The 223,555-nt window shown below is 64.6% G+C and carries 222 protein-coding genes and 4 tRNA genes (2 of these 226 cut by a window edge); 125 read left to right on the top strand and 101 right to left on the bottom strand.

Annotation, left to right across the window (positions count from 1 at the left end):
• Window positions 1–542: the final stretch of a DUF4153 domain-containing protein gene (locus tag AC6H0N_RS01660; RefSeq protein WP_497572314.1), read on the top strand. The gene continues 1,240 nt to the left of window position 1, outside the view; only the last 542 of its 1,782 coding nucleotides appear in the window; the start codon falls outside the window, past its left edge; its stop codon occupies window positions 540–542.
• 50 nt (window positions 543–592) lie between these two features.
• Here the strand turns inward: AC6H0N_RS01660 and ispH are convergent, their stop codons facing one another.
• The 7 genes from ispH to tsaE all read right to left on the bottom strand — a co-directional run bounded on the left by ispH (window position 593) and on the right by tsaE (window position 8,095).
• Complete coding sequence (gene ispH / locus AC6H0N_RS01655) at window positions 593–1,534, bottom strand: 4-hydroxy-3-methylbut-2-enyl diphosphate reductase (RefSeq protein WP_497572313.1); 942 nt, start codon at window positions 1,532–1,534, stop codon at window positions 593–595.
• An 18-nt stretch (window positions 1,535–1,552) separates the two neighbouring features.
• Window positions 1,553–1,984 carry an FKBP-type peptidyl-prolyl cis-trans isomerase gene (locus AC6H0N_RS01650; protein WP_497572312.1) on the bottom strand — a complete coding sequence of 144 codons (432 nt, stop codon included), beginning with the start codon at window positions 1,982–1,984 and terminating at the stop codon, window positions 1,553–1,555.
• Window positions 1,981–2,469: a signal peptidase II gene (gene lspA, locus AC6H0N_RS01645; RefSeq protein ID WP_497572311.1), complete on the bottom strand. Its 489-nt coding sequence runs from the start codon at window positions 2,467–2,469 to the stop codon at window positions 1,981–1,983. Before lspA ends, AC6H0N_RS01650 begins: the two co-directional genes overlap by 4 nt.
• A gap of 10 nt (window positions 2,470–2,479) precedes the next feature.
• A complete protein-coding gene (gene ileS / locus AC6H0N_RS01640; RefSeq protein ID WP_497572310.1) occupies window positions 2,480–5,293 on the bottom strand; it encodes an isoleucine--tRNA ligase in 2,814 nt (937 codons plus the stop codon).
• 16 nt (window positions 5,294–5,309) lie between these two features.
• Window positions 5,310–6,245 carry a bifunctional riboflavin kinase/FAD synthetase gene (locus AC6H0N_RS01635; RefSeq protein ID WP_497572309.1) on the bottom strand — a complete coding sequence of 312 codons (936 nt, stop codon included), beginning with the start codon at window positions 6,243–6,245 and terminating at the stop codon, window positions 5,310–5,312.
• A 63-nt stretch (window positions 6,246–6,308) separates the two neighbouring features.
• A complete protein-coding gene (locus AC6H0N_RS01630) occupies window positions 6,309–7,625 on the bottom strand; it encodes an N-acetylmuramoyl-L-alanine amidase (protein ID WP_497572308.1) in 1,317 nt (438 codons plus the stop codon).
• Window positions 7,580–8,095 carry a tRNA (adenosine(37)-N6)-threonylcarbamoyltransferase complex ATPase subunit type 1 TsaE gene (gene tsaE / locus AC6H0N_RS01625; RefSeq protein WP_497572307.1) on the bottom strand — a complete coding sequence of 172 codons (516 nt, stop codon included), beginning with the start codon at window positions 8,093–8,095 and terminating at the stop codon, window positions 7,580–7,582. The genes AC6H0N_RS01630 and tsaE overlap by 46 nt, the downstream gene beginning before the upstream one ends.
• Before the next feature lie 12 nt (window positions 8,096–8,107).
• Here tsaE and queG point away from each other — a divergent pair, with 12 nt between their 5' ends.
• Window positions 8,108–9,169: a tRNA epoxyqueuosine(34) reductase QueG gene (queG, locus tag AC6H0N_RS01620; protein WP_497572306.1), complete on the top strand. Its 1,062-nt coding sequence runs from the start codon at window positions 8,108–8,110 to the stop codon at window positions 9,167–9,169.
• Between the two features lies 1 nt (window position 9,170).
• Here queG and tenA read toward each other — a convergent pair whose 3' ends face one another.
• From tenA to ugpQ, 4 genes are all read right to left on the bottom strand, one after another.
• Entirely contained in the window at window positions 9,171–9,836 is a 666-nt protein-coding gene (gene tenA / locus AC6H0N_RS01615) for a thiaminase II (protein WP_497572305.1), read from the bottom strand.
• Between the two features lie 83 nt (window positions 9,837–9,919).
• Window positions 9,920–9,996, bottom strand: a tRNA-Pro gene (locus tag AC6H0N_RS01610).
• Between the two features lie 16 nt (window positions 9,997–10,012).
• Window positions 10,013–10,981: a polyprenyl synthetase family protein gene (locus AC6H0N_RS01605; RefSeq protein WP_497572304.1), complete on the bottom strand. Its 969-nt coding sequence runs from the start codon at window positions 10,979–10,981 to the stop codon at window positions 10,013–10,015.
• Between the two features lie 56 nt (window positions 10,982–11,037).
• The gene (gene ugpQ, locus AC6H0N_RS01600; protein ID WP_497572303.1) at window positions 11,038–11,784 is read right to left on the bottom strand and encodes a glycerophosphodiester phosphodiesterase; all 747 of its coding nucleotides are present in this window, start codon (window positions 11,782–11,784) and stop codon (window positions 11,038–11,040) included.
• Between the two features lie 90 nt (window positions 11,785–11,874).
• On the opposite strand from ugpQ, the gene AC6H0N_RS01595 reads away from it, so the two are divergent.
• Window positions 11,875–12,213, top strand: coding sequence for a hypothetical protein (locus AC6H0N_RS01595; protein ID WP_497572302.1), 339 nt, complete (start codon window positions 11,875–11,877; stop codon window positions 12,211–12,213).
• Window positions 12,214–12,216: 3 nt separating this feature from the next.
• Here the strand turns inward: AC6H0N_RS01595 and AC6H0N_RS01590 are convergent, their stop codons facing one another.
• Complete coding sequence (locus AC6H0N_RS01590) at window positions 12,217–13,254, bottom strand: aldo/keto reductase (protein ID WP_497572301.1); 1,038 nt, start codon at window positions 13,252–13,254, stop codon at window positions 12,217–12,219.
• 132 nt (window positions 13,255–13,386) lie between these two features.
• On the opposite strand from AC6H0N_RS01590, the gene rlmM reads away from it, so the two are divergent.
• The 3 genes from rlmM to AC6H0N_RS01575 all read left to right on the top strand — a co-directional run bounded on the left by rlmM (window position 13,387) and on the right by AC6H0N_RS01575 (window position 17,530).
• The gene (gene rlmM / locus AC6H0N_RS01585; protein ID WP_497572300.1) at window positions 13,387–14,490 is read left to right on the top strand and encodes a 23S rRNA (cytidine(2498)-2'-O)-methyltransferase RlmM; all 1,104 of its coding nucleotides are present in this window, start codon (window positions 13,387–13,389) and stop codon (window positions 14,488–14,490) included.
• Window positions 14,491–14,614: 124 nt separating this feature from the next.
• A complete protein-coding gene (locus AC6H0N_RS01580; RefSeq protein WP_497572299.1) occupies window positions 14,615–16,075 on the top strand; it encodes a DEAD/DEAH box helicase in 1,461 nt (486 codons plus the stop codon).
• 102 nt (window positions 16,076–16,177) lie between these two features.
• Window positions 16,178–17,530 carry an EAL domain-containing protein gene (locus AC6H0N_RS01575; protein ID WP_497572298.1) on the top strand — a complete coding sequence of 451 codons (1,353 nt, stop codon included), beginning with the start codon at window positions 16,178–16,180 and terminating at the stop codon, window positions 17,528–17,530.
• 55 nt (window positions 17,531–17,585) lie between these two features.
• On the opposite strand, the gene AC6H0N_RS01570 is transcribed toward AC6H0N_RS01575, so the two are convergent.
• The 8 genes from AC6H0N_RS01570 to AC6H0N_RS01535 all read right to left on the bottom strand — a co-directional run bounded on the left by AC6H0N_RS01570 (window position 17,586) and on the right by AC6H0N_RS01535 (window position 25,716).
• Window positions 17,586–17,915, bottom strand: coding sequence for a hypothetical protein (locus AC6H0N_RS01570; RefSeq protein WP_497572297.1), 330 nt, complete (start codon window positions 17,913–17,915; stop codon window positions 17,586–17,588).
• A 111-nt stretch (window positions 17,916–18,026) separates the two neighbouring features.
• Window positions 18,027–19,403: an NAD(P)(+) transhydrogenase (Re/Si-specific) subunit beta gene (locus tag AC6H0N_RS01565; RefSeq protein WP_497572296.1), complete on the bottom strand. Its 1,377-nt coding sequence runs from the start codon at window positions 19,401–19,403 to the stop codon at window positions 18,027–18,029.
• Window positions 19,400–19,708, bottom strand: a complete 309-nt coding sequence (locus AC6H0N_RS01560; protein WP_497572295.1) for an NAD(P) transhydrogenase subunit alpha part 2 — start codon at window positions 19,706–19,708, stop codon at window positions 19,400–19,402. The genes AC6H0N_RS01565 and AC6H0N_RS01560 overlap by 4 nt, the downstream gene beginning before the upstream one ends.
• A 12-nt stretch (window positions 19,709–19,720) precedes the next feature.
• Window positions 19,721–20,857 carry an NAD(P) transhydrogenase subunit alpha gene (locus AC6H0N_RS01555; RefSeq protein ID WP_497572294.1) on the bottom strand — a complete coding sequence of 379 codons (1,137 nt, stop codon included), beginning with the start codon at window positions 20,855–20,857 and terminating at the stop codon, window positions 19,721–19,723.
• Between the two features lie 192 nt (window positions 20,858–21,049).
• Window positions 21,050–22,282 carry a glycolate oxidase subunit GlcF gene (gene glcF / locus AC6H0N_RS01550; protein WP_497572293.1) on the bottom strand — a complete coding sequence of 411 codons (1,233 nt, stop codon included), beginning with the start codon at window positions 22,280–22,282 and terminating at the stop codon, window positions 21,050–21,052.
• Window positions 22,283–22,284: 2 nt separating this feature from the next.
• A complete protein-coding gene (gene glcE, locus AC6H0N_RS01545) occupies window positions 22,285–23,352 on the bottom strand; it encodes a glycolate oxidase subunit GlcE (protein WP_497572292.1) in 1,068 nt (355 codons plus the stop codon).
• 112 nt (window positions 23,353–23,464) lie between these two features.
• Window positions 23,465–24,949, bottom strand: a complete 1,485-nt coding sequence (locus AC6H0N_RS01540; RefSeq protein WP_497573225.1) for an FAD-linked oxidase C-terminal domain-containing protein — start codon at window positions 24,947–24,949, stop codon at window positions 23,465–23,467.
• A gap of 26 nt (window positions 24,950–24,975) precedes the next feature.
• Window positions 24,976–25,716: a FadR/GntR family transcriptional regulator gene (locus AC6H0N_RS01535; protein WP_497572291.1), complete on the bottom strand. Its 741-nt coding sequence runs from the start codon at window positions 25,714–25,716 to the stop codon at window positions 24,976–24,978.
• A gap of 244 nt (window positions 25,717–25,960) precedes the next feature.
• On the opposite strand from AC6H0N_RS01535, the gene AC6H0N_RS01530 reads away from it, so the two are divergent.
• From AC6H0N_RS01530 to AC6H0N_RS01465, 14 genes are all read left to right on the top strand, one after another.
• The gene (locus AC6H0N_RS01530) at window positions 25,961–26,956 is read left to right on the top strand and encodes a TRAP transporter substrate-binding protein (protein ID WP_497572290.1); all 996 of its coding nucleotides are present in this window, start codon (window positions 25,961–25,963) and stop codon (window positions 26,954–26,956) included.
• A gap of 64 nt (window positions 26,957–27,020) precedes the next feature.
• Window positions 27,021–27,530 (top strand): TRAP transporter small permease, encoded by a 510-nt coding sequence (locus AC6H0N_RS01525; protein ID WP_497572289.1) that lies wholly within the window; start codon window positions 27,021–27,023, stop codon window positions 27,528–27,530.
• Between the two features lie 10 nt (window positions 27,531–27,540).
• The gene (locus tag AC6H0N_RS01520; protein ID WP_497572288.1) at window positions 27,541–28,830 is read left to right on the top strand and encodes a TRAP transporter large permease; all 1,290 of its coding nucleotides are present in this window, start codon (window positions 27,541–27,543) and stop codon (window positions 28,828–28,830) included.
• 39 nt (window positions 28,831–28,869) lie between these two features.
• Window positions 28,870–30,105 carry an aconitase X gene (locus tag AC6H0N_RS01515; RefSeq protein WP_497572287.1) on the top strand — a complete coding sequence of 412 codons (1,236 nt, stop codon included), beginning with the start codon at window positions 28,870–28,872 and terminating at the stop codon, window positions 30,103–30,105.
• Window positions 30,102–30,527: an aconitase X swivel domain-containing protein gene (locus tag AC6H0N_RS01510; RefSeq protein ID WP_497572286.1), complete on the top strand. Its 426-nt coding sequence runs from the start codon at window positions 30,102–30,104 to the stop codon at window positions 30,525–30,527. The genes AC6H0N_RS01515 and AC6H0N_RS01510 overlap by 4 nt, the downstream gene beginning before the upstream one ends.
• Window positions 30,528–30,605: 78 nt before the next feature.
• Entirely contained in the window at window positions 30,606–31,382 is a 777-nt protein-coding gene (locus AC6H0N_RS01505) for a TSUP family transporter (RefSeq protein ID WP_497572285.1), read from the top strand.
• A gap of 67 nt (window positions 31,383–31,449) precedes the next feature.
• Complete coding sequence (locus tag AC6H0N_RS01500; protein ID WP_497572284.1) at window positions 31,450–32,226, top strand: GntR family transcriptional regulator; 777 nt, start codon at window positions 31,450–31,452, stop codon at window positions 32,224–32,226.
• 49 nt (window positions 32,227–32,275) lie between these two features.
• Complete coding sequence (locus AC6H0N_RS01495) at window positions 32,276–34,000, top strand: SulP family inorganic anion transporter (protein WP_497572283.1); 1,725 nt, start codon at window positions 32,276–32,278, stop codon at window positions 33,998–34,000.
• A 196-nt stretch (window positions 34,001–34,196) separates the two neighbouring features.
• Window positions 34,197–34,508, top strand: coding sequence for a 50S ribosomal protein L21 (rplU, locus tag AC6H0N_RS01490; RefSeq protein WP_497572282.1), 312 nt, complete (start codon window positions 34,197–34,199; stop codon window positions 34,506–34,508).
• 18 nt (window positions 34,509–34,526) lie between these two features.
• Window positions 34,527–34,790 (top strand): 50S ribosomal protein L27, encoded by a 264-nt coding sequence (rpmA, locus tag AC6H0N_RS01485; protein WP_497572281.1) that lies wholly within the window; start codon window positions 34,527–34,529, stop codon window positions 34,788–34,790.
• Between the two features lie 68 nt (window positions 34,791–34,858).
• Window positions 34,859–35,980, top strand: coding sequence for an Obg family GTPase CgtA (cgtA, locus tag AC6H0N_RS01480; RefSeq protein ID WP_497572280.1), 1,122 nt, complete (start codon window positions 34,859–34,861; stop codon window positions 35,978–35,980).
• A 21-nt stretch (window positions 35,981–36,001) separates the two neighbouring features.
• Window positions 36,002–37,117, top strand: coding sequence for a glutamate 5-kinase (proB, locus tag AC6H0N_RS01475; RefSeq protein WP_497572279.1), 1,116 nt, complete (start codon window positions 36,002–36,004; stop codon window positions 37,115–37,117).
• A 78-nt stretch (window positions 37,118–37,195) separates the two neighbouring features.
• On the top strand, window positions 37,196–37,933 hold the full coding sequence (locus tag AC6H0N_RS01470; RefSeq protein WP_497572278.1) for a response regulator: 738 nt from the start codon (window positions 37,196–37,198) through the stop codon (window positions 37,931–37,933).
• Window positions 37,930–39,249, top strand: coding sequence for an ATP-binding protein (locus AC6H0N_RS01465; RefSeq protein ID WP_497572277.1), 1,320 nt, complete (start codon window positions 37,930–37,932; stop codon window positions 39,247–39,249). The genes AC6H0N_RS01470 and AC6H0N_RS01465 overlap by 4 nt, the downstream gene beginning before the upstream one ends.
• A gap of 34 nt (window positions 39,250–39,283) precedes the next feature.
• Here AC6H0N_RS01465 and glpK read toward each other — a convergent pair whose 3' ends face one another.
• Window positions 39,284–40,774, bottom strand: a complete 1,491-nt coding sequence (gene glpK / locus AC6H0N_RS01460) for a glycerol kinase GlpK (RefSeq protein WP_497572276.1) — start codon at window positions 40,772–40,774, stop codon at window positions 39,284–39,286.
• A gap of 108 nt (window positions 40,775–40,882) precedes the next feature.
• Here glpK and AC6H0N_RS01455 point away from each other — a divergent pair, with 108 nt between their 5' ends.
• Together AC6H0N_RS01455 and AC6H0N_RS01450 are read left to right on the top strand one after the other, a co-directional pair.
• The gene (locus AC6H0N_RS01455) at window positions 40,883–41,245 is read left to right on the top strand and encodes a SpoIIAA family protein (protein WP_497572275.1); all 363 of its coding nucleotides are present in this window, start codon (window positions 40,883–40,885) and stop codon (window positions 41,243–41,245) included.
• On the top strand, window positions 41,242–42,093 hold the full coding sequence (locus tag AC6H0N_RS01450) for a sulfurtransferase (protein WP_497572274.1): 852 nt from the start codon (window positions 41,242–41,244) through the stop codon (window positions 42,091–42,093). The genes AC6H0N_RS01455 and AC6H0N_RS01450 overlap by 4 nt, the downstream gene beginning before the upstream one ends.
• A 39-nt stretch (window positions 42,094–42,132) precedes the next feature.
• Here AC6H0N_RS01450 and murI read toward each other — a convergent pair whose 3' ends face one another.
• The gene (murI, locus tag AC6H0N_RS01445; protein ID WP_497572273.1) at window positions 42,133–42,942 is read right to left on the bottom strand and encodes a glutamate racemase; all 810 of its coding nucleotides are present in this window, start codon (window positions 42,940–42,942) and stop codon (window positions 42,133–42,135) included.
• Window positions 42,943–43,122: 180 nt separating this feature from the next.
• Window positions 43,123–43,332 (bottom strand): cold-shock protein, encoded by a 210-nt coding sequence (locus AC6H0N_RS01440; RefSeq protein ID WP_497572272.1) that lies wholly within the window; start codon window positions 43,330–43,332, stop codon window positions 43,123–43,125.
• A gap of 362 nt (window positions 43,333–43,694) precedes the next feature.
• Between AC6H0N_RS01440 and AC6H0N_RS01435 the strand changes: the two genes are divergently transcribed.
• The 7 genes from AC6H0N_RS01435 to rpoS all read left to right on the top strand — a co-directional run bounded on the left by AC6H0N_RS01435 (window position 43,695) and on the right by rpoS (window position 50,877).
• Window positions 43,695–44,804, top strand: a complete 1,110-nt coding sequence (locus AC6H0N_RS01435) for a porin (protein WP_497572271.1) — start codon at window positions 43,695–43,697, stop codon at window positions 44,802–44,804.
• Window positions 44,805–45,053: 249 nt separating this feature from the next.
• A complete protein-coding gene (locus AC6H0N_RS01430; RefSeq protein WP_497572270.1) occupies window positions 45,054–46,118 on the top strand; it encodes a porin in 1,065 nt (354 codons plus the stop codon).
• Window positions 46,119–46,350: 232 nt separating this feature from the next.
• On the top strand, window positions 46,351–47,436 hold the full coding sequence (locus AC6H0N_RS01425) for a porin (protein WP_497572269.1): 1,086 nt from the start codon (window positions 46,351–46,353) through the stop codon (window positions 47,434–47,436).
• A 173-nt stretch (window positions 47,437–47,609) separates the two neighbouring features.
• Window positions 47,610–48,353, top strand: coding sequence for a 5'/3'-nucleotidase SurE (gene surE / locus AC6H0N_RS01420; protein WP_497572268.1), 744 nt, complete (start codon window positions 47,610–47,612; stop codon window positions 48,351–48,353).
• Between the two features lie 2 nt (window positions 48,354–48,355).
• Complete coding sequence (locus AC6H0N_RS01415) at window positions 48,356–49,009, top strand: protein-L-isoaspartate(D-aspartate) O-methyltransferase (RefSeq protein ID WP_497573224.1); 654 nt, start codon at window positions 48,356–48,358, stop codon at window positions 49,007–49,009.
• Complete coding sequence (locus AC6H0N_RS01410; protein WP_497572267.1) at window positions 49,006–49,914, top strand: peptidoglycan DD-metalloendopeptidase family protein; 909 nt, start codon at window positions 49,006–49,008, stop codon at window positions 49,912–49,914. Before AC6H0N_RS01415 ends, AC6H0N_RS01410 begins: the two co-directional genes overlap by 4 nt.
• A gap of 15 nt (window positions 49,915–49,929) precedes the next feature.
• On the top strand, window positions 49,930–50,877 hold the full coding sequence (gene rpoS, locus AC6H0N_RS01405) for an RNA polymerase sigma factor RpoS (protein ID WP_497572266.1): 948 nt from the start codon (window positions 49,930–49,932) through the stop codon (window positions 50,875–50,877).
• A gap of 159 nt (window positions 50,878–51,036) precedes the next feature.
• Here the strand turns inward: rpoS and parC are convergent, their stop codons facing one another.
• From parC to flgA, 5 genes are all read right to left on the bottom strand, one after another.
• Window positions 51,037–53,376: a DNA topoisomerase IV subunit A gene (parC, locus tag AC6H0N_RS01400; RefSeq protein ID WP_497572265.1), complete on the bottom strand. Its 2,340-nt coding sequence runs from the start codon at window positions 53,374–53,376 to the stop codon at window positions 51,037–51,039.
• Window positions 53,377–53,405: 29 nt separating this feature from the next.
• Window positions 53,406–55,379, bottom strand: coding sequence for a DNA topoisomerase IV subunit B (locus AC6H0N_RS01395; RefSeq protein WP_497572264.1), 1,974 nt, complete (start codon window positions 55,377–55,379; stop codon window positions 53,406–53,408).
• 96 nt (window positions 55,380–55,475) lie between these two features.
• Window positions 55,476–55,949 (bottom strand): flagella synthesis protein FlgN, encoded by a 474-nt coding sequence (locus AC6H0N_RS01390; RefSeq protein WP_497572263.1) that lies wholly within the window; start codon window positions 55,947–55,949, stop codon window positions 55,476–55,478.
• Window positions 55,946–56,254 (bottom strand): flagellar biosynthesis anti-sigma factor FlgM, encoded by a 309-nt coding sequence (gene flgM / locus AC6H0N_RS01385; protein WP_497572262.1) that lies wholly within the window; start codon window positions 56,252–56,254, stop codon window positions 55,946–55,948. The genes AC6H0N_RS01390 and flgM overlap by 4 nt, the downstream gene beginning before the upstream one ends.
• 152 nt (window positions 56,255–56,406) lie before the next feature.
• On the bottom strand, window positions 56,407–57,093 hold the full coding sequence (flgA, locus tag AC6H0N_RS01380; protein WP_497572261.1) for a flagellar basal body P-ring formation chaperone FlgA: 687 nt from the start codon (window positions 57,091–57,093) through the stop codon (window positions 56,407–56,409).
• Between the two features lie 292 nt (window positions 57,094–57,385).
• Between flgA and flgB the strand changes: the two genes are divergently transcribed.
• The 12 genes from flgB (at window position 57,386) to AC6H0N_RS01320 (ending at window position 70,357) form a co-directional block, all read left to right on the top strand.
• Window positions 57,386–57,790, top strand: coding sequence for a flagellar basal body rod protein FlgB (flgB, locus tag AC6H0N_RS01375; RefSeq protein ID WP_497572260.1), 405 nt, complete (start codon window positions 57,386–57,388; stop codon window positions 57,788–57,790).
• A 17-nt stretch (window positions 57,791–57,807) separates the two neighbouring features.
• A complete protein-coding gene (gene flgC, locus AC6H0N_RS01370; protein WP_497572259.1) occupies window positions 57,808–58,212 on the top strand; it encodes a flagellar basal body rod protein FlgC in 405 nt (134 codons plus the stop codon).
• A gap of 26 nt (window positions 58,213–58,238) precedes the next feature.
• Entirely contained in the window at window positions 58,239–58,901 is a 663-nt protein-coding gene (locus AC6H0N_RS01365) for a flagellar hook assembly protein FlgD (RefSeq protein ID WP_497572258.1), read from the top strand.
• 12 nt (window positions 58,902–58,913) lie between these two features.
• Complete coding sequence (locus AC6H0N_RS01360) at window positions 58,914–60,581, top strand: flagellar hook protein FlgE (protein WP_497572257.1); 1,668 nt, start codon at window positions 58,914–58,916, stop codon at window positions 60,579–60,581.
• A 52-nt stretch (window positions 60,582–60,633) separates the two neighbouring features.
• Window positions 60,634–61,371 carry a flagellar basal-body rod protein FlgF gene (gene flgF / locus AC6H0N_RS01355; protein ID WP_497572256.1) on the top strand — a complete coding sequence of 246 codons (738 nt, stop codon included), beginning with the start codon at window positions 60,634–60,636 and terminating at the stop codon, window positions 61,369–61,371.
• A gap of 127 nt (window positions 61,372–61,498) precedes the next feature.
• A complete protein-coding gene (gene flgG, locus AC6H0N_RS01350; protein ID WP_497572255.1) occupies window positions 61,499–62,278 on the top strand; it encodes a flagellar basal-body rod protein FlgG in 780 nt (259 codons plus the stop codon).
• An 11-nt stretch (window positions 62,279–62,289) separates the two neighbouring features.
• Window positions 62,290–62,964, top strand: coding sequence for a flagellar basal body L-ring protein FlgH (locus AC6H0N_RS01345; RefSeq protein WP_497572254.1), 675 nt, complete (start codon window positions 62,290–62,292; stop codon window positions 62,962–62,964).
• Window positions 62,965–62,977: 13 nt separating this feature from the next.
• Entirely contained in the window at window positions 62,978–64,087 is a 1,110-nt protein-coding gene (locus AC6H0N_RS01340; RefSeq protein WP_497572253.1) for a flagellar basal body P-ring protein FlgI, read from the top strand.
• A gap of 2 nt (window positions 64,088–64,089) precedes the next feature.
• Window positions 64,090–65,097 carry a flagellar assembly peptidoglycan hydrolase FlgJ gene (gene flgJ, locus AC6H0N_RS01335; protein WP_497572252.1) on the top strand — a complete coding sequence of 336 codons (1,008 nt, stop codon included), beginning with the start codon at window positions 64,090–64,092 and terminating at the stop codon, window positions 65,095–65,097.
• A 51-nt stretch (window positions 65,098–65,148) separates the two neighbouring features.
• Window positions 65,149–67,794: a flagellar hook-associated protein FlgK gene (gene flgK / locus AC6H0N_RS01330; protein WP_497572251.1), complete on the top strand. Its 2,646-nt coding sequence runs from the start codon at window positions 65,149–65,151 to the stop codon at window positions 67,792–67,794.
• 11 nt (window positions 67,795–67,805) lie between these two features.
• Window positions 67,806–69,899 (top strand): flagellar hook-associated protein FlgL, encoded by a 2,094-nt coding sequence (gene flgL, locus AC6H0N_RS01325; protein WP_497572250.1) that lies wholly within the window; start codon window positions 67,806–67,808, stop codon window positions 69,897–69,899.
• Window positions 69,900–69,904: 5 nt separating this feature from the next.
• Window positions 69,905–70,357 carry a hypothetical protein gene (locus tag AC6H0N_RS01320; protein WP_497572249.1) on the top strand — a complete coding sequence of 151 codons (453 nt, stop codon included), beginning with the start codon at window positions 69,905–69,907 and terminating at the stop codon, window positions 70,355–70,357.
• Window positions 70,358–70,374: 17 nt separating this feature from the next.
• Here AC6H0N_RS01320 and fliR read toward each other — a convergent pair whose 3' ends face one another.
• From fliR to fliF, 13 genes are all read right to left on the bottom strand, one after another.
• A complete protein-coding gene (gene fliR / locus AC6H0N_RS01315) occupies window positions 70,375–71,160 on the bottom strand; it encodes a flagellar biosynthetic protein FliR (protein ID WP_497572248.1) in 786 nt (261 codons plus the stop codon).
• Between the two features lie 59 nt (window positions 71,161–71,219).
• Window positions 71,220–71,489 (bottom strand): flagellar biosynthesis protein FliQ, encoded by a 270-nt coding sequence (gene fliQ, locus AC6H0N_RS01310; protein ID WP_497572247.1) that lies wholly within the window; start codon window positions 71,487–71,489, stop codon window positions 71,220–71,222.
• 12 nt (window positions 71,490–71,501) lie between these two features.
• Entirely contained in the window at window positions 71,502–72,233 is a 732-nt protein-coding gene (fliP, locus tag AC6H0N_RS01305) for a flagellar type III secretion system pore protein FliP (protein WP_497572246.1), read from the bottom strand.
• Window positions 72,233–72,655, bottom strand: a complete 423-nt coding sequence (gene fliO / locus AC6H0N_RS01300; RefSeq protein ID WP_497572245.1) for a flagellar biosynthetic protein FliO — start codon at window positions 72,653–72,655, stop codon at window positions 72,233–72,235. The genes fliP and fliO overlap by 1 nt, the downstream gene beginning before the upstream one ends.
• Before the next feature lie 138 nt (window positions 72,656–72,793).
• Window positions 72,794–73,279 (bottom strand): flagellar motor switch protein FliN, encoded by a 486-nt coding sequence (gene fliN / locus AC6H0N_RS01295; protein ID WP_497572244.1) that lies wholly within the window; start codon window positions 73,277–73,279, stop codon window positions 72,794–72,796.
• Window positions 73,272–74,285: a flagellar motor switch protein FliM gene (fliM, locus tag AC6H0N_RS01290; protein ID WP_497572243.1), complete on the bottom strand. Its 1,014-nt coding sequence runs from the start codon at window positions 74,283–74,285 to the stop codon at window positions 73,272–73,274. Before fliM ends, fliN begins: the two co-directional genes overlap by 8 nt.
• A gap of 12 nt (window positions 74,286–74,297) precedes the next feature.
• A complete protein-coding gene (locus AC6H0N_RS01285; RefSeq protein WP_497572242.1) occupies window positions 74,298–74,852 on the bottom strand; it encodes a flagellar basal body-associated FliL family protein in 555 nt (184 codons plus the stop codon).
• 90 nt (window positions 74,853–74,942) lie between these two features.
• A complete protein-coding gene (locus AC6H0N_RS01280; RefSeq protein ID WP_497572241.1) occupies window positions 74,943–76,160 on the bottom strand; it encodes a flagellar hook-length control protein FliK in 1,218 nt (405 codons plus the stop codon).
• A 91-nt stretch (window positions 76,161–76,251) separates the two neighbouring features.
• On the bottom strand, window positions 76,252–76,713 hold the full coding sequence (gene fliJ, locus AC6H0N_RS01275; RefSeq protein WP_497572240.1) for a flagellar export protein FliJ: 462 nt from the start codon (window positions 76,711–76,713) through the stop codon (window positions 76,252–76,254).
• Between the two features lie 85 nt (window positions 76,714–76,798).
• A complete protein-coding gene (gene fliI, locus AC6H0N_RS01270) occupies window positions 76,799–78,208 on the bottom strand; it encodes a flagellar protein export ATPase FliI (protein WP_497572239.1) in 1,410 nt (469 codons plus the stop codon).
• Entirely contained in the window at window positions 78,201–78,878 is a 678-nt protein-coding gene (locus AC6H0N_RS01265; RefSeq protein WP_497572238.1) for a flagellar assembly protein FliH, read from the bottom strand. The genes fliI and AC6H0N_RS01265 overlap by 8 nt, the downstream gene beginning before the upstream one ends.
• A gap of 12 nt (window positions 78,879–78,890) precedes the next feature.
• Complete coding sequence (gene fliG, locus AC6H0N_RS01260; RefSeq protein WP_497572237.1) at window positions 78,891–79,895, bottom strand: flagellar motor switch protein FliG; 1,005 nt, start codon at window positions 79,893–79,895, stop codon at window positions 78,891–78,893.
• Complete coding sequence (gene fliF, locus AC6H0N_RS01255) at window positions 79,892–81,559, bottom strand: flagellar basal-body MS-ring/collar protein FliF (RefSeq protein WP_497572236.1); 1,668 nt, start codon at window positions 81,557–81,559, stop codon at window positions 79,892–79,894. Before fliF ends, fliG begins: the two co-directional genes overlap by 4 nt.
• Window positions 81,560–81,699: 140 nt before the next feature.
• Between fliF and AC6H0N_RS01250 the strand changes: the two genes are divergently transcribed.
• The 3 genes from AC6H0N_RS01250 to fliE all read left to right on the top strand — a co-directional run bounded on the left by AC6H0N_RS01250 (window position 81,700) and on the right by fliE (window position 84,677).
• Window positions 81,700–82,860, top strand: coding sequence for a sensor histidine kinase (locus AC6H0N_RS01250; RefSeq protein ID WP_497572235.1), 1,161 nt, complete (start codon window positions 81,700–81,702; stop codon window positions 82,858–82,860).
• The gene (locus tag AC6H0N_RS01245; RefSeq protein WP_497572234.1) at window positions 82,853–84,211 is read left to right on the top strand and encodes a sigma-54-dependent transcriptional regulator; all 1,359 of its coding nucleotides are present in this window, start codon (window positions 82,853–82,855) and stop codon (window positions 84,209–84,211) included. Before AC6H0N_RS01250 ends, AC6H0N_RS01245 begins: the two co-directional genes overlap by 8 nt.
• A gap of 145 nt (window positions 84,212–84,356) precedes the next feature.
• Entirely contained in the window at window positions 84,357–84,677 is a 321-nt protein-coding gene (gene fliE, locus AC6H0N_RS01240; RefSeq protein WP_497572233.1) for a flagellar hook-basal body complex protein FliE, read from the top strand.
• Window positions 84,678–84,750: 73 nt separating this feature from the next.
• On the opposite strand, the gene AC6H0N_RS01235 is transcribed toward fliE, so the two are convergent.
• The 9 genes from AC6H0N_RS01235 to AC6H0N_RS01195 all read right to left on the bottom strand — a co-directional run bounded on the left by AC6H0N_RS01235 (window position 84,751) and on the right by AC6H0N_RS01195 (window position 94,232).
• Window positions 84,751–85,551, bottom strand: a complete 801-nt coding sequence (locus AC6H0N_RS01235; protein ID WP_497572232.1) for a flagellar brake protein — start codon at window positions 85,549–85,551, stop codon at window positions 84,751–84,753.
• A 42-nt stretch (window positions 85,552–85,593) separates the two neighbouring features.
• Window positions 85,594–85,920, bottom strand: a complete 327-nt coding sequence (locus AC6H0N_RS01230; protein ID WP_497572231.1) for an EscU/YscU/HrcU family type III secretion system export apparatus switch protein — start codon at window positions 85,918–85,920, stop codon at window positions 85,594–85,596.
• A gap of 3 nt (window positions 85,921–85,923) precedes the next feature.
• The gene (gene fliK / locus AC6H0N_RS01225; RefSeq protein WP_497572230.1) at window positions 85,924–87,090 is read right to left on the bottom strand and encodes a flagellar hook-length control protein FliK; all 1,167 of its coding nucleotides are present in this window, start codon (window positions 87,088–87,090) and stop codon (window positions 85,924–85,926) included.
• A gap of 32 nt (window positions 87,091–87,122) precedes the next feature.
• On the bottom strand, window positions 87,123–87,449 hold the full coding sequence (locus tag AC6H0N_RS01220) for a flagellar protein FliT (RefSeq protein WP_497572229.1): 327 nt from the start codon (window positions 87,447–87,449) through the stop codon (window positions 87,123–87,125).
• Window positions 87,450–87,459: 10 nt separating this feature from the next.
• On the bottom strand, window positions 87,460–87,876 hold the full coding sequence (gene fliS / locus AC6H0N_RS01215; RefSeq protein WP_497572228.1) for a flagellar export chaperone FliS: 417 nt from the start codon (window positions 87,874–87,876) through the stop codon (window positions 87,460–87,462).
• A gap of 10 nt (window positions 87,877–87,886) precedes the next feature.
• On the bottom strand, window positions 87,887–89,281 hold the full coding sequence (fliD, locus tag AC6H0N_RS01210; protein ID WP_497572227.1) for a flagellar filament capping protein FliD: 1,395 nt from the start codon (window positions 89,279–89,281) through the stop codon (window positions 87,887–87,889).
• 16 nt (window positions 89,282–89,297) lie between these two features.
• The gene (locus AC6H0N_RS01205; protein ID WP_497572226.1) at window positions 89,298–89,672 is read right to left on the bottom strand and encodes a flagellar protein FlaG; all 375 of its coding nucleotides are present in this window, start codon (window positions 89,670–89,672) and stop codon (window positions 89,298–89,300) included.
• A gap of 84 nt (window positions 89,673–89,756) precedes the next feature.
• Window positions 89,757–92,123: a flagellin N-terminal helical domain-containing protein gene (locus AC6H0N_RS01200; protein ID WP_497572225.1), complete on the bottom strand. Its 2,367-nt coding sequence runs from the start codon at window positions 92,121–92,123 to the stop codon at window positions 89,757–89,759.
• A 315-nt stretch (window positions 92,124–92,438) separates the two neighbouring features.
• On the bottom strand, window positions 92,439–94,232 hold the full coding sequence (locus AC6H0N_RS01195) for a diguanylate cyclase (protein ID WP_497572224.1): 1,794 nt from the start codon (window positions 94,230–94,232) through the stop codon (window positions 92,439–92,441).
• Window positions 94,233–94,342: 110 nt separating this feature from the next.
• On the opposite strand from AC6H0N_RS01195, the gene AC6H0N_RS01190 reads away from it, so the two are divergent.
• Complete coding sequence (locus AC6H0N_RS01190) at window positions 94,343–95,719, top strand: DUF2868 domain-containing protein (RefSeq protein WP_497572223.1); 1,377 nt, start codon at window positions 94,343–94,345, stop codon at window positions 95,717–95,719.
• On the top strand, window positions 95,716–97,113 hold the full coding sequence (locus tag AC6H0N_RS01185) for a GTPase/DUF3482 domain-containing protein (RefSeq protein WP_497572222.1): 1,398 nt from the start codon (window positions 95,716–95,718) through the stop codon (window positions 97,111–97,113). The genes AC6H0N_RS01190 and AC6H0N_RS01185 overlap by 4 nt, the downstream gene beginning before the upstream one ends.
• On the opposite strand, the gene murJ is transcribed toward AC6H0N_RS01185, so the two are convergent.
• Window positions 97,110–98,648: a murein biosynthesis integral membrane protein MurJ gene (murJ, locus tag AC6H0N_RS01180; protein WP_497572221.1), complete on the bottom strand. Its 1,539-nt coding sequence runs from the start codon at window positions 98,646–98,648 to the stop codon at window positions 97,110–97,112. The genes AC6H0N_RS01185 and murJ overlap by 4 nt on opposite strands.
• A gap of 230 nt (window positions 98,649–98,878) precedes the next feature.
• Here murJ and rpsT point away from each other — a divergent pair, with 230 nt between their 5' ends.
• The 8 genes from rpsT (at window position 98,879) to AC6H0N_RS01140 (ending at window position 104,640) form a co-directional block, all read left to right on the top strand.
• Window positions 98,879–99,145 (top strand): 30S ribosomal protein S20, encoded by a 267-nt coding sequence (gene rpsT / locus AC6H0N_RS01175; protein ID WP_497572220.1) that lies wholly within the window; start codon window positions 98,879–98,881, stop codon window positions 99,143–99,145.
• Between the two features lie 191 nt (window positions 99,146–99,336).
• Window positions 99,337–100,509: an aspartate aminotransferase family protein gene (locus AC6H0N_RS01170; RefSeq protein WP_497572219.1), complete on the top strand. Its 1,173-nt coding sequence runs from the start codon at window positions 99,337–99,339 to the stop codon at window positions 100,507–100,509.
• A gap of 9 nt (window positions 100,510–100,518) precedes the next feature.
• Window positions 100,519–101,442, top strand: a complete 924-nt coding sequence (gene argF, locus AC6H0N_RS01165; protein ID WP_497572218.1) for an ornithine carbamoyltransferase — start codon at window positions 100,519–100,521, stop codon at window positions 101,440–101,442.
• Between the two features lie 128 nt (window positions 101,443–101,570).
• Window positions 101,571–102,803 (top strand): argininosuccinate synthase, encoded by a 1,233-nt coding sequence (locus tag AC6H0N_RS01160; protein WP_497572217.1) that lies wholly within the window; start codon window positions 101,571–101,573, stop codon window positions 102,801–102,803.
• Window positions 102,804–102,827: 24 nt separating this feature from the next.
• Window positions 102,828–103,058 carry a DUF2788 domain-containing protein gene (locus tag AC6H0N_RS01155; RefSeq protein WP_497572216.1) on the top strand — a complete coding sequence of 77 codons (231 nt, stop codon included), beginning with the start codon at window positions 102,828–102,830 and terminating at the stop codon, window positions 103,056–103,058.
• Window positions 103,059–103,068: 10 nt separating this feature from the next.
• Complete coding sequence (gene ppnP / locus AC6H0N_RS01150) at window positions 103,069–103,389, top strand: pyrimidine/purine nucleoside phosphorylase (protein WP_497572215.1); 321 nt, start codon at window positions 103,069–103,071, stop codon at window positions 103,387–103,389.
• 118 nt (window positions 103,390–103,507) lie between these two features.
• Window positions 103,508–103,993 carry a YajQ family cyclic di-GMP-binding protein gene (locus AC6H0N_RS01145; protein ID WP_497572214.1) on the top strand — a complete coding sequence of 162 codons (486 nt, stop codon included), beginning with the start codon at window positions 103,508–103,510 and terminating at the stop codon, window positions 103,991–103,993.
• A 107-nt stretch (window positions 103,994–104,100) separates the two neighbouring features.
• Complete coding sequence (locus AC6H0N_RS01140; protein ID WP_497572213.1) at window positions 104,101–104,640, top strand: GspH/FimT family pseudopilin; 540 nt, start codon at window positions 104,101–104,103, stop codon at window positions 104,638–104,640.
• A gap of 4 nt (window positions 104,641–104,644) precedes the next feature.
• Here AC6H0N_RS01140 and AC6H0N_RS01135 read toward each other — a convergent pair whose 3' ends face one another.
• Genes AC6H0N_RS01135 through AC6H0N_RS01110 form a run of 6 tightly spaced genes read right to left on the bottom strand, consistent with a single transcriptional unit; the run spans window position 104,645 to window position 111,181 of the window.
• Window positions 104,645–105,076 (bottom strand): type IV pilin protein, encoded by a 432-nt coding sequence (locus AC6H0N_RS01135; RefSeq protein ID WP_497572212.1) that lies wholly within the window; start codon window positions 105,074–105,076, stop codon window positions 104,645–104,647.
• A gap of 8 nt (window positions 105,077–105,084) precedes the next feature.
• On the bottom strand, window positions 105,085–108,612 hold the full coding sequence (locus AC6H0N_RS01130; protein ID WP_497572211.1) for a pilus assembly protein: 3,528 nt from the start codon (window positions 108,610–108,612) through the stop codon (window positions 105,085–105,087).
• A 19-nt stretch (window positions 108,613–108,631) separates the two neighbouring features.
• Window positions 108,632–109,213 carry a pilus assembly PilX family protein gene (locus AC6H0N_RS01125; RefSeq protein ID WP_497572210.1) on the bottom strand — a complete coding sequence of 194 codons (582 nt, stop codon included), beginning with the start codon at window positions 109,211–109,213 and terminating at the stop codon, window positions 108,632–108,634.
• Window positions 109,210–110,235: a prepilin-type N-terminal cleavage/methylation domain-containing protein gene (locus AC6H0N_RS01120; RefSeq protein WP_497572209.1), complete on the bottom strand. Its 1,026-nt coding sequence runs from the start codon at window positions 110,233–110,235 to the stop codon at window positions 109,210–109,212. Before AC6H0N_RS01120 ends, AC6H0N_RS01125 begins: the two co-directional genes overlap by 4 nt.
• On the bottom strand, window positions 110,232–110,684 hold the full coding sequence (gene pilV, locus AC6H0N_RS01115) for a type IV pilus modification protein PilV (protein WP_497572208.1): 453 nt from the start codon (window positions 110,682–110,684) through the stop codon (window positions 110,232–110,234). Before pilV ends, AC6H0N_RS01120 begins: the two co-directional genes overlap by 4 nt.
• Window positions 110,681–111,181 carry a GspH/FimT family pseudopilin gene (locus AC6H0N_RS01110; protein WP_497572207.1) on the bottom strand — a complete coding sequence of 167 codons (501 nt, stop codon included), beginning with the start codon at window positions 111,179–111,181 and terminating at the stop codon, window positions 110,681–110,683. The genes pilV and AC6H0N_RS01110 overlap by 4 nt, the downstream gene beginning before the upstream one ends.
• 146 nt (window positions 111,182–111,327) lie before the next feature.
• On the opposite strand from AC6H0N_RS01110, the gene AC6H0N_RS01105 reads away from it, so the two are divergent.
• From AC6H0N_RS01105 to AC6H0N_RS01095, 3 genes are all read left to right on the top strand, one after another.
• The gene (locus AC6H0N_RS01105; RefSeq protein WP_497572206.1) at window positions 111,328–111,936 is read left to right on the top strand and encodes a CoA pyrophosphatase; all 609 of its coding nucleotides are present in this window, start codon (window positions 111,328–111,330) and stop codon (window positions 111,934–111,936) included.
• Window positions 111,937–112,010: 74 nt separating this feature from the next.
• On the top strand, window positions 112,011–112,937 hold the full coding sequence (locus AC6H0N_RS01100) for a CobD/CbiB family protein (protein ID WP_497572205.1): 927 nt from the start codon (window positions 112,011–112,013) through the stop codon (window positions 112,935–112,937).
• 18 nt (window positions 112,938–112,955) lie between these two features.
• Complete coding sequence (locus tag AC6H0N_RS01095; protein WP_497572204.1) at window positions 112,956–114,140, top strand: acetyl-CoA C-acyltransferase family protein; 1,185 nt, start codon at window positions 112,956–112,958, stop codon at window positions 114,138–114,140.
• Window positions 114,141–114,187: 47 nt separating this feature from the next.
• Here the strand turns inward: AC6H0N_RS01095 and rsgA are convergent, their stop codons facing one another.
• Window positions 114,188–115,063 (bottom strand): ribosome small subunit-dependent GTPase A, encoded by an 876-nt coding sequence (gene rsgA, locus AC6H0N_RS01090; RefSeq protein ID WP_497572203.1) that lies wholly within the window; start codon window positions 115,061–115,063, stop codon window positions 114,188–114,190.
• A 29-nt stretch (window positions 115,064–115,092) separates the two neighbouring features.
• Complete coding sequence (locus AC6H0N_RS01085; RefSeq protein WP_497572202.1) at window positions 115,093–115,404, bottom strand: c-type cytochrome; 312 nt, start codon at window positions 115,402–115,404, stop codon at window positions 115,093–115,095.
• Between the two features lie 79 nt (window positions 115,405–115,483).
• On the opposite strand from AC6H0N_RS01085, the gene orn reads away from it, so the two are divergent.
• The gene (orn, locus tag AC6H0N_RS01080) at window positions 115,484–116,035 is read left to right on the top strand and encodes an oligoribonuclease (RefSeq protein WP_497572201.1); all 552 of its coding nucleotides are present in this window, start codon (window positions 115,484–115,486) and stop codon (window positions 116,033–116,035) included.
• Window positions 116,036–116,041: 6 nt separating this feature from the next.
• Here orn and pgi read toward each other — a convergent pair whose 3' ends face one another.
• From pgi to rpmE, 3 genes are all read right to left on the bottom strand, one after another.
• Complete coding sequence (pgi, locus tag AC6H0N_RS01075; RefSeq protein WP_497572200.1) at window positions 116,042–117,664, bottom strand: glucose-6-phosphate isomerase; 1,623 nt, start codon at window positions 117,662–117,664, stop codon at window positions 116,042–116,044.
• The gene (locus AC6H0N_RS01070) at window positions 117,657–119,291 is read right to left on the bottom strand and encodes an ArnT family glycosyltransferase (RefSeq protein WP_497572199.1); all 1,635 of its coding nucleotides are present in this window, start codon (window positions 119,289–119,291) and stop codon (window positions 117,657–117,659) included. Before AC6H0N_RS01070 ends, pgi begins: the two co-directional genes overlap by 8 nt.
• A 122-nt stretch (window positions 119,292–119,413) precedes the next feature.
• The gene (gene rpmE, locus AC6H0N_RS01065) at window positions 119,414–119,632 is read right to left on the bottom strand and encodes a 50S ribosomal protein L31 (protein ID WP_497572198.1); all 219 of its coding nucleotides are present in this window, start codon (window positions 119,630–119,632) and stop codon (window positions 119,414–119,416) included.
• Window positions 119,633–119,760: 128 nt separating this feature from the next.
• Between rpmE and trmB the strand changes: the two genes are divergently transcribed.
• The 4 genes from trmB to AC6H0N_RS01045 all read left to right on the top strand — a co-directional run bounded on the left by trmB (window position 119,761) and on the right by AC6H0N_RS01045 (window position 122,058).
• Window positions 119,761–120,504 carry a tRNA (guanine(46)-N(7))-methyltransferase TrmB gene (trmB, locus tag AC6H0N_RS01060; protein ID WP_497572197.1) on the top strand — a complete coding sequence of 248 codons (744 nt, stop codon included), beginning with the start codon at window positions 119,761–119,763 and terminating at the stop codon, window positions 120,502–120,504.
• Window positions 120,501–121,199: a UPF0149 family protein gene (locus AC6H0N_RS01055; RefSeq protein ID WP_497572196.1), complete on the top strand. Its 699-nt coding sequence runs from the start codon at window positions 120,501–120,503 to the stop codon at window positions 121,197–121,199. The genes trmB and AC6H0N_RS01055 overlap by 4 nt, the downstream gene beginning before the upstream one ends.
• 1 nt (window position 121,200) lies before the next feature.
• On the top strand, window positions 121,201–121,533 hold the full coding sequence (locus tag AC6H0N_RS01050) for a YkgJ family cysteine cluster protein (RefSeq protein WP_497572195.1): 333 nt from the start codon (window positions 121,201–121,203) through the stop codon (window positions 121,531–121,533).
• Between the two features lie 165 nt (window positions 121,534–121,698).
• Window positions 121,699–122,058, top strand: coding sequence for a YkgJ family cysteine cluster protein (locus AC6H0N_RS01045; protein ID WP_497572194.1), 360 nt, complete (start codon window positions 121,699–121,701; stop codon window positions 122,056–122,058).
• 11 nt (window positions 122,059–122,069) lie between these two features.
• Here AC6H0N_RS01045 and AC6H0N_RS01040 read toward each other — a convergent pair whose 3' ends face one another.
• Window positions 122,070–122,927, bottom strand: coding sequence for an ATP adenylyltransferase family protein (locus AC6H0N_RS01040; RefSeq protein ID WP_497572193.1), 858 nt, complete (start codon window positions 122,925–122,927; stop codon window positions 122,070–122,072).
• 27 nt (window positions 122,928–122,954) lie between these two features.
• Here AC6H0N_RS01040 and AC6H0N_RS01035 point away from each other — a divergent pair, with 27 nt between their 5' ends.
• Window positions 122,955–123,170, top strand: a complete 216-nt coding sequence (locus AC6H0N_RS01035; RefSeq protein WP_497572192.1) for an RNA-binding S4 domain-containing protein — start codon at window positions 122,955–122,957, stop codon at window positions 123,168–123,170.
• Between the two features lie 16 nt (window positions 123,171–123,186).
• Here the strand turns inward: AC6H0N_RS01035 and radC are convergent, their stop codons facing one another.
• Window positions 123,187–123,864 (bottom strand): RadC family protein, encoded by a 678-nt coding sequence (radC, locus tag AC6H0N_RS01030; protein WP_497572191.1) that lies wholly within the window; start codon window positions 123,862–123,864, stop codon window positions 123,187–123,189.
• A gap of 45 nt (window positions 123,865–123,909) precedes the next feature.
• Here radC and coaBC point away from each other — a divergent pair, with 45 nt between their 5' ends.
• The 4 genes from coaBC (at window position 123,910) to AC6H0N_RS01010 (ending at window position 126,720) form a co-directional block, all read left to right on the top strand.
• The gene (coaBC, locus tag AC6H0N_RS01025) at window positions 123,910–125,103 is read left to right on the top strand and encodes a bifunctional phosphopantothenoylcysteine decarboxylase/phosphopantothenate--cysteine ligase CoaBC (protein ID WP_497572190.1); all 1,194 of its coding nucleotides are present in this window, start codon (window positions 123,910–123,912) and stop codon (window positions 125,101–125,103) included.
• A 12-nt stretch (window positions 125,104–125,115) separates the two neighbouring features.
• On the top strand, window positions 125,116–125,565 hold the full coding sequence (dut, locus tag AC6H0N_RS01020) for a dUTP diphosphatase (RefSeq protein ID WP_497572189.1): 450 nt from the start codon (window positions 125,116–125,118) through the stop codon (window positions 125,563–125,565).
• A 10-nt stretch (window positions 125,566–125,575) separates the two neighbouring features.
• Window positions 125,576–126,010, top strand: coding sequence for an NUDIX hydrolase (locus AC6H0N_RS01015; protein ID WP_497572188.1), 435 nt, complete (start codon window positions 125,576–125,578; stop codon window positions 126,008–126,010).
• 107 nt (window positions 126,011–126,117) lie between these two features.
• Window positions 126,118–126,720: a c-type cytochrome gene (locus tag AC6H0N_RS01010; protein ID WP_497572187.1), complete on the top strand. Its 603-nt coding sequence runs from the start codon at window positions 126,118–126,120 to the stop codon at window positions 126,718–126,720.
• 68 nt (window positions 126,721–126,788) lie between these two features.
• On the opposite strand, the gene AC6H0N_RS01005 is transcribed toward AC6H0N_RS01010, so the two are convergent.
• Entirely contained in the window at window positions 126,789–128,150 is a 1,362-nt protein-coding gene (locus AC6H0N_RS01005) for an FCSD flavin-binding domain-containing protein (protein WP_497572186.1), read from the bottom strand.
• Between the two features lie 15 nt (window positions 128,151–128,165).
• Window positions 128,166–128,465 (bottom strand): c-type cytochrome, encoded by a 300-nt coding sequence (locus AC6H0N_RS01000; protein WP_497572185.1) that lies wholly within the window; start codon window positions 128,463–128,465, stop codon window positions 128,166–128,168.
• A 202-nt stretch (window positions 128,466–128,667) separates the two neighbouring features.
• On the opposite strand from AC6H0N_RS01000, the gene AC6H0N_RS00995 reads away from it, so the two are divergent.
• The 9 genes from AC6H0N_RS00995 to AC6H0N_RS00955 all read left to right on the top strand — a co-directional run bounded on the left by AC6H0N_RS00995 (window position 128,668) and on the right by AC6H0N_RS00955 (window position 138,504).
• Window positions 128,668–129,027, top strand: coding sequence for an ArsR/SmtB family transcription factor (locus AC6H0N_RS00995; RefSeq protein WP_497572184.1), 360 nt, complete (start codon window positions 128,668–128,670; stop codon window positions 129,025–129,027).
• Between the two features lie 25 nt (window positions 129,028–129,052).
• Window positions 129,053–130,396, top strand: coding sequence for a sulfite dehydrogenase (gene soxC, locus AC6H0N_RS00990; protein ID WP_497572183.1), 1,344 nt, complete (start codon window positions 129,053–129,055; stop codon window positions 130,394–130,396).
• 1 nt (window position 130,397) lies between these two features.
• A complete protein-coding gene (locus AC6H0N_RS00985; protein WP_497572182.1) occupies window positions 130,398–131,444 on the top strand; it encodes a c-type cytochrome in 1,047 nt (348 codons plus the stop codon).
• A gap of 28 nt (window positions 131,445–131,472) precedes the next feature.
• Window positions 131,473–131,937: a thiosulfate oxidation carrier protein SoxY gene (gene soxY / locus AC6H0N_RS00980; protein WP_497572181.1), complete on the top strand. Its 465-nt coding sequence runs from the start codon at window positions 131,473–131,475 to the stop codon at window positions 131,935–131,937.
• 27 nt (window positions 131,938–131,964) lie between these two features.
• Window positions 131,965–132,276, top strand: a complete 312-nt coding sequence (gene soxZ / locus AC6H0N_RS00975; protein WP_497572180.1) for a thiosulfate oxidation carrier complex protein SoxZ — start codon at window positions 131,965–131,967, stop codon at window positions 132,274–132,276.
• 112 nt (window positions 132,277–132,388) lie between these two features.
• Window positions 132,389–133,192, top strand: coding sequence for a sulfur oxidation c-type cytochrome SoxA (gene soxA, locus AC6H0N_RS00970; protein ID WP_497572179.1), 804 nt, complete (start codon window positions 132,389–132,391; stop codon window positions 133,190–133,192).
• 12 nt (window positions 133,193–133,204) lie between these two features.
• Window positions 133,205–133,810 carry a sulfur oxidation c-type cytochrome SoxX gene (gene soxX, locus AC6H0N_RS00965; RefSeq protein ID WP_497572178.1) on the top strand — a complete coding sequence of 202 codons (606 nt, stop codon included), beginning with the start codon at window positions 133,205–133,207 and terminating at the stop codon, window positions 133,808–133,810.
• 107 nt (window positions 133,811–133,917) lie between these two features.
• Window positions 133,918–135,633, top strand: coding sequence for a thiosulfohydrolase SoxB (soxB, locus tag AC6H0N_RS00960; protein WP_497572177.1), 1,716 nt, complete (start codon window positions 133,918–133,920; stop codon window positions 135,631–135,633).
• Between the two features lie 636 nt (window positions 135,634–136,269).
• On the top strand, window positions 136,270–138,504 hold the full coding sequence (locus AC6H0N_RS00955) for an NADP-dependent isocitrate dehydrogenase (RefSeq protein WP_497572176.1): 2,235 nt from the start codon (window positions 136,270–136,272) through the stop codon (window positions 138,502–138,504).
• Window positions 138,505–138,840: 336 nt separating this feature from the next.
• Here the strand turns inward: AC6H0N_RS00955 and AC6H0N_RS00950 are convergent, their stop codons facing one another.
• The 3 genes from AC6H0N_RS00950 to AC6H0N_RS00940 all read right to left on the bottom strand — a co-directional run bounded on the left by AC6H0N_RS00950 (window position 138,841) and on the right by AC6H0N_RS00940 (window position 142,997).
• A complete protein-coding gene (locus tag AC6H0N_RS00950) occupies window positions 138,841–140,073 on the bottom strand; it encodes a pyridoxal-phosphate-dependent aminotransferase family protein (protein WP_497572175.1) in 1,233 nt (410 codons plus the stop codon).
• A gap of 363 nt (window positions 140,074–140,436) precedes the next feature.
• The gene (locus tag AC6H0N_RS00945) at window positions 140,437–140,721 is read right to left on the bottom strand and encodes a DUF4212 domain-containing protein (RefSeq protein WP_497572174.1); all 285 of its coding nucleotides are present in this window, start codon (window positions 140,719–140,721) and stop codon (window positions 140,437–140,439) included.
• Between the two features lie 95 nt (window positions 140,722–140,816).
• Window positions 140,817–142,997 (bottom strand): malate synthase G, encoded by a 2,181-nt coding sequence (locus AC6H0N_RS00940; RefSeq protein ID WP_497573223.1) that lies wholly within the window; start codon window positions 142,995–142,997, stop codon window positions 140,817–140,819.
• A gap of 583 nt (window positions 142,998–143,580) precedes the next feature.
• Here AC6H0N_RS00940 and AC6H0N_RS00935 point away from each other — a divergent pair.
• The 11 genes from AC6H0N_RS00935 to AC6H0N_RS00885 all read left to right on the top strand — a co-directional run bounded on the left by AC6H0N_RS00935 (window position 143,581) and on the right by AC6H0N_RS00885 (window position 154,685).
• Window positions 143,581–144,294, top strand: a complete 714-nt coding sequence (locus AC6H0N_RS00935) for a fumarylacetoacetate hydrolase family protein (protein ID WP_497572173.1) — start codon at window positions 143,581–143,583, stop codon at window positions 144,292–144,294.
• A gap of 47 nt (window positions 144,295–144,341) precedes the next feature.
• A tRNA-Thr gene (locus AC6H0N_RS00930) sits at window positions 144,342–144,417 on the top strand.
• 395 nt (window positions 144,418–144,812) lie between these two features.
• Entirely contained in the window at window positions 144,813–145,961 is a 1,149-nt protein-coding gene (locus AC6H0N_RS00925) for a TRAP transporter substrate-binding protein (RefSeq protein WP_497572172.1), read from the top strand.
• A 66-nt stretch (window positions 145,962–146,027) separates the two neighbouring features.
• Complete coding sequence (locus tag AC6H0N_RS00920; RefSeq protein ID WP_497572171.1) at window positions 146,028–146,639, top strand: TRAP transporter small permease subunit; 612 nt, start codon at window positions 146,028–146,030, stop codon at window positions 146,637–146,639.
• Window positions 146,636–147,988 (top strand): TRAP transporter large permease, encoded by a 1,353-nt coding sequence (locus AC6H0N_RS00915; RefSeq protein WP_497572170.1) that lies wholly within the window; start codon window positions 146,636–146,638, stop codon window positions 147,986–147,988. Before AC6H0N_RS00920 ends, AC6H0N_RS00915 begins: the two co-directional genes overlap by 4 nt.
• Before the next feature lie 14 nt (window positions 147,989–148,002).
• Window positions 148,003–149,337, top strand: coding sequence for an amidase (locus tag AC6H0N_RS00910; RefSeq protein WP_497572169.1), 1,335 nt, complete (start codon window positions 148,003–148,005; stop codon window positions 149,335–149,337).
• 13 nt (window positions 149,338–149,350) lie between these two features.
• The gene (locus AC6H0N_RS00905) at window positions 149,351–149,518 is read left to right on the top strand and encodes a hypothetical protein (RefSeq protein WP_497572168.1); all 168 of its coding nucleotides are present in this window, start codon (window positions 149,351–149,353) and stop codon (window positions 149,516–149,518) included.
• Window positions 149,494–150,501 (top strand): 2-hydroxyacid dehydrogenase, encoded by a 1,008-nt coding sequence (locus tag AC6H0N_RS00900; RefSeq protein WP_497573222.1) that lies wholly within the window; start codon window positions 149,494–149,496, stop codon window positions 150,499–150,501. The genes AC6H0N_RS00905 and AC6H0N_RS00900 overlap by 25 nt, the downstream gene beginning before the upstream one ends.
• A gap of 237 nt (window positions 150,502–150,738) precedes the next feature.
• Complete coding sequence (locus tag AC6H0N_RS00895; RefSeq protein ID WP_497572167.1) at window positions 150,739–151,611, top strand: sterol desaturase family protein; 873 nt, start codon at window positions 150,739–150,741, stop codon at window positions 151,609–151,611.
• Window positions 151,612–151,914: 303 nt separating this feature from the next.
• On the top strand, window positions 151,915–154,026 hold the full coding sequence (locus AC6H0N_RS00890; protein WP_497572166.1) for a protein-disulfide reductase DsbD family protein: 2,112 nt from the start codon (window positions 151,915–151,917) through the stop codon (window positions 154,024–154,026).
• Between the two features lie 41 nt (window positions 154,027–154,067).
• On the top strand, window positions 154,068–154,685 hold the full coding sequence (locus AC6H0N_RS00885; protein WP_497572165.1) for a redoxin domain-containing protein: 618 nt from the start codon (window positions 154,068–154,070) through the stop codon (window positions 154,683–154,685).
• Window positions 154,686–154,694: 9 nt separating this feature from the next.
• Here the strand turns inward: AC6H0N_RS00885 and AC6H0N_RS00880 are convergent, their stop codons facing one another.
• Window positions 154,695–155,741, bottom strand: coding sequence for a GlxA family transcriptional regulator (locus AC6H0N_RS00880; protein ID WP_497572164.1), 1,047 nt, complete (start codon window positions 155,739–155,741; stop codon window positions 154,695–154,697).
• Window positions 155,742–155,842: 101 nt separating this feature from the next.
• On the opposite strand from AC6H0N_RS00880, the gene AC6H0N_RS00875 reads away from it, so the two are divergent.
• The 4 genes from AC6H0N_RS00875 to AC6H0N_RS00860 all read left to right on the top strand — a co-directional run bounded on the left by AC6H0N_RS00875 (window position 155,843) and on the right by AC6H0N_RS00860 (window position 158,854).
• On the top strand, window positions 155,843–156,784 hold the full coding sequence (locus tag AC6H0N_RS00875) for a homocysteine S-methyltransferase family protein (RefSeq protein ID WP_497572163.1): 942 nt from the start codon (window positions 155,843–155,845) through the stop codon (window positions 156,782–156,784).
• A 75-nt stretch (window positions 156,785–156,859) separates the two neighbouring features.
• Window positions 156,860–157,708, top strand: coding sequence for a GNAT family N-acetyltransferase (locus AC6H0N_RS00870; protein ID WP_497572162.1), 849 nt, complete (start codon window positions 156,860–156,862; stop codon window positions 157,706–157,708).
• Between the two features lie 35 nt (window positions 157,709–157,743).
• Window positions 157,744–158,031, top strand: a complete 288-nt coding sequence (locus AC6H0N_RS00865) for a DUF1330 domain-containing protein (protein ID WP_497572161.1) — start codon at window positions 157,744–157,746, stop codon at window positions 158,029–158,031.
• 10 nt (window positions 158,032–158,041) lie between these two features.
• Window positions 158,042–158,854, top strand: a complete 813-nt coding sequence (locus AC6H0N_RS00860; RefSeq protein ID WP_497572160.1) for an NYN domain-containing protein — start codon at window positions 158,042–158,044, stop codon at window positions 158,852–158,854.
• Here AC6H0N_RS00860 and AC6H0N_RS00855 read toward each other — a convergent pair whose 3' ends face one another.
• The 19 genes from AC6H0N_RS00855 to dctP all read right to left on the bottom strand — a co-directional run bounded on the left by AC6H0N_RS00855 (window position 158,855) and on the right by dctP (window position 179,021).
• Window positions 158,855–159,664 (bottom strand): hypothetical protein, encoded by an 810-nt coding sequence (locus AC6H0N_RS00855; RefSeq protein WP_497572159.1) that lies wholly within the window; start codon window positions 159,662–159,664, stop codon window positions 158,855–158,857.
• Window positions 159,665–159,666: 2 nt separating this feature from the next.
• The gene (locus AC6H0N_RS00850) at window positions 159,667–160,317 is read right to left on the bottom strand and encodes an AAA family ATPase (protein ID WP_497572158.1); all 651 of its coding nucleotides are present in this window, start codon (window positions 160,315–160,317) and stop codon (window positions 159,667–159,669) included.
• A 22-nt stretch (window positions 160,318–160,339) separates the two neighbouring features.
• Complete coding sequence (locus tag AC6H0N_RS00845) at window positions 160,340–161,176, bottom strand: SAM-dependent methyltransferase (RefSeq protein WP_497572157.1); 837 nt, start codon at window positions 161,174–161,176, stop codon at window positions 160,340–160,342.
• Between the two features lie 88 nt (window positions 161,177–161,264).
• Window positions 161,265–162,224: a transglutaminase family protein gene (locus tag AC6H0N_RS00840; protein WP_497572156.1), complete on the bottom strand. Its 960-nt coding sequence runs from the start codon at window positions 162,222–162,224 to the stop codon at window positions 161,265–161,267.
• Entirely contained in the window at window positions 162,221–164,707 is a 2,487-nt protein-coding gene (locus tag AC6H0N_RS00835) for a circularly permuted type 2 ATP-grasp protein (RefSeq protein WP_497572155.1), read from the bottom strand. Before AC6H0N_RS00835 ends, AC6H0N_RS00840 begins: the two co-directional genes overlap by 4 nt.
• Window positions 164,708–164,720: 13 nt before the next feature.
• Window positions 164,721–165,659: an alpha-E domain-containing protein gene (locus tag AC6H0N_RS00830; RefSeq protein ID WP_497572154.1), complete on the bottom strand. Its 939-nt coding sequence runs from the start codon at window positions 165,657–165,659 to the stop codon at window positions 164,721–164,723.
• Between the two features lies 1 nt (window position 165,660).
• The gene (locus AC6H0N_RS00825) at window positions 165,661–167,109 is read right to left on the bottom strand and encodes a circularly permuted type 2 ATP-grasp protein (protein WP_497572153.1); all 1,449 of its coding nucleotides are present in this window, start codon (window positions 167,107–167,109) and stop codon (window positions 165,661–165,663) included.
• Window positions 167,110–167,290: 181 nt separating this feature from the next.
• A complete protein-coding gene (locus AC6H0N_RS00820) occupies window positions 167,291–168,862 on the bottom strand; it encodes a methyl-accepting chemotaxis protein (protein WP_497572152.1) in 1,572 nt (523 codons plus the stop codon).
• Window positions 168,863–168,991: 129 nt separating this feature from the next.
• A complete protein-coding gene (locus AC6H0N_RS00815; protein WP_497572151.1) occupies window positions 168,992–169,972 on the bottom strand; it encodes a quinone oxidoreductase family protein in 981 nt (326 codons plus the stop codon).
• A 40-nt stretch (window positions 169,973–170,012) separates the two neighbouring features.
• On the bottom strand, window positions 170,013–170,927 hold the full coding sequence (locus AC6H0N_RS00810; RefSeq protein ID WP_497572150.1) for an ACP S-malonyltransferase: 915 nt from the start codon (window positions 170,925–170,927) through the stop codon (window positions 170,013–170,015).
• The gene (locus AC6H0N_RS00805) at window positions 170,924–171,781 is read right to left on the bottom strand and encodes a triphosphoribosyl-dephospho-CoA synthase (RefSeq protein ID WP_497572149.1); all 858 of its coding nucleotides are present in this window, start codon (window positions 171,779–171,781) and stop codon (window positions 170,924–170,926) included. Before AC6H0N_RS00805 ends, AC6H0N_RS00810 begins: the two co-directional genes overlap by 4 nt.
• Complete coding sequence (mdcG, locus tag AC6H0N_RS00800; protein ID WP_497572148.1) at window positions 171,778–172,464, bottom strand: malonate decarboxylase holo-[acyl-carrier-protein] synthase; 687 nt, start codon at window positions 172,462–172,464, stop codon at window positions 171,778–171,780. The genes AC6H0N_RS00805 and mdcG overlap by 4 nt, the downstream gene beginning before the upstream one ends.
• Window positions 172,457–173,173: a biotin-independent malonate decarboxylase subunit gamma gene (locus tag AC6H0N_RS00795; RefSeq protein WP_497572147.1), complete on the bottom strand. Its 717-nt coding sequence runs from the start codon at window positions 173,171–173,173 to the stop codon at window positions 172,457–172,459. The genes mdcG and AC6H0N_RS00795 overlap by 8 nt, the downstream gene beginning before the upstream one ends.
• Window positions 173,170–174,060 carry a biotin-independent malonate decarboxylase subunit beta gene (locus tag AC6H0N_RS00790; RefSeq protein WP_497572146.1) on the bottom strand — a complete coding sequence of 297 codons (891 nt, stop codon included), beginning with the start codon at window positions 174,058–174,060 and terminating at the stop codon, window positions 173,170–173,172. Before AC6H0N_RS00790 ends, AC6H0N_RS00795 begins: the two co-directional genes overlap by 4 nt.
• On the bottom strand, window positions 174,053–174,367 hold the full coding sequence (gene mdcC / locus AC6H0N_RS00785; RefSeq protein WP_497572145.1) for a malonate decarboxylase acyl carrier protein: 315 nt from the start codon (window positions 174,365–174,367) through the stop codon (window positions 174,053–174,055). The genes AC6H0N_RS00790 and mdcC overlap by 8 nt, the downstream gene beginning before the upstream one ends.
• A gap of 5 nt (window positions 174,368–174,372) precedes the next feature.
• Complete coding sequence (gene mdcA / locus AC6H0N_RS00780; RefSeq protein WP_497572144.1) at window positions 174,373–176,022, bottom strand: malonate decarboxylase subunit alpha; 1,650 nt, start codon at window positions 176,020–176,022, stop codon at window positions 174,373–174,375.
• A 48-nt stretch (window positions 176,023–176,070) separates the two neighbouring features.
• Window positions 176,071–177,387, bottom strand: coding sequence for a TRAP transporter large permease (locus tag AC6H0N_RS00775; RefSeq protein WP_497572143.1), 1,317 nt, complete (start codon window positions 177,385–177,387; stop codon window positions 176,071–176,073).
• The gene (locus tag AC6H0N_RS00770; protein WP_497572142.1) at window positions 177,387–177,926 is read right to left on the bottom strand and encodes a TRAP transporter small permease subunit; all 540 of its coding nucleotides are present in this window, start codon (window positions 177,924–177,926) and stop codon (window positions 177,387–177,389) included. The genes AC6H0N_RS00775 and AC6H0N_RS00770 overlap by 1 nt, the downstream gene beginning before the upstream one ends.
• A 69-nt stretch (window positions 177,927–177,995) precedes the next feature.
• Window positions 177,996–179,021, bottom strand: coding sequence for a TRAP transporter substrate-binding protein DctP (gene dctP, locus AC6H0N_RS00765; RefSeq protein ID WP_497572141.1), 1,026 nt, complete (start codon window positions 179,019–179,021; stop codon window positions 177,996–177,998).
• Window positions 179,022–179,246: 225 nt separating this feature from the next.
• On the opposite strand from dctP, the gene AC6H0N_RS00760 reads away from it, so the two are divergent.
• The 10 genes from AC6H0N_RS00760 to AC6H0N_RS00715 all read left to right on the top strand — a co-directional run bounded on the left by AC6H0N_RS00760 (window position 179,247) and on the right by AC6H0N_RS00715 (window position 188,676).
• Complete coding sequence (locus AC6H0N_RS00760) at window positions 179,247–179,945, top strand: GntR family transcriptional regulator (protein ID WP_497572140.1); 699 nt, start codon at window positions 179,247–179,249, stop codon at window positions 179,943–179,945.
• Between the two features lie 116 nt (window positions 179,946–180,061).
• Window positions 180,062–182,524 carry a heavy metal translocating P-type ATPase gene (locus AC6H0N_RS00755; RefSeq protein ID WP_497572139.1) on the top strand — a complete coding sequence of 821 codons (2,463 nt, stop codon included), beginning with the start codon at window positions 180,062–180,064 and terminating at the stop codon, window positions 182,522–182,524.
• Between the two features lies 1 nt (window position 182,525).
• Window positions 182,526–182,753 carry a cbb3-type cytochrome oxidase assembly protein CcoS gene (gene ccoS, locus AC6H0N_RS00750; protein WP_497572138.1) on the top strand — a complete coding sequence of 76 codons (228 nt, stop codon included), beginning with the start codon at window positions 182,526–182,528 and terminating at the stop codon, window positions 182,751–182,753.
• 317 nt (window positions 182,754–183,070) lie between these two features.
• Entirely contained in the window at window positions 183,071–184,501 is a 1,431-nt protein-coding gene (gene ccoN / locus AC6H0N_RS00745; protein WP_497572137.1) for a cytochrome-c oxidase, cbb3-type subunit I, read from the top strand.
• 13 nt (window positions 184,502–184,514) lie between these two features.
• Window positions 184,515–185,147 carry a cytochrome-c oxidase, cbb3-type subunit II gene (gene ccoO, locus AC6H0N_RS00740; RefSeq protein ID WP_497572136.1) on the top strand — a complete coding sequence of 211 codons (633 nt, stop codon included), beginning with the start codon at window positions 184,515–184,517 and terminating at the stop codon, window positions 185,145–185,147.
• A 13-nt stretch (window positions 185,148–185,160) separates the two neighbouring features.
• Window positions 185,161–185,355 carry a cbb3-type cytochrome oxidase subunit 3 gene (locus tag AC6H0N_RS00735; protein WP_497572135.1) on the top strand — a complete coding sequence of 65 codons (195 nt, stop codon included), beginning with the start codon at window positions 185,161–185,163 and terminating at the stop codon, window positions 185,353–185,355.
• Complete coding sequence (ccoP, locus tag AC6H0N_RS00730) at window positions 185,348–186,253, top strand: cytochrome-c oxidase, cbb3-type subunit III (RefSeq protein WP_497572134.1); 906 nt, start codon at window positions 185,348–185,350, stop codon at window positions 186,251–186,253. Before AC6H0N_RS00735 ends, ccoP begins: the two co-directional genes overlap by 8 nt.
• A 61-nt stretch (window positions 186,254–186,314) precedes the next feature.
• Entirely contained in the window at window positions 186,315–187,712 is a 1,398-nt protein-coding gene (gene ccoG / locus AC6H0N_RS00725) for a cytochrome c oxidase accessory protein CcoG (RefSeq protein ID WP_497572133.1), read from the top strand.
• A 13-nt stretch (window positions 187,713–187,725) separates the two neighbouring features.
• Window positions 187,726–188,241 (top strand): FixH family protein, encoded by a 516-nt coding sequence (locus AC6H0N_RS00720; protein ID WP_497572132.1) that lies wholly within the window; start codon window positions 187,726–187,728, stop codon window positions 188,239–188,241.
• A gap of 114 nt (window positions 188,242–188,355) precedes the next feature.
• The gene (locus AC6H0N_RS00715) at window positions 188,356–188,676 is read left to right on the top strand and encodes a hypothetical protein (RefSeq protein WP_497572131.1); all 321 of its coding nucleotides are present in this window, start codon (window positions 188,356–188,358) and stop codon (window positions 188,674–188,676) included.
• 33 nt (window positions 188,677–188,709) lie between these two features.
• On the opposite strand, the gene AC6H0N_RS00710 is transcribed toward AC6H0N_RS00715, so the two are convergent.
• Together AC6H0N_RS00710 and fnr are read right to left on the bottom strand one after the other, a co-directional pair.
• Window positions 188,710–189,153 (bottom strand): universal stress protein, encoded by a 444-nt coding sequence (locus tag AC6H0N_RS00710; protein WP_497572130.1) that lies wholly within the window; start codon window positions 189,151–189,153, stop codon window positions 188,710–188,712.
• Window positions 189,154–189,489: 336 nt separating this feature from the next.
• The gene (gene fnr, locus AC6H0N_RS00705) at window positions 189,490–190,209 is read right to left on the bottom strand and encodes a fumarate/nitrate reduction transcriptional regulator Fnr (RefSeq protein WP_497573221.1); all 720 of its coding nucleotides are present in this window, start codon (window positions 190,207–190,209) and stop codon (window positions 189,490–189,492) included.
• A gap of 135 nt (window positions 190,210–190,344) precedes the next feature.
• On the opposite strand from fnr, the gene hemN reads away from it, so the two are divergent.
• The 3 genes from hemN to AC6H0N_RS00690 all read left to right on the top strand — a co-directional run bounded on the left by hemN (window position 190,345) and on the right by AC6H0N_RS00690 (window position 192,760).
• Window positions 190,345–191,736: an oxygen-independent coproporphyrinogen III oxidase gene (gene hemN, locus AC6H0N_RS00700; RefSeq protein ID WP_497572129.1), complete on the top strand. Its 1,392-nt coding sequence runs from the start codon at window positions 190,345–190,347 to the stop codon at window positions 191,734–191,736.
• Between the two features lie 64 nt (window positions 191,737–191,800).
• On the top strand, window positions 191,801–192,502 hold the full coding sequence (locus AC6H0N_RS00695; RefSeq protein ID WP_497572128.1) for a sulfite exporter TauE/SafE family protein: 702 nt from the start codon (window positions 191,801–191,803) through the stop codon (window positions 192,500–192,502).
• A gap of 48 nt (window positions 192,503–192,550) precedes the next feature.
• Window positions 192,551–192,760: a heavy-metal-associated domain-containing protein gene (locus AC6H0N_RS00690; protein WP_497572127.1), complete on the top strand. Its 210-nt coding sequence runs from the start codon at window positions 192,551–192,553 to the stop codon at window positions 192,758–192,760.
• Between the two features lie 5 nt (window positions 192,761–192,765).
• Here the strand turns inward: AC6H0N_RS00690 and AC6H0N_RS00685 are convergent, their stop codons facing one another.
• Complete coding sequence (locus tag AC6H0N_RS00685) at window positions 192,766–193,902, bottom strand: GNAT family N-acetyltransferase (protein ID WP_497573220.1); 1,137 nt, start codon at window positions 193,900–193,902, stop codon at window positions 192,766–192,768.
• Between the two features lie 128 nt (window positions 193,903–194,030).
• Window positions 194,031–194,396 (bottom strand): MliC family protein, encoded by a 366-nt coding sequence (locus AC6H0N_RS00680; RefSeq protein WP_497572126.1) that lies wholly within the window; start codon window positions 194,394–194,396, stop codon window positions 194,031–194,033.
• Between the two features lie 180 nt (window positions 194,397–194,576).
• Between AC6H0N_RS00680 and AC6H0N_RS00675 the strand changes: the two genes are divergently transcribed.
• Window positions 194,577–196,196, top strand: coding sequence for an NAD+ synthase (locus AC6H0N_RS00675; protein ID WP_497572125.1), 1,620 nt, complete (start codon window positions 194,577–194,579; stop codon window positions 196,194–196,196).
• A 39-nt stretch (window positions 196,197–196,235) separates the two neighbouring features.
• Window positions 196,236–196,574, top strand: a complete 339-nt coding sequence (locus tag AC6H0N_RS00670; RefSeq protein WP_497572124.1) for a P-II family nitrogen regulator — start codon at window positions 196,236–196,238, stop codon at window positions 196,572–196,574.
• A gap of 49 nt (window positions 196,575–196,623) precedes the next feature.
• Here the strand turns inward: AC6H0N_RS00670 and AC6H0N_RS00665 are convergent, their stop codons facing one another.
• Together AC6H0N_RS00665 and trxB are read right to left on the bottom strand one after the other, a co-directional pair.
• Entirely contained in the window at window positions 196,624–197,643 is a 1,020-nt protein-coding gene (locus AC6H0N_RS00665) for a Smr/MutS family protein (protein ID WP_497572123.1), read from the bottom strand.
• Between the two features lie 15 nt (window positions 197,644–197,658).
• A complete protein-coding gene (gene trxB, locus AC6H0N_RS00660) occupies window positions 197,659–198,609 on the bottom strand; it encodes a thioredoxin-disulfide reductase (protein ID WP_497572122.1) in 951 nt (316 codons plus the stop codon).
• A 213-nt stretch (window positions 198,610–198,822) separates the two neighbouring features.
• Between trxB and AC6H0N_RS00655 the strand changes: the two genes are divergently transcribed.
• The gene (locus AC6H0N_RS00655; protein WP_497572121.1) at window positions 198,823–199,488 is read left to right on the top strand and encodes a Crp/Fnr family transcriptional regulator; all 666 of its coding nucleotides are present in this window, start codon (window positions 198,823–198,825) and stop codon (window positions 199,486–199,488) included.
• A 50-nt stretch (window positions 199,489–199,538) separates the two neighbouring features.
• On the opposite strand, the gene ppa is transcribed toward AC6H0N_RS00655, so the two are convergent.
• The gene (ppa, locus tag AC6H0N_RS00650) at window positions 199,539–200,087 is read right to left on the bottom strand and encodes an inorganic diphosphatase (protein ID WP_497572120.1); all 549 of its coding nucleotides are present in this window, start codon (window positions 200,085–200,087) and stop codon (window positions 199,539–199,541) included.
• A gap of 238 nt (window positions 200,088–200,325) precedes the next feature.
• Window positions 200,326–202,356, bottom strand: a complete 2,031-nt coding sequence (locus AC6H0N_RS00645) for a sodium-translocating pyrophosphatase (protein ID WP_497572119.1) — start codon at window positions 202,354–202,356, stop codon at window positions 200,326–200,328.
• Between the two features lie 331 nt (window positions 202,357–202,687).
• Here AC6H0N_RS00645 and AC6H0N_RS00640 point away from each other — a divergent pair, with 331 nt between their 5' ends.
• From AC6H0N_RS00640 to AC6H0N_RS00610, 7 genes are all read left to right on the top strand, one after another.
• Window positions 202,688–204,886 carry a DNA translocase FtsK gene (locus tag AC6H0N_RS00640; RefSeq protein WP_497573219.1) on the top strand — a complete coding sequence of 733 codons (2,199 nt, stop codon included), beginning with the start codon at window positions 202,688–202,690 and terminating at the stop codon, window positions 204,884–204,886.
• Between the two features lie 2 nt (window positions 204,887–204,888).
• Entirely contained in the window at window positions 204,889–205,518 is a 630-nt protein-coding gene (lolA, locus tag AC6H0N_RS00635) for an outer membrane lipoprotein periplasmic chaperone LolA (protein ID WP_497572118.1), read from the top strand.
• Window positions 205,519–205,523: 5 nt separating this feature from the next.
• Complete coding sequence (locus tag AC6H0N_RS00630) at window positions 205,524–206,870, top strand: replication-associated recombination protein A (RefSeq protein WP_497572117.1); 1,347 nt, start codon at window positions 205,524–205,526, stop codon at window positions 206,868–206,870.
• Window positions 206,867–208,150 (top strand): serine--tRNA ligase, encoded by a 1,284-nt coding sequence (gene serS / locus AC6H0N_RS00625; RefSeq protein ID WP_497572116.1) that lies wholly within the window; start codon window positions 206,867–206,869, stop codon window positions 208,148–208,150. The genes AC6H0N_RS00630 and serS overlap by 4 nt, the downstream gene beginning before the upstream one ends.
• A gap of 81 nt (window positions 208,151–208,231) precedes the next feature.
• Window positions 208,232–208,324, top strand: a tRNA-Ser gene (locus AC6H0N_RS00620).
• 50 nt (window positions 208,325–208,374) lie between these two features.
• A tRNA-Arg gene (locus AC6H0N_RS00615) sits at window positions 208,375–208,451 on the top strand.
• 71 nt (window positions 208,452–208,522) lie between these two features.
• Window positions 208,523–209,140, top strand: coding sequence for a trimeric intracellular cation channel family protein (locus tag AC6H0N_RS00610; RefSeq protein WP_497572115.1), 618 nt, complete (start codon window positions 208,523–208,525; stop codon window positions 209,138–209,140).
• Here the strand turns inward: AC6H0N_RS00610 and AC6H0N_RS00605 are convergent.
• Window positions 209,137–209,916: a TSUP family transporter gene (locus AC6H0N_RS00605; RefSeq protein WP_497572114.1), complete on the bottom strand. Its 780-nt coding sequence runs from the start codon at window positions 209,914–209,916 to the stop codon at window positions 209,137–209,139. The two genes, AC6H0N_RS00610 and AC6H0N_RS00605, sit on opposite strands and share 4 nt — an antisense overlap.
• A 100-nt stretch (window positions 209,917–210,016) precedes the next feature.
• On the opposite strand from AC6H0N_RS00605, the gene AC6H0N_RS00600 reads away from it, so the two are divergent.
• Genes AC6H0N_RS00600 through AC6H0N_RS00590 form a run of 3 tightly spaced genes read left to right on the top strand, consistent with a single transcriptional unit; the run spans window position 210,017 to window position 214,788 of the window.
• A complete protein-coding gene (locus AC6H0N_RS00600; protein WP_497572113.1) occupies window positions 210,017–210,553 on the top strand; it encodes a glutathione peroxidase in 537 nt (178 codons plus the stop codon).
• A 60-nt stretch (window positions 210,554–210,613) separates the two neighbouring features.
• Window positions 210,614–211,762 carry an exonuclease SbcCD subunit D gene (locus AC6H0N_RS00595; RefSeq protein WP_497572112.1) on the top strand — a complete coding sequence of 383 codons (1,149 nt, stop codon included), beginning with the start codon at window positions 210,614–210,616 and terminating at the stop codon, window positions 211,760–211,762.
• Window positions 211,759–214,788: an AAA family ATPase gene (locus AC6H0N_RS00590; RefSeq protein ID WP_497572111.1), complete on the top strand. Its 3,030-nt coding sequence runs from the start codon at window positions 211,759–211,761 to the stop codon at window positions 214,786–214,788. The genes AC6H0N_RS00595 and AC6H0N_RS00590 overlap by 4 nt, the downstream gene beginning before the upstream one ends.
• 62 nt (window positions 214,789–214,850) lie before the next feature.
• Here AC6H0N_RS00590 and AC6H0N_RS00585 read toward each other — a convergent pair whose 3' ends face one another.
• Entirely contained in the window at window positions 214,851–215,543 is a 693-nt protein-coding gene (locus AC6H0N_RS00585; RefSeq protein WP_497572110.1) for a CBS domain-containing protein, read from the bottom strand.
• A gap of 338 nt (window positions 215,544–215,881) precedes the next feature.
• On the opposite strand from AC6H0N_RS00585, the gene AC6H0N_RS00580 reads away from it, so the two are divergent.
• The 7 genes from AC6H0N_RS00580 to AC6H0N_RS00550 all read left to right on the top strand — a co-directional run bounded on the left by AC6H0N_RS00580 (window position 215,882) and on the right by AC6H0N_RS00550 (window position 221,567).
• Window positions 215,882–216,142 carry a hypothetical protein gene (locus AC6H0N_RS00580; RefSeq protein WP_497572109.1) on the top strand — a complete coding sequence of 87 codons (261 nt, stop codon included), beginning with the start codon at window positions 215,882–215,884 and terminating at the stop codon, window positions 216,140–216,142.
• Between the two features lie 166 nt (window positions 216,143–216,308).
• On the top strand, window positions 216,309–218,303 hold the full coding sequence (gene siaA / locus AC6H0N_RS00575) for a biofilm regulation protein phosphatase SiaA (protein ID WP_497572108.1): 1,995 nt from the start codon (window positions 216,309–216,311) through the stop codon (window positions 218,301–218,303).
• A gap of 11 nt (window positions 218,304–218,314) precedes the next feature.
• Entirely contained in the window at window positions 218,315–218,857 is a 543-nt protein-coding gene (gene siaB / locus AC6H0N_RS00570) for a biofilm regulation protein kinase SiaB (protein ID WP_497572107.1), read from the top strand.
• 25 nt (window positions 218,858–218,882) lie between these two features.
• Window positions 218,883–219,263, top strand: a complete 381-nt coding sequence (gene siaC / locus AC6H0N_RS00565) for a biofilm regulation phosphoprotein SiaC (protein WP_497572106.1) — start codon at window positions 218,883–218,885, stop codon at window positions 219,261–219,263.
• On the top strand, window positions 219,256–220,062 hold the full coding sequence (gene siaD, locus AC6H0N_RS00560) for a biofilm regulation diguanylate cyclase SiaD (protein ID WP_497572105.1): 807 nt from the start codon (window positions 219,256–219,258) through the stop codon (window positions 220,060–220,062). The genes siaC and siaD overlap by 8 nt, the downstream gene beginning before the upstream one ends.
• A 67-nt stretch (window positions 220,063–220,129) precedes the next feature.
• A complete protein-coding gene (locus AC6H0N_RS00555) occupies window positions 220,130–220,804 on the top strand; it encodes a hypothetical protein (protein ID WP_497572104.1) in 675 nt (224 codons plus the stop codon).
• A 10-nt stretch (window positions 220,805–220,814) separates the two neighbouring features.
• Window positions 220,815–221,567 carry a PIG-L deacetylase family protein gene (locus AC6H0N_RS00550; protein ID WP_497573218.1) on the top strand — a complete coding sequence of 251 codons (753 nt, stop codon included), beginning with the start codon at window positions 220,815–220,817 and terminating at the stop codon, window positions 221,565–221,567.
• A gap of 30 nt (window positions 221,568–221,597) precedes the next feature.
• Here the strand turns inward: AC6H0N_RS00550 and AC6H0N_RS00545 are convergent, their stop codons facing one another.
• The gene (locus tag AC6H0N_RS00545) at window positions 221,598–221,924 is read right to left on the bottom strand and encodes a hypothetical protein (RefSeq protein WP_497572103.1); all 327 of its coding nucleotides are present in this window, start codon (window positions 221,922–221,924) and stop codon (window positions 221,598–221,600) included.
• A 126-nt stretch (window positions 221,925–222,050) separates the two neighbouring features.
• On the bottom strand, window positions 222,051–223,241 hold the full coding sequence (locus AC6H0N_RS00540) for a lytic murein transglycosylase (protein ID WP_497572102.1): 1,191 nt from the start codon (window positions 223,239–223,241) through the stop codon (window positions 222,051–222,053).
• Between the two features lie 124 nt (window positions 223,242–223,365).
• Here AC6H0N_RS00540 and AC6H0N_RS00535 point away from each other — a divergent pair, with 124 nt between their 5' ends.
• Window positions 223,366–223,555, top strand: the 5' end (the start) of a protein-coding gene (locus AC6H0N_RS00535) for a peptide-binding protein (RefSeq protein WP_497572101.1). It continues 1,688 nt past the right edge of the window; 190 of the gene's 1,878 nt are visible here — the first part of the coding sequence; the start codon lies at window positions 223,366–223,368; its stop codon lies off the right edge, out of view.

Raw genomic sequence — 223,555 nt, 5'->3', positions numbered from 1 at the left:
CGCTGCAGTCACTCGCCGCGCTCGAAGGCGGTGAACGGGAGCGCGGCATTGCACTGTCCGCGCGCACCACGCTCGACGGCAAGAACCAGCCTCAGGGCCTGCCGGCGGTATCTGAGCAGGATCTGACGCTGGAAGCACTTCAGGCGCACATCGAGGTACTTCACGCGCCAGGCCGAAGTGCCGAGGTTCCACAAAGCCTCTACCAATGGTTGCTGACGGCCCGGCGCATGGTGGGTGTGAGCGAGCGCCCCTACTGCCTGCTCAATGTGCCATGCCTGCTATGGATGACCGACCTGAACGGAGACGGTGTTGATGAGGTCATTCTGCTTGTCGGCTTTCCGGGCAGTGACCGGACGATGCTGTCCTTGCTGCTCGCTCGACAGGGGGATGAATGGTCGGTGCCGGCCTCGTTTCACAAGCAGATGTCGCTTGATGCCTGGCGGGAAGCTGTGCGCGAAGGCGCTGTTCGGCTGCTGCCTTCAGTGTGGCCCGATGTGATGCTGGGCGACGAGCTGGTGCCGACGTACCGCATGCTCGAATAAACAGAAAGGCCGCCCGCAGGCGGCCGTTTCATTTTGCAGCGCCGGTCGATTCAGCGCTCGGTGGCCTGCAGTTCCTTGGGCAGCGCGAACACCACCTTTTCCTGCACGCCGTCGAGCGTGCGCACCGTCGCGGCGCCCAGTGCGCGTACGCGTTCGATGACGGACTTGACCAGCACTTCCGGCGCCGATGCGCCGGCCGTGATGCCGATTCGCCGCTTGCCTTCGAGCCAGTTCGGGTCAATGGCTTCGGCGTTTTCCACCAGCCAGGCCGGCACGCCGCGCAGTGCGGCGACTTCGCGCAGGCGGTTGGAGTTGGAACTGTTCGGCGAACCCACGACGAGCACCGCATCCACCTGCGGCGTCATGAACTTCACGGCGTCCTGGCGGTTCTGTGTGGCGTAGCAGATGTCGTCCTTGCGCGGTCCCTGGATGGACGGAAAACGCTCGCGCAGGGCGTCCACGATGCTGGCCGCGTCGTCCATCGATAGCGTGGTCTGCGTCACGAAAGACAGCCCCTCCGGGTTGGTGACTTTCAGCTTCGGGACGTCGTTGGCAGACTCCACGAGGTGGATGCCTCCGGCGATCTGGCCCATCGTGCCTTCCACTTCGGGGTGTCCGCGGTGACCGATCATGATGATCTCGCGCCCCAGCCCGTGCATGCGCATGACTTCGTTGTGCACCTTGGTGACCAGCGGGCAGGTGGCATCGAACACCTTCAGACCGCGGCGCTCGGCCTCGTCGCGCACGGCCTGGGAGACGCCGTGTGCGCTGAAGATGACGGTGTTGCCCGCCGGGACTTCGTCGAGCTCCTCGACGAAAATCGCACCCTTGTTGCGCAGGTCGTCGACGACGAACTTGTTATGCACGACTTCGTGGCGCACGTAGATCGGTGCGCCGAGTCGTTCGAGGGCGCGCTCGACAATCTCGATGGCACGCTCTACGCCGGCACAGAAGCCACGCGGGCTGGCGAGAAGGATTTCGCGGTCGTTCATGGGCGGGCTCGCAATGCGTTACAGCACACCGACAATGCGCACATCCACGCGGATCTGCTTGCCGGCGAGCGGGTGGTTGAAGTCGATCATGATCGCATCGTCCTCGACCTTGGTGATCAGGCCGGAGTAGCGCGAACCGTCGGGTGCGCTGAACTCCATGATGCTCATGGCTTCGACCACTTCGGTTTCCGGAAGGTGCTCGCGCTTCACGCGCTCGATCAGATCGTCGCGGCGCGCGCCGAAGGCCTGCTCGGGCTCGAGGTCGAAGCTGTGCTCGGAACCGGATTCCAGGCCGTCGAGCAGACGCTCGATCTGCGGCAGCAGTTCGCCGGCGCCCAGCTGCAGGGTGGCCGGATTGCCGTCAAAGGTGCTGATCAGCGGCTGGCCGCCGGGCAGGGCGATGCGGTAGTGCAGGGTGACGAGGCTGTCAGGTGAGACTTGCTGGTTCATTGTGCAGTTTCCTTGGTGGAGCGGTGAGGCCGGAACTGCGACCACAGCATGAGCACGACACCGATGGTGATGGCCGAGTCGGCCAGATTGAACGCCGGCCAGCCGTACTCGCCAACGTGAAAGTAGAGAAAGTCTACGACCGCGCCGTGCGCAATTCGATCGTAGATGTTGCCGACCGCGCCGCCAATGATCAGGCTGAAGGCCAGCGGCAGCGCACGCTCGGCACGGTGTTGCCACATCAGCGCAAGCAGCCAGCCGCAGATCACCACACCGAGGGTGACGAAGAACCAGCGTTGCCAGCCCGACTGATCAGCCAGAAAGCTGAAGGCCGCGCCGGGGTTGTGCACCAGGATGAGCTTGAAAAAGTCCGTCACGGTGACGACCGAGCCGGTGCCCAGCCACTGCGTCATGCACCACTTGGTGGCCTGATCCGCGATGGCGACAACAATGGCGAGCGTCAACCAGGCGGCGAATCGCAGCTTCATGCGCTGACCGTCAGGCATGCGTGCGCACCTCGGGAGCGTCGCCCAGATTGCCGTGACAACGACCGCATAGCTCAGGGTGTTCGGCAATGCTGCCGACGTCTTCGCGGTAGTGCCAGCAACGCTCGCACTTGGTGTAGACCGACGGCGCGGCGGTGATGGATTGTTCGGCCTCGGAGGCCACGCGCTCCAGCGTGACGCCGGAGGTGATCATCACGAAGCGCAGATCGTCACCCAGGCCGTTCAGCGCGTCAAAGCGCTCGCCGGCGGCGCGGATGTGGATGTTGGCCTGCAACGAGGCGCCGATGCTGCCGGCCGTGCGCAGGTCTTCGAGCACCTTCTGCGCTTCGGCGCGGGCCTCGCGGATCAGGCTCCAACCTGTGGTCAGCACCTCGCCATCAGCGATGGCCGGGATTTCATGCCAGGTGTGCAGCATCACGCTGTCGTCCGGGCCGCTGCCGATCAGCGCCTGGATCTCCTCGGCGGTGAAGGACAGGATCGGCGCCATCAGGCGCGTCACGGACTGCGTGATGTGCCACAGCGCGGTCTGTGCCGAGCGGCGCGCGAGCGAGTCCGGCTGCGTGGTGTACAGGCGGTCTTTCAGCACATCAAGGTAGAAGGCGCCGAGGTCTTCGGAGGCGTAGTGCTGCAGCGCCTGCACGATGCGGTGGAACTCGTAGTGCTCGTAATCGGCGGTGATCTGCTGCTGCAGGCCGGCCAGATGGGCCAGCGCGTAGCGGTCGATGTCGAGCAACTGATCCGGCGTCACGCCGTTCTTCGCAAAGTCGAAGTCCGAGGTGTTGGCAAGCAGGAAGCGCAGCGTGTTACGAAGGCGGCGGTAGGTCTCGACCACGCGATCGAGGATCTCCTTGGAGATCGACAGCTCGGCCGAGTAGTCCGTGGCGGCAAGCCACAGGCGCAGGATCTCGATGCCGAGCTTGTTGCCGATTTCCTGCGGTTCGATGCCGTTGCCGAGCGACTTCGACATCTTGCGGCCCTGCGCATCGACCGTGAAGCCGTGGGTGAGCAGCGCGCGATACGGCGCGCGGCCGTCGATGGCGCAACCGGTCAGCAGCGAGGAATGGAACCAGCCACGGTGCTGGTCTGAGCCTTCCAAGTACAGGTCGGCCACCGGGCCGCCGTCGTCACGCGCCAGATCGGCGTGCGAGCCGCGCAGCACGTGCCAGTGCGTACTGCCCGAATCGAACCAGACGTCGAGCGTGTCGCTGATTTTCTCGTATTGCGTTGCCTCGTCGCCAAGCAGTTCCGCGGCCTCGAGGTCGAACCAGGCGTCGATGCCGGATTGTTCGACGCGCTTGGCGACGGCTTCGATCAGCTCGACCGTGCGCGGGTGCAACTCACCCGTTGCACGATGGATGAAGAACGGAATCGGCACACCCCAATTGCGCTGGCGCGAGATGCACCAGTCGGGCCGGTTGGCGATCATCGACGCCAGACGGGCCTTGCCCCAGTCGGGGTAGAACTCGGTGTTCTCGATCGCGGCCAACGCGGATTCACGCAGGCTGGCGCCGCCGTTGGGCTTCAGATCCATGCCGACGAACCACTGCGCCGTGGCGCGGTAGATCACCGGCGTCTTGTGGCGCCAGCAATGCATGTAGCTGTGCTGCACCTTGGCGTGCGAGAGCAGGGCGCCGACTTCGGCCAGCTTCTCGGCGATGACCGGATTGGCCTTCCAGATGTGCAGGCCGCCGAACAGCGGCAGCGAGTCGGCGTACACGCCGTTGCTCTGGACAGGGCTGAGCACGTCGTCGACCGTCATGCCGTTCTTCATGCACGACTGGAAGTCATCCACACCGTAGGCTGGCGCGCTGTGCACGATGCCCGTACCGGCATCAATGCCGACGTAGTCGGCGAGGAACACCGGCGAGTCGCGGTCGTACAGCGGGTGGCGGAAGGCGATGTGTTCGAGCTTCTCGCCCACGGTGGTGGCCAGTACCTTGCCTTCACGGCCAAAGCGCTTTAACGATTCCTCTACCAGCGCCTTGGCCAGCACCACGCAGCCGGCATCGGTCTGCACCAGCGCGTAGCTGTGCTCGGGGTGGGCGTTGAGCGCCTGGTTGGCGGGAATGGTCCACGGTGTGGTGGTCCAGATCACTGCCTTTACGCTGCCGGCGGGCAGCTCACTCAGGCCGAAGGCGGCAGCAAGGCGGCCGCGCTCGCGCTCGGCGATCTCGAAGCCGACATCAACGGTCGGACTGGTGCGATCCTGATATTCCACCTCGGCTTCAGCCAGCGCCGAACCGCAGTCGAAACACCAGTTCACCGGCTTCAGGCCGCGATAGACCCAGCCCTTCTTGACCATCTCGGCGAGCGCGCGGATTTCACCCGCCTCGTTGCCGAAGTTCATGGTGAGGTAGGGGCGGTCCCAGTCGGCCAGCACGCCCAGGCGGATGAAGCCCTTCTTCTGCGTCTCGACCTGCTCGGCGGCAAAGGCGCGGGAAAGCTTGCGCACTTCGGGTGCAGGCAGGTTCTTGCCGTGCTTCTTCTCGATCTGATGCTCGATCGGCAGGCCGTGGCAATCCCAGCCCGGCACATAGGGTGCGTCGAAGCCGGCCAGCGTCTTCGCGCGCACGATGATGTCCTTGAGGATCTTGTTCACCGCATGGCCGAGGTGAATGTCACCGTTGGCGTAGGGCGGACCGTCGTGCAGGACGAACTTGGGTCGGCCCTGAGCCGTCTCGCGGATGCGCTGGTACAGGCGGCGCGCCTGCCAGTCGGCAATCCACGCGGGCTCGCGCTGCGCGAGGTTGCCGCGCATCGGGAAGGGCGTATCCGTGAGGTTGAGCGTCTTGCGGTAGTCGGCCATGTTCTTTTTTGCTGTGTCAGTCTTGAATGGGGTTGTGCGCAAACCACGCACGCGCGGCGGCTTCGTCGCGCCGGATCTGTTGTGTCAGTGCATCGAGCGAATCGTAGCGTGCCTCGTCGCGCAGTTTGTGCACAAAGTGCACCCTCAGATGGGCACCGTAACAGTCGCCTTGCCAGTCGAGCAGGTGTACTTCCAGGTTGGGTTTGTCGCCACCCACCGTCGGCCGCGAACCGAGGTTGGCAACGCCAGCGATACGCTTTTCGCCCAGGCCTTCGACCTGCACGGCAAACACGCCAGAGAGCGCCGGCTTGCTCAGGCGCAACACGATGTTGGCGGTCGGGTAACCGATGCTGCGGCCCAGCCGACGCCCCGACACCACGCGGCCGGAGATGCTGTAGGGCCTGCCCAGCAATTCGGCAGCGCGGGTCAGCGCGCCGCTGGCCAGCGCTTCGCGCACCGCCGAGCTTGATACGCGCACGGCGCCATCGGCCAGTGTGGGCATGGCTTCGACGCCAAAGCCCAGCCGTGCGCCTTCACGCTGCAGCAGGGCGAAATCGCCCTGGCGCTTGGCCCCGAAGCGGAAATCGTCGCCGATGATCAGGTGACGCACGCCAAGTCCGCGCACCAGCACGTCCTCAATGAAGCGGTCGGCATGCAGCGCGGCAAAGTCGGCATTGAAGCGGCACACATGCACGCGGTCGACGCCGTTCTCGGAGAGCTGCAGCAGCTTGTCGCGCAGCGAGGCAAGGCGCGCCGGTGCGCTCTGCGGCGAGAAATACTCGCGCGGATGCGGCTCGAAGGTCAGCACGGTGGCCGCAGCGCTGCACGCGCGGGCCTTCTTCACGAGCATTTCGAGCAGGGCCTGGTGTCCGCGGTGAACGCCGTCAAAGTTGCCGATGGTGAGCACCGAGGGTTGCGCGGCGCGCTCCGGAATCCCTCGAAGAACCTGCATAAGCGCCTGAAAAAAGCCGCAATTATACGGCATCGGGGCGGCTTGCGCGCCCCGGGGGCGGGCTTACTCTGCGCGGGCTACGGTGGTACGCCGTACCGGCGGGCTGCTGGCAAAGTACTGACGAATGCCGGATACGATGGCATCGGCCATCTTGTCCTGATAGGCGTGGTCGTTGAGGCGGCGCTCTTCGTCCGGATTGCTGATGAAGGCGGTCTCGACGAGGATGGACGGTACGTCCGGTGAGCGCAGTACGGCGAAGCCCGCCTGTTCAACCTTCGGCTTGTGCAGACGGTTGATGCCGCCGATTTGCGACAGCACGGCCGAGGCCAGCTTGAGACTGTCGTTGATCGTGGCGGTCTGCGACAGATCAAGCAGGGTGCGGGCGAGGTGCCCTTCCTGACGCGCGATGTTTACGCCGCCGATCAGATCGGCCTCGTTCTCTTTCTGCGCGAGCCAACGCGCGGCGGTACTGCTGGCGCCGCGCTCCGAAAGTACATAGACCGAGCTGCCGTTGGCTTCCGGGCGCGTGAAGGCATCGGCGTGCACCGACACGAACAGGTCGGCCTGCGCGCGCCGGGCAATGGATACCCGCTTGTACAAGGGCACGAAGTAGTCGCCGTTGCGCGTGAGCACGGCCTGCATGTTGGGTTCTGCGTCGATCTTGCTCTTGAGGCGACGTGCGATCGACAGCGTCACGTTCTTTTCATGTGAGCCACGCCGGCCGATCGCGCCGGGGTCTTCGCCGCCATGGCCAGGGTCGATGACGATGGTCAGAATGCGGTTCTCCAACGCCTCGGCAGTTTGTCCGCCGTCGCCCGTCGGAACGGTCTCGCCGCCTGCTTCGCCGGAGGCGGCAGCGAGCGGCGAGCGCTTGTGAATCAGCGCAAGAATCGGGTCGACCGGCGATTCCGGGTACAGGTCGACCACCAACCGGTGACCGTAGCTTGCGATCGGGTTGAGCGCGAAGATCTGAGGCTTGATGTCGGTTTTCAGGTCGACCACAACGCGCACCACGCCCGGCCGGTTGACGGCGGCGCGGATGCGCGAGATCAGCGGGTCGGATTCGAGGACTTTTTCGGGCAGCGACTGCAACACGCTGTTGAATTCGACGCCCTGGAGGTCGATCACCAGACGCGCCGGATTGCTCAGCATCATCTGGTTGAATTCGATGCCGGCGGGGCCTTCGAGCGTGATACGAGTGTATTCGGTGCCTGGCCACACGCGCACGGCCACCAGGCTGGTGGCGGCGGCGAAACCGACCGGGCTGACCAGCAACGCCAGCGAAGCGCCGGCGAAGCGCAGCAGCTCGCGTCGGCTGATGCCGGCCGGTGCCGTTACGGCGGGCTGGGCTGCAGGCTCGACAGCATGGTCTGGGCGCATCGTTGTCCGTTTTCCGTCAGTGCTACGACTTCAATGTCGCGGCCGGTATTGCGGACCGCGAGGCGCACTTCGATGTCTGCGCCGGCGACATACGGGGCGGCCTTGTCGGGCCACTCCACGAGACAGGCACCCTGTCCCGCAAAATACTCGTCCAGCCCCGCTTCGAGAAATTCTTCTGGCGTGCTGAAGCGATAAAAATCAAAGTGATATAAGTCTAATCTAGAAACAGTATAAGGTTCAATCAAGGTGTATGTAGGACTTTTTACCTTTCCGACATGTCCCAGCGCCCGCAGGCAGCCGCGCACCAGTGTGGTCTTGCCGGCACCGAGGTCGCCGATCAGATACACCACCAGCCCGGCCGCGAGTCCTGTCGCCAATACCGCGCCGGCTCGCTCGGTGTCCGCTTCGTCGCCCAGATGTGCAGTGAAGCGCGCGCAGCTATCATCCAGGACGTGAATATTTCCGATCATTCTGAATCCTCGGTGGAGTCCGGTGCCGCCGCGAATGCGGCGCTGGTGGCGCGCATCCGCACGTGGGGCGGCGAACTGGGTTTTGATTCGGTCGCGGTGACCGGCGTCGATCTGTCGGATGCGGAGCCCGGGCTGGCCGCCTGGCTGGCCGCGGGTTTTCACGGCGAGATGGATTATATGGCGCGGCACGGCATGAAGCGGGCGCGGCCGGCCGAGCTGCATCCCGGCACCGTGCGCGTGATCAGCGTGCGCATGAACTACTGGCCCGACGCGGCGGATGCCGAAGCCGCGCTGGCGAACCCGCAGCAAGCCTATGTCTCGCGCTATGCGTTGGGGCGGGATTATCACAAGCTGATGCGGGCGCGTCTGCAAAAGCTGGCGGATCGCATCTCGGAAGCCGTGCCTCACGGCTACCGTGTTTTCGTCGATTCCGCTCCGGTGCTGGAAGTCGAGCTGGCGGTGCGCGCCGGCCTGGGCTGGCGCGGCAAGCACACCTTGCTGCTCAACCGCGAGGCGGGCTCGGCCTTCTTCCTCGGCGAAATCTTCACTGACCTGGCGTTGCCAGTCGATGCGCCACAAACCGGCCACTGCGGAGACTGTACGGCCTGCATCACGGCCTGTCCGACCGGAGCCATTGTGGCGCCGTACTCGGTCGATGCGCGGCGCTGCATTTCCTACCTGACGATCGAGCTCAAGGGGCCCATACCCGAGCCGCTGCGGCCGATGATCGGCAATCGCATCTATGGGTGCGATGACTGCCAGCTGGTGTGTCCGTGGAATCGTTTCGCGCGTATCACCGATGAGGCCGACTTTTCACCGCGCAACCGGCTCGACGAGGTCACGCTGGTCGAGCTGTTTGCGTGGTCGGAGGCGGATTTTCGCGAGCGCACGGCCGGCAGCGCCATTCACCGCATCGGTTTCGAACGCTGGTCGCGCAATATCGCGGTCGGCCTGGGCAATGCGCCCGCCACGCCGGACGTGCTGGCGGCTCTGCAGGCCCGCGCGGACGATTCATCCGAACTGGTGCGCGAACATGTGGCGTGGGCGCTCGCGCGCCACGCGCAGGCAGGCTGAATCAGTCGGCCAGGTCCAGCCCCATCTGCCAGAAGTCGGCTTCCAGGCGGGTGGCTTCGCGGAAGATCGTCACCAGCTCCTCGAAGCGGCGCGCATCAATCCCGGCAAGGCGTTCGTCCAGCCATTCGAGCTCGGCCCGCGCCGCCTGCTGGAACTCCTCTCCTGCATACATCGCGATCCATGCTGCGTAGGGGTTGCCTTGCGTCACCGTGAAGGGCTGTGCTTGCAGCCATGCGGCGATTTCGGCGTAGCCGAGCATGCACGGCGCGAGTGCGACATGCAGGTCGAGCACGTCACCACGACTGCCAGCGTCCAGCACGTAACGCGTGTAGGCCATCGTCGCGCGCGCTTCCGGCAGGCTTGTCAGCTCGCTTTCGCTGATGCCCCATTCACGGCAATACGCAATGTGCAGGTCGAGTTCGACGTCGAGAATGGCCTTGAGCCCATCGGCGCCGCGGCGCAGATCGGCAAGGCTGCGGCTCTTGTAGGCAGCCAGCGCGAAGGCGCGGGCGAAGTGCAGCAGGAACAGGTAATCCTGTTGCAGATAGTGGCGGAAGGCGGGCGCCGGCAGCGTGCCGTCGCCGAGGCCGAGCACGAAATCGTGCTGACAATAGGCGCGCCACTCTTCAGCGCAGCGTTTTCTGAGATCGCTGAATCGGAAAGCCATGATCATTTTCTCCGCCACAAAGAAAAAAACCGCCGGTTAGGCGGTTTTCTGAAAGGGAATTTCGGGCATTCCCTCGGATGTAGTGGTCGGGGAAAGAGGATTCGAACCTCCGGCCCCTGCGTCCCGAACGCAGTGCTCTACCAGGCTGAGCTATTCCCCGACGTATCCGGCTGCAGTCAATAATTTCGCTGAACTGCAAAGGAGGGCAATTCTAGCAGCGCTTTTGTGAAAACGGAAGCCGGCAGAGTGCGGATATTTTCGACGGCCAGTTGCGCCTCCGAACGCGCTGCGTCGCGCGCTGCATCGAGCGCTCCGCAGGCGGTGATTGCGGCGAGTACGTCACCGAAAGCCTCGCGGTTGCCGTTCTCGATGGCATTGCGCACCTGCGCGGCTTGCGCCGGGGTGCCGTGCGCCATCGCCAGGATCAGCGGCAGGGTGGGTTTGCCTTCGGCAAGGTCGTCGCCGAGATGCTTGCCGGTGGTGGCTTCTTCGGAGGAATAGTCGAGTACGTCGTCGATGATCTGGAACGCCGTGCCAAGGTGCATGCCGTAGTGGCCAAGCGCGCGCTCGGTGGGTTCGTCGGCGCCGCCCAGAATGGCGCCGAGCCGCGCCGAGGCTTCGAACAGCTTGGCGGTCTTGTAGCGGATGACCTTGAGATAGGCGGCGACGTCGACGTCGGCGTTGCCGCAGTTCATCAGTTGCAGCACCTCGCCTTCGGCGATGACGTTGGTGGCTTCCGACAAGACCTCCATCACGCGCATGTTGCCGACGCCAACCATCATCTGGAAGGCGCGCGAGTAGAGAAAGTCGCCGACCAGTACCGAGGCGGCGTTGCCGAATTCTGCATTGGCGGTGTTGCGTCCGCGGCGCAGGTCGGATTCGTCTACTACGTCGTCATGCAGCAAGGTGGCGGTGTGGATGAACTCGACCACCGCGGCGAGTTCGTGGTGGGCGGTGCCGCGATAGCCGAAGGCGCCGGCGACCATCAAAACCAGAGCCGGGCGCAGGCGCTTGCCGCCGCTGCCGATGATGTACTCCGCGATTTGGCGCACGAGCACCACTTCCGAATGCAGGCGCTGGCGAATGACCTCGTCGACGGCGCGCATGTCGGCGGCGATCGGGGCGAGGAGTTGCTGGATGCTCACAGTGGGCGGCCTGCGCGGAGAAAGGGTGCGATGGTATTGGGCGCCGTCGTGCGGCGTCAAGAACGCCCGCTCTGGGGCGAGAGCAGGTCGGGGCGGTCGGTCACGATGGCGTTGACGCCCCACGAGAACAGTTGCTCTGCGCGCTGCGGATCGTTTTCGGTGTAGAGCAGCAGCCACAAGCCGGCGCGGCGAACGGAAACGACCTCTTGCTGCTGGATGTAGCATGCGTTGGCGTGCAGTGATACGGCTCCGAGGCGAGCGCAGCGCTCGGCCCAATCCGCCGGAATGGCATCGACCAGCAGGCCGCGTGGCAGTTCGGGCGCGGCGTCGCGTGCCGCGGCAAGGGCGGGCTCGGAGAACGACGAAATCAGGGGCGGCAACGTGGCTCCGTTCCAGCAGTCTCGGGCCAATACTGCAGTGCGGGCGCCGCTGTGGATGTCACAGCCGTGCGAGGGCTTGATTTCGACGTTGGCGGCCAGCCCCAGCGCGCGACATCGCCGCGCTGCGTCGATCAGGCGGGGAACGCGCGCGGTTTGGAAGTGTTCGAACCCCTTTGAGGCGTCGAGTCCCGCCAGCGTCGCATCGTCGGTTTCGGCCATGCGGCCGTGACCGTTGGTGGTGCGATCAAGCGTCTCGTCGTGAATGAGATGCGGCGTATCGTCGCGGCTGAGCATGACGTCGAACTCGGCTCCGCAGCCGAAGCGGGCAGCCACGTCGAGCGCTTCGAGCGTGTTCTCCGGCGCCAGCGTGCCACCGCATCGGTGCGCGAATACGCGCGGCCAGGGCCAATTCGCGGCGCTCATGCAAAAAGCCCGGGCAAGAATGCGCGAAGTGGCATCAAGAATGTGCCGGAGCAGCCGTAAATGTCTTCAAGAGCCAAGACGATCATCCCCATGTCACTGCGAACCCGACTGATCCTGTTGCTGTGCATGCCGCTGCTTGCGAGTTGCGACATGCTCTACGACGTCCTCGACATCCCCGATCCGCAGGCCCGCGCCGCCGCGGCCGAGGCGGAAGGGCGCGCGATCGGCGGCGGTTGCCGCCATTCCGGGCGCTCGCTTGAAGACTGCTACACCATGAATCCACAGGTGTCGAAGGCGGCGGTATTCACGGGCTGGCGCGAGATGAATGACTACATGATCGCCAACAACCTGCCTGAAGTGCCGTCGCAGATCGTGCCGCCGGGCGGGCGGGCGCCGCAGGCTCCGCTGTCGCAGGTTTCGCCGCCCTGATCTTCAGGGCGCCGGGTTCGGGCGGTCGCGGTGGATAGCGTCGATCGCCGCCTGCAAGTCGGGGCCGGGACAGAAACTCCACGCCGCCAGGTTCTCTTCCAGTTGGCGCAGCGACGTCGCGCCGATCACCGTACTGGTGGTGCTCCAGCGGTGGTACACGAAAGACAGCGCCAGCGTTGCCGGCGAAATGCCGTGCTCGCGGGCCAGTTCCACATAGGCTTCGACCGCAGGTCTTACTCCGGCCCCGGCATAGCGCCGGCCGAAGCTCGGGAAGCGCGCGATGCGAGACCCGGCAGGCGGCAGATTCAGATACTTCCCCGATAGATGCCCGAACCCCAGCGGCGAGTAGGCCAGCAGACTGACCATCTCGCGGTGACAGAGCTCGGCCAGGCCATAGTCGTACACGCGGCTGATCAGGTTGTAGACGTTCTGCACCGAGACGATGCGCGGTAGCCCGTGCTGCTCGGCCAGCCGCAGGAACTGCATGACGCCCCAAGGGTGTTCGTTGGATAGGCCGATGTGGCGGATGCGGCCTTCGGCCACCAACTCGGCGAGCGTGTCGAGTTGTTCGCGGATCGGTGTGGCGTCGTGTTCGGCCATCGGGTCGTACTGCCAGCCGCCGAACATCGGCTGGTTCCGCGCCGGCCAGTGCAGCTGGTAGAGATCGATGTAGTCGGTGCCGAGGCGCTCCAGGCTACCTTCGACGGCAGAGCGGATGTTTTCGCCATCCAGTGACAGCGGCCCGCCCCGAATCCAGCCCAGCCCGCGGTTGGGGCCGGCGGCCTTGGTCGAGATCACCAGCCGCTCGCGTTTCTGGCGCGCCAGCCACTGGCCTACGATGCGTTCGGATTGCCCGCTGGTTTCCGGGCGCGAAGGCACCGGGTACATCTCGGCGGTATCGAAGAAGTTGATGCCGGCGGCCAGCGCCCGATCGAGTTGCGCGTGGGCTTCAGCCGCGCTGTTCTGTTCGCCGAAGGTCATCGTGCCGAGGCACAGGGCAGACACTTCCAGCGGGCTGGCGCCGAGGCGGCGATACTCCATGCGGGGCTCCTCTGAAACGGCTTCCGGTCGACGCCGATTTGGCCGGGCTCCGGCCGCAACGTATCATCCGCGGACTTTCGGTGTGTTCTCCGAACACGCCCATGATCATACACACCACCCCGAGCACCTTCGATGAGCCAAGACGATCAGCCTGATAGCCCGCAGCAAGCCCTTGCCTGGGGGTTGATTGCGCTGTGCCGCGCCGGCTTCGAGAAGGAGCTGGCCGCAGAACTCGACACCTTCGCCCGCGAACTGGGCATGGAGGGTTTTGTGCGTGCCAAGGAAGGCACAGCCCACGTCGTGTTCGAGAGCCACGAGGGCGTGGCGCTGGAAGACTTGCTGCCGCACTGTGAATGGCAGTCGCTGGTGTTCGCGCGCAATCTCATGCCTTGGCTGGCGCGCGTGGATGATCTGCCCGAAGCCGACCGCGCGACGCCCATCGTTGACGCCGTGAAGCAGGCCGGCCAGCGCTTCTCGACGGTGTTGCTGGAGCACCCGGACAGTGACGCGTCGCGACCGCTGTCGGGTTTCTGCCGCCGCTTTGCCGAGCCGCTGGTCAAGCGCCTGTCCACCAAGGGCGCCATCCGCAGCAGTCGCAAGCACCTGCCCGAACTGCACGTGCTGTTCACCGACGCCACCACCGCGTGGATCGGCGCGGCCGCGCCCGGCATGGCCGCGCCGTGGCCGATGGGCATTGCGCGCCTGCGCATGCCGCACGACGCCGGTAGTCGATCGACCCTGAAGCTGGCCGAAGCCATTCTGGGCATGCTCACCGAACATGAGCGCACGGTGGCCATGCGCGCCGGCATGCGCGCCGTCGACCTCGGCGCTGCGCCCGGCGGCTGGACCTGGCAGCTCGCCTACCGCGGCCTGCGCGTGACGGCCATCGACAACGGCGCGATGGCGCCTACGGTGATGGCCACCGAAATGGTCGAGCACCTGCGTGCGGACGGCTTTACCTGGCGCCCGCAGCGTTCGGTGGACTGGCTGGTGTGCGACATGGTCGAGCAGCCCTCGCGCATTGCTTCGCTGATGGCGGAGTGGATCGCCATGGGGCGGGCGCGTCACGCCATCTTCAACCTCAAGCTGCCGATGAAGCGGCGCCTTGAGGCCGTCGAGCAGTGCCGCTCGCTGATCCACAAGCGGCTGGCCACGGTCGGGTCCTACGATCTGCGCATCAAGCACCTGTATCACGACCGCGAAGAAGTCACGGCCTACCTGACGTTGGTGCGCTGACGCGCTGCATACCCCTCGGAAGGGCTTGAGGCGAAACGGAAAGCGCTTGTCCGGGCGTGTATAATCGCGCTTTTGTTGCGCATTCGCGCCCACGCGGCTTTCGCCGACAGGACAAACACCGACCATGAGCTTCGCCGATCTCGGGCTGCTGCCCGAGCTGCAACGTGCCGTCGCCGAAACTGGCTACACCGAACCCACGCCGATCCAGCAACAGGCCATCCCCGTTGTCCTGCAAGGGCTCGACGTGATGGGTGCGGCCCAAACCGGTACCGGCAAGACTGCCGGCTTCACGCTGCCGCTGATCCAGCGGCTTGCCCGCCACGCCAGCACCTCGACCAGCCCCGCACGTCATCCGGTGCGCGCCTTGGTGCTCGCGCCCACGCGCGAACTGGCCGTGCAGGTGCACGAGTCGGTGCAGACCTACGGCAAATACATCGCGCTGCGCTCCATCTGCATTTATGGCGGCGTGGACATGCGCGCGCAGGTTGAAGAGCTGCGCAAGGGCGTCGAGATCGTCGTCGCCACGCCGGGGCGTCTGCTTGATCATGTGCAGCAGAAAACCATCCAGCTTGGCCAGGTTGAAATGCTGGTGCTCGACGAAGCCGACCGCATGCTCGACATGGGCTTCATCCCCGACATCCGGCGCATTCTCGATCTGCTGCCCGAAGCACGGCAGAGCCTGCTGTTCTCCGCCACCTTCTCGGACGAGATCAAGAAGCTCGCCGACCGCATGCTGAAGAACCCGCAGCTGGTCGAAGTCGCGCGCCGCAACATGGTGTCGGACACCATCACCCACCGTGTGCATCCGGTGTCGTCCGGGCTCAAGCGCAATCTGCTGGCCCATCTGCTGCGTCATGCGCCGGATGAGCAGGCGTTGATCTTCGTCGACACCAAGATGCTGTGCGGACGGCTCGCGCACTTTCTGGCGCGTCAGGGCATCTCGGCCGACGCCATTCACGGCGACAAGAGCCAGGGGCAGCGCACCGAAACGCTGGAAGCCTTCAAGGCCGGTACGCTGCGCGTGCTGGTAGCCACCGACGTGGCCGCCCGCGGTCTGGACGTCGACGACCTGCCGCTGGTCATCAACTTCGAGTTGCCGCATACCGCCGAAGACTACGTGCACCGCATCGGCCGCACCGGCCGTGCTGGCCGCCAGGGCAACGCCATTTCGCTGGTGTGTGCCGAAGAGAAAGGGCGACTCGCCGAGATCCAGAAGCTGATCAAGCTCGACATCCCGCAGGAAGTCGTGGCCGGCTTCGATCCCGAGCCCGATTACGACGAAGCCGGCACTCACCGGCGCAAGCATCGCGAAGCCGCGGGCGACAAACGTCCCGCAACCTCCGCGCCCGTGGCTCCGGCGGCCGCTCCGACCGCGCCGGCGCCGAAGCGTGAAAGCAGCGATAAGCGCACGAGCGGTAACCGTCGTGGTGGTAGCAAGATCGCCGCGGACGGCTTTGATTTCAGCAAACCCTACGCCGCTCCCGTGGCCGCGGGCGATGGCAGCGCTGCTGCCAATGCAGGCGACCTGCCGCGTCGCGACAAGCGCCCGGTGGCGGTGCTGCTGGGTGGTCTCGGCCGCAAATAAGGCCTCTTTCGGCGCTTTTTCGGCCGAAGGGCAGGGCGGGCGGCGCGTATTCTGGGCACTCTGAGCGGCAACCGCCGCAGCCCGGAGAACACGGCCACCGCCATGCCACCGATTGCTCCCCAACCCCCGCGCGCCGACCCGCCGCGCGAGCCCTTCGTTGCAGACTTCTCCGAAGGGCTGGAAACCGGTCTGTATCTGGCCTTGCTCGAACTCATCGACGAGGGCCTGATCATTACCGGCGACGAGACCATGATCGACGCCAATAGCGCCGCCTGCCGGCTGCTCGAGCGCGACTACCGTCAGCTCGTCGGCAAGCCGCTGTCCGAACTCTTTCCGAACGAACGTTCCTTTCTTGAAGCACGTGATCGTCTGCTGATCCAGGGCGAGATGCGCGGCAGCATCCAGGTTGCGCTTCCCGGCGGGCGCAGCCGCGACATGCGTTTCATCGCTGCGGCGCGCCTGCGCCCCGGCATGCATGCGCTGATCCTGAGCCCGGACATCGTTGCCGAAGCCTATGGTCGCGATCACGCTGGCGGGGAAGACCGCGTCTGGCCGCGTCTGGCCGCAGCGGTCTCGCAGGCGCTGGTGGTGGTGGATGAGGGCGAGCGCATTCAGGCGCTGAATGCCCCGGCACGCAGCGAGCTGGGCACCGGCGGCGGCGATGTCATCGGTCGGCGCATCGACGAGGTGATCGAGGTGCGCTGGCCCGACGCGCACGAGGCCCCGATTGCGCTGCTGGCCGGACGCCGTGCGCGGGTCCTGCCAGGGCCGCGCAGCGGCTGGAAGCTTCTACTGGTGGAAACGGGTGAGGGCGAGACTGATGGCGTCCCCGGCTCCGTGCCGTTCGAGCCCAGCTTCGAGCCTGTGGTTGATGTGCACCATGGTGAGCGTCTGGCCACCGCGGTCGTGCTCGCCCCGCTCGAGCAGCGCCCTGACGCAGAGGCTGCGGCTAGTCTTGATGGCCGCGTTCTGCATTGCGCACTTGAGCTGATCGAGCAGGGTCGCGCCGAGCGGGTCTGCGCGACCCTGCTCGGTTTGCCGGACGCCGCCATGGTGGCGCGCGTGCGGGCAGAGCTGATGCGCAGCGCCGTGCCGGCCACCGCGCTGGAACTGGGTTTTGACGCGGTTTCCCTCGCGCTGTCAGGAGCGGCGGGTGACGCTGCGCTAGACGCCTTGCGCGCGCTGGGCGTGCGTACTGCGCTCGACAATGTCGGCGCTGCACCGCTTGCGCTGGCACAGCTGGCGGCCGGTCGAATCGACGTCTTGCGGGTTTCGGAAGGGTTGGTCAGGGCGTTGGCGCACGAAGAGCACGCCGAAGCGTTGATCGAAGCCATTTCCGGGCTGGCGGCGGGCTTCGGTGCTGAAGTCCGCGTGTGCGGTATCCGCAGCGCAGCCGAAGGTGACTTTCTTGCAGCGCTGGGTTGCCCCCAGCAACAAGGAGTGCTGTTTGCCTAGGTCGCACAAGTGACGTGTGCGCAAGGCCTGCACTCTGCGGCTGCTTGCCGCTCGATCAGTAGTCCAGCAGCGTCCTGCAGTCTTCCGGTCGGCCTGTCTGGGCGCTGAACATGGCCAGCCGCTCGTTCACGAACTGGTCCGGAATCATCGCGTCGGCACAGTACTCGCGCAGCAGCATGGCCTGCGTGGCGTGTTGAACCTCGCGCACGGTCTGGGCAATGGCCGGCATCGGATAGCGATAGGGCTTGCCGCCGGCCTTGCGGGCGTCGGGCAGAGGCTCATCGACCGCGGGCGAAGCGGGCGCGGGCGGATCCGAGGTCTGGGCCCCGACGGCTGATGCGACGAGGGCAAGCGTGAGCAGGAGGGCAGTGCGGCTGGTACTCATGCGGAGCTTAACGGCAATGTTGGGCATCTCCTGAATCATCGACCACGCATCGCACAAAAACAAACGGCGCACCCGAGGGCGCGCCGTTTGGCATTCAAACGAAGGCTGCGGTCAGCCCAGTGCCTTGATCTGCGTCGTGATCTCGGCCACGGCTTCCTGCGCGCTGCCGTAGAGCATGTTGCAGTTCTCCTTGAAGAACAGCGCGTTCTCGATGCCCGAATAGCCTGCGCCGCGACCACGCTTGATGACGATCACGTCGCGCGCCATGTCGGCGTTGAGGATCGGCATGCCGTAGATCGGGCTGGTCTTGTCGGTGCGTGCGACGGGGTTGACCACGTCGTTCGCGCCAATGACCAGGGCCACGTCGGCCTGCGCGAACTCGTCGTTGATCTCGTCGAGGTCAAAGATCTTGTCGTAGGGCACGCCAGCTTCGGCCAACAGCACGTTCATGTGGCCCGGCATGCGGCCTGCGACCGGGTGGATCGCAAACTTCACCTCGATGCCGGCCTCTTCGAGCAGCTTGGACATTTCCCACACCTTGTGCTGCGCGCCGGCCACCGCCATGCCGTAGCCCGGCACGATGATGACCTTGTTGCCGTAACGCATCAGCGAGGCAGCGTCCATGGCCGAGACCTCGCGCATCGTGCCCTGCGGGCCTTCACCACCCTCGACGGCAGCGCCGGTGATCGGCGAGAAGATGATGTTGCGGATCGGGCGGTTCATGGCCTTGGCCATGAGCTGCGTCAGCAGCATGCCCGAGGCGCCCACCACGATACCGGCCACGATCAGCGCCGGGATGCCCAGCACGAAGCCCTTGAAGCCCACGGCCAGGCCGGTGAAGGCGTTCAGCAGCGAGATCACCACCGGCATGTCGGCGCCACCGATCGGCAGCACCAGCACCACGCCCAGCGCCAGCGCCAGCACGAAGAACAGGAAGACGCCGAACAGCGAGGGATCATCCGAGTAGCCCACCGTCAGGCCGAGGCCGAAGGTGAACAGTGTCAGGAAGAAGTTGATGGTGTTCTGCTGCGGCAGGCGGATGGCCTTGTTGATCAGGCCCTGTAGCTTCGCGAAGGCGATGCACGAGCCCGAGAACGCGACCGAGCCGATGATGGCGCCGAGCACCATCAGCGTGGACACCATGGCCGTGTGATCGGCGCCGCGGATCAGTTCGATCGCCGCGATGCCGGCTGCAGCACCGCCGCCCATGCCGTTGTAGATGGCGACCATCTGCGGCATGTCGGTCATCTTGACGATCTTGCCCGACCACCATGCCAGACCGCCGCCGATGACGATGGCCAGCACCATCAGGCCGATGTTCTGCAGGCCCGGGATGAAGAAGGTGACAACGGTGGCCGCGATCATCGCGAAACCGGCCCAGACGATGCCGCGGCGCGCCGTGACCGGCGAACTCATGGCTTTCAGGCCGATGATGAAGACAACGGCGACCACGAAGTACGCCATGCTGACAAACCAGTTGGAAGTCATTTGGCGCCCCCTTCTTTCTTCTTGTCACCGATCTTGAACATCGCGAGCATGCGCTCGGTGACGATGTAGCCACCGGCGGCGTTGGCGGCGCCAAGCAGCACGGCGAAGAAGCCGATTGCCAGTTGCAGCGGGTCGCTGGGGTCAGCGTGGCCGAGCGCGATCATGGAGCCGACCAGCACCACGCCGTGCACGAAGTTCGAGCCCGACATCAGCGGGGTGTGCAGGATCACCGGCACACGCGAGATCACCTCGTAGCCGGTGAAGGCCGCGAGCATGAAGACATACAGAGCGGTAAAGCCGTCCATTCCCTTGCTTCCTTATTCTTCGTTCTTGATGCCGAGCGCGTCGCGCACGCCAGCATGGCGGACCGCGCTCTCATGGACGAGGCAGGCGCCGCTCATGACGTCGTCTTCCCAGTCGAGCGCGAGCGTGCCGTCCTTGATGAACGGGCTGATGAAGTTGAAGAGGTTCTTGGCGAACATCTCCGAGGCATGCACCGGCATGCGGCTGGTGATGTTGGTCGGGCCGACGATCAGCACGCCGCCGACTTTCACTTCCTTGCCGGCTTCGGTGCCTTCGACGTTGCCGCCGGTCTCGGCCGCGAGGTCGACCACGACTGCGCCTTCCTTCATGGCGGCGACCATGGCCTTGGTCACGATCACCGGGGCCTTGCGGCCCGGCACTGCGGCGGTAGTGATCAGCACGTCGCACTGGGCGATGGCGCGGCCGAGTTTCTCGGCCTGCTGTGCTTTCTCTTCGGCGGTCAGTTCGCGCGCATAACCACCTTCGCCGACGGCGTTGACGCCGGTGTCGACGAACTTGGCGCCGAGCGATTCGATCTGCTCACGCGTTTCCGGACGCACGTCGTAGCCCTCGACCATCGCGCCCAGACGGCGGGCGGTGGCGATGGCCTGCAGGCCGGCCACGCCGGCGCCGATGACGAGCACGCGCGACGGACGGATCGAGCCGGCGGCGTAGGTCAGCATCGGGAAGAACTTCGGGCTGTGGTTTGCGGCAATCAGTGCGCACTCGTAACCCGCCACGGCGGCCTGCGAGGACAGGATGTCCATGCTCTGCGCGCGCGAGGTGCGCGGCAGCAGTTCCAGCGCGAAAGCCGTTACGCCATGCTTGGCGTAGGCCTGCACGCGCTTGGCGTCGCCCCACGGAGAGAGCATGCCGAGCAGCACTGCGCCGGATTTCATCTTGTTGACCAGCTTGGTCGCCGGCGGCTGTATGCACAGCACGACGTCGGCCTGGGCATAGACTTCTTCTGCGCTGTCGACGAAATCGACATCGCCCAGAGCTTCGTCCGGGAAGTGCGCCTGAACGCCCGCGCCTCGCTGAACGAGGACGCGTGCGCCAAGGCCCGCATATTTCTTGACCACATCAGGCACCACCGGGAGACGTCGCTCTCCGGAAACTGCCTCAGCGGCCACGCCGATTACCAGTGGCATCCGAGATTCTCCATCAGGTCATTCGTTCGAGTTGTTGATCCCGCCGCCGCAAACCTTTGTGCGGCGGGCCCCCGGCTGCAACCCGTCGGCCGTTGAAGCGGCATGAGGGCGAAATCCGGGCAAGACAGGACCCGGCATGATACCGATTCCACCCCCTTCGTCACAAGTCGGGCGGTGCGCGGCCCGGCGGCCTTACGCGCTCAGCCGCTCGTCCACGTACTCGACCCAATGCCGCACCGGCACGCTGCTGGCCGGATCCAGATGGGTGATGCAGCCGATGTTGGCGGACGCGATGGCGGTGGCGCCATGCTCGGACAGTGCCGCGAGCTTGTTGTCGCGCAGTCTGTGAGACAGCTCCGGCTGCAGCAGCGAGTAGGTGCCGGCGGAGCCGCAGCACAGATGGCCGTCACGCACCGGCACCAGCTCGAAGCCGGCGGTGGTCAGAATGGACTCGATCACGCCGCGGATCTGCTGGCCGTGCTGCAGCGTGCACGGCGCATGGAAGGCGAGCTTGCCGGCACCGCCACGCTGGCCGAGCACCTGCCGCAGCAACTCGTGTTCGGCCGCCACGATCTCGCCGATGTCGCGTGTCAGTTCCGAGACGCGCGCGGCCTTGTCGGCGTAGGCGTGGTCGTCTGCCAGCAGGTGGCCGTAGTCGCGCACCTGCACGCCGCAGCCGGATGCCGTCATCACGATGGCCTCGATCTCCCCGCGTGCCACCGCCGGCCACCAGGCGTCGATATTGCGACGCGCATCCGCTTTCGCACCTTCCAGATCGTCCAGATGCTGGCGCAGTGCGCCGCAGCACCCGGCCCCGGCCTGCTCGACCATCGAGATGCCGATGGCGTCGAGTACGCGTGCGGCGGCCGCGTTGATCGACGGCGCCATCGCCGGTTGCACGCAGCCGGCCAGCGCAATCACGCGGCGCGAGTGGCGCGGTGCTGGCCAGGCGCCAGCCGGGCGCACATCCGGTACTTTCTCCTTGAGCGCGGCCGGCAGCAGGCCGCGCACCATCCGGCCGGCCTTCATTGCCGCGCCGAACAGGCTCGTGCGGGGCACGAATTCCTTCAGCGCCCAGCGCATCAGCCGGTCGCGGCCCTTGCGCGGCACGCGCTGGGAGACCACCTGGCGACCGATGTCGACCAGGCGTCCGTATTCGACGCCGGACGGACAGGTGGTTTCGCAGGCACGGCAGGTCAGGCAGCGGTCCAGATGCAGTTGCGTGCTTTCGGTCGGCTCGGCGCCCTCGAGTACCTGTTTGATCAGGTAGATGCGCCCGCGCGGCCCGTCCAGCTCGTCGCCGAGCAACTGATAGGTCGGACAGGTGGCCGTACAGAAGCCGCAGTGCACGCACTTGCGCAGGATGGCGTCGGCTTCCTGGCCTTCGCGCGTGTCTCGGATGAAGTCGGCAAGCTGGGTCTGCATGGTCAGATTCCGTCGTAAAAGCGGCCGGGGTTGAAGATGCCGGCGGGGTCGAAACCGGCCTTCAGGCGGCGGTGGATTTCCATCAGTGCGGCGGCGGGTGGCTGGAATACTTCGCCACCGCGATCTCCGCCACGGAACAGCGTGGCGTGTCCGCCCAATGCCGAGGCTACCGAACGCAGGGCGGCGGCCTGGGCGTCCGAGCGCAGCCAGCGCTGGCCTCCGCCCCATTCGATCAACTGCTCGCCCTGCAGTGCCAGCGGCGGCGTTGTGGTCGGCAGCGCGAAGCGCCACAGCGGCAATTCGCTTTCCGCAAAAAAGGCATGGCGCTGCTCGCGCAGGCTTTGCCAGAACGACGCGGCTTCGTCGTCGGCGACGCGCGTTCCACCCAGACGCTTGATGGCAGACTCGACCGCCGCGCGTGCGCCCGAGAGACGCACATGCAAGGTGCTGTGATGCCAGGCCGTGGCGGAAACCGGCAAGGGTTCGGCGCCCCATTCGTTCATCTTCGCCAGCGCCGTGCTCTGGTCGCAGTCCATGCGCAGCGTGGCTTCCATCGTCGGGCGCGGCAACACCTTGAGGGACACTTCGAGGATCAGCCCCAGAGTGCCGAGGCTGCCGGTGATCAGGCGTGATGCGTCGTAGCCGGCAACGTTCTTCATGACCTGGCCGCCGAAACTCAGCACGTCGCCGCGCCCGTCCATGATCTTCATGCCGAGCACAAAATCACGCAGTGCGCCGACTGCCAGCCGTCGCGGGCCGGACAGCCCGCAGGCCACAGTGCCGCCGACGGTCGCGCCCTCGCCGAAATGGGGCGGCTCGAAGGCCAGCCACTGGTTGTGCTCGGCAAGCAGCGCTTCCAGCTCTGCCAGCGGCGTGCCGGCGCGTGCGGTTACAACCAGTTCGGTCGGCTCGTAGCTGACGATGCCGCGGTGGTAGCGCGTGTCGAAGACTTCGCCCTCCGGCTGCCGGCCGTAAAAATCCTTGCTGCCGCCGCCACGCAGTTGCAGCGGTCGCCGGGCGGTGGTGGCGGCGCGGATGGTGTCGCGCCACTGTTCGATGATGTCGCTCATGGTTTCTTCCTGTCGTTCGGCCGTTTCTTGACGCAGCGCAGCGTGGCCCAGGCGCCGATCAGCGCGAGCACCGGTCCGCCGACCAGCAGCACTTGGAGCAGGCCCTTGTCCATCAGAAGCGGGGGATGTCGGGGTGAGGCAACTGGCCGTTCTGCACGTGCAACTTGCCGTACTCGGCACAGCGGTTCAGCGTCGGAATGGCCTTGCCGGGGTTGAGCAGGCCGTCCGGGTCGAAGGCCGCCTTGATGCGGAAGAAGCCGTTCAGCGTGGGCCGGTCGAACTGGCTGCACATCTGGTTGATCTTCTCGACGCCTACGCCGTGTTCGCCGGTGACCGTGCCGCCGAGCGCGATCGACAGCTCAAGGATCTCGACGCCGAATTCCTCCGCACGATGCAGTTCGCCTTCCTTGTTGGCGTCGAACATGATCAGCGGGTGCAGGTTGCCGTCGCCAGCGTGGAATACGTTGAGGCAGCCCAGGCCGTACTTCTTCTCCATCTCGGTAATGGCTTCGAGCATTTCGCCGAGTCGCTTGCGCGGAATGGTGCCGTCCATGCAGTAGTAGTCCGGAGACAGTCGGCCGGCGGCGGGGAAGGCCGCCTTGCGCCCGGCCCAGAAGCGCAGGCGCTCAGCCTCGTCGCGCGACACGCGGATTTCGGTGGCGCCGGCGGCTTCGAGCACCTCGCGCATGCGCTCGATCTCTTCGGCCACTTCCTCGGGCGTGCCGTCGGATTCGCACAGCAGGATGCCCTTGGCGTCGAGCGGGTAATCGGCGTGCACGAAGGCCTCGACGGCGATGGTGGTCGCCTGGTCCATCATCTCCAGTCCGGCCGGAATGATGCCGGCGGCGATCACTGCCGCCACCGCGTCGCCGGCCTTCTTGACGTCGTCGAAGGCCGCCAGCACGCACTGCGCGAGCTGAGGTTTCGGAGTGAGCTTGACGGTGACTTCGGTGACCACCGCGAGCATGCCTTCCGAGCCTATCATCGCGGCCAGCAGGTCGTAGCCGGGGGCATCCGGCGCACAGGAGCCGAATTCGACCACCTCGCCATCCATCGTGACCCCGCGCACGCGCAGCACGTTGTGCACGGTCAGGCCGTATTTCAGACAATGCACGCCGCCGGAGTTCTCGGCCACGTTGCCGCCGATCGAACAGGCGATCTGCGACGACGGGTCCGGTGCGTAATACAGACCGTGTGGCGCGGCGGCCTCCGAAATGGCCAGATTGCGCACACCCGGCTGCACGACGGCGGTGCGCGCGAGACGGTCGATCGCCACGATGCGGTTGAACTTCGCCAGCGACAGCAACAGGCCGTGCGCGTGTGGCAGCGCGCCGCCCGACAGGCCGGTGCCTGCCCCGCGCGCCACGACCGGCACGCCCAGCGCCTTGCAGCAGCGCAGGATGGCGACGACCTGCTCCTCGGTGGAGGGCAGGGCCACGGCCAGCGGCAGTTGGCGGTAGGCCGACAGGCCGTCGCATTCGTAGGGGCGGGTGTCTTCCGACTCGTACAGCAGCGCACCGCGCGGCAGCACGGCGCTCAGCGCGTCAATCACGCGCCTGCGGTCGATGCCCGAAAAGTCGTGTTCGACAGCAGCCATCGGCGGCGCTTCCGTCAAGGCGGTGTTCATGTGTGCTCTCCTTCATCCACCGCGCGCCAGCGCGCAGGGTCAAGTCCCAGGCGGCGTGCGGCGCCGATCAGATGTGCCGCCGCCGCCCGCCGCGCCGCTGCCGGGTCACCCGCGGCAATGGCCTGGTAGATACGTTCGTGATCATCCTGTGCTTCGTGCGCCCGTCCTGCGGCATGCCCGGCTTCGCTCCAGGTCGGTTTGCGCGAGTGCGAGAACTGCTGCCCCATGAACTGCGCGAAGCGCGCCAATGCCTGGTTGTGCGTGGCTTCGGCGATCGCGACGTGAAAGGCGTCATCGTCAATCACGGCGTCCGTCGCGTCGTCAATGGCATTGCGCATGCGTTCGAGTGCGGCGCGGATTCGGCTCAGGTCGTCGTCGTCCCTGCGCTCGGCTGCCAGTGCGGCGGCACCCGTCTCGATCACATAGCGCAACTCGAATACCTCGGCGACATCGCGCGGCAAGGTTTCGGGCATCGGCAGGCGAAACACGCCTGCACCCGGTTTCGCCGCCACGAAGGCGCCTGAGCCTTGGCGGGTACGCACGCATCCGTCGGCCTTGAGTCGTGCAATCGCCTCACGGATCACCGGGCGGCTCACGCCGAAGCGAGCGCACAAGACCTTCTCCGTCGGCAGCTGCGTGCCCGGCGGAAAGCCTTCTTCACGCAGCCAGGCTTCGAGCCGGCCAGCAATCTCGTCGCTCAGTCTTGCGGTTCGCTGGGGAGCATCAAGTGCGCTCATCACACCATTGAAAGTTGTCAGACAAGTTGGATGTTAGCGCGGGGGCGGGTGCCTGTCACGTGTCGCTGATTGCGCATTGCAAAATAATCGACCAAGAAACTACATAGTATTGACAAGAAAAAAACTCGGTGCTGTACTTACTACACAGTTACGACCGTCTCGGATGACGACATACGACAAGAAGACGGCGCCTGTATCCGCAAACCATGCGTTGAAGCGTCACACCACCAAAGGAGGTCCGACGATGTTCAAGCGTCACACACTGAAACTGGCTGCAGCCCTGCTCGCCGCCTCGGCTGTGGCCGGTACGGCACACGCCGAACGGCTCTCGGTATCGAGTTGGGGGAGCCCGAAACACCCGCAGGTCTCGCAGTTCGTGCCCGCCTTCACTGAGGCGCTGGAGAAGAAGAGCGGCGGAAAATTTCGCGTACGCGCCTTCCAGGGCGGCGAGATGGTCAAGCAGGAGTTCGTGCCGACGGCGATTCCGCAGGGCACCGTCGATATTTCGCTGACCACCATGGATACGTGGTCCGGCCGCATTCCCGAGGTGTCGATCCTGACGACGCCGCTGTGGAACAAGTCGATGGCCTGGACGCGCGACAACCTGACGCCGGGCAAGCCGGTGTTCGACTACTTCGACGCAAAGTTCCGTGAGCAAGGTGCCGTGATCTTGGCGTTGTTCGATATCGGTCCGGCCGTGGTCTCGACCAACTTTCCGCTGGCCAAGCCCGAGGACCTGAAAGGCAAGTCCGTGCGTGTGTACTCGCGTGGTGCCGGGCTGGTGATCCAGGAACTCGGCGGTTCGCCGGTCACGATGGGCGTCGGCGACGTGTATTCGGCGCTACAGCGCGGCACCGTCGACGGGGCAATGGGCGGCCTGGGCGGCGCGGTCGGTCTGAAGCACTACGAAGTCACCAAGAACATGCTGGTGCAGAACGGCGTGATCGGCACGCTGATCCACGGCTATGTGATGAACCGCAAGAAATTCGAGTCGCTTGATCCGGACATGCGCAAGGCATTGCTCGAATCCGTCGCCGAGGCGCGCGAGGGCATGCAGCAGTACCTCATCGACATTTATGGCAAGCAGACCGACGAGGTGCGTCAGTCGGGCTCGACCGTCACGGTTCTGCAGCAGGGCGGCCCTGAATGGAAGGTGTGGGAAGACGCGCTCGCCGGCTTTGCCGAGACGGCGCGCAAGGAGTATCCCGCCGACATCGTCAAGCTGATTGCAGCTGACTGAGGCCGTGCTGCGGTGGCCGTTCCGGCCGCCGCAGCCGGTTCCCTGCAACGCCAGGAGATTCACCATGTCCTCCGTGCAACATGCCCCGGCCATCGTCCGGGCAATGGACCGGCTCGGCCGTGTCCTGACGGGCGCCTCGCTCGCGCTGATGCTGCTGCTCGCGCTGCCCATCGTCTACGACGCGCTGATGCGCGCGCTGGGCTACCCGACCATCTGGGTGTTCGAGACCACGCTGTATGCCTTCATCTTCATCGGCTTTCTCGGCAATGCACTTGCCATCAAACGTGGCGCGCATTTCCGCGTGACCATCCTGGCCCAGCTGTTTCCGCGCCTGAAGAGCACTTTCGATCTGATCTCGAACCTGTCGGTAGTGGCCTTCGCGCTGCTGGTGATCGCCTCGGGTGCGTATTTCGCGTGGTACTCGTGGTCGAACGACATCGCCTCCTCGACGCTGCTCGAAGTGCCGCAGTGGATTCCCAACCTCGCCATTCCCGTCGGCGGCCTTGGGCTCCTGTTGCAGACCCTGGTGACCATGGTCTGTGGCATGCCCGACCACGCCGAAGCCGGCGACTGAGGAGAGGACGATGGACTTTCTCTACGATTACGGCGGCTTCATCGCGATCGGACTGCTGTTCGTGTTCATGGTGCTGTCGATGCCGGTGTTTGTCGCGATGGGCCTGTCGGCCTTCATCGCCTCGCTCCTGCTCGAAGACCCGATGCACGCCTTCCGCTCGTTCATCCAGATCAGCTGGCAGGGCGCGTCGATCTTCGAGCTCGTGGCGCTGCCGCTGTTCATCCTGACCGGCACCATCATGCAGCGCACCGATGCCGGTCGCGATCTGTTCGACGTGACCAAGGCCTGGGCAGGATCGATCCCGAACTCGCTCGGCGTCGCGACGATCCTTGCCTGCGGCATCTTCGCGGCGATCTCCGGTTCCAGTATCGCAACCGCGGCCACGGTCGGGCTGGTGGCGATCCCGCTGTTGCAGAACGAGGGTTATGGCGACCGTCGCGCAGGTGGCTTCGTCGCTGGCGGCGGCACGCTGGGCATCATCATTCCGCCGTCGATTCCGCTGATTCTGTATGGCGTGATCACCGAGACATCGATCGGCCAACTCTTCATCGCGGGCGTGCTGCCGGGCATCCTGATGATGTCGCTGTTTGCGCTCTACGTGCTGACTTCGAGGCCGGTCGTGCGCATCAATCGCAGCCTGCCGATGGCCGAGAAACTGCGCATCACGCGTCGCTCCATCGGTGTGATCCTGCTGCCGCCTGTGATCATCGCGGCGATCTACAGCGGCGCGTTCACGCCGACCGAAGTGGGCGCGCTGGCCGTGGTCTATGTCGCACTGCTCGGTTTCGTCCAGCGCCGACTCAACTGGCCGAAGCTGCGCGATGCAGCGTTGGTGGCGACGGCGACCACCTCGATGCTGTTCATGCTGATCGTCTTCGGGCAGTTCTTCGCCCACTTCCTGACCTTCGAACAGGTTCCGCAGACGATTGCTGCGGCCATCATCGAGAACTCCAGCGGGCTCGCCGCCCTGACCCTGATGATCCTCGCCTACCTGGTGATGGGCATGTTCCTCGAGAGTGCGGCAATGCTGCTGATCTCGATCCCGATCTTCTACCCGGTCGCAATGCAACTTGGCATGGACCCGCTGGTGTTCGGCATCTTCGCGTGCATCGCGATGGAGATCGCCCAGATCTCGCCGCCGATCGGCGTCAACCTTTTCACCATCCACGGTATCTCGCGCATCAAGCTCGGCCGCCTTGCGCTGGGCGCCGCGCCCTTCCTGCTGATCCAGATCGGCATGTTGTACCTGATCTATTTCTTCCCGGAACTGGTGCTCTGGCTCCCCAATTCCATGAAATGAGCGCCCCCGAGCCATGACTGACACAAAGAGGTTCATCCGATGAGACTTACAGAAGAAGAGCGCGCGATGCTCGCCGGCGAGTTCGGCCAGCCGTGCAAATGGGCCATCGAGCACATGATGCAAGTCGGACGCCTGTTCGACGCCGAGGATTTCGTGCCGGTATCGCAGGCTCACATGATGGCCGACCCTGAATCGCTGGGTGCTGCTGGAGTGGAGTTCCTTGAAGGGTTGGTCGGGCAGTCGGGCCGCGTGCGTATCCCGATGATCACTGACCCGCGTGGCGTCGACCTGTCCTATTACAAGGAACTCGGCCAGACCGAGGAGATGGCCACGCTCGAGCGCCGCACCATCGCGGCCTGCCGCACGCTCGGCATCCTGATGACCGACACCTGCATCAACTACCAGACCATCATGCCGCCGGTACGTGGTGATCACCTCGCCTTCGGTGACACCGGTGTGGTGATCTACTGCAACAGCGTGTTGGGTGCGTACTCCAACTTCGAGGGCGGGCCGTCGGCACTCGCCGCCGGCCTCACCGGTCGCACACCGCGCTACGGCCTGCATCTGGATGCGAAGCGCCGCGGCACCAAGCGCTTCGTGGTGCGCCACCAGCCGCGTGGGCTGACCGACTGGGGCATCCTCGGGGGCATCATCGGAAAAGCCAGTGGCTCGTATTGGGAAGTGCCCGTCATCGAAGGCATCGAGGGGGCCCCCTCGTCCGACGACATGAAGCATCTCGGCGCGGCCATGGCGAGCTATGGCTCAACCCCGTTGTTTCACATCGTTGGTATCACGCCTGAGGCGCCTACGCTGGCCGCAATGTTCGACGGCACACCGCCGCCTGCCATCGAAGTCACCGAGACTGACTATCGCGACTTCCAAGGCAACTTCGGCGGCCGTGGCGAGAAGGTGGACGTGGTCGTGTTTGCCGCGCCGCAGCTGTCGCTGATCGAAATGTCGCGCGTGGCCGAACTGGTCGAGGGGCGCCGCGTGCATCCGGACACCGCACTGATCGTGTGCACGTCGCCCCCGGTTGCGGCCGACTGCGACCGCCTCGGCCTGACTGAGCGCATCGAGACCGCCGGCGGCAAGGTGCTGCGCGGCACCTGCTTCTACCAGCAGTACGCGCGCGAGATGGGTGAGGCCAACGGCTGGAAGCGCCTGCTCAGCAACTCGACCAAGATCGTCAACATCATCGGCGGTTACGGCTACCAACCCTCGCTGGCGAGCATGGAAGCATGCATCGACTCGGCGGTCGCAGGAGAAATCGTATGAGCAAGACTCTCAAGTGCCACGTCGGCGTCGGCACCAAGGTGCGTGGTGAGGCGCTGGTCGCGTCGGACAATTTCTCGGCGCGCTACGACCTCGATCGCCTCAAGGGCGTGTTCTCACGTCCGGCCCACAAGCTCGTCGGTCAGTCGTACGTCGGCAAGATCCTGGTGCTCAACACGGCCAAGGGCGGCGTCGCATCGGCCTGGATGCTTCATGAAATGAGTTCGCGCGACATGGCGCCGGTGGCGATCCTGTTCAACCAGGCCAACACGATCCTAGCGCAGGGCGCGGCACTCGCCGGCATGACGCTGTGCGACCGCTTCGAGGATGGTGACGTGACGCAGCTCATCAAGAACGGAGATGAGATCCTTGTCGACCCCGATGCAGGTACGGTCGAGATCGTGTCCTCCGCGTCGGGCGCGTGACGAAATTCAGCTCCGCAGTAGCGGAGCCGATCCTGTATTGCCGGAAAGCGTCGTACTCGGTCTTGAAGGGGGTTGTGGGTGGAGCATTTGTCCCTGGCCGAGTATGGGCTGATCGGCGCCCTGTTCATCTGGAGCGGCTTTGTCCGCTCCGGCTTGGGCTTTGGTGGCGCAGTGTTGGTGCTGCCATTCCTGCTGTTCATCGTCGACGATCCGCTGGTGTTCCTGCCGCTGATCGCGATGCAGCAGATCCTTTTTGGCGGCTGGGCCGGTGTGCGGAGCTGGTTCGCTGGTCCGTCGTCCGTGCCCGGCGCGGACATGGGCGGCGTGGACTGGACCTACCTCGGCCGCGCATTGCGCTGGATGGCACCGCCGGCGCTGCTCGGAGTGCTCGGTCTGCTGACCCTGCCGGCACGCGTCATGAGCGTCATCATCTTCACGATCGTGTTCGCCTACGCGCTCGGCTATGTATTCGGCCGTCCGATCCGCAGCCGCGGCCCGAAGCGCGACGCGGCGCTCCTTGCACTCGGCGGCTACATCAACGGCACGTCGCTCATTGGCGGACCGTTGATCGTGTCGGTGTTCGCAAACCACGTCGCGCGTCACCGCCTGCGCGATACACTTCTGGTCGCCTGGGTGGTAATCGTCGCCATGAAGCTCACGTCTTTCGTGATCGCCGGAGTCGACCTGCAAATGCGGCATCAACTCTGGCTGCTGCCCTGCGTGCTGCTCGGGCATTTCGCTGGAAGTCGGCTGCACGACCGTCTGTTGCGAGCGAACACCCGATCATTTTTTCGTGGTCTGGGCGCAGTGCTACTGGCGGTGAGCGTGTTGGGTCTGATGTGGTCGCTGCGCTGACACTGAAGACGCCGGCATCAGCGGCGTATCGGCAACCTCATCAACTGGAGAACCGCGCATGTCCGACGTGATCGACAGCGCCAGCGAAATCGTTCGACGCATTCCCGCAGCGGGATCGCAACACATCAAGCACGTGCAGCTGCGCATGGCGATCAAGGAATTGATCAAGGAAGGTATATGGAATCCAGGGGAAAAGCTTCCCACCGAGACAGAGCTTGCCGCCAGCCTGCCGTTCAGTCTTGGGACCATCCAGCGCTGCTTCCGAGATCTGGTCGATGAAGGCATCGTGGTGCGCAAGCGCGGCTATGGCACCTACATTCCGCCGCGCCTGAAGGAGCTCTTCGATCCATGGCATATGCGTTTTCTCGGTGACGACGGAGTTTCCTTTTTGCCGGTGTATGCACACGTTCTGCGCCGCTATCGCATCAACGGACACGGGCGCTGGACCAAACATCTCGCACAGCGCAACGAACAGATTCTGCGCATCGACCGGCGCATGCAGATTGGTGACGATTTCTCGGTGTACGCGCGCTTCTACGCACGGGTGGATCGTGTGGCTAAACTCGCGGAACTCCCCCTTGCGGAGCTCAATGGCGCGAATATCAAGAAGCTAATCGCCGCCGAGTTCAACACCCAGCTTGCAACCACCCATCATTTCATCGAGCAGGCCCATATTCCGCATGCAGGCTGCATCGCAATCGACGTGCCCGATCCGACCCTCGCCACTCTGGTAAGCTGCACTGCGTTCTTCGGCTCCGGGCCGGCGGTGTACTTTCAAGAGTTCTTCGTGCCGCCGAATCCGCACAAGCTGTTCATCGAAAGTCGTCTGGGGCTGGGCCTGTGACACGACCGACCCACTCTGCCGACGTTGCCTCGACCCTGTTCCGTCGCTCATGAATCAAGACCCGTCGACGCGCTTCCGCTTCCTGCCCTTTCTTGCGTGGCCGCAGGCCTGGCGCAAGCTGGGCGTACGCGGAGACATCATTGCCGGCATTACCGTAGGCCTCGTTCTGGTGCCGCAGGCGCTGGCCTATGCCCAGTTGGCGCAGCTGCCTCCCTACATCGGACTATATGCCGCGCTGCTGCCGGCCATCATCGGCGCGATGTTCGGCTCATGTGGGGCGATCGCCACCGGCCCTGTGGCGCTGACCTCGCTGCTGACCGGTGCCAGTGTGATCGCGGTGGCGCGTCCCGGTACCGAGGCGTTCATTGAAGCCGCCATTGTGTTGGCGTTGCTCTCCGGCCTGATCCAGCTAGCGCTTGGTGGGTTGCGGTTGGGATGGCTGCTCAAGCTTTTGTCCCGCCCGGTGATGATCGGTTTCATCAACGCCTCGGCGCTGCTCATTGCGCTGTCGCAAGTGCCGGGAATGCTCGGTTTGCGCATGCCGCGCTCTGAGCATTTCCTGATCGATTTCCTGGGCATGCTCGGTAATTTCGGCAGTCTGCATGTGCCCGCACTGCTGTTCGGTGTCGGCACCTTGGCGGCGTTGATCGTGCTGCGCCGTTATGCACCGCGGGTGCCGGGCGTGTTGCTGGTGACCGCGGCGGCGATCGTGCTGGCTGCGGCATTCGGGTATGAGGATGGCGGCGGACGCGTGGTCGGCCACATCCCGCAAGGGCTGCCCGCATTCGTGCTGCCTGCGTTCGACTGGAATCTGATCGTCGCGCTGTTTCCGGCCGCCTTCGTGATCGCGCTGGTGAGTTTCATGGAAGTGACGGCGAGCGCTAGCGTCATCTCGGCGCGCACGGGCGAGCGCTGGCGGCAGAATCGCGAGCTGGTGGGGCAGGGGCTGGCCAAGATCGCCTCGGCAATCCAGGGGGGGATGCCGGTCAGTGGATCGTTTTCACGCTCGGCCTTGAACTTCTCAAGCGGGGCTCGCACTGGGCTTTCGTCGTTGGTTGCGGCGGCCTTCGTGGTGGTTACGCTGTTGTACCTGACGCCGTTGTTGTGGCATTTGCCGACGGCGGTGCTGGCGGCCGTGATTGTGTTGGTGGTGTTCAATCTGTTCGATCTCGGCGCCTTTCGTCGCGCCTGGCAGGCCGGCCGTGACGACGGCATCGCCGCCACGGCCACGTTCGTGTCTACGCTGGCCTTCGCGCCGAATATCCAGAACGGCATTCTGGTAGGGCTGCTGATCTCGCTGTCGCTGATGCTGTATCGCGACATGCAGCCGCGGGTGGCGTACCTCGGCCTGCATGAAGACGGTACCTACCGTGATCGCGAGCGTTTCGGCTTGCCGCACCCGCATCCCAACCTGGTCGTGATGCGCTTCGACAGTGCGCTGACTTTCGTTACTTCCGAACTCTTTGAGGACGCTGCATCGGATGCCTTGAAGGCCCAGTCGGACGTCAAGGTGCTGCTGGTGTCGGCTGCGGGCATCAACGGCATCGATTCCACTGGTCTGGACGCCATCGCCACGGTGCATGGCCGGCTCGTCACGGAAGGGCGGACGCTGGCTTTTTGCGGGCTGAAGAAGCAGGTCATCGATGCGATGGAGCGCACCGGCTTGTGGGAGCGACTGCAGCCCCACGCGCACTATCGGACAGAGCAGCATGCTTTGGAGGGCTTGCTGGCAGAGTTGCCGACGGTTGAAGCGGAGCAGCCGTCGCCGACGTAGGTCACGCCAGCCCAGTGCGCCTTGAGCCTTCGGTGCGACTGACGCGCAGCTTCGGAGGTGCGCCGATGGTGTGAGCCCGGCCCGAGGGAACTCGCGAGGCTGATTGCCTCGATGCCCAATTCCCTTGACTATCCGCTACTTGGCCGGCAGAATGCGCGATTCTTTGCAGCACCCATCCATCTATTGGAGCTTCACCATGTACGCGGTCATAAAAACCGGCGGCAAGCAGTACCGTGTCGTCGTCGGTGAAAAACTTAAAGTAGAACAGATACCGGCTGACGTGGGTTCCGAAATCACTATCGACCAGGTTCTCATGGTCGGCGAGGGCGAGTCCGTGAAAATCGGCACGCCTCTGGTTTCGAGCGCCGCAGTCACGGCCACCGTGGTTTCCCACGGCCGCCACGACAAGATCCGTATCTTCAAGATGCGCCGTCGCAAGCACTACCAGAAGCGTCAGGGCCATCGCCAGAACTACACCGAGCTTCGTATTGAAGCCATCTCGGCCTGAGTCAGGAGGTAATTCGACATGGCACACAAGAAAGCCGGCGGCAGTTCCCGTAACGGTCGCGACTCACATTCCAAGCGCCTCGGTGTGAAGCGCTACGGTGGCCAGGCAGTCATTGCCGGCAACATCCTCATCCGTCAGCGTGGTACCGAGTACCACGCCGGCGACAACGTCGGCATGGGCAAGGATCACACCCTGTTCGCGCTGACCGATGGCACCGTGGAGTTTTCGGTCAAGGGCGCCCAGAAGCGTCGCGTTGTGACGATCGTCCCGAACGCGGCCTGATCGCTTCCCGACGCCGAAAAGCCCTATCCTTGCGATAGGGCTTTTTTGTTTTTGAATAGGCAGTACCGATGAAATTCTTTGACGAAGCGCGTATCGAGGTGGTTGCCGGCGACGGTGGCAACGGATCCGCATCCTTTCGGCGCGAAAAGTTCGTGCCGCGCGGCGGACCTGACGGCGGCGATGGTGGTCGCGGTGGCAGCGTGTATGCGCAGGCCGACCGCAACCTCAACACGCTCATCGACTTCCGCTTCACGCGCCACTTCCGTGCCGAGCGCGGCGAGAACGGCCGTGGTGCCGACTGCTACGGCAAGGGCGGCGACGACATCGTGCTGCGCATGCCGGTCGGTACCGTCATCACCGATTACGAGACGGGCGACTTGATCGCCGACCTCGACGAGGACGGCAAGCAGGTCATGATAGCCCGTGGCGGCAAGGGTGGCCTCGGCAACATCCACTTCAAGTCGAGCGTGAACCGCGCGCCGCGCAAGCGCACCATGGGTGAGGAAGGCGAGCAGCGCATGCTGCGCCTGGAGCTCAAGGTGCTGGCCGATGTCGGTCTGCTCGGCATGCCCAACGCCGGCAAGTCCACCTTCATCCGCTCGGTCTCCGCGGCCAAGCCCAAGGTGGCGGACTATCCGTTCACGACGCTGCACCCCAACCTCGGGGTGGTGCGCACCGCCAACGAACGCAGCTTCGTCATAGCCGACATTCCCGGGCTGATCGAAGGCGCGGCCGAAGGTGCCGGCCTCGGTCACCAGTTCCTGCGCCACCTGCAGCGCACGCGCGTGCTGCTGCACCTGGTTGATCTGGCGCCTTTCGATCCGGACGCCGACCCGGTGTATGACGCCAAGGCCATCGTCGAGGAACTGCGCCGCTACGATCAGGAACTGTTCGACAAGCCGCGCTGGCTGGTGCTGAACAAGCTTGATCTGATCGCCGAGGAAGAGCGCGCCGAGCGCGTTGCTGCTTTTCTCGACGCCTATGGGCCGGTCGAGCGCCATTTCGAGATCGCGGCGATCAATGGCGAAGGTTGCCGAGGCCTGATCTTTGCGCTGCAGGATTTCCTCGACGCCGAGCGTGCGCGTCTGGAAGCAGAGCGCGTAGCAAATGCTCCGGCCGAGGTGCCGCTGGACGAATCCGATGCTGCGCCTGTTGCGCAAGACCCGGAAGAGCCCGAACCCAAGCACTGACTTTCGACCATCGTCATTGTCATGAGAGAAAAAATCCGTTCCTCGCGCCGCCTGATCGTCAAGGTCGGCAGCGCGCTGGTGACCCGCAACGGCGCCGGTCTGGACAAGACCGCGATGGCCGATTGGGCGCGTCAGATTGCGGCCCTGCGTGCGGCCGGCAAGCAGATCGTGCTGGTTTCGTCCGGCGCCATTGCGGCCGGCATGCAGCGGCTGGGCTGGCACAAGCGTCCGCACGAAATGCACCGCCTGCAGGCCGCCGCTGCCGTGGGGCAGATGGGCTTGGTCGAGGCCTATGAGGAGGCTTTCTCTGCCCACGGGCTCCACACCGCTCAGATCCTGCTCACGCACGAGGATCTGGCCGATCGCAAGCGCTACCTCAATGCGCGTTCGACGCTGGCCACGCTGCTCGAACTCGGCGTGGTGCCGATCATCAACGAGAACGACACCATCGTCACCGACGAGATCAAGTTCGGCGACAACGACACGCTCGGCGCGCTGGTCGCCAACCTGATCGAAGCCGACGCGCTGATCATCCTGACCGACCAGCAGGGCCTGTACACGGCCGATCCGCGTCGCGACCCGGCCGCCACGCTGATCAGCGAAGGTCGCGCCGAGGATCGCGCTTACGAAGCCATGGCCGGCGGCGCCGGCACCGGCATCAGCAAGGGCGGCATGATCACCAAGATCCGCGCCGCCCAGCGCGCCGCGCGCAGCGGTGCGCACACGTGCATTGCCAGTGGCGGTGAACCCGATGTGCTGATTCGCCTTGCTGCAGCCGAGCCGCTTGGCACCTTGTTGTACGCAACCAGCACGCCGCTGGCTGCGCGCAAGCAGTGGATGGCGGATCACCTGCAGCTGGCTGGGAGCCTCGTCGTTGATGACGGAGCGGCCCAGGCGCTGAAGAGCGGGCGCAGTCTGCTGCCGGTCGGCGTGGTACGGGTCGTCGGCGAGTTCGAGCGCGGTGGCATCGTTGCCTGCCGCACTGCGGGCGGCGACGAGATCGCACGCGGGCTGGTCAACTACAGCAGTTCGGAATGCCGGCGCATCGCGCGCCAGCCCAGCGACCGTATCGAGGCGCTGCTCGGCTACATCGACGAGCCAGAGCTGATTCATCGCGACAACATGATCGCGCGCTGATACAGGGCGGTACATACGCGGCGCCCGGCTTGCGCGATGCTTCCGTTGTGCACGTACATGCACCAGGACAAGACCACGATGAGCGCCACAGCCGACCACATCCTTATCGTCGACGACGACCGCGACATCCGCGAGCTGCTCGCCGATTACCTCACCAAGCAGGGTTTGCGCTGTACCACCGCCGGCAACGGCCGCGAGATGCGCATGGTGCTTGATCACCATCGCATCGACCTGATCGTGCTCGACATCATGATGCCCGGCGAAGACGGCCTGAGCCTGTGCCGCGGTCTGCGCGCCGGCGGGCCGCATGTGTCGACGCCGGTGCTGATGCTGACGGCGCGCGGCGAGGAAATGGACCGTATCGTCGGCCTCGAAATGGGCGCTGACGATTACCTGCCCAAGCCCTTCGTGCCGCGCGAACTGTACGCGCGCATCCGTGCCATTCTGCGCCGCGCGCGCGCCTTGCCGCCCAACCTTGACGAAGCCGAGACGCCGCGCATTCTGCGCTTTGCGGGCTGGACGCTGGACAGCGTGGCGCGCCATCTGGTCGACGGCGAAGGCGTGGTGGTGCCGTTGTCGGGCTCCGAGTTCCGCATGCTTGAGGTGTTCGTCGCCCATCCCCGGAAGGTGCTCTCGCGCGATCAGTTGATGGAGCTGACACGCGGGCGTGACGCCGAGGTCTTCGACCGCTCCATCGATCTGGCGGTGAGCCGCCTGCGTCAGCGTCTGCGCGACAACGCGCGCGACCCGGCCATCATCAAGACGGTGCGCAACGGCGGCTACGTGCTGGCCGCCGACGTCGAGGCCGAGTCGTGAAGCTGATCCCGCGCACGCTGTTCGCCCGCCTGATGTGGATCTGGCTGGTCGGCCTGGCGGTGGTGCTGGGCACCAGCTTCTGGCTGTTCCTCGGGGAACGCGAGCGGTTTGATCGTGACGTGATGATCGAAGGCATCGCGCGCGAGGTTGGCGCCGTGGTGGACGTCATCGACCGCCTGACGCCCATCGAGCGTGCGACGCAACTCGAGACGATGCGTCATCGCCGTCTGCGCTTTTCACTCGACGGCCCGCCGTCCGATGCAACACCGGCCGCCTGGCGCGGTTCGCTCACCCAGGCGCTGGAGCGTGCGCTGCCTGATCGCTCCGTGCGCTTGTATTTCCAGCCGCCACCGCCGCAGTCGCGCGAGGGGCGCTCGACGCCGCGCGTGTTCGCTGTTGTCGGCCTGTCTGACGGCACGCAGTTGACTGTGCGCTTGCCCGGCTTCCAGCAAGAGTCCGACCGCCCTGCGTCGCCCGAACGCATGCTGGCCGCGCTGGCCGCGCTGATTGCCGGCATCGGTTTGCTGTCGTGGCTTGCTGTGCGCGTGGCTACTCGGCCGCTGTCGGAACTGGCTGAGGCGGCGCGTGTGCTTGGTGAGGATCCCGAACGTGGTGAGGTCACCACCACCGGCCCGGCCGAAGTTGCCCAGGCCGCCAGCGCCTTTCGCCTCATGCAGCAGCGTATTCGTGAGCACATTCATGAGCGCACACGCATCCTCGCTGCCATTTCGCACGACCTGCAGACCCCGATTACGCGGCTGCGTCTGCGCGCCGAGCAGATTGACGACGAAGCGCTGCGCGGCCGCGTCCAGTCTGATCTGGATGACATGCAGGCCCTGGTGCGTGAAGGCCTGGCCTACGCGCGCAGCCTGGAAGATCGCGAAAGCGTGCAGCGCGTCGACGTGCGTGCGTTGCTCGAAACCATCGCCGAGGATGCGCAGGAGCTGGGCTGGAGTGTGACGCTCGCGCCCGGTGAATCCGCCGTCTGCAGCGCACGCCCGATGGCGCTGCGGCGCTCGCTGTGGAATCTGATCGAGAACGGCGTGAAGTTCGGTGAGCGCGTAGACCTCTTGATCGAGGCCGGAACCGTCGTACTCATTCGCGATCGCGGGACCGGTCTGCCCGAAGAGGAGCTCGAGCGCGTGTTCGAGCCCTTCTACCGTACCGAGTCATCACGCAATCGCGATACCGGTGGCACCGGCTTGGGGCTGGCCATCGCGCGAAACCTTTTGCGCGCGCAAGGAGGTGAGGTAACGCTCGCCAATGCGCCTGATGGCGGGCTTGTAGCGCGAGTCGAGCTCGCGAGCTCTGTATAGGGTGTGCGGCGAGCGCAGCAAACGACGTGCTGCGTCAGCCCTCGGCCCATCCGCGCGATCGGTCCACTGCCCGATGCCAGCGCTCCACCATCGCTTCACGTTCTGGCGCGTTCATTCGCGGCTGAAAGCGCGCGGCCTCTTGCCAATGCGCCGCGACTTCGTCTTCCCCTGACCATACCCCGACGCCGATGCCTGCCATGTAGGCGGCGCCCAGTGCAGTGGTTTCCAGCATCTGCGGACGCACGACCGGCACGTCGAGCAGATCGGCCTGTAGCTGCATCAGCAGATTGTTGGCGGCCGCGCCGCCGTCCACGCGCAGTTCGTGTAGCGGGCCTGCGCCGTCGCGTTTCATGGCTTCGACCAGATCGACAGTCTGCAGGGCGATGGCCTCCAACGCCGCGCGAGCAATGTGGGCGCGTGTCGTGCCGCGCGTCAGGCCGACCAGCGTGCCGCGTGCGTAGGCGTCCCAGTACGGGGCGCCGAGCCCGGTGAAGGCCGGCACGAGCACCACGCCGCCGCTGTCCTGCACCGACGCAGCCAGCGCTTCAATTTCGTTGGACGAGCGGATCATGCCCAGCCCGTCGCGCAACCACTGCACCAACGCGCCGCCGATGAAAATGCTGCCTTCGAGCGCGTAAGTGGTTTCACCCCCGCGCTGCCAGCCGATGGTGGTGAGCAGGCGGTTTTGAGATTCCACTGCTGCGCTGCCGGTGTTCATCAGCAGAAAGCATCCCGTGCCATAGGTCTGTTTGGCCATTCCGTGGGCGAAGCACGTCTGGCCAAAGGTGGCGGCTTGTTGGTCGCCGCCGATGCCGGCAATGGGGATGGCCGCGCCGAGCACGTCCGCGCGGGTGTGGCCGCAGACTCCGATGCTGTCGACGACCTGCGGCAGCAGCGTGCGAGGGATGTCGAACAAGGTCAGCAGTTCATCGCTCCACCCAAGGCGATGGATGTCATAGAGCATCGTGCGGGAGGCGTTGCCGGCATCCGTGACGTGCAGCGCGCCGCCGCTCAGATGCCACGCCAGCCAGGTGTCGACGGTGCCGAATGCCAGCTCACCACGCGCCGCTCGCTCCCGAGCTCCTGGGATGTTGTGCAGCAGCCATGCGATCTTCGTGGCGGAGAAGTAAGCGTCGACCTCCAGCCCCGTGATGCTGCGGATCAGATCTGCATGACCGGCGTCACGCAGTCGGTCGCAGTCGCTCGCGGTGCGGCGGTCCTGCCATACGATGGCAGGCGCAATCGCGCGGCCGTTCTTGCGGTCCCACATCACCGAGGTCTCACGCTGGTTGGTGATGCCCAGCGCGGCAATGGCCGAGGGGGCGATGCCGGCCTGCGCAATGGCGGCGCGCGCGCAATCGAGCTGTGTGGTCAGGATTTCGTGTGCGTCGTGCTCGATCCAGCCGGGATGTGGGTAGTGTTGGGTGAACTCGCGTTGCGCGGCCCCGCACACCTGGCCCCGCGCGTTGAACATCATCGCTCGCGAACTGGTGGTCCCCTGATCGAGCGCAAGCAGGAAAGTCATGGTGTCCCTCGTGGCGGCTTTCTGCGTCAGGCTACAACAAGTTCGCCACTCGACGGGCTTGCCATCCCGCCCTATAGTGGATCGCACGATAACTCGTGGAGTAGCGCCATGATCACCATCGACCACAATCCGCAGAGAATCTCGATTGCCGTGTTTGGCGAGTTCACGCTGGCCGACTTCAAGGAGTTCGAGGAGTTGTTCACGTACAAATCGCGCTTCGAAGGGCCGGTGAACCTGCTGGTCGACCTGCGCGAGATGATCAGTTTCACCTTGGATGTGGCCTGGGAAGATGTCCGGTTTTCGCGCGAGCATCGCCACGATTTCCGTCGCGTCGCCGTTCTCACGAAGAATCAGTGGCTGAGCTGGAGTGCGTGGATGACGCAGTGGTTCGTCGACGGTGAAATGCGCGTGTTCGACGAAGAGGGTGATGCGCTGATGTGGCTGGACGAGGCCGCGGAGTCGGCAGAATGACCGACTTCCGCACGCTGATCGACGCGCCGACGCTGGCCGGCTTGCTTGGTCAGCCCGATGTGCGGGTGGTTGATTGCCGTCACGACCTTGCCGATGTTGAGGCAGGGCGTCGTGCGTATGCCGAGGCCCACATTCCCGGTGCCGTATTCATGCATCTCGATGAAGACCTGTCTGGCCGGTGCACCGGTCGAAATGGCCGTCATCCCTTGCCCGATCCGGCCGATTTCGTTGCTCGTCTGGGGGCGCTCGGCATCGGCCCGCATGATCAGGTCATCGCCTGCGACGATGCCGGGGGCGCCATCGCCGCCCGGCTCTGGTGGCTGCTGCGCTGGGTTGGCCATGCACGCGCCGCCGTGCTCGATGGCGGCTACCGCGCCTGGCGCCAGGCCGGCCTTCCTTTGCACGCGATCACCCCTGATGTGGCAGCTGTTGAGCATCCGGTAGGCGCATCGACGGTTGGCACGGTCGATGCGCTGTCCCTTCAGGCTGCGCTGGGCGAGGGCAGTGTGCGCCTTGTTGATGCCCGCAGCCCCGACCGTTTCGCGGGTCAGAACGAAACCCTGGATCCCGTAGCCGGCCACGTGCCCGGGGCCATCAATCGCTTTTTCCGCAGCAACCTCTCCGACGGCTGTTTTCGCCCCGCGGCAGAACTGCGAGCTGAATTCGACGCGCTGCTTGGCGGCCGCTCGCCGGTCGATATCGTGCATCAGTGCGGCTCGGGCGTGACGGCGTGCCACAACCTGCTCGCCATGGAGGTCGCGGGCCTGCACGGTTCGCGGCTGTATCCGGGGTCGTGGAGCGAATGGTGCGCCGATCCGGCACGGCCGGTGGCAACCGATACTCCGTGAGGTTTCCGCAGGGTCAGATGTACGACTGCGGCGCTGCGCTCACTCTCCCCAGTCAACCTTCTCTACTTGGCCCAGCGCACGCCCCAGAAAGCGTTCCCCGATGGTCTGAAAGCGCAAGGGCACGTCGGTGACGTAAAAGCGGTGTTCCGGGGCTCTACTGCTACACGCAAGGTCGAGTGTCGTCAGGCGTTCGGCAGCCAGGTCGGCGGTGGTGCTGGCCGAGTCGATCAGTCGCACGCCTTTGCCCGAAACCTTCTTCAGCAAGGGCTTGAGGAGCGGGTAGTGCGTGCATCCGAGCACCAGACTATCGACTTCTTCCGCCAACACGGGCTTGAGATACTCGCGAGCGGTCATGCGCGTCACAGGGTGATCCAGCCAGCCTTCCTCTACCAGCGGGACGAACAGCGGGCAGGCCGACGAATACACCTGCACTGTTGGGTCGAGCGCATGCATGCGCAGGGCGTAGGCGTTGCTGTTTATCGTGGTCGGTGTCCCGATGACGCCGATGCGTCGGGCCACGGACTGCGCCAGCGCCGCTTGCGAGCCAGCCTCGATCACATCCAGTACCGGCAAATCCAGAGCCAGATCCCGCACAACGTCAGCCGCCACCGCGGCCATGGTATTGCATGCCACGATCAGCATTTTTACGTCGCGCTGCAGAAGGAACCGCGTGATCTCCGCGGTGAAGCGACGGATAGTGGCTACCGATTTGATGCCGTAGGGGACGCGGGCAGTGTCGCCGAAGTAGGCGATGTCCTCGAAGGGCAGCCGATCCATCAGCGCGCGTACCACCGTCAGTCCGCCGATGCCTGAATCGAATACGCCGATGGGGCCGTCGCGACGCGTCATGGGAATTGCCTTGGTGAAAAGAGAGGGATTCTAGCGGTCGTAGGTCCTACAAGTGCAGCGTATGCGCCCACCGCATCACAGGCTTCCCGTCAATGGTGAGTGGCTGGGTTCGTCCGTCCCGGCGCCGTAAACGAAAAAAAGCCCGGTTGCCCGGGCTTTCTTCACTGCAGCAACAGACGATTAGTCGTCGATGCGCTGAATGTTCGCTGCCTGCTTGCCTTTCGGGCCGCTGACGATGTCGAACGAAACTTTCTGGTTTTCGGCCAGCGACTTGAAGCCGTTGCCCTGAATGGCGGAGAAGTGAGCGAAGACGTCCTCGCCACCATCAGCCGGGGTAATAAAGCCGAAGCCTTTGGCGTCGTTGAACCACTTAACAGTACCTTGTGCCATGAAATGCATTCCTTGCAATGATTGAGATGATGCGTGGGCAAAAGCCCGGTAGTACGAGAATCAAGGCGAGGAGCACAAACCGTATACCGCGAGGTACTGCGTAAGAGCTGTCGTACTTTGAAAACCCGCGGACGCAGTATGGGGGTGTGCCGTACGGAATACAAGCGCTTTTTTACATCGCCCTTGACAGGCGTGTTGTAGCGCATCTGCAACGGCTTGTCATGTAGTCAAAGCGAATAAGACCACCGCGCTGTAACCGAGTCGCGATGTATTGCAAAATGTTGCTCAGTACTAAGAGGTGCATCAGTGATGATGCGATTGAGCCGGCCAGTGGCGGTCGGTTTTTATTTTCGGGGAACGCAATGAAGAAAAGTCTTTTGGCGTTGGCGGTAGGCGGACTGGTGTCCGTGCCGGCGCTGGCACAGTCCAACGTTCAGATCTACGGCATCATGGACCTGGGTTTCAGCCGCCTCAGTGGCAGCGAAGCCGGTTTCCTCGGTGATGGGTTCAAATCCCGTAGTGCGATGGACTCTGGCAACCAGGCAGCCAGCCGCATCGGCTTTCGCGGTACCGAGGATCTGGGCAACGGCCTGAGCGCCTTCTTCACAATCGAGCAGGGCCTGTCGGCAGATACGTCGTCCAGCCCGTCGAATTCGCGAGCAGTTTTCGTCGGTCTTGGTGGCGATTTCGGTCGCGTCTCGCTAGGTCGTCACATGAACTCGGTACGCAAGCAAGTCACCGACATGGATCCGTTCGCGGCCGCCGGTGTTGGCAGCATGCTCAACATCAACCGCCAGACCACCTGGATCAACAACTCCATCCAGTACACGTCGCCGAGCTTCAGCGGCCTGACCGTTGGCGGCAACTTCTCGAACAACGTCGGCTTCGAGTTCCTCGGCATCGATGTCGGGCTGCCGGCTGACGAAGCCGCCATCCCAAAGGGTGAAGACAACGTCAACACGCGTCTGTGGAACGTGATGGCGAACTATTCGCGGGGCCCGATCTCCGCCGGCATCTCTTATGAGCGGCTGAAGAACGACGCGGTCGGCTTCAAGGAGAAGCGCTGGAACCTCGTCGGTGCCTACGACTTCGGCGTAGTCAAGGTCAGTGCCACCTACGGAACCGTCAAGAACCAGTATTTCGACTTCCTTGAAACCAAAGGCAAGCAGTGGATGCTTGCAGCCACGGTTCCGGTGTCTGCCGCCGGTACGGTGCTCGTGTCGTACAACCGCGCCAAGCGCGATGTGGACGTCGGCCCCTTCGATATTGGCTCGCTCAAGGGCAGCCAGTGGGCTGTCGGCTACAACCATGCACTGTCCAAGCGCACCAACGTGTACGCTACCTACGCGCAATCGAGTGCCAACGACTTTGCCGAGGCTATCGGCTACTACGACGTCGGCCCCGGCGCGAATGGTTTCGAGTCGGGTAACTTCAGCAAAGGCTTCAACGTCGGTATTCGACACAATTTCTGAGCAAAATTTGCTGCAGTTGATGACGGGCGCTTCGGCGCCCGTTTTTCATTTGGGCACGCGCAAAGCGGCCCCTTAAGAGCGTCGCGTTGCGCCAGCGCAACACGATTCCCGCGGCTTACGCGCAAAAGCCATCCCACGCTTGCGGCGGGCAGGCTGCGTTGCGCAGAATGCAATCCAGCTTCTCGGACGAGAGGTAAGTGGGGCCGGCAAGCGCTGTCGGTTTTAACTTGAACCTAGAGGGGAATTTCAATGCAAAAGAAACTCATCGCACTGGCAGTCGCCGGTCTGGTGTCGGCTCCGGCCTTCGCTCAATCGAACGTGCAGATCTACGGCATCATGGACCTGGGCTTTGCCCGTCACAGCAGCTCGGAAGCTATCCCTGGCTTTGAAGCTGACAAGAGCCGCACCGGCATCGATTCCGGCAACCAAGCTTCCAGCCGCATCGGTTTCCGTGGCACGGAAGATCTGGGCAACGGCCTGAAGGCTTTCTTCCAGATCGAGCAGGGTCTGAACGCTGACCGTGCCTCGACCCCGACCAACCGTCAGATTTTCGTCGGCCTGCAGGGTGATTTCGGTAAGGTTCGCCTCGGCCGTGACTTCAACCCGAGCCGTGCTCTGGTAACCGGTCTGGACCCGTTCGGCGCTTCGGGCGTGGGCAACATCCAGAACATCTATCAACTGCAGACCCGCGTTGATAACGCCATCATCTACACGACCCCGAGCTTCGGTGGTTTCACTGCAGAAGTGACGTTCACCAACAACGTGGACGGTAATGAATCGGCCTACGAGAAAGGCACGGACAACCCGAACTCGCGTCTGTGGAACGTCGTTGGTAAGTACAAGAACGGTCCGCTGACGGCCGGTGCTTCGTACGAGCGCATCAAGACTGACACTGATAACGAAACCGTCAAGGCCTGGAACCTGGTTGGTGGCTACGACTTCGGCGTGGTCGATCTGCGTGGTGCCTACGGTCAGGTCAAGGAAGACGTGAGCGGCTCCCCCGACGAGAAGGCCAAGCAGTGGATGCTGGCTGGCGTCGTGCCGGTTTCCGAAGCTGGCAAGGTCCTCGTGTCGTACTCGCGTATCAAGTTCGACGAAGCGGATGCCAAGGCTTCGCAGTGGGCAATCGGTTACAGCCACGCTCTGTCCAAGCGCACCAACGTGTACGCCACGTACTCCAAGGTCAGCACCAACGACGAAGCTGAAGGCTCCTTCGGTGTATACGATGGTCGTGAAGAAGATGTTGGTGGTGACGACGTTACCGTCGCTCAATTCACCAGCGGCTTCAACATCGGTATCCGTCACAACTTCTAATCGTCTCCAGACGGTTTGAAGCAGAAGCGGGCGCTACGGCGCCCGTTTTTTTATTGGTGCACGGTTTTCGTTGCATGTTCGCGACATCTCCAGATCCGTCAGTTGCATTGTTCTTGTGATGCGCCGCAGGGGGTTTGCATAATTCTGTTACAACTCGCCGGGGCTTCACGGCTGCAGTTGGGCCTGCCGAAGAGCGTCTTCGGCGTTCAATTCAGATCCTGAGGGGATTTCAATGCAGAAAAAACTCATCGCACTGGCAGTCGCCGGTTTGGTGTCGGCTCCGGCCTTCGCTCAGTCCAATGTGCAGATCTACGGCATCATGGACCTGGGCTTTGCCCGTCAGAGCGGTTCCGAAGTCACTGGCGGCGCAAAGGACAAGGCGCGCAATGCCATCGATTCCGGCAACCAGGCGGCCAGCCGCATCGGTTTCCGTGGCACGGAAGACCTGGGTAACGGCCTGAAGGCCTTCTTCCAGATCGAGCAGGGTCTGGGCGCTGACACCAGCTCCACCCCGACCAACCGCCAGATCTTCGTCGGCTTGCAGGGCGATTTCGGTAAGGTCCGCCTCGGCCGTGATTTCAACCCGACCCGTGCGCTGGTGACCGGTCTGGATCCGTTCGGTGCTTCCGGCGTCGGCAACATCCAGAACATCTATCAGCTGCAGACCCGTGTGAACAACGCTGTCATCTACACATCCCCGAGCATGGGTGGTTTCTCGGTTGAGGCGACGTTTACCAATAACGTAGGCACCAACGATGATCCGGATGAACTCGCTTACGAGAAGGGTACCGACAACCCCAACAGCCGTCTGTGGAACGTGGTCGGTAAGTACAGCAACGGTCCGCTGATGATCGGTGCCTCGTACGAGCGCGTGAAGAACGACGACGAAGAGTACGACGTTGGCGATTTCGATGACTACGAGAAGGTCAAGGCTTGGAACCTCGTGGGTTCCTATGACTTCGGTGTGGTGAGCCTGCGCGGTTCCTACGGTCAGTTCAAGGCTGAGGAAGACGATGGCGACGAGAAGGGCAAGCAGTGGATGCTGGCAGCAGTCGCTCCGGTCAGCGAAGCCGGCAAGGTGCTGTTCTCCTACACCCGCCTGAAGGTCAATCTCGGCGCGGATGTGGGTGATGGTACTTACAAGGCCTCCCAGTGGGCTCTGGGTTACACCCACTCGCTGTCCAAGCGCACCAACGTGTATGCCACCTATGCCAAGGTCAGCACCAACGACGAGGCTGAAGGCACGATCGGCGTCGCCGAAGGTTCCAATGGCTTCTACACGAATGGTCTGAACATCGGTATCCGTCACAACTTCTGATCGGTTGCAGACGGTTTGACGTAAAGAGCGGGCGCTTCGGCGCCCGTTTTTTTGTTTACCTGTTACGAGTAAGAGGCAGGCCCGAGCGTGGTCGGTCTGCTGCCAACCTGCTAGACTCAACGCCTGTCTGAACATCGCAAGAGCGCCGTCGAAGGCGCCGTCTTCCCACCCCCATGCGCATCCTCATCAGTAACGACGACGGCTATTTCGCCCCTGGATTGGCCGCGTTGGCCGAGGCGCTGGAGGAACTGGGTGACATCACCGTGGTCGCGCCCGAGCGCGATCGCAGCGGCGCGAGCAACTCGCTGACGCTGGATCGGCCGCTGTCATTGCGCACCGCGGCGAATGGCTTTCACTTCGTCAACGGCACACCGACTGACTGCGTGCATCTGGCGGTTACTGGCATGTTCGACCATCTGCCGGACATGGTCGTGTCGGGCATCAATCATGGCGCCAACATGGGCGACGACACCATTTACTCTGGCACCGTCGCGGCAGCCACCGAGGGGTTTCTGCTGGGCGTTCCGGCCATCGCGTTTTCGCTGGCGAGCAAGTCGGCCAGCGATTTTCGTGGCGCGGCCCGGGTCGCGCGCGACTTCGTGGCGCGTTTCATCGAGCAGCCGTTTCGAGAACCGGTATTGTTGAACGTAAATATTCCGGATGTGCCTTTCGAGTCAATCCGAGGAACATGCGTAACGCGTCTGGGCAAGCGCCACAAGGCCGAGCCGGTAATTCGCGGCACGAATCCGCGTGGTGACACGGTGTACTGGATCGGGCCGGCAGGCAAGGCTGCTGATGCGGGCGCAGGTACGGATTTCCATGCAGTGGAGGAAGGCTTCGTTTCGATCACGCCTTTGCGCATGGACCTGACTCACAACGGTCAAATCCCGGCGGTTACAGAATGGCTGGAGTCCTGAGTATGGGCTTGCAGGGCCATCCGGCCGGTAATCGTGCTCTGGCGCGAATGGTCGAGCGTCTGCGCCAGCAGGGCATTCGCGACGAGAAGGTGCTTGAGGCCATGTTGCGCGTGCCACGCGCAGCTTTTGTCGACAAGGGCCTGGCGTTCAGTGTGTATGACGACACTCCGTTGCCGATTGGCTACCAACAGACGATCTCCCAGCCGTACGTAGTTGCGCGCATGATCGAGATGCTGCGGGCCGGTGGGCGCGAACTCGGGAAGACGCTGGAGGTCGGAGCTGGGTGCGGCTATCAGGCTGCCGTGTTGTCCTTCGTGGCGTCAGAGGTGTTTGCGGTCGAACGCATTCGACCGTTGCTCGAGAAAGCCAAAGAAAATTTGCGACCGCTGAGACTTGCCAACTTGCGGTTGAAACATGCTGATGGTGTTCTGGGCTTGCCACAGGCCGCCCCATTCGACACCATCATTGTTGCCGCGGCCGGGCGTGACGTGCCGACGGCCCTCAAGGAGCAGCTTGCGCCGGGTGGGCGCCTGCTGGTGCCGGTGGGGGCGGGCGCGGAACAATCGCTCGTAATGGTCGAACGCGGCCGCGACGGATTCAAGCTCAGCCGGCATGAGGCAGTCCGCTTCGTGCCATTGCTGGAAGGACTGGAATGAACAATTTGCGAAAATCGCATCGTCTGTCTCTCACGCTGGGAGTGGCCGCTTCGATTGCCCTCCTGACGGGTTGTCTGTCGCAGTTGCCGGCGCCCGTGCGCGGAGGTGACTCCGGGCAGCAGACGCGCGTCATTGCCCAAGACGGGAAGACGCACGAAGTACGAACGGGCGATACCTTGCTCGGCATCAGTCGCACTTACAACCGGACTCTTGCGGAGTTGGTGAGCTGGAACGGGCTTACCAACCCGGATCAGATCAAGGTCGGGCAGCGGCTGCGCGTTTCGGCACCCGATGGATTTGTTCCGCCCGCCGACGGGGTGATCGTTCAGCCCATCGACCTCAGCGGGGATTCCGTCGGTACTACGCCGGCGTTGCCGCAGTTGCTTGAAGCGCCGGTCGGAGGTACGACGCCGTATACCGATCAGGCCTGGGCCGCGGTGAATCCACGACCGCAGCCGATGCCGATGCCCATGCCGGCACCGCCTTCGACCCCGACCCCCACGCCGGCCCCGACGCCGCCGGAAGCGACCTTGCCCAAGCCCGTTCCGTGGTTGTGGCCCGCCAATGGGCCGGTGATCGAGAAGTTTGACGAAAGCGCGAACAAGGGCGTGGACATCTCAGGAAAGCCCGGAGATCCGGTCCTGGCTTCGGCTGCGGGCAGTGTGGCCTACTCCGGTAGCGGCTTGCGCGGGTATGGAAAACTGGTCATCATCAATCACGACGGTGACTACTACACCGCGTACGCGCACAACCAGACGCTGCTCGTCAAAGAGGGCGACAAGGTGACGCAGGGGCAGAAGATCGCAGAGATGGGCAGTACCGACACCGATCGTCCGAAGCTCCATTTCGAGATTCGACGACAGGGTCGTCCGGTTGATCCGATGCAATATCTACCGGCGCGCTGACACGACGGAGGGGGCATGTACGATCCGGCCGAGAACGACGAGGAAGACGTTGCGAACGAGCCGGATATGCCGCCCGAGGTCGAAGCCCTCGGCGAGCCGGCGGCCAAGTCTGCGGCGTCGTCCGAGGGTGATTTTCTCAGTGACGTCACCCAGATCTACCTCAATGAGATCGGCGCCAATCCGCTGCTGACGGCGGCGGAGGAGGGTGTGCTCACCCGGCGTGTCAAAACGGGTGATTTCGAAGCACGGCAAACCATGATCGAGCGCAATCTGCGTCTGGTCGTGAACATCGCCAAACACTATCTCAACCGCGGCATTCCGCTGCTCGATCTGGTCGAGGAGGGCAACCTCGGCCTGATGCACGCGCTCGACAAGTTCGATCCCGAGCGCGGGTTCCGTTTTTCGACCTATGCAACCTGGTGGATCCGCCAGAACATCGAGCGCGCGATCATGAACCAGTCGCGCACCATTCGCCTGCCCGTGCATGTGGTCAAGGAGCTCAACCAGGTTCTGCGCGCTCAGCGCAAGCTGGCTGCGCTGGGCAACGGCGAATACACGCTCGAAGATGTTTCAGCCGCGACCGGCAAGAGCCTGGATGAGGTGCGCGGCTTGCTGACCTTGGGCGAACACACCGCCTCGCTTGATGCGCCGCTGGATATTGATCCCAACCTGTCGATCGGCGAATCACTTGCCGACGATCAGGCCTGTCCGGTGGATCTGACTATCCAGAATCATGAGGTCGAGGATCTCGTGCGCGACTGGATCAGCAAGCTCAGCGAAAAACAGCGCACAGTCATTCGGCACCGTTATGGCATCGACGAGTGCGAGATCATGACGCTCGAAGAGCTTGCTGTGCAGCTGGGTCTTACGCGTGAGCGGGTGCGCCAGATTCAGCTTGAGGCGCTCGGCCAATTGCGCCAGTCGATCAAGCGGCGGGGCATACCGCCGGAGGTGCTGCTGTAGGAGCAGCCCGTCATTGCCTCACCGCAATGCCAATCGTCAGCGTGGCCTTGGCGAGGGTGGCTGCAGCGCGCAGCCACCCGTGAGTACGGGCGGCCGTAGCACCTCACATAAACATGGGTGGGGCTTCCCCGCCCTATCAAACAAAGCAACCCCCGAGCTTCAACGGAGCGCCAGCGGCCGCAAGTTGCGGTTGAGCGTGTTGCCTTTGCGGGCGCGGCGGAAACGCAGGCCTTCGATCTGAGCGGGTTTGATCTCCAGTTCGGAGGTCTTGCCGCCGCGTCCGGCGCCGGTCACGGTGAGGGAGGCGTCGGGCGCGGGTACGGCCACTGCCGCCAGCGACTCGCCTTCATCCAGCCCCATCACGATCACGCCGCGTCCGCCGGCCTGCACTTTCATCTCGCTGCGGCCGAACACCAGGATGCGTCCGTTTTCGGACACCGACGCAATCCAGTCGCCCAGCACGGGGGCTGGCTCGAGCACCTTTTCGCCCTTCTCCAGGGTCATGAAAGCCTTGCCGGCGCGTTGGCGGCTGCTTGCATCGCCCACCGTGCAGATAAAGCCATAGCCACCGGAGTTGGCGAAGAACCAGCTGGTGTCAGGAGCGGCGGAAACCAGGCGCGCCAGTTTGGCGCCGTCCTGGAATTCCACCAAGGTGGTAATCGGCGTGCCGTCGCCACGTCCGCCCGGCAGTTCAGACACCTTGACGGTGTAGGCGCGACCCTTGGTGTCGATGACGATCAGCGGCCACACGGTGCGCGTCTCGATAACGGCAAAGGCGTGGTCGCCGGCCTTGTACGAAATGCTCGTGGGGTCGATGCCATGGCCCTGGCGTGAGCGCACCCAGCCGTTGTGCGAGATGACGACCGTGACCGGCTCGTCGGGCACGCTGATCTCGGCCGGCGCCACCGCGGCGACGGCTTCGATGACGGTGCGGCGGTCGTCGCCGTATTTCTTCGCGTCCTCGCGGATCTCCTTGAGGATCAGTTTCGTCATGGCGCTGCGGCTGTCGAGCAGAGTCTGCAGGCCGTTGCGCTCCTCGCGCAGCTCGGCCAGTTCCTTCTCGATGCGGATGCCTTCGAGTCGTGCCAGCTGGCGCAGACGAATCTCGAGAATGTCTTCGGCCTGTACCTCGGTCAGGCCGAAGGCCTCGATCAGCGCCGGTTTCGGCTCGTCCGACTCGCGAATGACGCGGATCACTTCCTCGATGTTGAGGTAGGCGATCATGCGGCCTTCGAGGATATGGATGCGGCGGTCGACCTCGCTCAGGCGATGCTGCGTGCGCCGCTCGACCGTGACGTAGCGGAAGTCGATCCATTCGCGCAGCACCTGAACCAGATTCTTCTGCTGCGGCCGGCCGTCACGGCCGATCATGGTCATGTTGATCGAGCTCGACGTTTCCAGCGCTGTGTGCGCGAGCAGGATGGCCATGAACTCATCGCGGCTCTGTCGGCTGGAACGCGGTTCCAGCACCAGCCGCACCGGCGCCTTGTCGCTGGATTCGTCGCGCACCGATTCGACCGCGCCGAGCACCAGCTGCTTGAGGTTCTTCTGCTCCTGCGAAACGTCCTTCTTGCCGGTGCGTGGCTGCGGGTTGGTCAGCGTCTCGATCTCGGACAGCACCTGGGCAGTGGATACGCCCTGCGGCAGTTCATCGACGATTACACGCCACTGGCCGCGCGCAAGCTCCTCGAAATGCCAGCGCGCGCGCAGGCGAAGGCTCCCACGGCCCGAGGCGTAAGCGTCGCGAATGGTTTCGGGCGATGAGATGATCTGGCCACCACCGGGGTAATCCGGCCCGGGCAGCAGCGCCAGGACCTCATCCAACCCGGCATTGGGGTTGCGGATCAGTTCACAGGCCGCCTCGGCGACTTCGGTGAGGTTGTGCGGTGGAATCTCGGTGGCCATGCCGACCGCGATGCCCGAGGCGCCGTTGAGCAGCACGAAAGGCAGACGTGCGGGCAGGAACTGTGGCTCGTGGAAGGCGCCGTCGTAGTTCGGCAGGAAATCGACCGTGCCGCGATCGATCTCGGCCAGCAGAAGATCCGCGATCGGTGTCAGTCGACATTCGGTGTAGCGCATGGCCGCGGCCGAATCGCCATCACGCGAACCGAAGTTGCCCTGACCGTCGACTAGCGGATAGCGCAACGAGAAATCCTGCGCCACACGCACCATCGCGTCGTACACCGAGGAGTCGCCGTGCGGGTGGTACTTGCCGATCACGTCGCCGACCACGCGCGCTGACTTGACGTGCTTGGACGTGGCCGACAGGCGCATCTCGTTCATCGCGTAAAGGATGCGGCGCTGCACCGGCTTGAGGCCGTCTTCCACCTGCGGCAGCGCGCGCGAGCGCACCACGCTCATCGCGTAGGCGAGGTAGGCCTGCTCGGCGAAACGGTCCAGCGGCAGCGCGTCGTCGCCCAGTTCGTCCAGCGGCGGCTCGGGTGGCTCGGGCGGGACGGGTGGTGCGAGGTCCAGGATGTCGTCGGTGTGGTCAGTCATTGATCAGCGGTATCGGGGTTTCTCGGAGCTCACACGTCGGCTTCGACGCTATCGCCTTTCTCTTCCATCCACGCGCGGCGGCCGGAGGCTTCGCCCTTGCCCATCAGCAGCGTGAACATTTTCAGTGTGTCGTCGAAGGCGCCGGGGCGTACGTGTACGGGCAGCACACGGCGTGTGGCCGGGTCCATGGTGGTTTCGCGCAACTGCTCGGGGTTCATCTCGCCGAGGCCCTTGAAGCGGCCGACTTCGAGCGCTTCGGGCTTGAAGCCTTCCTGCGTGGCACGGTCGCGGATTGCAGTGAGTTCGCCATCGTCGAGGGCGTACAGGCGGCGTGCCGGGCGCTTCTTGCCCTGGGCGGGGACGTCCACGCGGTACAGCGGCGGCTGGGCAACATACACGTGACCGCGCTCGATGAGCTTCGGGAAGTGGCGGAAGAACAGCGTCAGCAGCAGGGTCTGGATGTGGGCGCCGTCGACGTCAGCGTCCGACATGATGACGATCTTGCCGTAGCGCAGGCCGGACAAATCCGGCGAGCTGTCGGCGAGATGGGCGTCGACGCCCAGCGCGACCGCGATGTCGTGGATCTCGTTGTTGGCGAGCAGGCGATCGGGGTCGATCTCCCACGAGTTCTGTACCTTGCCGCGAAGCGGCAGGATGGCCTGTGTTTCCTTGTTGCGCGCCATCTTGGCCGATCCGCCGGCCGAGTCGCCCTCCACGAGGAAAAGCTCGTTCCGGGTGATGTCCTCGGATTCGCAGTCGGACAGCTTGCCGGGCAGCACGGCCACGCCAGAGGTCTTTTTCTTCTCGACCTTTTGCGCGTTTTTCTGGCGCGCCAGCGCCTGCTTGATCGACAGTTCGGCGATCGCGCGGCCGGCCTCAACGTGGTTGTTGAGCCAGATCTCGAAGGGGTCGCGGATCTGGCTGGACACCAGCTTCACGGCTTCGCGCGAGTTGAGCTTTTCCTTCACCTGCCCCTGGAACTGCGGATCAAGCAGGCGGGCGGAGAGTACGAAGCTCATGCGCGAGCACACGTCTTCCTGCTGCAGTTTGACGCCGCGGGGCAGCAGCGCGTGGTGCTCGATGAAGGTCTTGACGGCCTCGAACACACCGGCGCGGAGGCCGGATTCATGTGTGCCGCCGGCCACCGTGGGAATCAGGTTCACGTAGGATTCGCTCGGCACGGCGTACTCAAACCAGGCGATCGCCCAGGCTGCGCCCTCGCCAGCCGCGTAGCTGGCGTCGTCGCGGCCGGCGTAGGACTCGGCGGTGTAGATCGGTGCTACCGGTTCCTGCTCGCCGGCGACTTCGCGCATGTAGCCAGCCAGACCTTCGGGGTAGCTCCAGGTCTTGCTCAGGGCCGGGCCGTTGGTCTGTTCGGTGTCTAGCCGAACCGACACGCCGGGCAGCAGCACGGCCTTGCTGCGCAACAGGCGTTCGAGTTCGTTCAGCGGGACGCGCGGGGCCTCGAAGTACTTCGGGTCGGGCCATACGCGCACCCGTGTGCCGCTCTGGCGGCCGCATTCGCCTTCGACGCGGATTTCGCCGATGTGCTCGCCGCCGCCGGTGAAATCAATGCGGTAGATCTTGCCTTCGCGCTTGACCTCGAGCTCGACCCGCGTGGACAGCGCGTTGGTCACCGCCACGCCGACGCCGTGCAGGCCGCCCGAGAAGGCGTAGGCGCTGTTGCCCTCGCGCTTGTCGAACTTGCCGCCGGCGTGCAGTCGCGTGTAGGCCAGCACCACCACCGGGACGCCCTCTTCGGGGTGCAGGCCGACCGGGATGCCGCGGCCGTCGTCGGCCACCGTGACCGAGCCGTCCAGATGCAGCGTGACGTGGATCTTCTTGGCGAAACCGCCGAGCGCCTCGTCAGCGGCGTTGTCGATCACTTCCTGAATGATGTGGGCGGGCGAGTCGGTGCGGGTGTACATGCCCGGGCGTTCGCGGACCGGTTCCAGGCCCTTGAGGACGCGGAAGGAGGATTCGTCGTAGGTCTTGCCTGTCATGGATGCTTGCTGAGGTCCGTGGGATGGCGGCGCACAAGCATAACCGCTGCGGCTGGCAGCTGCCTACCGCAAGGCATGAAACGGGCGGTGTAGGGGTCAGGCGCTGCCGAGGTGGCGGCCGCGGCCGCTCGGGCGTGCGCTGCCGCCGGAATCGTACAGCGAAGGCTGGTCAGCGGCCGAGAGCAGGACGGACAGTGCCGCCTGATTGTTCTGCATGCGCTCGTGGATGAGCTTGCCGTTGATCTCGTTCAGGGCGCGCACATCGGCGCCGATGTCGAGAATGCTGTCCCAGCGCGTGAGCACATCGGGCAGGCCTTCGCAGATCTGGCGGATGGATTCGGCCGACGGGGTGACGCCGTGCTGGCCGAGCAGCATGCCGAGCGCGTCGTGCTGGCGCTGCAGTTGCTGATGGAGTGCGGATTTATTCGGCGTGAGCGAGATCAGTCCGTCCGTGTCGCCAGCGATCAGCAGGGCTTGTTCGCGCTGCAGCAGCTCGCGAAAACGCTCCAGCGACGCGAGTTCGGCGTCGATGGCCTGAACGAATCGTGCGCGGGCGGCGGCCGGGATCATGCCTTGCCGGTGTAGCCCAGCATTTCGCGAACGCTGTCGAGCAGGCCGTCGGCGATGCGGTTGGCGTCCATCTTGAAGCGACCGTCGCTGATGGCCTGGCGGATTTCATCCACGCGCGCCTGATCGACCGCCGGGGTTGCTGCGGCTACGGCTTCGGCCTTGGCCAGGCTGGACGACAGCGGCGACAGCTCGACGGTGCCCGATTGACCAGCGTTGCTGCCTTGCGGCGCGGGGCTGGCCGGCTTGGCGCGATTCTCGCCCGCGAGCGGGGAGCTGACGCCTTTGTTGGTTCCTTCGATCTTCACGTGTGTACTCCGGTGAGGGCGGCCCGAATGGGTTCCTGATGTAGTAGACGGCAGCCCTGCAGAAAACTTTAGCGAATTAAATTAATTGTTTTTGCACAGGCGCTGGGCGCCCGGTTCCGCGTCTCGAACGCCTCAATGATCGCACACCGGCTTCAGAAACGCAGTTCCACCACGCCACCGGCGCGCGCGATGCCGTTGACGATGCTGCCATTGGCCAGCCGCACGCGCACGCTTTCACCATCGGCGGCGCGCCCCAAGGCGCGGCCCTCTCCGCCGATCTCAAAGCCGCTGCCAATGCCGACGATCCTCACCGTCTGGCCCGATTCCACCGCCGGCGGCAGGCGCAGGTGTTCCTCGCGCAAGGGGGTGCCGGCGGCAATGCCTCGGCTGGTGCGGACGCCGATGGCGCGCGACGGATCGCTCAGCACCTTGCCCGATTGGGCGGCCAGATCTCCGCGTTCCAGGCGCAAGTCTTGCGGCCCGATGGTCTGGCCCGGCCGCAGGCCGTTGCGCGCGACCACGTAATCGGCAATGACCTTGACGCGCGCTGGCAGATAGACGGTCCAGTTCGCCGGCGCGGTGCAGCGCACACCGACACTGAGTTGGCCCCACGCGAGTGCTCCGGACGGCAAAAACGCCTCCGGGGCGTCGCACGGTGGCAACTGGTTGGCGGGGGATAGCACGCCGACCTCAAGTTCGATCTCCCCTGGCAGGCCGTCGGTTTCGTGTTCGAGCAGGGTGCGTACGGCGGCCTCCACCGGGGCCGTGGGCTGCTGGGCGAGCGCGCCGGAAACCGCTGCGCAGGTGGTGACGAACAGGAAGCAGGCGAATCGATTCATGGCGGCATTGCATCACGTGGTCGGCGCATCGGCAAGGCATGGGTGTTGCAAGCGACGTGCCGCAACGGCCGGGCCGGCCACGCTGGCAAGGATGGGCGGCGACAACCGGCAAAGACTGCCGGCGCGGCGGCAAGACGGCCGGCGAAAGCGGCGAAATTGGCCGGAAAAGCAGCCTCTTATCGGACGAAGAGCAGGCCCGGTACGGACATACGATGCTGGCACGAAAGCTGCAATAGGGCAGTTGTCCCTGCCGGAAATATTCGACGGGACACAGAGATACGAGAGGTGACGCATGAAAGCCATGCTCGATGACGCACTGCGGTTCCATCAGACCGCGCTCAATGTGCAAGCCCGCCGCCAGGAATTGCTGGCGTCGAACATCGCCAACGCCGACACGCCGAACTACAAGGCCAAGGACATTGATTTTCGCAGCGCACTGGCCGGCGCGATGGGTAAGCAGGGAGCGGCGCTGAACATGAAGACGACTACTGCCGGACATCTGCCAGTTGCTGGCGCAACGCCTTTCGAGGGCCACATCGGCTTTCGTCAGGAGCTGCAGTCGGCGGTCGATGGCAACACCGTGAACATGGACGTCGAGCGCGCCGCCTACGCCGAGAATTCGCTGCACTACGAGGCCAGCGTGACCTTCATCAACGGCCTGCTGAGCGGCATGCGTACCGCCATCACGGGCCAGTGAGCGAGGGGGACTGAATCATGAGCATGTTCAACGTCTTCAATATCGCCGGCTCGGCGCTCAGCGCCCAGTCACTGCGCCTGAACACGACGGCCTCCAACCTCGCCAACGCCGACAGTGTGGTCGGCGAAGACGGCCAGCCCTATCGCGCCAAGCAGGTGGTTTTCCAGGCCGTGCCGGTTGCCGGGCCAGAGGCGCAGGGCGTGAAGGTCACCGGAGTGGTTGAAAGCGCCGCGCCGATGCGCCTCGTGTATGACCCGGCCAGCCCTGCCGCCAACGGTGAGGGCTACGTCGAAATGCCTAACGTGAATGTGGTCGAGGAGATGGTCAACATGATCTCCGCGTCGCGTTCCTACCAGAACAACGTCGAGGTCATGAACACGGCCAAGACCCTATTGCAGCGCACGCTGAGCATCGGCCAGTAATTGGCTGAGGCCTTCGGGAGATTGAGATGAGTACTGTCAACGCCACTGGTTACGACTATTCCGCCCTTAACACCGGCACGACGTCGACCGGCAAGAAGGAAGAGGACTCTCAGACTCGCTTCCTGACGCTGCTGACGACCCAGCTCAAGAACCAGGATCCGATGAATCCGATGGAAAACGCCGAGATGACTTCGCAGCTCGCGCAGATGAGCACCGTCGACGGCATCGAACGCCTCAACACCATGTTCCAGCAGCTGCTGGCCGGGCAGGAATCGGCCGAGGCCATGCAGGCTGCGGCGCTGGTCGGGCGCGGTGTGCTGGTCGAAGGTGATGGCCTGGTGCTGACCGAAGCCGGGGCGGTTGGTGGCTTCGAGCTGCCCAACGGCGCCGACAAGGTGACGCTGTCGATCCGCGATAGCTCGGGTCTGGAGGTCGCCAAGGTCGACTTCGAGGACTTCGATGCCGGCAGCCACAACTATGTGTGGGACGGCACCACCATTGACGGTTCGGCAGCCGCAGGCGGCCTGTATTCGGTGAAGGTCACGGCCACCATCGGCGGCGAGACCGTGGATGCCAACTCACTCGAGTTCGGTCAGGTCACCGGCGTGATCCGCGGGCCCAAGAGCACCGACCTGCAGGTTGGCAATCTCGGCATCTTCCAGTTCAACGACATCAAGCAGATTCTCTGACGGAGCGACACCATGGCATTCCAGCAAGCATTGAGCGGTCTGAGTGCGTCGGCTAAAGCCATTGACGTCACCAGCAACAACATCGCCAACGCCTCGACGGTGGGCTTCAAGGCCGGTAGCGCGCTGTTCTCCGACGTGTTCGCCTCGGCGCTCACCGGCGCTTCGTCCAGCGGCCAGGTCGGTATTGGTGCGGCATCCAACGTGGTCCGTCAGGCCTTTACGCAGGGTGGTCTGACCTCCACCGGCAACCCGCTGGACATGGCGATCAACGGCAACGGCTTCTTCATCATCGCGCGTTCCGACGGTAGCCAGGCCTTCAGCCGCAACGGTCAGTTCGAGGTTGATGCCGACGGCTTCATCACCACACCGACGGGTGACCGGCTGCAAGGTGTGCAGGCGGTCAACGGCGTGGTCAACCCGAACGGAGCGCTGACTTCGCTGATCGTGCCGAGTGAGCCGATCGCGGCCCGCGCCACCGTCGACCTGCCCGGCGCCTTGGGTGTCCGTCTCGTCGCCAACCTTGATGCCGAGCAGGACCCGACGGTACAGCCGCAGCCGGCATGGCCGGCCTTCGATCCGGCCGATAACACCACCTACGATGCGCAGCTCACGCAGGTCAGCTTCCTTGGCAACGACGGCAACACCAAGACCGTCGATGTGTACTTGCGTCGCCAGGCGACCGGCGGGGATGACTGGGAAGCTTTCTACGTCATCGACGCCGGTGACGGCGTGACGCCGCAGACCGTCAGTGCCGGCAACTTGCTGACCAACGGAACCAGCGCGACCCTGTCTGCGACGGTTACCAATACGCTGCCCGCTCTCGACCAGGCGCTGGACCTGAACTTCAACTGGGATGCCGTCGCCGGCTGGAGCCTCGACACGGATGTCGACGCAGCCAACGTTGCGACCGAGGCGCTGCCCGACGACACCGCCGTGGCCTTCCTCAACCCGACGGTGGCCGTCGATCCGGCTGACACCAGCAGCTACAACTCGACCACCTCACTGACGATCTTCGACAGCCTTGGTCTGGAGCACACCCTGTCGCTGTACTTCGCCCGCGAACCGGGCGGCGTCAACGACTGGCAAGTGTGGGCCTCGCTTGACGGCGCCGCCGCCCAGCGCATCAGCAACGGCACCGACGGCACGCTGAGCTTCGACACCTCGGGTAGCCCGATCGGAGGCACTGCCGGTACGAGCTTCACGTTCCCGGCGACCGACCTCGGTCCGGCAGTTGATCCGCTCGGCTTCACGGTCGACCTGTCGCGCCTGACGCAGTTTGGCGACCCGTTCTCGGTGACCGAGACCGGTCAGAACGGTTACACCCAGGGCAGTCTGGTCGGCATCTCGGTGGACCGTACCGGCACCATCCAGGGTCGCTACAGCAACAACCGCACCCAGGCCCTCGGTCAGGTGCAGTTGATGACCTTCACCAACCCGAACGGGCTGACCTCGCTGGGCAACAACCTGTGGGAAGCCACCCCGGCCGCTGGTGCCAACCAGCCGCAGCCGCCGGGCGCGGGCCTCAACGGCGTGATTTCGTCCGGTGTGGTGGAAGACTCCAACGTCGACCTCACGCGCGAACTGGTGCAGCTCATCATCATGCAGCGCAACTACCAGGCCAACGCCCAGTCGATCCGCACCCAGGATCAGCTGCTGCAGACGGTCGTCAACCTCAGGTAAGCACAACGCGGCCTGATGGCGGGACGCCGCCGCAGGTTGCCGGGAGAAGGGCATGGATCGCCTGATCTACACCGCCATGACGGGCGCACGCAGCACGCTGGACCAGCAGGCTGCGGTGTCGAACAACCTCGCCAACGTCAATTCGACGGGCTTTCGGTCGGAAATGCACCGGCTGCGCGCGGTCGAAGTGCAGACCGATGCGCTGCGCACCCGCGCCTTCGCGGTGGATGCGAGCGTCGCGACCGACTTCACGCCGGGACCGATGCAGTTCACCGGCCGGACTTTCGACGTCGCCATCAAGGGCCAGGGCTGGTTCGCCGTGTCCATGCCCGACGGCGGCGAAGCCTACACGCGCGACGGCAGCTTTTCGGTCAGCGCCAACGGCATCCTGCAAACCCGCGGTGGGCGCCCGGTGCTGGGGGTTGATGGCCCGGTTACGGTGCCGCCCGACAGCGAAGTCGTGATCGGCAAGGACGGCTCGATCTCGGTGGTTACCGGTGGCAATGCCGCGACCATCAACGTGGTCGCCAACATGAAGCTGGTCAATCCGCCCGAAGCCGGGCTGGAGCGCGGCGAGGACGGCCTGTTCCGCTACACCGGCGATGCCCTGGTGTTGCCCGACGAAGACATCGAGGTCGCGTCCGGCTACGTCGAGGGCAGCAACGTCAATGTCGTCGACCAACTCGTTTCGATGATTTCGCTGGCGCGTCAGTTCGAGATGCAGACACGCATGCTGCAGACCGCCGAAACCAATGACCGCGCCGCGGCGCAATTGCTCTCCAACCGCTGACGCGTCAGCGAATAGGGGCGCTTTTCCGGCCTTAATCGCCGCAACGCGCGGCGCGCGCCGGACGTAATCTGGCACCGTCGGCCCGCTGGCCTTTACGCCGCGGAGCCCCCGCCAAAGGAGTACCGACATGATTCGCTCACTGTGGGCCGCGCGTACCGGCCTTGATGCCCAGCAGACCCAGCTGGATGTGATCTCGAACAACCTCGCCAACGTTTCGACCAACGGTTTCAAGCGTCAGCGCGCGGTATTCGAAGATCTGCTGTACCAGACGCTGCGTCAGCCGGGCGCCCAGCAAACCGCCGAGAGCCAGATCTCCAGCGGCCTGCAGGTCGGCACCGGCACGCGTGTGGTGGCCACCGAGCGCATCTTTACGCAGGGCAGCCTGCAGCAGACCGGCAACGCGCTCGACGTCGCCATCCAGGGCAACGGCTTCATCCCCATTCAGCTTGAAGGCGGCGTCACCGGCTACACCCGTGATGGTTCCTTCCAGCTCGACAACGCCGGGCAGATTGTGACGCCCAGCGGCTATCTGGTTGGTGGCGGCATCACCATTCCCGAGGATGCGCTGTCGATCACCATCGGCAAGGACGGCACGGTCAGCGTGCTGCAGCCGGGCAACACCATTCAGGAGGTCGGGCAGCTGCTGCTGGCCACCTTCATCAACCCGGGCGGCCTGCAGAGCGCCGGCGAGAACCTGTATCTGGAAACCGCGTCGAGCGGCGTGGCCAACGAACAGCCTCCCGGCACCAACGGAGTTGGCGTGTTCAACCAGAACTATGTCGAGACTTCCAACGTGAACGTCGCCGAGGAACTGGTGAGCATGATCATCACGCAGCGTGCGTATGAGATCAATTCGCGCGCCATCCAGACTTCCGACCAGATGCTCGGCCGTCTGACGCAGCTCTAAGAGGCATCGGGATGTTTTCGCCGCTCCGTTTCGCACCGCTGGCCTTGCTCTTCCTGGCCGCGTGCTCGCCGATCTACACGACGCCGAGCACCGCGGTGCATCAGCCGATGAGCGTACGCCCCGAGATGCAGGGCCAGACCGTACCGACCACCGGATCGATCTATCAGAACGCCGCCGTGCGCCCACTGTTCGAGGATCGTCGTGCCCGCCACGTCGGCGACACCATCACCATCAACCTGGTCGAACGCACCTCGGCGCAGAAGAGCGCCAATGCCACGGCCGACCGGTCTTCGAACATTGCGGGCGGCATCAATGCGCTGGGCGGCGTGTCGATCGGCAAGCTCGGGCAACTGAGCGTCGACGCCGGCACCGAATCGGCTTTTGCCGGCCAGGGTGCAGCGGGGGCCAACAATGCCTTCACCGGCACCATTACCGTCACCGTGATCGACGTGTATCCCAACGGCAATTTGCTGGTGTCCGGCGAGAAGCAGGTGGCGATCAATCAGGGCAACGAGTTCATTCGTTTTTCCGGCGTGGTCAATCCGAACAACGTGACCACCTCGAACACCGTGCAGTCGACGCAGGTCGCCGATGCGCGCATCGAATACAAGGGCAGCGGCTTCATCGACGAATCCACCCGCATGGGCTGGCTGCAACGTTTCTTCCTGGCCCTGTTGCCGTTCTGACGCGGAGCGCATCATGAATCATCGTTTTCTTCTCCGCCTTGCCCTGGCTGCAACACTGGCGCTGTCGCTGACCGCGCAGGCGGCCGAGCGCATCAAGGATCTGGCTTCCATCGCCGGCGTGCGCAACAACCAGCTGGTCGGCTACGGTCTGGTTGTCGGCCTCGACGGCAGCGGTGACCAGACCACGCAGACGCCGTTTACCGTGCAGAGCATCATCAACATGCTCAGCAACATGGGCGTCACGCTGCCGCCCGGTACCAGCCTGCAGTTGAAGAACGTGGCGGCGGTGATGGTCACCGCCAACCTGCCGCCGTTCTCGCGCCCGGGCCAGCAGATCGACATCACCGTGTCGTCGATGGGTAATGCCAAGAGCCTGCGCGGCGGAACGCTGGTGATGACGCCGCTCAAGGGCGTCGACGGTCAGGTCTACGCGATTGCCCAGGGCAACGTGCTGATCGGCGGCGCGGGGGCTTCGGCCGGCGGTGCGTCGCAGGTCGTCAACCACCTGTCGGCTGGCCGTATTCCCGGTGGTGCAACCGTCGAGCGATCGGTGGCAACCGCCCTGGGGCAGGGCGAATTCGTTACCTTCGAGCTGCATCAAGCTGATTTCGGCACCATGCGTCGCATGGTCGACGCCATCAACATGGTCACCGCGCCGGGCACGGCGCAGGCGCTCGACGGGCGTACCGTCAAGGTGCTCGCGCCGCTCGATCCGACCGATCGCGTGGCCTTCCTCGGACGTCTCGAGAACCTGATGATCACGCCCGAGCAGCAGGTCGCCAAGGTCATCGTCAATTCGCGCACCGGCTCGGTCGTCATGAACCAGCGCGTCACGCTGCAGAACGTCGCCGTGGCGCATGGCAACCTCACCGTCACCATCGGCACGGACGTCGGCGTATCGCAACCGCCGCCGCTGTCGGGCGGCGATACGGTGGTGGTACGTCGCGCCAACGTCGATATCGATCAGCAGGACAGCATCCTGTTCAACGTGCCGGCGTCCGCTACCTTGTCGGACGTGGTCAATGCACTCAATGCCATTGGCGCGTCGCCGATGGACCTCATCAGCATCCTGCAGGCCATGAAGTCGGCAGGGGCGCTCCGGGCCGAGCTCGAAGTGATCTGATCATGAGCGCCATGGCCTCCCTCAACACCCTGGACCCGCGCTCTTTCGGCGACCTGCAGCGGCTCACCGCCAAGGGTGATTCGCCCGAGGCGCTGCGCGCTGCTGCGCAGCAGTTCGAGTCGGTGTTCATGCAGATGGTGCTCAAGGCCATGCGCGAGGCCTCGCCGCAAGGCGGGCTGTTCGATTCAGAGCACACCAAGATGTTCCAGTCCATGCACGACCAGCAGCTGGCCTCCGATCTGGCCTCGCGCGGCAACGGCATGGGCCTGGCCGACGCGATCTTCCGCCAGCTCGGCGGCGAGGCGATGCAGGCGCAGCAGGAGAACGGTTTCATCGGGCCGGACGGGCGGCGCTATTTCGACCTGTCGAATGTCGCGCGCCCGCCGGTGATGCAGGTGCTGCCAAGGCCGGCAAATCCTGCCGGCGTTGAGCCGGCGGCGGAAAATGCAGCCGAATCAGCGGCGGAAGTTGCCGCCCCGCAGGCCGCCTCGCAGGCGGTATCGAACGTGCCCGAGCATGTCGCTGGCTTCGTGCGCAAGCTGCGCGGCGATGCTGAGCAGGCCGGCCGCGAGCTGGGTGTGCCGGCGCACTTCCTGGTCGCCCAGGCCGCGCTGGAAACCGGCTGGGGCCGTGCAGAGCTGCGTCGTGGCGATGGCTCGACCAGCCACAACCTGTTCAATATCAAGGCGGGTTCCAGCTGGAAGGGCGACACGGTTGAACTGCCGGTGACCGAATACGCCAACGGCCGCGCCTATACAGAGAACGCGCGCTTCCGCGCCTATGGCTCGTATGCCGAGGCCTTCCGCGACTACGTCTCGCTGCTGCGCGACAACCCGCGCTATGCCGAGGCGCTTGGCCAGCAACAGCCGGCCGACTTCGCGCAAGGCTTGGCGCGAGGCGGCTACGCCACCGATCCGCAGTACGCCGACAAGCTCGTGCGCATCATTGGCGGCGACACGCTGGGCCATGCCTGGCAGGGCGCGACGCAGATCGCGTCGGGCCTGCGCTGAAACTGGCAAGCTTCTTGCAGCATGCCTGACAGACGCCTCCAGGAGTAAATCATGTCCGGCATTTTCGGAATCGGTCTGTCCGGCCTGAACGTAGCCCAGTCGCACCTCAATACGGTCTCGCACAACATCACCAACGCCGGTACCCCAGGGTATTCGCGACAGTCGGTTGTGCAGGTGGCCATTGATGCCGAATACGGCGGCACCGGCTATTTCGGACGCGGTGTGCAGGTCGCCGACGTGACGCGCGCCTACAACCAGTTTCTCGAACAGCAGGTGCAGAGCTCCACCTCGCGCCAGGCGCAGTACGCCACCTACAACGCGCAGATCTCGCAGATCAACAACATGCTGGCCGACCCCGAAGTGGGTCTGTCGCCGGTCATGAACGGCTTCTTTGCGGCCGTGCAGGACGTGGTGGCCAACCCCACCAACGTGCCGGCGCGCCAGTCGCTGCTGTCGGCGGCCGAGAGCGCCGCGGCGCGCTTCCGTTCCATGGATGCCCGGCTGCAGGAAGTCCGCAGCTCGACCAATGGCGAGATCGCCTACAACGTCGGGCGCATCAACACGCTGGCGACACAGATCGCCGAACTGAACAACCGCATCTCGCTGGCCGAAGCCGCCGGCGGCGGTGCCACCGCCAACGACCTGCAGGACCAGCGCAACCAGGTGATGGTGGAACTCAATACCATCATCTCGGCGCGCGGCGTGCGGGCCGACGACGGCTCCATCAACGTGTTCATCGGCACCGGCCAGGCGCTGGTGCTGGGTACCAGCGTTTCGCGCGTCACCACCGCCCCAGACCCCGACAATCCCGAGCAAGTGCGTGTGGGTATCGAAACGCCGAGCGGGGCGACGGTGCTGGTGCCGGAAGCAACCCTGACCAACGGTGCGCTGGGCGGTTTGCTCGATTTCCGCCGCGAGGCGCTGGAAACCACGCAGCGCCAGGTCGACCTGATCGCGCGCAATTTCATCGAGGCGGTCAACGAGCTGCACCGCAATGGCGTCGACCTCGATGGTCTGCCGGGCGGTGACCTCTTCGGGGCAAACATGGTGCGCGGCGTGGGCGGCGCGTCCAACCCGCCCGAGGTGGGTCTTGCCAACGACAGCCTGCTGACCTACGACAGCTATCGCCTGACCTACGGCCCGGGCGGCACCTACTCCCTCACCCGCGAAGGCGATGGCGCGACCATTACCGATCCGGCCACCATCGGTCTGAACATCACGGTGCCGGCCGACGCCCAGGACGGGGAGGAATACCTGATCCGCCCGCTCGCTGGCAGTGCGCGTGACATCTCGATGCTGATCAGTGATCCCGCACGTTTTGCGGCAGGGCTTCCGGCCTCGGTCACGACAGTCAATACGGCCACAGCGAACGTGACGCCGCCCACCGGCGCGAGCTCGGCGTCGCTGTCCCTGGCGGTCCCGTCCTTCGAGTCAAACGGAGCGATGGCGTCCTTCGCAGTGCGCTTCGACGGGGCCCTGAACGAGCTGGTCATCGACCCGGCGGCGGGCTACACCATTTCGCCGGATGCCGGCTATGACACGAGTGGTCCGGTGGACCCGCTGGTGGGCAAGACCTTCACGGTCACCACGCCGACGGGCGAGAGCTTTGATTTCACGCTGGCGGGCGAGCCGGTCGATGCCGATGAGTTCGTTTTCGATTTTGCAGTGACCAGCCAGAACGTCGATTTCGCATCGCCGACGTCGGTCCCGACGCTCGATCTGGCCAGCACTGCCAACCTGTCGCTGCCGGCTGATTTCGAGGCCAACGGGGCGGTGGCGCCGTTCGTGATTCGCTTTGACGGTGGCCTGAACGAGGTCGTCATTGACCCGGCGGCGGGTTACACCATCGTTCCCGACTCCGCTTACGACACCAGTGGTCCGGTGGATCCGTTGGTGGGCAAGACTTTCACGCTGACCACGCCGACTGGCGAGACCTTCGATTTCACGCTGGACGGCGAACCGGTCGATGGCGATGAGTTCGCCCTGAGCTTCGTGGTGGCCCCGCAAACGGTCTACACGGCCACGCCCGGCGTGACGCCGGACATCGACGGGCCTGGCACCGGAGTCGTTTCGGTAGCGACCAGCGAGTTCGAGTCCAACGGTGCGATGGCTCCGTTTGCCGTGCGTTTCGACGGGGCTCTGAACGAACTGGTCATCGACCCGGCGGCGGGCTACACCATTGTTCCGGATTCCGGCTACGACACCAGTGGTCCGGTGGATCCCCTGGTGGGCAAGACCTTCACGGTGACCACGCCGACCGGTGAAACTTTCGACTTCACCTTGAGCGGCGAGCCTGCCGACGGCGACGAGTTCGGCTTCGATTTCAGCATTGAAGTGACCGAGACCACCACCGGTACCGGCCCGGGTGACAACCGCAACGCCGTTGCACTGGGCGCGCTGCAGAACCAGCAGATCATGCTCGACAGCGGTGGCGGCACGCCCACTTCAACGCTGCAGTCGGCCTATTCGCAACTGGTGTCCTTCGTCGGCAACAAGACGCGCGAAGTGCAGACCGCCGAGAAAGCACAGGCCTCGTTGCTGCAGCAGGCGACGGATGCACGTGAATCGTATTCCGGGGTTAACCTGGATGAAGAGGCTGCCAACCTCGTGCGCTACCAGCAGGCCTATCAGGCCGCCGGTCGGGTGCTGACGGTGGCGCAGCGCCTGTTCGACGAAGTGCTGAGCTTCGGCCGCTGAGGAGACCCACCATGCGCGTATCGACCAGCATGATGTACAACAAGGGCCTGCAGCAGATGCAGGCCCAGAGCGCTCGACTGTTGCAGACCCAGCAGCAGATCGCCAGCGGCCGCCGCATCCTGACGCCGGCCGACGATCCGGTGGCTGCAGCGCGGGCCCTGGAGATCCGGCAGTCGCAGTCGAGCAACGAGCAATTCCTGTCCAACCAGGCGGCCGCCAACGACCGTCTGCGCACCACCGAGAACCGCCTCACCGGCATCGGCGACATCATGCAGTACATGCGTGAGCGCACCGTGCAGGCCGGTAACGCCGCGCTCGGGCCGCAGGAGCTGAGCTACATCGCCACCGATTTGCGTGGCCAGTTTGACGCTTTGCTTGGCCTCGCCAACAGCCGCGATGCGCAGGGCGACTACGTCTTTGCGGGTTACCAGACACGCCAGCCGCCGTATGCCGGCGGCTTCGGCAACATCGCCTATCAGGGCGACGAAAACCAGATCGCGGTGCAGGTCTCGTCCTCGCGCTACATGCCGGTTTCGTTCACCGGGTCCGACGTGTTCGGCAGCGGGCGCCTGCCCGAGCCGGGCGTGCAGGTGCGCACGGTGGCCGCGCAGGACGATGCCGCGGCATCCTTCAATGTGTCGTTGTCGACCACCTCGGTGACGCCCGAGGCCGGCATCAGCTACACCATCCGCTACGACGAAACGGCTGATGACTATCTCGTCACGCGCCGAGAATCAGACGGCACCGTGACCGACCTGGGCGCCGCCACGCTCGATGCTGGCGCGCAGACCATCAGCTTTGACGGTGGCGTGGTGTTCGATCTTTCCGGCACGGCCGAAGATGGCGATGCCCTGCAGGTCTTCGTCGGCGCAAACGGCATCACCGTCGCCAACGGCAGTGGCCAGACCGGCGCCGGCTTCGATCTGGCCTTGTCGGATACGTCCGCCCAGCCCGATCCCGGCGTGCGCTACATGGTTGAGTGGGACGATGCGGCCGGCGACTACCTGGTGACGCGCCGCGAGGCCGACGGCATCACCGAGACCGCACTGGGTGCGGCAAGCTACGACGCCGTTGCCGGCACGCTGGCCTTCGACGGGCTCGAGTTCAACCTCACCGGCGCCCCGCTTGAAGGCGACGTGGTGCAGGTCGCGATCAGCCCGCTGAACATCACCGTTGATGCCACCGGCGTCGGCGGCACGGCGACCAGCCCGACGCTGGCGCTGGCTTCGGCCGCGCCGGATGCGGGCGTCAGCTACGTGCTCAGCTGGGATGACCTTGCCGGCGACTACGACGTCATCCGCCGCGAAATAGACGGCACCGAGTCGAGCGTCGGGGTCGCGAACTATGACCCGATCGGCGGAACGCTGAGTTTTGACGGCGTCGATTTCGACCTGCCCGGCACCCCGCAGGCCGGTGACGTGCTGGAAATCAACATTGCCGAGCAGGATGTGTTCGTGTCCGGCGCCGGCACGCCGACCGACGCGGCCAACGCGCCGCTGACGCTGGCCTTGTCAGCTGACTCTGCCGCGCCCGATCCGGGTGTGCGCTACATCATCGGCTACAACATCGGCGCCGATGGCAGCGGCGAGTTCAGCGTCATCCGCCGTCAGCCCGGCATGGACGACACGGTGGTGGATGCGGTATTCGACCCCGACACCGGCACGCTGAATTTCGAGAACTCCGAGGGAGAAACCGTTTCCTTCGACGTTGGCGGTGTGCCGCGCGACGGCGACCAGGCCGAGATCTTTGTCGCTTCGCGCGACATCTTCGCCAACATGGCGGTGCTGATCGACTCGCTTGAGCGCCCCGGCCCCAGCGTGATGGCCGATGGGCCCGTGGCCTTCGGTCTGGATTCCTTCGACATGGGTCTGGAGAGCGTAATGCGCGTACGCGCGCAGGTCGGCTCGCAGATGAGCGAAATCGAGAACCTCGGCAAGGTCGGTACCGATCAAGGGCTGCAGTACGCATCCGAGATTTCGCGCCTGGAAGACCTCGACTACGCCGAGGCCATTTCCCGCCTGTCGCAGCAACAGGTCTTCCTCGAGGCCGCGCAGCAGACCTATCTGCGCGTCACCGGTCTGTCGCTGTTCAACTTCCTGAGCTGATCGTCATGCGCCTGATCGCCACCCTTTGCGCCGCACTGTTGCTGACCGCCTGTGTGCATTCACCCGAGCAGCATTCGAGTGGTGGCTCGGATACCTTCGCCATGCCGGCGCAGACAGCCAGGCCCGAGCCGGTCGAAGAACCGCCGCCGCCCGGTAGCCGCACGCCGGTGTGGGCGGCAATCCCCGATCTGATGATTCCCGGCTGGGAGGTCAAGGTCACTCAGGTGGGCGAACAGCGCTTCCGCCTGCACTTGCGCATGCGCCCGCTGATCACCGGCGGCGATGGCGAGGCGCGCACGGCCTTCCTGCGCAGTGCGCGCGAGATCGTCGATGCCGGCGGTTACGCCAGTTACGACGTGGTGCGCTACGAAGAGACGATCGATTCCGGCATGTTCTTTGCGCGTCGCGGTGCCAGCGGTGAGATCCGCGTGGTGCAGTCGCAAAGCTGGGGAATGTAGGGCGGGAGTTGTTTCGCCTAGACGCCGGCCAGGGCCCGTAACAAGGCGTCCACTGCCTCGAATCCATATTCGAACAGGCGTTGCAGCATTGGCCCGAGGATGCTCAGGCTCAGCATCAGCACGAAGAAGCCCACCGTCAGCGTTACCGGAAAACCCACCGCAAAGAGGTTCAGCTGCGGGGCAGCACGCGTCAGGATGCCCAGGCCGATGTTGGCGATGAGCAGCGTGGCGACCATCGGCAGCGCCATCATCACGCCCGCCGCGAACATCACCGAGGCATGGCGCACGATCACCAGCCAACCCTGTGACGAGGTCGATTCGCCGACCGGCAGCCACTCAAAGGTGTGCACCAGCACCTGAATCAGCATCAGGTGGCCGTCCAGCGCGAGGAACATCAGCAGCGTGATGAGGCCGAGAAATTCTGCGATCACCGATGTCTGCCCGCCGGTGGTGGGGCTGAAGAACACCGCGAAGGACAGGCCCATCTGCAGTCCGATCATCTCGCCCGCGAGGTCTACCGCGGCGAAGAACAGCCGCATCATGAAGCCCAGCGCCGCGCCGATGATGAACTGGTGCGCGAGGATGACCAGCGCTTCCCAGGAATCAGTCGGAACCGCCGGCATCGGCGGCAGCGCCGGCAACACCGCCATGGCCATGGCCAGCCCGGCTGCCAGCCGGATGCGCACCGGAATGCCGCGGTTGCTCCACAGCGGCGCCGACGCGAACAGGCCGAGCAGCCGCACCAGCGGAAACATCATGGCGGCCAGCCAGGTATCGAGTTGAGCGGCGGTGACGTCGAGCATGGTGGGGCTTCAGTGGGCGGGCGGCCGATCGGGCCCGCGCCGGGCCGTGATGGGGCGTGTCACCCGATGGTGCCGGGGATGGAGGTGATCAGCCGGGTGGCGAAATCGGTGATCAAGGTCATCATCCACGGCCCGGCCAGCACTACTGCGAGAAAGATCGCAATCAGCTTCGGCACGAACGACAAGGTCATTTCGTTGATCTGCGTCGCGGCCTGAAAGATGCTCACCGTCAGGCCGGTGACCAGTGCAGCGAAGAACAGCGGTGCGCTCATCAGCAGCGTGATCTCTACGGCCTGACGGCCGATGTCCATCACCATCCCGGGGGTCATTGCAGCATCTCCTTAGACGGCAAAGCTCTGCACGAGCGAGCCGATGAGCAGGGTCCAGCCGTCGATCAGCACGAACAGCATGATCTTGAACGGCAGTGAAACGATGACCGGCGACATCATCATCATGCCCATCGACATCAGCACCGACGCGACCAGCATGTCGATGATGAGGAAGGGAATGAATACGATGAAGCCGATCTGGAAGGCGGTTTTCAATTCGGACGTGACGAAGGCCGGCACCACCACGCGCATCGGCAGGTCTTCGGCGCTGTCCACCGGCGGCGTCTTGGACAGGCGCGCGAACAGCGCCAGATCGTTCTCGCGCACCTGCTTGAGCATGAAGGCCTTGATCGGATCGGCCGCGCGCGTGATGGCTTCGTCGAACTGGATCTGACCGGAATTGAGCGGCTGGTAGGCCTCGGCGTACACCTTCTCGGCCACCGGCGACATGATGAAAAAGGTCAGGAACAGCGCCAGACCGAGCAACACCTGGTTGGGCGGAGAGGTCTGCGTGCCCATGGCCGAGCGCAGCAGCGCGAAGACGATGATGATGCGCGTGAAGCAGGTCATCATCAGCACCACGGCCGGAATGAAGGACAGCGCTGTGAGCAGCAGCAGGGTCTGGATGCTCAGGCTGTAGGTCGTGGCACCGCCGGGTCCGGTCGAACTGGTGAAGGCGGGCAGGCCCTGGGCAGCGGCCAGTGCCGGCGCGAGCAGCAGCAAGGCGACGAACAGGCGCAGCATCAGTTGTCTCCGCGGCGGCGTTCAACCGCCTGCGAGAACCAGGTCTGAAAACTGGCGGCAGGCGCTTGCGGCGGAGGGGCTGCGTTCTTGCGGAATTCTTCGGTGTCCAGCGTGTGCAGGGTGTTGACGCTGTTCTGGGTGACGCCCAGTACCAGCACCTTGTCACCCAGTTCGACCAGCACCACGCGCTCACGCGTGCCGACCGACGCGGCGCCCAGCACCTTGAGTCCGCTGGCGGCGCCGCGCGGGCCGGACAGGCGTTTGATCAGCCACAAGCTGCCGAGCAGCAGGGCCACGACGACGCCCAGACCGCCGACGAGCTGGATCAGACTGGAGCCCAGATCAGGCGGTGCGACGTCCGTGGCCTGTGCGTGAGCATGCGCGCTGGCGATGAAAAGCAGGGGGAGGGCGGTGATTCGCACGAGGGCAATCCGCAAGGCTTCGACGCCACAAGAATAGGCGCCGAGGCCGTGCGGCCTCGCGTGAAAAAAGCGTAGAAAGGCGCGTCTAATCCGCGCTTGGAAGGATGCGCCCCGTTGATGCGGGGCGCTTGCAGACAATCAGCCGCGGATCTTCCGCATGCGTTCGGCCGGCGTGATGATGTCGGTCAGGCGGATACCGAACTTGTCGTTGACCACCACGACCTCGCCCTGCGCGATCAGCGTGCCGTTGACCAGCACGTCCATCGGTTCGCCCGCCAGGCCGTCGAGCTCGACCACCGAACCGTGCGCGAGCTGCAGCAGGTTGCGGATCGACAGCTTGGTGCGGCCCAGTTCCACGGTGAGTTGCACCGGGATGTCGAGAATCATGTCGAAGTCGTTCATCGACCCGGCACGCGCACTGCCAGAGCCAAAATCTTCGAAAAGATGGCTGGCCGGCTTGGCCTGATAGGGCGATTCGCCGGCCTCGGCGGCGGCGGCCAGTTCGTCGGCAACGCGCTGGGCCTCGTCGTCGCCGGTGCCGGATTCGGCGGTGGCCTGCTCGGCCATGGCGGCAGCCCAGTCGTCTTCGCTGATCTGATCGTCTTGGGTTTCGTTCTCAGCCATGTTTCTCTCCGGCTTGCTGGGTGGTGTCGCCTTCGGACTCTTCTTCGGCCACGAACTTTTCCACCCGGATTGCGTAGTGCCCGTTCTGCGTGCCGAAATGGCCGCGGATCACGGGGACGCCGTCTACTTCCATCGACAGCTGGTCCGGCACGTCGACCGGGATAACGTCGCCAACACGCAGGTTGACGATGTCGCCCAATGTCACGTCGGCGGAACCGAAGTGCGCCGTGAGCGGCACCTCGGCGGTCTGCAACTGCCGCGACAGCAGCTTGATCCAACGATTGTCCTGAGTGAGGTGGTCACTCTGCATCGTCGAATACAGCACGTCGCGAATGGGCTCGACCATCGAGTACGGCTTGCACATATGCATTTCGGCCTGTGCACCGCCAAACTCAAGGGTAAATGTCGTTGCAATGACGATTTCAGACGGCGTGGCGATGTTCGCAAACTGCGAATTCATTTCCGAGCGCACGTATTCGAGCTCGATCTTGTACACCGGCGCCCAGGCGCGGGAATACTCGGTGAACACGACGTCGAGCATGCCCTGAATGATGCGCTGCTCGGTTGGCGTGAAGTCGCGCCCCTCGACCCGGGTGTGGAAACGCCCGTCGCCGCCGAACAGGTTGTCGACCACCAGGAACACCAGGTTGGGGTCGAACACGACCAGCCCGGTGCCGCGCAGGGGTTTGACCTGAATCAGGTTCAGGTTGGTCGGCACCACCAGGTTGCGCACGAACTCGCTGTATTTCTGGACCTTGATCGGCCCCACCGAAATCTCGGCGCTGCGGTGCATGTAATTGAACAGGCCAATGCGCAGGTAGCGGGCGAAGCGCTCGTTGATGAGCTCCATCGTCGGCATGCGGCCGCGGACGATGCGCTCCTGCGTGGCGAGGTTGTAATCACGGACACCGCCTTCCTCACTCTCGGCAGCCTCCTGCTCGTCCGGCTCCCCCGTGACGCCGCGGAGCAGGGCATCTACTTCATCCTGGGAGAGAAAGTCGGACATGCAGGTCGCCCCTTACTGAATGATGAAGGAGTTGAACAGCACCGAATGCACCGGCGCGCTAGCACCACCGGTGAGCGCAGACCCGAGGACGCTGTTGATGTCGGCAGCAATCTCGGTGGCAAGTACTTCCTGGCCCTGCGGCGTGCTGATTTCAGAGGGCAGCTTGCCGGTCAGGCGCAGATTGATGCGGTGGCGGATCTCGGGCATGAAGTTCTTCAGCGCGTCGCCGGTTTTGCTGCTGTCCACTCGCACGGCCATGATCACCTGCAGGTACCGCTCGCCGCCTTCAGGCTGAAGGTTCACCACGAAGGCATCCAGCGGCACGAACACCGGCGGACGGGAGAGATCAATGGTTTGAGCGGCCTGCACTGGTTCGGCTCCCTCTTCACCCGAGCTGAGCTCGTTTTTCTTCTGCAGCAACAGCCACACCACCGCGCCGCCGCCGATCAGCGCCAGTACGACGATGATCAGGATCAGTCGCTTGAGCTTGCTGCCCAGGCCGGAAGGCCGTGCAGCAGGCTCTTCGCTCTGCATGCTTTCCATTTCGGGCGGTTTTGTCGTTGCCATTCAATTCTCCGGTCGATTCTCGATGATTATGCTCGATCCCGGATGGCGGCAACGCCCGAATAAAAGGTGTGGTCGGCTTCAATTCGTGCTTCAGGCAAAGGTGTCGATGACACCGTTGCCGCTCCTTACCCACGAACTCGTTGCCGGTGCAGCGGCTACGCCGGACGTGCCGGCCTCGCCACCATCATGTCTGCCCCAGCCGCCACGCTGCTCGTTGCCGCCGCCGTCATGGGCGCGCTGGTCGCCGGAAGTGCTGACATTGGTCTGGCCAAGGTTGATGCCGGCCTGCTGCAGGACTTCACGCAGCCGGGGCATGGCCTGTTCGAGCGCGTCGCGAGCGGCTTGCGATGCCGCGACGAAGTGGGCGGTGGTCTGGTCGCCATTCACCTGGATCGAAACACCGAGTTTACCGAGACTTGGCGGAGTCAGCACGAGTTCCGCCTTGCTCTCGTTGCGGCCGAGCATCCACGAAACCTGGTTGCCAACTTCTGCGGCCCAGCCGCGCTGGTTCACCGGAGTGTTGACCGGCAACTGAGTCAGCTGCTGAATCTGCTGGCCGGCTTCGCCGCGAGCGGAGAAAGGCAGCCCTGCGCCCTGGATTCCGGGAGTGGCTTCACCACGCAGCCCGGCCAGCACCTGGTCGGCAAAGCTGCGGCCCGGAGCGGACTGGCTGGCCAGCGTTACGGCCTGCTGCACGGTGCTGTCGCGGCTGGCTAGGGCAATTGGCAACTCGCCGCTGTCCTTGTCGGCCGTGGCGGACAATGTGAAGGGAAGGGCGTTGCCTTGCGCGGCGTTGCCGCCCTTGCCCTTGCCGGCGTCGCTCAGCAAGGGGCTGAGGGCGGCATCGGGGGCATCGCCGTCGATCGGCTTGGCACCGCGGCCGGTGGCGAGGGCGAGTGCGGCAAGGATGGCGGCAATCTCTGCCGGCAAGGCGGCAGGGGTTTCCTCTTCCGCGGCGGCGGTTTTGCCGCTTTGCTCGGCCGGGGCATCCGTGCGCGCAGTGGCTTCGACTTCGCTGCTGCGGCCTTCTTCGGTCGGCCGTTCGGCGCCAGCTTGCTGCGGCCGCTCGGCGTTTTGCGCGCGGCTTTCGTTCGGACGTGACGGCTCGCCCTGGCGTTCGCTGCTGCGTTCGTTCTGGCGCGGTTGTACGGATTGGGGCGCTTCCTGGCGTTCCGGCTCGCGGGCGCGGTCGAGCACGGCCTCGAAGCTGGCGTTGCCCGAAGGCTCCGGATTCGGCGTGGCTTGAAACAGCGCTGCCGGATTCATGTCGGGCCTGCCGGCCCCGGACTGAATGGAAGTGTGTGCCATGTGCTCTGCTTCCTGGTTGATTCGTTCAACCGGATAGAGCAATCAGCGTGCCAGTTTGGGTTGCGTGGGCGCAGCGAAGAGCCGCCTGCGCTTACTGGTCCTGTTCGTCGGACGGTTCGCGCCGCGCATAGCGGTTGGTGGTGTGTTCGTCCGAGGCGCGCTGTTCGAGCTTGTTGAACTGTTGTTGCTCACGTTCGAGGTGGCGCTCGTGCAGGGTGTCGAAGGCCTTCAGGCGATTGCGCTGGGTGACCCAGGCTTCCTTGCCGGCCGAGGTACGGCGTTGCGATTGGTCGAGCAGACTGCGCTGGATGTCGATGGCTTCGTCGATGCGCGCCATGAAGGCGCCGTAGTTGCGCAGCGTTTCCACGCCCAGCCCGTCACTGACAGCATTGCGGAAGCGTTCGATGTACTCGCTGCGGTATTCCTGCAGCAACTCGAGCTTGCGCGAGCCCTCCTGTTCCTGCGCGATCAGCTTCCCGAGTTCGCCGGTGGCGGTCTCGAGGTGACTGCGCGATTGATCCAGCAGGGGTTGTAGTGCGAAGGGTCGGGACATGAGGTGCTATCGGTGGGCCGGCGCCGAAAGCAGCCGGCTACAAGTCAGTCTAATCCGCGAGTGGGCAATGTGCCACCGCAAGCCGTCACACTCCGGCCAGCTCGGGGAACAGGCCGTTCAGGCGGTCGCCGGCGCTCTTGAAATTGTCTTGCTCGTCGATGCGCTGCTGCAGATAGGCCTCCAGGCCCGGGTACATCGCCACGGCCTGATCCAGCGTCGGATCGGCGCCGGGCTGGTAGGCGCCGACCGCGATCAGGTCGTGCGAGCGTTGATAGCGGGCGAACAGTTGCTTGAAGCGGCGCACCCGCGCCATGTGCGAGTCGGGCACCAGGTTGTGCATCACGCGCGAGATGGATTGTTCGATGTCGATGGCCGGGTAGTGGCCCTGATCGGCCAGCGCGCGCGACAGCACGATGTGGCCGTCGAGGATGGCGCGAGCGGAGTCTGCGATGGGGTCTTGCTGGTCGTCGCCCTCGGCCAGTACGGTGTAGAAGGCGGTGATCGAGCCGCCGCCTTCGGCGCCGTTACCGGCTCGCTCGACCAGTGCCGGCAGGCGTGCGAACACGCTTGGTGGATAGCCGCGCGTGACGGGCGGTTCGCCCACGGCCAGCGCGATCTCGCGCTGGGCCATGGCGTAGCGCGTGAGGGAATCCATGATCAGCAGGACTTGCTTGCCCTGATCGCGGAAATGCTCGGCGATGGACGTGGCGTAGGCCGCGCCCTGCAGCCGCATCAGCGGGCTGGTGTCGGCCGGCGCAGCGACCACCACCGAGCGCGCCAGCCCCTTCTTGCCGAGGTTTTCCTCGATGAATTCCTTGACCTCGCGGCCGCGTTCGCCGATTAGCCCGACCACGATCACGTCGGCTACGGTGTAGCGCGCCATCATGCCGATGAGCACCGATTTGCCGACGCCGGAGCCGGCGAACAGGCCGATACGCTGGCCACGCCCGACGGTGAGCAGCGAATTGATGGCGCGGATACCCACATCAAGCACGTCGCGAATCGGCGCGCGCGACAAAGGGTTGTAAGCGCGGGCCTGCAGCGAGCGAGTGGTGTCGGCGGAGATCGGGCCAAGCCCGTCGAGCGGCCGCCCCGCGCCGTCCACGACGCGGCCGAGCAAACCATTGCCGACCGGCAGACGCTTGGCGCGATCGGCGTTGCGACGGTGCACGGGCGCATTGCCAGTCAGCGACACCGGCGGCGGGCCGACTTCCACCGGACGTACCGGGGCGCCGGGCGCGAGACCCTGTACGTCGTCAGTCGGCATCATGTACAGGCGCTCACCGTGGAAGCCGACGACTTCGGCTTCGACCGTGCCGCCACCAAGTGCTTCGATTTCGCAACTGGCGCCGAGCGGCAGCTTGATGCCGGCGGCTTCCATGACCAGCCCGTTGATGCGCGTCAGGCGGCCCGACACGCGGATCGGATCGATAGCGCCGACGCGCTCGGTGTGCTGCGACACGAACTTGCGCCAGAGCGTGGCGTGATCACGCATCGTCTTCCGCCTCGGTCGGTTCGCTGCGTCCGATGCCGGCCAGCACGCGCTCCCAGCGTGTCGCCAGGGTGGCGTCGACGTCGCAGCCCGTGGCTTCCAGGCGGCAACCGCCGCGTGCCACAGCCGGGTCCTCGATGAGGTGGTGGTGACCGGTTTCGAGCTGGTCGTCCAGATGGCTGCGGACCAGCTTCACGTCTTCGGGGTTGAGGTGAATGCGCACCTTGCCCTGGGGCACCTGCTGCAGGGCCTCGCGCACCACGCCAACCACGGCTTCCGGCTGGCCTTCGAGCGTGTCGCCGACCAACTGGCGCGCCAGGCTGATGGCCAGCGTGGCGATTTCTTCGGCGACGTCGCCGCCGAGTGCGTCGAGCGCGGTATCCATGGCGCGAACCAGCCGCGTCAGTTGCGCAGCTTCGGCCTGGGCTTTCTTCATGCCTTCGTCGAAGCCGGCCTTGTGGCCGTCGCTGCGGGCCTGCTCGTACATGTTCTCGATTTCTTCGGCCGTCGGCAGCTTGACGGGTGGCTCGGCCGGCTCGGGCTCGGCTTGCGGCGCGGCCGCTTCGGCTGGCTTTGCAGCCGCTTCTTCGACCGGCGCTTCCTCCGCGGTGTCGAAGGAGGGCGGCGTCCAGCGCTGATAGGCGCCGACGGCTTGATGACGTGTCACGCTCATGAGTTGGCCCTCTTACACGAAGGCATCGTCGCTGCCTCGACCGCCGAGCGCGAGCTGACCTTCCTCGGCCAGACGGCGCACGGTCTTGAGGATCTCTTTCTGCTCGGCTTCGACTTCCGACAGGCGCACCGGGCCGCGCGCTTCCAGATCCTCGCGCATCATCTCGCCAGCGCGCTGCGACATGTTGGTGAAGAACTTCTCGCGCAACTCTTCGGACGAGCCCTTGAGCGCGATGACCAGCGAATCCGACTGCACCTCGCGCAGCAGCGTCTGGACGCCGCGGTTGTCCAAGTCGAGCAGGTTTTCGAAGACGAACATCTCGTCGAGGATCTTCTGCGCCAGCTCGGGATCGTATTCGCGCACGTTGTCGAGCACCGCCGTTTCGGAGGCCGCGCCGACGAAGTTGAGGATCTCCGCTGCATGGCGCACGCCGCCCATGGCCGCCTTCTTGATCGACGACGAGGCGCCGGCCAGCAACTGCGTGAGCGCGTCGTTGAGTTCCTTGAGTGCGATCGGCTGTACGCCGTCGAGCGTGGCGATGCGCAGCACGACGTCGTTGCGCAGGCGGTCGGTGAACTGCTTGAGAATCTCGCCGGCCTGGTCGTACTCGAGGTGCACCAGGATGGTGGCGATGATCTGCGGGTGTTCGTTGCGGATCAGGTCGGCGGCGGTGGCCGGGTCCATCCACTTCAGGCTTTCGATGCCGGCGGTGTCCGAGCCCTGCATGATGCGCGAGATGATGTGGCCGGCGCGCTCGTCGCCCAGCGCTTTGGTGAGCATGTCGCGAATGTGCTCTTCGTTGGCTTCCAGCGGCGCGCCGGCCTCGAAGTGTTCTTCCAGTTCGTTGATGATGGCCTCGACCTTGGGGCGCGACTGCGCCGGCAGAGAGGCCATGGCCATGCCGAGCTTCTGCACCTCGCGGGGGCCGAGATGGCGCAGCACCTCGGCGGCTTCGTCGGGACCAAGCGTGAGCAGCAGCAGGGCACTTTTCTCGATGCCTGGATCGGCCGAACTCATTTCTTTTTCTCCTCGGTGCCTGCGCCGCCGCTGGCCATCCAGCCGCGGATCAGGTTTGCCACCGCCTTGGGATCGCTCTTGGCCATTTCGCGCGCGTTGGCGAGTCGGTGGTCGAACGACTTATGGGTCTGCTTGTTCGACAGCTTGACCATGAAATCCTCGTCTTCGTCCTCACTCGACTGCGGCGGCGGGGGCGGCGGCATCGAGGTGATGATCCAGCGCGTGAGTGGCTTCACCACTGCAAAATACGCGAAGGCCAGCGCCGCAACCAGCAGCAAGTACTTGAGCGCGATCATGGCCGGGCCGGTGATGTCCGGATCCTTCCAGAACGGCATGGCCGTCACGGCCGGCTCGCCGCTTTCCGCAAACGGCGCACTCGAAACCTGCACGTTGTCGCCACGTTCGGCATCAAAGCCGATGGCGCCTTGGATCAAGGCCGTGATGCGCGCGATTTCCTCGGGTGTGAGGACGACGTTGCGCTCCTGGCCATTGGGCATGGTTTCGCTGCGCTGGCGCACTACAACGGCAACAGACAGTTTGCGTACCTGACCCGAGGCATGTTGGATGTGCTGGATGTTGCGGTCCAGCTCGTAGTTCAGTGTAGCCGAGCGGTTGCGATTGACCGGGCGCTCGTCGACCGCCGCGCCATCAGCCACGCCGGTGTCACCGGTGACGACGGGTGCGGTGGCCGGAACCGGCGGCTGGTTGCTCAAGGCGCCGGGTACGCCGCCGGGGCCGGCTACGCCACTGAACTGCTCGGAAGTCTGTTGGCTACGGATGGCCTGGTCGGGGGTCGGATTCGGGCGATAGGTCTCGGCGGTTTCCTCGACGCGGTTGAAGTCCACATCGGCGGCGACCTGGGCGCGGAAGTTGCCGGGGCCGACCAGCGGCGTCAGCAGGGCTTCAAGGCGGCGCTGATAGCCCGACTCGAGCTCGCGCACGTAGCCGATCTGAGTGGCATCCAGTCCGGCCTGTTGCATCGCGCCGGGCGCGCGGGTGAGCAGCTTGCCGGTCTGATCAATGACGCTTACCCCTTCGCTGGACATCTGCGGCACGCTCGACGACACGAGGTGCACGATGCCGGCAATCTGCGCCTCGTCGAGCACCCGGCCCGGGTACAGGGTGACCATTATCGAGGCCGACGGTTTGAGCTCGTCGCGCAGGAAACCGCTCTGCTTGGGAATGGCCAGGTGCACGCGTGCCGCAGCCACGGCCGAGATCGACTGCACAGTGCGCGACAGCTCGCCTTCGAGCGCGCGCTGATAGTTCACCTGTTCGAGGAATTGCGAAACGCCCAGGCGCTGGTTTTCCATCACTTCGAAGCCGACCAGGCCGCCCTTGGGCAGGCCCTGTGCGGCCATGCGCAGGCGCACTTCGTGGACCTGGCTGGACGGGATCATGATCGTGCCATTGCCCGGCCCGACCTTGTAGGGCACGTTCTGCTGCTGCAGCGCCGTGATGATGGCACCGCCGTCGCGCTCTTCGAGGTTGGCGAACAGCACGTCGTACTCGGGTGTCTGCGACCATGACCAGGTGGCGACCAGAAAGGCCACCAGCAAGGCGATGAGGGCGGCACCGGCCAGTTTCTGGCGCTGGCTCAGGTTGCCCAGGTGTTGCATCACCTGCTGCGGGGAGGGCGGGGGAGCAGTGTCGGCTGTGGCCATTTTCGTATTCCTTCGCACGTCGCTTTGACGGATGGCGGCATTGTGGCTGCGGCAAGGCAAGCACGAAGCATGGATAAGCGGCATTTTTTGCCGCCTGTTTGCCGGTTACCATAGGTCACCCTGCAAGTACTCTGCCAGCCGTGAAAGAGCCCTCTGACCTCACCGTGCCGGAACCTGATCCCGGGCAGCGCCTCGACGCCGCGCAGCTCGCGGAGGCGTTCACGTTGTTTGCGCGCGCCTCCGAAGAGCTCTCCGGCGCCTACAACGCCTTGCAGGCCCAGGTCGCCCAGCTCACAGAGCGCATGAACGTGCTGATGAGCGCGCTGCCCGCCGGCGTTGTCGTGCTGGACCGCGAACGACGCGTCGTACAGCTCAACCGTGCCGCCCATGACTTGCTTGGCGAGGGCTGCGAAGGCTTGGCCTGGAGCGCCATTGCCGCGTGTTTTCAGGCCACCGACACGCCGGGTGAAGTTGCCGCGGGCGACGGCGTGAGGGCGCGCCGCCTGGCGCTGTCGGAAGCAGCGGTGGAGTCGGGCGATGAACATATCGTGTTGCTGCACGACGTCACCGAAGCCCACCGCATGCGTCTGCACGCCGAGCGCAACGAGCGCCTCGCGGCGATGGGCGAGATGGTCGCCGGTCTGGCCCACCAGCTGCGCACGCCGCTGTCGGCCGCGATGCTCTACACCTCCAGCCTGCGCAAGCCCGAATTGCCCGCCGCCGACCGCGAGCGCGTCGGCGAACGTGCCATCGAACGCCTGCGTTACCTCGAACGTCTGATCGGCGACATGCTGCGCTTTGCGCGTGGCGACCAGCTCGGACGCCAGCGCTTTGCCGTGTGCGAACTGGTGCGTGAGCTGGTGCACACGCTCGAACCGGTGGCGCGCGCGCGGCGCGTCGATTTCGGCGCCGACTGTGCCTGCGGCGACAGCGAGCTGGTCGGCGACCGCAAGGCGCTGGCCGGCGCACTGACCAATCTGATGGAAAACGCCATCCAGGCCTGCGGCGACGAGGGCCGTGTGCAGGTCGAGGTGTTTGCCCACAATGATCACATCGTGTTCAGCGTGTGCGACAACGGCCCCGGCATTGCGCCGGCCGAGCAGGCGCGTATCTTCGAGCCGTTCTTTACCACGCGCGCCGAAGGCACCGGTCTCGGCCTGGCCATCGCGCGTGGGGTGGCGCGCGCCCATGGTGGCGAAATCGCACTCGACTCGGTGCCCGGCAAGGGCGCAACCTTTACGCTGATCCTGCCGGCCACGGCCGCCAACGAACCCAATCAGGAAGCTCCCGCGCATGAGTGAATCCGCCATCCGCCTGCTCGTTGTCGAAGACGATGCCGCCTTGCGCGACGCCGTGTGCATGACGCTTGAGCTCGCCGGCCATCAGGTTGTCGGTGTCGATGGCGGCCCTGCCGCGTTGCAGGCGCTTGAGCGCGAGCCGTTCAATCTCGTCGTCAGCGACCTGCGCATGCAGCCGATGGACGGTCTCGAACTGCTCGGCGCCATCCGCGCCCGGTTGCCGCAGATGCCGGTATTGCTGATGACGGCCTACGGCGATGTCGAAAAGGCCGTGGCCGCAATGCGCGGCGGCGCCTGCGATTTCCTGATGAAGCCGTTCGAGCCCGAGGCCTTGCTCGGCCACATCCGCCGCCACGCCGCGCAGCCCGTTTCCGGGGACGAGGTGGTGACGGGCGACGCGCGTACTCACCAGTTGCTGCAGATGGCCGCCCGCGTGGCCGCGTCGGACGCCACGGTCTTGCTCAATGGCGAGTCCGGCACCGGTAAGGAAGTGTTCGCGCACTACATCCACGCGAATTCGCCGCGCGCCGGTCAGCCCTTCGTCGCCATCAACTGTGCGGCGATTCCCGAGAATCTGCTCGAAGCCACGCTGTTCGGCTACGAGAAGGGTTCGTTCACCGGCGCTCAGGTGTCGCAGGCCGGCAAGTTCGAGCAGGCCCAGGGCGGCACGCTGCTGCTCGACGAGATTTCCGAAATGCCGCTGGCGCTGCAGGCCAAGCTGTTGCGCGTGCTGCAGGAGCGTGAGGTCGAGCGCGTCGGCGGACGCAAGGCCATCCGGCTCGACATCCGCGTGCTGGCCACCAGCAACCGCGACATGACCGCAGAAGTGGCTGCCGGCCGCTTCCGTGAAGACCTGTTTTACCGCCTCAACGTTTTCCCGCTGCAGATCCCGTCGCTGCGCGAACGCCCTGGCGACATATTGCCGCTGGCGCATCACTTCCTCGCGCGCCATGCCGCCACCATTCGCCGTTCGGCGCGGCTGGATGGCGTGGCCGAAGCCATGTTGCAGACTCACTCCTGGCCGGGCAATGTGCGCGAGCTTGAGAACACCATGCAGCGCGCCTTGATCCTTGCGCCGGGCGACATCATTGATGCGGCAACGCTCGCGCTGTGCCTGCCGGCCGGCGCGATGGATGGTCTGCCGCCGCCGCTACCTGCCGCCATGCCGGCAAGCTTTGCCGCTGCGCAGGCCGCACGGCCCGACAACATGAAGGATCTCGAGCGCGAACACATTCTCGCCACGCTGCGCGAGGTCAATGGGTCACGCAAGCTGGCGGTCGAAAGGCTGGGGATATCCGAGCGGACCTTGCGCTACAAACTCCAGCAATACCGTGATGAAGGTCACGACGTTTAAGGAACGACCGGGCTCGACCGTAAGTCTCACTAGCGCAATGCGTGTGTGACCCAGAGCATGTTTTGCGTCGCTTTTCGTCTTTTGGCACGCAGATTGCTCTGCTAGACTGTCTTTCGGAATCGTCCCGTTAAAGAGGTACGGGCACATGGATACTCGCGGAATCGAACAGCTCATCGGCGAATTGCGCTCCACCGCCAAGACGGCGGGGTCGAATTCCGTCCAGCCGGCAGCCGGCGAGGGCGGGGTCGATTTTGCGCAGGTGCTGCAATCAACGCTGCAGGATGTGAGTTCTGCCCAGAAAGAGGCGCGCACCATGGCGCAGGAATTCAGTGCCGGCAATCCGGAAGCCAACCTGCAGGACGTGATGGTCAACCTGCAGAAGGCCAGCCTGTCCTTCCAGCAGATGGTGCAGGTGCGAAACCGGCTGGTGTCGGCCTACCAGGACATCATGAACATGCCGATGTGAGTACATCCTCGGCGTAAACAAAAAACCGCCCTCGGGCGGTTTTTTGTTGTCTGCTCTGGCGTTCACAGCCGGATCAGTCTGCTTCCATCATCCGGCGCTCGCGCTCGACCTTGAAGATGTAGCGCTGGATCAGCTGCGTGAAGCGCGCTGGTACGTTGATCATCTCGCAGCCGGCACGCACGTTGCGTCCGCCTTGCGGGTTGGTGGTGTGATGCAGGTTGCGCACCCGCAGGAGCACCTGTGAACTCTCCGAGTCGGGCAGCGTGAGTTTGCAGTCGGCGAGGTCCATGCCGACCGACAGCGGCAATTCGTCTTCGCCGAAGACCAGCGCAATGCCGTCCATGCTGATGTCGACGACCCGTGGTTTGGCGGTGATCGGCTCAGGCGGAGGCGTGTCGGGCGCGGCGTCTTCAGGTCGTTTCGGGTGAAATCGCACGACGCAGCCGACCGGGCTGTGTCGCGGCACGGCCAGGCGGTAGGTGTCGCGCCGCTGAAGACGCAGCATGGCTACAGGCAACTGTGCGTGCAGCGCCGGGAGCTTGTCGAACAACACAGCCTGAGCGCCGGGCAGATCGAACTGCACGCGGACGCCGTCGAGCTGCGCGCTGCCGGTAAGCAATTCGGAGGCGGCCGCGTGCTTGTTGAGTCGTTCGTCGGCGCTGGAATCAAGCACGATGCCGCGCGGACCGGCATCGAGTATTGCGCTGACGAAACGGTGCGGGCCGCCGTCGATGAACACGTTGAGCAGCACACGGCTGTCGCGCATGCGACGCAGCATCAACATGATCTCGCTGGCGTTGCGAATCATGTAGTCGGCGTAATGCTCTGCATTCAGCAGGCCGACCTGGGCGCTGGCTTCGTTTTGTTCGGACATCCGCGATTGTTGTGAGCTGGTTCTGGTCAGGGCGCGATTCTATCAGCCCGTCTGCCCGGACTGTGGGCCGGGGGTCGGCACTTTTGCGCGAGGCGGTGCCGGTGTGGTGTTCGCGCCGCGTTCGAAGCTGTACAGCCAAGCCAGCAGCTCGGCAACGGCTACATAGAGTTGCGGCGGAATGCGCTCATCAATGTCGACCTGCATCAGCAGCCCGACCAGCTCGGGTGACTCATGAACGTATACACCGGCCTCACGGGCGCGCTCGATGATCTCCTGCGCGATCAGCCCGCGTCCCTTGGCCACCACGCGCGGGGCGGATTCGCCGGTTGAATAGGTCAGGGCAACGGCTTCGCCGCGTGGCTTGTCCATGGCTCAGCCCGCTTCAGGGGACAGGCCGCGTTCTTCCCCTTCGGAAAAAACGGGGTCTGCCTCTGCCCTGGCTTCGCTGACGAAGCCGGTCAGTGGCACGTCGGCCGCCGCCAATGCGTTGTCGAGGCGTTCTCGACCGTCGGACAGCATGCGCGCGACGACTTCGTCGCCCGCAATCAACCGGATGGCAACGCCAGAAGGAGTCAGGTGAAGGCGGGCTTCCACGTCGCCGAGCTGCGGCATGCTCAGGCGCAGCGTCGAATTCCAGGCTTGTTCGGCTTCGCCTTCCGGGGGGCGTCCTTCTCCACGCGGATCGTCGACTTCCCATTCAAAACGTTGGCCCGGCCATGCCTGCCCCAGCAGCACGTATTGCTGGCTGGCCATGGCATCAAGCTGTTGGTGCACGACCGGCATCAGCCGCTCGGCGACGACCGGTACGCGCACCAGAGCGGCTTCGGCGGCGCGTTCCGCACGCGCCTCAGCGACGGCAGGTGCCGCGCCGCTGGCGGCCATCGGGCTCGGCGCGACGCGCGGTGCAGCGGCCGTTTCGTTGCCGCCGGCGGCCCCGGGACGTGGCGTTGCCGGGTGCTGTCCCTGCGGTTCGCGCTGCAGGGCTTCGGTGCTGACTTTGCCGGCCAGCCATTGCATCTGGTGGCTTTCGTAGAAGAGACCGCTTTGCGCCACGGCCTGCCGCAGCGCCGGCGCGAGCTGGGCGCCATTCATCGGAGGCGTGTTGAGCAGAGGTTTGCCGCCTGCCAGTGCGGCCGGCTGCGGCGTCGGCTGGCCGGTGAGCAGGAAGCTGATCAGGCGGCCTGTGGGGCTGAGGCTGGAACGCGCGGCGTCGTTGCCTGCGCCGGCTGGGGCTTCCGAAGCGAGCCGGGCGAACACGGCATTGGATGCCTGGCGCGTGACGACGAGTTCCAGCGTGTCGCCGGCCTTGGCGGCATGGTTGAGCGACAGCGTGTATTCACGGCCAGCGACAATGGCCTGAAAAGTGTTGTCGGGCAGGGCGCGGGTGATGTGGGCGGTGAACGGCTGGCCCGGCAGCAGCTGCGGCAGCCGCGCCTGGATCTCGCGGACGCGCGCCGTGCCCTGGACGGGCGGCTCGCTGTCGAAGAAGCTCGCTTCCGCGAGCATGCGCAGCCTGGAAGCGAGATCGCCGGGGATCACGTTGGCGTCTCCGCCTCAGGGCCGCGCGCCGCTCAGCGCGGCGACACGCCGTAGGCGGCGCGTACCGAGCGTTCGCGCTCGCCGCTCTTGAACAGTTTGCGCGCACTCTGCATCCACGGTTCGACGTGGCGACGAACCTCGCGGTTGTTCTCGAGGATGGCGGTGATCAGGGTGGCGCGGCGGAGCAGTTCGCTGTCGTCGAGCCCGGTTTGCTCGGGCTGACGGGTGAGCGCTTCGCGCGTAGCGGTCATCTCGAGTTCGAGTTCGGCAAGGCGGTCCCAATCGTTGGCGCGCGCGGCTTCGACCATGGTGGCGGAAACCTGGCCGAGGGCTTCGTAGAGTTCCTGCGTTGTGCTCATGGCGACTCCGTCAGACAGTGGCGGCCGCTTCGGCCTTGTTCGGCGAGATGCTGAGCCATGCTTCGCGCAGGCCGGTGAGCAAGCTGCTCACTTCGTTCACCGCGGCCGTGTTGTTGTGCAGGTTGGCGTACAGCAGGCGCTCGCACATGTAGTCGTACAGCGCAGCCAAACGCCCGGCCAGATCGCCGCCGGCGCTCTGGTCAAGGCTGGCCTTGAGTCCGGCGTTGATGATCTCGATGGCCTTGGACAGTGAATTGCCCTTGGCCTCGATGTGACCGGCTTCCATCTCGGCACGGGCTTTTGACAGCGTGAGAATTGCGCCGTCGAAGAGCATGGTCACGAGCTTGTGCGGATCTGCCGCGCCGACGCCGGTCTCGACCTGCACCGAGGCATAGCTGGCGGCACGGTTGCGTTGGGTTCCAAACATCGTGAAGTCCTCAGTTGCTGGCGCCTGGCAGGTTGGCCAGTTGCTGTTGCAGGTAGTTGCTGGTCTGCAACATGTTCGAAAGCATGACGTCGAGCGCCGTGAATTGTGCGCGGTAGCGTTTCTCGACCGTCTCCAGCCGCAGGTTCAGGGCCTCGGCCCGTTGTTGCAGCGTCTTGACCGATTCCTTCAGCCCGTCGGCGCGGCCGGTGATGAGCCCGTCGGTGCCGATCAGGCGTCCCAGCGAGTCGGACACCTGCTTGCCGAAGCCGGGTGTCGAGCCATTGCCGGCGAAGAACGTCGCGACATCCAGGTCCGGATTTTCGAAGGCAGCGTTGAGCTTGGTGCTGTCGACCGACAGCGTGCCGTCGAGCTGGAAGCTGATGCCGATGTCGGCCAGCCGGTCGGTGCCACCCAACCCGGAGAACGCTCCGCCGACGATGCTGCGCAACTGGCTCTGCACTGCACGGGCAGTCGAGTCACCGTTGAGCAGGGCGGCTTCGCCCGATTCGGGGTCGTACTTCAGGCTGTCGGTGAGACCTTTGGCGAGGCCGTTGTAGGCCGTCACGAAGGCGTCGATGGCGGCGCGTGCCGTGCCGTTGTCGGCGGCGACCTTGAGCGTGTTGGTCGAATCGCCTTTGGCGGTCAGGTTCAGCGTGACGCCGTCGATGACGTCCCTGATGGTATTCGAGGCGCGCGTGACGTTCAGGCCGTCGACGGTGATCGAGGCGTCGCTGGCGGCTTCCAGCTGATAGGCCGCATCCCCTTCGGCGCCGGGAGCGTCGGGCGCGAAGGCCACGCCGATGCCGTCAATGCTGAAGGCCTGCGCGGCGCCGGTTTCGGCGCTGGAGATGATGAGCCGATCGGTGGTGCCGTCGTTGATGATGTTGGCGCTCAGGCCGATGTCAGCATCGTTGATGGCGGTGCGCAGGTCTTCGAGCGAACCGCCGGCGAAGTCCACGGTTTTGGTCGACGCGGGCTCGTTGGCGAGCAGGTTGTCGGCCGTGCCGAAGTTGAAGCTGAGCGTACCGGCGGCGATCTCTTCGCCGTCTTGCGTGAAGGCGTCAGCAGACAGGGCCACACGCTGCGCCGCGGCCAGGGTATTGACCTTGATCGCGTAGCTGCCCGTCGCGGCGCTGGTGGTAGAACTTGCCGTGAAACCGGCATTGCTGCCGCTGATGGTGGTCTTGGTGGCGGCAAACTTTGCCGTACTGTTGAGGCCGTTGGCCGCGGTTTGCAGGTTGGCGACCGCGCTTGCCATGCTGCCAAACGCGGAAATTTTCGCCTGCACACCGGCTTCGCGTGTCGCGAGTTGGGTCAGCGGCTGGCGCTCGGCCGCCATGAGCTGGGTGACCAGCCCATCGACGTCGAGCCCCGAACCGCCGAGACCGGATACGGTGATGGCCATGATGCTGCCTCCTGTTTTACGCCTCCTGTCGTAACAGGAGTCCTTGCAGTTTATCGATCGATCGCGAGATCGCCAGCATCTCTTCCGAAGGGAACTGCTTGATCACTTCGTTGGTGCTGCTGTCGATGATGCGGACCACGGTCTTGCCCGTGTCGTCATCGACCGAGAACTGCAAGTTGCGTGCCACCGGTGCGAGTACTTCGCGTACACGCTCCAGTGCTTCGTTCAGTTCCGCGGCGCTGGTGCCCTGTCCGCCACCCGAGCCGGACGCGACGACGACCGGCGCAGGCTGGCTGGCCGGCGCAGCAGCGGCACTGCTTTCGCCGCTACGCCCGCTTGCCTGCGGAACGATCGTGCCGGTGGAGCCGGCGGGAATCGATGGAATGCTCATGATGCATCTCCCTTATGGGCTTACGGCGCGAACCTCTTTTGGAGGGTCGCGCCGCGCATGCAGTGGGGCTTTTAGGCCCTCATCTTAACGGAGCAGGCTCAGCACGTTCTGCGGCAGGGCGTTGGCCTGGGCGAGCATCGCCACGCCGGCCTGCTGCAGAATCTGGGCACGCGTCAGGTTGGCAGTCTCGGCCGCAAAGTCGGCGTCGAGGATGCGGCTGCGCGAGGCGCTGAGGTTTTCCACCGAGCTGGTCAGGTTGGCCGTCACCGATTCGAAGCGGTTCTGGATCGCGCCGAAGGTGCTGCGGAAGGTGCTGACCTGCGTCAGGGCCGAGTCGATGCGTTGGATCATCGCGTTGGCGTCGGACACCGTGGTGACATTGCCACCCGACAGCGAACCGTTATCCACCGCCACCGAGGTGCTGGCGAAGCCCAGCGAGCCGGTAGCATCGGCGCCGCCGAGAGTCATCTCCTGGGCAGAGCTCAGGGTCAGGCGTCCATTTTCCACCGTTGCGAACACGCCGCTGACCGAGGTGTTGATGGCGTTTGCAAGGGCGTCGGCGTCGGCGAAGTTGCCGGTTACGCTGGTCCCGTTGATCGAGAAGTCAGTCAGCGCGACCGAGCCTTCACCGATGCCGGCGGTACCTGCGCTCTCCACGATACCTGCTGCGAGGGCGTTGGCATCGGCATCCGAGATCACCACACCAGTCGAACCCGGAGCGTTATTGACGATGCTGATTTCGCCGCTATCGTTGGTCACGGTGTAGCCGCTGCCAAGTTGCGTGCCGATGTCCGTGGCCATCGCGTCATAGTCGGCGTAGTCGGTGGCCAGAGTCACCGTGTTGCCATCGACGTCGAACGAGGCGTTGGTGGTGACCACACCCGAGGTCGCTCCAAAGCCGGCCGCGGTGGCCCGAGCGTTGGCGCTGTTGATCTGCACCACGCCGCCGGCATCGCGGGCGATGCTGATGGAGCCGCCGTTATTGGTGACGGAGAAGGTGCCGCTTGCGGCTGTGTCCAGTTGGGTCTGGATGGCCGCAGCCAGCGCGTCGAAGTCCGCGTAGTTCTCGTCGAGGGCGACCGTGATGTCGGTGGCGCCGTTCTCGATTTCGAAGCTGCCAGCGGTCGCCGCGTTGGTGGCGGTGCTGCCAACGGAGTTGGTGATGCCTGCAGCGGCGGCGATGTCATTGGCGCCGGTGATCGTGACGGGGCCCGAGCCGGCATTGTTGTTGCTGATGACAATGTCGCTGCCGCTCAGCGCGACGGTGTAGGTGCCGGCGGCTGCGGTGTTCAGCGCAGTCTGGATGCCGCTGGCGAAGGCGGCCGCGTCAGTGTCCAGATCGCTGGTCAGCGAAATTGCGATGCCGTCGATAGAGAACTGGGCGCCAACTGCGCCGCCGGCCTGGCCTGCGCTGTCTGCAAAGCCAGCCGCAATCGAGTTGGCGTCAGTGTCGGAGATGACAACTGCAGCATCGTTGCCGACGTTCTGGAAGCGGATGTTGCCGTCGCCGTCGACCGAGACCGTGGTGGTGGCAAGATCACCGCCGCCCAGCTGAACTTGGGCTTCAATAGCTGCGGCGAGGCCGGTGGCATCGGTGTAGTCGGCGTTCAGAGTCACGCCAACCGTGTCGGTGCCGATGGTCACGTCAAACTGTGAGAGGCCACCGCCAGAGTAATCGAATGTCGTGGCGGTCTGGATGTTGGTGCCGTCTTGGTCGGCGTTGGTGCCCGTGGCAAAGTCGGCATTCGCCGGAACCAGGGTAAGCGTGGCGCTGACGCCGGTGTCACCGAACAGGCGGTTCGAGGCGCCGACCGTCAGGCTGCCATCGGCCGAGCCAGCGGTTCCGAACGTCAGGGTGCTCGGTGCAATCGTGTTGCTACCGCCAGTCGACGATGCGCCGATTGCGCCGGCCGTTTCGGTTTGGGCGATGCGGCCGATTGCAGACAGGCGGGTGCTGGCGTTGGCGCCGAGGTTCAGGCTCAGCGACTGGCCGGCTTCTGCGCCGATCTGGAAGGTGGCGCTACCGAAGCTGCCGTCGAGCAGTTTGCGGCCGTTGAAGGCGGTCTGCGAGGCGACGCGATCGATTTCCTGCAGGCGCTGCTGCACTTCGAGGTCGAGTGCGAGGCGGTCGGAATCGCTGTTGGTGGCGTTGGCCGACTGAACTGCGAGTTCGCGGATACGCTGAAGGTTGGTGGTGACTTCGGCCAGCGCGCTCTCACCGACCTGAGCCAGGGAGATACCGTCGTTGGCGTTGCGGATGGCTTGGTTGATACCGCGGATCTGGGTGGTGAAACGCTCCGAGATCGCGAGGCCGGCGGCGTCGTCTTTCGCGCTGTTGATGCGCAGACCCGAGGACAGGCGCTGCAGCGAGGTCGCGAGCGAGCTCTGCGACGACTGCAGGTTGCGTTGGGCGTTGAGCGAAGCGACGTTGGTGTTGATTACCTGAGACATTCTTCTTCTCCTTCGAGAAAGAGGGGTTTGGTTATCCCGGCCGCTTGATCCGCTGAGGCTCGATCTGCCTGCCGATGATTCAATTAACGGCCGGCGGCGGAAAAACTTGAGGGTTTTCAGGCAGGAAATTTGTTTGCTTTGCCCGCACACCCCGACGGATTGCCGCCGCCGGCGGTCAGCCCGGTGTTTCCGGTCTGGCCACGGATGTATTAACGGCAGCGGGCGGGAAGTCTTTAGGAATTCAGCGCCTGGGGCGCTGGCCGCAAAGTGCTTGGCACGTCCACCATTGCGGCGGTGCGGGGACGGGCGTGGCGCTCAGACCGCGACGAGAACGCGGTTCTTGCCGGCGCGCTTGGCGGCGTACATGGCCTTGTCGGCGCGGTCGATGGCGTCGTGGGCGCTGCTGTCGGGGAGTACGCGGGCGATGCCGGCGCTGAAGGTAATCAGTACGCGGCTGTTGTCGGCCAGGAAAATGTGGGTCGTCAGCGCGCGTTGCAGGCGCGTCATGATCAGCGTGGCTTGCTCTTCGTCGGCGTCGGGCAGTAGCACGAGGAATTCCTCGCCACCGAGGCGGCCGATGATGTCTTCCTGGCGCAGGGAGCCGCGGGCGACGTCGGCGAGGTGGCGCAGGGCTTCATCGCCGGTGCGGTGGCCGAAGGTGTCGTTGAGCTGCTTGAAGTTGTCCAGGTCGAGCAGGCCGACGCACATGATCGAGCTCTGGCGGCGCATGCGCGCGATCTCGCGTTCGAGCGCTTCGTCCAACCCCTTGCGGTTGAGCACGCCGGTAAGCGGGTCGAAGCGCACGAGTTCGCTGGTTTCGTCGAGTTCGCGCTGCAGGCGGGTGATGAGCGAGTTGGCGGCATCGACCTGTTCGCGCAGTGCGCCGATCTCGGCGCTGGAGCGTTCGGCAGTTTCCTTGACGACCTGTGTCTCGCTGAGCAGGCGTTCGACTACGTCGCCGAGCTGGCTGACGTCGTCGGCGTCACGAATGCGCTCGGCGCATTCGGTGAGAATCTGCTGGTAGGCCCCGGTGGACTCGTTGAGCCCGGCCAGGCGGTCGACAAAGCCGACGAGCATGCTCTTGAGGCGTTCCTGCGCGTCGGTGAGCTGGCGCTTGAGGTGCTTCTGCTTGTCGATGACGTCGCGCAAGCGGCGTTCGAGGTCGTCCAGCGCACGAATGTCGAGCGGCAGGTCGAACATGCGGGCGAGGGCTTCGACCTGCCCGTGCAGCCATTGGTCGTCGATGACGAGTTCGCCGATGTTGTCGACGATCAGGCGCAGCAGGTTGAGCAGGGCGCCGCGAATGGCGCGCTGATCCTCGCCGGCCCATTCAAGCTGAGAGCCGAAGGTGCGCAGGCGGGCGGCGATGTTGTCGTCCGGTTTGTCGTGGCGCGCGACGGCGGCAATTGCGGTGGCGAGTTGTTCGGCTTCGGAAATTAGGGCGGCGTTGTCGGCCAGCAGCGGGACGACGCCGCGTTGCAGCAGCACCACCAGCCATTGGGCGAACGGCAGATCGTCGTCGGACGGGGCGGCAACTTCGCTGGGGCGGGCAGAGCGGCGTTCGACGACTTCGGCGGGTGCGTCTTCGGTTTCGGCTTCGGTTTCAGTGAGTCCGTTGCGCGAATCGGCCTGCGGTTCGCGCTGCCACCCCTGGATCAGGCCGCGCAGACGCGAGAAGAGCAGATCCGGGTTGTTGGCATTGGCGCTCAGTACGTGATCAAGCGATGCCAGTTTGCGCGCGCGGGTGAGGCGTTGGTGGGGCGTGTCGATCTGGCCCATCAACTCGCGCAGCAGCGCGCTCCAGGCGGGTGGCGCGTCGGGCAGGGCGGCAAGGCTTGCGTGCAAGGCGTTGCCAATGGCGATCCAGTCGGTGCTGTCGATCGCGTCATCGAACTGGTTGGCCAGCCGCACGCGCTCCTGCGTGTCGCGCGGCAGGGCGGCGGCGATGCGGCGCAGTTCCGGTGAGGGGAATGGGGCGTCAGCGCGCGTGCCGGCAATTTCGTGATAGAGCTCGCGAAAGTTGTCCGGAGTGGGTGGGATCCGGCGCTGCGCCAGTTGTCTGAGCGTTTCGCGCGCGATATCCAGAGGTTGTAGCGGGAGCTTGCTCATGTCATTCCATGTGCGTACTGACGACACAAGTATAGCTGGCGCTGATCCTGTCCGGGCGGGGGTCTCGGCTATGCTATGGGCTCGATTCTGCCGGATGTGAATTGCGTCATATGCTCACCGATCCACTCTCTTCGTTTGAAGCCCGCTGGTTGGCCGAAACCTTGCGGTTGCGCGAACGTACGCAAGGACGGCTCGACGATGCCGCCGCGCTCGTGGTGGCGCGCAGCGAAGCGAGCGGGTTCGAGCCGCGTGTCGTCGCGCGCGCCGCCCGGCTGGGTGAGCGGCTGGGCCTGAGGCAAGCACTCGAAAGCTGGTCAGGGCGGGTTCGCTTGGCGGCCCTTGTCATGCTCCTGGTGGGGCTGGTGGCCGGGGTGGGCGCCGGGCTGGCCGTGGCCGGTGACGGTTTGCGCCCGATCAACGTGGTGTGGGCGCTGGGCGGATTGCTGGGGCTGCATGTATTGAGCCTGTTGGTGTGGTTGGCGGGGTTTGTGTTTGCGGGCGGCGCGCCACTCGGCTTCGGTGCGCTGTGGAACGGGCTATCTGCCCGGATGGCGGCGGGTGTCACCGAGGTGCCGCGCGCCTTCGTGTCGCTGCACCGGCGCGCCGGGATCATGCCGTGGTGGTTGGGGGCGGCAACCCACGCAATGTGGAGCATGGCGCTGACCGGCGCCCTGGCGGGTCTGACCGCCTCCTTTCTACTGCGCGGGCACGTCTTCGTGTGGGAGACCACCTTGTTGTCACCGGGGTTCTTTGTCGACCTGGTTACCGCGCTTGGTTACCTCCCTTCGCTGCTTGGATTTCCGCTGCCCGACGCGGCGACCGTGGTGGCCAGCGGGACGTCGGCGCTGACTGACGAGGCAGCTCGCCGTACCTGGGCCTGGTGGTTGGTGGGTTGCGTGCTGGTGTATGGCTGGTTGCCGCGAGTGGTGCTGTGGGCCGTCTGCGTGTGGCGCGTGCGGACCGGGCGGGCGCGGCTGCGGCTGGATGTGTCCTTGCCGGGGTTTGCCGAACTCGCCGCTGATCTGGCTCCAGCCAGTGTGCGCATGGGCGTGACCGACGCCGCGCCGGCGTCGATCGCGCTTGCGCGTATCGATAATCCGCACGGCTTCGACGGCCCGCCCACACTGATCGGTATCGAGCTGCGCGGCGACCGCCACTGGCCGCCCGACTTGCCGCGCGGCGTGCGCGACATCGGCGTGGCCGACACGCGGGAGCAGCGCGCGCAGCTGCGCGAGACGCTGGCGGCCAGCCCGGCGCGCCGTCTGCTGGTGGCGTGCGACGGGCGGCTGTCGCCCGATCGCGGCAGCCTGTCGCTGATTGCCGATCTATCGCATCACGCCGGGCGCTGCGCGGTATGGCTGCTGGGCGCTTCGGGCGAGCGCGCTGCACGTTGGCATGAGGCGCTGGAGGGCGTTGGCTTGAGCGCCGATGCCATCATCACGGACGAAGCGGCGGCACTCGCTTGGCTCGCCGGGGAGGGCGCATGAAGCACGCCGACAATACGCGGCCGGTCCGTCTTGCGGTGGTGGGCCATACCAATACCGGCAAGACGTCGCTGATGCGAACGCTGTCGCGCGACACCGGCTTCGGCGAAGTGTCGAGCCGGCCGAGCACGACGCGCCATGTAGAAGGCGTGCGCCTGATGGCCGACGGCGAAGTGCTGGTCGAGCTGTACGACACGCCGGGCATGGAAGACCCGATCGCCTTGCTTGAGCTGCTCGAAGGCATCACGGCCGAAGACGGCGGCCGGCTCGACGGCCCGGCGCGCGTCGAGCGCTTTCTGGCCAGCGATGCGGCGCGTACGCGCTTCGAGCAAGAGGCCAAGGTGTTGCGTCAGCTGCTGGCGAGTGACGCCGGTTTTTATGTGGTCGATGCGCGCGATCCCGTACTGGCCAAGCATCGCGACGAGCTCGCCATCCTTGGCGCCTGCGCCGTGCCGCTGTTGCCGGTGCTGAATTTCGTGCGCAGCCCGGATGCAGACGAAGCGGCCTGGCGCGAGGCTTTGTCACGCCTTGGCCTGCATGCGGTGGTGCGCTTCGATAGCGTGACGCCCGAGCGCGATGGTGAGCGTCGGCTGTATGAAAAGCTCGGCACCGTGCTCGATGTGTGGCAGCCGGCACTGGAGCGGCTGATCGCGTGTCGCGAGCGTGAGGCGCAGGAGCGGCATGTGGCTGCGCTGTGTTTGGTCGCCGGGCTGTTGATTGATGTTGCTGCGGCGCGCTTGCGTATTGATGCCGGCGATGAGGCGGCCGAGCGGCGAGCCGTTTCCGATCTGTCCGAGCGCGTGCGTCGACACGAGCAGGCGTGCATTGATGCGCTGCTGTCGCTCTACCGATTCCGCTCCGGCGACGTCGATGCCGACGCCTTGCCGCTCGCAGACGGGCGCTGGGAGCACGACCTGTTCCACCCGGAGACCGTGCTGGACATGGGCGTCAAGCTCGGCACCGGTGCGGCGGCGGGTGCGGCGGCCGGTGTTGGCGTTGATTTGATGTTCGGCGGCATGACGCTGGGCGCCGCAGCGGCGATCGGTGCTCTGGCCGGCGGCGGTGTGCAGGCGGTGCGGCATTTCGGGGAGCGTGTATTCGGCGTATTCACCGGCAAGCGAGACCTTGCCGTGGATGATTCCATCCTGCGCCTGCTGGCCCTGCGCGAGCTCTCGCTGGTGGCGGCGCTGGAGGCGCGCGGCCATGCGGCGATGGCGCCGTTGCGTCAGACCGTCGAAGGTGAGCGCTGGCGCGAGGGCGAATTGCTGCCCACGCTGTCGCGGGCGCGCGGCCATCCGGATTGGTCGGCCCTGCTCGGCGAGGCCGATGAGGCCGAGCGCGATCGGGCCGTCGAGGCGCTTGTTGTGGAAATCGAGGAGCGGAAGGGCGCCGACTAGCGCGCCACGCTCTTGCGGAAATCGCTTGGGCGAAAGCCCAGCAGCAACAGCGTGGCGAAATAGGCCGTCATGCCGCCGGCCACCAGCGCGCCCAGGCGCCACAGCCGTTCGACGGCTGACCATTCCAGCCACGCCGATTGCTCGCCCATGCCGAACCACAGCACGACGCCGAGCACGACCAGCGCCACCGCGAGTTTCGCGATGAAGCTGGTCCAGCCCGGCAGCGGCATGAACACGCCGTTGCGACGCAACCGGTGGTAGAGCAGGCCGGCGTTGAGCAGCGAAGCCAGCCCGATCGACAGCGCCAGCCCGGTGTGTTGCAGCGGCACGATGAAGATCAGGTTCATGACCTGTGTGGCGGCCAGCGTGATGAGCGCGAATTTCACCGGTGTGCGGATGTCCTGCCGGGCGTAGAAGCCGGGCGCGAGGATCTTCACCGCGATCAGGCCGGTCAGGCCCACGCTGTAAGCCACGAGAGCGGTACGCGTGTGCAGCACGTCTTGCGGCGTGAAGGCGCCGTGTTGGAACAGGGTGGAAATCAGCGGCACGGCCAGCACGGCCAGTGCGAGCGCGGCCGGCAGGGTCAGCATCAGCGTAAGGCGCAGGCCCCAGTCGAGCATCGACGAAAATTCTTCGGCCTTGCCGTCGGCGTTGAGCTTGGAAAGCCCCGGCAGCAGGATGGTGCCGAGCGCGGCGCCGAGTAATCCGGCCGGGAATTCCATCAGCCGGTCGGCGTAATACAGCCACGACACGCTGCCACTCTGCAGGAATGACGCGAAGATGGTGTTGATGAATAGCGAGATCTGTGCCACCGAAACTGCGAGCATGGCCGGCAGCATCAGCTTCATCACGCGCTGCACGCCGGGATCGGACCATTTGAAGTCGAAGCGCGGCAGCATGCCGATCTTCGCCAGTGGGCGCAGCTGTAGCGCGAGCTGTAGCAAGCCGCCGATGAACACCGCCCACGCCAGCGCCAGCACCGGCGTATCGAAATACGGTGCGGCGAACAGCGCCATGGCGATGAAGGAGAGGTTCAGCAGCACCGGCGTGAAGGCCGGAATCGCGAAGCGGCTCCAGGTATTGAGCACGCCGCCGGCCAGCGCCACCAGCGACATGAACAGGATGTAGGGCGCGGTGATGCGCGTCATTTCGACGGTGAGCGCGAACTTGTCGGGGTCGGCGGCAAAGCCTGGTGCCGAGATGTAGACGATGATCGGCGCGGCGACGATGCCAAGCAGTGAAATGGCCGTGACGACCAGCCCGAGCAGGGTGGCCACCCGGTTGACCAGCGTGTGCGCTTCTTCCTCGCCGCGGCGGTTGCGGTACTCGGCGAGGATGGGGACGAAGGCCTGCGAGAAGGCGCCCTCGGCGAACATGCGGCGCAGGATATTGGGCAGGCGGAAGGCGACAAAGAAGGCGTCGCTCGCCACGCCGGCGCCGAAGGTGCGCGCGATGACGAAGTCGCGCACGAAGCCGAGTACGCGCGAGATCAGCGTCATGCTGCTGACCGTGGCGAGGGCGCGAAGAAGGTTCATGCGGCGGGCTTTGGGGTGAAAGCCGCCATGATACCGGGGAAGAGTGGGCAGGTTTGCGTCGAGCCGCTGCCGCGCGCTGGATCGACAGAGCTCGTGTGCATTTCCGCGCTACCATGTGGCCTGCCTCAATGGCTGCGGCGCTTACCCGGACGAAACCGCGTCTTGCACATTTGCAGATCACCCGGTAGACTGCCGCGTTTCGTAGAACCTATTACCTCGGAAGAACAAACATGGCCAATTCGGCACAAGCCCGCAAGCGCGCCCGCCAGGCCGTCAAGGCCCGCGGTCACAACATCAGCCTCCGTTCGCGCCTGCGTACCGCCATCAAGGCCGTTCGCAAGGCTGTTGAAGGTGGTGACAAGGCTGCCGCGCAGACGGTGTTCAGCACGTCGATGAGCACCATCGACAGCATCGCTGACAAGAAGATCATCCACAAGAACAAGGCCGCTCGTCACAAGAGCCGCCTGTCGGCCGCCGTCAAGGCGATGGCTGCCTGATCCGTTCCGGATGAAGCGAATGCGGCGGCCAAGGCCGCCGTTTTCGTTTGTGCCGCAGGTACTTGTGGGGGCTTGAGCGCCCGCGTTTCCTGTACTTTCGCGGCGCTTTCGCTTAGTATCTTGCGCTTTCCGACCCACGGCGGCGCCTGCCGCCGTGTGCGTTTCTGGATTGATCCGACCGGGGATTACCGATGTCGCACCTGATGAATACCTACGCCAGGTTGCCGGTGGCGTTTACCCATGGCGAAGGTGTCTGGCTCTTCGATGAGACCGGCAAGCGTTATCTCGATGCGCTGTCCGGCATTGCGGTGTCAACGCTGGGCCACAATCACCCGCGTCTCGTGCGTGCGATCGCCCAGCAGGCGGCGTGCCTGCTGCATACCTCCAATCTCTATCGCATCCCGTTGCAGGAAGAGCTCGCCGATCGTCTGGCGGCGCTGTCCGGCATGGACGAGGTGTTTTTCTGCAATTCCGGCTGCGAGGCCAACGAGGCTGCGATCAAGCTCGCGCGCATGCACGGCCACAAGCGCGAGATCAGCAACCCGACCATCATCGTCATGGAGAGCGCCTTCCACGGCCGCACCCTGGCGACGCTGTCTGCCACCGGCAACCGCAAGGCGCAGGCCGGCTTCGAGCCGCTGGTTTCGGGTTTCCTGCGTGTGCCGTATCGCGACATCGAAGCCATCCGCAAGGTCGCCGAGCACAATTCGAACGTCGTCGCCGTGATGGTGGAAATGATTCAGGGCGAGGGCGGCGTTCACATTGCCGATGAGACCTTCCAGCGCGACCTGCGCCAGATCTGCGACGAGCGTGGCTGGCTGCTGATCTGCGACGAGGTGCAGTGCGGCATGGGCCGTACCGGCAAGTGGTTCGGCTTCCAGCATGCTGACGTCAAGCCCGACGTAATGACGCTGGCCAAAGGCCTTGGGTCGGGTGTGCCGATTGGCGCCTGCCTGACTTCAGGTCGGGCTAAGGGGCTGTTCGGCCCGGGCAACCACGGCTCGACCTTCGGCGGCAATCCGCTGGCCTGCGCCGCAGCGCTCGAGACCGTTGCGACCATTGAAGACGACGGCTTGATGGCCAGCGCGGTGAAGGTGGGTGACGCCATCCGTTCGGGCATTGCCAAGGCGCTCGACGGCGTTCCCGGGCTGGTCGACATCCGCGGCCGCGGTCTGATGGTCGGTATCGAGCTTGATCGGCCGTGCGGCGAGCTGGTTGGCAAGGCGCTGGACGCCGGCGTGCTGATCAACGTCACCTCCGAGCGCGTGGTGCGGCTGTTGCCGCCGCTGACCTTCAGCGAGCAGGACGCGGCGAAGCTGGTCGAGTTGCTGACCCCCTTGCTCCGCGACTTTCTGGCGCAGTGATTACAGCCTATGACTGCGCCCCGACATTATCTTCAGTTCCGTGATTTCAGCCGCGAAGAGTACGACCACATCTTCGAACGCACACGCTGGATCAAGGACAAGTTCAAACGCTACGAGCCGTATCACCCGCTGTTCGATCGCACGCTGGTGATGATCTTCGAGAAGGCCAGCACGCGTACGCGGCTGTCCTTCGAAGCGGGCATGCATCAGCTTGGCGGTTCGGCGATCTATCTGAATACGCGCGACTCGCAGCTCGGCCGAGGTGAGCCGGTTGAAGACGCTGCGCAGGTCGTCTCGCGCATGTGTGACGCGGTGATGATCCGTACCTTTGAGCAGGAAATCATCGAGCGCTTTGCCGCGAATTCGCGCGTGCCGGTGATCAACGGCCTGACCAACGAATATCACCCGTGCCAGATCCTGGCCGACATCTTCACCTTCATCGAGCACCGCGGCCCCATTCAGGGCAAGACGGTGGCGTGGATCGGCGACTCGAACAACATGTGCAACACCTGGCTGCAGGCGGCTGAAGTGCTTGGTTTCAACGTGCATGTGTCGACCCCGCCGGGCTACGAAGTCGAGCCGGAACGTGCGGGCCTGTACGGCACCGACCATTTCGAGGAGTTTGCCGACCCGATGGACGCTTGCCGGGGCGCCGATCTGGTGACCACCGATGTGTGGACGTCGATGGGTTTCGAGGCCGAGAACGAAGAACGCATGAAGGCCTTCGCGGACTGGTGCGTGGATGCGGACATGATGGCGGTGGCCAGGCCGGAGGCGCTGTTCATGCACTGCTTGCCGGCGCACCGTGGCGAAGAAGTGACGGCCGACGTGATCGACGGATCGCATTCGGTGGTGTGGGACGAGGCGGAGAACCGCCTGCACGCACAGAAGGCGCTGATGGAGTTCCTGTTGCTCGGCAAGGTAGAAACCTAGCCGCCGCGCGGCTACAAGTGCAGCGCGTCGGGCGGAAGTATCGCGCGGGTTCTCGACGTGGGCTGCGTTGAGCGGGAACGACGAATTCAATCACGGCGCCTTGCGCGCCAAACTGACTGGAAACACAGATGAGCGATGTGAACAAAGTCGTGCTCGCTTACTCGGGCGGGCTGGATACCTCGGTGATCCTGAAATGGCTGCAGGATACCTATGCCTGCGAAGTCGTGACCTTCACGGCCGACCTCGGCCAGGGCGAAGAGCTTGAGCCGGCGCGCACCAAGGCGCTGAAGTTCGGCATCAAGCCCGAGAACATCTTCATCGACGATCTGCGCGAAGAATTCGTGCGCGACTTCGTGTTTCCGATGTTCCGCGCCAACACCGTCTACGAAGGCGAGTACCTGCTCGGTACCTCGATCGCGCGTCCGCTCATCGCCAAGCGCCAGATCGAGATTGCCAAGGCTAGCGGCGCCAATGCCGTGTCGCACGGCGCGACCGGCAAGGGCAACGACCAGGTGCGTTTCGAGCTCGGCTACTACGCGCTGATGCCCAACGTGAAGGTCATTGCGCCGTGGCGCGAGTGGGACCTGCTGTCGCGCGAGAAGCTGCTGGCCTACGCCGAGAAGCACGGCATTCCGATCGAGATGAAGCACAAACAGGGCGGTTCACCCTACTCGATGGACGCCAACCTGCTGCACATTTCCTACGAAGGCCGTCACCTTGAGGACCCTGCCGCCGAGGCGGAGGAGTCCATGTGGCGCTGGACGGTGTCGCCGGAAGCTGCGCCGGATGCGGCTGAATACGTTGATCTGGAATTCGAACGCGGCGATCTGGTGGCCATCAACGGCACGCGCATGAAGGCGCACGAACTGCTCGCCAAGCTCAACGAAATGGGCGGCAAGCACGGCATCGGCAGGCTGGATCTGGTCGAGAACCGCTACGTCGGCATGAAGAGCCGCGGCTGCTACGAGACGCCGGGCGGCACCATCCTGCTCAAGGCCCACCGCGCCATCGAGTCGATCACGCTCGACCGCGAAGTCGCGCATCTGAAGGACGACCTGATGCCACGCTACGCCAGCGTGATCTACAACGGCTACTGGTGGAGCCCCGAGCGCCAGGCGCTACAGGCGTTGATCGACCAGACGCAGGGCGTGGTCAATGGCTGGGTGCGCCTGAAACTGTACAAGGGCAACGTCATCGTCACCGGCCGTGATTCGAAGAGCGATTCGCTGTTCGATCCGACCATTGCCACGTTTGAGGACGACGCAGGCGCCTACGATCAGCGTGACGCCCACGGCTTCATCCGCCTGAATGCGCTGCGCATGCGCATTGCCGCCAACGCCAAGACCCGGCGCGGCGGCTGACGGGATATGGGGCGGTAGCAAGGCATGCAGACCCCGCCGACCATCTTCGGCCTGACGGTCGCCGAGTTCGAGGCGATCTCGCTGAAGGTGCTGCTCACCGCCCTGATCCTGTACATGATCTTCATCATTGGCAACCTGGCCTGGAAGTCCAAGGCGGGCAAGTACGGCACGATGTGGATGTTCGTCGCGCTTGGCCTGGGTTTCCTCGGGTTTATCTCCAAGCCTCTCATCCAGCGTTATCTGGGCATCGAGTAAAGGGATCTTCATGAGCATTACCGAAAAATATTCCGGCGTTGAACTGCAGACCGCGGCCAACGTGTATTTCGACGGCAAATGCGTCAGCCACAACTTCATCACCGCCGACGGTAATCACAAGTCGGTCGGTGTCGTCCTGCCGGCCAAGCTGACTTTCGGTACCGGCAAGCCCGAAATCATGGAATGCGTGGCGGGTGGTTGCCGTTACCTGCTCAAGGGCGACAGCGAGTGGAAGAGCTGCTCGGCTGGCGAGATGTTCAGCATTCCGGGCGATTCGAGCTTCGACATTGAAGTGGATAAGGCCTTTCACTACATCTGCCACTACGGCTGAACGCCTTTCGGTCGGACGCGCTGCGCGTATTTGACCTGAGACTGCACGCGACTGCTGGCCGGACAAGCGCCGCTTCTCCGGCACTACCCCCAAGAATCCCCTTCAGGAGGTTCTCTGCATGCCTTCCTTCGACATCACGTCCGAAGTCGACCTCGTTGCGCTGAAGAACGCCGTCGACGTCGCCAATCGCAAGATCACCAATCGCTATGACTTCAAGGGCACAAGCGCCACCATCGAGCAGGCCGACAAGCTGCTGACGCTGATCGGCGACAGCGACTTCCAGCTCGAACAGATGATGGCCATCCTGCTGCCCGAGATGACCGGCAAGAAGATCGACGTGCGTTGCCTCGAGCATGGCGACGTGCAGAAGGTCGGTGGCTTCAAGGTCAAACAGGAACTCAAGGTGCGCGTCGGCATCGAGCAGGAAGCCTCGAAGAAGATCGTGCGCATCCTCAAGGACAGCAAGCTCAAGGTCCAGGCCGCCATCCAGGGCGAGGCCGTGCGCGTGTCCGGCGCCAAACGCGACGTGCTGCAGGATGCCATCGCGCTGGTGAAGAAGGATGTCACCGACATTCCGCTGCAGTTCGGCAACTTCCGGGACTGATAGCCGCCGGTCGGAACTATTTGGCATTGCCTTTTCTGTTAATGCCAAGTGGGTACATAAAAATCTATAGTGCATGAAACATCCGAACTTTTCTGTCGGAGGTGTTCATGCTCGAGTTACGAAAGGCCGCAGCCTACGGGCTGACTCTAGTCGAACTGCTCGTCATTCTGGCGGTGTCAGCAGTGTTGCTTGGCATTGGATTGCCATCGTTCGCCAGCACTTTGCGAGACCACCGTCTAACAGTGTTTTCGAATGACCTGAGGGCGGCAATGCTACTGGCTCGTTCGGAAGCGATCCGACGAGGTCGTCGAGTCACGTTGTGCGCGAGCACCGACGGTCTGCAATGCGTGGCGGGGGCGGGATGGGCTTCGGGATGGATCATGTTTCCCGATGCCAATTCGAATGCCTTGCGCGACCCGGACGAGACGCTCATCGTCTCCCGAAATGTCGGTTTTCCTGGGCTTGTTGCGCCGGGAAACGCAAGCCTGGCGCGCTATCTTTCCTACCTTCCGAGCGGGGTATCCCGTACGGTCACGGGGGCGTTGCAGATGGGCACCATCCGCATCTGCAACGGCAGCCACGAGCGCGCACTCATCGTGAGCGCCACGGGGCGCGTACGCGTAGAGCGCAGTACAGGTTGCACCTGATCTCTTACCAGCAGCTCGCGACCGTTCCAGTGCCTGATTCGCCGCGCGCGCCGGTTTGGTCGACGGTCAAGGTTCCACACTCGGTATCAGCAGTCTGCGCACCTTGCGGGGTTGCAGTGACACGGTAAGTGGTGGCCGCCTGATTGGCTACTGCGATGGTGTAACGCTGATTCAGGTTGCCGTTGGTTCGGCATCCAAGGTTGGGATTGGCGCCGACGTAGGTCAGGTTTGTGGTGTAGAAGCGCTCCATAAACTGGGCGTGCTCAACCATGCAGGCCTTTGCCGCCGCCCGGTTGGTGCGGCGGATGTGGTCTTGGTAGGCGGGGTAGGCGACCGACGCGATGATGCCGAGAATCGCCACCACAATCATGAGCTCAATCAACGTGAAGCCACCGAGTTTCCTGCGTTGGCAGAGGTTGTTTCGAATGGTCGTCATGTTCGCGCTCACTGATTGAGAAGTTCGCGCCAGGAACGGCGGACGGCACCGTTGTCATCCGGTGGGGGCGCGGTGGGGATTTCATCGGCCTCGCCGTCGTCAAGACTGATGAAGAGGTTATTCCCGACGAAAATCGGGTTGTTGGGGCTCGCACCGAAACCGTAGGCGGAGGAGTTGATCTTCTCTCCGGCGACCGTAAGTTGGTCATCCGCGTCGAAGATTCCATCGCGTGTCATGTCGAAGAAGCTATAGCTCAGGCGCGCGCCGGTGAAAGGGTCGATAACCATCACATAGCCGCGCCCGCTCGGGTTGCAAGGGTCAGAGCCGTCGGGGATGCGGCTGGTGCCGATCAAGGCGCCCCCGCGGAACTGATTGGGCGTTACCATTCGTTCGCCCTCCGCTCCATTGGTGGGCGACACGAGGTCAATAAACCAACCGCGGCTATTCGCCAAATCAGTAGCGTTGCCCGCCGAAATGGCGCGGGCCGGCGTGTTGTTGACAGTGCCCTCGGCGATGATGGAGCGCGAAACCAGATCGCTTCGGCCACCACTGATAGCCGTGCCGTCATCAATCAGTCCATACCAGGTTTGCGCCGCCAGAGAAGTGACGTCGCTGGTGTTGAGGTATTGCCCTGTGCCGAAAAATACCCAGCGTTGATTGGTTTTGATGTTGCGGCCAACCAGCGGTGCGGCCGTGATCGGCTGAGCTACCCCGCCGGCGCTACGGGCCTCGAACAGTTTGGAGACCGTCGGGTTCCCTCCAAGGCTGGAGAATCGCCACAGGTTGCCCAGTCGGTCGCCGGCGTAGGCCATGTCGGTAAACCCGTCGCCGTTCGAATCCCACGGGAAAACAGCTGACAGTGCATTGTTGCCGGAGGTTTGGGTACTCACGGCGGCGGTTGACCCGGATAAGGCGTCGATCATCAGCAACTGCGCGGTGCCTCCCGAGTTGTTGAAGCCGTTGCCGAGCAGTACTTTCCAGTCGTTGTTGCCAAGCTTCACGATCAACGGTTTGCCAAGATTTTGTCCGAGGGCGCTGATGTCCGTAGCACTCTTTTCCCACAGGAAAGTAACGTTCGTTGGGTCGGTCACGTCGAGCGCGAAGATGCCTGGGCGGCCGCGACCCATCGTCCCGATCAGTACTGTGCGCCAGCCCGTCGCGTTGGTATGGACATCGGCCACGGTGAGCTCACCGTCGACGAAATACTTGTGGGCGTAATCCGGATCGGCGATGTCGGCGATGCCGTTCATGATTGCGGTACTTGGAATGAAAGCAAACAATTCGTCGCCAGTATCGGCGTTGAAACCGTGCAGCATGCCGTCGTTGGCGCCGACGTATAACATCGGAGTCCGACCTGCTTGTGCGGACGCAAAGGCAGCGTAGGTGCTGGCGCCGGTAAAGTCGGCGTTCTGATACAGATTGACGTCTGGCGCGCCTACATAGACGGGCTGCGAGTTAACGATATCGCCGAGGAGGCTGGTCCGGGTACGCAGAATTCCTGTACCGCTGGGTGTAATTTCCAACGCACGTACGCCACGGAGGTAGGCGACGATGTCGGTTCCGGTCGCAGCCGTGCCGGAGACGATGTCTGATCCGTTGATGGCTGACTGCTGGGCGTTGCTTAAGTTGTTCCAGGTGAAGCTGCGATAAGCATTGTTGCCGCTCAGCCCGGTCGAAACGAAAATGTTGCGAGAGGCGGGGGTGTCGGCCCCAAGACGCTGCGCGGCGCGCCAGGTCGGAGTTGAGGCAAGCCTGCCGGTATTTGGATCGATAAGATACGCAACCAGGTCGCCGCGCCAGGTACCACTCCAATACTGCGCTTGGTAGGCAAAGGCGGCGTGTACGTCGTCGAGACGAGTCGAGTTGGCCGCCAAGGAGGCGCCGGATCCGAGGCGGTCGGCGATGGTTCCCAGTGCATTCGTCAGACCTTGCACGAAAGCGTCCGAGTCGGCAGCGACAATGAATTCACCCCTTCCGTTCAGCGCCGCATGCCACAGGTCGTCAATATTGGCCTTGCGGTCATCGGCGGGCTCCGGCCACACCAGATCGCCGCTTATCAGGTCATCCAGATCATTCCTGGGGTCGAACGTGCCACGCTCTCCGATCGACACCCCGAAGGTGACCATGTGCTGCCAGAATGCAGGGTTTGCCGAGCTGGTCGGAACGTCGTTCTGCAGGGTTGAACGCAGGTCATTTTTCCAATAATGCATTGCCACGTCGGCCAATGTGTTGGCTCGGCCGTCTTGATACGGCGCGGCGGGCTCGTACTGGTAGCTGGCGCCGCCTGGGCCGGTGATGGTCTCTCCGGTAATGCTGTCGTTGTCGAGTCTGGCGCCCTCGACGCTGGCCTCGTCGCCGTTCCAGTAGCCGTCGGTCGTCAGTATGGTGAAGTTCTGGCGGCAGGATAGATGCCGGCCGTTGACCGGTGGCCCCCACGGCCCGTCATCTGCGGTGCCGCTAAAGTACTGACCAGCGTCGTCAAGCGCCCGTCGCAGTGGCGTGCCGCTGGAGGCGCGCGTGTCGAACAGTCGCTGGAACCATGTTTGCTTGTTGCTGCTGCGAAACAGGCCATCGTCGGTGCCGACTGGGATGCTTTGACGTTGACGATTGTGAATGGTGTTGTAGCCGACGCGATAGTCGTCACTTAGCGTCGAAAAGACGCGGCTGGCTGCGGCCTTGGCCATGCTCGCACGCAATCGGTAATAGGAGAACCAATTGGCGTAGTTCTGGACCTCTTGAGCCACGGTTCGACCCCAGGGTGACAGCGTGCTCCCTGACAGGCTCGTGTAGGAACTGGATGTTCCGTTACTGTCGCTCAAGGTATGAATTCTGGCTTGCCACCGACTGGTGCTCGAATTCCAGCGGAAGTCATAGCGTTTGTACTTACTGTTGCTGGTATCCGCCGGCGCAGGGAGTTGCCCGGTGTCAGGGATGTTGTTGTTGTTCGAGTCGAGGAAGTAAAACCCCTGGTACCGCCAAGGGTGAGTGGCAATAAAGGTATCAGTACAAACGTATCGATCTCGCCCACCAATGCGCACCCATTCACAGTCTGTTTGCACGTATCCGGGAGACGCAGCACTCGACGTCTCGCTGACACTGACGCTCGGCCAGCTCGTTTGAGCCAGATTGAATCGACCGGACTGAACCTCGGTGGAGGGGTCGTAAGGAGCATCCGTAGGATTGACGTCGCCCCATGAAGAACCATCCCACTGTTTCCAGGGGGTGTAGGTCTTGCGCGGGTCGTACCATTGGGAATTCACGCTTGAAGTGCGCAGCCTTATGTCATGTGCGATGACTCCGTTTCCCGGGACGCCGCTCGGCTCACTGCTACTCCACGAAGCATTTGTGCCGGGCATGTGCTGCCATGCCATCGAGCCGGAATCGTCCATCAGGAAATAGATGTTCGGCGGCAATGGTCGAGCCACGACCAAGGGTTGTTGGTCGACGGTGACCTGGGCGCTGGCGCTCGTGGCGGTCAAGCCCGCCAGCAGCCAGGCGGTCGAAGCGATACGGCGGACGCGGTGCGATGTTTTCATGGCGATTCCCGAGACGGTTTCAGTCGTTGCGACGCACGGCCGATTGCAGCACGACGATAGCGCGCGGGTCGTTCGCAGTCGGCGCCTGACTGCGCGCAGTGACACGATAGATGGTGGCGGTGACGGGGCCGGCCGAGCCTCCGCCCATGCCGTAGTTGCCGGAAATGTCACTCAAGCCGCTGCCTTGATCGCTATCTGCTTCGACAGGGCCAGCGAAAATACGTTGGATCAGGTACTGCGGGGTGCCGGCCGACAAGCCGCCGTTGAGCACATAGCCGGCGCCGACGTTGGTCCACCCGTTATTCCCGGTGAAGGCGTCAGCCGGCACCGCCGGGCAAGCAGGGTCAGCGCTGATACAGTCGACGTTGAAATTGGCAGGGTCTGCGGTGATCGCGTCTTGTGCCGCGATAAGAGCGGATTCTGCCGCCTGCATGGCCAGCGATCGGTCGTACATGTTGCCGCTCATGCGTTCCTGCAACGTGGCGTTCTGCATGCCGCCCAGACTCATCAGCGTGATCACGAGGAGCAGGATCAGCGAGACGATAAGGGCGACACCGCGCTGCGCGTGCGTCGTAGGCAAGAGGTGATGTGGCGTCTTCATAGCGCGTTCCTTACGCCAATGATGGTGGTGAAGTCGCGCTGTAGCCGGCCCGCACCGCCGTCGGTGCTGATACGGGAATCGAGGCTCTCGGCGGTGAGTTGGACTTGCACTGCGGTCACGTTTTCCCATTGGGTTGCGCCTGGCGCTTCGGTCAGGGTTGCCTCGTTGTCGAGGCGATACTCCAATTGCATATCGGTGATGCCGGGGACGACCTCTTCTGTGCCGCCTCGGAGCGTTCGCCGATACAAGGAGCGCCCTCCCTCGTTTGCGCGCCCGTTGTTGCCCACATACCAGATCGTCGTCTCCAGGCGGGCGATCTGCGCTCCGCGATCCTCGAAAGAGTAGGTGTCGCCGTTTGGGGTTATGTTCGGCGAGCCGCAGGCGCTGTCTGGGCCGAGGCCTTTAGTGCAATTGCCGGGGTTGGTGGCATTGCCGGTGTTGAAAACAACCGTGTTGTTGCTGTCGTTGTAGTTCGTGATCTGGAAGATTGCGGCGTGACTGAAGTCGCACACGATGACGACGTCTCCATCTCCGAAGGCCGTGGTGGGCACGTTCAGCTTGAAGTTGGCGGCTGCGCCGCTTGAGGAGACATTATGCTCGTCGACGGTGACGCCCGCGCCCACCATGCCTTGCAGCATGATCGCATCGGTTCCTGCAACCCGATCTGGGACGCCGTTGCCGACGGAAACGCCGGGTGCCGCTGTGCCAGCTGCGTAGCCTCGGACGCCGGTCCAGTCTTCCTGCCACCATTGATTGGTGTCATTCACAACATTGGTTAGGGTGCCACTGCCGCAGGCGGTAGCGCCCGCCTGGCGGATGTCGCGGGCGAGCAGCTCGAATGCGGTGCGGGAACTCTCCTGTACCTGCGACAGGCCTTCATTGGTTCGATAGGCGTCGCCGTTGGCGATGACGATGGTGCCGACGCCGCCGAGCAGCACCAGCCCCAGCACCATGGCGACCATCAACTCGATCAGAGTTAGCCCGCGTGTCTTGGCGCGGCAAGTGGGGGCGCGATGTCTCATAGCAGGGCCTGGGTCGAAATGGTCTGTTGTTGAGCGCCGCCGCTGCCGCGCTGATCGTTCCAGCGCACCGTTACCGTGCAAGTGTTAGCGGCACATGCAACGGCACCCACAGCGTCCGGTCCGAGCAGTGTTCGCAGACGGGTGCGCCATTTGCCGAGTTCGTTGGCGGCGAAGGTTGCGCCTGCGGGGTCGTCGGCATCTACGGCGAGATTGAAGTTGCCGTTGACCGCGTTCTCGCGATCGACACGCATGGCGTCGATGATGGAATAGCTTTCAACAACGGCCATGCTGCGCTCCATGGCGCTTTGGTTGTTGCGCAATGCGTTCATTTGTAGACCCGCCAGCCCGAGCAGGCCGAGGGAGAGAACGATCATTGCGATGAGTACTTCAAGAAGACTCAGGCCATTCTGTGATTGTCTTTGCGACGGCGCGCGGCGGAAACGATTCATGGGCAGTTTCCCGTTTGGCGATCGAGAGAGACACGGTTGCCGGGACCGATGCTGACGACACGAAGGTTGGAAGCGGCCAACGCAGTGCTGCAGACCGTGATTGTGTTGCTTCCGCGCGGGAGTCCGTCGGGACCGAATGTCACTGTGTTGGTGGCAAACCCGCTGGTAACCTCGATGGCGTTGGTGTTTCCTGGAGAGGCTCGCCTTGCGACGTTGCCGCTGCTGACAATCCAGTGTTGCCACAAGTCACCGGCGGCGCCTCCAACACATACGGAAGCCGCTGCGTCGTTTGCGCGACAAATGGAGGCTGTACGATTGAGCCGGACGGCCTCCGAGCGTGCGAGGTGCACTGCCGCGATCAGTTCATTCGTCACGCTCGACAGCCGCCACCCGGCCAGAAGATTGTTAAATGCTGGCGCGGCGATTGCCATCAAGACCGCCGCAACGGCCATCGTGATAACGAGTTCGACGAGGGTGAATCCACGGGCTTTGACCATGCGCTTAACCTAATCTGCATTGACTGAACAAGACAGCAGCTGGCGACAAACGCGCTGCTGCGGCCGATCAGCGGCAAGGGACTGCTCGCGGGAGGGCCTGTAGCACTATACTTGCAAGCCATCGCAGCGCATATCAGACATTCTCGATGAATAATCTTGCCGACGAAGTAGAGCAGGTCATCAGCAGGCTACGCGAGGGGTTTCGTCGCTCGTATGTGACGGAGACTATCGTCGAGCTTGGCGTCGAGCCGTCTTCCTCACACATTGCGGCAGCCGTACTCGTTCCGCTGGTGGTGCGTGACGAAGGGCTGTCGGTGTTGCTGACGCTGCGTTCCAATCGCCTGCATCACCATCCCGGCCAGATCTGTTTTCCGGGTGGGCGCATTGAGGAGAGCGACGCGTCGCCCACGATGGCGGCGATTCGCGAGACGGAAGAGGAAGTTGGCTTGGGCGCCGACCGGCTCGAAATTCTGGGGCGCTTGCCGGAGTACTTCTCGCGCACGGGCTTCAGGGTGACGCCGGTGGTGGCGCTGGTGCATCCGCCGTTCGAGCTCAGGCTCGATCCCTTCGAGGTAGCCGAGTCGTTCGAGGTGCCCTTCGGGTTTCTGATGGACGAGTCGAATCACATCCAGCTGGATACCGAGTTTCAGGGGCGTCCGCGACGCGTGGTCTCCATGCCGTATGGCGATTACGACATCTGGGGGACGACCGCCGCGATCCTTGTTTCGCTGCACCGCTTCCTGCGCGAAACCTGACGGAAGCCGCCGGCTGGCATAGGACTTTTGTGTTATGTTGCCCGCCATAGCTGCACTGCAACAATGGCATTGCAATGACACTTTTTGCGCTGATCCTGGCCCTGATTCTTGAGCAGGTGAGACCGCTGCAGCAACATGCGGCGGTGGATGACTTGCTCGGGCGCGCCTGTGCACGGGTTGGGGAGTTGTACGACGACGGCAGTTTCTCCAACGGTCGTCTGGCGTGGTGTCTGGTGGTTGTTTCGAGTGGCGTGCTCACGCTGCTTGCACATTTTCTTCTGCTTTCCCTTCATCCGGTTCTGGCCTTTGCGTTTGGCGCAGGGGTGCTGTATCTCGCCCTGGGCTTTCGCCGCGAAGAGGGCATGTTTACTGACGTCCAGCGTGCACTTGCTGACGACGACGTTGCGGCGGCTTCGCGGCATTTGAGCGATTGGACCGGGCGTGATCATTCGGGTGCTGACGCCACGGAACTGGCCCGCGTTGCCTCCGAACATGCGCTGCTCACGGCTCATCAGGGGCTGTATGGCGTGTTGTTCTGGTTTGTGGTGCTTCCAGGGCCCGCTGGAGTGGTCATGTATCGGTTGGCGCGGCGCTTTCGCGAGCGTTGCGGTGCACGCGAACAGGAAGCTGACTCGGCATTCGGGATTTTTGGCCGGCAAGCCTGGGAGTGGCTGGACGCCGTGCCGGCGCGCATAACGGCCGTGGCCTTTTCGGTGATCGGCAACTTCGAGGATGCGTTGTTCTGCTGGCGGACGCAGGCCGGGCAGTGGGCGGGGCGCGCCGCCGGTATCGTGTTGTCGGCGGGGGCCGGGGCGCTTGGCTTGCGTCTGGGGATGCCGGTGCATCAGGATGGGCAGCTTGTCGATCGACCTGAACTGGGGTTGGGTGCGGCGGTCGACGTTGACCAGTTGCTGCGCGTGGCGCGCATGATCTGGCGGGTGCTGGTGTTGTATGTGCTGGTTCTGGCCTTGCTGGCAATTGCCGGCTGGGTGGGTCGTTGAACGAACTGGGGGTGTGAGATGGCGATTCGCGATGTAGTGGTACTGAGTGCCGTGCGGTCTGCAATCGGGACGTTCGGTGGAGGTTTGAGCTCGATTGAGCCGGCTGAACTGGCCGGCATGGTGATGAAAGAGGCGATCGCCCGTTCCGGTGCTGATCCGCAACTGATCAACTACGTCACGGTCGGCAACTGCATTCCAACGGAAACGCGCTACGCCTATGTGGCGCGCGTGGCCTCGATCCAGGCTGGATTGCCCGCGGATTCGGTGGCGATGGCGGTCAACCGCCTGTGCTCGTCGGGTCTGCAGGGCATCGTGTCGACGTCTCAGGCGATCATGCTCGGTGACTGCGATTACGGTGTCGGTGGCGGTGTCGAGGTGATGTCGCGCGGCGCCTATCTGGCCCCGGCAATGCGCACCGGCGCACGCATGGGCGACACTACCATGGTGGACGCCATGGTGTCGGTGCTGACTGACCCGTTCGGTGTCGGCCACATGGGCATCACGGCCGAGAATCTGGCCGAGAAATGGGGTATTTCACGCGACGAGCAGGATGCCTTCGCAGCCGAGTCGCACCGCCGTGCCGGCGTGGCGATTGCCGAGGGGCGCTTCAAGGACCAGATCGTTCCGATCGTGCTCAAGTCGCGCAAGGGCGAGACGGTGTTCGACACCGACGAGCACTGCAAGCCGGAGACGACCGTCGAAGCTCTGGCGAAAATGCGTCCGGCCTTCAAGAAGGACGGCACCGTCACGGCCGGCAACGCCTCGGGCATCAATGACGGCGCGGCTTTTCTGGTGCTGGCGGCTGCTGATGCCGCAGCAAAGGCTGGCTACAAGCCGATGGCGCGGGTGGTGGCGTACGCGGTGGCCGGTGTGCCGAACGAAGTGATGGGCGAAGGGCCGATTCCGGCGACGAAGATCGTGCTGCAGCGCGCAGGCCTGTCGCTTGATCAGATCGATGTCATCGAATCGAACGAGGCCTTTGCAGTGCAGGCGCTGACGGTGATCAAGGGCCTGGGCCTCGATCCGGCCAAGACCAACCCCAATGGTGGCGCGGTGGCGCTGGGTCATCCAGTCGGCGCGACCGGCGCGGCGATTGCCACCAAGGCCATCCATGAGTTGCACCGCGTTCAGGGCCGTTACGCGCTGGTCACGCTGTGTATCGGTGGTGGTCAGGGTTTGTCGGTGATTTTCGAGCGGATGTGATCCGCCTGGCGCACAAGCAAGGGCCCGCTGAGCGGGCCCTTTTGCGTTTACCAGCCTCTTGCCTGGCGTCCCGCGCTTTCGATTTCAGCCCGGATGGTGTGGAAATGCTCGAAGCGCAGGCGGTCGATGTGGCCGCGTTCGAGTGCGGCGATCAGGGCGCACCCCGGTTCCTGATCATGTCGGCAGTCGCGGAAGCGGCAATTGCCAAGATGCGGGCGGAATTCGACAAAGGCTTCGAGCAGCTCCTCGGCGCCGACGTGCGCCAGCCCGAAGGCCTGCATGCCCGGGCTGTCGATCAGCCAACCGTCCTCGAAAGGGTAGGCGCGGGCAAAGGTGGTGGTGTGCTTGCCTGAGTCGAGTACGGTGGAAATCTCGGCGGTCACGGCCTGCGCCTCCGGGATCAGCGCGTTGGTGATCGTGGATTTGCCCATGCCGGACTGGCCGACCAGGATGCTGCGCTGGCCGGCCAGGTGCGCGGATAGCGGGGCGACTCCGGACAAGGCGTTGAGTTCGACAATCGGATAGCCCAGCCGAGCGAAGGGCGACAGCATGTCGCGCGCCGGAGCGAGCTTGTCCTCCAGGTCGCACTTGTTGAGCACGATCAGCGTGCCCATGCCCTGGGTTTCAGCCGCGACGATGCAGCGCGAGACCAGCAGCGGCGAGAAGCCCGGTTCGGTCGCCACGACCACCGCAATCTGGGTCAGATTGGCGGCGATGAGTTTTTCGCGGAAGGCATCTGAGCGCCACAGCAGATTGCGGCGCTCATGCAGTTCGGCGATGACGCCCTGGCCGGGCGAAGTCTGTTCGATATCGACCTCGTCGCCGCAGGCGTAGACGCTCTTCTTGCCGCGCGGCACGCACTTGAAGGTGGCGCCGTCGTTGCCAAGAACCTCGTAGTTGCGCCCGAAAGAGGCGACCACCATGCCCGCGTGCCGGGCGCCGTCTCCGCGACTCACTCGAACCTGTAGTAGTGCTTGTTGAGGTAGGCGGCGATGTCGCGCTCGTCCTCGGGGAACAGGGCCAGATTCAGCATCGTGGTACAGGCGGTGAGTTGCTGGAGCAGGCTGTCGGGGCTGCTGACGCGTCGATCGGCGCGGGTGTAGATGTCGGAGCCGTCCTTGCCGCCGAACTTGGCGGCATGACAGGCGACGCACTGATTCGCGTGGATTTCAGCGCCGGCTTCAAGGTTGGCCCCCTGAAACGGATCGGCGAGCGCAGGGCCGGCTGCAAACAGGCCGACAACGACGAAATGGCGGATGTCCATATGACCTCCCGGAGGACGGTGGACGGGCCTTTGTATGACACAATCCGGGCCTCGTCATTGGGGATGGAGCGCGTCGATTATGGCACAGGACAACAACCGCCTGATCTGGCTGGATATGGAAATGACCGGTCTGGAACCGGATCGTGATCGCATCCTCGAGATCGCCGTGGTGATTACCGATGCGAACCTCGAAACCGTGGCCGAGGCGCCCGTGATGGTGGTCCATCAACCGGATGCCGTGCTTGACGGGATGGACGAGTGGAACACGCGCACACACGGGCAATCGGGGTTGACTGCGCGAGTGCGCGCGGCGACCGAAAGTGACGCCCAGGTCGAGGCACGCATGCTCGATTTCATCGGTCAGCATGTGCCCGCGCGCGTCTCGCCGATGTGCGGCAATTCGATTTGCCAGGATCGCCGCTTCATGGCGCGCTACATGCCGACGCTCGAAGCGTGGTTCCACTACCGAAATCTGGATGTGTCCACGCTCAAGGAGCTGGCGCGTCGCTGGCGGCCGGACGTCATCGAGAGTTTCACCAAAACCGGCAAGCATGAAGCGCTCTCCGACATCTACGAGTCCATCGCCGAACTACGGCATTACCGCGAGCACTTCCTGCGTATGCAGGCCTGACTCCGGTCAGCCCGCGTCGCGCATGCTCGCGATCGCGGCGAGCAGGGCAGCGGTAGAGGGATGCGTCGCTCCGCTGTCGGGCTCCGCCAGGCGGCGGGCCATTTCCTTGCCCAGCTCGACGCCATATTGGTCGAAGCTGTTGATGCCCCAGATCCAGCCCTGCACAAAGGTCTTGTGCTCGTACAGCGCCAGCAGCTGGCCCAGGGTGTGTGGTGTGAGTCCCGGCAGCAGAAGGGTGGTCGAGGGCTGATTGCCCGGGCAGACCAGATGCGGAGCGAGCTGTTCAGCCTCGTCCGGCCTGCGGCCCGCAGCAATCAGGTGCTGCCTTGCCGATTCCAGGTCACGACCGCTCATAAGGGCTTCCGACTGCGCCAGCGCATTTTCGACCAGTGCGCGTGAGCGCTCATCGTTTGCCATGACCGGAACGATGAAGTCGATCGCCACCTGACGCGTACCCTGGTAAAGCAACTGGTGAAAAGCGTGCTGGCCCACCGTGCCCACATGGCCGAACACAACCGGTGCAGTGTCGGTGTCGACGGGCGAGCCGTCGCGGCGGCATCGCTTGCCGTTGCTCTCCATTTCGAGCTGCTGCAGCCAGGTCGGGAAGTTGCGCAGACCGTGGGCGTAGGGAAGTGCAGCAAGATCGCCGATGCCGAGGAAGTTGGAGTTCCAGATTCCCGCCAGGCCGAGCATCACCGGCAGATTGTCCGCCAGCGGAGCGTCGCGGAAATGCTCGTCGACGGAGCGCGCCCCAGCCAGCATTGCATCAAAGCCGGCTTCTCCGATCGCCATCAATACCGGCAGCCCGACGGCGGACCAGAGCGAAAAGCGGCCGCCCACCCAGGCCGGCAATGCGAATACGCGATCGGCCGAAATGCCGTATCCGGCGGCAAGATCAGGGCGATTGCTGACGGCGGCAAAGTGCGCGGTGGTGTCTGCGTCGGCGCCAAGGCCGGCGCGCAACCAGGCCCGCGCCGCACGGGCGTTGGCCAGCGTTTCGAGCGTGGAAAAGCTCTTGGACGAGACGATGAACAGCGTCGTGGCCGGGTCCGCGTCAGCGAGTGCTGCATCGAGTTCCTGCGGGTCGATGTTGGCTACAAAGCTCACCAGAAGCGAGTTGTCACCCGGCGCTGCGAGAGCCTCGCAAGCCATGCGCGGTCCCAGATCCGAGCCACCGATGCCGATATTGATGACCCGGCGGAAGCGCTTTCCGGTGTGCCCGACGGCATGTCCCTCGCGGACGGCGCGGGCAAAGGCGCGCAGGCGTTGATCGCTGGCCTGCAGATCCAGCAGGTCGGCTGTCGGCGTGCGCGCGCCGCCGCGTACGGCCATGTGCAGCGCCGCTCGCCCTTCCGTGCAATTCATCTGTTCGCCATCGAACAGGGCGGCAATACCGCTTGGCAGCGAAGCCTGGTCTGCCAGCGCGAGCAGGCTGTCGCGTACGGCCGCGTCGATGCGTTGTTTTGAAAAATCGACGAGCAGGCCGTCGTGCTGGAGGCTAAACGACTGCGGACGTTGCGCGTCGGCATCGAATAGCGCGGTAACCCGCGTGCTGGCCAGACGGTGTGCATGAGCCTGCAGAGCCAGCCAGGCGGGAAGTTCGGAGGGGGAGGTTTGTTGTTTAGTCACGGCGGTAAAGAGTGAAGACCTCGAGTCGTTTGCCGCCAGCGTGACGATGGCGCCAGACCGGAACCCATTCGGGTGACGGTGCGGCGATTGCCTCGTCGTCGTGCACAAGCAGATAGCGGCAGTTGGTTTCGTTGTCGCGCGTGGCGGTCGGGCGCAGGCCGAGGTAGTAATCGAGCACGGCGCGGTGAGTTGTCCCGAGATGGGTTGTCGCGACGCACGACGGCTGTTCCTGCGTCAGCGCCAGGCGAAGGGATTCGGCCATCGGGCGGTAGTTGCGGGTGTTGTCGACCCACGGCAGCAGGAGCGTGACCATCAGGCACCACAGCATGGTCATGCCCAGCGCCCAATTGGTCGAGGCGCGATCAGCCGTGCGCGGCAGCCGCCATACCAGCACGGCCCACAGCAGCATGATGAGGATGCCGAGTGTGGCTTGCAGCGTGGTTCCGCCCGGAGCGAAATCGGGGGCCATGCGCGCGAGGCTGCGCGCCAGTCCGGGCGGCCATTCGAAAATCTGCGCGGTCCAGGCCAGCCAGACGAGCAGCGCGAAGATGCCGAAGGTCATCAACGCAAACCAATCGAAGGCGTTTGCTGCGCCGCGGCGCATCGTGGGTATTCCACCGGCGGCGAGCAAGACGAGCGCAGGTACGGCAGGCAGCATGGCTTCTGCGCTGAGGCTGCCGCCGAGACCTATCCACATCAATGCGATGCCGGCTGCAACCAGCGGCAACAGCCATGAAAGACGACGAAGCTGGCGGCGGGCGCGCCACAGCGCCCAAATGGCAATGGGCCATAGCGGCCAGGTGAACCAGCCAAGCATCTCCGCGAGCCGCGGCAGGTCCGCGCGCGACAGCGGATCGCCGACAAAGTCGGCCCAGGCACGCGCCCACCACAGGTCCAGCAACTCGGGTTGTGTGGCGCCGAGCGCGATCGGCCACAAGGCGCTGCCGCCAACGGCAATGGTCAGGCCGATGATCAGCGCTCCGCTGGAGCGCGGGGTGCGAATCTCGGGAACGGCTATGGCAACCAGCGCGAGCAGCGGCAGGGTCAGCAGCACGCCGGCAAAGCCGGCCGTGAGGAAGGCCAGTGCAACGCCCAGGCCCGCCTGTATGCTGCCCTTGAGGGGCTGGGTCGGAATCAGCGCCAGCCCGGCCAGCGTCATGGCCTGCAGCGCCATCAGCGTGATCATGGGCTGGTTTTCGTGCACGTGAACCGCCAGGCCGAGCGTGCCGATGGTCAGCAGGGCGGCCGCAGCACGCGTGTGTCGGCCATACAGTCGGGCCGCGGCGCGGGTGATCCACAGCGTGGCCAGCGCCGCAGCAAACGGCGTGGCCAGACGCGCCGCATCATGCAGCGGCAGCAGCCACCCCAAGGCGGTGGCAAACAACGCAGACAGCCAGTAGTGAAAGGGCCCGAAGCCGGGTACGGGTTCGCCGGCAATGGTCGGCAGCAGCCACCATTCGCCCTGCAGCAAGGAATGCACGGCGCTGAAATGTTCGATATCCGAACCGCGCCAGGGCTCGTGCCCGATGGCGCCGGGAAGCAGATAGACCAGAACGAGCAAGGTCAGACCGGCGGCGCCGTAGAGTTGGCGTTCGAGCGCGGAGCGTGGCAGGGACCGGTCGTGCATTGATGAGCGCTATGACGTTTTCGTTGAAAACCCGATTCTAGCGGTGTTGGGTGTTCAAATTCCGAAAGCAAAAGAAAAGGGGCAGCCTGAGCTGCCCCTTTTTTGAACGTGCTGCGCTGCGATTAGCCGAGGCGCTGGACGTTGCCGTATTTCTGACGGAAGCGCTCGACGCGACCGGCGGTGTCAACGATCTTTTGCTTGCCGGTGTAGAACGGGTGGCAGGCCGAGCAGACTTCCACCTGGATCGTCGGCTTGGAGCTCGTCGAACGCGTGGTGAAGTTGTTACCGCAGGAGCAATTCACCTGCACATCGGCGTATTTCGGGTGGATGTCGGCTTTCATCGTGAAATCCTTGGGGTCGAGCGGCAGGCGGATGTGGCCGGCCTAATTGCGAGAAGTCGCGCATTATCGGCTAACTCGCGGACCAAAGCAAGAGATAATGCCGTGCTGCCGCATGAGAACATGTCCGGATGTCCTACGCCAACTCCCGTATCCCGCTCAGCGCCCAACAGGGCGTGCACGAAAGCCTGTCGGTGCGCGTCGAACGCCATCTGCGCGAGCCCTTCCGCAAGCCGGTGGCGCCCTACAATCGCGAGGCCTTCGAGCGCAGTCTCGAAGGCTGGGATGCGAGAGCGCCGCTGATTCTGGACGCGGGTTGTGGTGTGGGTCACAGCACCATCGAGCTGGCGCGCGCCCATCCCGGCCACTTCGTCATTGGAGTGGATCAGTCGGATGATCGCCTGTCGCGCCGCAAGCCCTATCCACAATCCATGTGGCCGCAGAACATGGTGTTTGCGCGTGCTGACCTGATTGATTACTGGCGCCTGTTGTTCGACGCGGGGCTGCGTCTGGCGCAGCACTACGTGTTGTATCCCAATCCATGGCCGAAGATCGGGCACGTGGGCCGGCGCTGGCATGCCCATCCGGTGTTTCCGTGGGTCCTGGCGCTTGGCGGCACACTTGAGTGCCGCACGAACTGGCAGGTATATGCCGACGAGTTTGCCTGGGCGACCGGCTATGCGCTGGGTCGCGAGCTGCGGGTGGAGACCTTCGTGGCCGATGCGCCGTTGACACCGTTCGAGCGCAAATACCGGGATTCCGGGCAGCCCCTGTACCGGATCCAGACGACGCTGGACGAGCCTGAATCGCCCGGCCGGCTTGCGCTTTGGGCCTCGATAGCGCAGTCTCGGGCCAACCACGGAGAATGCCGATGACGGATGAGAACGCGAATCCGCACGAACTGAGCGATGACGAGTTCGATGCACTCGAGGAAATCCTGACCTCCGACGCAGTGCCCGAAGACTGCATGAACCTGGAGATGCTCGACGGCTACCTGGCGGCGGTCGTCATCTCGCCCACGCCGTTGGCCCCGGCAGACTGGATGCCCGCCGTGTGGAGTGCGCACGAAGACGCGTCGTTTGCGTCCGGCGGTGGTATGCAGCAGGCCATCCGGCTGGTGCTGCGCTACTACAACGAGCTCGTTACTACGGTCGGCGCTCCCGAGGGCTGGGAGCCGTTCTGCTACGCCGGTTCGAGCGCCGATGAGCTGGTCGTGGGCGAGGAGTGGATCGAGGGCTTCCTGCAAGGTCTGGAGCTGTGGCCTACCGACTGGGCCGGGCTCGTTCCGCATCAGGACGCCGAGATCGTCACCGAAACCCTGCAGTCGGTTATCCGGCCGTGGGAAGCCGCAGACGAAGACGTGCCCGACAGTACCCGGCTTGAATGGCTTGCCGATGCGTGCGATGCGGTGATGGAAATCCGTGCGCGCTGGTCTGATCTGGAGTTGCCGCTGCCCGAGCCAGTCGCCACCGACATGTCGGTGGTTGCCGCGACCGGTCCCGGTCGCAACGAGGCCTGCCCGTGCGGCAGTGGCAAGAAGTTCAAGAAGTGTTGCGGCGCGACTGCGTGACATGATTGACCATTGCAGCGCCTGCGGTGCTTGCTGTGCTGCATTGCGCGTCGACTTCCATTTCTCCGAACTGGCCAGCCGCCTGCCCGGCGGCGTGCCCGATGCGCTTGCGGTACCCGTCACCGAGCGTATCTGGCGCATGCGCGGCACCGACACTGCAGCACCGCGCTGTTGTGCGCTCGAAGGCGAAGTTGGTGTGGCCGTGAGCTGCGCCATCTATGAATCTCGCCCTGGTCCTTGCCGTGACTTCGCGCCGTATGCGGCGCTTGGCATTGGCGAAGCGGGCTGCGACGACGCCCGGCGCCGTCACGGTCTGCAGCCTCTTGCGCGCTGAATGTATTTGTCCGCAACTATCTGATCCAGCGCTAAAAACAGATTGCGGCGAGCCGCTTAAGCGCTAGAATTCGCGCGCCGCGACCAAGGTCATTCCGATGGATGTCATCGACGCGGTGGTTCCACCCGTCCGGGGGAGCCGGCGCGAGCTGAGCGTTTGGCGGATATGAGCGACTACAACCCCTGCATGACCTGTGGCATCTGCTGCACGCACTTCCGCATCTCGTTCTACTGGGCAGAGGGTGATGACGCTCCGGGCGGCTTCGTGCCGGCCCACATGACCGAAAAGCTCAACGACCACATGCGCTGCATGCAGGGCAGCAACAGCGTGCCGCGTCGCTGTAGCGCGCTGGCGGGTGAGGTCGGCAGCGAGGTGATGTGCACGATTTACGAGAACCGCCCCACGCCATGCCGCGAGTTTCCGGTGTATTTCGAGGACGGCACGCCGAATCCGAAATGCGATGAATTGCGCGCCACCGTCGGCCTGCCGCCGCTGCAGGTATTCGATTGGCCGCACGCAGCGTGAGCTGACCCGGTTCAGGCCGCGACGGCCGCCAGCATCGCCAGCGGGCCGATCGCGCGCACCTTGTCGATCTCGTTGCGGTTGCGCACGAACATCGACCCGGCAAAACCCAGAGCGTTGATCGAAATGCCCTCGCAGCGCTCGGTGCAGCGCGGCACGACCAGCATCCACTGATCGTTGGCGAGCAGATTGTAGGGCGGCATGTGACCAGCCTCGGCGTTCAGACCACACTCCGCCGCGCCGAGAGCGAAGGCTTCGTTCAGTTCGGAGCCCGAGGCGCCGGGGCCGAGCCGGATGAAGGCGTGGCGCCAGTTCAGCAAGGGATGACGCACCACTTCCTGCGCTCGGCTGTTGGCGGGCAGGGCCGCTGTCATGCTGCGCAGACAGTCGCTCTGCGGCGATTCCGGAATCCACTGCAAATGCTTGTGATGCTGGCTTGCGCCGGCGGCCTCGCCGCCATTGTAGAAACCCAGCCCGTCCAGGGATTGCATGACGGCCGCGAGTGCGTCGAAGTCGGCGCAGCTCAGCGCAGCGGTCTGGTCCTCGAAATCGCGCGTGACGATCAGCAGATGCCGTTCGATGACCGGAAACTTGTTGAGCACCAGAAGGTGTCGTGCGCCTGCCGGGCCAATGGTCAGTGCCGGCTCGGGCGGCAGGAAAGGGTTGGCCGGGGCCGCGTTGGCGGTCGGTTTGCGCGCGGCATCCTTGGCCGCGAGGGACGACGCCCAGCGCACCAGAAAGCGGATGCCGTGGTCGTCGATAAAGGTCTGTTCGGTATGGATTGCATGCAGGGCGCCGGTGGCGCTGGCCTGCGCGATGGCCGCGTCAATCGCGGCGAGTTCGGGCAGTCCGTCCGGTTGGTGTAGGCTCATGCACGGAATTCTAAAGGGGACCACAAGGTGAGCGCGACATTCGCAGTGAAGGGAGACCACATCCAGCTCGATCAGTTGCTCAAGGCGGTCGGTTGGGTGAGCAGCGGCGGCGAGGCGCATGCGGCGGTCGAGGCCGGGCGTGTGCGGGTTGACGGCAAGGTCGAGTCGCGCAAGCGGGCCAAGCTGCGGGTCGGGCAGAAGGTTGCGCTCGGTGGCGAGGCGCTGGAGTTGGTGGCGGAGTAAGCCCGCCGCTGTTTGGCTACAGCAGCCCGCGTTCGGCAAACGAAACAGGGTCGGCGTGGGCGGTTACGATGAAATGGTCGAGCACCCGTACGTCGACCAGATCCAGCGCGTGCTTGAGGCTGCGCGTGAGGGTCTCGTCAGCGGTACTCGGCTCGCGGGCACCGGACGGATGGTTGTGCGCGAAGATCACTGCGCCGGCGTTGTGGGCCAGTGCGAGCTTGACGACTTCGCGCGGGTACACGCTGGTTTGGGTGAGCGTGCCGCGAAACAGTTCGACCGCCGCGATCAGGCTGTTGCGGGCGTCGAGCAGCAGCACCATGAACACCTCATGCGGCAGCGCGCCGATCTTCAGGCGCAGCCAGTCGCGCACGGCGCGGGGCGAATCGAACAGGTCGCGGTCGGTCATCTGCTCGGCCAGCGCGCGGCGCGCCAGTTCCATCACCGCCTGCAGTTGGGCATACTTGGCCGTTCCCATGCCCGGGACAGCCGAGAATTCGGCCGCAGAGGCGGCGCACAGCCGGGTCAGTGATCCGAAACGCGTGATCAGATCGCGCGCCAGATCGACCGCGCTCTTGCCGCGCATGCCCACGCGCAGGAATACCGCCAGCAGTTCGGCGTCGGACAACGCGATGGCGCCGCGTGCGAGCAGTTTCTCGCGCGGACGCTCGTCTTCGGGCCAGTCGGTGATCGCCATGTTGCGACTCCGTTTTGATGACGTTTGAATGGTAATGCATTTGACATGAGCGAGCTCGCGGGACGGAAGATCGTAATCGGCGTGACCGGTGGCGTGGCGGCCTACAAGTCGGCCGAGCTGGTGCGTCTGCTGGTCAAGGCCGGGGCCGACGTGCATGTGGTGCTGACGGAAGGTGGCGCGCGTTTCGTTACCGCGGTGACCTTTCAGGCCTTGTCGGGCAAGCCGGTGTGGACCGATCTGTGGGATCCGCGCATGGCGAACAACATGGCGCACATCGACCTGTCGCGCGATGCCGACGCGATCCTCGTCGCGCCGGCCACGGCCGACGTGATTGCCAAGCTGGTGCAGGGGCGCGCCGACGACTTGCTCACCACCTTGTGTCTCGCGCGCGACTGCCCGCTGCTGGTCGCGCCGGCCATGAACCGCCAGATGTGGGAGCACCCGGCTACGCGCCGCAATGTCGCGCAATTGCGCGAGGACGGCGCGGCGGTGCTCGGCCCCGCGGCGGGCGAGCAGGCCTGCGGCGAAGTCGGCCTCGGGCGCATGCTCGAAGCCGAAGAACTGTTCGAGCACCTATGCGCTTTCTTCAGCCCCAAGCAACTCGCCGGGCGCAAGGTGGTGCTGACCGCCGGGCCGACCTTCGAGGCCATTGATCCGGTGCGCGGCATCACCAATTCCAGTTCCGGCAAGATGGGCTTCGCGCTGGCGCAGGCCTGCCAGCGCGCCGGTGCCGAAGTGGTGCTGGTGGCCGGGCCGAGTGCGCTGCCCACGCCGCTTGGCGTGCATCGCGTGAATGTGCGCAGCGCGCTGGATATGCGCGAGGCGGTACTCGGAGCCTTGCCGGGCGCCAGCGTATTTATCGGCGTCGCGGCGGTGGCCGATTACCGGCCGGAGAATGCCGAGGCGCACAAGATCAAGAAATCAGCGGAGACGCGTTCGGTCACGCTGGTGCCCAATCCCGACATCCTCGCCGAAGTCGCCGCGCGCCCGGACGCGCCGCTGTGCGTGGGCTTCGCCGCCGAGAGCCGCGAGCTCGACCGTTACGCCGAAGGCAAGCGCGTGGCGAAGAAGCTCGATCTTGTGGTCGGCAACCTGGTGCAAGACGGGCTGGGCGGCGACGACAACATGGTCACGCTGTACGACGCAGCCGGCGCACACCCGCTGCCACGCGCCCCGAAAGACACCATCGCCCGCCAGATCATCGACCACCTTGCGCCCATGCTTGCGGCGCGCCGCTGAACGGAATTTCTCATGCCCCAGATCGACGTCCGCATTCTCGACGAGCGCCTGCGCGCCAGTCCGCCCGCCTACGCCACCGCCGGTTCTGCCGGACTTGACCTGCGTGCCTGCATCGACGCGCCGATCGAGCTTCATCCCGGCGAGACAACGCTGGTGCCGAGCGGCATCGCCATTCACCTGGCCGATGCCGGCATGGCGGCAATGGTGTTGCCGCGCTCGGGCCTCGGGCACAAGCACGGCATCGTGCTGGGTAATCTGGTCGGGCTGATCGACTCCGATTATCAGGGCCAGATCTTCGTGTCGGTGTGGAACCGCGGGCATGCCAGCTTCACCATCCAGCCGATGGAGCGCATTGCGCAGCTGGTGATCGTGCCGGTGCTGCAGGTCGGCTTCAACATCGTCGACAGCTTCGAGCACAGCGAACGCGGCGAAGGTGGCTTCGGCAGCACCGGAAAGGCCTGAGCAGCGCAGCATGGTTGTAATCGCTCACGCTGGTATCCCGACCGGGGTGCATGTGCTGCTCGAGCGCGACGGCAACATCCTGTTGATGCGGCGCGCCGGCACCGGTTTCTTTGACGGCTTGTGGAGCCTGCCGGGCGGCCATGTTGAAGCGGGCGAGTCGCTGCGCCAGACGGCGTGCCGCGAGGTGGCCGAAGAGCTGGGTATCGAACTGGCGGAAGACATGCTGCAGATGCTCGGGGCGGTGCATCGCAAGTCCGACACCAATCGTATCGACTTCTTCCTGCGCGCTTCCGGCTGGACTGGCGGGCCGGTGATCGCCGAGCCCGACAAGTGTGACGCGCTGGCCTGGCATGCGCGCAATGCGCTGCCCGAGGCCACCGTTCCCTACGTCCGCGCTGCATTGCTGCAGCCGACGCCGCCGTGGATATTCGAGCACGGCTGGTGAGCATCCGTGCTTGCTTCTCCATCAGAAGATTCTGATACGCTTTCTCCAGCCTGCGGCACCCGGCACGCCATGGCGCGACGGGATGCAGCGAAGAGCGAGGAGGCGCAATGAATTTCAAACGCATCAGCATGGCTGTGGCGGCGTTCGCCGCAGCGGGTGCGGTGTTTGCAGTTGAACCGCCGCAGCTTGATCTGGCGCGCGCCGAGCGCCTTCACATGGACAGCTGTTTCATGTGTCACGGCCCCAACGGTGAAAGCTCGACCAAACTGTTTCCGCGACTGGCGGGGCAGCATTACCAGTACATCGTGCGTCAGCTTGCGGCCTTCAAGAGCGGCAAGCGCAAGAGCAGCATGATGGAAGGCGTGGTGGCCGAGTTGAGCGAGCAGGATATGCTCGCGCTGGGTGTGTTCTTCGAGAGGAAGCCGACTACTGGCCAGGTTACCGATGATGCTGGCTTGCTTGAGGTCGGGCGCTTCATCTACACGCGCGGCAACGAATACGCCGGCGTGCCGGCATGCGCCAGCTGCCACGGGCTGGACGGCCATGGCAGCGCGCAGATGCCACGGCTCGCGAGCCAGATCCCGCGCTACATCGAGAGCCGGCTGAAGTCCTTCGCCGAAGGCGGAGACCCCGTGATGGCGGGCATTGCCGGCAAGCTGACCGAGCTCGAGATCAAGGCCTTGGCGGTGTACGTCAGTTCGCTCGACTGAGCTTGTCCGAGCCGGACGAAAAAGGGGCGCCTTGCGGCGCCCCTTTGCGTTACCGGGTGCGAAACCCATCAGGCCAGCATGTCGGCCCAGATGTTCTGCGCCCAGGCCATCGCGTGGCGGCCTTCCAGCTTGCTGGCGGCTGTCGACACGCCGCCTGAACCGGGCACGGCCAGCAGGGTGTTCTTCTCGGCGCTCCATTGGTGTACCGAGGCCACATGCACCACGTTCTCGCTGTCGACGAAGCTGTAGCAGGTGTTCGCCATCACCGGTGCGGGATTGGGCTCGCGGCCGGCCAGCATTTCGATGATCGCGGCAGCCGCGACCTTGGCGTGCTGGTTGGCCATGTGACCGGACTTGGGCATGGCCGGGGCCGACAGTGTGGCGTCACCGAGCACATGTACGCCCGGCAGACCCTTGACTTCCAGCGTGCGGAAGTCGACGTCCACCCAGCGGTCGTTGGCCAGATCGACGCCGAGAAAGTCGGCCAGACGGCCGGCACGCATCGGCGGGATGACGTTGAGCACGTCGGCCTTGACGTTGCCGAACTCCAGCTCGGCGGTGCGCGCAGCCGCATTGACCGACATCAGGCGGCTGTTGGGCTGGTAGTCGATGATGCCCTGGTAGTTGCTCTCCCAGGCCTTCATGAACAGACCCTTTTTGGAGGTGATGTCCGGGTTTGCGTCCAACACCAGCACCTTCGACCTGGGTTTGTGCTGCTTGAAGTAGTTGGCCACCATGCAGGCGCGTTCGTACGGTCCCGGCGGGCAGCGGTAGGGCGCCTGCGGAATGTGCATGGCGTAGACGCCACCATCCGGCATGGCCTCGAGCTGGCGACGCAGCAGCACGGTCTGCGGCCCGGCCTTCCAGGCGTGCGGCACGAGGTGCTCGTTGCCGGTCAGGCCGGCGACCCGGTCGGGCATGAAATCCACGCCCGGCGACAGCACGAGTCGGTCATAGCCCACTGTCGCGCCGCGGCCCAGGCGAACCTGACGGCGGGCAACGTCGATGCCGATGACTTCGTCGGTGATCACTTCCACGCCCCATTTGCTGCGCAGATTGTCATAACTGACCGTGATGTCTTCGAGCTGTTTGATGCCGCCGATGACCAGGTTGGAGATCGGGCACGACGTGAACTGCGTGTTGCGCTCGACCAGCGTGACCTTGACTGTCTCGTTGCTCCACATGCGGATGTACTTGGCCGCGGTGGCGCCGCCGTAGCCGCCGCCGATGATGACGACGTGGCCGCCGGCCTTTACCGGGGCAGGTGCGGTGGTGGGGGCGGCCGCTGGTTTGGGCTCTTCCTTCTTGCTCAGATCGCGCAGCAGGTTGCGGCCGGCTTCGAGCAGATCATTGGCCTGTGCCGTGCCGAAAGCGGCGGTGCCGGCAGTGAAGGCGCCGGCTGTTTTCAGGAACTTGCGTCGATTGACCATGTTCGTGTCCCCCGCTTATTTCTGCGCCGCGAAATAGTCCGCGACCAGCTTGAGTTGATCTTCGGTGTAGCCCTTGGCGATCTGATGCATGATCGTCGCCGGCCGGTCGCCGGAGCGGAATTCCTGCAGTTTCTGCAGGATGTTGGCGGCCGGTACTCCGGCCAGCGCGTCGGACCCGCCGACGCTGTGGCCGTTGGTGCCGTGACAGTTGGCGCAGGTCGCGGCGAGATCGCGTGCCGCGTTCGGGTATTCAGCAGATGCCAGGCCGGGCAAGCCGACCAGACAGGCTGCCACGATGATGAGTCGGACTTTCATGGGGTGTCTCCTCCGTGCGACGTGGCTCAAAGCGGTCGGGCCCGCACCGACAGATAGGTTCGGCGGGTCGGCCTAGTGTTGCATCCGGAACTTACACCGCGCGGTCCAAAAAATGAACGTCCCTGCACTGAACATTTTCGTTGACCGTATGAGTGCATGCTCATATAGTCGTATAAACATGTTGCATGGATCGATAAACGAAATGGATGAACTCTCCAAGGTCTTCGAAAGCGTCGCCGATTATTTTGGCCTGCTGTCCGAGCCGGCAAGGCTGCGCATCCTGCACGCGCTGTGCGATGCGGAGCTGCCGGTCAACGACATTGTCGAGCGCACCGAGCTGACGCAGGCCAACACCTCGCGTCACCTGAACATGCTCTATCGCGCACGCATCGTTGATCGGCGCCGCGAAGGCAGTCAGGTCTTCTACTGGATCTGCGACGCCAACTTCAAGGACATGTGCCGCACCGTATGCGTGACGATCGCGGCGCGCAGCGACGTCGATCAGCCGCGCCGGGCGACTCTGCGCCGTCTCGAAGAAGAACTGGCCGGCAAGGCCGAGTGAACTCGTATCACTGGAGAAGCAAGGAATGACACACCCAGACTTCCGGCCCGGCCGTATTCGCCCGGCTCCGGAAAACTTCCTGAGCGGGGAGCAGATCAGAGAGGTTGCCGCCGGGCGCCGTGACTTCCTGCGCAATGCCTTTCTCGCCGCTGGCGCAGCCATGGCTGCACCGGCCGCCATGGCTGTCGGTAGCAGGAACGCCGGTGATCCGGCGATTCTGGAGTTGCCGCAGTGGTCCACCACGCTGGGCCAGCCGGTGGCAGCCAACCCCTACGGCATGCCCTCGAAATACGAAGCGGGGCTGGTGCGTCGCGAGAGCCCGGGCCTGACCCGTGTGCCGGGTTCATCGGTGAGCTTTGCGCCGCTGCAAGGGCTGTTCGGCATGATCACGCCCTCCGGCCTGCACTTCGAGCGCCACCACCAGGGCTGGCATGACGTCGATCCCAGTCGCCATCGCCTGATGATCAACGGTCTGGTCAAGACCGAGGCGATCTACACCATGGATGAGCTGATGCGTCTGCCTTCGGTGTCGCGTATCCACTTCATCGAGTGCGGCGCCAACACCGGCATGGAGTGGGGCAACGTGGCCGTGCCGACGGTGCAGTACAGCCACGGCATGCTGTCCTGTTCGGAATTCACCGGCGTGCCGCTGAAGCTCATCCTCGATATGTGCGGTGCCGACTACAAGAAGGGTCGCTACCTCCTCGCCGAAGGCGCCGATGGTTCGTCGATGACACGCACCATCCCGATGGAGATGGTCGAGTCCGGCGAGGTGCTGGTGGCGTATGGCATGAACGGCGAGATGATGCGTCCCGAGAACGGCTATCCGCTGCGTCTGGTGGTGCCGGGCGTGCAGGGCGTCAGCTGGGTGAAGTGGCTGCGTCGCATCGAAGTCGGCGACATGCCATGGGGCACCAAGGACGAGGCGGTGCACTACATCGACAAGATGCCGGACGGTACGCACCGCCAGTACACCTCGATCCAGGAGTGCAAGTCGGTCATTACCAGCCCGTCGGGCGGTCAGATCCTCCTCGACAAAGGCTTCCACAACATCAGTGGGCTGGCCTGGTCGGGTCGCGGCAAGGTCACGCGCGTCGATGTCTCGGTCGACGGCGGCATCAACTGGATGCCGGCGCGCATCGAGGGGCCGGTGCAAAGCAAGGCGCTGACGCGCTTCAACTGTGACTGGGTGTGGGATGGCAAGCCCTACATCCTGCAGTCGCGCGCGGTCGACGAAACCGGTTACGTGCAGCCGTCCTACGGGCAGTTGCGCAAGGTGCGCGGGTCGTCATCGATCTATCACAACAACGCCATTCAATCGTGGAAGGTGTCGGAGTCGGGTGAGGTGGGCAATGTCCAGGTTCTCTAAAATGCTCATCGCTGCGGCGCTGGTGTCCGGCGCAAGCTCGGCTGTGGCTTTCGAGCAGTATCCCGGCATCGGTCGCCCTGCAACCAGCGCCGAAGTCCAGGCCTGGGACATCGACGTGCGCCCCGACTTCAAGGGCCTGCCTACGGGCAAGGGTATTGCGGCCGATGGCGAAGTGCTGTGGGAGCGGCAGTGCGCCTCGTGCCACGGCATCTTCGGCGAATCCAACGAGGTGTTCACGCCGCTGGTCGGCGGCACCACGCAGGACGACATCAAGACCGGCCGGGTGCGCGCGCTGGTGACAGGCGGCTTCCCGCAGCGCACGACGATGATGAAAGTGCCGACCGTGACGACCTTGTTCGACTATATTCGTCGCGCAATGCCATGGACCGCGCCGAAGTCGCTGTCGGACGATGACGTATACGCCTTGCTGGCCTACATGCTGAACCTGGCAGAAGTGATTCCGTTTGACTACGAGTTGAATGACCGGACCATCCGGGAAGTGCAGCAGCGCATGCCCAACCGAAACGGCATGAGCACCGACCACGGCATGTGGCCGGGGGCGCCCGCAGCGCAGGGCGGCATTGGGAACGGGGGAATCCCTGATGTACAGAACGTCGCGTGCATGACTAACTGCAAGGGCAAAGTGGAACTCGTGTCCGCCCTGCCCGAACACGCGCGCGACGCGCACGGCAACCTTGCCGACCAGAACCGCGTGGTCGGCCCGGTGCGGGGTCAGCAGACGAGCGAGTCGGCTGACGAGCCGGCAGCGGCCGCGCCGTCGGACGACGGCAAGGGCTATGCTGCGGTACAGGCCAAGGGTTGCCTTGCCTGTCACGGCGTGGACAAGCGCATTGTCGGGCCGAGCCTCAAGGATGTTGCGGCAAAACATCGCGATCGGGCTGACGCGGCTGCGTATCTTGCAGACAAGATTCGGAAAGGTGGAATGGGCGTATGGGGAGCCGTTCCCATGCCGCCGCAGGGCCACGTGACGGACGAGGAAGTCGAGGCGATCGTCCAGTGGTTGTTGTCAGGCGCCAAGGCGCAGTAAAGCAGGTTTCACTCAGAGGAGAGACGGGATGAATCATCAACGCAGGGGTGCCCTCAAGACCGGGGGCGGGTTGGGAATCTTCGGCATGCTGGTTGCCGCGGGCCTGGTCAAGCCGGGTAGCGCGCTGGCGCGCGACCCGAAAGTGTTCGAAGCCAAGAGCATGGACGACGCGCTGGCCGCGCTGGGTGCCGGCAAGCCGGAAGTCAGTGACAAGGTGCAGATCGTTGCGCCGGACATCGCGGAGAACGGTGCCGTTGTTCCGGTGGGCGTGAGCAGTTCGCTGGATGGAACCGAGTCGGTTTCGATCATGGTCGAGAAGAACCCGAACATGGTCGCAGCCAACTTCACGTTCCCGCAAGGAACCCTGGGTGAAGTGCAGACCCGCATCAAGATGGGCCAGACCTCGGACGTGTATGCCGTCGTGAAGGCGGACGGCAAGTACTACATGGCCAAGAAGGAAATCAAGGTCACCCTCGGCGGCTGCGGCGGCTAAGCCATTCAGGAACAAAAGGAGATCAACATGGCAGGACCCATGCGAATTCGCGCCGCCACTGCGGACGGCGTTACCGAAGTACGAGTGCTGATGTCGCACCCGATGGAAACCGGGCAGCGTCGCGGTGGCGACGGTCAACCGATTCCCGCGCACTACATCACCGAACTCACGGCCAAGCACAACGACAAGGTCGTGCTCAACGTCGAGATGGGGCCGTCGGTTTCGACCAACCCGTACCTGGCGTTCAAGTTCAAGGGCGGCGCCTCGGGCGATACGGTCGAAGTGAGCTGGAAAGACAACAAGGGTGAGTCGCGTACCGACAAGGTGCAGATCCGCTGATGCCTGCCGGCGCCGGGTCGGCAGCGGCAGGCGAACCCGTTTCGCAGTCGAGGCAGCCCGGTCAGCGCGAGGCACTGCAATGCAGTACCAGCATTAACCCGGAGGAGAGACGATGAAGAAAAGCATAGTCACAGCGGCGGTTGCCGCCGCGATCGCAGGGGGGTCGTCCGGAGCGTTTGCGGACAACACCGCCGCAGCCCTCGAGCAGTACCGCCAGATGATTCAGGACAGCAACCCGGCGGAACTGTACGAGATGGCCGGCGAGGAACTGTGGGTCACGCCGCGCGGGCCGAAGAACGCCACGCTCGAACAATGTGATCTGGGCCTCGGGCCCGGCGTGGTCCAGGGCGCATACGCCCAGATGCCGCGCTATTTCCAGGACACCGGCCGTGTGCAGGATCTCGAGTCGCGTCTGATGACCTGTATCGAGAACCTGCAGGGCATTCCGTCCTCGGAAATCATCAACGGCAAGTTCCGTCAGGGCGAGCGCGGCAAGGTCGCAGAACTGGTTGCCTACGTGGTGGGTCAGTCGCGCGGCGACACCATCCAGGTCAACCTCGATCATCCCAAGATGAAGGAAATGTACGAGCTGGGCCAGCAGGCCTTCTGGTACCGCTCGGGACCGATGGATTTCGCCTGCGCCACTTGCCACTCGAGCGATGGCGAGCGTATCCGCATGCAGGATCTGCCCAACCTGACCAAGCACGAAGGGGCTGCTGCAGGCTGGGGTTCGTGGCCGGCGTATCGCGTGTCCAACTCGCAGTTCTGGACCATGCAGCACCGTCTGAACGACTGTTACCGTCAGCAGCGCACGGCTGAGCCGATCTATGGCTCCGACGTCACCATCGCGCTGTCCGTCTACATGGCCGGTACGGCCAACGGCGGCAAGATGAACGCACCCGCTGCCAAGCGCTGAGGAGCAACGGCCATGAAAAAAATGCTGATGATTGCGCCGCTGGCGCTGTGCGCCGGACTGGCGTTCGCCGACAACCACGGCGGCGACAAGATGCAGAAGATGATCCAGGAATCGTTCAAGGCCAGCGGCCAGGCGACCATGGACCGTATGGTGCAGGACGAAACCCAGAAGGCCTGCTCGGATCCGGGTTCGCTCAGTGATGCCCGTGCGCGAGAGCTGGAAGCGGCCGAGATGAAGACCATCAAATGGCCTTCGGATGGCAAGTACTGGGAGGGCGGCGACTGGAAGGAAGGGTACAAGATCGCGTTCAGCGGCCGCGGCCTGACCTGGTCGGACAAGCCGGATTCCACGGTGGGCGGCGGTTGCTACAACTGCCACGGTCTGGACCCGGCTGAAATGTCCTACGGCACGATTGGTCCGAATCTGCAGGGCTACGCCAAGGTTCGCGGTCGTTCCGACGAGATCGTGAAGTACACCTGGGGCAAGCTCTACAACTCCAAGGCCTACAACGCGTGCAGCGACATGCCGCGCAACGGCTACGGCGGCATCCTGACCGAAGACCAGATCCGCCACGTGATGGCGTATCTCTTTGATCCGGAGTCCCCGGTCAACAAGTAAGCCCAGCACCACGGCCCGCGGCGCAGGCCGCGGGCTTTTTTTGCCTCGCAGTTCTGTAGAGCGCTGCTCAAGACATTGATATAAAACAGAAAGGGTAAGCCATGTCGATGAACCGTCGTGAATTCATGCAGATCCTCGCGGTGGCTGCCGCAGGCGGGATGACGCTTTCGAGTGACTTCGCGCGTGCCGCGAAATCAGCCGAAACGCTTTACGATCTGCCCCCTTTCGGCAACGTCAGCCTGCTGCACATCACCGACTGTCATGCCCAGCTGACGCCGGTCTACTTCCGTGAGCCCAGCGTGAATCTAGGCATCGCCGGCATGTTTGGCGAGCCGCCGCACCTCGTGGGTGATGCGCTGCTCAAGCACTACGGCTACCAGCCGGGCAGCATCGAGGCGCATGCCTTCACCTATCTGAACTTCACCGAGGCCGCCCGCAACTACGGCAAGGTTGGTGGTTTCGCGCACCTGGCGACCCTGGTCAAGCGCATCAAGGCCAGCCGCCCCGGTTCGCTGTTGCTTGACGGCGGCGACACCTGGCAGGGCTCGGGCACCGCCTTGTGGACCAAAGGCCAGGACATGGTCGACGCCTGCAAGCTGCTCGGCGTGGATGTCATGACCCTGCACTGGGAGAGCACGCTGGGCGCTGAACGCGTGAAGGAAATCGAAGAGAAGGACTTCGCCGGTCACGTCGACATCGTGGCGCAGAACGTCAAGACCACCGATTTCGAAGACCCGGTCTTCAAGCCCTATGTCATCAAGAACATCAATGGCATTCCGGTTGCCATCGTCGGTCAGGCCTTCCCCTATACGCCGGTGGCCAACCCGCGCTGGCTGACGCCGGACTGGACCTTCGGCATCCGCGACCGCGAAATGCAGGAAGCGGTCGATGCCGCGCGTGCCGAAGGCGCGCAAGTGGTCGTCGTGCTGTCGCACAACGGCATGGACGTAGACCTCAAGATGGCCACCCGCGTGACTGGCATCGACGCCATTTTCGGCGGCCACACCCACGATGGCGTGCCGGCCCCGAGCGTCGTCGAGAACGCCGGCGGCAAGACGCTGGTGACCAATGCCGGCTCCAACAGCAAGTTCCTCGGCGTGATGGATTTCGACGTGCGCGACGGCAAGGTGCGCGATTTCCGCTACAAGCTGCTGCCGGTGTTCTCCAAGCTGCTGCCGGCCGACGCCGAGATGCAGGCGCTGATCGACAAGGTGCGCGCGCCGTACATGGATACGCTGTCCGAGAAGCTGGCCGTGACCGAAGGCCTGCTCTACCGCCGCGGCAATTTCAACGGCTCGTGGGACCAGTTGCTGGTGGATGCCCTGATGGCCGAGATGGATGCCGAGATCGCCTTCTCTCCCGGCTTCCGCTGGGGCACCTCGTTGCTGCCGGGCGACACCATCACGATGGAACACCTGCTCGACCAGACCGCCATCACCTATCCATGGACCACGGTCACGAACATGAGCGGCGAGATGATCAAGACGGTGCTCGAAGACGTCTGCGACAACATCTTCAACCCCGACCCCTACTATCAGCAGGGGGGCGACATGGTGCGTGTGGGCGGGCTGCAATACACCTGCGATCCCACGGCGTCGATGGGTAACCGCATCAGCGACATGACGCTGAACGGCAAGCCTATCGACCCGGCCAAGATCTACAAGGTGGCGGGCTGGGCGCCGGTGTCGGAAGCGGCGCGCGATTCCGGCCCGCCGGTGTGGGACGTCGTCGGCCGCTACCTGCGCGACCGCAAGGTCATCCGTCAGGTCGATATCAACATGCCCAAGCTCAAGGGCATGGACGGCAACCCGGGTCTCGCCTGATTTCCCGCCGGGTGCAACCCGGCATGTTCTCTCCGGGCGGGCCGCGCTTTCTTCGGAAGGCGCGGCCCGTTTTTCATGGGGCGAGGAACTGGGCCGGGGGGGGGCTTGCGACAATGTTCGGACACCGCGGGTGCGCTTGGCGCGAATGCCCGACTGTGCTCGTAGTCACCCAGCGCGAGCCGCGTCGTCCTGAAGTTCAGGCCGCCCGGAGGAGGAACGGAGCGCTGTGCGTCAAGCGGCAGGTGTGCAGTTGGATGCGGTCGAATCCTAGGAAGACATGCTTTAAGGCCGTCTTGCTGGGATCTGCTGCATGCTGCGGCAGCAAGTCTTATATCTTTTATATTCTGTAATTTTTCATATTGTGAAAGCCGATTTTGTGGCTGGCCTTCGGGTGGCGTCGCGGCGCTATAATGTGGGCCTCGAAACGCCGGTGGGGCGTCGCGAGGCACCGTGGATGCAGGCAAGTCGAGGCGCGCCGAAAGTGGTTGCGCACACGGCTGGAAGTAGTCGCGAGTGACCAGGTTCTTCAGCCCCGCTCGCGGCCCCGTCTCTTTCGACGTGTTGGCGCCTTCGGGCCATTCCCCGTCTGTGCCATCGTTCGATCAGCGCACCCAGTCCATGAGGGAGAAACAAGCAATGTCGCAGCAGCCGACCATCTTCTACACCATTACCGACGAAGCGCCGATGCTGGCGACCGCCGCCTTTCTGCCGGTGGTCCGAGCTTTCACTGCTCCCGCCGGGATCAATGTCGAGGAAGCCGACATCTCGCTGGCAAGCCGCGTGCTGGCCGAGTTCCCCGAGTTTCTGAGCGACGATCAGAAGGTGCCCAACACCTTGGCCGAACTGGGCGCGCTGACGCTACAGCCGGACGCCAACATCATCAAACTGCCGAACATCTCTGCCTCGGTGGGCCAGCTGAAGGCCGCGGTGAAGGAGCTGCAGGGCAAGGGCTACAAGGTGCCGGATTTCCCGGAGGACCCGAAGAGCGACGAAGACAAGGCCATCAAGGCACGCTACTCCAAATGTCTGGGCTCGGCGGTGAACCCGGTGCTGCGCGAAGGCAACTCTGATCGCCGCGCACCGCTGGCGGTGAAGAACTACGCCAGGAAGCATCCGCACTCCATGGGTGAGTGGAAGCAGTGGTCGCGCACCCACGTCTCGCACATGCATCACGGCGATTTCTATCACGGCGAAAAGTCGATGACGCTGGATGGCGCGCGCGACGTGAAGATGGAACTGATCACCGCTTCGGGCAAGACCATCGTGCTCAAGTCCAAGGTCGCGTTGCAGGACGGCGAGATCGTCGATTCGATGTTCATGAGCAAGAAGGCGCTGTGCGAGTTCTACGAGAAGGAACTCGAGGACTGCCGCGAGGCCGGCATCCTGTTCTCGCTGCATGTGAAGGCGACGATGATGAAGGTTTCGCACCCCATCGTCTTTGGCCACTGCGTCAAGATTTACTACAAGAATGCGTTCGAGAAGCACGGCAAGCTGTTCGATGAGCTGGGTATCAACGTCAACAACGGCATGGGTGATCTCTACGAGAAGATCAAGACTCTGCCGGAATCCCAGCGCGACGAGATCATCCGCGATCTGCATGCCTGCCAGGAGCACCGTCCGGAACTGGCCATGGTGGATTCCGCCAAGGGCATCACCAACTTCCATTCGCCCAACGACGTGATCGTCGATGCCTCCATGCCGGCCATGATTCGGCAGGGCGGCAAGATGTGGGGCGCCGACGGCAAGCCCTACGATTGCAAGGCGGTGATGCCGGAGTCGACCTTTGCCCGCATTTACCAGGAGATGATCAACTTCTGCAAATGGCACGGTAACTTCGACCCGAAGACCATGGGCACCGTGCCCAACGTCGGCCTGATGGCGCAGAAGGCCGAGGAGTACGGCTCCCACGACAAGACCTACGAGATTCCCGAGGCCGGTGTCGCCAACATCACCGATCTCGCCACCGGCGAAGTGCTGCTGTCGCAGAACGTCGAGGCGGGCGATATCTGGCGTATGTGCCAGGTGAAGGACGCGCCGATCCGCGACTGGGTCAAGCTGGCCGTGACCCGCGCGCGCAATTCCGGCATGCCGGCGATCTTCTGGCTCGACCCCTATCGGCCGCACGAGAACGAGCTCATCAAGAAGGTTCGGGCCTATCTGAAGGAGCACGACACCAGCGGGCTGGACATCCAGATCATGTCGCAGGTGCGCGCCATGCGCTTCACGCTGGAGCGCGTTGTGCGCGGGCTGGACACCATTTCGGTGACCGGCAACATCCTGCGCGACTACCTCACCGACCTGTTCCCCATCATGGAGTTGGGCACCTCGGCCAAGATGCTGTCCATCGTGCCGCTGATGGCTGGTGGCGGCCTGTACGAGACCGGCGCCGGCGGCTCCGCGCCCAAGCATGTGCAGCAGCTGGTGGAAGAAAACCACCTGCGCTGGGATTCGCTGGGTGAGTTTCTGGCGCTGGCGGTGTCGCTGGAAGACCTTGGTATCAAGAACGGCAATGCCAAGGCCAAGATGCTGGCCAAAACCCTGGACGAAGCCACCGGCAAGTTGCTCGATCTCGATAAGTCTCCTTCGCGTCGTACCGGTGAGCTGGACAACCGCGGCAGCCAGTTCTACCTGACCCTGTATTGGGCCCAGGCGCTGGCCGCGCAGACCGACGACGCGGAACTGGCCGCCTTCTTTGCGCCGCTGGCGAAATCGCTGGAAAAGGGCGAGCAGAGCATCGTCGCCGAGCTCAAGGAGGTTCAGGGCAAGGAGGTGGATGTCGGTGGCTACTTCCATGTGGATGCGGCGAAATGCAAGGCAGTAATGTGCCCCAGCGCGACCTTCAATGCCGCGCTGGCCGCAGTGAGTGCCTGAGGTGCCGCGCCTGCGAGTGGGCTGATAAAAAGGGCGGCTCTTTCTGCCTAAGAAAACGCCGGGCTGGTCCCGGCGTTTTTCATTCTGAGGTATCTGGCGCTATCTGGATCTTGCGAGCTTTTGCTCGCACAAGGTCAATTCGCTCGAGCGTCGCCGGCCGGTTGGGCACAGGCCGAATGCGGTGCCGGGAAGGCGCACCACCGCTCTGATCGTGATGGCGTCGGCGCGCGAGGTGCGTAGCTTCGGAGATGTCGTCACCGAGCTGCAGGTCCGGCACGATGAACGAAAAAAAGCCACGGCATGCCGTGGCTTTTTTGTTGCTGCCGCAGGGGCCGATCAGACCGCCGCAGTGCGCGGGATGTGATGCTGCTGTGCGAACACGCGCTGGGCAGCCGTGATGGCGGCACCCGGCTCGACAGAACGGCCATTGGCGTCGAGCACCATTTCCATGGCGGACAGGGCGCCGAGCACGTTCTCTTCGCGTGCCGAATAGCCCATCAGGCCAAAGCGCCAGATCTTGCCGGCGAGCGGGCCGAGGCCGGCGCCGATTTCGACCGAGTACTCGTCGAGCAGCGTGCGGCGCACCAGCTTGTCATCGATGCCTTCCGGTACCCACACCGCGTTCATCTGCGGCAGGCGTGCGCCTTCGGCCACGACGAACTTCAGGCCGAGCGTATCCAGACCGGCCTTGAGGGCTTCGTGATGGCGCTGGTGGCGGGCCCAGGCGTGCTCCAGCCCTTCGGCTGCGAGCAGGCGCAGGGCTTCGTGCAGGCCGTAAAGGCTGTTGCCCGGCGCGGTGTGATGATAAGTACGCTGGCCGGCGCTCCAGTAATCGAGCACCAGGTTCAGGTCCATGAACCAGCTCTGCACGCGCGTCTTGCGCGCCTTGAGCTTGGCGATGGCGCGGTCGGAGAAGCTGACCGGCGACAGGCCCGGCGTGCACGACAGGCATTTCTGCGTGGCCGAATACACCGCATCGACACCCCATTCGTCGATCAGCACCGGGGTGCCGGCGAGCGACGTGACGGCGTCGACGATGGTCAGCGCGTCGTACTTGCGTGCGATGTCGCACAGCGTTTGCGCGTCGGACTGAGCACCGGTCGAGGTCTCGGCATGCACGAAGGCAACGACTGCGACACCGGGATTGGCCTTGAGCGCGTCTTCGAGCTTCTGCGGGTCGACCGGTTTGCCCCAGTCTTCCTCGACAACGATGGCGGTGCCACCGCAACGCTCGACGTTCTCGATCATGCGACCGCCGAACACGCCGTTGCGACACACGATGACCTTGTCACCCGGTTCGACCAGGTTGACGAAGCAGGCTTCCATGCCGACCGAACCGGGGCCGGACATCGGGAAGGTCAGTGCATTCTTGGTCTGGAAGGCGTAACGCATCAGCGTTTTCAGCTCTTCCATCATGGTGACGAAGATTGGATCCAGATAGCCGATGACGTCCTGCGCCAGTGCCGACTTGACCTGCGGATGCAGATCGGACGGGCCCGGGCCGAGCAGGATGCGATGCGGCGGGTGGAAGGTATCGATGTCGAGCGTGGGCTGGACGGCGAGGGACAAGGCGGCACCTCGAAAGTGGGTCAGAAAAGGGGCGAATTATAACACTTGACGGCTTTCTTCGTTCTCTCTGCTCTGAATGTCTTGTGCCTTTTTCGGCACCGATTCGATGTGCCGGATGACTGTGCGGAAAGTGTGAGAGCGGAATGGCGTGAGAGCAAAAAAAACCCCCGGTATGTCTACCGGGGGCGTAAGCACGCGGGCAAAAGTCCGCAGTGGAAGTGGTTGGTGAATCTGTGGCATGCGTGGAGTCCGGTTTCGCGTAACAGCGCGGGTGTTCTCGGAGAACCACGAATGATGCATCGTGGTTCAGAGTATGTTTGTCGAAACTTACAAGAGCCTTAAACGGCGCAAGTATTTCGGGGGCTATTGCTGAGGGGTGTCGCCCTGCCGAGAGGCGAGGTGCCGACGATCGAGGCGATTCATCACGCGGGCATAGATGCCGATGATGACGAGGAACAGGATGGGGGCGCCCTGGGCAAAGATGTAGAAGGCCAGCGGCACGCCGAACAGGGATTGAAGGTTGATCTCGCGCGCGAACAGCGCCGTGCCAAGCACAAGGATGAACCACAGCAACAGCAGGCCGGCCGTCAGCATGCGATTGCTCCGCCAGTGAACGCGCTGGGCTGCGGTGTCCGTGTTCTTGTGCATGCAGGCAGTTTCCGTCGGAGCGCCCGATGCTGCAAGTCGGCGGCGCAAAGAAAACGGCGCCCCGTGGGGCGCCGACGTGTTTTGGCGGAGGGTGGTCAGCCTGCGGCTTTCGCCGCCAGGCGCCAATGGTGCAGCAGCGGCTCGGTGTAGCCGTTGGGCTGGGCGCAGCCTTTGAAGATCAGCTCGGACGCGGCGCGGAAAGCAATCGAATTGTCGAAGTCATCGCTCATCGCGCGATAGGCCGGATCGCCGGCATTCTGTCCGTCCACCACCGTGGCCATGCGGCGCAGTGTGTCGCGCACTTCCTGCTCCGTGCACACGCCGTGGTGCAGCCAGTTGGCGATGTGCTGGCTCGAGATGCGCAGCGTGGCGCGATCTTCCATCAGGCCGACATCGTTGATGTCGGGCACTTTGGAGCAGCCCACGCCCTGATCGATCCAGCGCACCACGTAGCCGAGAATGCCTTGCGCGTTGTTCTCCAACTCCTGGCGGATTTCGGTGGCGCTCCACTCGGGCTTGATCGCCACCGGCACGGTGAGGATGTCGTTGAGCAGCGCATTGCGTTCCGCCGCGTAGTCGCAGTCATGCTCCATCTGTTCCTGCAGCGAGGCGACATCGACTTCGTGGTAGTGCCAGGCGTGCAGCGTGGCGGCGGTGGGTGAGGGTACCCAGGCGGTGTTGGCGCCGGCCTTGGGATGCACGATCTTCTGCTCGAGCATGGCCGCCATCTTGTCCGGCATGGCCCACATGCCCTTGCCGATCTGTGCCTTGCCACGCAGGCCGCAGGCCAGGCCGGCGATGACATTGTGGCGTTCATAGGCGGCGATCCACGGCGTGCCTTTCATGGCCGCCTTGCGGATCATCGGGCCGGCTTCCATGGCGGTGTGGATCTCGTCGCCGGTGCGGTCGAGGAAGCCGGTGTTGATGAAGGCCACGCGTGACTTGGCAGCGGCAATGCAGGCGGCGAGGTTCACCGAAGTGCGACGCTCCTCATCCATGATGCCGAGCTTGATGGTGTCCTGCGGCAGGCCGAGCAGGCGCTCGACGTGGCTGAACAGTTCGCCGGCAAAAGCCACTTCGGTCGGGCCGTGCATTTTGGGTTTGACGATGTAGATACTGCCGGCGCGCGAGTTGCGGCGCGATTTGAGGTCGTGCAGCGAGATCAGACTGCCGACCACGGCGTCGAGGATTTCTTCCGGAATATCGCTGCCATCTTCGAGCAGCACGGCCGGGCAGGTCAGCAGCGAGCCGACGTTGCGCAGGAACATCAGCGAGCGGCCATGCAGGCGCAGCGTGCTGCCGTCGGGCGCGGCGTACTCACGATCGGCGGCCAGTGTGCGGCGCACCGCTGTGCCGTCCTTGTCGAAGCTCGCAGTCAGCGTGCCCTGCATCAGCCCCAGCCAGTTGCGATAGGCCAGCACCTTGTCTTCGGCATCAACTGCGGCGATCGAGTCTTCGAGGTCGACAATGGTGGTCAGTGCGGCCTCGACGACCACATCACTGATGCCCGCCGGATCACTGCGGCCGGTCTGGGTGTCGCGGTCGATGCAGATCTCGATGTGCAGCCCGTTGTGACGCAGCAGCACCGCAGTTGGCGCGTCGGCTTCGCCCTGGTGGCCGGCGAATTGCGAGTTGTCGACCAGGCTGGTTTCCGAGCCGTCGGCCAGTCGCGCGATGAGCCGGCCGTCGCGCACGCGCAGCGATTGAATCAGCGCATAGGTGCCGCTGGCGAGCGGCGCAGCGCGGTCAAGCATCTCGCGCACGCGCGCCACCACCTTCTTGCCGCGCACTGGGTTGTAGCCGTCGCTGCGCTCGGCGCCGTCGACGTCGGGCACCGCGTCAGTGCCGTAGAGCGCGTCATACAGGCTGCCCCAGCGCGCGTTGGCGGCATTCAGTGCGTAGCGGGCGTTGGTGACCGGAACAACCAGTTGTGGTCCGGCGAGGCGGCTGATCTCCTCATCCACGTTTTGCGTGGTTACCTTGAATGGTGTGGGTGCTGGCGCGAGGTAGCCGATGGATTCGAGGAAGTCGCGATACGCCACCATGTCGCGCACCGGGCCCGGGTTGATGCAGTGCCACTGGTCCAGTTCGCCCTGCAGGCGATCACGTTCGGCGAGCAGCGCCCGCACGCGCGGCGCGAGATCGTGTGTGAGCGTGCTGAAGCCCTTCCAGAACTGTTGTGCGTCGATGCCGCTACCCGGCAGGGCCTCGGCTTCGATGAAGCGGTGCAGGCGTGCGTCGACGGCCAGCTGGCCGCACTGGATGCGGGAAGTCATGGAAGTGGCCTCCATCGTCTGAAAGGGGTTGGAGGTTGGTTCGGGTGCGAGCGCCGCGTCGGCGGCTTGCTCGGGGTGTCGGTCGAGAATCATTGAGCGCTCCTGTCGATTGCGAAAACGATGAAATCGACGGGGAGGCGGGTCGGCCCGGGTGTGACGGCCAACCTTCCCCGTATCGTTCGCGGCGCGCTGCTTGCGAAGGTTGTCCGCAAATCCGCACTGCAGATGCCGGGGCGCGCCCTTTGAGGGCCGACCAGGTCTTGTAAAAGATATAACACCCGGGGTGGTGGGAAATGTCTTTTTAGGGGAAGTTATGCTGCGATGCAATATAGTATTTATACGTACACAGAACAAGTTTGCGCTCTGAGGATGGAAATCAAATGCACTTGCGGTGTAGAGATAACAGTGGCTTGCGAGATTGCTTGCCAGCGCGCAGCGAGTATTCTCCAGCGAGGCCGACTCTTTGCAGGTCGTGGCGTGGTGCGATGCGCAAAAAATGTAAGGTGACAGTCAGCTTGTTTGGGAATCGCGATTTCGCCGACAAGGCCAGGAGGATGGACGCTGACGCGGGCCGGGACAGCTGATGCGGGAGGAGCGTGACATGAGCAACGACACTGACTACATCTTTCCTCCGTGTGAGCGGGCCAGTCTCCCGATACGGGGCAGTTCAAAGCGATTTCCCGTACACCGCATTTACTGTATCGGCCGCAACTACGCTGCCCATGCTGTCGAAATGGGGCACGACCCCGACCGGGAGGCGCCGTTCTTCTTTCAGAAGAATCCCGACAATCTGCTGGTCGGCCTGGATTTTCCTTATCCCGGGCAAAGCGCCGACGTGCAGTTCGAGTTCGAGCTGGTCGTAGCCCTGGGCAAAGGCGGCACAGACGTGCCGGTGGCCGAGGCGCTTGACCTGGTTTTCGGCTACGGCGTCGGTCTCGACATGACCCGCCGTGACCTGCAGGCCGAAGCCAAGCAACTCGGCCGTCCGTGGGAGGTGGGCAAGGCCTTCGAGCACTCGGCACCGTGCTCCGAGCTGGTTCCTGTTGCTGTGGCGGGGCACCCCGAGGCGGGCGCGCTTGTGTTCGCGATCAATGGTGAAGTGCGTCAGCGGGGAGACCTGAGCCAGATGATCTGGAAGACGGCAGAGCAGATCGCGATCCTGTCGCGCTATTTTGAACTGCGACCCGGCGACTTGATCATGACCGGTACTCCGGCGGGGGTCGGGCCGATCCAGCGCGGCGACGTGATGGAAGGTGAAGTCGAGGGCGTGGGCGGAATTCGCCTGGAAGTGATCTGATCTGCGGTTGCTGCAGTCGTCACCCTCGGGTATATTTGCGACCCTTCGCTGCTGTAGCTCAGTCGGTAGAGCAACTGATTCGTAATCAGTAGGTCACCAGTTCGATTCCGGTCAGCAGCACCAGTAAAAAAACGCGGTACCCGTCTTCGGGTGCCGCGTTTTTCATTTCAGAGCCTCCCAAGCTTACGTCGTGCTGACATGTCAGTTTCACGGACCAGCATCTGACCGCCCCGTACAGTCCGCGATATCCACAATAGCCGTTGTCTGCCGGCCAGGAATACTCTCCATCAGAGCCTTGTATACAAGCATAAGTCATTCTTATGCGTGTGCCGGTTCGGCAGGCGGAAGGCGCAGTCCACGAGTCTCCTCCGATCAACTCTCGGACGGTAGTGCGGCGGCTCCTTCGGTACGCAGTGCGAAGACCATAAAAACAGGATCAGGCGTTCTGTCCGTGCTTGCGGTCGGAGCAATTGATGACAGCAGCACCCTTTCGCAGTACACAAACGGAGGAGATGTAAATGGAGACCGAAGTCAAAACAACGCAGGCCGAGCCGGTGAAGCAGCCCTCGCGCCGCAAGTTCCTGACCACCGCATCGGTTGGTGCCGCGGGTGCCGCGATCACCGGGTTCCCGATGATCGCCGTTGCCCAGTCGCCGGTCGTGTTGAAGATGCAGGGCGCGTGGGGCGCCAAGGACGTCTTCAACGACATGGCCGAGGAGTACGTCAAGCGCGTCAATGAAATGGCCGAAGGCCGCATGCGCATCGACTATCTGGTTGGCGGTTCAGTCGTCAAGCCGTTCGAAGTCATGGATGCGACCTCCAAGGGCGTCATCGACGCCGGTCACCAGGTCGCCGTGTACTGGTACGGCAAGAGCAAGGTCGCGTCCCTGTTCGGTTCCGGTCCGGTGAGCGGTTGCGATGCTGCGCAGACGCTGGCGTGGATCCACAAGGAAGGGCAGGTCTTCTATGACGAACTGGTCAAGAAGCTCAACCTGAACGTGGTCGGCTTCTTCGCCATGCCGATGCCGACCCAGCCCTTGGGCTGGTTCAAGAACCCGATCAAGACTGCCGCCGAGCTCAAGGGCTTCAAGTACCGCACCGTGGGCCTGGCTGCCGACCTGATGCAGGAAATGGGCATGCGTGTGACCCAGCTGCCGGGTGGCGAGATCGTCCCGGCAATGGAGCGTGGCGTGATCGATGCCTTCGAGTTCAACAACCCGACCTCGGACCGCCGTTTCGGCGCCCAGGACGTGGCCAAGAACTACATGATGGGCAGCTATCACCAGTCCATGGAGTTCTTCGAGATCGTCTTCAACAAGAAGAAGTACGACGCGCTCCCGAACGACCTCAAGGCCATCCTGAAGTACGGCGCCGAGGCGGCTTCTACCGCCAACTATGCGCTGGCGATGGACCTCTACTCGTCCGACCTGCAGGCGCTGAAGGAGAAGGACAAGGTCAACATCATCCGCACGCCGCAGGACATCTTCGACGCGCAGATCAAGGCCTGGGACGTGGTGACCGAGCGTCTGATCAAGGAAGACCCGTTCTTCGCCAAGGTCTGGGAGTCGCAGAAGGGCTGGGCCCAGCGTGTGGGTTACTACCACTTCTTCAACAACGCCGACTACAAGGCTGCTTACGAGCACGTCTTCGGCAAGCTCGGTTTCTGATCGGGTACTCGCATCAACACGGCGGCGGACTTCGGTCCGTCGCCCTGTCTCGCGGAGCGGCACTGCATGTTGATCCAAACCCTTTTGCATGGCATTGACCAGATTTCAAAATCGGTTGGCCACGCCTTTGCCTGGTGCATTGTCGTCCTGACACTGGGTACTACCTATGAAGTCTTCGTCCGGTACGCGCTGAACGACCCGACGAGTTGGTCCTACGACATGAGTTACATCCTCTATGGGGGCTTGTTCCTGATGTCGGGTGCCTACGCGCTGTCACGTGGTGCGCACGTGCGCGGCGATGTGTTTTACCGACTGATGCCGCCGCGCGTGCAAGGCAGTCTGGAGTTGTTCCTGTACATCATCTTCTTCTTTCCGGGCGTGATCGCGCTGTGCTACTCGGGCTGGTCCTACGGCATGGAGTCCTTCCGCATCGGTGAGCGCAGCGTCAACAGCCCGGTCGGCGTGCCGATCTGGCAACTCAAGCTGATCATCCCGGCGGCTGGCGCCTTGCTGGTACTGCAGGGCATAGCCGAAGTTCTGCGCTGCGTTCTGTGCATTCGAAACGGTTTCTGGCCGGAGCGTCTGCATGACGTCGAAGAGCTCGAAGCCTCTGTATTGAAACAGGCGCGCGAAGATGCCGCCGAGCAACAAGAAGCCATGACGGGAGTCAGCAAATGACCGATCCACAAGTTGCTCTCCTGATGCTGGGCGGGTTCATATTCATCATCCTGCTTGGCTTCCCGATTGCTTTCACGCTGATTGCAATGGGTGTGGGCTTTGGTTACTACGCGTACTTCACGCCCGATCAGGCGTTCTTTGATAACCGGGTGTTCTACCTGCTGACGCAGAACACCTTCAGCGTCATGAACAATGACGTGCTCACGGCGATTCCACTGTTTTTGTTCATGGGCTACATGGTCGAGCGATCAAACATCCTCGACCGCCTGTTCTTCAGTCTGCAACTCGCGTTCCGCTTCGTTCCGGGCTCGATGGCGATCGCCGCGCTGGTGACTTGCGCCTTGTTCGCGACGGCCACCGGCATCGTCGGTGCAGTGGTCACCCTGATGGGGCTGCTGGCGTTCCCGGCCATGATGAAGGCCGGCTATGACCGGCGGCTGTCGGCGGGTGTCATCGCCGCAGGCGGCACGCTCGGCATCCTCATTCCGCCGTCGATCATGCTCATCGTGTATAGCGCGACGGCCGGCGTTTCGGTCGTCAAGCTCTACGCCGCCGCCTTGATCCCCGGCATGCTGCTGGCCAGTCTCTACGGCGTGTATATCGTCACCCGCGTGCTGATCAACCCGTCGCTGGCGCCCAAACTGCCGCGCGAGCAGACCGAAGGCGTATCCGTAGTGCGCGTCTTCGTGTTGATGCTGCAGGCGGTCGTTCCGCTGGCGACGCTGATCCTTGCAGTGCTCGGTTCCATCTTGTTCGGCCTGGCCACGCCGACCGAAGCGGCCGCCATCGGTGCTTCCGGTGCCGTTGTGCTGGCTGCGGCCTACCGCGCGCTGAACTGGAATCGTCTCAAGGAGGCGGTGTTCCTGACCGCGCGCACGACGGCGATGGTGTGCTGGCTGTTCGTCGGTTCGTGGACCTTCTCGTCGGTGTTCTCCTATCTGGGCGGCGAGCACCTGATCAAGGACTTCGTGCTCGGGCTGGATCTGAACACCATCACTTTCCTGCTGCTGGCGCAATTGATCATCTTCATTCTCGGCTGGCCGCTGGAGTGGAGCGAGATCATCATCATCTTCGTGCCGATCTTCCTGCCGCTGCTGCCGCACTTCGGAGTCGACCCGCTGTTCTTCGGTATCCTCATCGCCCTGAACTTGCAGACATCGTTTCTGACACCACCCATGGCCATGGCGGCGTACTACCTCAAAGGGGTCGTGCCGAAGGGCAGCATCGAGCTGGTCGAGATATTCAAGGGCTGCATGCCGTTCCTGATGCTCGTGTTCCTGTCGATGGTGCTGGTCTACGTCTTCCCGCAACTGGTGTATTGGTTGCCCGAAGTGTTCTACGGAAATTGAGGCATAACGAAGATATGGAAGGACTTAACTGGTTGTCCGCCCGTCAGGTAGCACAAGGCATCCGTGACGGTGTGTTCAGTTCGGAAGACATCGTGAAGGCGTGTCTCGCGCAGATCGAGGCGCGCGAACCCGAAGTGCAGGCCTGGGCGTACCTGGACGTCGAGCACGCCCTGACCATCGCTCGCAAGGCCGACAAGTGGCGTGCCGAGGGCAAGCCGCTGGGGCCGCTGCACGGTGTGCCGGTGGGTATCAAGGACATCATTGATACCGCCGACATGCCGACCGAGGACGGGACGAAGCTGCATTCGGGGCGCAGCCCGCGCGTCGACGCCAAGGTTGTGGACGCTCTGCGTGCCGCTGGTGCGGTGATTCTTGGCAAGACGGTGACGACCGAAATGGCCACCATGTCGCCGGGCAAAACGCGCAATCCGCACAACGCGGAACACACGCCGGGTGGCTCGTCGAGCGGTTCGGCAGCGGCGGTTGCGGCCGGCATGGTGCCGCTCGCGATCGGCACCCAGACCAATGGGTCGGTGATCCGTCCGGCGGCGTTTTGCGGCGTGTTTGGCTTCAAGCCGAGCCGTGGCGTGGTGTCATGCCGCGGGATCCTGCAGCAGTCTCCGCCGCTTGATCAGGCGGGTTGCTTCGCGCGCTCGGTCGAAGACATCGCGCTGATCGGCGAAGTCATCTCGGCGTACGACGAATTCGAGGCCGACATGCGTCCGCGTGCGCCGCTTCCGATGCTCAAGGTGTGCGAGGAAGAGCCGCCGCTGACGCCGACGCTGGCCTTGATCCGCACTCCCTGGTGGGACCAGCTGGACGCGGATGTGCGCGAGGGCTTTGGCGAACTGGTTGCGCACCTCGGCGATCAGGTCGGCGAGTTCATCCTGCCGGAATCGTCGGCGCAGGCGCTGGACTGGCACAAGACCATCATGGAAGCGGATATCGCCGCGAGCTACGAGACCGATTACGAACGCGGCAAGGACAAGATGTCCGACATGCTGCGCGAGCAGATCGAACGCGGTCGGGCGATCACGGTGGTGGACTACCGCCGCGCCGAAGCGCGCATCGAGCCGATCACCGAATCGCTCGATGAAGTCTTTGACCGCTTCGACGCCATCATTACCCCGTCTGCGCACGGGCCGGCACCGCACGGTCTGGAGTCGACCGGCAGCCCCCAGTTCTGCACGCTGTGGACCTTCTGCGGCATGCCGGCCATCAACCTTCCGTTGCTCAGTGCCGGCAACGGTCTTCCGGTGGGCGTGCAGCTGGTCGGCCGCGTTGGCGACGACGCACGGTTGCTGCGCACCGCGCGCTGGCTTGTGGCCTCCCTGACGGCTGCCGATTAAAGGAGAACCTCAAATGAGCTTCAAACTTTTCGCAGGTCTGCTCGGACTGGCCGCACTCACGGCCTTCCTGTTGCCGCCGCTGTTCAAGATCAAGGAGATCGCGATGATCGTCGTGGTCGCGATCGGCATCGGCATGGCGGCCTATGAGTTCTACGAATCAATGCGTCGCAAGGAGGACTAGCCATCAAACCGAAGATCCTCGTCGCGCGTCAGGTGTTTCCGGAAGTCATCGAACACCTCACGCCGCATTTCGACATCGACTACAACGACCGCGACGCACCGCTGCCGGCCGACGAACTCAAGGCACGGCTGGCCGACAAGTCCGGCGCCATCACCATGCTGTCGGACCGCATCGACGCGGCCGTGTTGGCGGCCGCACCGGGCGTGAAGGCCGTGTGCAACGTTGCCGTCGGCTACAACAACTTTGATCTGCCGGCCATTACCGCCGCCGGCGTGATGGCCACCAACACCCCCGGTGTGCTCAACGACACCACCGCCGACACGGCCTGGGCGCTGATCCTGTCGGCCGGCCGGCGCATCGTCGGCGCCGACCGCTGGGTGCGCGAAGGGCAGTGGAAAGGCTGGAAGTTTCGCGACGACTGGCTCGGGTCGGACATCCATCACGCCACGCTGGGCATCCTCGGCATGGGCCGCATCGGTCAGGCCGTGGCGCGCCGTGCGCTGGGTTTCGACATGCGCGTGATCTATCACAACCGTTCGCACCTCACGCCCGAGCAGGAAGCCGCCTGCAAGGCGAGCTGGGTCGAACGCGACACCTTGTTGGCCGAAGCTGATTTCCTGGTGCTGTTGCTGCCGTATTCGCCGGCCACCCACCACGTCATCGGCGCGGCGGAGATCGCGAAGATGAAGCCTTCCGCGCATCTCATCAACATCGCACGCGGTGGCATCGTCGATGATTCGGCGCTGATCGAGGCACTGCAGCAACGGCGCATCGCCGGCGCAGGCCTCGACGTGTTCGAGAACGAGCCTGCGCTCGACGAGCGCTATTTCGCACTCGACAACGTCGTGCTCACGCCGCACATCGGCTCGTCCACGCGCGCCACCCGGCTGGCCATGGCCATGCTCGCAGCAGACAATCTGATTGCCGCGCTGTCCGGCAAGCAGCCGCCGACGCTTCTAAATCCGGAAGTGCTGCAGCGCTGATCTCGTACATGCCGAGGGCTCTGCGCCGACCGCGCGGAGCCCTCAGTTATTTCCGCGCTCGACCGGCAAGCCGGCAGCCTCCCACTCCGCCACTGCTCTTGAGCTCCCCATAGCCGCGCGCTGCGAGCAGCGGCGCGGCTTCGTCCGAAACCAGGCAGAACCCGCCGCGGCAATAGATTAGAGTGAAGTCGTGGCGTCGCGATAGCGCGGCAATCGCGCTTTCAGGAGAAGGGCCGGATGAATCTGGAGCAGTTGATCCTCGATAGTGAGCCGGTGATCCGCCTGGGGTTTTTCGTAGGCGTGTTCGCCGTCGTCGCGCTGTGGGAAGTGTTCGCGCCGCGTCGCGCACTCACGCTCGGGCGGGCCGTGCGCTGGGGGTCGAATCTGGGCATCGTCGCGCTCAACACGCTGGTCGTGCGTTTGCTGTTTCCGGCCGCAGCGGTGGGTGTGGCGGCCTTCTGCGCCGCCGAGGGCTGGGGCCTGCTCAACCACTTTGCGGTGTCTCCGTGGCTGGCCGTGCCGCTGGCAGTGATTGCGATGGATTTCGTGATCTGGCTGCAGCACGTCATGGTGCATGCGGTGCCGGCATTGTGGCGCTTGCATCGGGTGCATCACGCCGACCTGGATTACGACGTGACGACTGGCGCCCGCTTCCATCCGATCGAAATCGTTCTGTCGATGCTGATCAAGTTCGCCACCATCGTCGTCCTCGGCGCGCCGGTGGTGGCGGTGGTGATTTTCGAGGTGGCACTCAACGCCACCTCGATGTTCAATCACGCCAACATCCGCCTGCCGGCAAGCCTCGATCGCGTGCTGCGTCGCTTCGTCGTGACGCCCGACATGCACCGCGTGCACCACTCGGTGCACGAGGATGAAACCAACTCCAACTTCGGCTTTAACCTGCCGTGGTGGGATCGCCTGTTCGGCACCTACCGCGCACAGCCGCGCGACGGCCATGAAGGCATGAGCATCGGACTGGTCGAATACCGCGACCCGCGCGTGGCCGACCGGCTGCCCGCCATGCTGCTGATTCCATTTCGTGGCGGGGCGGGCGGCTATGCGATCAATCGTCGCAACGCTGCTGATACCGAAAGGCATGAACAGCAGTGAGTGATCGGCGCCGGGTGGGGCGCACACCCGACACGCTTGCTTGCGGGTCTCCGCGCTGCCGGCGCCAGGTCTCCGGTGTACTGAAACTTGTCCACGCCAGGCGTGGACAAGCCTGTGGATAGTCGCGGTATTGGCGGGCCAAGTCATTGGTATGGATGGATTGCCAGCGACTGCCCGCAGATCGGGCAGTTGAGCCGATCAGACTTCTTCACGCGCACCGGAACCCTTGCAGCTTGTGACACTCCATTGACGGGGCGCTTGCCATGCCGCGCCCGGCCACCACTCGTGTCTTCCGGAGTTTGCATGATTCGCCGCGCCGTCCTGTCTGCAGCTCTGATCCCGTTCTGCCTGCTCGCCCCGGCCCACGCCGCGCTGCAGGGGCCGCAGGTCGACACGCCATATGTCTCGGCGCGCCTGGTCGCGTCAAACGAGGCCGTAGCGCCGGGCGATACGCTGACGCTGGGCGTGGCCAAGACCATCATTCCGAAGTGGCACACCTACTGGCAGAACCCCGGCGACTCCGGCCTGGCGACGACCATTGCCTGGGAAGTGCCGGACGGTGTCGAGGTCGGCGACATCCAGTGGCCGGCACCGCAGCGCCATGCGCTCGGGCCGGTGACCAACTACGGCTACGAGGGCGAGGTCATGCTGCTGTCGCCGCTCACCGTGCCGGCCGACGCCGCGCCGGGCTCCACGCTGGCTGTGCGTGCCGCGGTGTCGTGGCTGGTGTGCTCGGATATCTGCATTCCCGAGGACGTGGAGCTGACGCTGGATCTGCCTGTGGCAGCCCAGACCGCGGGCAGCGCTCATCCGGCCATCGAAGCGGCGCGCGCGCGCCTGCCGCAGCCCTCGCCGTGGGCCGCGCGTCATGCGGTGAGCGAGGACGCAGTGCGCATCGCCGTCGACACCGGTGCGCTGCCCGACGGCGCGACCGACATCTGGTTCTATCCGCTGGAGTGGGGGCGCATCAACCATTCCGCGCCACAGCAGCTGTCACGCACGTCCGAGGGCATCGTGCTGGAGGCGCCGCGCGGCCAGGCACCGCCGCAGGACGCACCACTTGCCGGCGTGCTGGTGATCCGTGAGGACAGTGCCGACGGCTTGCTGACCACCGCCTTCGAACTCTCGGCGCCACGCGTTGCAGCCGTTGCAGCGGGCGAGCCAGTGCGTGCGGCGTCGGCCGCCGCGGCCCCATCCATCGGCCTGGGGCTCGCGCTGCTGTTCGCGCTGGCCGGCGGCCTGATCCTCAACCTGATGCCCTGCGTGTTCCCGGTGCTGGCCATGAAAGTGCTGGCGCTGGTGCGTACCGGCGGCGACGCCGCCAGCGTGCGCGGCCATGGCCTGGCCTATCTGGCCGGTGTGCTGGCCAGCTTTGCGTTGCTGGCGGCGGTGGTGTTGGCGCTGCAGCAGGGCGGGGCGCGACTGGGCTGGGGCTTCCAGTTCCAGTCGCCGGTGTTCGTGGTGCTGGTGGCCTGGCTGCTGTTCGCGGTGGGCCTCAATCTTTCCGGGGTGTTCACGATTGGCGGCGGGCTGGCCGGCGTGGGGCACGTGCTGACGAGGCGCGGCGGGCACTCGGGCAGCTTCTTCACCGGGGTGCTGGCGGCCGTGGTGGCCACGCCGTGCACGGCGCCGTTCATGGGCGCGGCCATCGGCTTTGCGATGACACAGCCACCGCTGAGCTTGCTGGCGACCTTTCTTGCGCTCGGCTTGGGGCTGGCCATCCCGTTCGTCGTGTTGGCCTTCCGGCCCTCGCTGATCGCACGCATGCCCAGGCCGGGGCCGTGGATGGAGCGCTTCAAACAGTTCCTGGCCTTCCCGATGTACGGCGCGGCGGTGTGGCTACTTTGGGTGCTGGCCCTGCAGGCTGGAGCCCACGGCGTGCTGGTGGCGGCCGGCGGCATGCTGGCGATTGCGCTGGCGGCGTGGCTTTACGACATCACCTGGCATTCCGGTGTGCGCTTGCGGCGCAGCGCGCAACTGGCCGCGCTGGCGCTCGTGGTGGCGACGCTGGCCCTCGGCTCCGGCCTGGCGACGCAGCCACAGCAGAGCGCCCCGCGCCAGACGGCGTTGCTTGCCCAGGAAGCCTATACGCCGGAGCGCTTCGACGCGCTGCGTGCCGAAGGTCGTGCGGTGTTCGTCAACATGACGGCCGCCTGGTGCATCACCTGCATCGTCAACGAGCAGGTCGCGCTGGAGCGCGCCGAGGTGGCGGCGGCCTTTGGCGAGCGCGGCATCGCGTACCTGAAGGGCGACTGGACCAATCAGGATGCCGCCATCAGCGAGGTGCTGGCGCGCTTTGGCCGCAGTGGCGTGCCGCTGTACCTGTATTACCCGCCGGCGCGCAATGCGGAACCGATTGTGCTGCCGCAGATTCTTACCCCTGACATCGTGCTGCGCGCCCTGCAGGGCGCCTAGGCGATGGCGATTCTTCACGCACAAACTCAAGGAGTAGAAAGATGACGATTCGCCCCCTGATCACTGCCGTACTGGCAGCCGGCCTGCTCACTCCATTGGCCGCTCTCGCTGCGCCCGAAGTCGGCAAACCGGCGCCGGATTTCAAGGTCGCCGGTGCCGACGGCAGCACCGTCGAGCTCTCGGCGCTGCGCGGCAAGACCGTGGTGCTGGAGTGGACCAACCACGAGTGCCCCTTCGTGATGAAGCACTATGACAGCGGCAACATGCAGGCCACGCAGGCGATTGCGGCGGCGCATGACGCAGTGTGGCTGCAAGTGATTTCCTCCGAACCCGGTTCGCAGGGTCACGTCAGCGGCGAACAGGCCCGCAAGCTCAACGCCGACCGCCAGGTCAAGAACGTCGCCACCACGCTGCTCGACGAGCAGGGCAAGGTTGGCCGGGCGTATGGCGCGCAGGTTACGCCGCACATGTACGTTATCGACGCGCAAGGCGTGCTGCAGTACATGGGCGGCATTGATTCGATCGCGACGGCGCGCAAGGCCGATATTCCCAAGGCCACCAACTACGTGGTCGAGGCGCTCGACGCGATGAAGTCTGGCCAGGCAGTGCCGAACCCGGTCACGCGCGCCTATGGCTGCACCATCAAGTACGGGTCGTAAGTCGGCCTGCTACGTCGGCACGACATGCGGTTGCTGCAGCGCCCGGCGCACCTCGCCGAAGCGCCTGCGGTACTGCGCAGGCGTGAGCTGGACCTGGCGGCGGAACAGCCGGCTGAAAAATCCGGGGTCTTCGTAGCCAACTCCCGCCGCGACCTGTTCCACCGGCGCATCGCCGGTTTCGAGCATGTGCTTGGCTTCTTCGATGCGCATGGTGTGCACGTATTCGAGCGGTGACATGCCGGTGGCCTCGCGGAAACGGCGCTTGAACGAGCGCTCCGGCAGCCCTGACAGGCGCACCATCGCCGCGACCGGCGCGCGGTCTTCGTAGTGTTCGGCGATCCAGCCCTGGCAGCGCGCAATCACCGCATCGTCGACCTGCCGTGAGCGCGCGAGACGCGCAAACGGCTGCTGGCCGACGCTGTGCCAGTCGATCAGATGGATGCGCGCCACGCGCATGGCGGTTTCCACATCCACCGTGCGGGCGATCAGGTACAGCGCAACGTCCAGCCACGAGGTGCCGCCGCCGGCCATCACCAGGCGGTGTTCGTCGCCCGACACCACCAGCGTGCGCTGCGGGTGCACCCGCACTGCCGGATGGCGTTGGCGCAGCACGTCGCACCAGGCCCAATGGGTGGTGGCGTCATGACCGTCGAGCAGGCCGGCTTCGGCCAGCAGCATCGCCCCCGAGCACGAGTTGGCAAGAATGGAGCCGGCGTCGTAGCAGCGTTTTATCCACTCGATTTCCTCATCGAAGCGCCCGGTGAGAACCTCGCCTGGCATCACGTTGACCTCCGGCACGCACACGATGTCGGGCGGTGCGGTGTCGGCCATGGTGGCTTGCGGGCTGACGCTGATGCCGTTGCTGACCACGATCGGCGCGGTGCTGCGCGCGACGATGAGCGGGCGCATGGCGTGCTCGCCGGGATGCCCGTCTACGATCACGCTCCAGTCGTGGCCGGCGGACATGAACAGGTCGTACATCGAGTACACGACCGAGGCGGATGTCTCGGGGAAGGCCAGGATGGCGACGGATACCGGGGTGCGCGATGTGCTCATGGCCGAATCGTCCATTTTGTTGCCGGATTGACCCTCGAACGCGGGGGGCGCTGGTTCTATTCTCCGGTCATGCCCTGAAGGCACGACAACGGAGAGAGCACATGAGCCGCTACCGCAACAAACTACCGCAACTGTACGACACCTGCATCACCGACGGCGGCCTGGAGACCACGCTGGTGTTTCACGAAGGCCTCGAACTGCCTGCATTCGCGGCCTTCGATCTGCTCAGGGACGCGGACGGCAGCAGCGTCCTGCGCCGCTACTACGCCCGCTACGCCGAACTGGCCCGCAGCCACGGCGTCGGCATCGTGCTTGAAACCGCCACCTGGCGCGCCAATCCGGACTGGGGCCTGCGGCTGGGCTATGGGCCGGCCGCGCTGGCGGAGGTGAATCGCAAGGCCGTGGCCTTGCTCGAAGAGATCCGCGCCGACTACGAATGCGAGCGCACGCCGGTGGTCATCAGCGGCAACCTGGGTCCGCGCGGCGACGGCTATGTGCCGAGTCTGCGCATGACGGCCGCCGAGTCGCGCGATTATCACGCCGCGCAGGTGGCCGGGTTTGCCGCGTCTGCGGCCGACATGGTGGCGGCCTTCACGATGAACTACGTCGAGGAAGCCGCCGGCATCATCCACGCCGCGCGCGACCATGCCATGCCGGTCGCGATCTCCTTCACCGTCGAGACCGACGGCCGCCTGCCCGCGGGCGATGCGCTGGTGGATGCGATTCGCCGATGCGATGAGCTCACCGACGGCTACGCGGCCTATTACATGCTCAACTGCGCCCACCCCGATCACTTCACGCATGTGCTCGATGAGTCATTGCTGGCCGAGCGCGTGCGCGGGCTGCGCGCCAATGCCTCGCGCCTGAGCCATGCCGAGCTGGACGAATGCACCGAACTCGACGCCGGCGACCCTGCGGAGTTGGGCGCGCAGTACGCGGCCTTGCGGCGCAGTCTGCCGCGCCTGGCGGTGGTCGGAGGCTGTTGCGGCACCGATCATCGGCACGTCGACGCCATTTGCCGCTCGATGCTGCGCGCTGCCTGACAGCCACGCCGGACGCGGCAAAATCCGCTATGGTCGGCTCTGCACCTATGAACAGGCAGAACTGACGAGGCTTGCATGGCAGATGAACTCACCATTTCCACGATGTCGCGCCCGCAGCTCGACATCGCCATCGACTGGGCCGCCCAGGAGGGCTGGAATCCCGGCCTGCAGGATGGCGACAACTACTTCAGCGCCGATCCGCAGGGCTTTCTGATCGGCCACGTCGGCCAGCAGCCGGTCGCCACGATTTCGGTCGTGCGCTATGGCGACTTCGGCTTTCTCGGCTTCTACATCGTGCATCCGGACTGGCGCGGGCGTGGCCACGGCTGGCGCCTCTGGCAGGCCGGCATGGAACGGCTGGCGGGCTGCAATGTAGCGCTTGATGGCGTCGTCGCGCAGCAGGACAACTACCGCAAGTCGGGTTTCAAGCTCGCCTGGCGCAACATGCGCTTCGAGGGTTTCAGCCGCGGCGCAGCCGCAGCATCGGACGGACGCATTGTGCCGCTGTCCTCCGTTGCGTTCGACACGTTTGCGGCGTGGGATCGCCCCTTCTTCCCGGCCGAGCGGCCGGCTTTTCAGCGGCGCTGGATCACGCAGCCGGGCGCGACGGCGCTGGGCATCGTCGAGCAGGGCAGGCTGGTCGGTCACGGCGTGATCCGGCCCTGCCGCACGGGCTGGAAGATCGCGCCGCTTTGCGCCGAACGGCCGGAGCTGGCCGAGGCGCTGTTTGCCGCGCTGATCGCCCAGGTGCCGGCGGGCGAAGCGTATTACCTCGACGTGCCCGAGACCAACCCCGAGGCGGTGGCATTGGCCGAGCGGCACGGCATGAAGCTGAGCTTCGAGACGGCGCGCATGTACACCGGACCGGCACCAGAGCTGCCCATCCAGCGCATCTTCGGCATCACCTCTTTCGAGATCGGCTAGAGTTCCAGCACCTTCGCACACTGCAGGAGCGCAGCATGAGCACGGCGTACATGATCGGCCACATCACCATCAAGCACCCGCAGAAGTGGGCCGAGTACAAGTCGCGCGTGCCGGCCACGCTGGCGCCGCATGGCGGCGAGGTGGTATTTCGCGGCACGGTGGATGCGGTGCTGGCTGGCGATCATGCGCACACCGATGTGGTCGTGCTGCGTTTCCCGGATCAGGCGGCCGTGCACGCCTGGCATGATTCGCCCGCATATCAGGCCCTGTTGCCGCTGCGCATGGAAGCGTCTGACGGCGTGCTGATTGCCTACAACACCTGAGGAGCATCCGATGAGCAATGGCAAGCGCAGCGACAAGCTCGAATCCGACGATTCCGCCCTGCGTCTGGCGGTGCTGATCGACGCCGACAATGCCCAGGCGGCGGTGATCGAAGGCCTGCTGGCCGAAATCGCGCGTTTTGGCGAGGCTACCGTGAAACGCATTTATGGCGACTTCACCTCGTCGAACAGCGCCGGCTGGAAGAAAGTGCTCAACCGTCACGCCATCAAGCCGGTGCAGCAGTTCGCCTACACCTCGGGCAAGAACGCCACCGACAGTACGTTGATCATCGACGCCATGGATCTGCTGTACACGCGACGTTTCGACGGCTTCTGTCTGGTATCGAGCGACAGCGATTTCACCGGATTGGCACTGCGCATCCGCGAGGAGGGGTTGGTGGTGTATGGCTTCGGCGAGAAGAAGACGCCCGAGGCTTTCCGCAACGCCTGCCACCGCTTCCTGTTCACTGAAGTGCTGCGCCCGGTCAGTGCCAAGCCTGCCGAGGCGGCACCGGCTGCGAAACCGGCGAAGAAGCCGGCCGGCAAGGCCGCGCCGAAAGCGGCACCGGCGCAGGCTCCCGTGGAGGAGCCGGCCGCGCAGGATTTCCCGCGCGCCTTTGTGCTCGAAGCGCTCGACAAGGCCGGGGACGATTCCGGTTGGGCCGGGCTGGGCGCCTTCGGCAGCTATCTCAACAAGCTGCAGCCGGACTTTGATTCGCGGCTGTACGGCTTTCGCAAGCTGAGCGATCTGGTGCGTGCGCGCACCGACATCTTCCAGTGCGAGGACCGCTCCGGAACGCTGTACGTGCGCGCACGTCCCGCCTGATCAACCTTTCTTCTTTTTCTTGCTGCCGCCCTTGGTGACCTTGGGCAAGCCGTCGATCAGCGCGGCGATTTCTGCGGTCGGGCGTTTGGCCAGCAGGGCCAGCCCGGCGCGCAGCACTTCCGATTTGGTCGCCTTGCGGCCAGCCTTGTCGAGCGCCTGACGCAGGGCCTTGAGGCCCTTCTGCTCGATCACCGGAATCGACATCGAATCACGCACGATCTTGCCGGCCTTGACGGGCTCGGCTTTCGGCGTGGCCGCTGCCGCGCTGGCGGCCTTGGTGCCGGGCTGAGTGCGTGCGCCGGAAGTGGGACGGCTGCGCGCTGCGGGAGCTGCTGGCTTGGTGGCGACGGGCTTGGGCGCGGCCGGCTTGTTCGCTACCGCTGTGCGGGCTGCCGGGGCCTTCCTGGCAGCCGGCTTCGCCGTAGCCGCGGCCGGCGGCTTTGCAGCCGGTTTCGTCGGGGTCTTGGTAGCAGCCGGTTTCGCGGCCGGCGCCTTGACACCTGCCGGGCGTGCCGCCGAAGGTTTTCTGGCGGAGGTGCTTGTGCTTCTGGTTGCAGTCGGGCGAGCGGCGGGCTTGGCCCCCGCCGGCTTTTCGGCCGGTTTCGCTGCGGGTTTGGCCGGAGGTTTGGCCGCCGGTTTCGCCGTCGACTTGGCGGCCGGTTTTGCTGCCGGTTTTGCTGTTGGCTTTGCGGGAGGCTTCGCTGCAGCGCGCGGGCTGCGGCTGGTCGGCAGGCGTTGTTCGAGGGCCGCGTCTTCCTGCTTGAGGCTGGCGCGCAGTGCGTTTCGGTTCGTGCTGCGGGGGGTAGCCATGGTCATTTCTCCAGCTTGGTAAGAACGGCGGCGACGAGTCGTTCGACTTCCGCGCGGGCAGCGAGGGCCGAACGTCCGAGTGCAAAAACGGAACTGCCACGCACGGCCGACATCGCGTAGGCGCTGCGCTGCGACAGGGCGGCGTCGAGGATCGGGAGTTCGAAATCCTGCATGACTTCGAGCACATCGTCGCACAGCGCGGTGCGTGTGACGCGATTGGGCAGCAAAACGCCCGAGAGCTTGCCGTGGCGGTCGAGGATCAGCCGCTCGATGGCGCGGGTGGACCACAGATCGGTCGGGCTCGGCACCACCGGCACGATGGCGAAGCGGGCGAGGTCGAGCGCGGCGATTGTGAAGGCGTTTTCGACCGAAGGAGGGCAATCGAGGATCAACACGTCGCTGGCCTTGGCGTGCGCGCGCAGCTCTCGCTTGAGGTCGCCGGCCGCGCCCTGCGGGCGCATCACCGTGGCGGGAAAGGGTGCGTCGGCCGCGGCTGCTTCACTCCAGCGCGAGGCGCTTTCCTGCGGGTCTAGATCGGCTACGCTGACGCGCAGGCCGCGTCGGGCCAGACCGGCGGCCAACTGCATGGCTACCGTGGTCTTGCCCGAGCCGCCCTTCTGCGAAGTCAGTGCAACGATACGGCAGTCCTTCATATGCGGGCTCCTGGTGGTCGGTTCAGCGGCTCATCGCGAACCACGGCATGGTGCCGGTGGATTCCATGGTGCGGCCGTTGATACGGCCTTCGAATACATCCTCGCCAATGCTGAAGCGGATGTCACGGCCGTGCAGCTCCAGCCCGTCGATGCGCAGCGGCTTGCCGTTGTAGGTGGCCGTGCCCTGAAGGTGCTGGAACTTCTGGCTCAGCGTCAGCACGATGGGTGGGCCTTCGCGGTTGAGTTCAATGTCCCAGGTGCCGGCTGCCTGCGCCGGAACCACCCACATGAAGATCGGCTTCTTGTACATCTCGGCCTGGGCGTCGGGTTTCCAGTCGCCCATGTCGAAGCTGTGCGACACGATACGCGTGCCAGGTGACAGTCGTGTGAGCATGTAGGGGCGCAGCCGCAGGTTCAGCTCCGGCAGCAGGTACATGGTGACGACGTCGGCGTTGGCGAAATCCAACTCGAACAGGTCGCCCTCGATGATGCGCACGCGGTCGGCTACGCCGGCCTCCATGGCCGCGGCCTTTGAATACTGCACCAGCCAGGGGTCAAGCTCGATGCCCAGCGCGCTGCGTACGCGGTACTTGCGCGCCGCCGTGATCAGGATGCGGCCGTCGCCCGAGCCGAGGTCCACCAGGTGATCGTCGGGCCCGACGCCGCCCATGTCGAGCATGCGGCGCACCGTCGGCATCGGCGTCGGGACGTAGTCGACGTCGAGCGCGGGCGTGGTGTCGACGCCGGTCGTAATGGGAACGGTGGATTCCTGCGCCGGCGGCTCGGCAGCGTGCAGGCCGAAGGAGGTGAGCAGCAGCAGGGCTGCGAGGCGGCAACAGGTCAGTACGGGTGTGGGCATTGCGGCTTCCTGTAGAGGGATGTGGGCCCGGTTCAGGCAACTTCCGGCGCAGCAAGTTCGCGCGTCGGGTCGGCGAGGGGGCACCAGACTAGCCGCGCCCCGGCGGCAAGTCGAGCCCTGGCAGCGCCACATCGTCGTACAGGTCTGAAAACTCGTCCTCCGGCACGACCGTGACCGAAATCTCGGGAGCGTGGGAGCCGCCACCGAGGATCACCCCGCGCAGCGGCGAAATGTCGCTGAAGTCGCGCCCCCAGCCGATCGTGATGTGCTCGATGTCGGCCCACACGGCGTTGGTCGGATCGAAGTCGTACCACCCCATCCCAGGCACGAACACCGACACCCAGGCGTGTGTGGCGTCGGCGCCGATCAGGCGTTTGCGGCCCGGCGGCGGACGCGTCAGCAGATAGCCGGAGACGTAGCGTGCGGCCAGCCCCAGCGAGCGCAGGCAGGAAATCATGAAGTGCGCGAAGTCCTGGCATACGCCGCGTCGCGTCTCGAACACCTCGATTACCGGCGTGCTGACGTCGGTAGCCTCAGGGTCGAAGGTGAATTCGTCGAAGATGCGCCGCATCAGATCATCGCAGGCCGCCAGCAGCGGTCGGTCGGGCGGAAAGCTGGGCGCAGCGTATTCGGCAAAGCTGCGCTTGAGGCGCACGTCGGTCGACTCGAACAGGAAGGCCGACGCTTCGAGCAGCGGGGCACTCATGCGCACTCCGGACTTGTAGCGCAGGGTTTCGCGCACGAGGTCCCAGGCTGGAGAGTTCGTCAGCAGCGGCATGATGCGTGGCTGCAGTTCGATCCACGATTCGCTGCGCACGCTCAGCGCGTCGTGGGCGGTATCGAAGTGCATGGCCAGAATACGGTTGCCGAAGCTGTCCTGGAAAGACTGGCTGCGCGAGGGCTCCGGGCTGATGCGCAGGCGGTGGTCGGCGCAATGCTGCCAGGGCAGCTCGCGCGGCTGCAGGCGCAACAGCTGGTGCGATTCGCGCACCGGCTGCTCGTAGCCGTAACGCGTGTCGTGCAGCACGTGGTAGCGCGCGCGGCTCATGCCGGGTTTCTCAGCCGCGAGACGTGCACGGTGTGGATGAAGAAGCGGTTGTGCACGTCGTCGCTCAGGGCCTGGGCAGTGTCCCAGGCGTCGCCGAGCAGGGTGGCCAGCCGTGCGCAGGCCGGATCGCATTCCTCCGCCTCGAAGGCAGTCAGGTCAAAACGTGCCAGCCGGCGCTCGAGTTCGCCGATGTGCGGCGGCACGGTATGCCCCAGTTCCTGCGAGGCGAGCGTGAGGTAACGCATCAGCGTCTGCGCCTGAAACGCCACCGAGTGCGGGTTGGTGGTGTCGAACACCAGCAGGTGCACCACCGGCAGCAGCTCGGGCACGCGGCGATAGCGTGCGCGGTAGGTGACGATGGAGTTGCAGGCTTCGAGCAGCCAGTCGAGCATGCGCTCGCGATCCTGGGCCGGCGTCAGCAGCACCGATCTGACGAGCTTGGACAGTGCGGCCAGGCGCTCGATGCGGCGGCCGAGGATGAGGAAGCGCCAGCCTTCGTCGCGCGTCATGTCGTCCATGGCAAAGCCGGCCAGCGAGATGCAGTCGAGCATCACCTGATCGAGCGCGCCGATGGCCCGGTCAAGCGTCGCCGGGCGCGGGCGCAGGGCGTTTTCGAGACGGTTGAGCACGTGCCAGTTGTCCGACGAGAGCCGTTCGCGCACGTGGTTGGTATTGAGCCCGAGTGCGCGCAGGTTGGCGGCAATGGAGCCTGGCTGCTCATAGTTGGAGACGGCCGACAGCAGGCGCTCTTCGAGGTCGGCGTCCGGTTCGGTAGTGATGGCCAGTACGCCGAGATCTTCGGCGGCGGCGAGCAGGCCGGCGGTTTCCTCGTCGACCTCGTCGGTGCCGGTGGCCACACGTGTGAGCACCGTGCGCAGCACGCGCGCAGAGGCCTCACTGCGTTCGGAGTGGCGACCCATCCAGAACAGGTTTTCGCCGACGCGGGAGGGCACTTCGGTGCCGGTGACCATCAGGTCGATCATGCCGAGGCGCTTCTTGAGCAGGCTGCCGCGCGGCACCGGGCCTTCGGACTGCACCCAGGTGTCTTTCGACATGCCGCCGCGCTGCATCGAGATCACTTCCACACCGGCTTCGGGCGCCACGCGCGTGAGGGCACCGGGCATCACCACATAACCATCCGGGGTGGCGGCGGCGAACATGCGCAGGCCCACCGAGCGCGACAGCAGCCGATCACCCTGTGCGTCGGACGACCATACCGGCGCCTGCGACAGCCGCACCCATTCCTGCGCGACGTAGGCGTGCGGCTGGGCCACGATGCTGTCGACCATGCTCTGCAGCGCCTCGCCCTTGAGGGTGTGGCCGAACACGGGGTCGCGCCCCATGTCGGGGTAGGCGGGCTTGATCACCAGATCGTCGAGGTTGGCCAGCACGTGTTCCATGGCCGGCGTCTCGCCGCACCACCAGCTGGCCACCGACGGAATGGCCAGCTTCTCGCCCAGCAGGCGTTCGGCAATGCCCGGCAGGAAGCCGAACAGGGCCGCGCTCTCGAGCACGCCGCTGCCCAGCGCATTGGCCACCAGCACGCGTCCGGCGCGTACGGCGCCGAGCAGGCCGGGCACGCCCAGCGCGGAGTCGGCGCGCAGTTCAAGCGGGTCGCAGAAGTCGTCATCCAACCGGCGCAGCACCGCATGCACGCGGCGCAAACCGCGCAGGGTCTTGAGATAGACGGTGTCGTCACGCACCGTCAGGTCCTGCCCCTCAACCAGCGGGAAGCCAAGGTAGCGCGCCAGGAAAGCGTGCTCGAAATAGGTTTCGTTGTATGGGCCGGGCGTCAGCAGCACACACAGCGGCGCGTCGCCGTCGGTCGGTGCCATGCGCGCCATGCCGTCCTGCATGGAGCGGAAAAAGGCGGCGAGCTTGTGCACGCGCAGCTTGCGAAAAGCGTCGGGGAAGGCCTGCGATACGACAATGCGGTTTTGCAGTGCATAGCCGGCGCCGGACGGGCCTTGCGTGCGGTCGGCGATGACCCACCAGCCGCCGTCGGGGGCGCGCGTGAGATCAACCGCGTAGAAGTGCAGGTAATGCCCGCCGACCGGGGTGATGCCGTGGCACGGCCATTTGTAGCCGTGCTGGCCGAACACCAGCGCGGGCGGCAGCAGACCTTCGGAGAGCAGCGTCTGCGGGCCGTAGAGGTCGGCCAGCACGCGGTCGAGCAACTGCGCGCGCTGCGCCACGGCGGCCGACAGATTGCGCCATTCGGCCGCGCTGATGACCAGCGGCAGCATGTCCAGCTCCCACGGGCGGCGCATGCCTTCGGGGTCGGCATAGACGTTGTAGGTGACGCCGTCCGCGGCGATGGCGTCGGCGACGAAGGCAGCGCGCTGACGCAGGGCTTGCGAGGGCAGGCCCTCGATGCGGCGCGCAAAGGCGTCCCAGTGCGGACGGGGCGCACCGGCCCCGGCGAGCATCTCGTCGTAGCGATCGGTGGCGAACGGATAGGTGTCGATCAGACCAGCGGGCATGGGTGCGCAGTGTTCATGCCGCGTCGCGCGGGAACCAGCAGGTGGCAATGGATTCGTGCAGTTCGCCGACTTCGAGTTGCACGCGATCCATGAAGCCGTGCAGGGCGTTGTCGGTGATCAGCTTCGGTACGTCGGCGTCCTGCGCGTGGCGCCGTGCCTCAATGGCCATGCGCAGCGGCAACTCGTTGTTGGGCAGGCAGTCGAGTGCATTCTCGCAGCGCGACAGCGCGTGTGCGACCGAGCGCGGAAAATCGGCATCCTGCAGCAGGTAGCGCACGACGTCTCCGCCATTGACGCGCCGTTTGACGTGCTGACGATACATCTGGAAGGCACTTTGCGAGCGCAGGATGCTGGTCCACAGCAGGCCCTCGTAAGGCTCGGCCTCGTCGCTTTCGCGCGCCAGCAGGCGCAGCGCGCCGACGTCGATCTGACGCGTGGCCATGTCGGCGCGTTCGATGTTGTAGCCCAGCCGGATGAAATCATAGGCCGCGTCATGGCTCATGCAGCCTGCCATGAGGCCGTTGAGCGTCTGGCAGCGCTGCACGATTTCGGACAGGAATTCGTGCCGGCCTCGCTTGCTCACGCCCTGGTCGGCGTTGTCGCGCGCGAAGAGGTAGAGCTCGTTGACGATCTCCCAGCCCTCGGTCGGCACCAGGTCGCGCGTGGTGCGCACGTTCTCGCGGGCACTGCGCAGCGTGCTCAGGATGGAACCCGGGTTCCACGCATCGGCGATCAGGAATTTGACGCAGTTGCGGTCGTCCTCGCGCTGGTAACGCTCTTCGAACAGCGCGTCCATGCCGGTCACCGCGACCAGCTCCTTCCACGACAGTTCGAACGACTTCGGCATGTCCAGCGACAGCGTGTTGAAGGCCATGACCATGCGCGAGGTGTTCTCGGCGCGCTCGATGTAGCGCGCCATCCAGTACAGGCGTTCGGCGACTCTGGATAGCATCTCAGTTCTCCTCGTCCACGATCCAGGTGTCCTTGCTGCCGCCACCCTGGGAGGAATTGACCACCAGCGAGCCGCGCTTCATCGCCACGCGCGTCAGCCCGCCCGGCGTCACGTCGGTGCGTACGCCCTGCAGGATGAAGGGGCGCAGGTCGATGTGTCGTGGTGCCAGGCCTTCGTCGCACAGCGTGGGCGCCACCGACAGCGCAAGGGTCGGCTGGGCGACGTAGTTGCGCGGGTCCTTGCGGATCAGGCGGGCGAATTCGGTGCGCTGCTTCTTCGTCGAGTGCGGCCCGACCAGCATGCCGTAGCCGCCGGACTCGTTGGCCGGCTTGATCACCAGATGTTCGAGGTTGGCGATGACGTGTTCGCGATCCTTCTTGTCCACGCACAGGAAGGTCGGCACGTTGGGGATGATCGGTTCCTCGTCGAGGTAGTAGCGGATCATCGCCGGCACGAAGGCATACATCACCTTGTCGTCGGCTACGCCGGCGCCCGGTGCATTGGCAATCGCCACATTGCCGGCTCGCCAGGCGCGCATCAGCCCGCGCACGCCGAGCATGGAATCCGCCTTGAAGGCCTCGGGGTCGATGAATTCGTCGTCGATGCGGCGGTAGATCACGTCCACCCGTTCCAGCCCGCCGATGGTGCGCATGTACACGCAGTCGTCATCACCGACTTCCAGGTCGGCGCCCTCGACCAGTTGCGCACCCATGCGCTGTGCCAGATACGAGTGTTCGAAATAGGCCGAGTTGAAGATGCCCGGCGTCAGCACCACCACGTTGGGGTAGTCCTGCGGACGAGGGGAGAGCGCCGCCAGCATGTCGAAGAGCTGCGACGGGTACTCGTCCACCGGCAGGATCGAGGTGTTCTCGAACAGCTCCGGGAACACGCGCTTGGTGACGTGGCGGTTTTCGATCATGTACGACACGCCGGACGGCACGCGCAGATTGTCTTCGAGCACGTAGATCGTGCCATCGCCGTCGCGCACCAGGTCCGAGCCGCAGATATGCGCCCACACGCCCAGCGGCGGCGTGAAGCCGCGGCACTGCTCTCGGAAGTTCTTCGACTGCGCCAGTACGTACTCGGGCAGCACCTTGTCGCGCACGATGCGTTGCTCGTTGTACAGATCCTGGATGAACAGGTTCAGCGCAGTAAGGCGCTGCGTCAGCCCGGCCTCGACCTGGCGCCATTCCTTGCGCGGGATCACGCGCGGAATGATGTCGAATGGCCAGGCGCGGTCGATGTTCTCGCCTTCGCTATACACCGTGAAGCTGATGCCCATCTCGATGATGGCGAGCTCGGCGGCCTTCTTGCGCGCCTGGATTTCGTCCGCGCCGAGTCCGGCGAGGTAGTCGGTCAGCATCCTGCCGGCGGCCCGCGGTTTGCCCCGCCCGGCGATCAGCTCGTCGTAGAACGGTGAAGGGTCGTAGCTTTTCCAGTCAATCGACATGCAGCACTCTCCAGAAGTCCGTCCCAGGCCCCTTTGGGGCAGATAGCCTGCGTTTGTCAGGATACGCTGCGGTGCACGATTCGTGAAACTGCAGTGCGTTGAGGCGCGGGCAAACACCTCCCAAAAACGAACGGCCCGGGCTTGGCCGGGCCGTGGTCGGTGGATGCGCAGTGTTCAACGCCTACTTGTACACCCCGCAGCCGAAGATGAAGTCATCCACGCGCCGGATGAACGAGGTCTTGGCTTCGATCTCGCCGGTCTCCGGGTTCTTGAACATGTAGTCCTGCCAGCCGCTGCCGGCCTGCTGGGCGATGCGGATGCGGTCCTGGATGAAGTGAGCGCCCTTGGCGTCCTTGGCTTCGCGCATGTTGTTGCCGATGAGCGTGGGGTTGCCACCGTGGGCGCGCACGACGCCGTCCATGTCGTACACGAAGATGTAGAGATCGCGCTGCACGAACTCGCCATGCGGATCGCAGAAGGCCTCGAAGGCCGCCTGCTGGCCGCGGCTGGTGTAGAGCGCGGCGGCGCGCTCGACGAGCTGCGAGGCTTCGTTGGCGGTGCCACCGGAGAAGCGGCTGATGGCTTCCTTGAGGCTGGCGGCGACGGTGTCGAGGCGGTCGGCTTCGCCGGACATGTGGTCGACGGCCACGCTGCCGCTCTGCAGCATGCTGGAGATGCGCTCCACGCTCTCCGAGATGTCGCTGGAGACGGTGCTCTGTTCCTTCACCGCGGCGGCAATGTCGCGCACCATGCGCAGGGTTTCGTGAGCGCCCTTGTTGATGTGCGACAGCGAGTCGCCGGCGCGAGAGGCCAGCTCCACGCCGTGCGACACCTGGCCGACGCCGGCTTCCATGCCCGACACCACCGACTGCGTGCTGTGCTGGATGACGCCGATCATTTCGCCGATTTCGGCGGTGGCGTTGCCGGTGCGCTCGGCCAGTTTGCGTACTTCGTCAGCCACCACCGCGAAGCCGCGGCCTTGTTCGCCGGCGCGGGCGGCTTCGATGGCGGCATTGAGCGCGAGCAGGTTGGTCTGGTCGGCGATATCGCGGATGACCTGCACGATCTTGCTGATTTCGTCGGTGCGCCCGCCGAGTTCGCTGATCTGCTCGGCCGAATGGCTGAAGGCCTCGGCGATGCGTTCCATTTCGGTAGAGGCCTCGCGGACCACGCGTTCGCCGTCTTCAGACAGGCGACAGGCTGTTTCCGAGGCGCTTTCGGTGTCGCCGGCATGGCCGGAGACCTGCGCAACGCTCTGCGTCATTTCCTGCATGGCGGCGGCCACGCTGGTAGTGGCGTCGTTCTGCTGGTGGCTGCCGGAGCGCACTTCGGCGCTGCGCTGGGAGAGTTTGCTGGCGGCCTCGGCAACTTCTTCGGCATGGCCCGAGACGCGCGCGATCATGCGCTTGATCTCCTTGCCCATATCGTTGAAGGACTTCGCCACGCGGGCCATCTCGTCGCGCCCTTCGAGCTTGACGCGGGCGGAAAGGTCGCCCTTGGCGAAGCGGGCGATGGCGACGGAAAAAGCCTGCGCGGTTTCGCCTTGCGTGTGCGCCAGTGCGGCGAGTAAGTAGAGCGCGATCAGCGTGGCGCTCAGTGCCACGACACTGAGCCAGAGCGCACCGCCGCCCTGCGCGATCTCGTAGCCGCGGATGGCAAGCGGCAGCAGCAACAGTGCGGTAACCAGTCCGTATTTCTGACCGTGGCCGAGCCGGTTGCACAGTGCAATACCTGGGGCGAGCAGCATTTTCATCACGGTACTCCAAGGGTGGCTGAAGTAAGCACCGATCGGTCGACCGGCGCACTCCTTGACTGGCTTATCGGCCGCGCACGCAACAACTTCAGTCTACGCCCCGCAATGACGCGCGCGGGGGTGCAAAATTCACGCCGTGATCACCATTGCACCGCTATAGCTGCGGGCCTCTGCGGCGCGGTGGGCGGCAACGATGTCGTCCAGCGTGAAACGCGCGCCGATCGGGGCGGTAACGGTGCCGGCGACAATGGCGTCCATCACTTCGCGTGCGTTCTCGCGGAAGATCTCCGGCTTGGCGTTGTGCGGGAAAACCGACGGCCGCGTCAGAAACAAACAGCCTTTCTTGTTGAGAATCTCCGGATGGATGTCGGGCGCAGGCCCGGAGGCCGCGCCGTACAGAACGACCAGGCCGAAGGGCGCGGCGCAGTCGAGCGAGCCGAGGAAGGTCGTTTTGGCCACCGAGTCGTACACCACGCGCGCCTTCTTGCCGCCGGTGGCGTCGATCACCTGCTGCACCCAGTCCGGCTGCGAGTAGTCGATGGCGGCGTCACAACCGGCGGCCAGCGCAGCCTGGCACTTGGCCGGCGAGCCGGCGGTGCCGATCACCGTGGCACCCAGCGCCTTGGCCCAGCGCGACAGAATCTGGCCAACGCCACCGGCGGCGGCATGCACCAGCACGATGTCGCCGGGCTGAACGCGGTAGGTGCGACGCAGCAGGTACTGAGCGGTCATGCCCTTGAAGATCAGCGCGGCGGCTTGCTCGTCGGACACCGCGTCGGGCAGCTTCACCAGCTTGTCGGCGGGGACGTTGCGGTGGGTGGCATAGGCGCCCAGACCGGCGTTCATGTAGGCCACCCGGTCATCGACCTTGAGGTCTTTCACGTCGGCGCCAACGGCTTCGACCACGCCGGCGGCTTCATGCCCCAGGCCGCCGGGCATCGGCACCGGGTAATAGCCGCTGCGCTGATAGGTGTCGATGAAGTTGAAGCCGATCGCGCTCTGGCGCAGACGCACCTCGTTGGCAGCGGGGGCGGGCAGTTCGACACTGACGAGCTTCATTACTTCCGGTGCGCCGGCTTCGGTGATCTGTACGATTTTGGCCTGGGTCATGGGGACTCTCCGGGTTGCAGGGCGGTCGAGCCGCCGTGGTTCAGCGTGTGGCGCGGGCCAGCCAGGCGGCCGCTCCGCGCAGGGTGGCGAAATCGGACAGCGCGCGCGCTTCGAGGTCCGGGTGATGCTCGCGCACCATCCGGGTCAGGCTGTCGCCCGGTCCGAGTTCAAAGAACAGGGTGGCGCCGAGTTCGCGCGCGACGTCGAGCACGCGCGCCCAGTCCAGCGGTTCGTCGAGCTGGCGCGACAGCGCCTCGACGGCCTGGCGGCTTGAGCTTGCGTTGCGGCCATCGACACACGCGGGCACCGGCGCAGCCTGCGCTTGCCAGTCGGCGGCTTGAAGCGCCTCGCGGAACGGCACGACTGCTGACGCGAGCCAGTGCGAGTGGGCCGGCACGCTGACCGCCAGTGGCACGACGTGCGCACCTTGCGCCGCCAGCGTCGCGGCGAGCGCATCGAGCGCCGTGCGCGGTCCGGCCAGCACGGCGTGATCGGCTGAATTGGTGATCGACAGCACCGCCCCGGCGGCCTCGGCCTGCACGCGCAGCGCTTCGACGGCGACACCGCGCACTGCGAGTAGGCCGTGATCGGGCGGGGAGGCGGCATCCATGCATTCGGCGCGTCGGCGTGCGAGGCTCAGCGCGGTGTGCGCCGCGAGGCCTTGCGCTGCGCCGTGGGCGGTGAGTTCGCCGACGCTGTAGCCGGCCACCACGCCGGGCGTGATGCCCGCCGCGCGCAGGGCTTCGGCCACGCTCAAGCCGTACAGCACGATCAGCGGTTGGGCGTGGTGGTTGTCGAAACAGTGTTCGGGGTCGGCGGCCTGCGCCAGTGTGTCGGGCGCGACGTGGCGCGACAGTCTGGCCAGCACCGGCGCGGCGAGATCGTCATCCGCCAGTTGCGCCAGCATGTCGGGCGTCTGGCTTCCCTGTCCGGGACATAGCCAGCACAGACTCATGCGGTGGTTGCCTCGCTGCGTTGGGCGAGCGGGCAGGGCGCCGAAATGCCGTCGATGAACAGGGCCGCCGCCAGCAGGTCGGCGCTGCCGCCGGGGCTCAGCCAGCGGCGCTCGAATGCGCCGCACAGCGCCTTGAGACGGCGTTGCCCGCTGGCATTGAAGACGCTGCCGCGGGTGATGAAATCGGCTGCCGCGTACTGTGCCCACTCCAGCCCGCTGCGCCCGCCGCGGTGGGCGAGGTTGCTGTCGGGCAGCACGGCGATGGTGGCGATCAGGGCGTGCAGCAGCGCGCGCGGGTCCTTGCCGAGGCGTCGGCGGGCTTCGCGCAGAGCCGGCAGGGTGGTTTCGAACAGCACCGGAAAACCGTTTGCGGCCTGTTCGCGCGCGCCGGGCAGGCCCAGATTGCGGCGCACATGCACGCCGTGGGTGTCGGCCGGCGCCTGCTCGGCTGCGTCCAGCAGGGCATTGCCCCATTCCTCGGCCACGACGTTGCCGAGCTGTTCGGGCAGCAGTTCGCCGCGGGCCTGCTGCACACCGGCTGCGGCAGCCAGCAGACCGAGCGTGAATACCGCGCCTTTGTGCGTGTTGACGCCACGGGTGGCACTGAACATCGCGCTCTCGGCCTGCCTGCCGCGCAACTGCAGCGTGAACAGGTCGGCGCCGGCTGCGGCAAGGCGGGCGCAGTCACCGAAAAACCCGGATAGTGACTCGATGCTGGCGCTGAAGTGGCGGTGATTCATGTCGCCATGGCTGCCGTTCGAGAACGGCGTGACCAGGCCGGGTTTGGGTGCCAGGGTCAGCTCGAAGACCAGCGCGTTCCAGGCCGCGTTATCGATGCGCTGCGCGAAGTTCATGCCGGCCCTGCCTCGCAGCCGGTGAGGAAGTCCTCGCGCGTGGTCATACCGACGTGATCAATGTGCTTGAACAGGATCTGGCGTGTGCCGATCAGCAGTTCGCGCCAGCTGGCGGCGCGGCCGTGGCGGTCAATCATCTCGCCATCGAGTGTCGGGCAGGTGCCGCGCGCGAGGAGACCGCCGAGGGCGTCGAGCGCTCGCTCGGCGGCCTCGCGACTGCTCGGCTTGAGCAGCAGGTCGAGGTCGGAATCCTCTCCCAGGCAGGCAATGCCGGTGACGGCCTGCATGGCGGCCGAGCCATAGGCTCGCGGGGCGGTCGCGGCAATATCGGTGTGGCCGTTGAGCGCCTGCAGTGTCGGCTGCCAGTGTGTCGGCAGCAGGGTGGTGATGGCACGCAGTGGGGGCGGTGGTGCGCGACGCGCGATGCGCGAGGTCGGCACGTCGAAGGCGATGCGGTGCTTGCCGGCCGAAGGCGGCAGCGGCAGGCCGAGCAAGGTGCGGCCGGGGGCCAGTTCGCGCGGCTGGCGCGACAGCACCAGCGGCCGGCCGGCGGCGGCCCATTCCGACAGGCGCATGCCGGCATCGGTCAGCGCCGCGGCGCAGCCGGGCATGGCACGGGCGTGCGCCGCCGCGTCGGCTTCGAGCCAGATCAGGTCGTGCCGGGCAGGAGCGAGGTCAGCCATGGGCGATACGTTCGGCCAGCGGCGCAGCGGCGAGCCGGCCACCGCGCTCCAGCCCGAGCTGCATGCGCTGGTCCACGAGGCTGGGCGCGGCGCGCAGTTCGGCCAGCGCCTCGGCCAGCCGGCTGGCGTGGTCGCTGCTCCACACCGCGCGCAGGTGGCCCATGCGCAGGTAGTTGTCGACGCCGGGCGAGAACACCGGGGAATCCTTGGCGAGCGCCTGCAGTTTCTCCAGCGGCACCTTGGTGATGCGCGCCATGGCCGGCAGGTTCATGACCTTGATCTCGGCGCCGGACACGGCATAGCAGGCGTCCGCCATCATGCCGGTGGTGAGGTAGCCGCCGGACACGGCTTCGCCATACACCACGGAGAGCAGCGGGTGGCCCTTGCGGCGGGCAACCTCGCAGCACTTGGCCAGATGCGCCATGTAGCCATTGAGGCCGAGCAGTTCGTCGCGGCGGCGCAGGCGCTGACCTTGCGTGTCGAGGAAGAACACGATGGCCTCGCCGGGGTGTCTGCGCACCGTGTCGAGCACGGCCGCGGCCATGCGCAGGCACAGGTCGACGCCGACTTCGGCGCGCTCCGAGGTGCCGATGATGGTGACGGTTTCATCACCGATGCGGGCGCGGCCGTCGAAGTAATGGTCGTCGAGCGTGCGCGGCGTCCAGCCCGTGTCGCTGAAAAAAGCCTCCAGCAGTTCGTTGCGTGTCACGGCAGGGCCCTCCCGGTGGTGGCGTCGGCCATGGCCACGAAGTCCGCGGTGTCGAGCATCGACACGTTTTCGGGGTGCGCAACGCCGAGGCGGCGCCAGACATCCAGTCCGTCGTCGCAGTCGGAGAAGGCTTCCCAGCGCGCGGCGAGCCGGGCGTGTTCGGCTTCGACGTCTTCCAGCGTGAGGCCGGCGGGACCGTCGCTCAGCGCGATGGCCGCGACACGGAAGTCGGCGACGTCGTCTTCGCAGATGCGGCTCGCGTCGCCCAGCAGATAGCGGTGTTTGCCGCCGGTGACGCGCCACACCAGCGCGCGGTCGCGTGCGTCGAATTCCTCGACGCCATGCACGGTTTCGATCACCTCGGGGCCGGACATGGCCAGCCGGCCTTCCTCGGACATGGCGATGGCGTCGCAGCAGCGTGCGACCAGGCCCGTGCCGCCGAAGCAGCCAGCCGAGCCGCCCACCAGGCCGACAAAGCGTACGCCCTCGACGCGCGCAGCGCAGATCGCGCGCAGGATCTCGGACACGGCGATCAGGCCGGCGTTGGCTTCGTGCAGGCGCACGCCGCCGGAGTCGAACAGGATCAGCACGGCGGCGGGCTTTTCTTCCACCGCGCGGCCGATCAGGCCGACCAGCTTGGCGCCGTGCACCTCGCCGACGGCCCCGCCGAGAAAGCGTCCTTCCTGCGCCGCGATGAGCACCGGTTTGCCTTCGAGCAGGCCGCGCCCGGCGATCAGACCGTCGTCGAAGGCCACCGGCTGATCAAGTTGCGCCAGATGCGGGCTGGAGGCGCGCTCAGAGGGCGGTACGAATTCGTGGAAGCTGCCGGCGTCGAGGATGCCAAGCACGCGCTCGCGCGCGGAAGCCTCGGAGTAGCTTTTACGCATGGGTTTCCTCCCAGGCCTCGAGGGCCTGATCGAGGCGCAGGCTGACCACCGCCGGGGTGGCGCCAACGTCGTTGATCTCGATGGCCAGACCGCCGGCGGCGTGGCGCTCGCCGAAGTCGCGCAACACCGCCTGCCAGATCGGCGCGAAGCCGATGGCCGAGGTGTGGATGCTGATGCGGCAGTGCGCGGCGTCCTCGCCCGACTCGACCAGCACCTCGCAATTGCCCGAGGCGGTGACGCCGACCAGCACCGGCGCGCGCTGCGGCGTGGCAGCTTGCGAGGGAATGTCGTAGTGCAGTCTTTCCATGGCGCTCACCAGTTGCGGAAACGGCTGGGCGGGTCGTACAGACCGCCCGAGGCGCGCACCAGATCCTTGATCGAGCGTGCGGCGAGCAGGTCGCGCGTGGCCTCGCGCCGCACGACGCCCAGATCTTCGGGGCGCTGGATGATGCCGCGCTGGCGAAGTTCTGCCACCTTGGCGCGGTCGCGCGCCAGACCTACCGGCGTGTAGCCGGCCACGCCGCGGATGGCCTGTTCGCGCTCGGCGGCGTCGCGGCACAGCAGCAGGTTGGCGATGCCTTCCTCGGTGACGATGTGGGTGACGTCGTCGCCGTAGATCATCACCGGCGGGTTGGCCAGACCCATGTCTTCGGCCAGGTCCCACGCGTCCAGACGTTCGACGAAGGCCGGCGCCATCTTCTCGCGGAAGGTCTGCACCATCTGCACCACCAGCTTGCGTCCGCGCGGCATCTCGTCGCGGCCCTGACGTGCTTCTTCGCCGGCCTTGACCCAGGCTTCGCTCTCGTGGCGTCGGCCGCGCGCGTCCGCGCCCATGTTGGGTGCGCCGCCGAAACCGGCGATGCGGCCCTTGGTGGCTGTCGAGCTGTTGCCGGCGAGGTCGATCTGCAAGGTGGACCCGATAAAGAGGTCGCAGGCGTAATGGCCGGCCGCCTGGCAGAAGGCGCGATTGGAGCGCATCGAGCCGTCGGCGCCGGTGAAGAACACGTCTGGGCGTGAGGCGATGTAGTTTTCCATGCCCAGCTCCGAGCCGAAGCTGTGCACCGATTGCACGAAGCCCGCCTCGATGGCCGGAATCAGCGCCGGGTGCGGGTTGAGCGCCCAGTGCGTGCAGATCTTGCCCTTCAGACCGAGCGACTCGGCATAGGTCGGCAGCAGCAGCTCGATGGCGGCGGTGTCGAAGCCGATGCCGTGGTTGAGCCGCGTGACGCCGTAGCGCGCGTAGATGCCCTTGATGACCATCATCGCCATCAGCACCTGGATCTCGGAGATCTGCGCCGGGTCGCGCGTGAACAGCGGCTCGATGTAATACGGCGTGGGCGCTTCGACGACGTAATCGACCCAGTCGGCCGGGATGTCCACACGCGGCAGGGTGTCGCGGATCTCATTGACCTGCGCGATCACGATGCCGCCGCGAAAGGCTGTGGCTTCGACGATGGCCGGGGTGTCTTCGGTGTTCGGGCCTGTGTACAAGTTGCCGTCACGATCGGCGGCTTCGGCCGCAATCAGCGCCACGTTCGGCGTGAGATCGACGAAGTAGCGCGCAAAAAGCTCCAGATAGGTGTGGATGGCGTTAACGCGGATGCGTCCCTCCGACACCAGTTGCGCGAGCCGCGTGGCCTGCGGCCCGGAGAAGGAGAAATCCACCTCCTTGGCGATGCCGCGCTCGAACAGCGCAATGTGGTCGGGCAGGGCGATCACCGACTGCACCAGATGCAGCTCGTTCACCGTTTCGGGATCGACTGCGGCCAGCGAGCGCGCAAGAAAGTCCGCCTGCTTCTGGTTGTTGCCTTCGACGCAGACACGGTCGCCACATTCGATGACGGCTTCGAGCAGCGCGACGATGTCGGCAGCCTCGACCCGCTTCCCGGTAGCCAGCTGCGCCGCGCGCGTCTTGCGCTCGGCTCGCCGGTTGCCCGGTTGGCGGTGATCGTTGGCGTTCATTTTCGTTTCTCCGTGGCGTGTCCGACTTGCGCCGGGCACGGGTCGGTATTACACGGCCGGACCCATCAGGAAGGTCGGCAGCCAGGTGGCGATGCCCGGGAACAGGCACAGCAGCACGATGGCCAGCACCATGCAGCCGACGTAGGGCAGCGAGCCCCACAGGATGGTCTGCAGCTTGATGTCCGGCGCGATGCCGTTGATGACGAACAGGTTCAGGCCGACCGGCGGCGTGATCAGGCCGATTTCCATGTTGATGGTCAGCACCACCGCGAACCAGTACGGGTCGAAGCCGGCTTCGATGATGATCGGCAGCAGGATCGGTGCAGCCATCAGGATCACCGCGACCGGCGGCAGGAAGAAACCCGCACCCAGCAGGAAGATGTTGATCATCAACATCAGCATCCACGGGTTGAGGTTCATGTCGATGATCCACTGCGCCAGGCTCTGCGTGATGTACAGGCTGGAGAGCATGAAGCTGAACAGACCCGAGGCGCCGATGATGACCATGATCATCACCGACTCCTTGGTGCAGTCGCGGAACACATGCCACAGCACCGTGGGTTTCCACATCTTGTAGACCACGATGGCCAGCACCAGGCAGGCCAGCGCGCCGACCGCGGCCGCTTCGGACGGCGTTGCCACGCCGCCATAAAGCGCCCACAGCACGAACACGATGATCAGCAGGAAGGGCACGATCTTGGGCATCAGCTCAAGGCGTTCCTTGAGCGTGTACTTGATGTTGGAGACGATCACGCCGTCGGTCTGACGCGAGGTCGACCAGATTGCCCAGGCCATGAACAGGCAGGTCAGCATCAGGCCGGGCAGGATGCCGGCGATGAACAGCCGGCCAATCGAGGTTTCGGTGGAGATGCCGTAGACGATCATCGTGACGCTGGGCGGAATCAGAATGCCCAGCGTGCCGCCGGCCGCAATCGAACCTGCGGCAACGCCCTTGGGGTAACCGCGCTTGACCATCTCGGGAATGCCCATCTTGCCGATCGCGGCGCAGGTCGCCGGCGAGGAGCCGGACATGGCCGAGAACAGCGCGCAGGCGCCGAGGTTGGATACCACCAGGCCGCCCGGCACGCGGGTCAGCCAACGGCTGAGCAGCTCGTACAGATCACCGCCGGCGCGCGACGAGGCGACTGCCGCACCCATCAGGATGAACATGGGGATGGACAGCAGGGCGAAGCTGTCGAGCTTGCCGAAGATGACCTCGGGGATCACGGCCAGGCCGAACACGCCGTCCTGCCACAGGATGAACATCGTCGACACGATGATCAGGCCATAGCCGACGGACATGCCCGAAAACAGCACTGCGATGGTGGCGATCAGGACGAAGAGGGAAAGCAGCAGCGGATCCATCAGCGCTCTCCCTTGGTGACTGACGTGAGCGGCTGGTGGCTGGCCGGCAGGAAGGGGTCGTCGACGCGGGTGGTCATCATCAGGTCAGCGGTGTATTGCAGCACCGTCAGGCCGAAGCCCAGCGGCATTGCGAGATAGGGAATCCACAAGGGCGTGCCGAATACCGACGACGAGCGCCAGCCGCCGTCCCAGGCCTGCAGGAACAGCTCGGCCGAGTAGAAGGCGATGATTGAGCAGGCGACGACTTGTATCAGCACGCAGAAAACGAACAAGACCTTGCGCGGCGACTTTTTCAGGTACAGCGGCAGCAGGTCGACGTTGATGTGGCCGCGCAGCAACTGGACGTAAGGCATGCCCAGCATGGTCGCGCCGATCATCAGATAGGTGACGATCTCGGTCTGCCACACGGTCGATTCATTGAGCACATAGCGCATGAACACGAGCTGGCAAACGATGAATACCGACGCGAGGATCATCATCGCGGCGGCGATGCCGCAGAGACGCGAAAGCGCATGCACGACACGGACATATTGAAGCATCTTCGTGCTCCGGTTCTGGGGCGTGAGACGTGAAAAGGCCGGCGCCTGAAGGCGCCGGCCCGATGGGGATTACTCGACCGACAGAGCCAGATCCAGCAGCTCCTGGCCGCCTTTCACCTGCTCGTTGAAGGCCTTGTACGAGGTCGCCTCGGCGAGCTTGCGCCACTTGCCGAACTGCGCCTCGTTCATCATGACGACTTCCACGCCGGCCTTCTTGAAGACGTCGACCGAGTCGGCGTCTTCCTTGGCGGCTTCCTCAGCGTAGTAAGCCTCGGCCTTCTTGGCGCCAGCAGCGACTGCGGCTTTCTGTGCGTCGTTGAGGTTGTCGTAGGCGCGCTTGGACATCAGCACCGGCTGGTACATGAACCACAGCGCGTATTCAGCGGCCGGGGTATAGCACTTGACCTGCTCGTAGAGGCGGAATGAGACGAAGCTCGACGAACTGGTGTTGACCGCGTCCAGCACACCCGTCTGCATGCCGGTGTAGACCTCGGAGCTGGGCATCGACGCGATTGACGCGCCGGCGCCGGCGAGCATCTGCTCGAAGGCCTTGCCGGCTGCGCGCATCTGCTGACCCTTGACGTCGTCCGGTTCGAGAATGCAGGTCTTCTTGGAGGCGAAGCCGCCGGCCAGCCAGCCCTTCGCGACCGTGACGGCGCCGGCCTTGTTGATGATTTCCTCGATCTTGCCCATGAACGGCGAGCTGTTCATGCGTACGGCGTGAGCGTGGTTCTTGACCAGGCCGGGCATCAGCGTGAGGTTGAATTCGGGGTGACGGCCGCCGGCATAGGACAGCGGCAGCACGGTCATGTCCAGACGACCCGAGGTCATTGCGCCCCACTGGTCATTGGCCTTGAACAGCGCCTGGCTCGGGAATATCTGGATGGCGAGGCCGACGTTGGCTTTCTCGACCTCGTCTGCGACGATCTGTGCGACCTTGTGGCGGATGTCGTTGGTGGACCACTGGTGCGACAGGCGCAGGGTCTGCTGGGCGCTGGCCTGACCGACGATGCCGGCTCCCAGGGTGACGACTGCAGCTACGCTCAGGGCGGAACGCAGGAAGTTCCTGCGGACGGAGGGAAGTTTCCGGGTCATGTTGGTTGTCTCCAATGTAAAAGCTGTCGTTTCTTGTTATGCCGGACCTGCGCACGGCATGCTGCTAGCATGCGCGTCGGTCGCTTCGGCTGGGCGACCATACCTCATGGGTATCCGGTGAATGCATTTTGTATTCCAAAATTGCTTTCTTGTATACGAGAATAACCTAACATGAAGTTGATTCAAGTCCACGTAGCTTGGCCCGCAGGTGAGGAAGATCGCACGATGAACAGTCCCGCAACCCCGCCGGTGGCGACGCGCCGCTCAGAGTATCTGCGCGAAACCATCGAGGAACGCATTGCCACCGGTGAGTATGGTCCGGGAATGCGTCTGGATGAAAGCGAGTTGGCCGAAGAGTTCGGCGTCTCCCGCACGCCGATCCGCGAGGCGCTGATCCAGCTCGATTCCGAGGGGCTGGTCGAGATGCGTCCGCGGCGCGGTGCGGTGGTGGTGGAGGTGTCGCCGCAGCGACTGTGCGAAATGTTCGAGGTCATGGCCGAGCTGGAAGCCATGTGCGCGCGCCTGGCCGCACGGCGCCTCACTGCCGAAGGCCGCGCCGAACTGGTGGCCGCGCACGAGGCGAGCCATGCCGCGCTCGACGGTGGCGACCCTAACGCCTACTTCTACCTCAACGAACGTTTTCATCACGCGATCTATGCGGCCAGTCACAACCAGTTCCTGATCGAGCAGGCGCGTCAGCTGCAGCGTCGTTTGCGGCCGTATCGCCGCATGCAGTTGCATGTGCGTGACCGCGTCAAGGCCTCGTTCGACGAACATGGCGGCATCACCGCGGCCATCGTGGCCGGCGAAGGCGAGCGCGCGGCGCAGTTGCTGCGTGATCACGTCACGGTGCAGGGCGAGCGCTTCAGCGATCTGCTGGTTTCGCTGAGCGAATTGCAGGAACGTGCACGCCGCACGCGCTGACAAAACGCCGGACCCTTGACCCTGCGCAAGGCGGCCGCGCGGGGAATCGTGCTAAATAGTGGCCTCTGCCCGCGATCCGGTGCGCCCTGCGCCGGGGCGGACGCCGCGCCGCCTCAATGACCTCCGCAGCATCCCCTGCCAGTTCCGCCGCATCGGACGAATCCTGCTACCACTGCGGCCTGCCGGTGCCGCCATCGACCGCACACTGGGTGCGCATTGATGCGGCCGAGCGGCGCATGTGCTGTGCCGGCTGCGAGGCCGTCGCGAGTGCCATCGTCGCCAGCGGCCTGACCGATTACTACCGCCACCGCGATGCCATGCCGGAGCCGGTGCGCGAGGCCATGCCGGCCGAACTGCAGGATCTCGGCCTGTTCGACCACCCCGACTTCCAGGCCGACTTCGTCAAGCCGGTGGGTGAGCACGAGCGCGAGGCTGCGCTGATACTTGAAGGCATCACCTGTGCGGCCTGCGTGTGGCTCAACGAGCGCCACGTCAAGACCGTGCCCGGCGTGTCGCTGGTCGAGGTGAATTACGCCACGCGGCGCGCACGCGTGCGTTGGGACACGCGTACGACGCAGCTCTCGGCCATCCTCGGTGCAATCCAGGCCATCGGCTATCGCGCCTATCCGTATGACGCCGAGCGGCTGGAGCAGGTCGCGCACCGCGAGCGCCGCTCGATGCTGTGGCGCGTCTTCGTGGCCGGCTTCGGCATGATGCAGGTGATGATGTACGCCTACCCGGCATGGATCGCCTCGGGCGACGACCTGTCGCGCGAGGCCGAGGTGCTGATGCGCTGGGCCAGTCTGGTGCTTACGCTGCCGGTGGTGTTCTATTCCGCTGCGCCGTTCTTCCGCCGCGCCTGGCGCGACATCCGCCTGCGCTCGCTGGGCATGGACGTGCCTGTTGCGCTTGGCGTGGGCAGCGCCTTCCTGGCCAGCGTGTGGGCCACCGTGGCGGGCGGGCCGCACGTGTACTTTGACTCGGTCACGATGTTCGTCTTTCTGCTGCTGTGCGGGCGTTATGTCGAGATGCTGGCACGCCAGAAGGCGGTGCGCGGTGTCGAGGAGCTGGGCAAGGTGCTGCCGTCCTTTGCCGAGCGGCTGGCCGAGGATGGCAGCGCCGAGCGCGTGCCGGTGTCGCAATTGGCCTCGGGCCAGCGCGTGCGGGTGCGTCCGGGCGAAGTCATTCCGGTAGATGGCTTGGTGCTGGAGGGGGCGAGTTCGGCCAACGAAGCACTACTCACCGGGGAGAGCTGTCCGGTGGCGAAGGCCGCGGGTGCTGAAGTCATCGGCGGCAGCATCAACATCGCCAGTCCGCTGGTGGTCGAGGTCGTGCGTGTGGGCGAGGCCACGCGGCTGGCGGCCATCCGACGCCTGATCGACCGCGCCGCACTGGAGCGCCCGGCGGTGGCAACACAAGCCGACCGTGTGGCGCGCTATTTCATCGCGGCCCTGCTGTGCGCATCGGCCCTGACCTGGGTGATCTGGCACTTCATCGATCCGGATCGCGCACTGTGGATTTTCGTATCGGTACTGGTCGTGGCGTGCCCGTGCGCATTGTCGCTGGCCACGCCGACGGCGCTGACGGTGGCAACCGACACGCTGGCGCGCATGGGTGTGCTGGTCACGCGCGGACACGCCATCGAGGCACTGGCCAAGGCCAACCGTTTCGTCTTCGACAAGACCGGCACGCTGACCCATGGCGACATGCGCGTTGAGGCCATCGACGTGTTCGGTGGAGACGAGGCTGCTGCGCGACGACTGGCGGCAGCGCTTGAGCAAGGCTCCGAACACGCGATTGCGGCCGCGCTGCGGCGCGCTGCCGGCGCTGCAGTCCTGCCACAGGTCGAGGACGCACGCGCGGTGACCGGGCAGGGCGTTGAAGGGCGTATTGAAGGTCGTCTGCTGCGCATCGGTCGGCCCGAGTTCGTGGCGGCGCTGTCGGGCTGCGCGCCGTTGCCGGCAGGCTCGGGTGCAGCGAGTGTCGTTGCACTCGGCTCGGCAGAGGGCCTGCTGGCGGTGTTCCGGCTGGCCGACACGCCGCGGGAAGAGGCGCCCGTGCTGATACGCCGCCTGACCGCCGAGGGCGTGCCGGTGGCGCTGGTCAGCGGCGATGGCGAAGCGGCCGTCAAGGCGGTTGCGGCGCATCTGGGCATTGTCGAGCTTCGCGCCGGCGCCACGCCCGAGCAGAAGCAGGCCTTCGTGACCGACTGGCAGGCACAGCCCGGCGCCTTGGTTGCGATGGTGGGCGATGGCGTGAATGACGCTCCGGTGCTGGCGCAGGCTCAGGTGTCGGTGGCGATGGGCGGCGGCACCGATCTGGCTCGCAACCAGGGCGACATGGTGTTGTTGTCGAACAACCTGGCCGGCCTGTCGGCGGCGATCACGCACTCCCGACGCACCATGCGCATCGTGCGCGAGAACCTGTGGTGGTCGTTTGCCTATAATTTCACTTCGGTCCCGCTGGCCATGGCGGGGTTCATCACACCGTGGATGGCGGGTCTCGGGATGGCCCTGAGTTCGCTGCTGGTTGTGCTGAATGCCTTGCGCCTGCAGCGCAAACCGCCCATTGGAGCCTGACATGGATTTCGGTCTTTACCTGTTGATTCCGCTCTCAGTCGTTCTCGTCTTCGTGATCGGCGTGGTATTCTTGCGGTCTTTGCGAAGTGGCCAGTTTGACGACCTTGAGGGGCCGGGTTTCCGGATCCTCGTCGATGATCCAGACCCCCCGCGAGAACAGGAAGAACTGGAAGCGCGCGCCAGACGAGAGGAAGAAGCCTCGAAATCCGGCAAGAACGAGCCCGGTTGATCCAGATCAAACCAGCCCCACGGGCACGATGACATACTGCCCTCGTGGTTTTCGGGTGGCGCCAGCAGCGCTACCGATGCCATGGATTGCAAGTCTCTCTGTTGGGGTTGGGGGTGCGCGCATGCGCACCCCGTTTTTTTGTCGTGATGTGCCCTCCGGGGCAAGAACGCAGGCCATGACCTACATTCAGAACCATTGATTTAACCAGTGCTTGATCGGGGTCAAATCCGTTCAGGCGCTTTGGCGTATGTTCGTGCCGGTGCGCATGGCGGCAAGCCGCTGGCAGTGAGATTCGGTAAACAAGAGGAGTAATCCAAGTGCAATCGCAGACGACTTACCACTACAAAGTCGTTCGCCAGTTCGCCCTGATGACGGTCATCTGGGGCATCGTCGGCATGTCTCTGGGGGTCTTCATTGCTGCCCAGCTGGCTTGGCCGGCGCTCAACCTGAGCGAACTCGGTGAATGGTTCCACTTTGGGCGTTTGCGCCCGCTGCACACCAACGCGGTGATCTTCGCGTTTGGTGGCTGCGCACTGTTTGCGACCTCGTACTACGTCGTCCAGCGAACCTGTCATACCCCGCTGTTCGCGCCGAGGCTGGCCGCGTTCACGTTCTGGGGCTGGCAGGCGGTCATCGTGCTGGCCGCCATCACGCTGCCGATGGGTTTTACGTCGAGCAAGGAATACGCCGAGCTGGAATGGCCGATCGACATCCTGATCGCCGTGGTGTGGATCTCTTACGCCATCGTGTTCTTCGGCACCATCGCCAAGCGCAAGGTCTCGCACATCTACGTCGCGAACTGGTTCTTCGGTGGCTTCATCCTGACCGTGGCGCTGCTGCACATTGTTAACAGCGCTGCGATTCCGGTGACGTTCTGGAAGTCGTACTCGGCCTACGCCGGCGCGCAGGATGCAATGGTTCAGTGGTGGTACGGCCACAACGCGGTCGGCTTCTTCCTGACCGCCGGCTTCCTCGGCATGATGTATTACTTCGTGCCGAAGCAGGCTGGTCGTCCGGTGTATTCCTACCGCCTGTCGGTGGTGCACTTCTGGGCGCTGATCTTCACCTACATGTGGGCGGGCCCGCACCACCTGCATTACACCGCGCTGCCCGACTGGACCCAGTCGCTGGGCATGGTGTTCTCGCTGATCCTGCTCGCGCCGAGCTGGGGCGGCATGATCAACGGCATCATGACCCTGTCGGGTGCCTGGCACAAACTGCGCACTGACCCGATCCTGAAGTTCCTGATCGTGTCGCTGTCGTTCTACGGCATGTCGACCTTTGAGGGGCCGATGATGGCCATCAAGACGGTCAATGCCCTGTCGCACTACACCGACTGGACCATCGGCCACGTTCACTCCGGCGCTCTGGGCTGGGTGGCCATGATCTCGATCGGCTCGGTGTACTACCTGATCCCGCGCATGTACGGCAAGACCGAGATGTACTCGGTGTCGCTGATCAACACGCACTTCTGGGTCGCGACCATCGGCATCGTGCTGTACATCGCCTCGATGTGGATCGCCGGTGTCACGCAGGGTCTGATGTGGCGTGCAGTCAACGCCGACGGCACGCTGACCTACTCGTTCATCGAGGGCGTGAAAGCCAGTTACCCGTTCTGGAATATTCGTCTGGTTGGCGGAATCCTGTTCCTGTCGGGCATGTTCATCATGCTCTACAACGTGATCAAGACCGTTTCGGGCCAGAAGACATACGAAGCGCCGGTGCTCGCCCCGGCTGCTGCGCACTGAGGAGTTTTGAGCGATGCGCAAATTCAAGCATGAGCTTATCGAACGCAGCGTCGGTCTGATGATCGTGCTGACGCTGCTGACGGTGAGCGTCGGCGGGCTGGTGGAAATCGTCCCGCTGTTCTTCCAGCACTCGCTGACCAAGCCGATCGACCGGTCAGGCAACCCGCTCGACATCAAGCCGTACGACGCGGTGCGTCTGGCTGGTCGCGACATCTATATCCGCGAGGGCTGCTCCAACTGCCACTCGCAGATGATCCGTCCGTTCCGCGCTGAAACCGAGCGTTATGGCCACTACTCGGTGGCGGGTGAGTACATCTACGATCGCCCGTTCCTGTGGGGCTCCAAGCGTACCGGCCCCGATCTGGCTCGCGTCGGTGGCCGCTATTCCGACGAATGGCATCGCGTGCACCTGACCAACCCGCGCGCCGTCGTGCCGGAATCGAACATGCCGGCCTTCCCGTGGCTGGAACGCCCGGCGGACGCCAGCAGCATCGACAAGAAGATGATCGCGCTGCGTACCTTGGGTCATCCGTATACCGACGAGGAAATCGCCGGTGCCAAGGCCGCGCTGGAAGGCAAGACCGAGATGCAGGTGCTGATTGCCTACCTGCAGGGTCTGGGCACCGCGCTATCCAACTTCAAGTGATCCGGGGGTAAGCATGGACGTCAATATCTTGAGGATCATAGTGACCGTGGTCGGTTTCCTGTGTTTCCTGGGAATCTGTTTCTGGGCTTACAGCCGACATGCTCGCAAGGGCTTTGACGAGGCGGCCATGCTTCCCTTTACCGAAGACGAAGACATGCCCGCCGAGCGTGACGACGGGCATATGACGCAAGGAAAAAAACATGGCTGACTTCGTGAGCGGCTTCTGGAATCTGTGGGTCATGGTGTTGGTGACCCTCAGTCTGCTGTTCTGTCTGTTCGTGCTGATGTCGAACAACAAGAAACCCAAGCCCGGTCCGGTGGAGCTGCACGGTCACGTGTGGGACGAGGACATCGCCGAGTACAACAACCCGCTGCCGCGCTGGTGGCTGTACCTGTTCTGGATCACGCTGATCTTTGCGGTGGTGTATCTGGCGCTGTACCCGGGTTTTGGCAACGTGAAGGGGTATCTGGGCTGGACGTCCATCGGCGAGTACGAAACTGAAGTGGCGCTTGCTGACGACCGTTACGGTCCGATCTACGCCAAGTACCGCGAGATGGACGTTGCTGCGGTGGCCGCTGATCCGGAAGCCCAGGCCATGGGTGGCCGTCTGTTCCAGACGTATTGCGCCCAGTGCCACGGTACGGATGCCGGCGGTTCGAGTGGTTTCCCGCGCCTGAGCGACAAGGTGTGGCTGTATGGCGGTGAGCCCGAGAACATCAAGGCCACCATCACCAACGGCCGTCTGGGTGTGATGCCGGCACTGGGTGCCGCGATCGGTCCGGAAAGCACGCGTGACGTGGCGCACTACGTTCGCTCGCTCAACGGTCTGGCACATGATTCGTTGCGCGCCCAACGTGGCGTGGACGTGTTTGCGGCCAACTGCGCGGCGTGCCACGGTGCGGAAGCCAAGGGCAACCCGGCGCTGGGTGCCCCCAACCTGACAGACAACACCTGGCTGTGGGGATCGAGCGAAGCGATGATCGCCTACACCATCAACAACGGCCGTCAGAACCGCATGCCGGGTTTCGGCGACTTCCTTGGCGAAGACAAGGTGCATCTGCTGGCCAGTTACGTCTGGGGCTTGTCGAACAAGCCTGAGCAGTAAGGCTGTCTCGTCCGCCCGGCTTCGGCCGGGCGGATTTCTGCAACATCCGGAACGGAAGACCATGGCGAAAGGCGGCAAGGCGCAACAGGAAGAAGGCGACTCACTGTACGCATCACGCAAGAAGATCCACATGCGTTCGGTCAAAGGTAACTTTGCCAACTGGCGCTGGTTCTTCGTCTGGTTTACGCAGATTCTCTACTACGGCTTGCCTTGGCTCGAATGGAACGAGCGGCAGGCCGTTTTGTTTAATCTGGCCGAACGCAAGTTCTACATCTTCAACTGGGTGTTCTGGCCCCAGGACGTCATCTATCTGGCCGTCCTGCTGATCATTTCCGCTTTCGGCCTGTTCTTCTTCACTGCGATTGCCGGGCGTCTGTGGTGCGGCTATACCTGTCCGCAGACGGTGTACACCGAGATCTTCATGTGGATCGAGGAGAAGATCGAAGGCGATCACGTGGCCCGCCGCAAATTGCAAGAGGCGCCGATGAGCGCCCGCAAGGCCATGCTGCGCACCGCAAAGTATTCGGTGTGGGCAATCGTTGCGCTATGGACCGGTTTCACCTTCGTGGCCTACTTCACCCCGCTGGACGGGCTGATCGAGTCGTTCGCCGCATTCGATGTGGGCGGCTGGGTGTTGTTCTGGACCCTGTTCTACGCCGCTTTCACGTACATCTTCGCCGGCGTGCTGCGCGAACAGGTGTGCTTCTACATGTGCCCTTACGCGCGCTTTCAGGGCGTGATGTTTGATTCGGATACGCTGGTTGTCACCTACGACAGCGAACGTGGCGATCCGCGCGGCTCGCGCAAGAAGGGCGTTGATCCGAAGAGCATCGGCAAGGGCGATTGCGTCGACTGCAACATCTGTGTGCAGGTCTGTCCCACCGGCATCGACATTCGCGAAGGCCTGCAGTACGAGTGCATCGGTTGCGGCGCCTGCATCGACGGTTGCAACGACGTCATGGACCGAATGGGCTACGAGCGCGGCCTGATCCGCTATTCGACCGAGAATGCAGTCAAGCAGCACTGGACGCGCAAGGACATCATTGCCCACATCCTGCGTCCGCGCATCCTGATCTATGCGGCCTTGCTGACGGCGATCTGCGCGGCGACCCTGGCGGCACTGGTGCTGCGACCGGACCTGCGCGTGGACATCATCCGTGACCGCGCGGCGCTTGCACGCGAGGTCGAGGGCGGCATGATCGAGAACGTCTACCGCTTGCAGATCATGAACATGACCGAACTTCCTCGCGAAGTTTTCGTCGACGTAAGCGGTATCGAAGGCGCTCAACTCGTCGGTTCCACGCTGGCGCTGCTGCCGTCGGCCGGAATGGAATCGGTGTCGGTGAACGTTCGCGTCCCGTACGACGCGCTCGAGCCGGGCGTGCACGAAATTGTTTTTGAAGTGACCGCGGAAGACCTGAAGGTGCGTGAGCAGACCACCTTCATCATGCCGCAATGACCAGGACGAGCAGATGAATACCCGCAGCGACCCTTCCTACGATCCGACCCCCTGGTACAAGCAGCGCTGGCCCTGGCTGCTGATGGTGATGCCGGCGATCTCGATCATGCTCGGCAGCATGCTGCTGTATTTCGCCATCACGACCAATGACGGTCTGGTGGTGGATGACTACTACCGCCAGGGGCGTGCGATCGACCAGACCATTGCGCGTTCGGTGGTTGCTGCCGAGCAGGGGTTGGCCGCGGATGTCGGCCTCCGCGCGGAGGATATCCGTATCGAACTGGATGCCAATGATGGCGTTGAGTTGCCGTCGGAGCTGATCGTCACCATCATCCATCCCACGCGCGCGGGCTTCGATCAGGTATTGCGTCTGGCGCGTGTCGATGGCGCGTATGCGGGCCCGATTGCGCCGATGTCGCTGGGACGCTGGCATGTCCAGATCGAGGATACGGAGCGGGTGTGGCGCCTGCACGGCGATGTGCGCATTCCCGATGAAACGCGGGTGCGCATCCTGCCGTACCACGTTTGATTCTTCACCGCTTCAGGCACATACTGAATCCCGAAGTGGCGGAGTTTGCGCATGCCGGCCTCAAGAGCGGGCAGCGCGGGCGTAGGAGTCCGGTCGTGCGAGGAGGAATCGCAAATGATCAGATGGATCCTGGTTCTGTGGCCTTCGTTTGTGGTCGCCGGTGTTGCGGTGAGCCTGTTCTTCACGCTGGTCAATCCGCGTGAGTTGTATCTGTTCGGGGAGGTCGTCGAGTTCTCTCCGATCGCCACCTACTCAATCGGCTTTTTTGCCTTCTGGGCCTTGTGTGCGGCTTCCAGCTTGCTGACGCTGTATCTGGTCGGAAAGCCGGCAAGCGCCGAACGGGCAAAGCCGACGCATAGAGCGCGTTCCTCCGGTAAGCCGAAGTCGCGCAAGATGGAGCCCGCATTGCACGGGCATCACCACGCGCACGGATGACAAAACGGCCCTTTTCGGGCCGTTTTTCATGCTTCAGCGGTAGATCAATACCGGGATCTTGCTGTGCGAGAGCACCTTCTGCGTTTCGCTGCCCAGCAGCAGTCCGGCCAGGCCTCGCCGTCCGTGCGAGGCCATGAAGATCAGGTCGCAACTGTGTCGCTCGGCGGCTTCAATGATGCCTTCATAAGGCACTTCGCACACCACCGAATCGGTGTCTGCTGAGACCCCGGCAGCCTTCGCCGCAGCCTCGGCGCGCGCCAGAATGGTTTTGGCCTCCGAGGCTGCCGACTGAGCGAACTGCTCGGGCGTGGTCGGATCAATCAGCGCACCCTCGCCGTAGATCGGCATCGGGAAATCGGGCTGCGCGTAATAGAAGGTGGTGCGGGCGCTGATCTCTGCGGCGAAACGGACAGCCTTTTCGACTGTTGCCTGCGAGAGTTCGGATCCGTCTGTCGGGACAAGAATGTGTTGGAACATGGCGCAACTCCGAGACCGAATTGGAATGACACCATTATAGCCACCGTCCGCAAGCCCTTGCGGAAGGCAATGTCCCCGCAGGTTTGATGCAGATCGAGTTTCGCTGTGCAGCCGGGGAGGCAATCGGTCGTGCGCCGTAGTGGCAGGTATTCGGGCGGGCGGAATGCGTCGCTAGAGAGCCTGCGGACGCGGATGTCTGATTTGAGCGCGCTCCCATTAATGTCCGATGGACACGGTGAGAGAACCGCCGCGCGAGCGTTGGACGATGCGCGGTCGGGTGGACAGTGCGGGTGGCCGAAGCCGGAGTGGTCGAATCGCTGCAGTGAGGCGAGAGCCTCAGCGGTTGCCGGATTGCTGAACCAAGCGGCGCAGACCGGCCAGATCGATGATACGGATGTGCTTCTGTTGAACCGTGATCAAGCCTTCATCCTGGAAGCGTGAGAAGGCACGCGATACGGTTTCGAGCTTGAGTCCGAGGTAGGAGCCGATTTCGTCACGCGTCATGCGCAGATTGAACTCGGCGGGCGAAAAGCCGCGCGCATTGAAGCGTTGCGACAGATTCATCAGGAAAGCGGCCAGCCGCTCTTCGGCCCGCATGGAGCCGAGCAGCATCATCACGCCGTGATCGCGCACGATCTCGCGGCTCATGACCTTGTGAAACTGGTGCTGCAGGCCTTCGACTTCGCGCGAGAGCCCTTCGAGCTGGCTGTACGGAAGTACGCAGACCTCGCTGTCTTCCAGCGCGACGGCGTTGCAACTGTGGGTTTCGGTGCTGATGCCGTCGAGTCCGAGCATTTCGCCGGTCATCTGAAAGCCGGTGACCTGTTCACGCCCGTCTTCAAGCAGCACGTCCGTCTTGAACCAGCCGACGCGGATGGCGTAGATGGCGTCGAAGGCGTCGCCTGCCCGATAGAGGTTCTGTCCCTTGCGGATCTTGCGTCGATCGCCGACAAGCTTGTCGAGCCGCTCGATTTCCTCGGCGGACATTCCCACCGGAAGACACAGCTCGTGGAGATTGCACTGCGAGCAGGCCGCACGTATCGCGGGGGCGCTAATCTGAACCGTCGCTTTCGTCACTGCCAGGGGCCGCTCCGTAGGGCATGAGGCGTCGTTCACGCCTGCGTTTGATACACGTCAAAGCAGCCCGAACCGGAATCCGGGATCGTTGGGTCCATGCAGGAAAAAGCACTCATGGACATCCACAAACCGGTGGTCTTCGATCCCGAACTGATTCGTCGTTTTGACGTCAGCGGGCCGCGCTACACATCCTACCCTACGGCCGATCGCTTTGTAGAGGCGTTCGACGCGCAGGCGCTCGAGCAGTGGCTGCATAAGCGCAGCGTCGGCGGGGTGGTGCGTCCGCTGTCGCTGTATTTCCACATCCCGTTCTGCAACACCATCTGCTACTACTGTGGTTGCAACAAGATCATCACCAAGGACCACGGCCGTTCGGCCAGGTACCTGAAGTATCTGGCCAAGGAGATCGCGCTGCAGGCGGCGCACATCGAGGGCTGCCGCGAAGTCACGCAGCTGCACCTGGGTGGCGGTACGCCGACCTTCCTGTCGCACGACGAAATGCGCGCCCTGATGGCTTCGGTGCGCGAGCACTTCACGCTCAAGCCAGGCGGCGAGTACTCGATCGAGGTCGACCCGCGCAAGGTCGATTTCGCAACCGTCGCGCTGCTCGCCGAGCTTGGCTTCAACCGCATGAGTCTGGGCGTGCAGGACTTCGACCCCGAGGTGCAGAAGGCGGTCAACCGCCTCCAGAGCTTCGAGGAAACCAAACTGGTGCTCGACGCGGCGCGCGCCACCGGCTTTCGCTCGGTCAGCATCGACCTCATCTACGGTCTGCCCGGGCAGACCGTGACCCGCTTCAACCGCACGCTGCAGCAGGTCATCGAACTCGCGCCGGATCGCATCTCGCTCTACAGCTACGCTCACCTGCCGGCCATCTTCAAGCCGCAGCGACGTATCGACGAAGCCCTGCTCCCGAGTCCCGACGGCAAGCTGCAGATTCTCCAACTGGCCATCCGTCGGCTTACCGAGGCGGGCTACGTATTCATCGGCATGGATCACTTCGCGCGGCCTGACGACGAACTCGCCGTGGCGCAACGTCAAGGGCGCCTGCACCGCAACTTTCAGGGCTACTCGACGCAGTCCGAGTGCGATCTGCTGGCCTTCGGTGTGTCGGCCATCGCCAGCATCGGACCGATCTATGCGCAGAACCACAAGGTCATCGACGACTATTACGACGCGCTCGACCGCGACGAACTGCCGGTCATGCGCGGTATCCAGCTGTCGGCGGACGATGTCCTGCGCAGGTCGATCATCCAGGCACTGATGTGTCACTTCGAACTGTCGATCGAGTCCATCGAAATCGCGCACCTGATCAGCTTCGACGACTACTTCGCCGATGAGCTGTCCGATCTGCGTGAAATGGAGGTCGCCGGTCTGCTGGCGATCAGTGACGGCTGGATCACCGTCCAGCCTGCCGGGCGCATGCTGGTGCGGGTCATAGCCATGGTGTTCGACCGCTATCTGCGCGCCGACCGCGAACGCAAGCGCTACTCTCGCGTGATCTGAGCCGAGGTCCGGAACGACGCAGACGGGTATACTTGCGCCTCGCGTCGTTGCTTTCCCCTTCTTAATGCCCGAAACCGGTTATATCGCGGTCTTTCTCGTCGGCCTGCTTGGCGGCACGCATTGTGTCGCCATGTGCGGCGGCATTGTCGGTGCGCTGTCGGTGCAGATGCCCGGCAAAACCGCGCGTCAGTGGCCCATCCACCTTGCCTATAACCTCGGTCGCATCGCCACCTACACCGCGTTGGGCGGCTTTGCCGGCGCCGTTGGCAGCGCCGGCATGCTGTTTGGCGATGTGCTGCCGGTGCAGCTCACCTTGTACGTGGCCGCCAACATCATGCTGATCCTGCTCGGGCTGTACCTGACGGGGATCACCCAGTTGCTTGCCCCGGTCGAGCGGGCCGGCGGCGTGATCTGGCGGCGCGTCCAGCCGTTCACGACGCGTTTTCTGCCGGCGCGTACCGTCGGGCGAGCGCTGCCGCTCGGTCTGCTATGGGGTTTTCTGCCCTGTGGCCTGGTCTACAGCGTGCTGACCACGTCGCTGGTCACCGGCTCGGCTGGCCGCGGTGCCGGCCTGATGTTGGCTTTCGGCCTCGGTACATTGCCCAATCTGATGCTCGCGGGCATGTTGTTCAAGCGTTTTCGGGATCTCACTCGTGATCGTCGTGTGCGTGTCGTCGCCGGTCTGCTGGTGCTCGGTTTCGGCGTATTCGGGCTCTACCATGCGCCGCATCTTGGCGGGCAGCTGTGGAGCGGCGTGATATGCTGACGCCGCATTTTGTTGCGGTGCAATGTGAAGTCAACGCAGGAGGCAGGCATGAGTGAAGTGACGATTCGCGTAGACGGCATGAGCTGCGGTGGCTGTGTGCGCAATGTGACCGGTGTGCTGAAGGCCTTGCCGGGCGTCTACGACGCAGAAGTGTGTCTGGAAGAGGCTGAGGCGCGCGTGGAGTTTGACCCGGCCCAGGTCACCGTCGAGGCCTTGCGCCAGGCGATCACCGACGCAGGATTCGACGCTGCGCCCTGAGTTGATCAGGGGGTGTCGACTCTGAACGGCGAGCGCTCGGATAACTCATCCAGATAGAAACCAATCCCCTCGGTTTCGCGCGCCAGAAAGCGGTCCACCGCGTCGGCGAAGCGTTCATCGCGCAGCCAGTGCGCGGAACGTGTGATGACCGGCTCCAGCCCCCGTGACAGCTTGTGCTCGCCTTGAGCGCCGCCTTCAAAGCGCGCAATGCCGTGTTCGACGCAGTATTCGATGGCGCGGTAATAGCACAGCTCGAAGTGCACAAAGGGCAGGGCCTCGGCGGCGCCCCAATAGCGACCGTAGAGCGCGTGCTTATCCTTGAGAAAAAATGCCCCTGCCACCGGCGAGCCGTCGCGCTTGGCGAGCAGCAGACGCACGTTGTCCGGCATGCGCTCTGCCAGCAGTGCGAAGAAGTCCGACGTCAGATACGGCGTCGAGCGATGCATCGCGTAGGTCGTCGCGTAGCAGCGATGAAAGAACTGCCAGTCCGCTGTGCTCGCCGTGTGGCCATCGAGCCACACATGCTCCAAGCCGTGCTCCGCGGCTCGCCGTCGTTCCTGGCGAATTTTCTTGCGCTTGGCGTGATTGAGGCCGGCGAGGAAATCCTCGAAACCTCCGTAGCCGCGGTTGTGCCAGTGAAACTGCACGCCGCTGCGCAGCATGAAGCCGGCGTCTGCCAGTGCGCTCGCCTCGGTTTCCGACGGTAGCAGCACGTGCATCGAGGACATGCCGGATTCTGCCGCGATCATTTGTGCAGCTCGCGCGAGTGGGGCGAGGTAGCTCGCGTCACGGACGAGCAGGCGTGGGCCGGGCACCGGTGTGAAGGGTACGGCCGAGAGCCACTTCGGGTAGTAGGCCAGACCGTGGCGCTGGTAGGCATCGGCCCAGGCCCAGTCGAATACATATTCGCCGTATGAATGCAGTTTTTCGTACAGCGGCATTGCTGCAACCAGCGTGGCGCCGTCGTGTAGCAGCAGATGGCGTGGGTGCCATCCGGTGCCTTCTCCGACTGAACCACTATCCTCCAGCGCAGACAGCATGGCGTGTGACACGCAGCAGGCGCCGTCGCCTAGTTCGTCCCACGCGGTAGCGTCAATTTCGGCGATGTTGGGGATGATGCGTGCAGTCAGCGAAGCGCTCATGTCCATCCGGTTGGTGAAGGCCTCGTTCCCGGCCATCCTGCGGGTTGCCGTGCGCGAGGTGGCGGGGCGCTCCGGTGATAAAAAAGCCCGCCGTAGGGCGGGCCGGGGGAATCAGTGCTGCGGGCGTGTCAGACGGTCTTGCACTCGTTTGCCAGCGGCTTGTTGGTGCGTCCGTCGAGCAGAACACCCTTCCACGGCAGATCGATCCAGACCAGACCGTTGCGACGATCCTCATAGCGGGGCAGGCCCGACTCCGACGGGTCACGTGCCAGATTGTAGCGCTTCCCTTGCCAGCTGATCTGCATCGATCCCTGCTCGCGCCCGCCGCGTTGCACGTCGACGCTCTGTCCGAATTCACATTGGTAACTTCCGCTGCCCAATTCGAAGTCGAGCTGTTGCTTCGATGAATCGGGTTTTGCGGCAAATGCCGGGGCCGAACCTACGATAAAGAGTGCAGTACAGATGAAGGCGGGAATGAGGGGGGTGCGGTGCATCACGTTTGCTCCAATAGCCGTTTTTCGATTCTAGGGCTGTCGTCGAAGCGGACGCGGTCGGGAAAGTGTAAGCGAACACTTTTGCAACACTGCCTGCTCCGGAAGGCCGTGCTCGCAGTGTAGCCGGCCTGGGCGGATGGTGCATTCTGCGGCATGGGGGAAGCCGGTATAGTTACACTCATGACGAAATCGCTAGCCCTTGCTGTCGCCCAATTCAACCTGATGGTAGGCGACGTTTCCGCCAACGCGGAACGCATTCTCGACGCCCTCGCCGAGGCTCGCGCCGGCGGTGCCCGCCTGTTGCTCACGCCCGAACTGGCCCTGTCCGGCTATCCGCCCGAAGACCTCTTGCTGCGCCCGGATTTCTACCGTGCGTGCGAGCGTGAGGTCGCGCGTATCGCGGCGGCCACTGCCGACGTGGTGCTGGTGCTGGGGCACCCGCACATGCAGGACGGGCGCTGTTACAACGCTGCTTCGGTGATCCGCGACGGGCGGGTGGAGGCCACCTACCTCAAGCAGTTGCTGCCGAATTATTCGGTCTTCGACGAGGCGCGCTATTTCTCGCCAGGCTCTCAGGCTTGCGTGTTCGAGCTCGATGGCGTGCGCATCGGCTTGGCTATCTGCGAGGACCTGTGGGAGCCCGGGCCGATGAAGGCGGCACGTGAGGCCGGCGCCGAACTGTTGCTGGGGCTGAACGCCTCGCCCTTCCATCTCGACAAGCGCGCGCTGCGGCTTGAAACCTTGCGGGCGCGCATCGCCGAGACGGGGCTGCCGGTGCTGTATTGCAATACGGTGGGGGGGCAGGACGAACTGGTGTTCGACGGCGCCTCCTTTGCACTCGACGCCGATGGCACTCTGGCCTGGCGCGGGGCCTCGTTCGAGGAGGCCCTGAGCGTGCTGCGTTTCGACGGCGCGCGCTGGTCGCACGATCTGCCGGCTGCGCCGGAGCCCTCGCCCGAAGAGGAAGTCTATGCCGCGCTGGTCACCGGTGTACGCGACTACGTCGGCAAGAACGGCTTTCCGGGCGCGATCATCGGCCTGTCGGGCGGCATTGATTCGGCGCTGACGCTGGCCGTGGCGGTCGATGCACTGGGCGCCGACAAGGTGCGCGCGGTGATGTTGCCGTCGCCCTATACCGCGCAGATGAGCCTGGACGATTCGCGCGAGATGGTGCGGAGGCTGGGCGTGCGCTACGACGAGATCGCCATCGAGCCGGCCATGCGCGTCTATCACGACATGTTGGCCGAGCAGTTTCGCGGGATGGCCGAAGACGCCACCGAAGAGAATCTGCAGAGTCGCATCCGCGGCAATGTGCTTATGGCGTTGTCGAACAAGACTGGCTCCATCGTGTTGACCACGGGTAACAAAAGCGAGATGGCCACCGGCTACGCAACCCTGTATGGCGACATGGCCGGCGGCTTTGCGGTGCTCAAGGATCTGTACAAGTGCTTCGTGTACCGGCTTTCGCGCTGGCGCAACACGCGCGGCGAGGTGATTCCCGAGAACATCATCGTGCGTCCGCCTTCGGCCGAGCTGAAGCCCGATCAGGTGGATCAGGATTCGTTGCCGCCGTATGAAGTGCTCGATGCCGTGATCGAGGCCTACATGGAACGCGACGAGTCGCCGCGCGAGCTGATCGCGCGTGGCTTTGCCGAGGCCGACGTGCGGCGCGTGGTCGACCTGCTCAAGCGCAATGAATACAAGCGCCGTCAGGCGCCGGTCGGCATCCGCATCACACGCCGCGGATTCGGCAGGGATTGGCGTTATCCGATAACATCGCGCTACCGCGACGAGTACTGAAACAGCGTCGCTACAAGACGACCCATCGAGGAGACAGGAATGAAGAAGATCGAAGCCATCGTCAAACCGTTCAAGCTCGACGAAGTTCGCGAGGCGTTGGCCGAAATCGGCGTGAACGGGCTCACGGTGACAGAGGTCAAGGGCTTTGGCCGTCAGAAGGGCCACACCGAGCTGTATCGCGGTGCCGAGTACGTGGTCGATTTCCTGCCCAAGATCAAGGTCGAAGTCGTGCTGGCCGACGGCCAGGTCGAGGCCACCATCGAGGCCATCGTCAAGGCGGCGCGTACCGGCAAGATCGGTGACGGCAAGATCTTCGTGACGCCGGTCGAGCAGGTGGTGCGCATCCGCACCGGCGAGACCGACGAGGACGCGCTCTAAGCGCCACCCGAACTGCATCGAGTCAGGGCCGCCCGCGAGGCGGCCTTTTTCATGTGTTGCCGCGTGTCGGTGCGTTGCCGCGCAGCAGCACCAGTAGCGCGCCTGATCCGCCCTGGGTCGGGCCAGCCTGACAAAAGGCAAGGATTTCCTCGCGCTGCGCCAGCCAGCCGCGTGACAGTTGCTTGAGGATCGATACGCCGCCTGGCGAGCCCAGGCCCTTGCCGTGAATGACGCGCACGCAGCGCGCGCCGCGCTGCAGGCTGGCGGCCAGAAAGCGTGACAGCGCCAGACGCGCGTCTTCCCGCGTCAAGCCGTGCAGGTCGAGCTCGCCCTGCAGCGTCCAACGCCCGCGCCGCAGATCGAGCAGGGCGCGGCGCGGCATGCCGGGTCGCAGGAACACCGCCTCGTCGCCCATTTCCAGTCGATCTTCGAGTGAGATAGGGGCTTCCATGGTTTCGCGCAGCGCCGAGGCCTCGTCCTCGCTGCGCTTGATCGGCAGGGGCAGCGGCGGCAGGCGTTCGGCCTCGATGCGGTTCTTGTCGGGAACCGGTGCTGCGCCGCGCACTGCGTGGCGAAAGAGCTCCGCCGCATCCATGCTCTCGGGGTTGGCCGGCAGCAGTGGCGGCACATTCTCAACGTCAGGCTTGGCGAGCGGATCGATCGGGCGTTGCCGTTCGCTGCGCGCAGCCAAGGCGCGCGCGCCGGAAAGCTCGACACGGTTGCTGTTGTCGAGTGGCACCACGTCCTGCATCGAAGCCTGGAAGAGCTCGCGAGCGCCTAGGGGTTGCGCTCGGTCGGGCGCATGAGGCGCTGCGTCCGGTTCCGGGTCGGCCGCGCGTGGGCGAGGCACCGGCGCCGGACGCGGTTGGGCGATCTCGGCGCGTCCGCCATCGTCGATCGGCGCAATGCCGCGCATTTCGCGTCGGAACAGTTCCGGGTCGTCGGCTTCTTGCTGCGGTTCACCGGCGGAAGGCGGTTTCCTTGCCGGCGCCTTCTCGGGCGTTCTGGTCAGAATGCGCGCGCGCAGGGACTTCAGCTTGTCGAGGCCGGAGTCCTTGCGTCGCGTCATTGCACCGTGCTTCGCTCAGGCCAGCGAATCGAGATAGCGCTCGGCGTCGAGCGCGGCCTGGCAGCCGGAGGCGGCCGAGGTAACCGCCTGGCGGTAGATATGATCCTGCACGTCGCCGGCGGCGAACACACCGGCAACGCTGGTGGCGGTGGCGTTGCCCTCGCGCCCGCCCTTGGTGACGATGTAGCCGCCTTCCATGTCGAGCTGGCCTTCGAAGATGTCGGTGTTCGGCTTGTGGCCGATGGCGATGAACACGCCGTGCACCGCGATTTCGCGCTTGCTGCCGTCGACAGCGCTCTCAAGTCGCATGCCGGTCACGCCGTTAGCGTCACCGAGGATCTCGTCCAGCGTCGAGTCGAGCGCGAGTTCGATCTTGCCGGCGGCGACCTTCTCCATCAGCTTGTCGATCATGATCTTCTCGGCGCGGAAGGTCTGGCGGCGATGCACCAGCGTGACCTTGGAGGCGATGTTGGCCAGATACAGCGCTTCCTCGACGGCGGTGTTGCCGCCGCCGACTACGGCGACTTCCTGGTTGCGGTAGAAGAAGCCGTCGCAGGTGGCGCAGGCCGATACGCCGCGGCCGGCAAACTTCTCTTCGGACGGCAGGCCAAGGTACTTGGCGGTGGCGCCGGTGGAGATGATCAGCGCGTCGCAGGTGTATTCGCCGGAATCGCCGACCAGACGGAAGGGGCGCTCGCCGAGCTTCACGGTGTGGATGTGGTCGAAGATCATCTCGGTGTTGAAGCGCTCGGCGTGACGCTGGAAGCGTGCCATCAGGTCCGGCCCGAGCACGCCGTCGGCGTCTGCGGGCCAGTTGTCGACGTCGGTGGTGGTCATCAGTTGGCCGCCTTGGGCAAGGCCGGTGACCAGCACCGGCGCGAGGTTGGCGCGTGCGGCATAGACTGCGGCGGTGTAACCGGCGGGGCCTGAGCCGAGGATGAGAAGTCGGGCGTGTCGGGTGCTCATGCGAAATCCTGCAAAACGGGGTTGGCTGAAGCGAGGGGCGATTATAGCCGAGGGGTCGGAGACATCCGCCGATCGCGTCGATAGTCAGGGCTCATGGCACGCCGGCTATTGTGTTGCAGGGATTGTCGTGAAATAGTTCCAGCACAAATACAGAAGCTTTCGGCCGGCAGGGCGGTGTGGCGCCGGTCAGGTGGCATTGCGGTGGAGGGGTTCATGCTTTCAGCAGTATCGACTGTGGCGCTCAAGACCTTTGCGCTGTTCCAGGGGTTGCCGGACGAGGTTCTCGGCAAAGTGGCCGCCGTATCCGGCATGCGACGCTATCCGCGAGGCCATCACGTGCTGGATGCCGGCGACGAGGGCGATCACGTGTATTTCGTGCTGACGGGCTCGGCCAAGGTGGTCGTGTCCGGTGAGGGCGGGCGCGACGCCATTCTCGGCCTGCTGGCGCGCGGCGCGGTCTTTGGTGAGATGGCCATGTTCGGAAGCTGTCCGCGCTCGGCCTCGGTCGTCACGGCCGAGCCCTCCGATCTGGTGCAGATTCCGGTCACCGACTTCCGCCGCCTGATGCAGGAGAACTTCGAGCTGGCCTGGCGTGTGATGTGCCTGCTGGCCGATCGCCTGCGTGAGGCGGATCGCAAGATCGAAAGCCTGGCGCTGCGCGACGTGCATGCGCGCGTGGAAGAGTTGCTGCGTGAAATGGCCGAGCCTTGCGATGGCGGCAGCTTTGTCGCCACCCGCATCACCAAGCAGGACATCGCCCGCATGGTGGGGGCGTCACGCGAGATGGTGAGCCGTGTGATGCGCGACCTGTCGCGCGGCGGCATTGTCGAAGAGCGCCCGGACGGCATCCTGTTGAAGGATCGCCGGGACGCCGACTGAAGCTTCGGCAGCACGCCCGAGGGCGAGGCTGCCGAACGCCCCGGGGTCGATCAGAAGTTCAGCTTGACCGGCGAATCCTGGTACATCTTCTCGCTGGCGATAATCTCGGCCTTGGCATCGTCTGCACCACCCCAGCCTTCGACACGCACCCACTTGCCGTCTTCCAGATCCTTGTAGTGCTCAAAGAAGTGGGCGATCTGGTTGAGCAGGTCCGGCGACACGTCAGCGATATCGCGGATGTTGCGGTAGCTGCGGCACAGCTTGTCGATGGGCACGGCCAGCACCTTGGCGTCGTCGCCCGATTCGTCGGTCATCTTCAGCACGCCCACCGGACGGCACTTGATCACCGAGCCGGAAATCAGCGGCACCGGCGTCACCACCAGCACGTCCACCGGGTCACCGTCGTTCGACAGGGTGTGCGGCACGTAGCCGTAGTTGCACGGGTAGTGCATGGCCGTGCTCATGAAACGGTCCACAAACATCGCACCGGTTTCCTTGTCGACTTCGTACTTCACCGGGTCGGCGTGCGACGGAATCTCGATGATGACGTTGATTTCGTTCGGGACATCGGAACCGGAGTTGACGCGATCGAGATTCATTGCAAGTGCCTCTTCTGGGTGCGAAAAATGAAAAGACCGGCATTATAGCCGGCCTCGGGTTTTCAAGGGTGCGCTGCAACAATTGCTTTGCGGCGCGGTTGTTCTCTGCGACTGCAGCGGGCAAGAAACTCCTCCCCCTTCAAGGGGAGGCTGGGAGGGGGATGGGTTTTTTTGGTGTGCTCCCCTTCAACCCATCCCCACTCCGGCCCTCCCCTTGAAGGGGAGGGAGCATGGGTGTTTACAGTAGCGGCACGATCAGCAAGGCGACGATGTTGATGATCTTGATCAGCGGGTTGATCGCCGGGCCCGCCGTGTCCTTGTAGGGATCGCCCACCGTATCGCCGGTTACGGCAGCCTTGTGGGCCTCCGAGCCCTTGCCGCCGTGGTGGCCGTCTTCGATATATTTTTTTGCATTGTCCCAAGCGCCCCCGCCGGCCGTCATCGACAGCGCAACGAAGATACCGGTGACGATGGTGCCAAGCAGCACGCCGCCCAGCGCTTGCGGCCCGAGGATCAAGCCGACCGCCACCGGCACGAGCACGGGTAGCAGCGACGGCACGATCATCTCCTTGATGGCGGACTTGGTCAGCATGTCCACCGCGCGTGAGTAGTCGGGTTTTTGCGTCCCATCCATGATGCCCGGCATGTCCTTGAACTGCCGTCGCACCTCGATGACGATGCCGCCCGCAGCGCGCCCGACAGCCTCCATGGCCATCGCGCCGAACAGGTAGGGAATCATGCCGCCGATGAACAGGCCGATGATCACCATGTGGTTCGACAGGTCGAAGGTCATCGATTTGCCGGCAGCCTCCAGGCCGTGCGTGTAGTCGGCAAACAGCACCAGCGCGGCGAGGCCGGCCGAACCGATGGCATAGCCCTTGGTCACGGCCTTGGTGGTGTTGCCGACGGCGTCGAGCGGGTCGGTGATGTTGCGGATCGACTCGTCCAGGCCGGCCATTTCGGCAATGCCGCCAGCGTTGTCGGTGATCGGGCCGTAGGCGTCGAGTGCCACGATGATGCCGGTCATCGACAGCATGGACGTCGCGGCAATGGCGATGCCGTACAGCCCGCCCAGCTCATATGCGCCCCAGATCGACGCGCACACCGCCAGCACGGGCGCGGCGGTGGCCTTCATCGATACGCCCAGGCCGGCGATCACGTTGGTGCCGTGGCCGGTGGTCGAGGCTTCGGCGATGTGGCGTACCGGCGCGAACTCGGTGGCGGTGTAGTACTCGGTGATCCACACCATCGCCGCCGTCAGAGCAAGGCCGATCAGCGCGCTGAAGTAGAGATTCAGCGAACTGATGGTGCCGCCGCTGGCCAGCGTCACGCTGTCACCAAGCATCCAGGTGGTGACCGGGTAAAACGCCACTGCCGCCAGCACGCCGGACACGATCAGGCCGCGATACAGCGCGTTCATGATCTTGCCGCCTTCGCGCGCATGCACGAAGAAGGTGCCAACGATGGACGCCAGGATCGACACGCCGCCGAGCACCAGTGGGTAGACCGCCGCTGCGTCGCCGGCGTCGCGCAGCAGCAGGCCGCCGAGCAACATGGTGGCGATCACGGTGACGGCGTAGGTCTCGAACAGGTCGGCCGCCATGCCCGCGCAGTCACCGACGTTGTCACCGACGTTGTCGGCAATCACCGCCGGGTTGCGCGGGTCGTCTTCGGGGATGCCGGCTTCGACCTTGCCGACCAGGTCGGCGCCGACGTCAGCGCCCTTGGTGAAGATGCCGCCGCCCAGTCGCGCAAAGATCGAGATCAGCGAACCGCCGAAGGCCAGACCGACCAGCGGATGAATGGGGTCTTCGACCCCGAAGGCGACGAGCAGCCCGTAATAGCCGGCAACGCCCAGCAGCCCGAGGCCGACCACCAGCAAGCCGGTGATGGCGCCGCCGCGGAAGGCCACCTGCATGGCCGCGTCCAACCCGTTTTTGGCGGCTTCGGCGGTGCGCACGTTGGCACGTACCGAAATGTTCATGCCGATGTAGCCGGCCAGTGCCGAGAACACTGCGCCGATCGCGAAGCCGATGGCGCTGCCCATGCCGATGAACAGGGCGACCAACACGAACAACACGGCGCCGACGATGCCGATGGTGAGGTATTGCCGGTTGAGGTAGGCGGTGGCGCCTTCCTGGATGGCCTGCGCGATCTCGCGCATGCGCTCGTTTCCGTCGGGCTTGGCCAGAATCCATTTGACCGAATACCCGCCATACGCCAGTGCAGCCAGGGCGCACAACAATGCAAAAAGCAAAGCACCTCCCATGGTCCTCTCCCCTATCGATTTTGTTGGCTTGCCAGACTCCTTGGTTTCCGTTTCTCGATGCCATCCGCAGCCGGCCCGGTGTGCTGCCTCGCGGATATGCAAGCAAGAATACGCCTACACCAGAGGGTGGTACAGATGCGACGGAGGCGGGCCAACCCTTTGCAGTCTGTTGCAACAGCGGGGAGTGGCGATCGCATATAATCAAAGGCTTCCAACGGCTCCCGGCGGCACTGCCTTGAGAACCCCCCTGCGACAAAAATCCCGCCCGCAACCGCTCCCGGAGCGCATTTCCCTGCTGCTCCAGGAAGCCCGATGGCTGATCCTCGGGGTCATGTCGCTGTATGTCGCCCTCATATTGCTGGGCTACAGCCAGGCCGACCCCGGTTGGTCGCACGCGGCAGAGGTCGGCCGCGTATCGAATCCGGGCGGGCGCTTTGGCGCCTGGCTGGCGGATATCCTTTACTACTTGTTCGGCATGTCCGCCTGGTGGTGGGTGGCCTTTCTCGGCTACGGATTGTTCTGGGGGTTTCGCCGCATGCGTCGGCGCGAGACGCATGCGGATGGCCGTTCCTTCTTCATCATCTTTCTCGGCTTTGTCGTCGTGCTGCTGGCAAGCAGCGCGATCGAAGCCATGCGCTTCCACTCGCACGGCGCGGGCATGCCGCTGGCGCCCGGCGGGCTGCTTGGCGTCGAACTGGGCGCCATCGTGCAGCGCTATTTCGGCTTTACGGGCGGCACGCTGCTGCTGCTGGCGTTGATCGCGAGCGGCCTGAGTCTGTTTACTGGCATTTCCTGGCTGAGCATCGTCGAGCGTTTCGGCACCTTCCTCGAACGTTGCTGGCTCGGTTTGCTCGACGCGTGGGATCGCTGGCGTGACCGTCAGGCCGGGCGCCAGCTGGCGCAGCGGCGTGAAGCGGTGGTCGAAACGCGTCGCCGCAAGACCGACGCCCAGCCTGCTGCGCAGTTGCGTATCGAGCCGAGTGCGCCGGTGCCCAAATCCGAGCGCGTTGAGAAAGAGCGCCAGAAGGCGCTGTTCGAAGAATTGCCCGCCGAGGGCCTGCCGCCACTGTCACTGCTCGATCAGCCGTCTGGCGACGTCGAGCCGCCCAGCGCCGAGGCGCTGGAATTCACCTCGCGCCTGATCGAAAACAAGCTCGCCGAGTTCGGCGTCGAGGTGCGTGTTTCGGCGGCCTATCCCGGCCCGGTCATCACGCGCTACGAAATCGAACCCGCGGTCGGCGTGAAGGGCAGCCAGATCGTTAACCTCTCCAAGGATCTGGCGCGCGCCTTGTCGCTGGTGTCGATCCGCGTAGTCGAGACGGTGCCGGGCAAATCATGCATGGCGCTGGAACTGCCGGTGGCCAAGCGCCAGGTCGTGCGCCTGTCCGAGATTCTCGGTTCGCAGGCCTATCACCATATGAGTTCGCCGCTGACCGTGGCGCTCGGCAAGGACATCGGCGGTCAGCCGGTGGTGGCTGACCTGGCGCGCATGCCGCATTTGCTGATGGCCGGTACCACCGGCTCGGGCAAGTCGGTGGGCATCAACGCCATGATCCTGTCGCTGCTCTACAAGTCCGAGCCTTCCCGCGTCCGCATGATCATGGTCGACCCCAAGATGCTGGAGCTGTCGATCTACGAAGGCATTCCGCATCTGCTCGCGCCGGTCGTGACCGACATGCGTCACGCCGCCAACGCGCTGAACTGGTGCGTCGGCGAAATGGAGAAGCGCTACAAGCTGATGGCGGCGGTCGGCGTGCGCAACCTGGCCGGCTTCAACCGCGCGGTGCTCGATGCGCGCAAGGCCGAGAAGCCGATGACCAACCCGTTCTCGATCACTCCGGAGTCGCCCGAGCCGCTGGATACGCTGCCGCATATCGTGGTGGTCATCGACGAGCTGGCCGACCTGATGATGGTGGTCGGCAAGAAGGTCGAAGAGCTCATCGCGCGGCTGGCGCAGAAGGCGCGCGCGGCCGGCATCCACCTGATCCTCGCCACGCAGCGCCCGTCGGTGGACGTCATCACCGGCCTGATCAAGGCCAACGTGCCGACGCGCATCGCCTTTCAGGTCTCGTCCAAGATCGACTCGCGCACCATCCTCGACCAGATGGGCGCAGAAGCGCTGCTCGGCATGGGCGACATGCTCTACCTGCCGCCCGGCACTGGCCTGCCGGTGCGCGTGCATGGCGCCTTCGTGGCGGACGAGGAAGTGCACAAGGTGGTCGAGAACCTCAAGAAGATGGGCCCGCCCGACTACATCGACGACATTCTTTCCGCGCCCGAGGAATCTTCCGACGGTGGCGGAGGTCTGGGTGAGGACAGCGACGCTGAGGCTGATCCGATGTACGACCAGGCCGTCGAGCTCGTACTCAAGACACGCCGCCCGTCTATTTCACTGGTGCAGCGTCATCTGCGCATCGGCTACAACCGCGCTGCGCGCCTGATCGAACAGATGGAGCGCGCCGGTCTGGTTTCGTCCATGGGCGGCAACGGCAACCGCGAAGTGCTTGCACCTGCGCGAGAGGAAGACTGAACATGTTTCGCCCTTTTTGCCGTGCCTTGAGCGCGGCCCTGTTGCTGGCTGCCAGCACTCTTGTCCTCGCCCAGGACAGCGGAATCTCCCAGCTCGAACGCTTCATGGCCAAGGCGGCGTCCGCCGAAGGCCGATTCGAGCAGGTGGTGGGCGCCTCATCCGGCGGCCGCACCGAGTACTCCAAAGGCACGTTCGTGTTTCAGCGCCCAGGCAAATTCCGCTGGGAATACGAGAAGCCGTATCCGCAATTGCTGGTCAGTGACGGCCAGAAGCTGTGGTCGTGGGATCCCGATTTGAATCAGGTTACCGTGCAGCCGATGGGCGATGCCCTGGGCGCTACGCCGGCTGCCATTCTTGCCGGTGACGGTTCGCTCGAGAAAAACTTCCGCCTTGTCGCCGAAGGCGAGCAGGGCGGGCTGGCCTGGGTGCGCGCCGAGCCGCTGGCCAGCGACGGTCCCTTCGCCGAAGTGCGCATCGGCCTGTCCGACAACATGCTGCGGCGTATGGCCATGCAGGACCATTTCGGTCAGACCACGGTGATCGATTTCGTCGAGCTCAAGGTCGGCGTCAACCCCGCCGCTGAGTGCTTCCGCTTCACGCCGCCGCCCGGCGCGGACGTGCTGGGCAACTGAGCGCCGTGACTGCGGACCTGTTCGGTTCGGAACAGTCCGGCGACATCCCGCTGGCGGAGCGCCTGCGCCCGGCCACGCTCGACGAAGTCGCCGGCCAGCGCCATCTGCTCGGGCCCAGCAAGCCGCTGCGGCTGGCCTTTCAGTCCGGCAAGCTGCACTCGATGATCCTGTGGGGGCCGCCCGGCGTGGGCAAGACCACGCTGGCGCGGCTCATGGCACGGGCCTTCGATGCCGATTTCGTGGCGCTCTCAGCCGTGTTCTCGGGCGTCAAGGACATCCGCGAGGCGATTGCCACGGCGCAGGCCGCCAAGGCACGCGGTCGTCACACCATCCTCTTCGTCGACGAAGTGCACCGCTTCAACAAGGCCCAGCAGGACGCCTTTCTGCCGTATGTCGAGCAGGGGCTCGTGACCTTCATCGGGGCGACCACCGAGAATCCGTCCTTCGAAGTCAATTCGGCACTGCTCTCGCGCGCGGCCGTGTATGTGCTCGAACCGCTGGATGCCGAGGCCATGCGCGATCTGTTCGAGCGCGCGCGCACCACAGCCTGCCCGGACATCACCTTCGAAGATGACGCACGTGATCGCATCATCGGCTTTGCCGACGGCGATGCGCGGCGCCTGCTCAACCTCGTGGATCAGGTTCGTGTGGCGGCGGAGACTACCGGGCTCGACGCCGTCACGCCGGCCTTCGTCGATGAGGCGCTGGCCAGCAAGCTGCGGCGCTTCGACAAGGGCGGAGAGGCCTTCTACGACCAGATCTCGGCGCTGCACAAAGCGGTGCGCGGCTCCGACCCCGATGCCTCGCTGTACTGGTTCTGCCGCATGCTCGACGGCGGGGCCGATCCGCTCTATCTGGGTCGGCGGCTGGTGCGCATGGCCAGCGAGGACATCGGACTGGCCGACCCGCGCGCGCTCGACATCACGCTCAATGCCTGCGCCGCCTTCGAGCGGCTCGGTACGCCGGAAGGCGAGCTGGCACTGGCGCAGGCTGTGGTGTTCCTCGCCTGCGCAGCCAAATCGAATGCGCTCTACAAGGCTTATAATGCCGCCCGCAAGTTCGTCGCCGACGACGCCTCGCGCCCGGTGCCGCTGCACCTGCGCAATGCGCCGACCAAGCTGATGAAAGGGCTCGGCTATGGCCACGCCTACCGCTACGCGCACGACGAGCCCGAAGGCTACGCTGCCAACGAGCAGTACCTTCCCGACGATATGGCGTCGCCCGGCTGGTACCGTCCGGTGGATCGCGGCATGGAGGCGCAGATCGCCGCCAAACTCGCCCACCTGCGCCAGCTCGACGCCGCTGCGCGCAAGAGCGCACCCGAAAAACCCGAAACCCCGGATTCCAGATGATCGACATCCAGTTCCTCCGCAACGACATGGACGGCGTCGTAGCCGCCATGCGCCGCCGCAACTTCGCTTTCGACCCGGCCGAATTCCAGTCGCTGGAGGCCGAACGCAAGACGCTGCAGACGCGTACGCAGGAGCTGCAGGCCAAGCGCAACGCACTGTCCAAGCAGATCGGCATGCTCAAGGGCAAGGGTGAAGACGCCTCCGCCGTGATGGCCGAGGTGGCCGGGCTGGGCGATGAGCTGAAGGCGTCCGAGCAGAAGCTCGCCGACCTGCTGCCGCGCATCGAAGCCATCACCGCGAGCATGCCGAACCCGCCGGACGCCAGCGTGCCGGACGGCAAGGACGAAACCGCCAACGTCGAGATCGCCCGCGTCGGCACGCCCCGCGCTTTCGATTTCGAGCCGCTCGATCACGTTGATGTCGGCGCTCGTCTGGGCCTGGACTTCGAAGTCGCCACCAAGATCACCGGCTCGCGCTTCGCCGTCATGCGCGGCCCGCTCGCGCGCCTGCATCGGGCGCTCGCGCAGTTTATGCTCGACACCCACACGACCGAGCACGGCTACACCGAGGCTTATGTGCCGTATCTGGTCAACGAAGCCTCGATGTTCGGCACCGGCCAGTTGCCCAAGTTCGAGGAAGACCTGTTTGCCGTGCCGCGCGGCGAGGGCGAGCGCAACTTCCTGATCCCGACGTCCGAAGTCCCGCTGACCAACCTCGTGCGCGGCGAGATCCTCGCCGCCGACGCGCTGCCCATCAAACTCACCGGCCACACCCCGTGTTTCCGCTCCGAGGCCGGCAGCTACGGCCGCGACACGCGCGGCATGATCCGCCAGCACCAGTTCGACAAGGTCGAACTGGTGCGCATCGAGCACCCGGATAACTCCGACGCGGCGCTCGAAGAGCTGACTTCGCATGCCGAGGCCATTCTGCAGAAGCTCGGCCTGCCGTACCGCAAGATGCTGCTGTGCACCGGCGACATGGGCTTTGGCGCGCGCCGCACCTACGACCTCGAAGTCTGGCTGCCGGCGCAGAACACCTACCGCGAGATCTCCTCGTGCTCCAACTGCGGTGATTTCCAGGCCCGCCGCATGCAGGCCCGCGTGCGCGGCGCCGACGGCAAGAACGTGCTGGTGCACACCCTTAACGGTTCCGGCCTGGCCGTCGGCCGTACGCTGGTGGCGGTATTGGAGAACTACCAGCAGGCTGACGGCAGCGTTATCGTGCCGCCAGCGCTGGTGTCGTGGATGGGTGGTGTCGAGGTCTTGCAGCCGGCGCGCTGAAAACGCCGATCAGGGCTTGTCTGGCGCGTGGCCTGTGCGTACAATTCGGCCTCTTCGACGGACTGAGCCCCGTCGAAGCCCGGAGAGGTACCGAAGTGGTCATAACGGCGCCGACTCGAAATCGGATGGTCAGGGAAACCTGGCACGTGGGTTCGAATCCCACCCTCTCCGCCAAATTGCTTGACGAAAGGTTTTGGGGTGCTAGAATCCCGCTTCTTTTCAGCGCGCTCGTAGCTCAGTTGGATAGAGTACCTGGCTACGAACCAGGGGGTCGTGGGTTCGAATCCTGCCGAGCGCGCCACGAAATCAATCAGAAACGCCACCTCAAAAAGGTGGCGTTTTTGTTTTTTGCGATCTGCTATCGTGCCTCGCATGGATCTGGTGCTGATACTTCACGTCGTGGCACTCGCGGCGGTTGCGGTAAACGCCGCTTCCGGCGTGCTGGAAGCCGGGCGCAAGCCTTTTGACCTGTTCGGCATGGTGGTGGTCGCGCTGGCCGCGGCGTTGGGCGGTGGCTCGCTGCGCGACGTGTTGCTTGACCGGCAGGTGTTCTGGATTGCTGATCCTTCCTATCTGATCACGGCCGTTATCGCGGGGCTGGCGACGTTTGCGCTGGTGCGGATGGTGCGTTTGCCGCCGCGCCTGTTTCTGCTGCCGGACGCGGTCGGGCTGGCGCTGTTCACTGTGAGCGGCACGCAGGTGGCGCTGGTGTTGGGCGCGCCGTGGATGGTGGCGTGTCTGATGGGTGTCATCACCGGTGTGTTCGGCGGCATCTTGCGCGACATGCTGTGCAATGAGGTGCCGCTGGTGTTCTCGGGCGAACTGTATGCCACGGCCTCGCTGGCCGGCGCACTGGTGCTGGTCGGCCTTGGGGCTCTCGGTGTTGCAGCGGGCTGGGCGGCGCTGGCAGGCGGCTTGGTGGTGCTGGTGATCCGGCTGGCGGCAATCGCCTTCAAGTGGGGCTTGCCGGTGTTTGCTGCCCGACCTTAATTCGGGCTCCAGAAAATCCCGATCAGGCTGACCACGATCAGTACCGTGCCGAGCACGCGGAAGAACAGCGGTGTCTCGGCCGCCACGATGTGCTTGTGGAAGCGCTCACCGAAGAGGTGGCCGACCCAGGCGCAGGGCAGCAGCCACAGGTGGTGGATGAGCTGCAGGTCGACGCCCGCGATCAGGAAGGACGCCATCTTGATCACGACCAGGATGAACCACAGCACGAACAAGGTATCGCGCAGCTGGTGTTTGGCCACATGCGAGGCGTACACCGCAGCGATCAGTGGTGCGCCGATCAGCGAGGCGCCGCTGGCGTAGCCGCCCATTGAAAGCAGCACGAAGTCGAGCTTGCGGCCGGTCGAACGGATCGGCTTGTTCAGCACATAGCCGATGGCGTAGCAGATCACGATGCTGAAGATGATGGTGCTCATCACGCGCGGCGGCAGCGTCAGCAGGCCCAGCACGCCGATCAGCTTGGGCACGATCATGACTTTCAGCGACCACTTCAGATAGGGCCAGTCGATGTTGCTGGCAGCGGGGTCGTCGGCGGCGAGGGCCTTGGTGGCGCGGTGGCCCTTCCATGCGATGAGGCTGGAGAAGATCAGCAGGTGCACTGCCACGATGGGCAGGAAGACCAGCGGGTCATTCACCACCAGCAGCAGAAAGGGCAGGGCCAGTGCGGCACCGCCGAAGCCAAGCCCCGAACGGACAAATCCGCTCCACACGAAGATCAGCCCGATCAGTACGTACTGGTACCACAGGAGTTCAACCATGTTGCAACGCCGCACGCACGAAAGCGGCCAAGCGTGGTCGAAGCTTGCGAGTTTGTCAAAATGACGCGCCTTGCCGGGCGTACCCAACCGGAGAACGTGCATGAAGATGATGTCCCCGTTGCTTGCCGCCGCGCTCGTTGGCACCTCGCAGATGGCCGTCGCGGGCAGTGATGCGCTGCTCGGTCACGAACTGCGCCGGCTGCATTCGCCGGAGAGCGTGAAGCTTGAGCGCTACGCAGGCCAGCCTCTGCTGATCGTGAACACGGCCAGTCATTGCGGTTTCACCCGGCAGTTCAAGGGGCTGGAAGCGGTGCACCAGAAGTACGCCGACAAGGGTCTGAAAGTGCTCGGCTTCTCGTCCGATGACTTCAACCAGGAAGCCAAGGACGAAGCCAAGGCGGCCGAGGTGTGCTTCGTGAACTTCGGCGTGACCTTCGACATGTTCGCCACCATCCCGGTCAAGGGCGACGGCGCCCACCCGCTGTTCCGCGAACTGGCGCGTCAGTCCGGTCAGCAGCCGAAGTGGAACTTCCACAAGTACGTGGTGGATCGCTCGGGCAAGGTTGTGGCGGTGTTCCCGAGTTCGGTCGAGCCCGACGAGCAGCAGTTGCGCGAGGCCATTGAACGCGTGCTGTAGCGGCTTGCGCGCCGCGCCGCGCGCGCCCATCATCGGGGCCGATTTCACCCGAGGCTCCGCATGCGTTTTCTCCACACTGCCGATTGGCATCTCGGCCGGATCTTCCACGGCTGTTCGCTGATCGAGGATCAGGCCCACGTACTCGACCAGTTTGTGGCGCTGGTGCGCGAGGCCCGGCCCGACGCGGTGCTGATCGCCGGTGACGTCTACGACCGCGCCGTACCGCCCGCCGAGGCGGTGAGCCTGCTCGACGACACGCTCTCCCGCATCGTGCTTGGCGCAGGCGTACCGGTGGTCATGATCGCCGGCAACCACGACAGCCCCGACCGTCTCGGCTTCGGCGCGCGCCTGCTCGCCGCGCACGGGCTGACGATTGCCGGGCGCATCGACGCGCCACAGGCCGGCGTCGGTTTTGACGACGCCTGGGGCCGCGTGGTCGTCCATCCCTTGCCGTATGCCGAGCCGGCCGCCGTGCGTGATGCGCTGTCGGCCGATATTGCAGGGCACGAGGCGGCGATGACCGCGCTGCTCGAACGCGTGCGCGCTACTCATCCGGCTGGCGCGCGCTCGGTGCTGGTGGCTCATGCCTTCGTCGCTGGCGGCGCCGAGAGCGAGTCCGAGCGCCCGCTGTCGATCGGCGGCAGCGGCGCAGTCGATGCGGCGCTGTTTGCGGGTTTCGACTACGTCGCGCTCGGCCACCTGCATCGGCCGCAGCGCGCCGGCGCGGATCACGTGCGCTACTCCGGTTCGCTGCTGAAGTATTCGTTGTCCGAGGCCGACCACGCCAAGAGCCTGTCGCTGGTCGAACTTGGCGCGCCGGGCGAACTGAAGATCGAGCAGATCGCGCTGTCGCCGCGCCGCGACCTGCGCCGTGTATCCGGCACGCTGGACGAGGTGTTGGCGACTGCGCGTGCGGACCGCTCGCGCGAGGACTACGTGTTTGCCAGTCTCAACGACCGCGGCGCGTTGCTCGACCCGATGGCGAAACTGCGCGAGGTCTACCCCAACGTACTCGGCTGCGAACGCACCGTGCTGGCCAACACCGGCACGGCCGGCCTGGCCGTGGCGCGTGCGCGCGAACTCGACACGCGGGCGCTGTTTGGCGATTTCTTCCGCGAAGTGGCTGGTGAGCCGCTCGACCCGGCCGCATCCGACGCCCTCGACGCTTCGCTGCAGACGCTTGCCGATGCGCGGAGGGAAGTGCCGTGAAGCCGCTGGTCCTCACCATGCAGGCCTTCGGGCCGTTTGCCGGTCGCGAACGCGTCGATTTCACACTGCTCGGCGAGCGCGCGCTGTTCCTGATCCACGGCCCGACGGGCGCCGGCAAGACCACCTTGCTCGACGCCATCTGCTTCGCGCTGTACGGCGATACCTCCGGCGGCGAGCGCGAGGCCCGCGCCATGCGCAGCGACCACGCCCTGCAGGATCTGGCCACCGAGGTCGAGCTGGAGTTCTCGCTCGGCCCCGAGCGCTATCGCGTCACGCGCTCGCCCGCTCAGCAGCGTCCGAAGAAGCGCGGCGAAGGCATGGTCGAGGCCAAGCCCGAAGCGCAGCTTGACCGCCTGGTTGGTGGCGAGTGGAAAAGCGTCGCTTCCCAGCCGCAGAAAGTCAGCGAGGCTGCGCGCGAATTGCTTGGCTTCGACAGCGCGCAGTTCCGTCAGGTCATCGTGCTGCCGCAGGGGCGTTTCCGCGAACTGCTGGTGGCGCGCTCGGACGAGCGCGAAGCCATTTTGCAGACGCTGTTTCGCACCGAGATCTGCCGTGCCCTGGCCGATGAGCTCAAACGTCGCGCCCGTGAACTCGAAGTGACTGGGCGCGACAACCGCACGCGACGCGAGCAATTGCTGGAACACGCCGGTCACGAAACGCTCGAGGCACTGGCTGCACACCGCAGCGAACTCGCTGCAGAACACGCCCGCCTGAAAACTGGCGAAGCGCCTGCCCGTGAGCGCGATGCCGCGGCCCGCGCAGCGTTGGAACGCGGTCGCGGCGCGGCCAAGGTGCTGCACGAGCGCGCCGAAGCCGTGCAGGCCGAACGAGCGCTCAACGAAGCCGCTGCGGCTGTCGATACGCAGCGCCGCGAACTCGACGCCGCGCGCAAGGCGGCGGCCCTGTGTGCGCTGGAAGAGGTCCGCACACAGGCCGCGCGCGCAGCCGAAGAAGCGGGCGAGCGCCACCGTGAGTCGATCACGAAGTGTGAGGAGGCGACGCGAACGCACACCGATGCCGCAGCGAAGCTCGCCATCGAGACAGCCCGTGAGTCGGAGCGCGAAACCCTGGCGGTGCGTCAGCGCGAACTCGATGCGCTGGCAAAGCCGGTGGCGGAGCTGGCGGGTGTGCAGTCCAGGCAGGCCTTAGCGCACAAGCAGCTGGGCGCTGCGGAAGCCGCCGGCGCGCAGGCAGAGCAGGCGTTGGCGGCGCAACACGAGCGAGTGCAGAAACATCGCAGCGAACGGGACCAGGTCTCCGCCCAGGCCGCGCGCGTCGAGGTGCTGGAGCAGCGTCTGCGTGAGGCCAATACCTTGCGGGAAAGGCTGGATCGGCTCGGCAAGGCGCGCAAGGTCCTCGAGCAGTCCGAAACCGAATTGCGGCGGGCCGTCGAGGCTGTGACCAAAGGCGAGGCCGCGCAGGTCGAAGCGCAGCGCAGGCTGGAGGAGGTGGAGCACGCCTGGGCCGCCGCGCAGGCCGGGCGACTTGCGGCGGCGCTGGAGACTGGTGCAGCGTGTCCGGTATGCGGCAGCACCGACCACCCGCTGCCCGCCGTGCTGGCGAAAGACGTTTCGGAGGCCGCCCTGCGCAGCGCACGCGACGCCGTGCGCAACGCCGCTGCCGCACGCGACGCCTTGCTGGCGCAGCGTCACGCCGCCGACAAGCTGGCCGGTCAGCAACGGGCTGTGGTCGAGGAGCTGGAACGCGGCGCGCCGTCACCGCAAGACGCGCTGCCTGATCCCGCGGCGCTGCAGGCGGAATTGCTGGCCGCACAGAACGCTGCACGACGCCTGCTGGAACTCGACAACGCCTTGCCGCAGCTTGAGCAAAGCTTGCGCGATCTCGATGCCGCCCTGGCGCAGCGCAAGCTCGATTTGGCCTCCGCCGAGCGCGAGCAGACCGAGGCCGCTGCCGACCTGCGCGTATTGCAGCAGGCCGTGCCGGAGGCCTTGCGTGAACCGGCGCACCTGCAAGCCGAGACGGAGCGGGTTGCCCTTCAGCGCAAAGCGCTCGACGCGGCACTGGTGCAGACCACCGAATCAGCCAAGAGCGCCGAGAGCGCACTCGCCGCAGCGCGCGCGGCGGAGCAGGGTGCGCAGGGCGAACTCGGTCGTGTGCGCAAGGACGCCGAGGCTGCCCAGACCCGCTTTGCTGCCGCGCTGCTGCAGGCCGGCTTTGCGGACGAACCCGCCTGGCGCGCGGTTTTGCGCGAAGCGGGCGTAATGGAGGCTATGACCGCAGCCATTCGCGCCCACGACGAATCCCGTGCGGCCATATCGGCGCGCCTTGCGCGCGCTCAGGCCGCAGCCGAGGGGCTGCAGTCGCCGGACCTGGATGCGCTCCAATTGGCTACCTCCGAAGCTGCCCAGGCGCTGGAGGCGGCGCTGCTCGCCACGCGCGATGCGGCGGCCAAGGTGGAAGCCGCCGACCACACCTTGAAGTCGATTGCTGAGCTGACCGCTGCAGCGGGCGAGGTCGAGCGGCAGTACGCGGTGCTCGGCCGGCTGTCCGAAGTCGCGGCCGGCAACAACCCGCTGCGCATGACCTTCCAGCGCTTCGTCCTGGCCACGCTGCTGGATGAGGTGCTGGAGGCTGCGTCGCTGCGCTTGACACGCATGAGCCGCAACCGCTTTGAGCTGCGCCGCGTGCGCGGCGTGACTGATCTGCGCAGTGCCGGTGGCCTGGAGCTGGAAGTGTTCGACCACTACACCGGCACCAGCCGGCCGGCGGCCACGCTGTCGGGCGGGGAAGGCTTTCTTGCGTCCTTGTCGTTGGCGCTGGGGCTGGCGGACGTCGTGCAGTCGCGCTCAGGTGGTATCCGTATGGAGACGCTGTTCATCGACGAAGGCTTCGGCACGCTTGACCCGGAGAGCCTGGATTTCGCGCTGCGCACGCTGATCGACCTGCAGCAGGCGGGCCGGTTGGTCGGTGTGATCTCGCATGTGGCCGAGCTGCGCGAACGCATGGACGTGCGGCTCGAAGTGGTGGCCGGGGCGGCCGGCAGCACGCTGCGCATCGTGCGCTGAACGCGCGCCGTAAACGAAAACGGCCGCCCGAAGGCGGCCGTGTGGTGCTCAATCAGCCTCGATCAGTAGGCACCGATCTGCGTCGGCGAGACGCTGAGGTTGTTGTGCACTTCCTTCACGCCGGGGGTGTTTTCCGCGGCAATGACGGCACCCTTCTTCTGGGCTTCGTTCTGCACCAGACCCCACAGGGTCACGACGCCACCGACCACCACCACGTTGGTGCTGTTCTCGGAAATGTCGAGCTTGTCTTCCATTTCCTTGACGATGGCATTGCGGATGGACTTGTCATCAGCGACGCCGGCCGGAGCGTCCTTCTGCATGGTCGAGAAGCCCTGCAGCAGGTTGGAGCGGCTGACAATGCCGACCAGCCTGCCACCGGTGACGACCGGCACGCGCTTGATGTGGTTCTTCTCAAGGGTCTGGGCGATCTTGTACAGCGGGGTGTCCTCGCTGATGCAGATCGGGTCGCGTGTCATCACATCGTCGGCAAGACGGCCGCGGGATTTGACGTACGCATCGACATCGTTGCGAGCGGAGAATAGTGCGGAGAGCCACCAGGAATCGCGGCGATCTGTCTTGTTCTCAACGCGGCGCATCAGGTCGCCCTCGCTGACCATGCCGATTACGCGACCACCGTCATCCACCACGGGAACCGCGCTGATGCGGTTCTTGATCATCATGTCGACGATCTCGCGCACCTCGCTTTTCGGCGTGGCAGTGATGACGTTACGGGTCATGATTTCTGCTGCGTGCATGGAAGCCTCCTTTTGAGTTGGTTTTATGAAGCCGGAATAGCGCAGGTCACCGGCTTCTGATTTCATTCTAGACCTGCGCGACTGCAATACATGCTACGGAATCTTTCAAGCAGAGTACGTCAGGCTGAAGACTGCGTGTTGAGTTAGGTCAACAGTTCTACGCTTGAGTTCCCGGCTCGGCGGTGGACCGTCGAGCGGGCATCTGATACCGTGCGCCTTCCTTTGCGGGCGGGCTTTCCTGCCTGTTCCGGCCCGGTCGGGAAGTGTCTCCGGGCTGCATTGTTCAACCAGTTATCCGCGCTGCCGATTGGTATTGGCAGGGCTGCAAGGAATTCCACATGGATGTTTCCAAAGTACGCTGCCTGGTATCCCGTGGTGGATCGATGATCGGGATGTTCACGCTCGACATGATCGAATTTGCCGGTGGTCATTACGTCGTGTTCGAGTGGCAGGACATGCCCGACGGCAACCGTCGTCCGCTCTACATGGCTCCGCTCGACGCGCGCTTCCTGCAGGAACTGCCGGAGCCGGAGGCGGGTGAAGAGAAGATCACCCATCAGTACCGTGTTTCGGTTGAAGACCCGCGCCCCTTTTCCTGAGCGAGCAAGTGGCGAACAGACGGGCGCCCGAGAGGCGCCCGTTTTGCGTGGCAGAGGCGCCCCGCATCAGGGCGTAGCGGGCGCCGTGCTGCAGTCGCCGCCAACACGGCGGCTATAACAGATGGATATGCGCAGCAATGTCTCTGCGTTTTGAAGGAGTGCCGGCATGGCGTCGTTGGTGATGGGTTTGCGCGGGAAGTCCATGGTCGCGCTGCTGTTCGCCTGCCTGCTGGCGCTGGTGCCGGCAGTGCTGGTGGGTTGGCAGTTGCTCGACGGGGTGCGCAGCCATTTCGGCGAGGCTTACGCCCGCAACTTCACTCAACTCAATCTGCAGAAGATCGTTGCTCCGGTGGCGCGCGATCTCGCGCTGTCCACGCGCTTCGCAGGCTCCGAGCTGACCCGTCAATGGCTGGTCGATGAATCCAATGAGGCCCACAAGGACATCTTCTTCCGTGAGGCCGAGGGCTATCGGGCCGATTTCAGCAGCCGTTCCTACTTCCTGATCAGCGCGCTCAGCGGCAACTACTACTACAACGCCGCAAACGAGCCGTGGAGCGATGACCCGCGCTACGTGCTCGACCCCGATGCGTCCAAGGATGCCTGGTTCTTCAACACCATGGCAGGCGAGGCGCCGTACAACGTCAACGTCAATCCGGACGAGGCGTTGGGCACCACGCGCGTGTGGTTGAACGTGGTCGTGACCGACGGCGAGCGCCGCATCGGTCTGGCCGGCACCGGTCTTGATCTGGGTGAGTTCCTTCGCGCCTTCGTGGCCGTCGACGAGCCGGGCGTCACGCCAATGATTTTCGACGACGCGGGCGCCATCCAGGCTCACCCGGATGCGTCCCTGATTGCCTTTGGTTCGGCCGCCGGCGTGGCCGACGAGGCCGCCGGCCTGCAGCGCCTGTTCCCCCGCGAAGCCGACCGGGCGGCCATGCGCGACGCGATGGCGCGCGCGGCGGCCACGCCCGACAGCGTGCAGACGCTGCACGCCCAGGTCGACGGGCGTGACCAGTTGCTGGCCGTGGCGCACGCGCCGCAACTCGGCTGGCACATCGTGACGGCGGTGGATCTGAACGTGGCCGAGGTGCTCGAAGGCGGCTGGGTGCAGACGGTCTTGATCGGCGTCGGGGTGGTCATGCTGTTGTTGCTCGGCCTGTCGGCCTGGGCTGTTGATCGCATGGTGCTGGAGCCCTTGCGCAGCCTGCGCCGTTCAGCCACCGAGATTGCGCGTGGGCGTTACGACGTGTCACTGCCGGCGGCTTCGTCCGATGAGATCGGGGATCTCAGCCGTGCCTTTGGCAGCATGGCCGATCAGGTGCGCACGCATACCGAACAGCTCGAGAGCCAGGTGCGCGACCGCACGGCGCAGCTCGAGCGCAGCAACCGCGAGATGGAAGACGCACATCGCCAGATCCGCGCCTCCATCGACTACGCCAGCGTAATCCAGCGCGCGACCTTGCCTGATCGCCAGATCCTGCGCGAGCTCGGCGACGGCCACTTCATCCTGTGGCGTCCGCGTGATGTGGTCGGCGGCGATTTCTACGTGTTCCGCTCCGAGGGTGATCGCTGCCTGATCGGCGTCGTCGATTGCGCCGGCCATGGTGTGCCGGGCGCCCTGATGACGATGCTGGCGCGAACCGCCATCGATCTGGCGATCGAGCAGGAAGGCATGGACTCGCCGGCGGCCATCCTGCGCCACACCGACGACGCCATGCGCACCATGCTGTCGGATTTCGATCTGCCCAAGGGCATTGCCACCAACATGGACGCCGGCATCGTGTGCATCGACCGCGTTGCGCGGCGCATGCATTTCTCGGGCGCCAAGATTTCGCTGTACTGGAGCGACGGCACCGAATCCGGCGAAGTGCGCGGCCACCGCCGAGCCATCGGCGACCGCAGGCGTGGCGACTACGAAGACACTGTTTTGACGCTGGCTCCGAACACCACCTGCTACCTGGCCACCGACGGTTTTCTCGATCAGGCCGGTGGCGAGCGCGGCTTTGGTTTCGGCAACACACGCTTTGCCGAGCTGCTGCGTTCGATCGCGGCGCTGCCGATGGGTGAGCAGGCCGAGGCGCTGGATGGTGAGCTCGAATCCTACCGAGGCGAGTTCGCGCAGCGCGACGACATCACGATACTATCCTTCCGTCTGGACTGATTACGCACGCCATGAACGCCATCGATCTGTTTGACCTGCGCGACCAATTCACGCGACGCCGCATCCTGCTGTGCTTCAACGGCCCGATTTCGCACGGGCTGATCGAAGAGCTCGGCAAGGCCTTGCGCAACTACCTCACCGCCGAGCAGGAGCAGCCTTCGGCCGTGATGGATGTGTTCGGCGTCTACATTGAATTGACGCAGAACATTCGCCATTACAGCAAGTCGCGCGCTTACGACGAAAACGACAGCGCCGTGACGGTGGTCGTAGCGCGCGAGGACGATGGTCATTACGCCGTGCAGGCCGGCAACGTGGTCGAGCGGGCGGACGGTCTGGGCCTGCTCGATCGCATCCAACAACTGGCGGGCATGGACAAGGTCGAACTCAAGGCCGCCTACAAGGAACAGTTGCGCAAACCGCGCGAAGAGGGCGCGCTGAGCGGCGCCGGACTGGGGCTGATCGACGTTGCCCGCAAGTCCTCGCAGCCGCTCGCGGCGACCCTCTCCGACATCGGTGGAGAACGCGTGTTCTTCAGCGTACGTGCGGTGATCTGACGTAAAGAGAATGGAAAATCTGACGATGAACGAACTGAACATCGAACCCACTCAATCCACCCCCTCGGTCGTGGGGCAATGGGAAGAGGGCGTGTTGAGCCTGGGGGGAGATTCCTTTCCCGAGAATTCCTACGAATTCTTCGGTGGCGTGATCGACTGGATCGAACGCTATCTCGCCGGCTCCGACCGCCCGCTGCGGCTGGATCTGCGTCTGATGTACATGAACACCAGTTCGGTGAAGGCCATGATGGACATCTTCGACATGCTCGAAGACGCGCACCAGGCAGGCCGGAAGGTCGCCGTGCGCTGGTATCACGATCCCCAGAACGAACGCGTGGCCGATCTGGCAGCCGAGTTCCGCGAGGATTGCACCTTCCCGTTCGACATTGAGAAGGACAATGCCTGACGTCGTGTTTCCGTTGAGCCAGGACGAGCAGGAGCTGGTCGCGCGGGCGCTCACGCTGCTCGAAGACCCGGCTCACGCCGACAATCCGATGCGGCCAGTGCTGCGCGAGCTGCTCGCCCAGAACGAAGAGCAGCGCGGCCGGCTGGAAAAGCTGGTGCGCATTTCGGACGGTTACCACAACGTTTCACGCACGCAGAATCTCGACCTGATCCGCGAGTACGACCGCCAGATCATGCGGCTCGAAAAGCTCGCGCGCATTTCCGATCGCTATCAGAGCCAGTTGCTGCATCTGAACGAAGAGCTCAAGGCGCTGACCTTGCGCGATCCGCTCACCGGCATCGGCAACCGTCGCTACATGAGCGAGCGCCTGCGCCAGGAAGTCGAGCGCGCCCGGCGTGTGGAAGCCGTCTTTTCGCTGGCGGTGCTCGACATCGATCACTTCAAGCAGGTCAACGACAAGCATGGTCATGACGCCGGCGACGAGGTCCTGTGCCGCGTTGCCGAGGTCGTGCGCGCCACGCTGCGCGACTACGACGTGTTCGCCCGGTGGGGCGGCGAGGAATTCATCATCGCGCTGCCCGAATCGGGCCTGGCGACTGCCATCACGGTGTGTGAGCGTGTACGCGCTGCGGTTGCAGCTGCGCACTTCGAGCATGCTGATCGACTGATCCCCATCACCGTCAGCCTGGGCGTGACCGAGCATCGGACCGGCGAAACACCGTCGGAAACCATCAACCGCGCCGATACGGCCCTGCGTCTGGCTAAAGCGGCCGGGCGCAACTGCCTCAAGTCTGCCTGAGGCGCACCAGGGTTTGCGTTGGGGGCCGGATGCGGCATAGTCGCAGCGTCAAGGAGAGCCGCCCATCATGAAACCCCCCGCCGTACGCCTGCAGCTGAACTTCGATTTCCAGCTCGCCGTGCCCGAACAGATGGCTGCGGTCGATGCCGATACCCTGCAGCGCTCTCTTGCCGAAGCGCTGGGTGCGATGGTGTTGCAGGGGCTGCCCACGATTGCCGCCAAGCAGCTCGCCCGCGTCGGGGTCTCGATCGTGCAGCAGTCCCACGCGGTGGCCGCGAGCGTTGATTTGTCGACCGCCGAGATCGACCGCGAACTCCTGATTGCGGCCGCGCCTCATCTTACCGACGACGAGTTGCGCCGCCTGGCCGGGCGCGTGGCCGGCAAGCTTCCCGAACAAGCCGACGACCGGATCAAGACCGTGCGTCGTCACGCCTTGGCGCTGGCCAACGAGTTCCGTCTGGTGCCGGGCGTAGTGCACGCCGTGCTGACCTCCGAGCAGCCCGGCACGCTGGACGCCACGCTGAACCTGACCAATGGCAGCGTCATGATCGAGTCGCACGACCGCCAGAAGCGTTTGCTGCCGGGCCAGCACGAAGTCGCCATCGAGGTGCCGGGCGCAGGCTTGCGCCTCAAGGCCAGCTATGCCGGCCACACCATCAGCGGGCCGGTGATCGAAGTGGCCGTGGCCGAACTCGCGCGTCATCGTGATGCGCTGATCGGCCTGTGGCAGCAGTCGGTGTGAGCACCGTGTGATGGTGATGGAGGCGCTCGACCGCGCGCTGGAGGCTACGCTCCCTCTGAGCTTTGATGCGCTGGCCATGCCGCGTGGCGGTCGTCTGGCCGTGCTTGCGCCGCATCCGGATGATTTCGACGCGATTGCGGTTACGCTGCGGCGCTTTGCCCGCAGCGATTGGGCCGTTCACCTCGCCGTGCTGACCACCGGCGTTTCCGGTGTCGAAGACGGTTATCGCGGCGCCATCGAGGCGCATGAAAAGGCCGTCTTGCGTGAAGCCGAGCAGCGCGCCAGTTGCACTGCCTTCGGGCTGCCGCCCGAGAACCTGCACTTCCTGCGCCTGGATGAAGACGCCGCCGGCCACCAGCGTGAAGACCAGGCCAATCGCCAGCGCGTGGCTCGCTTTCTGTCTGCTGCCGCGCCGCACTGCGTGTTCATGCCGCACGGCGAGGATAGCAACACCGCGCACCGTCGCACCTGGACCATGTTCGAGTCGATTGCGCGCAGTGAAGGCCTGCAGGTCTGGGCGTGGCTCAACCGCGATGCCAAGACCCTGGCCATGCGCGAGGACGTCTACACCCTGTTCGGTGCGGAAGAGGCGGAGTGGAAGGCGCGCTTGCTGCGCCTGCATGACTCGCAGCAGTCACGCAACCTGCGCACGCGTGGCGCGGGTTTCGATACCCGCGTACTCGAGGTCAATCGCGCTGTCGCGCGCGCAGCCGGTTTTGACGGCGTGCTGGCGGAGGTGTTTGAGCTGCGCCGCTTCGGCTGAAGCGACGCTGGGTGAGATGCTGCGCGGCGCTCAGTCGCGGCGTTCGCGCGGTTCTTCTTCGTTCACTTCGCGGATCACCACGCCCTCGATGACCTCGCTGCGGTCGCCGCCCTGTTGGCGGCGGCGCATTTCCTGAAAGCGCGGATCCTGCTCCATCTGCTTGCGCAGTTTGCGCATCTTCCACCACAGCCAGATCGCCACCACGGCGCCGACGCCCAGCGCGATGGCGAATACCACCACCGAGAACATCAGTCCGACGATGGCGATGGCCACCGCCGCAACCACGGCGAAGACGCGGGTCAGGATGCCCGGAGGTTTGCCGGGAAAGGTGTAGCGGCTGCGCGGGTCGTGTTGCATGAAAAGCTCCGTGTCGTGCGATGGGCTGCGATCACCATCGTGAGGCCGGTGTAAGTGCTGGTCAAACCGGCAGTGTCGAGCGCATGTGGGGGCGCTCGGCGGGAATGCAAGTCATCGGTACGCCGCTTACGGCCTGGATGCTCGCAGCGCCTGCAGCAGCTTGCGCCCGGCGCGGCCATCCGGCTCCAGACCGAGCTCCGGTTGAATTTCGCGGATCACGCGGCGTGTGTTGGTGCCGATCATGCCGTCCACCGCGCCGATGTCGTGGCCGCGCGCGATCAGCAATTCCTGCACTTCGCGGCGTTCGACGCGCGACAGGCCAGGATCGTCTGTCGGCCATGGTGTAACGAACGGCCCGCCGCCGCGGATGCGGTCGGCCAGATGGGCAATGGCCAGCGTGTAGCTTTCGGCCGCGTTGTAGGAAAAGATCGCGTCGAAGTTGCGCGTAATGATGAAAACCGGGCCGTCCGGGCCGGCTGGCAGCAGCAGACCTGCAGCGGTGTTGCCGGCGGGTAGTGCCGAGCCGTCAACCTTGCGTACGCCGCGCCGAGCCCATTCGCTCATCGGCTGCTTGCTGCGCCGGCCGGCGGTCGAGGCGTCAAAGCCGGCGGGCAGCTTGACCTCGAAACCCCAGGGTTCGCCGCTGAGCCAGTTCGAGCGGGCGAGATAGTTGGCGGTCGAGGCCAATGCGTCGGCCGCGTTGCCCATCAGGTCGCGCCGGCCGTCGCCGTCGAAATCCACCGCGATGCGGTTGAAGGTCGAGGGCATGAACTGGGTGTGGCCGAAGGCGCCGGCCCACGAGCCGTTGAAAGCCTCCGGCTCGATGTGACCATCTTCGAGAATCTTCAGCGCGTGAAACAGTTCGCCGCGGAAATAGCTCTGGCGGCGGCCGATGCACGATAGCGTGGCCAGCGAACGCACCACCGACCGCTTGCCGAAGCTGCCGCCGTAGTTGCTCTCGACGCCCCACACCGCGACCACCACGGCCGCATCGACGCCGTAGTCGCGCTCGATGATGGCCAGTTCCTTGCTCCAGCGTTCCAGCATGGCACGGCCCTCGCGCACGCGCTCCTCGTCCACCAGCCCGGCCATGTAGTCCCAGATCGGGGTCGTGAACTCGGGTTGGCGGTCGAGCAGGGCGATGACGTCCATGTCGGGCTCGAGCCCGACAGTGTGCTGATCGAAGGTCGCAGCCTGCACGCCGTTCTTGGCGGATTCGGCACGCAGATCGGCGAGACAGGCGCGGAAGGCGTCGTCGGCGTGGGCGGCGGGCAGGGCAGCAAGCAGGGCTGCGGCGATAAGGCTGAGGCGGAGCATTGCGGGGCGTTCCGGGGTCGGCTGCAGGAGTCCAGATGGTACGCCAACCAAGGGTTCCGGCGCCCGGCACGAATTGCGTTAAAGTTTGTCCGACGCGCGACTAACGGGGCTTCGGACAAACCGCATGAAGAACGCAACAGGTACGGGACGCTGGGTTTTCTGGCTGGCTTTCAGCGTGATCGCCGCGCTGATCGTCTTGCTGATGGTCCAGATTGATCGGCAGTGGCAGCGCATGGGTGACATGACGCGCGTGATGCAGGAGCAAGCCGAGGACATCCGACGCACACGCGGCCTGCTGCGTGATCTGGAGCAGG

It is taken from the genome of Pseudazoarcus sp. NS34 (genome assembly GCF_059703725.1).
The sequence above is the reverse complement of the archived record's forward strand: the minus strand, read 5'-3'. Positions and strand labels throughout refer to the sequence as shown.

Coding starts and splice junctions, on each gene's coding strand:
- proB (WP_497572279.1), top strand. CDS start 36,002: ATGAGAGAAAAAATCCGTTCCTCGCGCCGCCTGATCGTCAAGGTCGGC.
- AC6H0N_RS01200 (WP_497572225.1), bottom strand. CDS start 92,123: ATGTCTCAGGTAATCAACACCAACGTCGCTTCGCTCAACGCCCAACGC.
- AC6H0N_RS00610 (WP_497572115.1), top strand. CDS start 208,523: ATGGATCTGGTGCTGATACTTCACGTCGTGGCACTCGCGGCGGTTGCG.
- AC6H0N_RS01185 (WP_497572222.1), top strand. CDS start 95,716: ATGAAGCACGCCGACAATACGCGGCCGGTCCGTCTTGCGGTGGTGGGC.
- rpmE (WP_497572198.1), bottom strand. CDS start 119,632: ATGAAAGCCGACATCCACCCGAAATACGCCGATGTGCAGGTGAATTGC.
- hemN (WP_497572129.1), top strand. CDS start 190,345: ATGGACATCCACAAACCGGTGGTCTTCGATCCCGAACTGATTCGTCGT.
- AC6H0N_RS00595 (WP_497572112.1), top strand. CDS start 210,614: ATGCGTTTTCTCCACACTGCCGATTGGCATCTCGGCCGGATCTTCCAC.
- tsaE (WP_497572307.1), bottom strand. CDS start 8,095: ATGATCGGAAATATTCACGTCCTGGATGATAGCTGCGCGCGCTTCACT.
- pilV (WP_497572208.1), bottom strand. CDS start 110,684: ATGAATCGTTTCCGCCGCGCGCCGTCGCAAAGACAATCACAGAATGGC.
- AC6H0N_RS01130 (WP_497572211.1), bottom strand. CDS start 108,612: ATGAAAACATCGCACCGCGTCCGCCGTATCGCTTCGACCGCCTGGCTG.
- AC6H0N_RS01520 (WP_497572288.1), top strand. CDS start 27,541: ATGGACTTTCTCTACGATTACGGCGGCTTCATCGCGATCGGACTGCTG.
- murI (WP_497572273.1), bottom strand. CDS start 42,942: ATGACGCGTCGCGACGGCCCCATCGGCGTATTCGATTCAGGCATCGGC.
- AC6H0N_RS00855 (WP_497572159.1), bottom strand. CDS start 159,664: ATGGCTACCCCCCGCAGCACGAACCGAAACGCACTGCGCGCCAGCCTC.
- soxB (WP_497572177.1), top strand. CDS start 133,918: ATGAACCGTCGTGAATTCATGCAGATCCTCGCGGTGGCTGCCGCAGGC.
- cgtA (WP_497572280.1), top strand. CDS start 34,859: ATGAAATTCTTTGACGAAGCGCGTATCGAGGTGGTTGCCGGCGACGGT.
- AC6H0N_RS01265 (WP_497572238.1), bottom strand. CDS start 78,878: ATGAGCGTGACACGTCATCAAGCCGTCGGCGCCTATCAGCGCTGGACG.
- flgA (WP_497572261.1), bottom strand. CDS start 57,093: ATGAATCGATTCGCCTGCTTCCTGTTCGTCACCACCTGCGCAGCGGTT.
- parC (WP_497572265.1), bottom strand. CDS start 53,376: ATGACTGACCACACCGACGACATCCTGGACCTCGCACCACCCGTCCCG.
- AC6H0N_RS01285 (WP_497572242.1), bottom strand. CDS start 74,852: ATGGCAACGACAAAACCGCCCGAAATGGAAAGCATGCAGAGCGAAGAG.
- AC6H0N_RS00850 (WP_497572158.1), bottom strand. CDS start 160,317: ATGAAGGACTGCCGTATCGTTGCACTGACTTCGCAGAAGGGCGGCTCG.
- lspA (WP_497572311.1), bottom strand. CDS start 2,469: ATGAAGCTGCGATTCGCCGCCTGGTTGACGCTCGCCATTGTTGTCGCC.
- AC6H0N_RS01340 (WP_497572253.1), top strand. CDS start 62,978: ATGAATCATCGTTTTCTTCTCCGCCTTGCCCTGGCTGCAACACTGGCG.
- AC6H0N_RS01515 (WP_497572287.1), top strand. CDS start 28,870: ATGAGACTTACAGAAGAAGAGCGCGCGATGCTCGCCGGCGAGTTCGGC.
- rpoS (WP_497572266.1), top strand. CDS start 49,930: ATGTACGATCCGGCCGAGAACGACGAGGAAGACGTTGCGAACGAGCCG.
- siaC (WP_497572106.1), top strand. CDS start 218,883: ATGAACGAACTGAACATCGAACCCACTCAATCCACCCCCTCGGTCGTG.
- AC6H0N_RS01055 (WP_497572196.1), top strand. CDS start 120,501: ATGACGGATGAGAACGCGAATCCGCACGAACTGAGCGATGACGAGTTC.
- AC6H0N_RS01195 (WP_497572224.1), bottom strand. CDS start 94,232: ATGAGCAAGCTCCCGCTACAACCTCTGGATATCGCGCGCGAAACGCTC.
- AC6H0N_RS01590 (WP_497572301.1), bottom strand. CDS start 13,254: ATGGAGTATCGCCGCCTCGGCGCCAGCCCGCTGGAAGTGTCTGCCCTG.
- AC6H0N_RS01005 (WP_497572186.1), bottom strand. CDS start 128,150: ATGGTCAATCGACGCAAGTTCCTGAAAACAGCCGGCGCCTTCACTGCC.
- AC6H0N_RS01535 (WP_497572291.1), bottom strand. CDS start 25,716: ATGAGCGCACTTGATGCTCCCCAGCGAACCGCAAGACTGAGCGACGAG.
- AC6H0N_RS00890 (WP_497572166.1), top strand. CDS start 151,915: ATGATTCGCCGCGCCGTCCTGTCTGCAGCTCTGATCCCGTTCTGCCTG.
- glpK (WP_497572276.1), bottom strand. CDS start 40,774: ATGACTTTCCTGCTTGCGCTCGATCAGGGGACCACCAGTTCGCGAGCG.
- AC6H0N_RS00925 (WP_497572172.1), top strand. CDS start 144,813: ATGGAGACCGAAGTCAAAACAACGCAGGCCGAGCCGGTGAAGCAGCCC.
- AC6H0N_RS01085 (WP_497572202.1), bottom strand. CDS start 115,404: ATGGACATCCGCCATTTCGTCGTTGTCGGCCTGTTTGCAGCCGGCCCT.
- orn (WP_497572201.1), top strand. CDS start 115,484: ATGGCACAGGACAACAACCGCCTGATCTGGCTGGATATGGAAATGACC.
- AC6H0N_RS00790 (WP_497572146.1), bottom strand. CDS start 174,060: ATGCGTAAAAGCTACTCCGAGGCTTCCGCGCGCGAGCGCGTGCTTGGC.
- soxC (WP_497572183.1), top strand. CDS start 129,053: ATGACACACCCAGACTTCCGGCCCGGCCGTATTCGCCCGGCTCCGGAA.
- argF (WP_497572218.1), top strand. CDS start 100,519: ATGACTGCGCCCCGACATTATCTTCAGTTCCGTGATTTCAGCCGCGAA.
- flgK (WP_497572251.1), top strand. CDS start 65,149: ATGTCCGGCATTTTCGGAATCGGTCTGTCCGGCCTGAACGTAGCCCAG.
- AC6H0N_RS00540 (WP_497572102.1), bottom strand. CDS start 223,241: ATGCTCCGCCTCAGCCTTATCGCCGCAGCCCTGCTTGCTGCCCTGCCC.
- AC6H0N_RS01525 (WP_497572289.1), top strand. CDS start 27,021: ATGTCCTCCGTGCAACATGCCCCGGCCATCGTCCGGGCAATGGACCGG.
- coaBC (WP_497572190.1), top strand. CDS start 123,910: ATGAGCGAGCTCGCGGGACGGAAGATCGTAATCGGCGTGACCGGTGGC.
- flgB (WP_497572260.1), top strand. CDS start 57,386: ATGAAAGCCATGCTCGATGACGCACTGCGGTTCCATCAGACCGCGCTC.
- AC6H0N_RS01320 (WP_497572249.1), top strand. CDS start 69,905: ATGCGCCTGATCGCCACCCTTTGCGCCGCACTGTTGCTGACCGCCTGT.
- AC6H0N_RS01560 (WP_497572295.1), bottom strand. CDS start 19,708: ATGGACGGCTTTACCGCTCTGTATGTCTTCATGCTCGCGGCCTTCACC.
- ppa (WP_497572120.1), bottom strand. CDS start 200,087: ATGAATCTCGATCGCGTCAACTCCGGTTCCGATGTCCCGAACGAAATC.
- AC6H0N_RS00665 (WP_497572123.1), bottom strand. CDS start 197,643: ATGACGCGACGCAAGGACTCCGGCCTCGACAAGCTGAAGTCCCTGCGC.
- fliJ (WP_497572240.1), bottom strand. CDS start 76,713: ATGTCCCGACCCTTCGCACTACAACCCCTGCTGGATCAATCGCGCAGT.
- rpmA (WP_497572281.1), top strand. CDS start 34,527: ATGGCACACAAGAAAGCCGGCGGCAGTTCCCGTAACGGTCGCGACTCA.
- AC6H0N_RS00675 (WP_497572125.1), top strand. CDS start 194,577: ATGACGAAATCGCTAGCCCTTGCTGTCGCCCAATTCAACCTGATGGTA.
- AC6H0N_RS00680 (WP_497572126.1), bottom strand. CDS start 194,396: ATGCACCGCACCCCCCTCATTCCCGCCTTCATCTGTACTGCACTCTTT.
- AC6H0N_RS01390 (WP_497572263.1), bottom strand. CDS start 55,949: ATGATCCCGGCCGCCGCCCGCGCACGATTCGTTCAGGCCATCGACGCC.
- mdcC (WP_497572145.1), bottom strand. CDS start 174,367: ATGGAAAGACTGCACTACGACATTCCCTCGCAAGCTGCCACGCCGCAG.
- flgL (WP_497572250.1), top strand. CDS start 67,806: ATGCGCGTATCGACCAGCATGATGTACAACAAGGGCCTGCAGCAGATG.
- AC6H0N_RS01230 (WP_497572231.1), bottom strand. CDS start 85,920: ATGGACAAGCCACGCGGCGAAGCCGTTGCCCTGACCTATTCAACCGGC.
- dut (WP_497572189.1), top strand. CDS start 125,116: ATGCCCCAGATCGACGTCCGCATTCTCGACGAGCGCCTGCGCGCCAGT.
- AC6H0N_RS01070 (WP_497572199.1), bottom strand. CDS start 119,291: ATGCACGACCGGTCCCTGCCACGCTCCGCGCTCGAACGCCAACTCTAC.
- AC6H0N_RS00820 (WP_497572152.1), bottom strand. CDS start 168,862: ATGAAAATGCTGCTCGCCCCAGGTATTGCACTGTGCAACCGGCTCGGC.
- AC6H0N_RS01095 (WP_497572204.1), top strand. CDS start 112,956: ATGGCGATTCGCGATGTAGTGGTACTGAGTGCCGTGCGGTCTGCAATC.
- AC6H0N_RS00845 (WP_497572157.1), bottom strand. CDS start 161,176: ATGCCCACACCCGTACTGACCTGTTGCCGCCTCGCAGCCCTGCTGCTG.
- AC6H0N_RS01000 (WP_497572185.1), bottom strand. CDS start 128,465: ATGAAAGTCCGACTCATCATCGTGGCAGCCTGTCTGGTCGGCTTGCCC.
- AC6H0N_RS00955 (WP_497572176.1), top strand. CDS start 136,270: ATGTCGCAGCAGCCGACCATCTTCTACACCATTACCGACGAAGCGCCG.
- AC6H0N_RS01425 (WP_497572269.1), top strand. CDS start 46,351: ATGCAGAAAAAACTCATCGCACTGGCAGTCGCCGGTTTGGTGTCGGCT.
- soxZ (WP_497572180.1), top strand. CDS start 131,965: ATGGCAGGACCCATGCGAATTCGCGCCGCCACTGCGGACGGCGTTACC.
- AC6H0N_RS01650 (WP_497572312.1), bottom strand. CDS start 1,984: ATGAACCAGCAAGTCTCACCTGACAGCCTCGTCACCCTGCACTACCGC.
- AC6H0N_RS00825 (WP_497572153.1), bottom strand. CDS start 167,109: ATGTCGATTGACTGGAAAAGCTACGACCCTTCACCGTTCTACGACGAG.
- fliM (WP_497572243.1), bottom strand. CDS start 74,285: ATGTCCGACTTTCTCTCCCAGGATGAAGTAGATGCCCTGCTCCGCGGC.
- flgJ (WP_497572252.1), top strand. CDS start 64,090: ATGAGCGCCATGGCCTCCCTCAACACCCTGGACCCGCGCTCTTTCGGC.
- siaA (WP_497572108.1), top strand. CDS start 216,309: ATGGCGTCGTTGGTGATGGGTTTGCGCGGGAAGTCCATGGTCGCGCTG.
- AC6H0N_RS00735 (WP_497572135.1), top strand. CDS start 185,161: ATGGACGTCAATATCTTGAGGATCATAGTGACCGTGGTCGGTTTCCTG.
- glcE (WP_497572292.1), bottom strand. CDS start 23,352: ATGAGCGACATCATCGAACAGTGGCGCGACACCATCCGCGCCGCCACC.
- fliS (WP_497572228.1), bottom strand. CDS start 87,876: ATGTTTGGAACCCAACGCAACCGTGCCGCCAGCTATGCCTCGGTGCAG.
- AC6H0N_RS01410 (WP_497572267.1), top strand. CDS start 49,006: ATGAACAATTTGCGAAAATCGCATCGTCTGTCTCTCACGCTGGGAGTG.
- AC6H0N_RS01395 (WP_497572264.1), bottom strand. CDS start 55,379: ATGACAGGCAAGACCTACGACGAATCCTCCTTCCGCGTCCTCAAGGGC.
- trxB (WP_497572122.1), bottom strand. CDS start 198,609: ATGAGCACCCGACACGCCCGACTTCTCATCCTCGGCTCAGGCCCCGCC.
- AC6H0N_RS00585 (WP_497572110.1), bottom strand. CDS start 215,543: ATGCACGCAGCAGAAATCATGACCCGTAACGTCATCACTGCCACGCCG.
- AC6H0N_RS00760 (WP_497572140.1), top strand. CDS start 179,247: ATGAACAGTCCCGCAACCCCGCCGGTGGCGACGCGCCGCTCAGAGTAT.
- AC6H0N_RS01595 (WP_497572302.1), top strand. CDS start 11,875: ATGTCACTGCGAACCCGACTGATCCTGTTGCTGTGCATGCCGCTGCTT.
- AC6H0N_RS00685 (WP_497573220.1), bottom strand. CDS start 193,902: ATGAGCGCTTCGCTGACTGCACGCATCATCCCCAACATCGCCGAAATT.
- AC6H0N_RS00865 (WP_497572161.1), top strand. CDS start 157,744: ATGAGCACGGCGTACATGATCGGCCACATCACCATCAAGCACCCGCAG.
- AC6H0N_RS01365 (WP_497572258.1), top strand. CDS start 58,239: ATGAGTACTGTCAACGCCACTGGTTACGACTATTCCGCCCTTAACACC.
- AC6H0N_RS01430 (WP_497572270.1), top strand. CDS start 45,054: ATGCAAAAGAAACTCATCGCACTGGCAGTCGCCGGTCTGGTGTCGGCT.
- rpsT (WP_497572220.1), top strand. CDS start 98,879: ATGGCCAATTCGGCACAAGCCCGCAAGCGCGCCCGCCAGGCCGTCAAG.
- AC6H0N_RS00545 (WP_497572103.1), bottom strand. CDS start 221,924: ATGCAACACGACCCGCGCAGCCGCTACACCTTTCCCGGCAAACCTCCG.
- AC6H0N_RS00880 (WP_497572164.1), bottom strand. CDS start 155,741: ATGAGCACATCGCGCACCCCGGTATCCGTCGCCATCCTGGCCTTCCCC.
- AC6H0N_RS01555 (WP_497572294.1), bottom strand. CDS start 20,857: ATGCCACTGGTAATCGGCGTGGCCGCTGAGGCAGTTTCCGGAGAGCGA.
- AC6H0N_RS01045 (WP_497572194.1), top strand. CDS start 121,699: ATGAGCGACTACAACCCCTGCATGACCTGTGGCATCTGCTGCACGCAC.
- ppnP (WP_497572215.1), top strand. CDS start 103,069: ATGAGCATTACCGAAAAATATTCCGGCGTTGAACTGCAGACCGCGGCC.
- AC6H0N_RS01220 (WP_497572229.1), bottom strand. CDS start 87,449: ATGAGCACAACGCAGGAACTCTACGAAGCCCTCGGCCAGGTTTCCGCC.
- fliG (WP_497572237.1), bottom strand. CDS start 79,895: ATGAGTTCGGCCGATCCAGGCATCGAGAAAAGTGCCCTGCTGCTGCTC.
- AC6H0N_RS01455 (WP_497572275.1), top strand. CDS start 40,883: ATGATCACCATCGACCACAATCCGCAGAGAATCTCGATTGCCGTGTTT.
- AC6H0N_RS00860 (WP_497572160.1), top strand. CDS start 158,042: ATGAGCAATGGCAAGCGCAGCGACAAGCTCGAATCCGACGATTCCGCC.
- AC6H0N_RS01140 (WP_497572213.1), top strand. CDS start 104,101: ATGCTCGAGTTACGAAAGGCCGCAGCCTACGGGCTGACTCTAGTCGAA.
- AC6H0N_RS00605 (WP_497572114.1), bottom strand. CDS start 209,916: ATGGTTGAACTCCTGTGGTACCAGTACGTACTGATCGGGCTGATCTTC.
- AC6H0N_RS00995 (WP_497572184.1), top strand. CDS start 128,668: ATGGATGAACTCTCCAAGGTCTTCGAAAGCGTCGCCGATTATTTTGGC.
- ccoP (WP_497572134.1), top strand. CDS start 185,348: ATGGCTGACTTCGTGAGCGGCTTCTGGAATCTGTGGGTCATGGTGTTG.
- AC6H0N_RS01570 (WP_497572297.1), bottom strand. CDS start 17,915: ATGAGTACCAGCCGCACTGCCCTCCTGCTCACGCTTGCCCTCGTCGCA.
- flgC (WP_497572259.1), top strand. CDS start 57,808: ATGAGCATGTTCAACGTCTTCAATATCGCCGGCTCGGCGCTCAGCGCC.
- AC6H0N_RS01145 (WP_497572214.1), top strand. CDS start 103,508: ATGCCTTCCTTCGACATCACGTCCGAAGTCGACCTCGTTGCGCTGAAG.
- AC6H0N_RS00875 (WP_497572163.1), top strand. CDS start 155,843: ATGAGCCGCTACCGCAACAAACTACCGCAACTGTACGACACCTGCATC.
- AC6H0N_RS01125 (WP_497572210.1), bottom strand. CDS start 109,213: ATGAAGACGCCACATCACCTCTTGCCTACGACGCACGCGCAGCGCGGT.
- AC6H0N_RS01630 (WP_497572308.1), bottom strand. CDS start 7,625: ATGCGCCCAGACCATGCTGTCGAGCCTGCAGCCCAGCCCGCCGTAACG.
- AC6H0N_RS00695 (WP_497572128.1), top strand. CDS start 191,801: ATGCCCGAAACCGGTTATATCGCGGTCTTTCTCGTCGGCCTGCTTGGC.
- glcF (WP_497572293.1), bottom strand. CDS start 22,282: ATGCAGACCCAGCTTGCCGACTTCATCCGAGACACGCGCGAAGGCCAG.
- AC6H0N_RS01495 (WP_497572283.1), top strand. CDS start 32,276: ATGAATCAAGACCCGTCGACGCGCTTCCGCTTCCTGCCCTTTCTTGCG.
- siaB (WP_497572107.1), top strand. CDS start 218,315: ATGAACGCCATCGATCTGTTTGACCTGCGCGACCAATTCACGCGACGC.
- AC6H0N_RS00555 (WP_497572104.1), top strand. CDS start 220,130: ATGAAACCCCCCGCCGTACGCCTGCAGCTGAACTTCGATTTCCAGCTC.
- mdcG (WP_497572148.1), bottom strand. CDS start 172,464: ATGGCTGACCTCGCTCCTGCCCGGCACGACCTGATCTGGCTCGAAGCC.
- AC6H0N_RS01105 (WP_497572206.1), top strand. CDS start 111,328: ATGAATAATCTTGCCGACGAAGTAGAGCAGGTCATCAGCAGGCTACGC.
- AC6H0N_RS00720 (WP_497572132.1), top strand. CDS start 187,726: ATGAATACCCGCAGCGACCCTTCCTACGATCCGACCCCCTGGTACAAG.
- AC6H0N_RS00835 (WP_497572155.1), bottom strand. CDS start 164,707: ATGCCCGCTGGTCTGATCGACACCTATCCGTTCGCCACCGATCGCTAC.
- fliP (WP_497572246.1), bottom strand. CDS start 72,233: ATGCTGCGCCTGTTCGTCGCCTTGCTGCTGCTCGCGCCGGCACTGGCC.
- AC6H0N_RS01155 (WP_497572216.1), top strand. CDS start 102,828: ATGCAGACCCCGCCGACCATCTTCGGCCTGACGGTCGCCGAGTTCGAG.
- fliE (WP_497572233.1), top strand. CDS start 84,357: ATGGATACTCGCGGAATCGAACAGCTCATCGGCGAATTGCGCTCCACC.
- AC6H0N_RS00710 (WP_497572130.1), bottom strand. CDS start 189,153: ATGTTCCAACACATTCTTGTCCCGACAGACGGATCCGAACTCTCGCAG.
- ugpQ (WP_497572303.1), bottom strand. CDS start 11,784: ATGAGCGCCGCGAATTGGCCCTGGCCGCGCGTATTCGCGCACCGATGC.
- AC6H0N_RS00815 (WP_497572151.1), bottom strand. CDS start 169,972: ATGACCCAGGCCAAAATCGTACAGATCACCGAAGCCGGCGCACCGGAA.
- AC6H0N_RS00895 (WP_497572167.1), top strand. CDS start 150,739: ATGAATCTGGAGCAGTTGATCCTCGATAGTGAGCCGGTGATCCGCCTG.
- AC6H0N_RS01540 (WP_497573225.1), bottom strand. CDS start 24,949: ATGGCTGCTGTCGAACACGACTTTTCGGGCATCGACCGCAGGCGCGTG.
- ileS (WP_497572310.1), bottom strand. CDS start 5,293: ATGGCCGACTACCGCAAGACGCTCAACCTCACGGATACGCCCTTCCCG.
- AC6H0N_RS01160 (WP_497572217.1), top strand. CDS start 101,571: ATGAGCGATGTGAACAAAGTCGTGCTCGCTTACTCGGGCGGGCTGGAT.
- AC6H0N_RS00810 (WP_497572150.1), bottom strand. CDS start 170,927: ATGAGTCTGTGCTGGCTATGTCCCGGACAGGGAAGCCAGACGCCCGAC.
- trmB (WP_497572197.1), top strand. CDS start 119,761: ATGTCCTACGCCAACTCCCGTATCCCGCTCAGCGCCCAACAGGGCGTG.
- soxA (WP_497572179.1), top strand. CDS start 132,389: ATGAAGAAAAGCATAGTCACAGCGGCGGTTGCCGCCGCGATCGCAGGG.
- flgF (WP_497572256.1), top strand. CDS start 60,634: ATGGATCGCCTGATCTACACCGCCATGACGGGCGCACGCAGCACGCTG.
- AC6H0N_RS01205 (WP_497572226.1), bottom strand. CDS start 89,672: ATGAGCATTCCATCGATTCCCGCCGGCTCCACCGGCACGATCGTTCCG.
- soxX (WP_497572178.1), top strand. CDS start 133,205: ATGAAAAAAATGCTGATGATTGCGCCGCTGGCGCTGTGCGCCGGACTG.
- AC6H0N_RS01580 (WP_497572299.1), top strand. CDS start 14,615: ATGAGCTTCGCCGATCTCGGGCTGCTGCCCGAGCTGCAACGTGCCGTC.
- AC6H0N_RS01040 (WP_497572193.1), bottom strand. CDS start 122,927: ATGAGCCTACACCAACCGGACGGACTGCCCGAACTCGCCGCGATTGAC.
- AC6H0N_RS00840 (WP_497572156.1), bottom strand. CDS start 162,224: ATGAGCCGCGCGCGCTACCACGTGCTGCACGACACGCGTTACGGCTAC.
- AC6H0N_RS00600 (WP_497572113.1), top strand. CDS start 210,017: ATGAAGATGATGTCCCCGTTGCTTGCCGCCGCGCTCGTTGGCACCTCG.
- fliF (WP_497572236.1), bottom strand. CDS start 81,559: ATGGCCACAGCCGACACTGCTCCCCCGCCCTCCCCGCAGCAGGTGATG.
- ccoG (WP_497572133.1), top strand. CDS start 186,315: ATGGCGAAAGGCGGCAAGGCGCAACAGGAAGAAGGCGACTCACTGTAC.
- soxY (WP_497572181.1), top strand. CDS start 131,473: ATGAATCATCAACGCAGGGGTGCCCTCAAGACCGGGGGCGGGTTGGGA.
- AC6H0N_RS01575 (WP_497572298.1), top strand. CDS start 16,178: ATGCCACCGATTGCTCCCCAACCCCCGCGCGCCGACCCGCCGCGCGAG.
- AC6H0N_RS01635 (WP_497572309.1), bottom strand. CDS start 6,245: ATGCAGGTTCTTCGAGGGATTCCGGAGCGCGCCGCGCAACCCTCGGTG.
- mdcA (WP_497572144.1), bottom strand. CDS start 176,022: ATGAACGCCAACGATCACCGCCAACCGGGCAACCGGCGAGCCGAGCGC.
- ccoO (WP_497572136.1), top strand. CDS start 184,515: ATGCGCAAATTCAAGCATGAGCTTATCGAACGCAGCGTCGGTCTGATG.
- radC (WP_497572191.1), bottom strand. CDS start 123,864: ATGGCGATCACCGACTGGCCCGAAGACGAGCGTCCGCGCGAGAAACTG.
- AC6H0N_RS00885 (WP_497572165.1), top strand. CDS start 154,068: ATGACGATTCGCCCCCTGATCACTGCCGTACTGGCAGCCGGCCTGCTC.
- AC6H0N_RS01015 (WP_497572188.1), top strand. CDS start 125,576: ATGGTTGTAATCGCTCACGCTGGTATCCCGACCGGGGTGCATGTGCTG.
- AC6H0N_RS00985 (WP_497572182.1), top strand. CDS start 130,398: ATGCTCATCGCTGCGGCGCTGGTGTCCGGCGCAAGCTCGGCTGTGGCT.
- AC6H0N_RS01100 (WP_497572205.1), top strand. CDS start 112,011: ATGACACTTTTTGCGCTGATCCTGGCCCTGATTCTTGAGCAGGTGAGA.
- AC6H0N_RS00935 (WP_497572173.1), top strand. CDS start 143,581: ATGCGGGAGGAGCGTGACATGAGCAACGACACTGACTACATCTTTCCT.
- AC6H0N_RS01345 (WP_497572254.1), top strand. CDS start 62,290: ATGTTTTCGCCGCTCCGTTTCGCACCGCTGGCCTTGCTCTTCCTGGCC.
- AC6H0N_RS01120 (WP_497572209.1), bottom strand. CDS start 110,235: ATGAGACATCGCGCCCCCACTTGCCGCGCCAAGACACGCGGGCTAACT.
- siaD (WP_497572105.1), top strand. CDS start 219,256: ATGCCTGACGTCGTGTTTCCGTTGAGCCAGGACGAGCAGGAGCTGGTC.
- rplU (WP_497572282.1), top strand. CDS start 34,197: ATGTACGCGGTCATAAAAACCGGCGGCAAGCAGTACCGTGTCGTCGTC.
- AC6H0N_RS00805 (WP_497572149.1), bottom strand. CDS start 171,781: ATGAACTTCGCGCAGCGCATCGATAACGCGGCCTGGAACGCGCTGGTC.
- murJ (WP_497572221.1), bottom strand. CDS start 98,648: ATGAACCTTCTTCGCGCCCTCGCCACGGTCAGCAGCATGACGCTGATC.
- AC6H0N_RS00775 (WP_497572143.1), bottom strand. CDS start 177,387: ATGGATCCGCTGCTGCTTTCCCTCTTCGTCCTGATCGCCACCATCGCA.
- AC6H0N_RS00640 (WP_497573219.1), top strand. CDS start 202,688: ATGTCGCTGTATGTCGCCCTCATATTGCTGGGCTACAGCCAGGCCGAC.
- AC6H0N_RS01565 (WP_497572296.1), bottom strand. CDS start 19,403: ATGACTTCCAACTGGTTTGTCAGCATGGCGTACTTCGTGGTCGCCGTT.
- AC6H0N_RS00910 (WP_497572169.1), top strand. CDS start 148,003: ATGGAAGGACTTAACTGGTTGTCCGCCCGTCAGGTAGCACAAGGCATC.
- AC6H0N_RS01235 (WP_497572232.1), bottom strand. CDS start 85,551: ATGTCCGAACAAAACGAAGCCAGCGCCCAGGTCGGCCTGCTGAATGCA.
- AC6H0N_RS00945 (WP_497572174.1), bottom strand. CDS start 140,721: ATGCACAAGAACACGGACACCGCAGCCCAGCGCGTTCACTGGCGGAGC.
- AC6H0N_RS01450 (WP_497572274.1), top strand. CDS start 41,242: ATGACCGACTTCCGCACGCTGATCGACGCGCCGACGCTGGCCGGCTTG.
- AC6H0N_RS00645 (WP_497572119.1), bottom strand. CDS start 202,356: ATGGGAGGTGCTTTGCTTTTTGCATTGTTGTGCGCCCTGGCTGCACTG.
- AC6H0N_RS00905 (WP_497572168.1), top strand. CDS start 149,351: ATGAGCTTCAAACTTTTCGCAGGTCTGCTCGGACTGGCCGCACTCACG.
- AC6H0N_RS00755 (WP_497572139.1), top strand. CDS start 180,062: ATGACCTCCGCAGCATCCCCTGCCAGTTCCGCCGCATCGGACGAATCC.
- AC6H0N_RS00690 (WP_497572127.1), top strand. CDS start 192,551: ATGAGTGAAGTGACGATTCGCGTAGACGGCATGAGCTGCGGTGGCTGT.
- AC6H0N_RS00920 (WP_497572171.1), top strand. CDS start 146,028: ATGTTGATCCAAACCCTTTTGCATGGCATTGACCAGATTTCAAAATCG.
- AC6H0N_RS01360 (WP_497572257.1), top strand. CDS start 58,914: ATGGCATTCCAGCAAGCATTGAGCGGTCTGAGTGCGTCGGCTAAAGCC.
- AC6H0N_RS00580 (WP_497572109.1), top strand. CDS start 215,882: ATGGATGTTTCCAAAGTACGCTGCCTGGTATCCCGTGGTGGATCGATG.
- AC6H0N_RS01190 (WP_497572223.1), top strand. CDS start 94,343: ATGCTCACCGATCCACTCTCTTCGTTTGAAGCCCGCTGGTTGGCCGAA.
- rsgA (WP_497572203.1), bottom strand. CDS start 115,063: ATGGTGGTCGCCTCTTTCGGGCGCAACTACGAGGTTCTTGGCAACGAC.
- AC6H0N_RS00770 (WP_497572142.1), bottom strand. CDS start 177,926: ATGCTTCAATATGTCCGTGTCGTGCATGCGCTTTCGCGTCTCTGCGGC.
- AC6H0N_RS01110 (WP_497572207.1), bottom strand. CDS start 111,181: ATGGTCAAAGCCCGTGGATTCACCCTCGTCGAACTCGTTATCACGATG.
- fliD (WP_497572227.1), bottom strand. CDS start 89,281: ATGGCCATCACCGTATCCGGTCTCGGCGGTTCGGGGCTCGACGTCGAT.
- AC6H0N_RS00870 (WP_497572162.1), top strand. CDS start 156,860: ATGGCAGATGAACTCACCATTTCCACGATGTCGCGCCCGCAGCTCGAC.
- AC6H0N_RS00830 (WP_497572154.1), bottom strand. CDS start 165,659: ATGCTATCCAGAGTCGCCGAACGCCTGTACTGGATGGCGCGCTACATC.
- tenA (WP_497572305.1), bottom strand. CDS start 9,836: ATGGCTTTCCGATTCAGCGATCTCAGAAAACGCTGCGCTGAAGAGTGG.
- AC6H0N_RS01280 (WP_497572241.1), bottom strand. CDS start 76,160: ATGGCACACACTTCCATTCAGTCCGGGGCCGGCAGGCCCGACATGAAT.
- fliQ (WP_497572247.1), bottom strand. CDS start 71,489: ATGACCCCCGGGATGGTGATGGACATCGGCCGTCAGGCCGTAGAGATC.
- AC6H0N_RS00655 (WP_497572121.1), top strand. CDS start 198,823: ATGCTTTCAGCAGTATCGACTGTGGCGCTCAAGACCTTTGCGCTGTTC.
- ispH (WP_497572313.1), bottom strand. CDS start 1,534: ATGAACGACCGCGAAATCCTTCTCGCCAGCCCGCGTGGCTTCTGTGCC.
- AC6H0N_RS00670 (WP_497572124.1), top strand. CDS start 196,236: ATGAAGAAGATCGAAGCCATCGTCAAACCGTTCAAGCTCGACGAAGTT.
- AC6H0N_RS01135 (WP_497572212.1), bottom strand. CDS start 105,076: ATGACGACCATTCGAAACAACCTCTGCCAACGCAGGAAACTCGGTGGC.
- serS (WP_497572116.1), top strand. CDS start 206,867: ATGATCGACATCCAGTTCCTCCGCAACGACATGGACGGCGTCGTAGCC.
- AC6H0N_RS01530 (WP_497572290.1), top strand. CDS start 25,961: ATGTTCAAGCGTCACACACTGAAACTGGCTGCAGCCCTGCTCGCCGCC.
- AC6H0N_RS01050 (WP_497572195.1), top strand. CDS start 121,201: ATGATTGACCATTGCAGCGCCTGCGGTGCTTGCTGTGCTGCATTGCGC.
- surE (WP_497572268.1), top strand. CDS start 47,610: ATGCGCATCCTCATCAGTAACGACGACGGCTATTTCGCCCCTGGATTG.
- AC6H0N_RS00550 (WP_497573218.1), top strand. CDS start 220,815: ATGGTGATGGAGGCGCTCGACCGCGCGCTGGAGGCTACGCTCCCTCTG.
- AC6H0N_RS00715 (WP_497572131.1), top strand. CDS start 188,356: ATGATCAGATGGATCCTGGTTCTGTGGCCTTCGTTTGTGGTCGCCGGT.
- dctP (WP_497572141.1), bottom strand. CDS start 179,021: ATGACCCGGAAACTTCCCTCCGTCCGCAGGAACTTCCTGCGTTCCGCC.
- AC6H0N_RS01440 (WP_497572272.1), bottom strand. CDS start 43,332: ATGGCACAAGGTACTGTTAAGTGGTTCAACGACGCCAAAGGCTTCGGC.
- AC6H0N_RS01170 (WP_497572219.1), top strand. CDS start 99,337: ATGTCGCACCTGATGAATACCTACGCCAGGTTGCCGGTGGCGTTTACC.
- fliN (WP_497572244.1), bottom strand. CDS start 73,279: ATGGCTGAGAACGAAACCCAAGACGATCAGATCAGCGAAGACGACTGG.
- AC6H0N_RS01245 (WP_497572234.1), top strand. CDS start 82,853: ATGAGTGAATCCGCCATCCGCCTGCTCGTTGTCGAAGACGATGCCGCC.
- AC6H0N_RS01435 (WP_497572271.1), top strand. CDS start 43,695: ATGAAGAAAAGTCTTTTGGCGTTGGCGGTAGGCGGACTGGTGTCCGTG.
- AC6H0N_RS00915 (WP_497572170.1), top strand. CDS start 146,636: ATGACCGATCCACAAGTTGCTCTCCTGATGCTGGGCGGGTTCATATTC.
- lolA (WP_497572118.1), top strand. CDS start 204,889: ATGTTTCGCCCTTTTTGCCGTGCCTTGAGCGCGGCCCTGTTGCTGGCT.
- fliI (WP_497572239.1), bottom strand. CDS start 78,208: ATGCGTGATCACGCCACGCTCTGGCGCAAGTTCGTGTCGCAGCACACC.
- AC6H0N_RS00940 (WP_497573223.1), bottom strand. CDS start 142,997: ATGACTTCCCGCATCCAGTGCGGCCAGCTGGCCGTCGACGCACGCCTG.
- rlmM (WP_497572300.1), top strand. CDS start 13,387: ATGAGCCAAGACGATCAGCCTGATAGCCCGCAGCAAGCCCTTGCCTGG.
- flgG (WP_497572255.1), top strand. CDS start 61,499: ATGATTCGCTCACTGTGGGCCGCGCGTACCGGCCTTGATGCCCAGCAG.
- AC6H0N_RS01010 (WP_497572187.1), top strand. CDS start 126,118: ATGAATTTCAAACGCATCAGCATGGCTGTGGCGGCGTTCGCCGCAGCG.
- AC6H0N_RS01470 (WP_497572278.1), top strand. CDS start 37,196: ATGAGCGCCACAGCCGACCACATCCTTATCGTCGACGACGACCGCGAC.
- AC6H0N_RS01415 (WP_497573224.1), top strand. CDS start 48,356: ATGGGCTTGCAGGGCCATCCGGCCGGTAATCGTGCTCTGGCGCGAATG.
- fliR (WP_497572248.1), bottom strand. CDS start 71,160: ATGCTCGACGTCACCGCCGCTCAACTCGATACCTGGCTGGCCGCCATG.
- ccoS (WP_497572138.1), top strand. CDS start 182,526: ATGGATTTCGGTCTTTACCTGTTGATTCCGCTCTCAGTCGTTCTCGTC.
- AC6H0N_RS01510 (WP_497572286.1), top strand. CDS start 30,102: ATGAGCAAGACTCTCAAGTGCCACGTCGGCGTCGGCACCAAGGTGCGT.